Raw genomic sequence first — 226323 nt, 5'->3', positions numbered from 1 at the left:
CCCCACGGGTCGTCGCCCTGGCCGATTAATTTCGCTTCCAGCGTTACCGGTTTTGTTACGCCGTTCAGCGTCAGATTACCGGTAATATTCAGCTCATCACCGTCTTTCTTTACCGCTGTCGACGCGAAGGTGGCTTGCGGGAATTTCGCCACGTTCAGGAATTCAGCGCTGCGCAGATGTTTATCACGCTCGGCGTGGTTAGTATCGACGCTGTTGGTATTAATGGTGACATTCACTTTATCGGCAGCAGGGTTTTTCTCGTCGAAAGTGAATGTGCCATCGAAATCATTGAACGTGCCATATAACCAGCTGTAACCCAGATGCTGAATACGGAAATTGACGAAGGCATGCTGACCCTCTTTATCAATTTTATAGTCAGCAGCGACAGCCGAACCGGTGGTGAATAACAGCGAACCTAATGCGATACCCAACAGGCGTTTTTTCATTTTATGCTCCAGAGTCAACTGACGAACGGCCAAGCATGCGCTTCAGCGTATCGTCTTTATCAATAAAGTGGTGTTTCAGGGCCGCAAGGCCGTGCAGAACCGATAAGATCACCACGCTCCATGCCAGCCACAGGTGAACCACACCTGCGGTGTCAGCCTGTGAACCGGCGTCAGCCAGCGTGGCGGGGACGTCAAAAAGTCCAAACACGCTGATCGGCTTGCCGTCTGCGGTCGAAATGAGATAGCCGCTGATCAGAATGGCGAACAGCAGGGCATAGAGTGCGATATGTGCACCTACAGCGCTGATGCGGGTAAGACGACCATGGCTCTTGGGGGCAGGTGGGGGCGGAGAGATATGTCGCCAGATTATGCGAATAACCAGACCCATCATCAGCAGAACCCCAATGCTTTTGTGCAATTCGGGAGCCTGATGATACCAACCGTCATAATAGCTTAATGTCACCATCCAGAGGCCGAGACCAAACATGGCATAGACGGCAAGCGCAAATAGCCAGTGTAAGCACATGGATATTATTCCGTAGCGGCTGGAAGAGTTACGCCATTGCATATGAATTTCCGTTCTCAAATGTCTGAGCACTAAAAATGAACGGGTTAAATAAATAATGCAACTGAAAAAAAAGAATAATGATTTTTATTTAATTTATTTCAGCGAATTTGAATGTGTTTGCGCGATGTATTTCAATCGCTTCGTTCAATAAATTTGAGGTGAGTTTTTATAAAAAATAGAAGTTAAATAAACTTAAAGGAGTGTCAGTAAATGTCAGCGAGTATTCTCAGAAGAATACGATATAGATGACGTCAACGATCGCCAGCAGCGACCAGAGCACAATGTAGAGCATGAAATGCTCGCGAATGTTATTGATCAGATAATTCACCAGTCTGCGCATCATGCCCCTCTCGCTAAACAGGCTCCGGTTATTCGGAGCCTGGGGACGTATTATCTGTCAAAGCGCGAGAGCGCGAAGGGAGTGAGATCAAACGAAGGCGCGATCCCCTGCGCAAACTGGGCGGCGATTTCGCCTAGCACCGACGCAAATTTAAACCCGTGACCGCTGAGCCCGGTTACGATCAGGGTATTGTCGTGTCCGGGCAGCGTGTCGATGATGAAGTCTTCATCCGGCGTGTTGTCATAGGTGCACGCTGCGCCGTAAAGCAACCCGCCTACGCCCGGCAGAATATTACGCAGGAACGTGAAGGCTTCGGAACCATCCTGCGGATAGGCTCCATACGGCTTGCGCTCTTCCGCAGAGGAAATAACCTGCCCGCCGTTATGTTTGCCTATCTTGAGCGCGTCTTTTTCCGAAGGGAAACCGTAGAACTGATCGCCATTGGGTAATTCGCCCGTAAACGCCGGGAATTTGTTCTGGCTGCTGTAACGCCCGTCAGACTGGAACCATGAGAATACTTTGCGCACCGGCTGGATGGGCAGGTCGGGCAGCAGTTTTGTCACCCACGTTCCCGCACTGACCAGCAGGCGTGCGGCGGTATATTCACCCTCAGACGTGGTGACGGTTGAACCATCGGCATGGTGGGTGATGCCCGTGACCGGACAGTTGAACAATTGCGCGCAGCCCGCTTTGGCGGCGAGATCGATCCAGGTCTTAATGGCCGTTTCGCTGTGCAGCACGCCGGAGTTGGCTTCAAACAATCCAATATAATCTTCAGGGACAGAAATTTCCGGCCAGCGCGTCATAATGCCGTTCGCATCCAGACGCTCTACCTCCAGGCGGTAGGCTTTCGCGCTTTCCTCAACATTCGCCAGAAACGTGGAGCTGGAAGGCCCCAAGTTAATGACCCCGGTGCGCTCAAAAATGCGCTCCTCGGTGAGTGCCGCCAGTTCGTCCCACAGCGTCTGAGCCCGAAGCACCAGCGGTACATAGCGTTCACCTTCACCGTAAGCGTGACGGATCAAACGGGTATCGCCGTGATGGCTTCCTTCAGAATGGGGGGGAAGGTGGGCGTCAATCATCAGCACATTCAGACCCGCCTGCGTGGCGTAATAACCGGCGGCAGATCCTACGGAGCCGCTTCCGATAATGATCAAATCGTATTTCATAGGCTTCTCTTTACTAACGCTTTGTTAGCAGAGTAATTAACTATGTGGGCTTATACAAGAACGAAATAAATAAGGCACCGCGAGGGTGCCTGTTGAGTGAAGAGGCATAAGATTAATGCCGTTTATACTCATTTTCCTGGTAGTCGCCAGATTCTATTTTTGCGATGCCTGCTTCCAAAATAGAGATAAACTGACGGGCGACGTCTGTTGTAAGCCACAGCGTCTGTCCAACTTCCGCTTCATCACGGTTTTGCTGATTTGGGGTCTGGTAGTGCAAACGCAGCATCAGCGCATCGTAGCTGTCTACGGTGCTGATATCCCAGCCAACAAGCGGATGGGTCTGGATCACTTCACTATTCTTTTCCATTATAACCCCCTTAATGCGTGTTAGAAGACAACGACTTTGAGGTTCAATGCATGTTTTTCTGAAAGCAATTTCAGTATATCAATTAATAAGGGTTCAGAAGGAAAAAATAAACGGGTAGCAACACATTTTTATGCTTTTTAGGATTGTTCGAGCAATAAAACACCATCTTGTTCACGATTTTCTAAGAAGATGCTGAAATATTTTGAACTTACAGGAGACGAAACGAAAAAAAGCCGGGGCGACCCGGCAAAAAACACAATGAGGGAGCAAATTTCAATCCGTGATGAACCAGTCGTCGGCGCTTTCCCAGGTTTCCTGCAAAATTTCGCTGATGCGGTCTTTGTCTTCTTTCGCGCCGCCGATGACGAAAAGATGGTTTGCCGTTGCATAACGTACCGTTACGGCGCCATCGTTTTCAGGAAAAGTACTGTGAATACGTCGGGATAGCTCACCCGCCAGCGCGTCGAGTGCGCCAGCAGGCAGGACGGTGGTTTTTGCAATGGTGACTTCAATACGCATAAATGCCCCCTGTGTAATATACTGTTTATTTATACAGTTATATTATCGGTTTGACAACAGGGAGCGACAGTTTTTTAGCGTTTTACCGTCCAGCTTACGGTTTCACCGGCCAGGAACGGGATCAGCGTATCATCGGTGAGCGCAATCGACTTTTCAACCTGGCTTTCTTTACGCTCCAGCTCAATGAAGGTGTCATTGACCGGCAGACCGTAGAAACGTGGACCGTTGAGGGAGCAGAAGGCTTCGAAATGCTCTAGCGCGTTCATATCTTCAAACACGGTTGCGTAACTTGCCAGGGCGGTCGGCGCGTTGAAGCAGCCTGCACAGCCGCAGCTCGCCTCTTTCCGGTGACGGGCATGCGGGGCGGAATCCGTGCCCAGAAAAGCGCGAGGGAAGCCGCTGGCCACCAGCTCACGCAGCGCCTGCTGGTGGATATTGCGCTTAAGGATCGGCAGACAGTACAGATGTGGGCGAACCCCGCCCACCAGCATGTGGTTACGGTTAAACATCAGGTGCTGCGGGGTGATGGTGGCGGCAATCAGTTCGTTTCCATCCCGGACGTACTCTGCGGCATCTTTGGTCGTGATATGTTCAAACACCACCTTCAGCCCCGGAAGACGCTGGCGCAGCGGCTCCATCACCGTTTCAATAAACCGCGCTTCGCGATCGAAAATATCAATATCAGCATGGGTCACTTCCCCGTGCACCAGCAGCGGCATCCCCAGTTTTTGCATACGCTCCAGAACGGGCATGATGGCGTCAACGCTGGTCACCCCATGGCTGGAGTTGGTGGTGGCGTTTGCCGGGTAGAGCTTCGCAGCCGTGAACACACCTTCGTTAAATCCGCGCTCAACCTCATTGGGATCCAGTGAGTCCGTCAGGTAGCAGGTCATCAACGGGGTAAAATCGTGCCCGGCCGGAACGGCGTCAAGGATACGCTGACGATAGGCGATCGCGGCCTCGACGGTGGTGACTGGTGGAACCAGGTTAGGCATTACAATCGCACGGCCATAAATTTCGCTGGTATACGGCACGACGGTTTTCAGCATATCGCCATCACGAAGATGGATATGCCAGTCGTCTGGGCGGCGGATTTTGAGAACCTGGGATTGTACAGTCATGGAAGCTCCGGCTTGAAAGAGATCAGTCATAAGATGGCTGTTTTTGCCGGACACAAATCATAAGCGGAAACGTTTTCGTTTGCACACACTTCCGTTAAAAAAAACGGGCGCCTGAGCGCCCGGAGTCTTTAGTCGGTGAAAGGAATGATGATTTCACCCGGCTTCACCTCTATCCCTTTGGCATATTTTTTCGCCAAAGATTCGCCCTTACTCTTGTCTTCGCTCAGAACGTAGGCGGGCTGCTGGTTAAAGTAATTCTGCAACGACTGGTTGAGATAAGGCATCAGCGTTTGCAGCACCGGTTTCATTTTGTCCGGCGTCACAACCGCGTCCACAATTTCCATCTCTTGCAGGAAAATTGCCCCTTTCTCTTTATTAAAGACCGGCAGCGCCTTGAGCTTCAGCTTAATGTCCGCTTTCTGATTGCCGAACAGCGAGGTCATGTCCAGGCTGGCATCGCCGGAAAGGGTGACTTTGTTAGGCTCCTCGCGACCAATCTGGCTGGCGAGATTCGTCAGAACGATATGCGCATCCGCAAGGCCGGGTACGCCGATATCTTTTGAAAATTTATTATGTTTTTCCAGCGCCTGATTAATTTCCTGCTCACTGACGGTGTACTGCGTAAGCTGGTTACATCCCACCAGCAGACCACTGACAACTAACGCAGCGGCAATAACGATCTTTTTCATGGCGTTCCTCAACATAAAATCGGCGCATCTTTCCTGATACGCCAGTATGTCAGGGTGATCCAACAGAAACCAGCAGAAAAAACTGATAGTGGAGGGAGGCAAATTTCCTCCCGCCAGAAAGTCAGGCGCCGGGCTCCAGCATCCCGCGCGTGCTGCGTTTATCGCTGAACTGCCACCAGAGGGCAATCAGCGTCATAAAGCCGACCATACCGAGCATGACCCACGGCAGCTCCGGCTGATGGAGGGCTTTTCCGGCATCAAACAGCCAGCCGCCGCCGGTGTACCCCAGTGCGCCGCCAAGCGCCAGTCCAAGACGGCTGAACCCCATGTAGCTGCCCCGGGCGCGAGCGTCGGCAAGCGACGCGCTCAGCGTTTCACGGGCTGGCTCGGCAATGATGGAGCCAATATAGAAGGTACAGATCAGCATAAACAGCTGCTGGAGTGAGCTCACCAGGCCGATGGGCATCATGCTCAGCGTCATCAGCAACAGCCCGGCCATCAGACGGTGCTCAAGCCGGAAACGGCGCTCGCTCCAGCGGGCAATCGGATAAAGCAGCGTCAAAGAGAGGCAGGCCTCAATGGCATACATCCATTTCACTGCCGCCGGCGTGCCGGCAATATCATTAACCATGATCGGCAGCATCAGCATGACCTGCACGGCAAGCATATAGTAGCCGGTCAGGGTTAACACATACGTGACGAAGCGTTTATCGCTCAGCACGCGGTCAAGCCCTTCCCGCACTGGCGCTTTAACTGTCGACAGCTTCCACGCAGGCAGAAACAGACCGTTAAACAGCGCGCAGAGAATAAACAACACCGCGCCGGTTGCGCAGACCAGACGGAAATCGTATTGCAGCAGCCAGCTTCCCAGCAGGGCGCCCACGACCGCGCCGGCGCTGTCCTGCATCATCAAAATTGAGAAGAAGCGACCCCGGTGTTGCGGGCGGATCAGCTTAACCACCAGCGCGGTACGCGGCGGGTCGAAAAGGGTGCCGCCAATGCCGGAAAGGAAACAGGAGAACCACAGCAGCCAGGGTTCATGCGCGATGGCCATCGTGGCGAAGCCCGCCGCACGTAACAGCATGCCGGTAACAATCATCGGTTTCGCGCCGAAGCGGTCGGCAATGGCGCCGCCAAACACGCCCAGGCCCTGTTGGACAAACTGGCGTAAGCCCAGCGCGATCCCGACCATCAACGCCGCCCAGCCCATTTGATCGACAAAACGAATCGATATAAGCGGAAAAACGACAAAAAAGCCGAGCACGACCAGCATGTTATCGACGAGCAGGAAATATTTACCCAGGCTCCTGGCCTGTGATACGCGGGACATTTTCCCTCCAGGGAAAACAGAAGATGAGCACGCTAACATTCTGCGGTGCCGCCACACTTTTTCCCATACCCGCTGGCGACAATATTTTTTTATCAAAAAGGTGCTTTGATAGAGAGTTCTCATCGAAAAATGTGAAAAGCGATCAAAATGGTATGTCACTGTTTTCACAGAAGGCACAGGCACAGGTATAGTAAAGCTAACTGGCAGAGCAGAATCGACGGGAAGGAGTGGTATCGATGTTTGGCTATCGCAGTAATGTGCCAAAAGTGCGTCTGACGACGGACAGGCTGGTCGTTCGTCTGGTGCATGAGCGTGATGCCTGGCGTCTGGCGGATTATTACGCCGAGAATCGCCAGTTTTTAAAACCCTGGGAACCCGTTCGTGACGAGAGCCACTGTTATCCCTCCGGCTGGCAGGCGCGCCTCAGTATGATTGCGGAATTTCACAAACAGGGAAGCGCGTTTTATTTCGCGCTTCTCGACCCTGAAGAGAAAGAGATCGTTGGCATTGCCAATTTTTCAAACGTGGTGCGTGGGTCGTTTCACGCCTGTTATCTCGGGTATTCCATCGGCCAGAAATGGCAGGGGCAGGGGCTAATGTTTGAGGCGCTGACGGCGGCGATCCGCTACATGCAGCGTACGCAGCATATCCATCGCATTATGGCGAACTATATGCCGCACAATAAGCGCAGCGGCGATCTGCTGGCCCGTCTGGGGTTTGAAAAAGAGGGCTATGCCAAAGATTACCTGCTGATTGACGGCGAGTGGCGGGACCATGTCCTCACCGCGCTCACCACGCAGGAGTGGACCGCGGGTCGTTAAGGAGAAAAGATGAAATATCAGTTAAATGGCACCGAAGCGCGCGTGATTGGCTGCCTGCTGGAAAAGCAGGTCACGACGCCGGAACAGTATCCCCTTTCCGTCAATGCCGTCACGATGGCCTGCAATCAGAAGACGAACCGTGAGCCGGTGATGAACCTGGGCGAACACGAGGTACAGGATATCCTCGACGAGCTGGTGAAACGCCACTACCTGCGTACCGTCAGCGGCTTCGGCAATCGCGTCACTAAATATGAACAGCGCTTTTGTAATTCTGAATTTGGCGATTTAAAACTCAGCGCTGCGGAAGTGGCTGTTATCACCACGCTGCTGCTGCGCGGGGCGCAGACGCCGGGGGAACTGCGTACGCGCGCCTCTCGCATGCATGAATTTCGTGATATGCAGGACGTTGAACAGACGCTGGAGGGGCTGGCCTCACGTGAGGACGGTCCTTACGTGGTGCGCTTACCCCGCGAGCCGGGCAAGCGCGAAAGCCGCTATATGCACCTGTTCAGCGGCGACGTGGATACCTCTGCGCTGGCCGCTGAATCCGACGCGCCAGCGTCAAACGACAGCCTGACCGCGCGCGTGGCAGCCCTGGAAGAAGAGGTTGCCGGGCTGAAGCAGCGTCTGGATGCTTTACTCGCACACCTGGGAGATTAAACGTGACAACATTACGCATTGGCGTTGTAGGCCTGGGCGGGATTGCGCGAAAAGCCTGGCTGCCCGTTTTAGGCGCAGCATCAGACTGGACGCTCCAAGGGGCGTGGTCGCCTACCCGTGAAAAAGCAGAGCGCATCTGCGAAACCTGGCGCATCCCTTATGCCGGTTCGCTACAGGATTTAGCCCGTGAATGTGATGCGGTATTTGTGCATACCTCTACGGCAACGCACTACCAGGTGGTGAGCGAACTGCTGAACGCGGGCGTTCACGTCTGCGTGGATAAGCCGCTGGCGGAAAATGTGCAGGATGCTGAACGTCTGATTGAGCTGGCTGCGCGTAAAAAGCTGACGCTGATGGTCGGTTTCAACCGCCGTTTCGCCCCGCTCTATCAGCAGCTCAAGGCTCAGTCCGGCTCGTTTGCCTCCCTGCGCATGGATAAGCACCGTACCGACAGCGTGGGGCCGAACGATCTGCGCTTCACGCTGCTGGATGATTATCTCCACGTTGTGGATACGGCGCTGTGGCTGAGTAACGGAAATGCACGCCTGCAAAGCGGCACGCTGCTGACTAACGAGCAGGGCGAGATGGTCTACGCCGAGCATCATTTTGCCGTTGAACATGTGCAGGTGACGACCAGCATGCACCGCCGGGCGGGCAGCCAGCGCGAGTCCGTGCAGGCCGTTACGGATGGGGCGCTGTATGACGTCACCGATATGCGTGAGTGGCGGGAAGAGAAGGGCAACGGCGTGGTCGCGTTACCCGTTCCCGGCTGGCAGAGCACGCTGGAGCAGCGCGGCTTTGTGGGCTGCGCGCGTCACTTCATCACCTGCGTGCAAAATCAGACGGTGCCTGAAACGTCCGGCGAGCAGGCAATTCTGGCGCAACGCATTGTGGAACGACTCTGGCGTGAAGCGATGTCGGAATAACCCGCTGTAACATCTGCCGATAGTAATTCCCTGAAATCCGGTTAGACTAAGCGCCGCTTGTTGGCTTTGCCGGGTGGCGCTGACGCTTACCCGGCCTACAAATCCGTAGGGTTGTGGAACTTCACGTTAATGAACTTATTAAAATCGCTGGCAGCCGTCAGCTCGATGACCATGTTTTCCCGCGTGCTTGGCTTTGCGCGCGATGCCATTGTGGCAAGGGTTTTTGGCGCAGGGATGGCAACGGACGCCTTTTTCGTCGCGTTTAAGCTGCCAAACCTGCTTCGCCGTATTTTTGCCGAAGGGGCCTTTTCACAGGCATTTGTTCCAATCCTCGCGGAATATAAAAGCAAGCAGGGCGAAGATGCCACCCGTGTTTTTGTGGCCTACGTTTCCGGTTTACTGACCCTGGCGCTGGCGATCGTCACCGTTCTTGGGATGCTGGCAGCGCCCTGGGTGATCATGGTAACGGCGCCGGGCTTTGCCGACACGGCGGATAAATTTGCCCTGACGACGCAACTGCTGCGTATCACATTCCCCTATATCCTGCTGATTTCACTGGCGTCGCTGGTGGGTGCCATCCTGAATACCTGGAACCGCTTCTCCGTTCCGGCCTTTGCCCCCACGTTCCTCAACGTCAGCATGATTGGCTTTGCGCTGTTCGCCGCGCCGCATTTTAACCCGCCGGTACTGGCGCTGGCCTGGGCCGTGACCGTCGGCGGCGTGCTACAGCTTGCCTACCAGCTTCCGCACCTGAAAAAGATCGGCATGCTGGTTCTGCCGCGCATTAATTTCAAAGACGCGGGGGCAATGCGCGTTATCAAACAGATGGGACCGGCGATCCTCGGCGTCTCCGTCAGCCAGATCTCGCTCATCATCAATACCATCTTTGCCTCCTTCCTGGTGTCGGGCTCGGTGTCCTGGATGTATTACGCCGACCGCCTGATGGAGTTTCCGTCCGGGGTGCTGGGCGTGGCGCTGGGGACTATTCTGCTGCCGTCGCTGTCGAAAAGTTTTGCCAGCGGCAACCATGATGAATATTGCCGCCTGATGGACTGGGGCCTGCGCCTCTGTTTCCTGCTGGCGTTACCCAGCGCGGTGGCGCTGGGGATCCTGGCGAAACCGCTGACGGTGTCGCTGTTCCAGTATGGAAAATTCACCGCCTTTGATGCCGCCATGACGCAGCGTGCGCTTGTGGCCTATTCGGTGGGGCTGATGGGGCTGATTGTCGTGAAGGTGCTTGCGCCCGGCTTCTATTCACGTCAGGACATTAAAACGCCGGTTAAGATTGCCATTGTGACGCTGATCATGACTCAGCTTATGAACCTGGCGTTTATTGGTCCGCTGAAACACGCGGGTCTGTCACTGTCGATTGGTCTGGCGGCCTGTCTCAACGCCGGGTTGCTCTACTGGCAGCTGCGCAAGCAGGATATCTTCACCCCGCAGCCGGGCTGGGCAAGCTTCCTGCTGCGCCTGGTGATCGCGGTACTGGTCATGGCGGCAGCGCTGGTGGGCATGCTGTACGTGATGCCTGACTGGGCGCAGGGCACTATGCCATATCGCCTGATGCGTCTGATGGCCGTTGTGGCCGTGGGCGTAGTGGCATATTTTGCCACGCTGGCGGTGCTTGGCTTCAAGGTGAAAGAGTTCACCCGCCGCACGGTATAAACGCCAAAAGGGGAGTCACCAGACGGTGCTCCCCGTTTCATGACGTGCCGCTACTGCGTCAAATCGAAATCTTTTTCCCGCCCGTGATACGTGCCGTGGCCGTCTGACCATCCGCACCGTACAGTCCCGGCTCTTTATAGGGCTTCAACACCTCAAGTGCCTGCTGATTACGGATAATCTGACCTTCCAGCAGCCAGCCGTTATGCTGGTTGAGATCGCGAAGATGCTGGGTTTTTTCTGTAATGGTCTGCCAGCGTTCGTTGAACTCGTCATTGGCGCTGCGTTTCGCGTCTTGCTCAGCGCGTCGCTGTTTTTCCAGATAATCCAGGGTCGCCAGCAGCGAACTTTTGTCTTCAGTAATGCGTTGCAACGCGCTGCCGTTGATTTGACCAGAAGAGAGGTGGTGCTGTTCTGCGTCCATCACCGTTTTCAGGTCGTTCAGGACCACCGTCATCTGATCCAGTATTTCTGACAGTCGACTCATACGGTTAGTTACTCTGGAGGAAACTCTGTGCGTCCTGAATCAGCGCATCAGCGATTTTGCTGGTATCCATTTTCAGTTCGCCGTTACGAATAGCCGTTTTCAGCGCTTCAACACGTTCCATGTTGATATCGCTGCTGCCTGGCTGCATCAGCTTCGACTGCGCATCGCTCAGCGTGACGCTGGTGCTGTTAGCGGTCGACGTTTTTTCCAGACGCGCTTTCTGCGGGGCAGCCTCATTCGTTTCGCGAGGTTGTACAGTGCTAACCGGCTTCAGGGCTGATGTACGATCAATGCTCATAGTGTTGTCCTCATCGAGGGTTCGCGGCGTTTGCGCCTGACATCATCATTTGTTGAATATTTATCGGCAGTCGCCGCGAAATCTTTAAAAAGATTACAGGTTAATCAGAATATTCCCATCAGGACCGACCGTGCCGCTGACCACCTGGCCTGAGGACATTCTGACCCGGGCATTCTGCGCCACTGCGGCGTTATTCAGCGCCTTTCCTTCACTGTTGATGCTAAAGCCGTCGCCATTGGCGACCACCATTACCTGTTGTCCGGCTTTTACCCGCCATGCCTGGCGCAGCATAGAGAGCTGTATCGCCTGTCCAGGGGCGACATCTCGCAGGCTGACCGCCTCCTGAGCCTGGTTAATGTCCAGCATAGTCCGCGGAGGAAGCTGATCCAGCCGGCCACGCTTCAGCGTTACGCTATCAGGTTGCAGCAGGCTGCCTCGCGGAATCGGAACGGCGGCGACAACATAATTGCCCGTCGCCTGTACCGCAACCTGTAAATACCGTTTTTCGTTGGCGCAACGCGCCAGTACGTTCACGTTGCCCCATAACTTTGTGCTGCCGGTCACGCTAAATGACGGGGCTTCGCAGGACGGGTAAAGGTTAGGCGGGGTGCGCACGGTCACGCGTACGTCATCGCTGAAGCCGGCCAGCTTCTGCGCAAAGAAAGCATTGAGCTGGTCCTCTAACCCCTCAGCCTGCACCAGAGGGCTTAAAAGCAACAGGGTCGCCGCCAGGCCACGTTTAAAAGTCCGCATCGCACGTTCCACCATGTCCAGAATTACGCAAATTCTACCCGCAGTGGTTTTGCATCAACGCAATAAATAGCGACGCATTTTGCGCTTATTCCGTCGATAGGGGAGACGGGGTGAGATTTAAGCTGTGAACTGAAATTTTCTCATCAGCGGAGGAGACATGCTCGATAAACTCGACGCCGCGTTACGTTTTCAGCAGGAAGCGCTCAACTTACGCGCCCAGCGGCAGGAGATTTTAGCCGCCAATATCGCCAACGCGGATACTCCCGGGTATCAGGCGCGCGATATTGATTTTTCCAGTGAACTTAAAAAAGTGATGGAGCGTGGACGTGCCGAAGGAACGGGTGTCTCACTTGCCCTGACATCCTCACGGCATATTCCCGCTCAGGCGATGACCGCGCCAGCAACCGACTTACTTTACCGTATTCCCGATCAACCTTCGCTTGATGGTAACACCGTCGACATGGACCGGGAGCGCACTCAGTTTGCCGATAACAGTCTGCAATACCAGACCGGCCTGACGCTTCTCGGCGGGCAAATCAAAGGCATGATGACCGTCCTACAGGGGGGCAATTAGTAAATGGCCTTGCTGAATATTTTTGATATCGCCGGTTCGGCATTAACAGCCCAGTCCAAACGACTGAACGTGGCGGCCAGTAACCTGGCCAACGCCGACAGTGTGACCGGCCCGGACGGACAACCGTATCGCGCTAAGCAGGTTGTCTTCCAGGTGGATGCTGCACCGGGTGCGGCAACGGGCGGCGTGAAGGTGGCGGATGTGGTTGAGAGCCAGGCACCTGACAAGCTGGTTTACGAGCCAGGCAATCCGCTCGCGGATGCCAGCGGTTACGTGAAAATGCCAAACGTGGACGTGGTCGGGGAGATGGTGAACTCCATGTCCGCGTCACGCAGCTACCAGGCAAACGTCGAAGTGCTTAATACCGTGAAGAGCATGATGCTCAAAACACTCACTCTCGGCCAGTAAAGGAGACACGCATGTCCATCGCCGTAAACGTGAATGACCCGACCAATACCGGCGTCAGCAGCACCAGCAGTGCGACCGGTTCCAGTTCCCTTACCGGGAGCAATGCCTCCGATTTACAGAGCAGCTTTCTGACCCTGCTGGTGGCGCAGCTGAAAAACCAGGATCCAACCAACCCGATGCAGAACAACGAACTGACCACGCAGCTTGCGCAGATCAGCACCGTCAGCGGCATTGAGAAACTCAACACCACGCTGGGCTCTGTCTCCGGTCAAATCGATAACAGCCAGTCCTTACAGGCCGCCAACCTGATCGGTCATGGGGTGATGATCCCGGGTACCACGATCCTGGCGGGTACCAGCACCACCGAAGGCACGTCCACCACTACCACGACGCCGTTTGGCGTTGAGTTGCAGCAGCCGGCCGACAAAGTCACCGCCACAATCAAAGACGCCAGCGGTAACGTGGTGCGCACGATTGAGATTGGCGAGCTTAAGGCGGGCGTTCATACCTTTACCTGGGATGGCAGCCTGACCGACGGCACCAAAGCACCTAACGGTTCGTATCAGGTTGCGATTAGCGCCAGTAGCGACACCACTCAGCTGGTGGCGCAGCCGTTACAGTTTGCCCTGGTTCAGGGCGTCATCAAGGGTAGCGATGGCAACAAACTGGATTTAGGTACCTCCGGTACCACCACACTCGACGAAGTTCGGCAGATTATCTAAGCCTTCATACTTATCAGGAGTAAGTCATGGCCTTTTCTCAAGCGGTCAGCGGCCTGAATGCTGCGGCCACCAACCTGGACGTCATTGGCAACAACATCGCCAACTCCGCGACCTATGGTTTTAAATCCGGTTCTGCGTCTTTTGCAGATATGTTTGCAGGCTCTAAAGTGGGCCTGGGCGTGAAGGTTGCGGGTATCACCCAGGACTTCACCGACGGCACGACCACCAACACCGGTCGCGGCCTGGACGTCGCCATCAGCCAGAACGGTTTCTTCCGTATGGTGGACGCTAACGGTTCCGTGTTCTACAGCCGTAACGGCCAGTTCAAGCTGGATGAAAACCGTAACCTGGTGAACATGCAGGGGCTTCAGTTAACCGGTTACCCGGTTGCCGGCACGCCTCCTACGGTGCAAACCGGTGCGAATCCGCAGGCGATCTCCATTCCCACGACGCTGATGGCGGCGAAGTCCACCACCACGGCCTCTCAGCAGATTAACCTGAACTCCACCGATACCGCGCCAACCGTCGCCTTCGATTCGACCAACCCTGACTCTTACAACAAGAAAGGCACCGTGACGGTGTTTGACAGCCAGGGTAATGCGCACAACATGAACCTGTTCTATGTCAAAAACGCGACTCCGGCTAACTCATGGAAAGTGTATGCGCAGGACGGCAGCGTAGCGGGAGATACCGCTAAGCTGGCAACAACGCTGACCTTTAACGCGAGCGGCGTACTGACGGGTGGTGATGATATCAAGATCACAACAGGTACCGTTCCAGGTGCTACGCCAGCCACATTTGACATGAGTTTCGCGAACTCCATGCAGCAGAACACCGGTGCGAACAACATCGTGGCGACGAGCCAGAACGGCTATAAGCCGGGCGACCTGGTGAGCTACCAGATCAACGATGACGGCACCGTTGTCGGTAACTACTCGAACGAACAGACCCAGGTGCTGGGCCAGATCGTGCTGGCTAACTTCGCCAACAACGAAGGCCTGAAGTCCGAAGGGGATAACGTCTGGTCCGCCACGCAGTCTTCCGGTGTTGCCCTGCTGGGCACCGCAGGCTCCGGTAACTTCGGCACGCTGACCAACGGCGCGCTGGAAGCGTCCAACGTCGATCTGAGTAAAGAGCTGGTGAACATGATCGTCGCGCAACGTAACTACCAGTCGAACGCGCAGACCATCAAAACCCAGGATCAGATCCTCAACACGCTGGTTAACCTGCGTTAAGCAGCTGACGGGAAAGCGCAATGGATCACGCAATATATACAGCGATGGGCGCAGCAAGCCAGACGCTCAATCAGCAGGCTGTTACCGCCAGCAACCTGGCAAACGCCTCCACGCCAGGTTTTCGCGCGCAGCTCAACGCGCTGCGTGCGGTGCCGGTAGAAGGGCTGTCATTGCCTACGCGTACGCTGGTCACCGCCTCCACACCGGGTGCCGACATGACGCCAGGCCAGATGGATTATACCGCGCGTCCGCTGGACGTTGCCCTTCAGCAGGATGGCTGGCTGGCGGTGCAAACGGCTGACGGCGCAGAAGGGTATACCCGCAACGGTAACATTCAGGTGAGCGCCACCGGACAGCTTACGATTCAGGGGCATCCGGTGATGGGCGAAGCCGGTCCGCTGACGGTACCTGAAGGGTCAGAGCTGACCATTGCGGCAGACGGGACCATCTCGGCGTTGAATCCGGGCGACCCGGCCAACACCGTTGCGCCTGTCGGTCGTCTGAAGCTGGTGAAAGCGGAAGGCAATGAGGTGCAGCGTGGCGATGACGGGATGTTCCGTCTGACCCAGGCTGCTCAGGCCACTCGCGGCGCCACCTTACAGGCCGACCCGACCATCCGCGTGATGTCCGGCGTGCTGGAAGGCAGTAACGTCAAACCGGTCGAAGCCATGACCGACATGATCGCCAGCGCCCGCCGCTTCGAAATGCAGATGAAAATCATCAGCAGCGTAGATGAAAACGCGAGCAAGGCTAACCAACTTCTGGCTATGAGTTAACAGGACTCCCTATGATCAGTTCCTTATGGATCGCGAAAACCGGTCTGGACGCACAGCAAACCAACATGGATGTGATTGCCAACAACCTGGCAAACGTCAGCACCAACGGTTTCAAGCGCCAGCGTGCGGTTTTTGAAGATTTGCTTTATCAAACGATTCGTCAGCCGGGGGCGCAGTCTTCTGAGCAAACCACGCTGCCGTCCGGTCTACAAATTGGTACCGGCGTGCGCCCTGTCGCCACCGAGCGTCTGCACAGCCAGGGTAACCTGTCTCAGACCAACAACAGTAAAGACGTGGCGATCAAAGGTCAGGGCTTCTTCCAGGTACAGCTGCCGGACGGAACCTCTGCCTATACCCGCGACGGCTCGTTCCAGGTGGATCAGAACGGCCAGCTGGTGACGGCGGGCGGCTTCCAGGTGCAGCCTGCCATCACCATTCCGGCGAACGCGCTGAGCATTACCATTGGCCGTGACGGCATCGTTAGTGTTACCCAGCAGGGGCAGGCGGCGCCGGTTCAGGTTGGCCAGCTCAACCTGACGACCTTCATGAACGATACCGGACTGGAAAGCATCGGCGAAAATCTCTACACAGAAACGCAGTCTTCCGGTACGCCCAATGAGAGTACGCCGGGCCTGAACGGTGCGGGGCTGCTGTACCAGGGTTATGTGGAAACCTCGAACGTCAACGTGGCGGAAGAGCTGGTGAACATGATCCAGGTTCAGCGCGCGTATGAAATTAACAGTAAAGCAGTGTCGACGACCGACCAGATGCTGCAAAAACTGACGCAACTCTAAGGTGTAGCCCGGTGCGGTAAACGTCGCACCGGCTCCCTGTTTTCGAAGATGAAGGCAATGCAAAAAAACGCGGCGTTTCGTTATCCGATCCTGACTGTTCTGGCCGTTACCCTCAGCGGGTGTGCCTGGATCCCGTCTAAACCATTAGTACAGGGTGCGACTACCGCCCAACCCGTTCCCGGCCCCGCGCCGGTGGTGAACGGCTCCATTTTCCAGACCGCGCAGCCGATTAACTACGGTTATCAGCCGCTGTTTGAAGACCGTCGTCCGCGTAACGTCGGCGATACGCTGACCATCGTGTTGCAGGAAAACGTCAGCGCGAGCAAAAGCTCGTCGGCGAACGCCAGCCGCGACGGCAAAACCAATTTTGGCTTCGACACCGTACCGCGCTATCTGCAAGGGCTGTTCGGCAACGCCCGTGCGGATGTGGAAGCCTCTGGCGGCAACACCTTTAACGGCAAAGGCGGCGCGAACGCCAGCAACACCTTCAGCGGCACGCTGACGGTAACGGTTGACCAGGTTCTGGTGAACGGCAACCTGCACGTGGTGGGGGAAAAACAGATCGCCATCAACCAGGGCACGGAATTTATTCGCTTCTCCGGTGTGGTTAACCCTCGCACCATCAGCGGCACAAACACCGTACCGTCCACCCAGGTGGCGGATGCGCGCATTGAGTACGTCGGCAACGGCTATATCAACGAAGCGCAGAATATGGGCTGGCTGCAACGCTTCTTCCTTAACCTATCGCCGATGTAAGCGAGGTGACCTATGTATAAATTTCTCTTCGCCGTGGCGCTGTCGCTGGTGGCTACCGTTGCGCAGGCCGATCGCATTCGCGATCTCACCAGCGTGCAGGGCGTGCGCGAAAACTCCCTGATCGGCTACGGCCTGGTGGTGGGACTGGACGGTACGGGTGACCAGACTACCCAGACGCCGTTCACCACCCAGAGCCTGAATAACATGCTCTCTCAGCTCGGTATTACCGTACCGGCCGGGACCAACATGCAGCTGAAAAACGTAGCGGCGGTAATGGTGACCGCGTCGTACCCGGCGTTTGCGCGCCAGGGGCAGACCATTGACGTGGTTGTCTCGTCGATGGGTAACGCCAAAAGCCTGCGCGGCGGTACGCTGCTGATGACGCCGCTGAAAGGCGTCGACAGCCAGGTGTATGCGCTGGCGCAGGGCAACATTCTGGTTGGCGGGGCAGGCGCGTCGGCAGGCGGCAGCAGCGTGCAGGTAAACCAGCTGAACGGGGGACGTATCACCAACGGCGCCATCATTGAACGTGAACTGCCGACCCAGTTCGGCACCGGCAACACCATTAACCTGCAACTGAATAACGAAGACTTCACGATGGCGCAGCAGATTGCTGACACCATCAACCGCAGCCGGGGCTACGGCAGCGCCACCGCGCTGGATGCCCGCACCGTGCAGATCCGCACGTCAACTGGCAGCAGTAACCAGGTGCGAATGCTGGCCGAAATCCAGAACATGGACGTGAACGTGCCGCTTCAGGATGCCAAAGTCATTATCAACTCCCGTACCGGCTCGGTGGTCATGAACCGCGAAGTGACGCTGGACAGCTGCGCCGTGGCGCAGGGCAACCTCTCCGTGACGGTTAACCGTTCGGCCAACGTCAGCCAGCCGGATACGCCGTTTGGTGGCGGTCAGACGGTGGTGACGCCGCAAACGCAGATTGATTTACGGCAGAGCGGCGGATCGTTGCAGAGCGTGCGCTCCAGCGCCAACCTGAACAGCGTAGTGCGCGCCCTGAACGCGCTGGGCGCAACGCCGATGGATCTCATGTCCATTCTGCAATCCATGCAAAGTGCAGGCTGCCTGCGCGCCAAACTGGAAATCATCTAAATGCTGACCGATAGCAAGCTGTTGACCAGTGCCGCCTGGGATGCCCAGTCGCTCAACGAGCTGAAAACCAACGCGGGTAAGGATCCGGCGGCGAATATCCGCCCGGTTGCCCGCCAGGTGGAAGGCATGTTCGTGCAGATGATGTTGAAAAGCATGCGTGAAACGCTGCCAAAAGATGGCATGTTCAGCAGCGATTCCACGCGGCTTTACACTAGCATGTACGATCAGCAGATTGCCCAGCAAATGACCGCCGGAAAGGGGCTCGGCCTGGCGGACATGATTGTGAAACAGACCGCAGCCGCTCAGGGGCTGCCACCTGAAGAGGCCCCGCAGCAGGTGCCAATGAAGTTTGATCTGGAAAAGGTGACCAGTTATCAAAATCAGGCGCTGACGCAGATGGTGCGTAAGGCGATGCCGAAGCCGGCAGAAACGCGTGATGAGCCGCTCTCCGGCGACAGCAAAGACTTCCTGGCGCAGCTCTCCCTGCCGGCGCGTCTTGCCAGTGAAGAGAGTGGCGTCCCGCACCATCTGATTCTGGCGCAGGCGGCGCTGGAGTCGGGCTGGGGGCAACGTCAAATCCGCAGGGAAAACGGCGAGCCGAGCTTCAACATCTTTGGCGTGAAGGCCACCTCCAGCTGGAAGGGGCCGACCACGGAAATTACCACGACCGAATATGAAAACGGTGCGCCAGTGAAGGTGAAAGCCAAATTCCGCGTCTACAGCTCCTATCTTGAAGCGTTATCGGATTATGTCGGGCTGCTGAGCCGGAACCCGCGCTACACCGCCGTGACTCAGGCCGCCACGCCAGAGCAGGGCGCTCAGGCGTTACAGAATGCCGGCTACGCCACCGATCCAAACTATGCCCGCAAGCTGACCAGCATGATCCAGCAGCTGAAATCCATGTCTGAGAAGGTCAGCAAAGCCTATAGCACAGATCTCGAAAATCTGTTCTGAAAGTTCTCAAGTCCCGGTGGAGGTTGCCGATAACCTTCATCAGGACTTGTGTCTGAACGTATAAAAGGAACCCCCATGTCCAGTTTGATTAACAGCGCCATGAGTGGCCTCAGTGCTGCACAGTCGGCACTCAATACCGTCAGTAATAATATTTCAAGCTACAACGTGGCAGGTTATACCCGCCAGACCACCATTCTGGGCGCATCAAACAGCACCCTGACCGGCGGCGGCTGGGTGGGTAACGGGGTCTATGTCTCCGGCGTTCAGCGTGAATACGATTCATTTATCACCAACCAGCTGCGCGCGGCGCAGAACCAGAGCAGCGGGTTGACCACGCGCTACCAGCAGATGTCAAAAATCGACGACGTGCTTTCGGATACCACTAACTCGCTCTCTGCCAACCTCCAGGATTTCTTTAAAAGTCTGCAAACGCTGGTGAGTAACGCAGAAGATCCGGCTGCACGTCAGACGGTTCTCGGGAAGGCGGATGGTCTGGTAAACCAGTTTAAAACCAACGATCAGTATCTCCGCGATCAAGATGCGCAGGTGAATACGGCGATTTCTACCAGCGTCGATCAGATCAATAACTACGCGAAGCAGATTGCCAACCTTAACGACCAGATCTCCCGGCTGACTGGTGTAGGGGCGGGCGCATCCCCGAACGAACTGCTCGATCAGCGCGATCAGCTGGTGAGTGAGCTGAACAAGATTGTCGGCGTGGACGTGACCGTGCAGGACAGCGGCACCTATAACATCTCTATCGCCAACGGTTACACTCTGGTTCAGGGCAGCAACGCAAGCCAGCTTGCCGCGGTGAAATCCAGTGCGGATCCCGCGCGTACCACGATTGCCTATGTGGATGCCGCCGCGGGCAACGTGGAGATCTCGGAAAAACAGATCACCACGGGGTCGCTTGGCGGGCTGTTAACGTTCCGTTCTCAGGATCTGGATCAGGCGCGAAATACGCTTAACCAGATGGCGCTGGCGTTTGCCGATGCCATGAATACCCAGCACCAGGCGGGCTTTGATGCGAACGGGGATGCAGGCGGTAAGCTGTTTGATTTTGGCTCCCCGGCGGTGCTGAGTAACGGCAAAAACACCGGGAACGCGGCCGTTACGGCAACGATGACGGACAGTACGAAGGTGCAGGCGACAAACTACAAAGTTGAGTACAACGGTACCGACTGGACCATCACCCGTCTGTCAGATAACACCAGCTTCACGGCCAAGCCGGATACTGGCGGTAACCTGTCGTTCGATGGTCTCAACGTCAACATTAGCGGTTCGGCCAATAATAAAGACAGCTTTATCGTGAAGCCGGTGAATGACGTCATCGTGAATATGGACGTGGCGATCAGCGACGAGTCCAAACTGGCGATGGCTTCCGCGAAAGGAAGCGGCGAAAGCGACAATACCAACGGTCAAAAGCTTCTGGATTTGCAGAGCGCCAAGCTGGTCGGTGGGAACAAAACCTTTAACGACGCGTATGCCGCCCTGGTCAGTACGGTGGGCAGCACCACGGCGTCTCTGAAAACCAGCAGCGAAACCAAGGTGAACGTGGTGACGCAGCTGACCAAACAGCAGCAGTCAATCTCCGGGGTTAACCTGGATGAAGAGTATGGCAACCTGCAACGCTATCAGCAGTACTATCTGGCGAATGCGCAGGTGCTGCAAACGGCAAGCACGCTGTTTGATGCATTGATCAATATCCGCTAAGGCTGAGGCATAAAAAATGCGTATTAGTACTCAAATGATGTATGAGCAAAGCATGCGCGGCGTGACGAACTCCCAAAGCCTCTGGCTCAACTACGGCGAGCAGATGTCTACGGGTAAGCGCATCAACCGTCCGTCTGACGATCCGATTGCCGCCTCGCAGGCCGTTGTGCTCTCTCAGGCTCAAACGCAAAACAGCCAGTATGCGCTGGCGCGCTCCTTCGCTACGACGAAAGTCTCGCTGGAAGAGAACGTGTTATCGCAGGTGACAACTGCAATCCAGGCGGCTCAGGAAAAGATTGTCAATGCGGGCAACGGCACGTTAAGCGACGATGACCGCGCTTCGCTGGCAACGAACCTGCAAGGTATTCGCGATCAGCTGATGAACCTGGCTAACAGCACGGACGGTAACGGTCGCTATATCTTTTCAGGATACAAAACCGAAGCGGTGGCGTTCGACCAGACGACCGGTACGTATCAGGGCGGCGGTACGCCAATCAGCCAGCAGGTTGATTCCGCGCGGACGATGCAAATCAGCCATACCGGCGCTGAAGTTTTCGACAGCTTCACCAGCAATGCGAAGCCGGAGCCAGATGGTAGCGCTCAGGAAACGAATTTGTTCAAGATCCTCGACGCTGCCATCGGTGCGCTGAATACGCCTATTGGCGATGACGAAACGAAGGCTGAAGCGTTTACTGCGGCAATTGATAAAGCCAACCGTGGTCTGAGCAACTCCCTCAACAACGTATTGACCGTGCGCGCCGATCTCGGCATCAAGCTGGACGAGCTGGGCAAGCTGGATTCTCTGGGTGAGGACCGCGCGCTGGGCCAGACCCAGCAGATGAGTGACCTGGTGGATGTGGACTGGAACTCGGTGATTTCGTCCTACACCATGCAGCAGGCGGCGTTGCAGGCCTCGTATAAAGCCTTCAGCGATATGCAGGGTATGTCGTTGTTCCAGATGAACAGATAATACTCAGACCTTTTGGAACATGTCTTGAAACTGGGCATGTTTTGTCTGCCCAACCCGTCCGGGTTGGGCATTTTTTTTACGCGCTTTCTGCCTGTGCTGACAGCACCCGGGCGCTTTCAATCACTCTGATAGCCAGCGCAATGGCGCCACACACGGTCGCCAGGGCTACCACGCCCGTCCAGCCTGCCAGCGTATAGATATTGCTGCCTAATGCTGAACCCAGCGCCATTCCGATGAAAATGACGGTAAACAGCAGGGCGTTAAGACGTCCGCGTGCCTGCGGCTCAAGGCCGTAGACCAGGTTCTGGTGCGCCACGAGGCTGGACTGCAAGCCGAGATCGAAACCCACCGCAGAGAGCGCTATCAGGATCAGCTGACCGTGTACACCCAGCGCCGGCATCAGGAACATCAGGGCAAACGACACGGTGACCAGTGCGGCACCCAGCTGGGTCACTTTACCGGCACCCAGCTTATCGGCCAGGCCACCCGCCAGCGGTGCGGCCAGCGCGCCTGCGGCACCAGCAATACCAAACCCACCCGCCACGGCGCTGCCAAGGTGAAAACGTTCCAGCAGCATGACCGCCAGCGTTGACCAGAACGCGCTGAAGGCAATCGACAGAAAACCCTGAGCCAGCGCGGCCCGACGCAGCGCCGGGTAGCGACGCCACAGGTGTTCCATGGAGCGCATCAGCGCCGGGTAGCTGAGCGTGGAGTGAACAGCGAAGCGGGGAAGCACGGCCCACATCGCTACGCCGACAAGCGCAATACTTGCGGCGGCCAGCTGATACATCACCCGCCAGCCGAAGGCTTCTCCCACCACGCCGCTTACGGTTCTGGAGAGCAAAATGCCCAGCAGCAGGCCGGTCATCACCGTGCCGACAGTTTTACCCTGTTTCCCTTCCGGCGCCAGGATCGCTGCCGCCGGGACGATATCCTGAGCCATGGTAGCGGCCATGCCAATCAGCAGGCTGGTGAGCAGCAGGGAGTGCAGTTGTCCGGTCAGGCTACAGCCCAGCAAGAACAGCGCCAGGGTCGCGCTTTTTATCAGGATCAACGTTCTACGGTCATGACGATCGCCGAGCGGGAGCAGGAACAGGATGCCTAAGGCGTAACCCGCCTGGGTGAGCGTCGGGACCATACCCATGCCTTCGATGCTCAGGTGCAGGTCTGTGCCCATCAGCGGCAGCAGAGGCTGGGCATAATAGATGGATGCTACGCTGAAGCCGGCGCCAAGCGCCAGCATAACGATTACCCAGCGGCTCACGGCCTGGGTGGTGGTTGTGGTGGTGTTCATAAGATGTTCCTCATTCGTCGTGTGCGGCTATTTTTTATCAGTACGCCTTGCGACGGTAGCGGGCGCGGTGGTAAAACGCTTATACGTTGAACGTATGATAATAAAACCTATGAAAAGAGCTGAGCGTATAGACAGGGTAGAGCTGATGCGCACGTTCGTTCGCATCGTTGAGGCAGGGTCACTCTCTGCGGCGGCTCGCCAGCTGGCTACAACCCAGGCGACGGTAAGCCGGCGGTTGCAGTCGCTTGAGACCATGCTGGGCGTGCGCCTGATGCTGCGTACAACCCATACAGCCCGTCTTACCGATGACGGCGAACGCTGCTATCAGCATGCCCGACGGGTGATTGACAGCTGGCTGGCGCTGGAAGACGAGGTGGGGCAGAAAGAGGATGAGCCGGTCGGTGTCCTGCGGGTGAGGGCCCCCCACGCGTTTGGCCAGGATCAGCTTCTGAAGCCGTTAACCGAATTTTTGCAGCGCTATCCGCTGCTCTCAATCGAATGGATGCTAAACGATAGGTCAGTTGATTTCCTCGGCGACAACCTGGACTGTGCTATCCGGGTAGGCGCTGAAGTCGATCCGGCAACCGTGTCCGTGCTGCTGGCTGAAGTGCCGCGCTCGGTGGTGGCGTCGCCGGCGCTGCTGGCCCGTTTTCCCGCAGTTAACACGCCGGACGATCTGCAACACCTTCCCTGGATTGCCATCAGCTCTTTTTATCAGCGTCATGTGGAGCTTTTTCATGAGGCATCACCTGCCACGGCGCGTGTGACCATTACGCCACGTCTGAGTACCGACAGCCTGTATGTGGCCCGCAATACGGCCCTCACCGGGCTTGGCGTGGCGGTGGTATCCAGCTGGACGGTGCAGGATGATATTCAGGAAGGGCGGCTGGTGCACTTGCTGCCGGAGTGGCAGCCGGCAGCGTTACCGGTGCATCTGGTTTACCCCTGGTCCCGCTACTATCCGGCGCGCTTGCGGCGTTTTCTGGAAATGATGCGGCAGATCATGCCGGAGGTCACCGGAATGAGAAAGCCCGTGCAGCAGCCATAAAAAAAGCCGACCCGGAGGTCGGCTTTCAGTCTTAGGGTGTGTTATTCCACAGACTGCGGACGGGTAGCAGGCGCAGTAGCCATGTGCGTTGCACTGTGACCACCGGCAGCACCTTTACCTTCGAAGTTGAATTCCGGACGTACCCAGTCGCTATGGCGCGGCGCTTCAGGCACATACTCTGGTGCCGGGGCGCGGGTCATAGGTGCTGTAGCAACGTGCGCTGGCGCTGGGGCGGCAACTGCCTCAACCGGCGCAGGCTTCACTTCAGGCGCTTTGACTTCTTCGACAACAGGTTCAACCTGAATCTCGACGTCCTGAACCACCTCTTCGGTAACCGTTTCGACGGCAACGTCTGCGGTTTCTTCCACTGCTGGTGCAGGTTCAGCGTGTTCCACGACCTCTTCAGCCACTACGGCATCTTCTTCGGCGATAATCTGTGGCTCGGCATCAACCGGTGCAGCAATCACTTCAGGATGGGTCGTTTCCACTTCCACAGCCTGTGGTGCCGCCGTTTCAACAGCCTGAGGCTCAACAACCTGCGGCTCTGCCACGGTTGCCGCTTCAGTCACGACGTTTTCTGCCGCGGCTACCGGTGCAATCACCTCTTCGGTTACAGCCTGCTCTTCAACAGCCTGCTCAGGGCGAGCAACCGGATAGCGGATCCAGACTTTACCGGAGGCCATCTCTGGTGACGCGCACGCCACGGTCAGCGGCATTGGCGACTGAGTCGGGTAACGCTCGTCACGGTAGCGACGACGACGCTGGCCGCTCACGCGCAGGTGACGTGGAGAACGGCGGGAGCGACGCGGCATGCCTGCGTTGTCACGGTTTTCGCTGCTCTCGTCCTGCTCAACCTGATTTTCCACCACGGCTGGCAGATCAACTTTCGCAACCTGTGTACCCGTTGTGCTTTCTGGCGCTTCGACCGCGATGACTTCGCTTTCTTCCGCCTGAGCAGCACCGACACGTACTTTCTGGGTCAGCTGACGCTGCTTGCGACGCGGCATAACCTGGGTGCGCTCTTCCTGCTCAGCGTCCTGCTGTTCTACAGGCGCTTCGCGATTCAGGTTTTTGACTTCCTGCTGAGCCTGGCGCTTCTCGTCGTTACGACGACGGCTACGCTCGCGGCGAGGCTGCTGCTCGTCACGCTGTTTGCTCTTCTCGGACTCATCGCCCGCCTGCTGGCGAATTTCACGATCTTCAACGTTCTGCTGTTGCTTCTCGCGACGGTTGCGACGGTTGTCCTCGCGTTGCTCGCGACCTTCGTTGTTCTCGGAACGATTATCACGGCGCTCATTACGATCGCCACGCTCGTTGCGGTCGTTACGATCGCGACGATTGTTCTGACGCTTACGACGGTCCTGCTGACGCTCTGGTTTCGCTTCTTTTGGCGCTTCTTTTGGCTGCTCGGGCTGAACTTCTTCGCCGGCAAACATTTTTTTCAGCGCACCGATGATGCGGCTCAGGAGACCCGGTTGCTCAGGCTGCGCTTTTGGCGCGGCTGGGGCGGCTTTCTGCACGGCAGGTTTTTCCGCTGGTTTTTCCAGCGTCGCTTCCGGCGGTGCTTCCGGCATGATGAAGGTCGCTAAAGCTGGCTGCTCAGGCAGTTTACGCTCGGCAGGCTCTTCGTCAGACGGCAGCGCCATTTCTTCTTCATGCAGCTTCGGCAGCAGGTAGCTGAGGGTGCTTGTCTCTTCGCCTTTACGGACGCGCAGCACGTGATAGTGCGGGGTTTGCATCTCGTCGTTTGGCACGATAATGCAGCGAACGCCACCCTGACGCGCTTCGATTGCGCTGACCGCTGCACGTTTTTCGTTCAGCAGGTAGGAGGCAATTGGCACCGGCACAATGGCGTGAACCTCTTTGGTGTTCTCTTTCAGCGCTTCTTCTTCAATCAGGCGCAGAATGGAGAGGGAGAGAGATTCATTGTCACGCACGGTACCCGTACCGGAACAGCGCGGGCACACGTGATGGCTGGACTCGCCCAGTGACGGGCTGAGGCGCTGACGGGACATCTCCAGCAGGCCAAAGCGAGAAATATGGCTGATCTGGATACGGGCACGATCCTGACGCACCGCTTCACGCAGGCGGTTTTCAACCGCGCGCTGGTGGCGAACCGGGGTCATGTCGATGAAGTCGATAACAATCAGACCGCCCAGGTCGCGCAGGCGGAGCTGGCGGGCGATTTCATCAGCGGCTTCAAGGTTGGTGTTGAAGGCTGTCTCTTCGATATCGCCGCCGCGGGTTGCACGCGCGGAGTTGATGTCGATGGCGGTCAGCGCTTCGGTGGTATCGATAACGATAGAACCGCCGGACGGCAGACGCACTTCACGCTGGAACGCGGACTCGATCTGGGATTCGATCTGATAGTGGCTGAACAGCGGGATTTCACCGGTGTACAGTTTAATTTTGCTGGTGAAATCCGGGCGACCCAGCGCGGCGATGTGCTGGCGAGCCAGCTCAAGCACTTTCGGGTTATCAATCAGAATTTCACCGATGTCCTGACGCAGGTAGTCACGGAAGGCACGCACGATGACGTTGCTTTCCTGGTGGATCAGGAACGGCGCTGGACGGCTTTCTGCCGCTTTCTTGATGGCTTCCCAGTGCTTCAGGCGGAAGCTCAAGTCCCACTGCAAGGCTTCGGCAGATTTGCCGACGCCAGCGGTGCGCACGATGAGGCCCATGCCGTCTGGCAGCTCAAGACTTGCCAGGGCTTCTTTCAGCTCGGTACGGTCATCACCTTCGATACGGCGAGAGATACCCCCGGCACGCGGGTTGTTTGGCATCAATACCAGATAGCTTCCTGCCAGACTGATAAAGGTGGTCAGTGCGGCACCTTTGTTGCCACGCTCTTCTTTATCGATCTGAACGATAACTTCCTGACCTTCACGCAGAACATCTTTAATGTTCGGACGGCCATGGGAGTTGTAGTTGGCAGGAAAATATTCGCGGGCAATTTCTTTGAGAGGAAGGAAACCGTGACGCTCAGCACCGTAATCGACAAATGCAGCTTCAAGGCTTGGTTCAATGCGGGTGATTTTGCCTTTGTAAATGTTCGCTTTTTTCTGTTCGTGTCCAGGACTTTCGATATCCAGATCGTACAGGCGCTGCCCATCCACAAGGGCGACACGCAACTCTTCTTGCTGAGTTGCGTTGATTAACATTCTTTTCATCGTAACTTACTCGTTATTCTTACATTGACGACAAAGCTGCGGGCAAGGTGACGCTTTCCGGGGTATGAACCGATGGCCTCGTGTCTATTCACGTCGCCAACCTCACGGTTGTCGCTCGCTTAAGAGGCGCAGAGTGTCGGTTGCCTGTATTTCATACGGAAACACAGCGCAATTATCAGGGGAATTGCCTGGGAAAACTCTCCAGAGAACAATCCTTATACCGGGAAGTACTGCAACCCGCAGCCCGCTAACTGCCTGAAAGATCAATACGTCTTACGCCATTGCTGCGTGGATGATCGGTCAGACAAAATTGGTCATTCCGTCGAGATCCTTACAAAACCCGGATTTAACGCGGAAAACGGATTCATTATTCCACTGCTCGCCGGGTTATAGCAAGATGACTTTTACCAATTATCACCCGGTTACTCACAGTTTCTTCACTTCAACGGGGTGATTGGTTTAATAACCACCAAATCGATTGCGCGAAAGCGGAGTGTTCCGGATAAAAGTAAATATAAGCATAGAAAAATGAGTGGCGCTATTGCCTGACGCTATTTAGAATCGCCAACCATGAAAACAGAGACTCCAGCCGTAAAAATGGTTGCCATCGCCGACGATGACGCGGGGCAACGTATCGATAATTTTTTGCGCACCCAGCTGAAGGGCGTGCCAAAAAGTATGATTTATCGCATCCTGCGTAAGGGCGAGGTGCGGGTGAATAAAAAACGCGTGAAGCCTGAGTATAAGCTCGAGGCGGGCGATGAAGTCCGCATTCCACCGGTACGCGTTGCAGAGCGTGAAGAAGAGGTCGTTTCTCCGAAGCTGCAAAAAGTCGCGGCCCTGAGCGAAGTTATCCTTTATGAGGACGACCACATTCTGGTGCTGAATAAACCGTCCGGAACGGCGGTACACGGGGGGAGCGGTCTGAGCTTCGGCGTGATCGAAGGTTTACGCGCGCTGCGCCCGGAAGCGCGTTTCCTTGAACTGGTTCACCGTCTTGACCGTGATACCTCCGGCGTGCTGCTGGTGGCGAAAAAGCGTTCTGCCCTGCGTTCCCTGCATGAACAGCTTCGCGAAAAAGGGATGCAAAAAGATTATCTGGCGCTGGTGCGCGGCCAGTGGCAGTCCCATGTAAAAGTGGTGCAGGCACCACTGCTGAAAAATATTCTGCAAAGCGGTGAGCGCATTGTTCGTGTTAATCAGGAAGGGAAACCGTCTGAGACGCGCTTTAAAGTAGAAGAGCGCTACGACTTCGCCACGCTGGTGCGCTGTAGTCCGGTGACGGGGCGTACGCACCAGATTCGCGTGCATACCCAGTTTGCGGGCCATCCGATTGCGTTTGACGACCGCTATGGCGATCGCGAATTTGATAAGCAGCTGGCGGGTACGGGGCTGTCGCGTCTGTTCCTGCATGCGGCAGCGCTGAAGTTCACCCATCCTAATACCGGGGAAGTTATCCGTATTGAAGCGCCGCTGGATGAGCAGCTCAAACGCTGTCTGAAAGTTCTGCGTGGCTGATTTTGTGCCGGGTGGCGCTGCGCTTACCCGGCCTACATGTATTTCTCCCTATCCCACGGGAAGAGGGCCGGGGTAAGGGCATCAGGCCGCAACGGTCACATCGTCAGCGGATTACATTCTTCACGTCTTAACATCTGGCACAGCGCTATCAGCGGCAGTCCCACCAGCGTGTTGGGATCCCGACCGTCCAGCTTGTCGAACAGCGCAATCCCCAGCCCCTCACTTTTGAAACTGCCTGCGCAGTTCAGAGGACGTTCCCGGCGCACGTAATCCATAATCTCCTGCTCGCTAAGATGACGGAAGTGCACGTCGAACGGCTCGCATTCGCTTTGCAGATGACCGCTGGCCGAATTATAAAGCGCTAGCCCCGTATAAAAGGTCACGATACTGCCTCGCGCACGCAGAAGCTGCTGGCAGGCGTTTTCTTCCGTATGCGGTTTACCGGTGATTTCCCCGTCCAGCACGCAAACCTGATCGGAGCCTATAATCAAATGTGCAGGATAACGTGCGGCCAGCGATTGCGCTTTCTCCTTAGCGAGACGGGTCACCAGATGACGCGGTGACTCTCCCGGCTGCGGCGTCTCATCAACGTCGGGTGCCGCGCATTCAAACGGGATCCCGAGCTTTTCCAGCAGCATTCGACGGTAGGGAGAAGTGGAAGCAAGGACGAGATTTGGCATATTTTTATCACCAGATATAGCGTATCGATGCCAGCCATTTTAAACTACAGGCCGCAATGTGTGCGAATAATTGGCAAAAGGCAGCTCTGGTTGCCTTTTTCTTTGACTCTATGACGTTACAAAGTTAATATGCGCGCCCTATGCAAAAGGTAAAATTACCCCTGACTCTTGATCCGGTTCGTACGGCTCAAAAACGCCTCGATTACGAAGGAATTTATTCTTCCGATCAGGCCGAGCGTATTGCCGAGTCTGTAGTCAGTGTGGACAGTGATGTAGAATGCTCCATGTCGTTCGCTATCGATAACCAGCGTCTCGCCGTCTTAACCGGTGATGCAAAGGTAACGGTAACGCTCGAATGTCAGCGTTGCGGGAAACCGTTCGTACAGCATGTTCACACAACGTATTGTTTTAGTCCGGTTCGTTCTGACGAACAGGCTGAAGCACTCCCGGAAGCGTATGAGCCGATTGAGGTTAACGAATTCGGTGAAATCGATCTTCTGGCTCTGGTTGAAGATGAAGTCATCCTCTCCTTGCCAGTGGTTCCGGTGCATGATTCTGAACACTGTGAAGTGTCCGAGGCGGACATGGTCTTTGGGGAACTGCCTGATGAAGCGCAAAAACCAAACCCATTTGCCGTATTAGCCAGCTTAAAGCGTAAGTAATTGAGGAGTAAGGTCCATGGCCGTACAACAGAATAAACCAACCCGTTCCAAACGTGGCATGCGTCGTTCCCATGACGCGCTGACCGCAGTTACCAGCCTGTCTGTAGACAAGACTTCTGGTGAGAAACACCTGCGTCACCACATCACCGCTGACGGTTTCTACCGCGGCCGCAAGGTTATCACTAAGTAATCACGCGTCAGCGTGATTAGGCTTAGTGAGGAACTTCCCCGTGCAAACGGGGAGTTTACCGAACCAGGCTGCGACGATACCTTGACACGTCTAACCCTGGCGTTAGATGTCATGGGGGGCGATTTTGGCCCTACCGTGACAGTGCCTGCAGCATTGCAGGCACTGAATTCTAATTCGCAACTCACACTTCTATTAGTCGGCAATCCCGACACAATCACGCCATTACTTGCAAAAGCTGACTTTGAACAACGTTCGCGTCTGCAGATTATTCCTGCGCAGTCAGTTATTGCCAGTGATGCCCGGCCATCGCAGGCTATTCGTAATAGCCGTGGCAGCTCTATGCGCATGGCGCTGGAGCTGGTGAAAGAAGGGCGAGCGCAGGCTTGCGTCAGCGCGGGAAATACGGGCGCGCTGATGGGGCTGTCGAAATTATTGCTCAAGCCGATTGAGGGCATTGAGCGTCCGGCGCTGGTGACGGTGTTACCGCACCAGCAGAAGGGCAAAACGGTGGTGCTCGATCTGGGCGCTAACGTAGATTGTGATAGTACAATGCTGGCTCAGTTTGCCGTGATGGGGTCGGTGCTGGCAGAAGACGTGGTCGGCATTAACAACCCCCGCGTTGCGTTATTGAATATTGGTGAAGAAGAAACCAAAGGCCTGGACAGTATCCGCGACGCTGCGGAAATACTCAAACAGGTTCCCTCCATCAACTATATTGGTTATCTCGAAGCCAATGAGTTGCTGACGGGCAAAACGGACGTATTAGTGTGTGATGGCTTCACCGGAAACGTAACGTTGAAGACCATGGAAGGGGTCGTACGAATGTTCCTTTCCCTGCTGAAATCGCAGGGAGACGGTAAAAAAAGGTCCTGGTGGCTGATTTTATTAAAGCGTTGGTTACAAAAAAGCCTGACGCGGCGATTCAGTCACCTCAACCCCGACCAGTATAATGGCGCCTGTCTGTTAGGATTGCGCGGCATCGTGATTAAGAGTCATGGCGCCGCCAATCAGCGAGCCTTTACCGTCGCGATTGAACAGGCAGTGCAGGCGGTGCAGCGACAAGTTCCTCAGAGGATTGCCGCTCGCCTGGGATCTGTATTAGCTAAAAGTGACTGAGCGTACATGTATACGAAGATTTTAGGTACCGGCAGCTACCTGCCAAAACAAGTGCGTACCAACGCCGATCTTGAAAAAATGGTAGATACGTCTGACGAGTGGATTGTCACGCGCACAGGTATCCGTGAACGTCGTATCGCCGCGCCAGACGAAACTGTGTCCACCATGGGCTACGAAGCCGCTCAGCGCGCGCTTGAGATGGCAGGCATTGATAAAGAACAGATCGGCCTTATTGTGGTGGCGACAACGTCTGCCACGCATGCCTTCCCAAGCGCGGCGTGCCAGGTGCAGAACATGCTCGGCATTAAAGGCTGCCCGGCGTTTGACGTTGCCGCAGCGTGTGCGGGCTTCACCTATGCGCTGAGCATCGCCGATCAGTACGTGAAATCGGGCGCGGTGAAATATGCGCTGGTGATTGGCGCTGACGTGCTGGCGCGTACCTGCGATCCAACCGATCGCGGCACGATCATTATTTTTGGCGACGGTGCGGGCGCGGTACTGCTGGGGCAGTCCGACGAGCCGGGCATCATCTCCACGCATCTGCATGCTGACGGTCGCTACGGCGAACTGTTAACGCTGCCTAACGCCGATCGCGTTAATCCGGACAGCTCCATCTACCTGACCATGGCGGGTAACGAGGTGTTCAAGGTGGCCGTCACTGAACTGGCCCACATCGTTGACGAGACGCTGGAAGCAAATAATCTGGACCGCGCCGCGCTCGACTGGCTGGTGCCGCACCAGGCTAACCTGCGTATTATCAGCGCGACGGCGAAGAAGCTGGGCATGTCAATGGATAACGTTGTGGTGACGCTCGATCGTCACGGCAATACCTCTGCGGCATCGGTACCGTGCGCATTTGACGAAGCGGTACGCGATGGACGAATTAAACGGGGCCAACTGGTCTTGCTTGAAGCCTTCGGTGGTGGGTTCACCTGGGGTTCCGCGCTGGTTCGTTTCTAGGATAAGGATTAAAAAATGACGCAATTTGCTTTTGTGTTCCCGGGACAGGGCTCGCAAACCGTTGGGATGTTGTCTGAAATGGCGGCAAACTATCCGGTTATCGAAGAGACTTTCCGTGAAGCTTCTGACGCGCTGGGTTATGATCTGTGGGCGCTGACCCAGCAGGGTCCAGCCGAAGAGCTGAACAAAACCTGGCAGACCCAACCGGCACTGCTGGCTGCCTCCGTTGCGCTGTGGCGCGTATGGCAGCAGCAGGGCGGCAAAGCGCCAGCGTTGATGGCGGGCCACAGCCTCGGCGAATATTCTGCGCTGGTCTGTGCGGGCGTTATTGCCTTTGCTGATGCGGTTCGTCTGGTTGAATTGCGTGGTAAATTCATGCAGGAAGCGGTGCCAGAAGGCACGGGCGGCATGTCTGCCATCATCGGTCTCGATGATGCTTCTATTGCGAAAGCGTGTGAAGAATCTGCTGAAGGTCAGGTGGTTTCTCCGGTAAACTTCAACTCGCCTGGCCAGGTGGTTATTGCCGGTCATAAAGAAGCGGTTGAACGTGCCGGTGCCGCCTGTAAAGCTGCGGGCGCTAAGCGCGCGCTGCCGCTGCCGGTGAGCGTGCCGTCTCACTGTGCTCTGATGAAGCCTGCCGCCGATAAGCTGGCGGTTGAGCTGGAAAAAATGACCTTTAACGCACCGACGATTTCCGTTGTGAATAACGTCGATGTGAAATGCGAAACCGCACCCGACGCTATCCGTAACGCGCTGGTTCGCCAGCTTTACAGCCCGGTGCAGTGGACCAAAACCGTTGAGTTTATGGCGTCTCAGGGCGTTGAGCATCTGTACGAAGTTGGCCCTGGTAAAGTTCTCACCGGCCTGACGAAGCGTATTGTTGACACCCTGACGGCCTCGGCGATTAACGAGCCGGAAGCAATGAAAGCGGCACTCTCGCAATAAAAGAGGAATACCATGAGTTTTGAAGGAAAAATTGCCCTGGTGACCGGCGCAAGCCGCGGTATCGGGCGTGCTATTGCTGAAACACTGGTTGCGCGCGGCGCGAAAGTGATCGGGACTGCGACCAGCGAGAAGGGCGCAGAGGCCATCAGCGAGTATCTGGGTGCGAACGGTAAAGGTCTGGTACTGAATGTGACTGAGCCAGCATCTATCGAATCTGTTCTGGAAAATATTCGCGCAGAGTTTGGCGAAGTGGATATTCTGGTCAATAATGCCGGGATCACTCGCGACAACCTGCTGATGCGAATGAAAGATGATGAGTGGAACGATATTATCGAAACCAACCTGTCATCTGTATTCCGTCTGTCAAAAGCGGTAATGCGCGCTATGATGAAAAAGCGTCATGGTCGTATTATCACTGTGGGTTCTGTGGTTGGTACCATGGGAAATGCTGGTCAGGCCAACTACGCTGCGGCGAAAGCAGGTCTGATCGGTTTCAGTAAGTCGCTGGCGCGTGAAGTCGCGTCCCGCGGAATTACTGTAAACGTTGTTGCTCCGGGCTTTATTGAAACGGACATGACGCGTGCGCTGACGGATGATCAGCGTGCGGGTACGCTGGCGGCAGTTCCGGCGGGTCGTCTTGGCGACCCAAAAGAAATCGCCAGCGCGGTTGCATTTTTAGCCTCTGACGAAGCGGGTTACATCACTGGTGAAACCCTCCACGTCAACGGCGGGATGTACATGGTTTAATCACGATCGAAAATATTTGCGTTATTTGGGCAAATGGCCTCAAAATAACGTAAAATCGTGGTAAGACCTGCCGGGATTTAGTTGCAAATTTTTCAACATTTTATACACTACGAAAACCATCGCGAAAGCGAGTTTTGATAGGAAATTTAAGAGTATGAGCACTATCGAAGAACGCGTTAAGAAAATTATCGGCGAACAGCTGGGCGTTAAGCAGGAAGAAGTTGTGAACTCCGCTTCCTTTGTTGAAGACCTGGGCGCAGATTCTCTTGACACCGTTGAGCTGGTAATGGCTCTGGAAGAAGAGTTTGATACTGAGATTCCGGACGAAGAAGCTGAGAAAATCACCACCGTTCAGGCTGCCATTGATTACATCAACGGCCACCAGGCGTAAGTGAACATCTCCAGGCGGTCATTCGACCGCCTGAGTTTTATCTTTTGTAGTCCCACGAATCTCTTTTTTTATCCCTCCCTGGAGGACAAACGTGTCTAAGCGTCGTGTAGTTGTGACCGGACTTGGCATGTTGTCTCCTGTCGGCAATACCGTAGAGTCCACCTGGAAAGCTCTCCTTGCCGGTCAGAGCGGCATCAGCCTAATCGACCATTTCGATACTAGCGCCTATGCAACGAAATTTGCTGGCTTAGTAAAGGATTTTAACTGTGAAGAGATCATCTCGCGTAAAGAACAGCGCAAGATGGATGCCTTCATTCAATATGGAATTGTCGCTGGCGTTCAGGCCATGCAGGATTCTGGCCTTGAGATTACGGAAGAGAACGCTACCCGTATCGGCGCTGCTATCGGCTCCGGGATTGGCGGTCTTGGCCTGATTGAGGAAAACCATACGTCTCTGATGAATGGCGGCCCGCGTAAAATCAGCCCGTTCTTCGTTCCGTCTACGATTGTAAACATGGTGGCAGGTCACCTGACCATTATGTTCGGCCTGCGTGGCCCAAGCATCTCAATCGCGACAGCCTGTACGTCTGGCGTGCATAACATCGGCCAGGCCGCGCGTATTATCGCGTACGGCGATGCAGATGCTATGGTTGCGGGCGGTGCTGAAAAAGCCAGTACCCCACTGGGTGTCGGTGGCTTCGGTGCAGCGCGTGCGCTCTCAACCCGTAACGATAACCCGCAGGCGGCAAGCCGTCCGTGGGATAAAGACCGTGACGGTTTCGTGCTGGGTGACGGTGCGGGCATGATCGTACTGGAAGAGTACGAACACGCGAAAAAACGTGGCGCGAAAATTTATGCTGAAATCGTTGGCTTTGGCATGAGCAGCGATGCGTATCACATGACGTCTCCTCCGGAGAACGGCGCGGGTGCTGCGCTGGCGATGGAAAATGCGATCCGTGATGCGGGCATTACCCCGGCACAGATTGGCTACGTTAACGCGCACGGGACGTCTACTCCTGCGGGCGATAAAGCAGAAGCGCAGGCTGTTAAGTCTATCTTCGGCGAATCTGCCAGCCGTGTACTGGTGAGCTCCACGAAATCCATGACCGGTCACCTGCTGGGCGCGGCGGGCGCGGTAGAGTCAATCTACTCTATCCTGGCGCTGCGCGATCAGGCCGTACCGCCAACCATCAACCTGGATAATCCGGATGAAGGTTGCGATCTGGACTTCGTTCCTCATGAGGCGCGCCAGGTGAGCGGTATGGAGTACACCCTGTGTAACTCCTTCGGTTTCGGTGGAACTAACGGTTCTCTGATCTTCAAAAAGGTCTGAGTCTGATTCGTCACTGATGTTAAAAAGGTCCGCTTGCCGGGCCTTTTTTATTAGGTGAAATCCACTTGTCCGGATATCAACATCCTGCCAGACTGTGCCTCCACGCATAAGGAGCCACCATGTTTTTAATCAATGGCCTTGAGCAAGAAACGCTGCCGGCAAGCGACAGGGCGACCCAGTTTGGCGATGGCTGTTTCACGACCGCGCGTATTCTCGACGGTGGCGTGTGCCTGCTCGAAGCCCATATCCTTCGTTTACAAAAAGCCTGCGAAACGTTACTGATCCCCTTCTCAGCGTGGGGCATTCTCGAAAGCGAGATGCGTCGGCTGGCATCAGCGAAAACAAGCGGCGTTTTGAAGGTGATTATCAGCCGTGGCAGCGGCGGTAGGGGGTACAGCGGCTCTGCCTGCCTGCATCCTACGCGGATCCTTTCCGTTTCAGATTATCCTTCCCACTATGCGGACTGGCGTGCAGAGGGCGTAGCCCTGGCGCTGAGTCCGGTACGCCTGGGGCGAAACCCGATGCTTGCCGGAATAAAACATCTTAACCGCCTTGAACAGGTGCTTATTCGTACTCATCTTGAGCAGACGGAGGCCGGGGAGGCGCTGGTTCTTGACAGCGAAGGGTACATTACGGAATGCTGTGCGGCTAATTTACTCTGGCGGAAGGGCAGTGACGTATTCACGCCTTCGCTGGAGCAGGCCGGCGTCAACGGCATAATGCGACAGTTTTGTTTGCAACAGCTGGCACGCGCTGACGTTCGCGTTGTCGAAGTTAACGCTAAGGAAGAGGTGCTGCTGGCCGCGGATGAAGTTGTTATCTGCAATGCGCTAATGCCCGTTGTCCCCGTTCGCGCTTATGGCCACACGTGCTGGTCATCCCGCGAGCTGTTCCAGTTTCTGGCCCCGTTATGTGAGCAAACCAGGTAGTCATGAAGAAAATGTTACGCTTTGTCCTCCTTCTTATCGTTGCGTTCGGTATTGCCGGCGGAGCGGGAGTGTGGAAAGTCCGTCAGCTGGCGGACAGCAAGATCCTGATTAAAGACGAGACGATTTTTACCCTGAAAGCGGGTACCGGGCGGCAGGCGCTTGGTCAGCAGCTGTATGGTGACAAAATCATCAACCGCCCACGTGTCTTCCAGTGGCTGCTGCGTATTGAGCCTGAACTGTCCCACTTTAAGGCCGGGACCTATCGCTTTACCCCAGACATGACCGTGCGCGAGATGCTGCAACTGCTGGAGAGTGGTAAAGAAGCCCAGTTCCCGCTGCGTTTTGTTGAGGGTATGCGTCTGAGCGATTACCTCAGGCAGCTGCGCGACGCGCCGTATATCAAGCATACGCTCAAGGATGATCGCTACCAGACCGTTGCGGAAGCCTTAAAATTCGACCATCCCGAGTGGATCGAAGGCTGGTTCTGGCCCGACACCTGGATGTATACGGCAGGCACGACGGACGTGGCAATCCTGAAGCGCGCGCACAACAAAATGGTCGCGGCGGTAGATTCTGCCTGGAAAGGGCGAGCTGAAGGCCTGCCGTATAAAGATCAAAACCAGTTCATGACGATGGCCTCTATCATCGAGAAAGAGACGGCCGTAGCTGCCGAACGCGATCAGGTTGCCTCGGTGTTTATTAACCGTCTACGCATCGGCATGCGTTTGCAGACCGATCCTACCGTCATCTACGGCATGGGTGAAAACTACAGCGGCAAGATTTCCAGAAAAGATCTGGAGACGCCAACGGCGTATAATACCTACGTTATTAGCGGCTTGCCGCCTGGACCGATCGCAACACCAGGTGAAGCCTCGTTGAAGGCTGCCGCGCACCCGGCCAGGACACCGTATCTCTATTTTGTGGCTGATGGAAAAGGGGGGCATACCTTTAACACCAACCTGGCCAGCCACAATCGCTCTGTTCAGGACTATCTGAAGGCACTTAAGGAAAAAAATGCGCAGTAAATACATTGTCATTGAGGGACTCGAAGGGGCGGGGAAAACCACCGCCCGTAACGTGGTGGTTGATACGCTGAAATCGCTTGGCGTCGCCGACATGGTCTTCACCCGCGAGCCGGGCGGTACGCAGCTGGCGGAAAAACTGCGCAGTCTGGTGCTGGATATCAAATCCGTCGGCGATGAAGTTATTACCGACAAAGCGGAAGTGCTGATGTTCTATGCAGCGCGCGTTCAGCTGGTGGAGACGGTGATCAAGCCCGCGCTGGCAGAAGGAAAATGGGTAATTGGCGATCGCCACGATCTCTCAACCCAGGCGTATCAGGGCGGTGGCCGAGGTATCGATCAGGCCATGCTGGCTACGCTTCGCGACGCGGTTCTGGGCGATTTCCGTCCTGACCTGACGCTGTATCTCGACGTGACCCCTGAGGTGGGCCTGAAGCGCGCCCGGGCGCGCGGCGAACTGGACCGAATTGAACAGGAGTCTTTTGACTTCTTTAACCGCACCCGCGCGCGTTATCTGGAACTGGCCGGACAGGACAGTACCATTCGTACCATCGACGCGACGCAATCCTTGGAAGACGTGACGCGTGATATTCAGCAGACCGTTACGCAGTGGGTACAGGAGCAGCAGGCATGAAATGGTACCCATGGTTGCGCCCGCACTTTGAACAGCTGATCAACAGCTATCAGGTTGGTCGGGGGCATCATGCGTTACTGATCCAGACCCTGCCGGGCATGGGCGATGATGCGTTGATCTACGCCATCACGCGCTTTCTGATGTGCCAACAGCCGGAAGGGCATAAAAGCTGCGGCAAGTGCCGGGGCTGCCAGCTCATGCAGGCAGGCACGCATCCTGACTATTACACCCTCGAACCCGAGAAGGGCAAAAATACGCTCGGCATCGACGCGGTGCGTGAGGTCAGTGAGAAACTGTACGAATATGCGCGTCTGGGAGGGGCGAAAGTGGTGTGGCTGAAGGACGCCGCGCTGCTTACGGAAGCCGCCGCCAACGCGCTGTTAAAAACGCTGGAAGAGCCGCCAGAGAATACCTGGTTTTTCCTCTCCTGCCGCGAGCCGGGCCGACTGCTGGCGACGCTGCGTAGCCGCTGCCGTCTTCACCACCTTGCAGCCCCCCAGGAGTCGTGGGCTCTCGCCTGGCTGGAGCGTGAAGTGACGGTGTCACAGGGTGCGGCGCTCTCGGCGTTGCGCCTGTGCAGCGGTGCGCCTGCGGCTGCGCTGGACTTATTGCAGCCGGAGGTGTGGTCCCAGCGTGAAACGCTTTGTCGTGCGGTTGAATCAGCTCTCGATAACCATGACTGGCTGAGCGTCCTGCCAGCGCTGAACAGCGATCAGGCTCCGGAACGGCTCCACTGGCTGGCCGCACTGCTGCTGGATGCGCTCAAAACCCAGCAAGGGGCGACGCTTCTGACTAACCCTGACGTGTGGACGCTGGTCACCACGCTGGCGAATCGCCTGTCCGTGTCGTCGCTGCACGCTATCCTTCATGATATCTGCCAGAGTCGTGAACAACTTTTGACGGTAACCGGTCTTAATCGCGAGCTTTTACTGACCGACCAGTTACTGCGTATCGAACACTACCTGCAACCGGGTGTTATACCGCCGGTTTCCCACCTCTGAGAGAGACATCATGTTTTTAGTCGACTCACACTGCCATCTTGATGGCCTGGATTATCAATCCCTGCATAAAAATGTGGACGACGTGCTGGCGAAAGCCGCCGAGCGCGATGTGAAATTTTGCCTGGCCGTGGCGACCACGCTGCCGGGCTACCGTACCATGCGTGAACTGGTTGGCGAGCGTAATAACGTTGTCTTCTCCTGCGGCGTGCATCCGCTGAATCAGGATGAAGCGTACGAGGTTGAGGATTTACGCCGCCTTGCCGCAGAAGAGGGCGTCGTGGCGATGGGCGAGACCGGCCTCGACTACTTCTACACGCCAGAGACGAAACCTCGCCAGCAGGAATCCTTCCGCAACCATATCCGTATTGGCCGTGAACTGAATAAGCCGGTTATCGTTCATACCCGCGACGCACGCGCCGACACGCTGGAGATCCTGCGGGAAGAAAAGGTGACGGATTGCGGTGGCGTACTACACTGTTTCACAGAAGACAGAGAGACGGCGGGTAAGCTGCTTGATTTAGGCTTTTATATCTCGTTTTCGGGGATCGTCACGTTCCGTAATGCTGAACAGCTGCGTGATGCGGCGCGCTATGTTCCGCTGGATCGTATTCTGGTGGAAACCGATTCTCCGTACCTGGCGCCGGTGCCTCATCGCGGCAAAGAGAACCAGCCGGCGATGACCCGAGACGTTGCTGAGTATATGGCTGTTCTGAAAGGTGTCAGTATTGATGAGCTGGCTCGCGTGACCACGGAAAACTTCGCCAGCCTGTTTCATATCGACCCCGCCCGCCTGCAATCTGTCTGATACGCCTGTTTTTTTTAGGCTCGTAATTAATAAGCAAAACGAGTAAAGTTCACCGCCTCATTCAGGGCGGTGATGGCGTTTTTAGACACATCCAGACATGCTTTATGTAAATATCTGCAAGTTTTTTGGTCGTCTTGAACTGAAACGTGATAGCCGTCAAACAAACTCAGAGGGAATTATTTTACTCTGTGTAATAAATAAAGGGCGCTTAGATGTCCTGTCCACGGCGCGGTACTCCCCCCGGGCCAATGCGTGAAAGCGTAAAAAAAGCACAAATACTCAGGAGCACTCTCAATTATGTTTAAGAATGCATTTGCTAACCTGCAAAAGGTCGGTAAATCGCTGATGCTGCCAGTATCCGTACTGCCTATCGCAGGTATCCTGCTGGGCGTCGGTTCTGCAAACTTCAGCTGGCTGCCAGCCGTAGTTTCCCACGTGATGGCCGAAGCAGGCGGTTCTGTTTTTGCTAACATGCCGCTGATCTTCGCTATCGGTGTTGCGCTGGGCTTCACCAATAACGACGGTGTATCCGCTCTGGCGTCCGTTGTCGCTTACGGCATCATGGTGAAAACCATGGCTGTGGTTGCGCCGCTGGTCCTGCATTTACCTGCTGAAGAGATTGCCGCTAAGCACCTGGCAGACACCGGTGTTCTCGGTGGTATCATCTCCGGTGCGATTGCAGCGTACATGTTTAACCGCTTCTATCGCATCAAGCTGCCTGAGTATCTGGGCTTCTTCGCGGGTAAACGTTTTGTGCCGATCATTTCTGGTCTGGCCGCGATTTTCACCGGTGTGGTCCTGTCCTTCATCTGGCCACCAATCGGTACGGCTATACAGACCTTCTCTCAGTGGGCGGCTTACCAGAACCCGGTTGTGGCGTTCGGTATCTACGGCTTCATTGAGCGCTGCCTGGTGCCATTTGGTCTGCACCACATCTGGAACGTTCCATTCCAGATGCAGATTGGTGAATACACCAACGCAGCAGGTCAGGTGTTCCACGGTGACATCCCACGCTACATGGCGGGCGACCCAACGGCAGGTAAACTGTCTGGTGGCTTCCTGTTCAAAATGTATGGTCTGCCAGCCGCTGCGATTGCTATCTGGCACTCTGCTAAACCAGAGAACCGTGCAAAAGTGGGCGGTATCATGATCTCCGCAGCGCTGACCTCGTTCCTGACCGGTATCACCGAGCCGATCGAGTTCTCCTTCATGTTCGTTGCGCCAATCCTGTACATCATCCACGCGGTACTGGCAGGTCTGGCATTCCCAATCTGTATCCTGCTGGGTATGCGTGACGGTACGTCCTTCTCTCACGGCCTGATCGACTTCATCGTTCTGTCCGGTAACAGCAGCAAGCTGTGGCTGTTCCCAATCGTGGGTGCGGGCTACGCAGTGGTGTACTACACCGTCTTCCGCGTGCTGATCAAAGCACTGGACCTGAAAACGCCCGGTCGTGAAGATGCAACTGAAGACAGCAAAGCCGGTGCGACCAGCGAAATGGCACCTGCACTGGTTGCGGCCTTCGGCGGTAAAGAAAACATCACTAACCTGGACGCGTGTATCACTCGTCTGCGTGTGAGCGTTGCCGACGTGGCGAAAGTAGACCAGCCGGGTCTGAAAAAACTGGGCGCAGCAGGCGTCGTTGTTGCAGGTTCTGGTGTTCAGGCAATCTTCGGAACAAAATCCGATAACCTGAAAACCGAAATGGATGAGTACATCCGCAACAACTAAGCTGTGACCTGGGGAGACTAAGGCAGCCGAATGGCTGCCTTTTTTATTAGTGCGGTTTGTGGCGCGGGGTGGCGGGTATACATTACCCGTCCATGATGATGGGTAGGCCCGGTAAGCGTAGCGCCACCGGGCTTAAACTCAGAAGTCGTAGCTCGCGCTCACCGAAACGTTCAGCGGCGCGCCATACACAACATACGATCCGACATAGTCGTAATACTCTTTGTCGAACAGGTTGTTGACGTTAGCCTGAACGGCAAAGTCTTTGGTGACCTGATAGCGGCTGAACAGGTTCACCAGCCCATAGCTGCCTTGCTCCGCGCGGGAACGTCCTGCCGGACCGCCTTCCACGTCCGTCCATACCTTGTTCTGCCAGTTTACGCCACCGCCCACGGTCAGCTCCGGCAGCATGGGCAGCTGATAACGGGTGAATAGCTTCATGGTCGTGCGCGGCTGATCGGCACTGACGGCGTTGCCATTTTTATCTTCTGCAATGTAACGCGTCGCGCCGAAGGTCAGCTGCCAGTTATCGGTCAGGGCACCGTTGAGCTCGAATTCAACGCCTTTGCTGACCACGCCGTCCAGCGATTCATAAATCGACTCACCGCTCGGCATGTAGGTATAGGTGTTGCTTGCGACGTTATCCTGTTCAATACGGAAAATCGCCAGCGAGGTGGTGAGGCGGGTATTAAACCAGTCGGCCTTCACGCCCGCTTCATAGCTTTTGCCCGTGGTAGGGTCGAGATAACGTCCGCTGGCGTCGCGCTTATCCTGCGGCTGGAAGATGGAGGTATAGCTGACGTAGGTCGACCAGTCCTCATTGATGTCATACACCAGGCCCGCGTACGGCGTTACGTCATTTTCGGTACTTTCCAGACGGGTGTTTGGGGAACCTGCCGGATTATAGCGAATGTTATAGCTGGTGTAGCGCGCGCCCAGAATCAGGTGCAGCGGGTCGGCCAGCGAGAAACGCGCAGAGGAATAGGCTGAAGACTGACGAATATCATCTTTGCTGTAGAGCTTCCATGGGGTCCACTGCGGATCGGCAATGTTCCCGTTCCAGTTCTTAAAGTTGCCGACGTCAACCATGCCGTATACTGCATCCGGCATGGTATTGTCGTAATGGTTGCGCTGACGGCTGAAGCTGCCGCCGAACATCATTTCGTGCTGACGACCAAAGAGATCGAAGCCGCCGCGCAGGAAGGCGTCGACCGCATCCTGTTTACGTTCCCCGCGGTTCCAGCCGCCGTAACCCACAAGGCCCGCGCCAGTCTCTTTATCCGGATAGCCGGACATATACATCAGCTTAGAGTCAAAGTTGGTTTCTGCATGCATGCCGTTGATGTGCGCTTCCCAGCCATTATCGAAACGCTGGGTCAGGTTAGCGAAGATGCGGGTGCTGTCTTTATCCGAATAGGCCCAGTCAGGCGCGACGGTCTGGCTGCGATTGTAGTTGGTCTTACTTCCGTCGCTGTACCAGGTCGGCAGGCCGCCCCAGGTTGGGTCGGCGGTATGGCTTTCCTGATACTCATACCCTACCGAGAGGGTCGTGCTGTCGGTGACATCCGCGTCCATCACGCCGTAGAGGAATTTCTTCCGGTAGTGGTAGTTATCCACGAAGCTGTCGTTGTCCTGATAACCGGTAATAAGACGGCCCCGCACCTTACCTGACTCCACCAGCGGCGCCTGGAGATCCAGCACGTAACGCTGCTTGTCCCAGCTGCCGTAGCTGGCAGAGACGTTGCCTTTAAATTCCGGGCTGTCCGCATGCTTGCGCACCATATTAACGTACGCTGCCGGGTTGCCCGTACCGGACATCAGGCCGGTGGCGCCGCGGACCACTTCAATGCGGTCATAAATTGCGGTGTCGGCGGCGGTATCACCAAAGTTCCACACTTCACTGATGGACGTTGGAAGGTCGTCATAGGCGTAGTTGCTGACGAAAAATCCGCGTGAGTAAAACACGGTACGGTCGCTATCCTGCACCTGCGCCGTAATGCCCGTGGTGTTTGTCAGCACCTGGCCGATAGATTGCAGATTCTGATCAGCCATACGCTGCTGGCTAATGACGCTAACCGACTGCGGGATATCACGAGGGACCAGCAACAGTTTGGTGCCGGTAGTGGTGGTTTTTACGCTGTAATCCTGATCCTGGCTGGCAGACAGATCCTGTGTGTTGTCAAAACCTCCATCAACGACGACGGTATCTTCGGTTGAAGCAGCGAAAGCGGCGGTTGGCGTCAATGCCATAGCAATGCAGGCTGCCAGCAACGAAGGTGTTGCGACAGGCTGACGTTGCCCATCCCTGGTGTGATTAATGAAAGACATCATCAAACCCTTAGTGAATGGTGAAGGTGGTGCGCGACAGCTCCGCTAGCACGGGCTGACGTCGTTTTCTATGTTAAAAATGCGCATGAAAATGCAAATGCGAAATATACGCATTGTGATTAACGCTGTAAACAGATGTTTCGGGATGAACTGAAATCAGGTTTCAGAAAAGAAATGTCCTAAAGCGACGCCTCTTCAGCCAGATGGCGAACAATCAGGAAAGAAATCACGGGAGAAGGTTGAAAGGACAGGAGAAAGTCGCTCATACTCTTGTGTTGTGTCACGCAGTAAAATAGACAATGTGTGTTAACAACGGACGCACGACGCCAGATTAAATTTAAAAGGAAAAGGTCATGGCTGAAGAAACGATTTTCAGTAAAATTATCCGCCGCGAAATTCCGTCGGATATTGTCTATCAGGATGAACTGGTCACGGCTTTCCGCGACATTTCTCCCCAGGCGCCGACGCACATCCTTATTATTCCCAATATTCTCATCCCGACCGTCAATGACGTTAAAACCGAGCACGAAGTGGCGCTAGGCCGTATGCTTACGGTGGCCGCGAAAATCGCTGAGCAGGAAGGGATTGCTGAAGACGGATACCGTTTGATCATGAACTGCAATCGCCATGGCGGGCAGGAAGTCTATCATATTCATATGCATCTGCTGGGTGGACGTCCACTGGGACCGATGCTGGCACATAAAGGTCTTTAATATGTTAATTGGGCGTATTGCAGCGCTGATCGTGACGCTGGTAATGGTAGGGTGCAGCGCGCGTCCTGCCATCCCGGTCAGTGAAGAACAGACGCTGGTAATGGAGTCTTCAGTGCTTGCTGCGGGCGTTACGGCCGAGCAGCCTTCACTGACCATTAGCGAAATCCAGTCTTCTGCCTCCTCTACGCTCTATAACGAAAGGCAAGAGCCAGTGACGGTGCATTATCGCTTCTACTGGTATGACGTGAGAGGTCTTGAGATGCATCCGCTTGAGGCGCCGCGCAGCGTGACCATTCCGGCAAGATCGTCGGTCACGCTCTACGGCAGCGCCAGCTATCTGGGTGCACATAAGGTGAGACTTTATCTTTATTTGTAAGGGGTGAACCTTGATTAAAACGATGAGCCGTTATGCGCTCCTGAGTGCCTTCGCACTCTTTCTGGCAGGCTGTGTGACGCGAACTGAAGAACCTGCACCGGTGGATCAGGCGAAGCCGGGGACGGAACAGCCAACAACGCCGGCGGAACCTGTGCCAACCGTGCCGTCTGTACCGACCATTCCGGCGCAGCCTGGCCCGATCGAACATCAGGACGATACCGCACAGCCTGCACCGCGCGTGCGCCACTATGACTGGAACGGCGCGATGCAGCCGATGGTAGGCAAAATGTTGCAGGCACAGGGCGTTACGCCCGGCAGCGTGCTGCTGGTGGACAGCGTGAACAACCGTACGAATGGTTCACTGAATGCGGGCGAAGCGACGGAAACGCTGCGCAATGCGCTGGCGAACAACGGTAAATTTACGCTGGTCTCAGCCCAGCAGCTCGCGGTCGCTAAGCAACAGCTTGGTCTGTCGCCTCAGGACAGCCTGGGTTCGCGCAGTAAAGCCATTGGTATTGCCCGCAACGTTGGCGCGCAGTATGTCCTTTATTCTAACGCGACGGGTAACGTGAACACGCCGTCGTTGCAGATGCAGTTAATGCTGGTTCAGACCGGCGAAATTATCTGGTCAGGTAAAGGTGCCGTTACGCAACAATAAGCGCACGCGTCATGATGTCCTGACGCGCTATTTCCCACAGTACCGTGTTATCGCGCCGCAAGCCCCCGTCGGGCTTGGCGGCGCGAGTTGCATTATTGAGCATGGTGATCATCGGCTGGTTTTACGCCAGCATCACGATGCCGCCGCGCCTGCCTCCCATTTTCGTCGTCAGTTCCGCGCCCTGAAGCGCCTGCCCGCCGACCTTGCGCCGCAGCCCCATCTCTTCATCAGGGACTGGATGGCGGTGACGTTTATTGCGGGTGAGATCAAACGCGAGCTACCCGATCCCCCGACGCTGGCAGTCATGCTGTATCATCTGCATCGCCAGCCGCGTCTGGGCTGGCGGGTAACGTTGCTCCCCTTGCTGGAACGCTACTGGCAGCAGGCCGCGCCGGGACGACGCACGCCATTCTGGCTGGCGCAGCTGAAGCGGCTGCGTAAAGCAGGAGAGCCGCAGGCGTTACGCCTGGCACCGCTGCATATGGACGTCCACGCGGGAAATATCGTTCATACGGCGGCAGGCGAGAAACTTATCGACTGGGAATATGCCGGGGACGGTGACGTGGCGCTCGAACTTGCCGCGGTCTGGATGCCCGACGAGGCATCGCGCGGACAGCTGGTTGCTGCTTATGCCCGAAACGCCAACATGAATGCGCTCACCCTTGCGCGGCAGGTTGCGCGCTGGCGGCCATGGGTAATCTTGCTCATGGCGGGCTGGTTTGAAATGCGCTTTCAGCAAACAAATGACGAACAATTTATTGCGCTGGCAGATGATGCCTGGCGCCAGTTACAAACGAAAGGATAAGAGAGGTTGGTGTGGGTCCAGTAATGTTGGATGTTGAAGGGTTTGAGCTGGATGCGGAAGAGCGTGAAATCCTTGCGCACCCGCTGGTAGGGGGGCTGATTCTTTTCACCCGCAATTATCACGATCCGGCGCAGCTGCGTGAGCTGGTTCGTCAGATCCGCACGGCTTCGCGCAATGACCTGGTGATCGCGGTAGATCAGGAAGGTGGCCGCGTACAGCGTTTCCGGGAAGGGTTTACCCGTTTACCTGCCGCGCAATCTTTCGCAGCGCTGCTGGGAACCGAAGAGGGCGGTCAACTGGCGCAGGACGCTGGCTGGCTGATGGCCAGCGAGATGATCGCCATGGATATCGACATCAGCTTCGCTCCGGTCCTGGACGTGGGCCACATTAGTGCGGCAATTGGTGAACGTTCGTATCATGACGATCCGCGTATCGCGCTGGCAATGGCGACGCGCTTCATTGACGGAATGCATGACGCGGGCATGAAAACCACCGGCAAACACTTCCCGGGCCACGGGGCGGTGATGGCGGATTCCCATAAGGAAACCCCGCGCGATCCGCGCCCGGAAGCAGAAATTCGCGCTAAAGATATGTCTGTTTTCCGCTCGCTGATTACCGATAACAAGCTGGACGCGATCATGCCTGCGCACGTCATCTACAGTGAGGTCGATCCGCGCCCGGCCAGCGGCTCTCCGCACTGGCTGAAAACCGTGCTGCGTCAGGAGTTAGGCTTCAACGGCGTGATTTTCTCCGACGATTTATCCATGGAAGGAGCGGCGATCATGGGGAGCTATGCTGAACGTGGGCAGGCTTCTCTGGATGCGGGTTGCGATATGATCCTCGTCTGCAATAATCGTAAAGGTGCGGTGAGCGTGCTGGATAACCTGTCGCCGATCAATGCTGAGCGTGTTACACAATTGTATCATAAAGGTTCATTTAGTCGTCAGGAGCTGATGGACTCGGCGCGCTGGAAAACGGTAAACGCCCGGCTTGAAGCCCTGAACGAGCGCTGGCAGGCACATAAAGCAGCCCTTTAATTCATCCCGGAAGGCGTAGCGTGGTGAGACGATGATCATCTATTTACACGGTTTTGACTCAAACAGTCCTGGTAATCATGAGAAAGTGCTGCAATTGCAGTTTATCGATCCGGATGTTCGGCTGATTAGCTACAGCACGCGTCATCCGAAGCATGACATGCAGCATCTGCTGAAAGAAGTGGATAAAATGTTGCAGCTCAATATCGACGATCGCCCGCTGATTTGCGGCGTAGGGTTGGGTGGATACTGGGCAGAACGCATCGGTTTTTTGTGCGATATGCGCCAGGTCATTTTCAATCCTAACCTGTTCCCGAACGAGAACATGGAAGGCAAGATTGACCGTCCGGAAGAGTACGCCGATATCGCAACCAAATGCGTGAGCAATTTCCGTGAAAAGAACCGCGATCGCTGTCTGGTGATCCTCTCGCGCAACGATGAAGCGCTAAACAGCTCCCGCGCCGCCGAGCTTCTGCATCATTACTACGAAATTGTCTGGGACGAAGAGCAGACCCACAAGTTCAAAAACATCTCGCCGCATTTGCAGCGTATTAAGGCCTTCAAAACGCTGGGCTGATCTCCCTGATCTTGATAAAGGCCCGGTATGCGAAAGCGTGCCGGGCCTCTTTTTTGTCGGAATTGTCTACTTTTAAACCATCAAAACTTGATACATATCAATTTTGGTATGACCAATGCGCCTGACGTGCTATTCTCAATGAATCTGAATGGTTTCAGCGCAGTAACCTGTTGTTAATTAAGGGTTATTTCTATAACTTTTAATTAACAATTGGTTAATAATTTGAGGGGGTCACGTTGACTACGCCATTGAAAAAGATAGTGATTGTCGGCGGTGGTGCTGGCGGACTGGAGCTGGCGACACAGCTGGGTAAGAAGCTGGGTCGCGGTAAGAAAGCCAAAATTACGCTGGTGGATCGTAACCACAGCCACCTGTGGAAGCCACTCCTGCACGAAGTGGCGACCGGGTCGCTGGATGAGGGCGTGGATGCGCTGAGCTATCTGGCGCATGCGCGTAACCACCATTTCCAGTTCCAGCTGGGCTCCGTGGTGGATATCAACCGTGAAAATAAAACCATCACGCTGGCCGAGCTGCGGGATGACAAAGGCGAGCTGCTGGTCCCTGAGCGCAAGCTGGCCTATGACACGCTGGTGATGGCGCTGGGCAGTACGTCCAATGACTTCAACACGCCAGGTGTGAAAGAGAACTGCATCTTCCTGGATAACCCGCATCAGGCGCGTCGTTTCCATCAGGAAATGCTTAACCTGTTCCTGAAGTACACCAATAACATGGGCGCCAACGGCAAGGTTAACATTGCTATCGTGGGCGGCGGGGCAACGGGCGTTGAGTTATCGGCGGAGTTGCACAATGCGGTTAAGCAGCTGCACAGCTACGGCTACAAAGGGCTGACTAACGAAGCGCTGAACGTGACGCTGGTGGAAGCAGGTGAACGCATTCTGCCTGCGCTGCCGCCGCGTATCTCCGGCGCTGCCCATAACGAGCTGACCAAGCTGGGCGTGCGCGTGCTGACCCAGACCATGGTGACCAGCGCGGATGAGGGCGGTCTGCATACCAAAGACGGCGAGTACATCAAGGCCGACCTGATGGTCTGGGCCGCTGGTATCAAAGCGCCTGATTTCATGAAGGATATCGGTGGGCTGGAGACGAACCGCATTAACCAGCTGGTGACCGAGCCGACGCTGCAAACCACGCGCGATCCGGACATCTTCGCCATCGGTGACTGTGCCTCCTGCGCGCGTCCGGAAGGCGGGTTTGTGCCTCCTCGCGCTCAGGCAGCGCACCAGATGGCAAGCCTTGTGCTGCACAACATCCTGGCGCAGGCGAAAGGCAAACCGATGAAAGCCTATGTCTACAAAGACCATGGCTCTCTGGTGTCGCTCTCCAACTTTTCCACCGTAGGCAGCCTGATGGGTAACCTGATGCGCGGCTCCATGATGGTTGAAGGGCGTATCGCCCGCTTCGTGTACATCTCTTTGTACCGTATGCACCAGATTGCGCTGCACGGCTACTTCAAAACCGGCTTAATGATGCTGGTCGGCCGTATCAACCGCGTGATCCGCCCACGCCTGAAGCTGCACTAATTTCTCCCTCCCTCCGGGCCCGCCGGAGGGAATTTTTAGCACATCATGCTGTTCCTTCCGCTCCTGACGCTTAAGAGTTCTCCTAAACACGCCTTATGCCAGGTCAATGCCCCATTTTTTGATCCTTTGTCTTATTGGCGAAGCGCCTAGCGCGCTGCAAAATTGCTACCAATTGCAACAAAGGAGGAAGTCCCGTGAATAAATCAATGTTGGCGGGTATAGGGATTGGCGTCGCAGCTGCGCTGGGTGTGGCTGCCGTTGCCAGTCTGAACGTACTTGATCGTGGCCCGCAGTATGCGCAGGTGGTTTCCGCTACACCGATTAAAGAGACGGTCAAGACGCCTCGTCAGGAGTGTCGTAATGTTTCTGTCACCCATCGTCGTCCGGTTCAGGACGAAAACCGTATCGCGGGCTCCGTGCTGGGTGCGGTTGCCGGTGGGGTGATTGGTCATCAGTTTGGTGGTGGCCGTGGTAAGGATGTCGCGACGGTTGTCGGTGCGCTGGGTGGCGGTTATGCCGGTAACCAGGTGCAGGGCGCGATGCAGGAAAACGACACCTACACCACCACGCAGCAGCGCTGTAAAACCGTGTATGACAAGTCTGAAAAAATGTTGGGTTACGACGTAACCTACAAAATCGGCGACCAGCAGGGGAAAATCCGCATGGATAAAGATCCTGGCACGCAAATTCCGCTCGACGGTAATGGTCAGCTGATACTGAATAACAAAGCGTAAAAAAGATGTTCTCTGAACTTAGCTCCTCATGCGCTCAGGCTGAGGAGCTTTTTTTTGCTTCAGAGCTTAAGAAGTTCTGGCCACAGGCGCAGCGTTGTTTGCGTAATACCCTGCAACTTTTCCAGCGTCGCGCCCTCACGGGCGCTGATCGACATCCCCTGCAAAATACAGCTCAGATACTGGGCCAGCTCCTGCGGACGGCAGTGCGCCGGAATTTCGCCGCGCTGCTGGCGCTGAGTCAGAAACGTGCTGAGCGTCTCCTCCTGCATCGCATGACGTGATTTAACCGTGTTGGCTATCTCCTTCGACGAGGCGGCGAGGGTGGCGGAGGTGTTGATCATAAAACAGCCCGCGGGCGTGTCTTTACTGGTGAAGCAGGTTGCAACCGCGCAGAAATAATCCCGCAATGCCTGCTCTACGGTTTTATCTTCACAGAATAGCTGCGCTTCATGTTTTGCCGCAAAGCGCGAGATGTATCTGTCCAGAACGGCCCGGAACAAGCCTTCTTTATTGGTGAACTCTGCATAGAGGGTAGGGGCTTTCGCGCCAGTTGCTTCCACCAGATCGGAAAGCGACGTGGCTTCATACCCATGCTGCCAGAAGAGCGTCATGGCCTTATCGAGCGCCGCATCCCTGTCGAACACTTTTGGTCGGCCACGGCTTTTCTTTGCGCAACTCGTGACGTCGGTTGTCATATGCCGTTGGTCCTCTGTTGATTTGTTGAATAATCATTATAAAAATAAATGCCTGCTACGACCAGCAGTGATTTCTGAAAAATATTTTTAGTTTATCTTTATGAAATACAAGGAAAAACAAATTAATTTAATGGTCGTTATAAAAATGGGTTGACGTGTGACCTGGATCACATCTATCATTTACCTATCGATCGTTAATTAAATAATTAACGACCACACCATCATCTGCTAAAGGTAAAAAATTATGAAAAACGTTAAAACCCTCATCGCTGCGGCCGTTCTGAGTTCACTCTCTTTCGCAAGCTTTGCTGCTGTAGAAGTGCAGTCTACTCCAGCAGACCAGCAGAAAGTCGGTACCATCTCTGCCACCGCCGGGACTAACCTGGGCTCTCTGGAAGATCAGCTGGCGCAAAAAGCTGACGAAATGGGTGCGAAATCATTCCGCATCACCTCTGTGACCGGTCCTAACACCCTGCACGGTACCGCAGTTATCTACAAATAAGCGTAACGCAACCCTCCGTTATGCCACTGCAATAAAAAACGCCCTGCTCATGCAGGGCGTTTGTCGTTATGACTGATTTACATCGACTGTTGAGCAACCTCATGATGCCGCGTGACGTTGGTCGGCATTCCCGAGCGCGCTTCCATCGCCCGCTCCATCACAGCGCCGTCGGTATTGGCGTTCGTTTTAAAGCTCACCATAGCCGCATTCAGATTAATAGGCAGCGTCTGCGGATCGTCATTGATGTTTTTCGACAGCGGCTGGTGAATCTCAACCAGGCGGACGCCACCCGGCTCTTCAGACACCTTAATCGGCGTATTGATGATATTCACTTTCGTGCCAGGGGTAATCACGCTGTACAGCGTCTTGATGTCGTCATCGCGCAGGCGAATACAGCCGGAGCTGACGCGCATCCCGATCCCGAAATCCGCATTCGTGCCGTGCAGAAGATAAACCCCACCGTAGGCCGCCAGGCGGATAGCGTGGTGTCCCATCGGGTTGTCCGGACCAGCGGGAACCACAGCGGGCAGATCGATACCTTGTGCTTTATAGCGGGCGCGAATGTTTGCCGTCGGCGTCCAGGTAGGATTGGCGCGCTTATCAGAGACGGTGGTGACCATGGTCGGGGTAAGCGTATCGCCCCCCAGCTGGCCGATACCGATAGGGTAGACGGTGACTTCATTCTTGCCCGGCGGGTAGTAATACAGACGCAGCTCGGCGAGATTAATCACGATGCCCTGACGCGGCGCGTCCGGGAGAATAGTTTGCAATGGAATCGTCAGCACGCTGCCGGCCCGGGGCACATAGGGGTCAACGCCCGGGTTGGCCTGCAACAGCGCGAGGAATCCAACATTATATTTTTTGGCAATTGCTTCCAGCGAGCCGCCATCATTTTCTACTACATGGAAGCGGTTCTGGCCCACGACGTTGCTGCCGGCAGGCGGAAGAGGCCAGGTATTAGCGCGCGCGGGCAGCGCAACGGCAACGGCTGCGGCCAGCGCAAATAGCGTGATCCAGCGGGTAAAACGCGAAGAGGTCATCATTATCATAATCCATACAAATGATAAGGTTATTGTTTTATAAGGGGTTAATGATAATTATGGCGAATGTACAGTCTGGAAGCCTGGGCGAAGTGCAAAGAGTTTGTAAATTGTCCCCCACCAGCCAAACGCTGGCGAGGGCAATCTTTTAAGCGATAGCGTTCTCTTCCAGCTGGCGCATAAAGTTACGCACCCAGTCCATGCGTGTTTTACGCTCTGTCAGATCCTGGGTGAATTTCAGACGCGTCGGGCCATCAAGACGGAAATGCTGCGGCTGTTTTTGCAGCAGGCCAATCAGCCACATCGGGTCGACGTGGTTCTTCTCGGCAAATTCAATCATGCCGCCTTTCTCGTTGCCTTCGAGCTTGCGGATCCCCAGTTTCTGCGCCTGCTGACGCAGCCGGGCGATATCCAGCAGGTTGCGCGCCGCGTCCGGCAGAATGCCGAAACGGTCAATCAGCTCGACCTTGATCTCCTCAAGCTCGCCTTCGCTTTTCGCGCTGGCAATGCGTTTGTAGAACGACAGTCGCGTGTTGACATCAGGGATAAAGTCGTCCGGCAGCAGAGAAGGCATGCGCAGCTCCACTTCGGTCTGCTGGCTGGTGAGATCTTCCAGAGACGGTTCACGTCCGGCTTTAAGCGCGTCGACGGCATTTTCCAGAAGCTCCATATACAGCGAGAAACCGATAGTTTCCATGGAGCCGCTCTGGTCTTCACCCAGCAGCTCACCGGCGCCGCGGATCTCTAGGTCATGCGTCGCCAGCGCAAAGCCCGCGCCCAGATCTTCCAGCGAGGCGATGGCTTCCAGACGCTTTTGCGCGTCGGTGGTCATCGCCTTCGGATGCGGCGTCAGCAGCCACGCGTAGGCCTGATGGTGCGAACGCCCGACGCGGCCGCGCAGCTGGTGCAGCTGGGCGAGACCGAAGTGATCCGCGCGCTCGATGATGATCGTGTTTGCCGTCGGGATATCGATGCCGGTTTCAATGATGGTGGTACACACCAGCACGTTAAAGCGCTGGTGGTGGAAGTCGTTCATCACCCGCTCCAGCTCGCGCTCGCGCATCTGGCCGTGACCGATGGCGATGCGCGCTTCCGGCACCAGCTCTGCCAGCCTGTCGGCGGCTTTCTGGATATTTTCGACGTCATTGTAGAGATAGTAAACCTGGCCGCCGCGCAGCACTTCGCGCAGGATCGCCTCGCGCACCACCAGATTATCATACTCGCGCACGAAGGTTTTCACCGCCAGACGGCGCGCCGGCGGGGTGGCGATAATCGACAGATCGCGCATGCCGCTCATCGCCATGTTCAGGGTGCGCGGGATCGGCGTTGCGGTCAGGGTCAGGATGTCGACGTCGGCGCGCATTGCTTTGATGCGCTCTTTATGGCGCACCCCGAAGCGGTGCTCCTCGTCGACAATCAACAGGCCCAGATCTTTCCACTTCACGTCGCTTTGCAGCAGCTTGTGGGTACCGATCAGGATATCAATTTTGCCTTCGGTTGCCTGCTCCAGGATCTGTGTCTGCTCTTTGGCGCTGCGGAAGCGGGATAACATTTCAATACGCACCGGCCAGTTGGCGAAGCGGTCGCGGAAGTTGTCGAAGTGCTGCTGGGCAAGAAGGGTGGTCGGCACCAGCACTGCCACCTGCTTGTTGTTCTCAACCGCCAGGAAAGCGGCGCGCATCGCCACCTCGGTTTTACCGAAGCCCACGTCGCCGCAAACTAAACGGTCCATCGCCAGCGGCTGGCACATATCGCTCAGCACCGCGTTAATGGCCTGAGCCTGATCCGGCGTAGTTTCAAACGGGAAGCTGTCGCAGAACAGCTGGTATTGCTCTTTATCATGCTTAAACGCATAACCCTCTTTGGCCGCACGCTGGGCGTAAATGTCCAGCAGCTCGGCGGCCACGTCGCGCACTTTTTCCGCCGCTTTCTGCCGCGCGCGTGACCAGGCGTCGCCGCCCAGCTTATGCAGCGGGGCGTTATCTTCGGCGCCGCCCGCGTAGCGGCTGATCAGGTGCAGAGACGACACCGGCACGTACAGTTTGGCATCGTTGGCGTAGGTTAGCATCAGATATTCACCTTTGATGCCGCCGGCTTCGAGGGTGGTCATACCCTGATAGCGACCCACCCCGTGTTCTAGGTGCACGATCGGCTGGCCGGGATGCAGCTCGGCCAGGTTGCGGATCAGGGTGTCCAGGTTGATGGTGCGACGGCTGTCCTGACGACGGCGCGCCACGCGTTCGCCCAGCAAATCGCTTTCACAAATCAACGCCAGGTTATTGAGCGTATCAATGAATCCGTGCTCGGCGGCGCCGATCATCAGATAACGACCGTTACCGGTCGCCTCGCTCAGCCGCAGAATGCGTTTTGGTGCGACCTTAATCCGTCCCAGCAGTTCACCCAGCGCTTCACGGCGACCTTCGCTCTCAACGGAAAACACCACCGGTCCGGTAAAGGACTCAAGAAACTTGCGCAGATTATCCAGTGGGGATTTTTGCTGCGCCTGGACGGCCAGATCGGGCAGCGTACGGAACGCGAGATTAGTGTTCGCCGCCTTATCGGCAAGCGAGTCGGTTTTGAGCTGCATGCGCGGCCAGCGTTTCAGCTCGGCGTTGAGCTCATCGGTACGCAGCCACAGCATTTCCGGCGGCAACAGCGGACGCATCGGGTCCACGCCCCGGTTTTCAAAGCGGGCCCGCGTCTCGCTTTCAAAGCGGCTGGCGCTGGCGTCGATATCGCCGGTATTCACAATCAGCGTGTTTGCCGGGAAGTAGCTGAACAGCGCCGGCAGCGGCTCGTTAAAGAACAGCGGCTGCCAGTATTCGATCCCGGCCGGCAGGGTGCCCTTGCTGACCTGCTGATAGATATGTTCAGCATCGCGCTTCACGTCGAACCTGTCGCGCCACTGGCTGCGGAACAGTTCGATGGCGGTTTTATCCGTCGGGAACTCATGGGCGGGCAGCAGGTTAATGGATTCCACCTCTTCCAGCGTGCGCTGGGTGTCGGCGTCGAACACGCGAAGGCTGTCGATCTCGTCGTCGAAGAAATCCAGACGATACGGCTGATCGCTGCCCATCGGATAGAGATCCAGCAGCGCGCCGCGCGTCGCGTACTCACCGTGCTCCATCACCTGGTCGACATGACGATAGCCAGCGCCGTCCAGCTGCACGCGCAGGGCATCGCGCGACAGGCGCTGGCCTTTTTTCATCACCAGCGCGTGGCCGTGCAGGTAGCTGTGCGGGCAAACGCGCTGCATCAGGGTATTCACCGGCACAATTAGCACGCCGCGCTGCATGGTGGGAAGCTGGTACAGCGTCGACAGGCGCGAGGAGATAATCTCCTGGTGCGGAGAGAAACTGTCGTAGGGAAGCGTTTCCCAGTCGGCCAGGCTGAAGACCAGGCTGTCGGTGAACTGGCGGATCTCATCGTGCAGGCGCAGGGCGTTTTGCATGTCCGGGGCAACCAGCACCACCGGCCCAGGATGCCGCTCGGCAATTTCCGCCACCAGCGTCGCGCAGGCCGCGCCCGTCAGTTCGCCGAGCTGGCGTTGATCGCCTGGTTTAACAGGCAGGGAATAACGATAGTGTTCAGGCATGGCTATGTCAGAGTCTCTTGGGGATATACCAACAGTATTGGGGCATATCACTGATACGCAATGTCTTTATTATCCTCGATCGTTTTGCATTAGCAAATCGTAACCGCACAAGAGGAAAAGAGCCCCCGGATGGGGGCGGGGCAGATTAGCGGGTAACGGGCACGGGTGAAACACGCGCGGGTGGGGAGAAGAAAAAATCGCCAAAGAGGGCGGTCGAGAGCTTACGGGCCCCCAGCCCGACCAGCGTGCAGACGAGCAGGCTGATAAACGGATAGACCAGAATCAACGCAAGTTCAGCCCAGGCCGGCCAGTATGCCGCATTCATTTCGCCGATCAGGATCAGGCTAAACGCCTCAATTAAAATGCGGTGGGTGGTGTAAATCGCGATAGTGTTCGACCCGATGACGTTCAGCAGATTATTGGGGCGAACGGCATAACGCTGCTCAATGCTGTAGAAAAGTTTCATAATGACCACGATCGACAGCAGAGAGAGCGGCAGAGGGACGTTAGCGAACCACAGCACCACGGACAGCGCGGCAGAGGCAATGAGTGCCAGCCAGCTGCGGCGCAGATTCAGCCCTTTCATCCACGCCATCAGCTGCGCGCCGTACCATGCGCCGAGGCTGTAGTAGATCATATTGCGCACGACGCTGTTCATTCCCCACCACGGCAGCGGCAGGACGTTAATTGCGACGCTTGCCAGCGCCAGAATCCCCAGCATCGGCAGTTTCCAGCGGCTCAGCAGCTTACAGAGCGTGAAGTAGACCACTAAAGCGTACAAATACCACAGGCTGGTGCTGGCCGTGAGCATCCCCAGCACAAACCCTGAAACGGAATCGGCATAAGCCGCATTGGATGATGTTGCCAGTTCACGCTCGGGGGCGAGCCAGGCGTTCAGATGGGTCAGCGCCTGCCATTGCAGCACGCCCCACAGCGCCAGTACCCAGACGATGCTCCAGATGCGCTTGTCGAGACTGGTGCGCCAGTTCACCTCGTCAATGTATCGGCGGATCAAATAGCCGGAGATGAAGAAAAATACCGGCATACGGAACGGGGCAAGGTAAAGGTTAAAGTAGACCCAGCATTTGGCGAGAAGGCCTGATAGCGGATGCTGTAGCCCGTCCAGGTGAGGATAAAAGGTGATCACCGAGTGGTAAATTACCACCAGGCAGATGCACAGGCCTTTTATCTGGTTAATCCATAATGCTTTTTGTTTCATGGTGCGTGACGACCTTGTTGCCATAAACGAAACGCCGATTGTTGTAAAATGAAGCCCTGATGTAACGGGTAACAGTCTGTATCAGGACGATTTTCGGAAAAGGTGGAGGCTGCCTGGCGGAAGTTCGGTCAGTAGCATGATGATTTATCTGAATTTTTCGGAAAAATGATTACCGAATCTTACGGTTTCAGTCATTTACGCTTAACGGATTCGCTTATATACTCGTGGGTCTGCTATCAGCAAACAGACGGATTTCATGTATCAACCTGTCGCACTCTTCATAGGCTTACGTTACATGCGTGGGCGCGCCGCGGACCGCTTCGGTCGCTTTGTCTCCTGGCTTTCGACTATTGGCATTACGCTTGGCGTGATGGCACTGGTGACGGTGCTTTCCGTCATGAATGGCTTCGAGCGCGAGCTGCAAAACAATATCCTGGGGCTGATGCCGCAGGCCGTTCTCTCTTCCACTCAGGGTTCCGTTAACCCGCAACAGCTGCCGGAAAGCGCGGTGAAGTTACAGGGTGTTACCCGCGTTGCGCCCCTTACAACGGGCGATGTGGTGCTGCAAAGCGCCCGCAGCGTGGCGGTCGGGGTGATGCTCGGTATCGATCCGGCGCAAAAAGATCCGCTGACGCCGTACCTGGTTAACGTGAAGCAAACCGACCTTGAGCCGGGTAAATATAACGTCATCCTCGGCGAGCAGCTGGCCGGGCAGCTTGGCGTTAACCGTGGCGATCGGCTGCGCGTGATGGTGCCCTCAGCCAGCCAGTTTACCCCGATGGGGCGTCTGCCAAGCCAGCGCCTGTTCAACGTGATTGGCACGTTTGCGGCGAACAGCGAAGTCGATGGTTACCAGATGTTGGTTAACATTCAGGACGCCTCGCGTCTGATGCGCTACCCGGCGGGCAATATTACCGGCTGGCGTCTGTGGCTTGACGCGCCGCTGAAGGTAGACACCCTCAGCCAGCAGGCGTTACCGGAAGGGACGAAATGGCAGGACTGGCGTGACCGTAAAGGCGAGCTGTTCCAGGCCGTGCGCATGGAGAAAAACATGATGGGGCTGCTGCTAAGCCTGATCGTGGCCGTTGCCGCGTTTAACATCATCACCTCGCTGGGGCTAATGGTGATGGAGAAGCAGGGCGAAGTCGCCATTCTGCAAACCCAGGGCCTGACCCCGCGCCAGATCATGGCGGTATTTATGGTTCAGGGCGCCAGCGCCGGCATCATCGGTGCGCTGCTCGGGGCGGCGCTGGGCGCGCTGCTCGCCAGCCAGCTCAACAATCTGATGCCGATCATCGGCGCGCTACTCGATGGCGCGGCGCTGCCGGTGGCTATCGAGCCGCTACAGGTGGTCGGTATTGCGCTGGCCGCGATGGCCATTGCGCTGCTTTCTACGCTTTATCCTTCCTGGCGGGCTGCCGCCACTCAACCCGCTGAGGCTTTACGTTATGAATAAGATCCTGTTGCAGTGCGACAACCTGTCCAAACGCTATCAGGAAGGCGCTGTGCAGACCGACGTGCTGCACAATGTGAGCTTTAGCGTGGGTGAAGGCGAGATGATGGCGATTGTCGGCAGTTCCGGTTCCGGTAAAAGTACGCTGCTGCACCTGCTGGGCGGGCTCGACACCCCAACCGAAGGTGATGTGATCTTCTCCGGACAGCCGCTGAGTAAAATGTCGTCAACGGCGAAAGCCGAGCTGCGTAACCGCGAGCTGGGCTTTATCTATCAGTTCCACCATCTGCTGCCGGACTTCACGGCGCTGGAAAACGTGGCGATGCCGCTGCTGATTGGTAAAAAGAAACCGGCAGAAATTAATGCCCGCGCCAGCGACATGCTAAACGCGGTAGGGCTGGGACATCGCGGTAATCACCGTCCGTCCGAGCTTTCCGGCGGCGAACGTCAGCGTGTGGCGATCGCCCGCGCGCTGGTCAACAACCCGCGCCTGGTGCTGGCGGATGAACCGACAGGTAACCTCGATGCGCGTAACGCAGACAGCATTTTCCAGCTTCTCGGCGAACTGAACGCCGCGCAGGGTACCGCGTTTCTGGTGGTGACCCACGATTTGCAGCTGGCTAAGCGGATGGGCCGTCAGCTGGAAATGCGCGACGGTCGTCTGAACGCAGAACTGACGCTGATGGGAGCGGAGTAATGGCTTCACCGTTATCGTTACTCATCGGGTTACGCTTTAGCCGCGGTCGTCGCCGGAGTGGGATGGTATCCCTTATCTCCGTCATCTCCACCATCGGTATTGCCCTGGGCGTGGCGGTGCTGATCGTCGGCTTAAGCGCCATGAATGGCTTTGAGCGTGAACTGAATAACCGCATTCTGGCCGTTGTTCCTCACGGTGAAATCGAGCCGGTTAACCAGCCGTGGTCCAACTGGCAGGATGCCCTGAACAAAGTGGAAAAAGTGCCGGGCATCGCGGCGGCTGCACCTTATATCAACTTTACCGGGCTGGTGGAGAGTGGGGTAAACCTGCGCGCCATCCAGGTGAAAGGGGTAAATCCTCGTCAGGAAGCGCGTCTGAGCGCGCTGCCGCGCTACGTGCAAAATGGCGCATGGGCAAACTTTAAGGCCGGCGAGCAGCAGATCATCATGGGCAAAGGCGTTGCCGACGCGCTGAAGGTGAAGCAAGGCGACTGGGTATCGATCATGATCCCGAACGCCAGCGCTGACCACAAATTGCAGCAGCCTAAACGCGTGCGTCTGCACGTCACCGGTATTTTGCAGTTGAGCGGCCAGCTCGACCATAGCTTCGCCATGGTGCCGCTGGAAGATGCGCGTCAGTACCTGGACATGAGCGATAGCGTGACGGGGATAGCTATTAAGGTTAACGACGTTTTCAACGCTAATAAGCTGGTGCGTGATGCCGGCAGCGTGACCAATAGCTACGTCTACATCAAAAGCTGGATAGGCACTTACGGCTATATGTACCGCGATATCCAGATGATCCGCGCAATTATGTATCTGGCGATGGTGCTGGTGATTGGGGTGGCGTGCTTTAATATCGTCTCGACGCTGGTCATGGCCGTTAAGGATAAGAGCGGCGACATCGCCGTGTTGCGTACCCTCGGGGCAAAAGACGGTCTTATTCGCGCCATTTTCGTCTGGTACGGTTTGCTGGCGGGGCTGTTTGGCAGCCTCTGCGGCGTGGTCATCGGCGTGGTAGTGTCTCTTCAGCTGACGCCGATTATCAACGGGATTGAAACGCTTATCGGCCATCAGTTCCTGTCCGGCGATATCTATTTTATTGACTTCCTGCCGTCTGAACTGCACTGGCTGGACGTTATTTATGTGCTGGTTACAGCACTTTTACTGAGTCTGCTGGCAAGCTGGTATCCGGCGCGTCGCGCAAGCCGTATCGATCCGGCGAGGGTATTAAGTGGCCAGTAATTTCGTCATGGTTTAGCGGTCTTTGGGCCGCTGAATCAAGCAGAGGAATGCATCATGTATTACGGATTTGATATTGGCGGCACCAAGATTGCGCTCGGCGTGTTTGATAACGATCTCACACTCCAGTGGGAAACCCGCGTGCCCACGCCGCGTGAAAGTTACGATGAATTTTTAACCGCTATCGCCGCGCTGGTAGCGCAGGCGGATGAGCGGTTTGGCGTTAAGGGCAGCGTCGGCATTGGAATTCCGGGTATGCCCGAAACCGATGATGGCACGCTGTATGCCGCCAACGTGCCTGCCGCCAGCGGTAAACCGCTGCGCGCCGATCTTTCAGCCCTCCTTGAACGCGACGTGCGTTTAGATAACGATGCCAACTGCTTTGCCCTCTCTGAAGCCTGGGACGATGAATTCCGCCGCTATCCGCTGGTGATGGGGCTGATCCTCGGTACCGGCGTAGGCGGGGGGATTGTCATCAACGGCAAGCCGATTACCGGGCGCAGCTACATCACCGGGGAGTTTGGTCATATCCGTCTCCCGGTGGATGCGCTGGAGGTAGTAGGGCGCGATTTCCCGCTTTCCCGCTGCGGCTGTGGTCAGCACGGCTGCATTGAAAACTATCTGTCGGGACGGGGGTTTGCATGGCTGTATGAACACTTCTATCATCAGAAACTTGAGGCCCCCCAAATCATTACCTTGTGGGAACAAGGGGATGCGCAGGCGCGAGAGCACGTTGAACGCTATCTCGACCTGCTGGCGGTGTGTCTGGGTAACATCCTGACCATCGTCGACCCGGATCTGCTGGTGATTGGGGGAGGGCTGTCAAACTTCACTGCGATTACGGAACAGTTGTCCGGGCGTCTGCCCCGACATTTATTACCGGTCGCCCGCGTGCCGCGCATTGAGCGTGCGCGACACGGGGACGCAGGAGGCATGCGCGGAGCCGCATTCCTTCATCTCACCGATTAGTTTACGAGGTTACTATGCTGTCGCGTCGCCAGGGTCGACTCAGCCGTTTTCGCAAAAATAAACGCCGCTTACGTGAACGCCTGCGTCAGCGGATCTTTTTCAGAGACAGGATGATGCCAGAAGCGATGGATAAACCCAGAGTGGTGGTGTTGACCGGGGCGGGGATCTCCGCCGAGTCCGGTATTCAGACCTTCCGCGCGGCGGACGGGCTGTGGGAAGAACACCGAGTTGAAGATGTGGCGACGCCGGAAGGTTTCGCCCGCGATCCGGCGCTGGTTCAGGCGTTCTACAACGCCCGCCGTCGTCAGCTTCAGCAGCCGGAGATTGCGCCAAACGCGGCGCACCTGGCGCTGGCAAAGCTGGAGGAGGCGCTGGGAGATCGTTTTCTGCTGGTGACGCAAAACATCGACAATCTTCACGAAAGAGCCGGTAACCGCAACGTCATTCACATGCACGGCGAACTGCTCAAGGTGCGGTGCGCATGGAGCGGTCAGGTGCTGGACTGGAAAGAGGACGTGCTGGACGAAGACCGCTGCCACTGCTGCCAGTTTCCTTCGCGTCTGCGTCCGCACGTGGTCTGGTTTGGCGAAATGCCGCTGGGAATGGATGAGATCTACAGTGCCCTGGCCATGGCGGACGTCTTTATCGCCATTGGTACCTCAGGCCATGTCTATCCGGCGGCGGGATTTGTGCACGAAGCGCGACTGCAAGGTGCCCATACGGTGGAGCTCAATCTGGAGCCAAGCCAGGTCGGCAGCGAGTTTGAAGAGAAGCATTACGGTCTGGCAAGCGAAGTGGTGCCGGCCTTTGTGGATAAACTCCTGAAGGGGCTGTAAGGGTAACGGGCGACCTTGTGTCGCCCGTTATGCATTAACGACCTGCTTTCAGCTTCTGATAATACTCTTCATAAAGGCGGCTCGCGTCACCGACGTCGTTCTGCCATTCCCCTTTGCTGATGGTTTCAGCGTCCGGATAAAGCGATTTATCATTCGCCACTTCAGGGCTTAGCAGCTTCCGCGCGGCCAGGTTCGGCGTCGGATAGCCGATGGTTTCCGCCACCTGTTTTGCCACGTCCGGGCGCAGCAGGAAGTTAATCAGCTTCAGGGCGCCATCCACGTTTTTCGCATTAGCCGGAATTGAGAGGCTGTCCATCCAGAAGATCCCGCCTTCTTTCGGCCAGACCACCTCCAGCGGTGTCCCGGCCTGACGCGCAACGAACGCCGAGCCGTTCCAGACCATCCCAAGGTTCACTTCTCCTTCCATATACGGGTTGGCCGGGTTATCGGAGTTGAACGCCGCCACGTTTGGCATCAGCTTTTTCAGTTCGTTATACGCTGCTTCGATCTCTTTCGGATCGGTGGTGTTGCCGGAATAGCCGAGTTTACGCAGCGCAATCTGGAACACTTCACGCGCATCGTCGGTTAACAGCAGGCTGCTTTTGTATTCCGGCTTCCACAGGTCGGCCCACGAGGAAACCGTTTTTGGATCGACGGCGTCGCTGTTGACGCCAATTGCCGTCGCGCCCCAGATGTAGGGAATGGAGTAGTCGTTGTTGGGGTCGAACGGTTTGTTCAGCATCTCAGGATCTAGGTTTGAAAAATGGGTTAGCTTCGTTTTGTCGATCTTCTGGATCATGCCCTCTTTGCGCATTTTGTCGACGAAATAGGTCGACGGCACCACCAGGTCATACGCGCCATCTTTGTAGGTTTTAAGCTTGGCATACATGGTCTCATTCGACTCATAGGTGGAATAGATCACCTTGATGCCCGTCTCTTTGGTGAACTGCTCCAGCAGGCCCGGCGGCACATACTCGGTCCAGTTGTAGAAATAGAGCGTTTTACTGTCATCAGCGTGCGCGGCACCCATACCAAGCACCAGCGCCGCAGCGGCAAGCATTTTTTTCATTTCTGTGTCCCCTGAGATTTTGTTTTATCACGAGCAATAACCTGGCTGGCAATGACCAGAACCAGCGATAACACCAACAGAATAGTCGCCAGCGCGTTCACTTCGGGTGAAACACCGACTTTAACCATTGAGTAGATCTTCAACGGCAGAATTTCATAGCTCGGCCCGGTGACGAAGGAGGACACGACCACATCGTCCATCGACAGGGTAAAGCTGAGCAACCACCCGGCTGCAACGGCAGGCATCGCCAGCGGCAGGATGATTTTGCGCAGAATAGTCATCTCGCTGGCACCCAGATCTTTCGCCGCTTCCAGCATGCGCACGTCGAACCCTTTCAGACGCGCGTAGACGGTCACCACCACAAACGGCAGGCAGAAGGTGATATGCGAGAACAGCAGCGACCAGAAACCGAGCTGGACGCCCAGCAGCATAAACAGCACCAGCAGTGAAATGGCCATCACGATGTCCGGGGACATCATCACCACAAACAGCATGCCGCTGACGAACGGCTTACCGCGAAAACGGTAGCGGTACAGCGCCACGGCGGTCAGCGAGCCAATCAGCGTCGCGAAGGTGGCAGAGAACACCGCCATCGTCAGCGAGTGCTGCGCGGCCTGGAGAAGGCTGTCATTGTTCATCAGCAGGCCATACCATTTGGTGGTAAACCCTTGCCAGTTGATCCCGAAGCGTGAACTGTTAAACGAGTTCACAATCAAAATGATTATCGGAATATAGAGATACGCATAAATGGCGGTCATAAAACCGCCGCGAAGCAGTCGACCGATCATTCCAGCTCCACCTTCTTGTTCAGCAAGCGCGAGGCACGCCAGTAGACCAGCAGCATCAGCCCCATCACCACCGTCAGAGTAATGCTGGTAGCCGAGCCGAACGGCCAGTCGCGGATGTTCAGGAACTGGCTCTTGATCACGTTGCCGATCAGCAGGTTTTTCGCCCCGCCCATCAGGTCCGACACGTAGAACAGGCCCATCGCCGGCAGCATGACCAGCAGACAGCCGGCGATAATGCCCGGCATGGTCAGCGGAATAATGATGCGGATAAAGGTTTGCAGCTTGCTGGCCCCCAGGTCTCTCGCGGCTTCCAGCAGCGGTTTATCAAGCTTTTCAATGCTGGAGTAGAGCGGCATCACCATAAACGGCAGCAGGATATAGACCAGGCCGACGATCACCGCGCTCGGGGTGAACATAATGCGGATCGGCGTATCGATAATCCCCAGCCACAGCAGAAACTCGTTCAGGTAACCTTTGGTGCTGAGGAAGATCTTCAGCCCGTAGATGCGGATTAACGAGTTGGTCCAGAAGGGCACAATCAGTAAAAATAGCAGCAGCGGACGCACTTTTTGCGGCAGGCGAGCCAGGAACCACGCGAACGGATACCCCAGCACCAGACAGGCAACGGTGGCAATCAGCGCCATATTGAGCGAGTGCAGCAGCACGTCAAAGTACAGCGGATCGAGCAAGCGCGCGTAGTTGTCCAGCGTAAAGACCATCGCGACGAAGTTCGCGTCGTCGCGGGTCAGGAAGCTGGTTACGATGATCATCAGGTTGGGTAGAAAGACAAACAACACAAGCCAACCGACGATCGTGGCAATCACCACATTCTGGAACTTACTTGTGTTCTTCATCAGCCAGTACAACCTCCCAGCTTTCTACCCAGTTGATGACCATCTTCTGATCCAGCGAGTGGTCGAAGTCCGGATCGTCCTCGTTGAAGAACTCACTGACCATCACCATTTTGCCGTTTTCCAGTTCGACCACGGATTCGAGGGTCATGCCTTTATAGTTGCGCTCGCGAACGTAACCGATCAGACCTTCGGCGTCAGCCGTGTCGTGGATCTCATCGACGCGGAGATCTTCCGGGCGCAGCAGCACATTGAGCCTTTGTCCCTTTTCCACGGCAAAGTTCACCGTGATGTTGCATTCGCGGCCTTCCACGTTAGCGCGCACGCGCTGCTCGTCCAGACGCTCAATCACCGTGGCGTTGAAAATATTGATTTCACCAATGAAGCTGGCGACGAACAGGTTTTTCGGCTCTTCGTAAATTTCACGCGGCGTGCCGTCCTGCTCAATCTTGCCGTCGCGCATCACCACGATACGGTCCGACATGGTCAGGGCTTCTTCCTGATCGTGAGTAACAAACACGAACGTGATGCCGAGTTTACGCTGAAGCGCTTTCAGCTCGTTCTGCATCTGCTTGCGCAGCTTGTAGTCCAGCGCGGAGAGGGATTCATCCAGCAGGAGCAGGCGCGGTTTGTTGACCACGGCGCGGGCAATGGCCACGCGCTGCTGCTGTCCGCCGGATAGCTGATGCGGCTTTCGCTGGGCAAACTCTTCCAGCTGCACCATGCGCAGGGCTTCGGTGACGCGGGGTGGGATCTCGCTGGCCGCTGTTTTTTGCATCCGCAGGCCAAACGCCACGTTCTCAAACACGGTCATGTGCGGGAACAGGGCATAGCTCTGAAAGACGGTATTGACGTGGCGATCTTCGGCAGGAACCTGGGTAATGTCCTGATTCTCAAGATGGATGTGGCCGCTATCGACGCTTTCCAGCCCGGCGATAAGGCGCAGGACGGTGGTTTTGCCGCAGCCGGAGGGGCCAAGCAGCGTGAGAAACTCACCGTCATTGATGGTCAGATTCAGGTCGGTAATGACGTCCTTGCCATCAAAACTTTTACGAATTCGTTCCAGTTGCACCAGCGGTGAAAGGGAACGGGGTTGTGTATTCAATTTTCGCGCTGTCCCATATAGACGCCTCAGACAGCTGACTGAAGCGGGGTTTGTGTGTAACCACCTTGGTGACTCGTAATGAGGGCGGACATTCTACGGCAAACCCATTGAATCGCCAATCCTTCTCACTTATTCATAAGCTACATTTATTAACGCAGAACGATATAAACGTAAAAAGTTCTCGTTTGCGGGATAAAAGTGACCTGACGCAATATTTGCGTTTTGCTGCTTACTGATAATGTTGTCACAAAAAGTGAGGGTGACTGCATGGATAAACTACTTGAGCGTTTTTTACATTACGTTTCGCTGGATACCCAATCTAAGCCGGGGGTCCGACAGGTGCCCAGCACCGAAGGCCAGTGGAAGCTGCTCAACCTGCTAAAAGAGCAGCTTGAGGCCATGGGGCTGGTCAACGTCACGCTGAGCGAAAAAGGTACCGTGATGGGAACGCTGCCGGCCAACGTTGAGGGGGATATCCCGGCGATTGGCTTTATTTCTCATGTCGATACCTCACCAGATTTTAGCGGTAAACACGTTAATCCGCAGATTGTTGAAAACTACCGCGGCGGTGATATCGCGCTGGGGATTGGTGACGAGGTGCTGTCGCCGGTGATGTTCCCGGTGCTGCACCAGCTGCTGGGACAGACGTTAATTACCACCGATGGCAAAACCCTGCTGGGCGCCGATGACAAAGCGGGTATCGCCGAAATCATGACGGCGCTGGCGGTGCTGAAGGGACAAAATATCCCGCACGGCGATATCCGCGTCGCCTTCACGCCGGATGAAGAGGTGGGTAAGGGCGCGAAACACTTTGACGTTGAGGCGTTTAACGCTCAGTGGGCGTACACCGTCGACGGCGGCGGCGTGGGCGAACTGGAGTATGAAAACTTTAACGCGGCATCGGTGACGATCAAAATCGTTGGGAATAACGTGCACCCGGGTTCTGCGAAAGGAGTGATGGTGAACGCGCTGTCGCTGGCCGCGCGTATACATGCGGAAGTTCCCGCCGAAGAGAGCCCGGAGATGACGGAAGGGTATGAGGGTTTTTATCATCTGACCAGCATCAAGGGGACCGTGGACAGCGCGCAGATGCACTATATTGTCCGCGATTTTGACCGCAAAGCCTTTGAGGCGCGCAAACGTAAGATGATGGAGATCGCGAAAAAGGTCGGCAAGGGGCTGCATCCGGATTGCTATATTGAGCTCATCATTGAAGACAGCTATTACAATATGCGTGAGAAGGTGATGGAGCATCCGCACATTCTGGATATCGCCCGGCAGGCGATGCGCGATTGTGACATTGAGCCGGTGATGAAGCCGATCCGGGGTGGAACCGATGGTTCGCAGCTGTCGTTTATGGGCCTGCCGTGCCCGAACCTGTTTACCGGCGGGTATAACTACCACGGTAAGCATGAGTTCGTAACGCTGGAAGGGATGGAGAAAGCGGTGCAGGTGATTGTGCGCATAGCCGAGTTAACCGCGAAGCGGTAAAAAAAAAGCCCGGTGACGCTTCGCTTACCGGGCCTACAGGAACGGTTTTTGTTTACCGGGTAAGGCGTAGCCGCCACCCGGAAAACATCACACATCAGTCCTCAAAGAACCAGTACCCGCTGTTCACCAGCGCGGCCAGCATGGCGAGGAACGACGGATCGTCCAGCGCATCGCCAAAGGTATCCGCAGACAGCACCATATGGCTGGCAATCGCTTCCAGCGCCGGACGGTGCGGGGAGTCCAGACGCTCGCCGTTGACGAATACCTCTTCGCCAATGCGCAGCACGCGTAATCCGCCCAGACGAACCAGCTTAACGCCCTGCTGGAGTGCATCATAAATTTCATCCGCCTGATACGGTGGCTCTGGCGGTGCGACGTCCAGTTCATGACGCGACTGGCTGATAAACTCGCCAAACCACTGTCTGAAGTGCTCCGGTTCACCGATCAGATCCAGCATCATACCGCGCAGCTTATCCAGCTCCTCTGGCAGAATATCTGCCGGATGCTCACGCGCCGGAACGTCCGGATCGCTGTAACGGTAGCTGCCCAGCTCACGCTGTAAAACATAATCAGCAAATCCGCTGATCATCTCGCGGCCGCTTGGCGAGCGGAAACCGACCGAATAGTTCAGCGAGTTTTCCAGCGAATAGCCTTCATGCGGGAAGCCTGGCGGGATATACAGAATGTCGCCCGGCTCCAGCTCTTCATCAATGATCCCTGCAAACGGATCGACCTGAAGCAGGTCCGGGTGCGGGCAGTGCTGCTTCATTGGCACCTTTTCGCCCACGCGCCAGCGACGGCGACCGGTACCCTGAATGATAAACACGTCGTACTGATCCAGATGCGGACCCACGCCGCCACCGGGAACGGAGAAGGAGATCATCAGATCGTCCATTCGCCAGTCCGGCAGGGCACGGAAGGGGCGCATTAAGGCCGCGGTGGGTTCGTGCCAGTTATTGACCGCTTGCACCAGTAAAGACCAGTTACTTTCGCCCAGGTGATCGTAGCTTTCAAATGGACCATGGCTGACCTGCCATTTTCCGTCCTGGTGGCTCACCAGACGGCTGTCCACCTCGTTTTCCATCGCCAGACCCGCGAGTTCGTCAGGTGAAATAGGGTCGATAAAATTGCTGAACCCGCGTTTCAGAACGACCGGGCGTTTTTGCCAGTAACGTTCGATGAAATCGGGCCAGTTAAGCGTTAATTGATAATCCATATTTTTGTTTTCCGCAGGCTCTTACTGAGACGGATTATAACGGAAGCAAAGAAGCCTGGGGGCGAGATCCACGTATTTTTCACATTCCGGGTTAACTATCGTTCGATACGGGCTGTTGACGGCCAAAAATGACCTCCATACGGGCGCCGCCCAGCAAACTTTCACCGGTTTCGATCTTGCCCTCGTACTGATCGACGATTTCCCGGGCGACGGCCAGCCCCACGCCCTGGCCCGGACGCAGAGTATCGGCGCGCTGACCGCGGTCAAATACCACTTCGCGTTTATTACGGGGAATGCCGGGACCATCATCCTCAACAATAATATGCAGTTCGTTATCCGTTACCCGCGCGGACACCTCGACAAACTCCAGACAATACTTACAGGCGTTATCGAGCAGGTTTCCCATCACTTCCATGAAGTCATTCTTCTCGCCGACAAAGCTAATTTCCGGTGAGATATCCAGGCTGATATTGACCCCTTTACGCTGGTATACCTTGTTCAGCGCAGAGGTGAGGTTATCCAGCAGCGGGGCTACCGGGTGCAGCTCGCGGCTCAACAGGGCGCTTCCGGAACGCATGCTGGCGCGGTGCAGGTAATAACCAATCTGCTGTGAAATCCGGCTGATTTGCTCCAGCATCACCGGCTCGGCGTCATCCACGCTCATTTTAGAACTGCGCATTGAGCGCAGGGTGCTTTGCATCACTGCCAGCGGGGTTTTCAGGCTGTGCGTAAGATCGGTGAGCGTCGTGCGATACTTGTCGTAGCGTTCACGTTCGCTTTTCAGCAGGCGGTTGAGGTTGCGCACCAGGCTGGTCAGCTCGCGCGTGGTCTCCGGGTTCAGCTTCTCGCGGTGATGCTCCTCCAGCTCGCGCACCTCTTTGGCGAGGGACTCAATCGGACGAAGACTCCACCACGCAGCGACCCACAGGAGAGGGATCACCAGCAGCAGGTTGGCCGCCAGAACGTACACGAACCAGTTCCAGACCATATACGACCGTTTTAGCTCAACCGGTATGGTATCAATTACCACAATGGTCAGTTGAGGCATGTTCAGGGTAGCGGGATACAGGTTGATGGCCACCGAGTGGGTCATCTCCGTGTCGTCATCTTCGGCGCGGATCTCATTGAGCTTGTTCTGTAACGCCCGATCGTCTCGCAGCAGGATGCTGGTCGAGTTGAGGTCGGCTTCTATTTCATGAAATCCGTTGGTTTTCAGCCATTCCGGACGGATGCGTTTTTTCAGCCAGGGAACATCACGCTGCGCCCACAGCAATTTGCCTTTTTCATCGTAGATCAGCGCCAGCGTCGGGCTCTGCTGGTTCAGGTTTTCCGGCATCTCGACGGTGATTTGGTTGTTTTCCCATTTCGCCAGGGTATAAAACAGATTACTTTCGCCGCGAAGCAGGCGGAAGGTGGTTTTATCGAAGCTTACGCTGTACCCGACCAACGCCACCATTCCGTAGGAGAGTGACAGCACCAGCACGACGGCGGCGGTTGCCAGCAGAAAGCGAACCCGCAGCGAAAGGGGTAAAATGTGGCGCAAAATCCCTTTCATTTAGCGTAATTCGAACAGGTAGCCCTGACCGCGCACGGTGGTGATCACGTCGTGCGGGTACTGCGCCTGAATTTTTTTGCGCAGGCGGCCCATCAGCACGTCAATGGTATGGCTTTCGCGCAGCTCGGCATCCGGATAAAGCTGAAGCATCAGGGAGTCCTTGCTTACCACTTTACCGTTGTTACGGATCAGCGTTTCCATAATGGTGTATTCGAATGCGGTCAGCTTGATCACTTCATCATTAATGGAAAATTCGCGGCGGGAGAGATCCACCTGGAACGGCGGCAGAGAGATCACCTGCGACGCCAGCCCGCTGTTACGGCGCAGCAGCGCCTGCATACGTGCGGCAACCTCTTCAATATGGAAGGGTTTGGTAACGTAGTCATCCGCGCCTGCGCTCAATACTTCAACCTTGTCCTGCCAGCCTTCGCGTGCGGTCAGCACCAGCACCGGCAGCGAAACGTCATGACTACGCCAGCGGCGAATAAGGGATAATCCGTCTTCATCCGGCAGCCCTAAATCGACGATGGCGATGTCCGGCAGGTGTTCATTGAGATAATAATCGGCCTCTTTTGCGTCTTCGGCATCGTCCACCTGATGGCCCATCTCCTGAAGCTGAACTTTCAGGTGATGACGTAGCAATGCGTTATCCTCAACAACCAGTACGCGCATCATCACTTCTCCCTTTATAAATGGTATGAATAGTTTAACGCTGATTATCCAGGCTGACATCAGCGTGATGAAATTAAATGGTTTTTTCATGCCCTAAAAAAGCGCAAGTAATATAAACCGACTTCTTTTCGCAAGCTTCCGCATTCCGGATAAAACAGCCATCTGTTTATTAACTGTTGAGGGCGCGCGGCTTTATCGTCAGAACGGCATTGAGGGGGAACAAAGCCCGCGAGGTACTTAAGCTGCGCGCAAGTTTTGTAAATATTGCCCTTTTTTTTGTAAGGATGTTTTCGATCTTTCCATCTTTGTCTACGCTTATTTTATGGTGCGAAATTAGATCCACATAATATGGACCAGTAAATCAGCATTTTTACACAACTAAACAGCAATTTATCGAGTAAAGAGGCATTTATGGAATGGAAGGTTGTTGAGACTATTGCGAGCCCGGAAAGCGGTACCCTCTTTTGCAAGGTTGAAACACATTATGGCCTGAATTACATTCTGTGGCTTAAAGGGGATTATTACGTTCGTGCAGGTGAAATCATCACCACCTCAAGCCAGGGGATCCTGATTAACGACCGACGCCGAAGAGTATGGATAGCGCAGGCAATGCCCTTTACATCAATAGGTTGGATGGGTTTCAAAAAGAAAAACGCGTGTCCAGGGAACCGGCAGGAGATGGATCGCCCGTGCACCGTTGAGACGCCTTGCCAGTTCAGGCTGTGCCCGTTTGGCCTGAAACGCTATATTCCGGAAAGTTATTCCACGACGAAAAATAACAATCAGCCTGACAGCAGGCTTTAATCCCGGCAAAGCCTGTAACGGGGCATGAAAACGTTGGCACGATGTTGAAAAGCAGCCCCCTTTCCGGATGGAAAGGGGGAAGGCGATTACTTCAGCTCGTCAACCATGGTAACGGCACGGCCAATATAGTTTGCGGGGGTCATCTCTTTCAGGCGCGCTTTTTCTTCTTCTGGCAGCGCCAGACCGTCGATAAACTGCTTCATACCTTCAGCATCAACGCGTTTACCGCGGGTCAGCTCCTTGAGTTTCTCATACGGTTTTTCAATGCCGTAACGACGCATCACGGTCTGAATCGGCTCCGCCAGCACTTCCCAGTTGTGATCCAGTTCGTCCAGCAGTCGGTCACGGTTCACTTCCAGTTTGCTCACGCCTTTCAGGGTAGACTGATACGCGATCAGCGCATAGCCAATGCCCACGCCCAGGTTACGCAGCACCGTGGAGTCGGTCAGGTCGCGCTGCCAGCGGGATACCGGCAGCTTGCTCGCCATATGCTGCAACACGGCATTCGCCAGACCCAGGTTACCTTCGGAGTTTTCGAAGTCGATTGGGTTCACCTTGTGCGGCATGGTGGACGAACCGATTTCTCCGGCGATGGTCTTCTGCTTAAAGTGGTTCAGGGCGATATAACCCCAGACGTCGCGATCAAAGTCGATCAGGATGGTGTTAAAGCGCGCGATGCAGTCAAACAGCTCGGCGATGTAGTCATGCGGCTCAATCTGGGTGGTGTACGGGTTCCACTGAATGCCCAGAGAGGTCACGAACGCTTCGCTGAACTGGTGCCAGTCCACTTCCGGGTACGCGGCGATGTGGGCGTTGTAGTTACCCACCGCACCGTTAATTTTGCCGAGGATCTCAACCTGCTCCAGCTGACGATACTGGCGTTCCATGCGGTACGCCACGTTCGCCATCTCTTTACCCATGGTGGATGGGGTTGCCGGCTGGCCGTGCGTACGGGACAGCAGCGGAATGTCGCGGTATTCCACGGACAGCGCTTTCACCGCGTCGATGATTTTACGCCAGTAAGGCAGCACCACTTCTTTACGCGCGGTGGAGAGCATCAGCGCGTGAGACAGGTTGTTGATATCTTCGGACGTACAGGCGAAGTGAATAAACTCCGATACCGCATGCAGGGCCGGGACGCTTTCCACTTTCTCTTTCAGGAAGTACTCAACCGCTTTCACGTCGTGGTTAGTGGTGCGTTCAATGGTCTTAATGCGCGCGGCATCTTCTTCGCTAAACTCAGCAACGATTTTATCAAGGTAATCGTTTGCCTTTTCGTCAAAAGCAGGAACTTCCTTGATTGCTGCCTGGGCGGCCAGCTTTTGCAGCCAGCGTACTTCAACCTGAACACGGAACTTCAGCAGGCCATATTCGCTGAAGATCCCGCGCAGCGCGCTGACTTTATCGCCGTAGCGTCCATCGACAGGGGATACGGCGGTCAGTGAGGATAATTCCATAATTCGCAACTCCGGGAGGTTAACAATGAGCAAGAATTTGTTTTGCCTGAGTCGTCAGGCGATGACGAGAAAACATTAACTGTAGGCGGCCACCGCCGACCTGTTGCCATAGCACCGCGGCACGAATGCCTGCTAGCAGCGAGGCGCGAACCTTCGCCTGTACCTGTGGGCTTTGCAATACGGCAGGAGAACCCGTGACCTGAATACGTGGACCGAGCGGGCTAATCACGTCGACGTAGATGCCTGCCATCGCGCTCAGCAGGGTTTCAGACTGGAGATCAAAATGGTCGAGCTGACGCTGTAGCCCGGCGATGCGGTCACCCAGGGTATTCATTGCCCCTTTTGCCGCGTTCAGCTTACGTTCCAGTACCATCAGGCTTAAGGTATAGCGGGTCAGCTCCGCGTTCAATCCCTGACGGTTGCTGGCGTTGAGCACGCCGAGCAGGGTTTCAAGACCGAGACGAAGGTTGGTTTCACTGCCGCCAAAGACGCCCAGCGTGGAGCCCGGGTTGAGATCGATAACGCTGTTAAGTGAAACGTGCAGGGCATCGGCGTCGCAATGACCCTGATGCGCCAGCTGTTGCACCAGACGGGCTGACTGGCAAATTCCCGCCAGCGCCAGGGTGATGTCGTAGTAGTTCTTCGCCACACGGTCTCCTTTATGTGTGAAAACGGTTTAAACAGCAGGCAGCGGCAGGCGCTGTTCAATGATCCCACCGCCGAGGCAAATGTCGCCGCTGTAGAAAACAGCTGACTGGCCAGGGGTAACGGCGGAAACCGGCTCGTCGAAACGCACGTCAATGCGGTCGTCATCCAGTGCGGTCACGGTGCAAGGGATGTCCGTCTGGCGGTAGCGCGTTTTCACGGTGCAGCGCAGCGTGCCTTTCAGCGGCTCGCGATCGACCCAGTGCAGCTGCTGCGCAATAAGTCCAACGGACATCAGGCGCGGGTGGTCGTGACCCTGAGCCACCACCAGAATATTGTTCTCGACGTCTTTGTCGACCACGTACCACGGATCTTCGCTGCCGTCTTTGGTGCCGCCAATACCCAGACCTTTGCGCTGGCCGAGGGTGTGGTACATCAGTCCCTGATGCTGGCCGATTTCGTCGCCATCAACGGTGACAATTTTGCCCGGTTGTGCAGGCAGATAGCGGCCCAGGAATTCGCGGAATTTACGCTCGCCGATAAAGCAGATACCGGTGGAGTCTTTTTTCTTCGCGGTGATCAGATCCAGCTCTTCAGCAATTTTACGCACTTCCGGCTTTTCCAGCTCGCCGACCGGGAACAGGCTCTGGGCAATCTGTTCGTGGCTCAGCGTATAAAGGAAGTAGCTCTGATCTTTGTTGCCGTCCAGACCGCGCAGCAGCTGGCTTTTGCCATTCACGTCCGCGCGACGCACGTAGTGGCCGGTCGCAATGTAATCCGCGCCCAGGTCTTCAGCGGCGAATTCCAGGAAGGCTTTGAATTTGATCTCTTTGTTGCACAGGATATCCGGGTTCGGCGTGCGGCCCGCTTTGTACTCTTCAAGGAAAAGCTCAAAGACGTTGTCCCAGTATTCTGCGGCAAAGTTAACGGTGTGCAGTTCGATGCCGAGCTTATCGCATACGGCCTGCGCATCGGCGAGATCCGCAGCGGCAGTGCAGTATTCCTCGCCATCGTCTTCCTCCCAGTTCTTCATGAACAGGCCCTCCACCTTATAGCCCTGTTGCTGCAACAGGTAGGCGGAAACGGAGGAATCGACACCGCCGGACATGCCGACGATCACTTTTTTCTGGCTGTTATCTGACATGGAATACTCACGACATTGAACTTCAAGGCGGCGTATTCTATCACGCCCCCCCACCATTGACACCCTCTGTAAACGGCCAGTTAAACTCTCCGATGACATCCAGCGGCAGGCGGCCCGCAGACTGCCAGCAGCGGATGCTTTCGGCAACCAGCGGCGAGCGCAGGTTTGGCGCGGTCAGGATCTCCTCGGCAGTCACCCACAGACAGCGATCGATATCGTCGTCGTGCGGTTCAGTGGCGCACGTTTCGTTAAGCTCAACGGCGAATAAAAAGCGCAGGAAAGGCGTGCGGTCAGGCGCTATCCACTGATGCATGCGGATAAAGTGCTGCGGTTCGGCACGGATACCCGTCTCCTCCCACAGCTCGCGCTTTGCCGCCTGGAGTAAGGTTTCATTGGCTTCAAGGTGCCCGGCAGGCTGATTCCACAGCGCTTTGCCGTTGATGGTCTCTTCCACCACCAGGAATTTCCCCTGCGCGTGGACCACGCAGGCGACCGTAACATGAGGTTTAAACATCAGTTCTCCTTGGGGGTAACGTCACGCCATTCCCCGTTTGCCAGTGCGTCCAGCGTGTAGCTTCCCATCGCGTAGCGAATGAGTCGCAGGGTAGGGAATCCCACGTGTGCAGTCATGCGCCTGACCTGTCGGTTGCGGCCTTCATAAAGGGTGATTTTAAGCCAGCTGGTGGGAATGGATTTGCGCTCACGAATCGGCGGATTGCGCGGCCACAGCCACTCGGGCTCATTCACGCGCTCAATACCCGCGGGCAGGGTGGGACCGTCGTTTAACGTCACGCCGTTGCGCAGCTTTGCCAGCGAGGCGTCGTCCGGCTCGCCTTCAACCTGCACGTAGTAAATTTTTCCGGTACGTTTTCCCGGCTGAGTAAGCCTGGCCTGTAGTACGCCGTCGTTGGTGAGCACCAGCAGCCCTTCGCTGTCGCGATCCAGTCGCCCGGCCGCGTAGACACCCTGTACGGGTATAAAATCCTTCAGCGTGCTGCGCCCGGCTTCATCGGTAAACTGCGGCAAAACATCGTAGGGTTTATTGAACAGTATGACCCGCGTCGGCTGGGTTTCTGGCGTTCTTCTGGTCGCTTGTTGTGAGCTGAATCGCTCAACCCGGTGTTTTCTAAAAGAAGTTTTCTTCATGGTATTTTCAGGCTTTATCAATTGCCGCATTATAGCCTAATAACGAAGACCTTTCATGGCGTCGGACAATCAGGTACTATCGGAAGGCTCATTACAATTTATTAACATAAGATCAGTAACAACCAGAAGCGCTCGAAGGAGAGGTTAATGGAAAGCAAAGTAGTTGTTCCGGCGGAAGGTAAAAAGATCACCCTGCAAAACGGCAAGATTAACGTTCCTCACAACCCGATTATCCCGTTCATCGAAGGTGATGGTATCGGCGTAGACGTTACCCCGGCAATGCTGAAAGTGGTTGATGCCGCTGTTGAGAAAGCCTACAAAGGCGAGCGTAAAATTTCCTGGATGGAAATTTACACCGGTGAAAAATCCACTCAAGTTTATGGCCAGGACGTCTGGCTGCCAGCCGAAACGCTGGACCTGATCCGCGACTATCGCGTTGCTATCAAAGGCCCTCTGACCACGCCAGTTGGCGGCGGCATTCGCTCCCTGAACGTGGCGCTGCGTCAGGAACTGGACCTGTATGTGTGTCTGCGTCCGGTACGTTACTACCAGGGCACCCCAAGCCCGGTTAAGCACCCGGAACTGACCGACATGGTTATCTTCCGTGAAAACTCAGAAGACATCTACGCCGGTATCGAATGGAAAGCGGATTCTGCTGATGCAGAAAAAGTGATCAAATTCCTGCGCGAAGAGATGGGCGTGAAGAAAATTCGCTTCCCAGAGCATTGCGGTATCGGCATTAAGCCGTGCTCCGAAGAAGGGACCAAGCGTCTGGTGCGTGCAGCTATCGAATACGCGATCACCAACGACCGTGACTCTGTGACGCTGGTGCATAAAGGCAACATCATGAAGTTCACCGAAGGCGCGTTCAAAGACTGGGGCTACCAGCTGGCGACCGAAGAGTTCGGCGGTGAGCTGATCGACGGCGGCCCATGGCAGAAGATTAAGAACCCGAACACCGGTAAAGAGATCGTCATTAAAGATGTGATCGCCGATGCGTTCCTGCAACAGATCCTGCTGCGTCCTGCTGAGTATGACGTGATCGCCTGTATGAACCTGAACGGTGACTACATCTCTGATGCGCTGGCAGCACAGGTTGGCGGTATCGGTATCGCGCCGGGCGCGAACATCGGTGACGAGTGCGCTCTGTTCGAAGCCACTCACGGTACTGCACCGAAATACGCAGGCCAGGACAAAGTCAACCCAGGCTCTATCATTCTGTCCGCAGAGATGATGCTGCGTCATATGGAATGGTTCGAAGCCGCAGACCTGATTGTTAAAGGTATGGAAGGCGCGATTAACGCCAAAACCGTCACCTATGACTTTGAACGTCTGATGGAAGGCGCTAAACTGCTGAAATGCTCAGAGTTTGGCGACGCGATTATCGCGAACATGTAATCCATTCGCTGGGTTAGATGACAACGGGAGCCTGAGGGTTCCCGTTTTTTATGCACAAAAGACGGAAAAACGCTATGAACCATGATATCCCGCTCAAGTATTATGACATCGTCGATGAGTATGCGACTGAAACGGCGAAACCGGTCGAAGAGGCAGAGCGTACGCCGCTGGCACGCTATTTCCAGCTGCTGCTCACTCGCTTATATAACAATGAGGAAATCAGTGAAGAGGCGCAGCGGGAGATGGCTCTCCAGGCGGATATTGATGAAGCGCGCATTGACGATATCGCAAACTTCCTGAATCAATGGGGCAATGAATAACGCTTCATCGCGTTGAGTCTGCCAGCAGGCTGGCCAGGTCGCGCCGGGTTAACGATTTTGAAAAGTACCAGCCTTGCACGAGGGCATCAGGATATCTCTGGGCGATGAACTGATATTGCGTTTCGCTTTCGACGCCCTCAAACACGAGGGTTTTGTGCAGCTTAGCGAGCGCGTCGCAAAAGATCGCCAGAATATCCTGTTTATAATGCTCGTTAATGCCATCCACTAAAGACTTATCCACTTTGATTTCGTCATACTTGAGGTTTGACAGCCTGGCCAGATTAGAATTTTGCACGCCAAAATCGTCTATGGAAATTTTGACGCCTGCCGATTTAAGCTCCTCACAAAACTCTTCAAGGATGGCCGAGGTGGATACGCCATTCTCGGATAATTCGACCTTTATTAACGATAAGGGAAGCGCGTGCTGTAGGCATTCATGGCGTAATACCGCCAGGAATTTGCCGTCTTCAATTTCCGTTCGCCCAACGTTCAGTGAAATCATGAGCTGATGTTCAGTGGCCAGCGCGGCAATTTCCGACAGGGATTTTTTAATCATGTTCCGGTAATAAACGTTATACAGCCCAATTTTTTTAATCAACGGGATAAACAGCTCGGGAGAAACCTCTTTGTGGTTGTTATCCTGCCATCTCGATAACACTTCAACCCCAACGATTTTCTTATCAGCAACCCGAATAACGGGCTGAAAGTGTACGCTGATAGTATTCGCTTTCACCGCCTTGACCAGCGTTCGCTCCAGAGATAGCCGGTCTTCATAAAGTCGCAGAGAAAACAGCGTCAGCGATACCCAGATAAAGTATAAAAACAGACACAGGAGCACCATCACTACGCGGGACAGCGATGCCAGTCCGGCATTGTGATGGGTGACGGTCACGCACAAATCCCAGCGGGTGCTGCACTGCGTCACGGTCTGCGTGAATAGCAGAGACGACAAGCGGCTAAGGTTATCTGTAGGAGACGTAACGGTGAAAAAGGTCCGGTCGAAATCTTTCGTGGAAGAACGAAGAGAATAATTGGCGGTTACGGGGGAAAATTTATCGTAGGCTGAACGTGACGTGAAGATAATAAGATGGTTATAAATTGTCGCATTGCCCACAAAAAAATCTTTCTGTGAAAATTGCGCCAGGCTAAATCCGTTCAGAGTGTCATGAAGCTCAGAGGGAAGGGCGATGGGATTTGCCAGCTTGCCCCAAAATGCGGTGCAGGTGATTTTCCCATTTTCAATAAACCCCACATCGGCGAAATAGAGACTCTGCATCTTTAATTTACGGTAGTCGTTCAGACTCGCGCTATCGCATCCCTTCACGGAAGTCGTTTTAAGCGTGCTGGCGATAATTTGCGTCAAGTCTTCGGAATAGCGTAACAGCGTGTGGGCGATCTCCCTCTGCCGTTCCTTTTGCTGCTCAACAATGATGGCGTTAACAGCATACAGCGACAGGACGACCAGAAAGGTTGAGATGATAGCAACGCTAATGGCCTTCTTCATATTCCTGCTGTCCCGCCACGTCCTGAGGTGCAGGGATCTTAACACAGGTCATAAAAGCTACAAGCAGGAGAGAAGAGCCAGCACGGTATCGCCGTGCAGGCTACATTCCATTCAGAACCACTCAAACCGTGTGGAGAGCAGTAACAGTAGCGTACTGGCAGAAACAAGATTCAGGCAGATGACAAATTTGCTCGATACGTTCATGTAATCAATTCTTTGCTGTTCAGTAGCCACAGAGAATAGCGTTTCGCCACCTGTGAAAAAACGCCAGATTTTGGTGGGTTCAGGCAAAAAAAAGCCCACTAAAAAGTGGGCAAGAAATACTGGAAGCAATGTGAGCAATGTCGTACTGAATACCTGAGTGATTTGCTCAACTATTCAGCATTGAGAAAGATAATCTTTCTCAATAAAAGATGCAACCCCACGATTCATGTGGAACGGCAAATTTTTACTGTTCAGATTTTACTCAAACGAACCGTGTGATTCTTATCACAAATTTCCTTTCTCAAATCCTGTGCTATCCTTTTCTGTGTCGTTGATTTAATGACAAAAACCATACGGAGAGGAAAGCTATGGGAATTTTATCCTGGATTATCTTTGGGCTGATTGCGGGTATCCTGGCGAAGTGGATTATGCCGGGCAAAGATGGCGGCGGTTTCATCGTCACGATCATTCTGGGGATTGTGGGTGCAGTCGTTGGTGGCTGGATCAGTACCCTGTTCGGCTTTGGCAGAGTTGATGGCTTCAACTTCGGCAGCTTTGTCGTCGCGGTGATTGGCGCGCTGGTTGTTCTGTTTATCTACAGAAAAATCAAAAGCTAAATCTGAACTGTGTTAAAAAAGGCTGCCTGATGGCGGCCTTTTTACTTTGGGTTACCACCAGCCCAGCTGGGTACCGGCTACGGCTACGATGGCCACAATCAGCATGATGAGGGTCGTTTTTCTCACTTATGCCCCCGGCGCGGCGTATCCGCCAAGGAAAAACCAGCCTAAAAACACCACCGCCGTGATAAAAATAACAACCGGAAAGAGGATCCCTATTCTCATGCCATCACCTGTTTGAGTTTGTATAAGGCCGTAGAGTGTACGGTTTTAATCTAACGCGACAAAGCCTGTTTTGCTTTTTCCCTTTTTATCCTGATACATCGCGAGGTCTGCGGTGCGCAGGGCGCTATCTTCATCCGTGCTGTGAGGATCCACAATAACGACGCCATAGCTTGCACCGGGATAGAGAATAGTGACATTTCCTAACCTATATTCGCCCGCGATACGACCGTTGAGGCGGGTTTTGATTGCGTTGACCTCTGAGCTGGCGTCGCCATCATTGCTGTCACTCAGGCTGGCAACCAGAAATTCATCGCCGCCGAGCCGGCCGATAATTTCGTCCTGCGTTTGCTCGTGCGTAAGCCGATTGCCGACCTGAATGAGGAACCGATCGCCCGCTTCATGACCGTACTGGTCATTGATTCGCTTGAAGTCATCAAGGTCAATAAAGGCAATCATGACGTTGCGGTTAAGATGGCGCGCCAGTGAGAACAGGGTGGTGAGATTTTCAAAAATTGCGCGACGGTTTGGCAGGCCGGTAAGGGCGTCGGTGTATGAGTAGGCAATGAGCGCGGCGTTAGCTTCGCGAAGCTGAAGCACCAGCGACTCTTTCTGAATGTACTGACCAATTAGCCCGGCAAAGAGTCTGATCACCTGCTCGCCACGCTCGCTGAACTGTTTCTGTGCGGTGCTTGCCGCACATAGCGTGCCGTACAAGGTACCGTCAGCAAGGTGAACCGGCACGCTCATATAGGTCGTAATCCCCAGCGCTTTTGCAGCCTCACATTCTGGCCAGCGTCCAGGCACCTCGTTACTGAACAACGTGTCGCTATCCATGGCGCGCTTACACAGCGTTTCGTCCCAGGGCACGCTGAACCCTTCCGGGATCTGCATTTGCTTACTGTTACGGGCATATAAAATGTGCTGTAAACGCGCGTTGATATCGATTTTGGTCAGGTAGGTTGATTCCATATCGGTCACAATTTCCAGCATTTCCAGTAGCTGACGCACCAGACTGTCGAGAGATTGCTCGGTGGCGAGGGTTTCTGAAACACGGGCAAGAATGATATCTGACATAAAGCAGGTTGACTCCCATGCAGAAGGCCTCTGTATCTGCATGTTATGCTGAAATTATAGACTCCGGTCATAGTTAAACATGAATAGGGGAAATTTTATATATTCTTCTGGAAACCAGGGCGGGCGCGCTAAAAAAAAGCCCCGACGCGAAGGCCGGGGCAAAACATCTTGATTACGGAATGATGTTCTCTGATCAGAGTGAGAACAGACCCCACTATAGGGACGAATCGTGCAGGTTTAATGGAGAAATCATGGAGAAAACGGCGATGACCCGTTACTCTGACGTTTTCAACACCCTGAAGGATCGTGAAAATGAAATATCTTTTCCTGGCACTGGTACTTCCGTTGGCCGCATGTTCATCAAAGACACCCCCTCCCGATGCGCCTGAGCCGCCGCACGCTATTGGTATGGCAAACCCGGCGTCAGTGTACTGTCTGGAGAAAGGGGGAGAGCAAATCCCTGTTCAAAGCCCTCAGGGCGTACGTACCGAGTGCAAACTGCCAGGCGGAGAAACGATCGATGAATGGGATCTCTACCGCCGCGATCATCCGCAACCGACCAGATGACAACGGCAATAAAACTGCGATACACTTCTCTTTAGGATTATTCTTAGCCAGTTTCTGGCAGCACGTTTGCGAGAAGAAGTATGTTTCAGTTAAAACCGGGCAGCATGGCGATGATCGTGGGTGCGCGTACGACGGCAGGCCGTCGAAATATTGGTAAATCCGTTGAGCTGTTTGGGCTCTGTCAGCCAGGCCAGCGTTTTGTGAACCCGGTCAACGGCGTCATGACGCAGTTACCCGCCACGTCAGCGCGCCCGCTGTGGCTGGTCACCGGTGATGTCTACGCGTTTGATAACCAGCACGGTTTTGCGTTTGTTCGCCCGGAACATCTGATGCCGCTGACGCCGGACGAGATGCCACGCATCGTTGATGAGCTGGCGATCGGCTAATCAAAATCTCCGCAGCCAGTCCGCCAGCACCCGCGCGTGATTCTGCTCCGTATTTTTCGCACCATAGAGTAGCGTCACGGTCTGCTGTCGGGCGAGGGCCGCAAGGCGTTTGCCTTCATCCTGATGCTGCGCCAGCTCTTTTCGATAGGCTTCACTGAACGCGGTGAAATCGATCGCTTCACCGTGGAAGGCTTTACGCAGTTCGCTCGACGGCGTTAGCGATTTGCACCACTCATCGTAGGCAAGATCGCTCTTTTTTATTCCTCGTGGCCAGAGTCTGTCTACCAGCACCCGGTAACCATCGTCTGACGTTGCCTCTTCATACACGCGTTTGCATTGAATCATCCGTTTTCCTCCCTACTGTTGTGTGACGTTCAGCAAGAACACTATAGCACCAGGCTTTTATCCACCCAATTTAAGGTATTGTGATAATTGCAAAAGATCGGTAGTCTGAGGTTCCTTATGTTATCTGAAAATCCTCCGGCATAAGGAATCTCTCATGGAACTCTCCCCGGTTAAAACGACGCTGCGCATTGCGCTGGTTGGTGATTACAATCCCGATGTTATTGCGCACCAGGCGATCCCGCTGGCGATTGACGACGCCGCTGCGGTTCTGGATCTCACCGCGGATTATGACTGGCTCGCCACGCCTGAGCTCACCAGTCCCGAAGACCTGGTCGGTTACGATGCCATCTGGCTGGTTCCGGCAAGCCCATATAAAAACACCGAGGCGGCGTTTATTGCGGCGCGTTACGCGCGCGAAAACAGCATCCCCTTTCTTGGCACCTGCGGCGGGTTCCAGCATGCGCTGATTGAATATGCCCGCAACGTGCTGGGCTGGCACGATGCAGGCCATGCCGAAACCGATACCGAAGGGAGGATGGTGATTGCGCCGCTGGCCTGCTCGCTGGTGGAACAAACCGACGCGATCGAACTGCGGAACAACACCCTGATTGCCAAAGCGTACGGGAAGCCGGAAATTCAGGAAGGGTATCACTGCAATTACGGCGTCTCGCCTGAGTTTGCCCGGCAGCTTGAGCGGGGCGACATGCGCGTGACGGGCTGGGACGAACAGGGCGAGATCCGCGCGGCAGAGCTGGTGACCCATCCCTTCTTTGTGATCACCCTGTTCCAGCATGAGCGGGCCGCGCTGCAAGGGCGTCCGGTGGTGCTGGCCCAGGCCATGCTGCGGGCGGCGCAGGGATAAAAAGGCAGACCGAAAGGTCTGCCTTGTGTGTCAGCGGGGTGTGATTTCCCGATCGCGCCCGGCCAGCATGCCGCAGAGAGCCATCACCACCGCAGCCAGCGCGCAGGCGAGCAGCGGAATACGCCAGTCTCCGGCGGTATCGTGAATTTTCCCCATCAGCGGTGGCCCACAGGCCGCCAGAAGATAGCCAATGGACTGCGCCATGCCGGAAAGCGCGGCAGCCTGATGGGCCGAACTGGCGCGCAGCCCGATAAAGGTCAGGCCGAGGATCATGGTGGCGCCGGATCCAAAGCCAAACACCAGCGTCCAGACGACGGCCAGCTGCGGCGCAAACCAGAATCCGGCTGCGCTTACGGCGCACATCAGGGCGACAAGCCCGGCAATGCCACGCTGATCGCGAAGACGGCGCAGGATAAGCGGAATGGCGAGACCGGGAACAGCGGTGGCCAGCTGGAGAAGGCCGTGCATGGAGCCCGCCTGCGTTTCGCTGTAGCCGTGGCTGATCAGAATTGCGGGCAACCAGCCGATTATGACGTAGTAAATCAGTGAGTTGATGCCCAGAAAAAGCGTCACCTGCCAGGCAAGGGCGGAGCGCCAGATGGCCCGGTTGTGCAGCGCGCCCGCTCCCGTCAGGGTTGCGACCGGCTTCTGGCGCCATTGCGGTAACCACAGCAGCAGCGCCACCAGCGGGAAGAACATCAGCATCAGCAGCGCCCCGTGCCAGCCGGCATTCCCCAGAGACAGCGGGACGATCAGCGCCGATCCTGCGGCAGCGGCGGCCCCCATCGTCAGCGAATACGCCCCCGTGAGTTTTGCGACCTGGCCCGGAAAATCGCGTTTGATTAGTCCGGGTAACAGGACATTGCCCAGCGCAATCCCGCAGCCAACGACCGCCGTACCGATAAACAGCAGCGACGCCGACGGCAGCGAACGTATGCCAATCCCGATGCATATCAGCAGCAGCGCGATAAAAAGGCTGCGCTCCATGCCCAACCGCCGGGCGACGCCTGCGGCAAGGGGAGAGATTAACGCGAAGGCCAGCAGCGGCAGCGTCGTGAGCAGACCGGTTTGCGCCGTGCTTAAGCCATAGTCCTGACGAATGGTATCGAGCAGGGGGGCGACGCCGGTAAACGTGACGCGCAGCGTCGTGGCAATCATCAGGATACCTGCAATCAGCAGCGCACCCTGTTTCCCGGAAGGTTGAATAGCAGTAGTCATTATTGTCTCTTACGTTCAGGCGAGCGCATACAATACCGATTTAAGTCGTGGTTGAAATCAGGCTAAAATGACAGTTTATCGCTAATATCGGACAACTTTATGTACGGACTGGGGCTCGACGGCTACGATCCCGACAGCCAGAACGATGCGGCGGTGGCCTTTCGCATCCGTGTGGTGGCACAAGAACAATTTATTCCGCTTCATCAACACCGCAAAGGGCAGCTGATTATGGCGCTGGGTGGGGCGATAACCTGCGAAGTGGAAAACGCGATGCTGATGGTGCCGCCCCAGTATGCGGTGTGGATCCCGGGGCAAACGCCGCACAGTAACAGGGCGACGCCCGGCGCGCAGCTCTGCCTGCTGTTTATTGAACCCGGTGCGCTCGACCTGCCGGCGCGTACCTGTACGCTGAAAATATCGCCCCTGGTGCGGGAACTGGTGCTGGCGCTCGCGGACAGGTCGCGGGAAGAACTGCCGCTTCCCGCGACTGGCCGACTGGTTGACGTCCTGTTTGACGAACTGCCCCTGCAACCGCAGGAGCATCTCCAACTGCCGGTTTCCCCGCATCCGAAAATTCGCCTGATGAGTGAGACCATGGCAAATGAGCCTGCCGCCTGGCAGACGCTGGCCCAGTGGGCCAGCCACTTTGCCATGAGCGAGCGCAATCTGGCGCGGCTGGTGGTGAAAGAGACCGGGTTAAGCTTTCGCCGCTGGCGTCACCAGCTCCAGCTGATTGTCGCGTTGCAGTTCTTGATCGGCGGGAAGTCAGTACAGCAGGCGGCGCAGGCGCTGGGGTATGACTCCACCACCGCCTTTATCACCATGTTTAAGAAAGGGCTGGGGCAGACGCCCGCCCGCTATATCGCCAGCCTGACTACGACTTCCCGATAAACAGCGAAACCAGCCCGGCAGCAATTAGCGGGCCAACCGGCACGCCACGAAACAGCGCCACGCCCAGCACGGTGCCCACCAGCAGGCCGGCCACCAGTGAGGGCTGGCTGCTCATCAGCGTCACGCCGCGTCCGCCAAGCCAGGAGACAAAAACGCCCACCGCAATCGCCACCAGCGATTTCCAGTTCACAAAGGAGTGCAGCAGCGTTGAGGCCGGCAGCGTTCCGCTGGCAATCGGTGCCATCACGCCGATGGTCAAAATAATGATCCCGATGGTTAGCCCCTGTTTTTCAATCCACGGGAAGAAGGTGTTTAGCGGCGTAACGCGAACGATGATCAGTACCAGAATGGAAATCGCGACGGTGGTGTTGTGGCTGATAAAACCCAAAGCAGCCAGGGCCAGAAGTATAAGCAGAGTAGGGTCGAGCATGACGGGATCCTTGCCAAAAATAGTAAGCCTGCTTACTTTACGCGCAAACGCGACGGCAGGCAGGCTTTAGTGAAAAAATTGTCTATTTTTGGGCGCTTGCCTGAAGTCAGTTCACCAGTTGAGGGATAAGCGGACTCCCGTCGCGGATAAACACCGGGATGGTTTCCAGCGTCGCGGGCACCCGGATATGCTCCCCGCCGGGGTAGCGTTCGCCGTTAAGGGCGACCCAGCTATTGCCATTCGGTAACCAGACATCGCGCTCACGCTGGCCGGCCTGCATAACCGGCGCCACGAGAAGATCTTCGCCAAACAGATACTGATCTTCACACGCCCAGCTCTGCTTATCCTGCGGATAGTGCCAGAACAGCGGACGCATTAGCGGGTCTCCGTGCAGATGCGCCTGCTGGTACAGCGCGTCAATATACGGGCGCAGGGTTTCGCGCACGGTAAGCCAGTGCTGCATGATGGCGTAATTCTCTTCTCCGTAACTCCACAGCTCATTAGGCGAACCGCTGTTACATTGAGGAATACCGTCCCGATAGCGCTCCGGGGGCTGGATCTGCGGCTCGCGATAGCCGTGCATGCGCAGAACCGGCGTAAACACCGCCCACTGGAACCAGCGGATCAGCAATTCGTGGAACGCCGGGTCGTTGACGTTCCCTCCCTGGAAGCCGCCGATATCGGTAGTCCACCACGGGATCCCCGCCAGCCCCATATTCAGTCCGGCGGCGAGCTGATTGCGAAAAGCATGGAACGAGGAGTGGACATCACCCGACCACGCCAGCACGCCATAGCGCTGGCTGCCAGCCCAGGCGCAGCGTACCAGGTTAACTATCTCAGTTTCACCGTTTGCCTGTAGCCCATCGTAAAAGCCCTGCGCAAAATCGCGCGGGTAGCGGTTGCCCACTTCCAGCACCGGACCGGCGTGGTAGCGATAGTTATCAAAATCATAGGCGCGGTACTCCGGTTCCGCTTCGTCGAGCCAGAACAATTTGATGCCCATGTCGTAGTAATTTCGCTTCACCGTATCCCAGACAAACTCGCGTGCCTCGGGATGCGTGGCGTCAAAGAACGTCGTATTGCCCATAAAATCGAGGTTGACCTGCACGCCGCGTTCGCTGCTGACAAGCCAGCCTTTGGCTTTCATCTGCGGGTAGAGGGCGCTGCGCGCCTCTACCGTTGGCCACACCGACACCATCAGCGCAATACCCATTTCGCGCAGCTCATCGACCATTGCTTTAGGATCGGGCCAGTCCACGGGATCGAAGCACCAAGTGCCCTGATTCGGCCAGTGGAAAAAGTCGATGACCATGACCGACAGCGGCAGGTTACGGCGGCGATACTCCCGCGCGACCTCCAGCACCTCCTGCTGGGTGCGGTATCGCAATTTACACTGCCACAGCCCGCTGATAAACGCCGGGGCTGCCGGGGGCATACCGGTGGCTTTCACATACTGGCGGGTGATCTCCGCCACCGTGTCAGCGGCAGTGATCAAGTAGTCCATTTCACCTGTGACCCGGGCGCGCCATTCCGTCTGGTTTTTAGCAAAGCTGGCTTCGCCAATCGCAGGATTGTTCCACAGCAGGCCATAGCCAAGGCTGGACTGCATAAAGGGGACGCTTGCCTGAGAGTTGCGCTGCGCCAGTTCCAGCGTGCAGCCTTTCAGATCCAGCCACGGCTGTTGATACTGACCCATACCATAGATGCGTTCTTCCGGACGCGATTCAAACCGGACAGTGAGCTGATATTTGCCGCCCATCAGCGGCTTAAATTCGCGACCATCCAGCTTCAGGGCGCTGACGTATTTATCCTGACTCTTCTCGCTGGCACCGATACCGACCGTAGAACGCTGGCGCCACATCTCCTCCAGCAGCAGCTCACCGCGCTGATTGTAAAAGGCCAGCTGACCTTTAAGGTTCAGCCTCGCGGTGATATTGCCGTTGCGCAGCGTCAGGCTTTCCGCTTCGGCGACGATTTCAGCTTCGCAAGGTGCAGCGGGTAACAGCGCCTGCAAGGCTTCATCGAACGTCGGGGAACAGGTGGCCCTGACGCGCAGGCTGTTTTCCCCCCAGGGTTCAATACGCAGGATCTGACGTTCAAAACGCCACTCGATACTGTTGGAATGTTGAATCAGCTCACTCATGGATAACGCGTCCTTCTAAACGGGGTGTTTGGCGAGATGGATAGACTGCATGGTGCTGTCGTCGAGCTTGTACCAGCGCAGCGTGGCAAACGCGCAGAGCGACAAGACGCCAGGCACGAGGGTGAAGAGGGCAATGATGCAGTACATCGCCGTGGTGGTCTGTTCCGGGGCATTGGCCACATAGCCGCTTAAGCCCAGCGTCCAGCCAACAATCGCGCCGCTGATTGCCATCCCCAGCTTGAGTACGGCGAGGAAGGTGGAGAAGATCACGCCGTCCATGCGTTTGCCCTGTTTCCATTCGCCATAGTCGGCGACGTCTGCCATCATCACCCACATCAGCGTGGTGGTGGCCTGGTAAAGGGTGGAGACGATGAACGTCATAGGTACCAGAATCAGCACCGACTTAGGCGCAAAGAACAGGGCGATACTGAGTACTCCCGCCAGCACGGAACAGTAGCCAAACATCTGCACTTTACTTACGTTCTGCGTCAGACGTTTAGCCAGCGCGCTGCCTGCGGCTTTTCCGAGAATATGCGCGCCGAGCATCCACATAAAATAGCTCGCGCTACCGAGATAATACGTGACGAAATACATCATTGCGCCAAGGCGAATAACGCCAAAACCAATGTTGGTTATTACCAGTACGGCGACAACACGCCATTGGTCGTTTCGTAATAAATCCCGCAGTTCCGCAAGATAATTATTGTGGGTGGCGGGAGCCTTAATACGCTCGCGCGTATTGGCGAAGCAGATCCAGAACATGACGACCGCGACGGTCGCCATAATGGCCATCGCCCAGCGGTAGCCCAGCAATTTATCGTCGCCGCCTAAAAACTCTGCCAGCGGCATCATAAAGAATGTCGACAGCGCGCCGCCCAGCGTGGCCAGGAAAAAGCGATAAGACTGGAGGGAAATTCGCGCATCGTTGTCAGGGGTAATTACCGCGCCCATAGAGCAATAGGGGATATTAATCGCGGTATACATCAGCATCATCAGGGTATAGCTGACGGTAGCGAAAATCATTTTACCATGCAGATCGAGCGACTCCGGTACGGCGTAGGTCAGCAGACAGCTGGCCCCAAAGGGCAGCGCCAGCCACAGCATCCACGGGCGGAATTTGCCCCAGCGTGTGCGCGTCCTGTCGGCGATATAGCCCATCGCCGGGTCTATTATGGCATCGGCGGTTCTTGCCAGAAGAAACATAGTGCCCACGAATGCCGCAGGCAGACCCACCACATCCGTATAGTAAAACGTCAGAAAAATAATGACGTTATCCAGCCCAATATGGCTCGCCATATCGCCTAACCCATAACTGATTTTTTCTTTACGGGTAATTATTTCGGTCATTGTATTCACCTTGCCAGTGTAAGGTTTATTTATGAGGTGCTCCGTTAACAGAGTTAACCATGATGAAAAGGTTAACAATTACGAGATCTGGCATCGGGGTTACGTTAATTTCTTTTCGTGATACCGGTAACAAATAAATCATATAATGAGTGACTTTACGCAGCGGACCATATTTCGCTCAGAATCGTTTCAGCGGCAAAATAGTCGTTTTATTTATGCATCGCTGTCATGTCGCTGTCATTTGGCGGGGGTAAAAAAGGGGTGATCGGGGCAACGCTGAGGGCATCATGAACGATCCTATGTTTGTCGAAACGCTGGTTATCTCCTCTTCGTTTTTTATCATCGCGATTATTCTGATCGCGTCCGTGCTGCTGCTGGAAAACGGCTGACCGTTAGCCAGCCTCTGTATTTATTGTTTCCGGAAGGTCACAAGCTCAGGACGGGCGATGCGCAGATAGTCCTGGGTATCCATAATCACCGACTTTTCCAGCAGGCCAGCGTTAAAGGCGATCTCGTCGAAACGCTCAAACAGCAGCGGATCGGCGACCAGCGTCAAATCCGGATGAAAGCTGAACGGGGGAATGGCGCCGAAAACGCAGCCGGTAAGGGCGTCCACCTCCGCCGGACTGGCGAGAGAGGCCTTAAGCCCACCGAAATGGCGGGCAAGCAGGCTCAGATCGGCCTGCCGATCGGCGGCGAGGATAGCCAGAATATGTTTCTTTACGCCGTTGCCTTTTACCTTGCAGACCAGCGCTTTTGCACCCTGTCGGATATCGGTCCCGCGAATTTCACTGACCGCTTCGCATTTTCCAACGGCCTCATGCTCCATCACGCGAAAACGCGCACCCTGCTCGGTTAATAAGCTGATAAGCTGCTGATGGGTCGTCGTCCCAGTCACGTCACCAGACATCATGATTTCACCTGTGATTTGTCAATACGCAGCTTGTTACCTTAGCACGGGACGGAGAGGGCTGAAAGAAAACAGCCAGCGGGAGCGCTGGCTGTTGGGTCATGCATTGCTGGTGGACGATTGTTTCTGGAACAGTTCCCGGAAGACCGGATAGATGTCATCCTGGTCACGAATGTGCTGCATCGCGAAGTTATCGAACATCGCTTGCAGATGCTCATATTCACGCCACAGCGTCTGGTGGGCGCGACGGGTAATTTCAATGTAGCTGTAGTAACGCACCACCGGCAGGATCTTCTTCGCCAGAATTTCATGACACAGCGGCGAGTCATCCGCCCAGTTATCACCATCCGATGCCTGCGCGGCATAGATGTTCCACTGCGCCGGATCGTAGCGCTCCTTCACCACCTCATCCATCAGCTTCAGGGCGCTCGACACGATGGTGCCACCGGTCTCCTGCGAGTAGAAGAACTCATGTTCATCCACCTCTTTTGCCTGAGTATGATGGCGAATGTAGACCACCTCCACGTTCTTATAGGTTCTGCTCAGGAACAGATAGAGCAGAATATAAAAACGCTTAGCCATATCCTTCGTCGCCTGATCCATCGAGCCTGATACGTCCATCAGACAGAACATCACCGCCTGGCTGGACGGCTCCGGACGTTTTTCGTAGTTCTTGTAGCGCAGGTCGAAGGTGTCGATAAACGGTACCCGGTCGATCTTCGCCCGCAGTTCGGCAATCTCTTTACGCAGGCGCTCCTCTTCCAGCAGCTGCGCCGGTTCCGTGTTTTCCACCACCTTCAGGCTGGTTTCCAGCTCGCGCAGTTCGCGCCGTTTACCCGCCGTCATCGCCGTACGTCGCGCCAGCGAGTTTTGCAGCGAACGCACGACGCTGATGTTGGCGGGCACGCCGTTTGCGGTATAGCCCGCGCGGTGGGTTTTGTATTCATTGAGCTGGCGATGCTGATTCTTTTTCAGATTCGGCAGGGCCAGATCTTCGAACAGCAGGTCGAGATACTCGTCTTTAGATATCTGGAAGACGAACTCATCCTGGCCTTCACCGTCCTGGCTGGCCTGTCCCTGACCGCTGCCAGAACCGCCGCCTCCGCCTTGTGGCCGCTCGATTCTGTCATTCTGGACGAAGTGGTCATTTCCTGGGTGCACGCGATGGCGAAGGCCGCCACGCCCCTGATGAAACATCGGTTCGCTGATGTCATCGTTGGGGATGGAGACGGATTCACCGCTGTCGACGTCGGTCACCGAGCGTTTGTTGATGGCCTCGGAGATCGACTGTTTAATTTGCGATTTATAACGGCGCAAGAAGCGCTGGCGATTCACCGTGCTCTTGTTTTTGCCGTTAAGACGCCGGTCAATAAACCAGGTCATATATCCCCCGTACTGCATTTGCCAACTTTCAGCGGCCCGGTCAGCAAAGGCGCTGCCGGGCACTTGTGTTAAGACGATTTGCGCACGCGCAGGTACCATTCGCAGAGCAGGCGGACCTGTTTGCGGGTATAGCCTTTCTCCATCATACGGTCGACAAAATCGTCGTGCTTTTTCTGCTCGTCGGTGGAGGTTTTGGCGTTAAACGAGATGACCGGCAATAGCTCTTCCGTGTTGGAGAACATTTTCTTCTCGATAACCGTGCGCAGTTTTTCGTAGCTGGTCCAGTTTGGATTGCGGCCATTGTTATGCGCTCTGGCGCGCAGCACGAAGTTCACAATCTCGTTTCGGAAGTCTTTCGGGTTGCTGATCCCGGCCGGCTTCTCGATTTTTTCCAGCTCCGCGTTCAGGGACTCACGGTCAAACAGCTGGCCGGTGTCCGGGTCGCGGTACTCCTGATCCTGGATCCAGAAGTCAGCGTAGGTGACGTAGCGGTCAAAGATGTTCTGGCCATATTCGGAATAGGATTCCAGGTAGGCGGTCTGGATCTCTTTGCCAATGAACTCGGCGTATTTCGGGATCAGGTAGCCTTTCAGGAACTCCAGGTAGCGTTCAGCCTGCTCCTGCGGGAACTGCTCGCGTTCAATCTGCTGTTCCAGCACGTAGAACAGGTGGACCGGGTTAGCGGCCACTTCCGCGTGGTCGAAGTTGAAGACCCGGGAGAGGATCTTAAACGCGAAACGCGTCGACAGACCGTTCATCCCTTCGTCGACCCCGGCGTAATCGCGGTATTCCTGGTACGATTTCGCTTTCGGGTCGGTATCTTTCAGGCTTTCCCCGTCATAAACGCGCATTTTCGAGTAGATGCTGGAGTTTTCCGGCTCTTTCAGGCGCGACAGGATCGAGAAGCGCGACAGCGTTTCCAGAGTTCCCGGCGCGCAAGGGGCATGCATCAGCTCACTGTGGTTGAGCAGTTTTTCGTAAATCTTGATCTCTTCGGAGATCCGCAGGCAATAAGGCACTTTGACGATATAGACTCGGTCAAGGAACGCCTCATTGTTTTTGTTGTTACGGAAGGTTACCCACTCAGATTCGTTCGAATGAGCGAGGATAATCCCGTTAAACGGCAGGGCGGAGATACCTTCCGTCCCGTTGTAGTTGCCTTCCTGCGTGGCGGTCAGCAGCGGATGCAGCACTTTGATCGGTGCTTTAAACATCTCGACAAATTCCATAATCCCCTGGTTGGCGCGGCACAGCGCACCTGAATAACCGTAGGCATCCGGATCGTTTTGCGCGTGATGCTCCAGCTTACGGATATCGACTTTACCCACCAGCGCCGAGATATCCTGGTTGTTCTCGTCACCGGGCTCGGTTTTAGCAATGGCGATTTGCTCAAGAATGGATGGCCAGACCTTCACGACGCGGAATTTGGTGATATCCCCGCCAAACTCATGCAGACGTTTTGCCGCCCACGGCGACATGATGGTGCCGAGATAGCGGTGCGGAATGCCAAACTCTTTATCCAGAATCTGCGCATCCTCCTGCGGATTAAACAGGCACAGCGGATGGTCATTCACCGGGCTGCGCTCGCCGTTGGCGCTCAGGACATAGATCGGCACGCGCTGCATCAGCGCCTTCAGCCGTTCAGCCAGGGAGGATTTACCCCCGCCGACAGGACCCAGCAGATAAAGGATTTGCTTCTTCTCTTCCAGCCCCTGAGCGGCATGCTTCAGGTAGGAGACGATCTGCTCGATGGCGTCTTCCATGCCGTAGAACTCTTCAAACGCCGGGTATCGGGCGACCACCCGATTCGAAAATAGACGGGAAAGCCGTGGCTCCAGGGCAGTATCGACCATGTTTGGCTCACCGATAGCCATCAATAGCCGTTCTGCCGCATTGGCATAGGCACTGCGATCTTGCCGACAAATGGTAAGAAACTCCTGCAGTGTGAACTCTTCGTCCTTGGCAGCTTCATAGCGCTGGCGATAGTGATCGAATATATTCATGGCATGCCGTCCTTTCGTTTTTTAGCACAGGATAAGAGCCGTTCGTATGAGTAGTGGAGGCTCCCGGAAGAGAATTTTTCGCACCTCACCTCCAGAGCAGCAACCTGTGTGCCAGGTCGAAGGCTATGAACCGCAGGGTGTTCAGCAAAACCTCTTCTTAAATTAAAGCGTAGATGGCAATTGCAAAACTTGCATACGCATAAAATCTACTTTCAATGACATATCAATAACTCATCCAAAAATTTCCACTGTGGTTATAAGCGAAAGGAGGGTTTTTCATTTAGCGTTCACATAAATGAAAGCGGGTTGTCATCTGAAAAATGAAAAATAACGGGTTAATCAAACAGATTAGCGCGCAAAAAATTTTGGGATGTACGGGAATGGCGGTTACACTTCACCCGCTGATTATTTGACTACAGGAAAGAATGGATTGTGACCAAACTCAAACTTCTGGCATTGGGCATCCTTGCCGCGACCGCAGCGAGCACCGTACAGGCTGAGAGCCAGTGGACTGTTGGCGCGGGTGCTGGCGTGATCAACAGCCCGTACAAGCAGTATGACCGCGACGTTTATCCTGTCCCCGTTGTCACCTATGAAGGCGATAACTTCTGGTTCCGTGGATTGGGCGGCGGCTACTATCTGTGGAACGATACGGCCGATAAGCTCTCCATCATGGCCTATTACGACCCAACGTACTTTAAACCAGGCGACAGCGACAGCAATGCGCTTCGTCAGTTGGACAAGCGCAGAAGCTCGCTGATGGCGGGGCTTTCATATGTGCATAACACCCAGTATGGCTTCCTGCGCACGGCGCTGGCGGGCGATACCCTGGACAACAGCAACGGCTTCATCTGGGATCTGGCGTGGCTTTATCGCTATACCAACGGCGCGGTGACCCTGACGCCGGGTATCGGTGTGCAGTACAGCAGCGAGAATTACAATGACTACTACTATGGCGTGTCTAAGGCTGAGTCTCGCCGCAGTGGTCTGAATAGCTACAGCGCTGATGATGGCTGGGATCCGTACCTGGAACTCACCGCCTCCTATAACTTCCTCGGCGACTGGAACGTGTACGGTACTGGCCGTTATACCCGTCTGAGCGACGAAGTGAAGGACAGCCCGATGGTCGACAAGTCCTGGTCCGGCATCTTCTCCGTGGGTGTGACCTACAAGTTCTGATCTGAACGTTATGTATTAAAACGGGGCGCTTGCGCCCCGTTTGTTTTTTGTTATGCCTGACGCTTCACTATCTTGATCGTCTGGCCTAAGCGGGACGGTTTTTCTTCGCTGGTTTTCTGCGGCACAGTCACACACGCGGTTTCCACACACACGAAGGTTTTGTAACCGTCGTCCGGGATATCCGCCATGCTGACGGAAAGGGCCGGGCCCGGGTTCCAGCCGACCACGTTGCTGTGGTGGTGGTGAACCACGTCAATACCGCGGTTCAGCGCGCTGTCGTGGATCACGCTACAGGCTTCCGGGTGCAGATAAACGCGGTCGGTACGATCCGGGAAGCTCTGCACGCCATCGTCCAGCTTGCCTTCTTTCGCGTTATCCACTTTGTCGATGAAGGTATCGCCCAGTCCGCTCACCTTAACGGCCTGGATGTCGCCTACGTTGAAATAGGTGTGCAGCGCGGAGGTGGTTTCGAATTCGCCGTGCGCTTCCAGCTCAATTTCGCAGGTTTTACCCAGCTTGAAGCGGGCATACAGAGTGAACTCGTGTGGCCACAGGGCGCGTGTTTCATCGTTCGCCTGGAGCTCAAAGGTCAACACCGCGCCGTTATCATCTTCGTTATGCGCCTTCAGCGTCCACTGCTGGTTACGGGCGAAACCGTGAGACGGTAAACCCTGCTGCGCTGACGGGCCAAACCATGGCCAGCAGATCGGTACGCCGCCACGGATCGCCGCCCCTTTTTTGAACGAGGTGGCATCGCTCAGCCACAGGCCTTCTTCTTCGCCTTCTGGTTTCCAGGAGAGCAGGTGGGCGCCATTGAGCGCTACGGAGGCTTTAACGCGCGGATGATCGACGACGATGAGATCGGCACCGTCAATCTGACGGCGGGAGAGCACAGGGGTAAGTTGTTCGACTACCGGAAGTGCAAAAATTTTATTAATCATTAAGCAATCCTCTGTCTAAAAAACAATAAAAAAGGCGACCGAAGTCGCCTTTTAAGATCAAGCACTCATCTCAACTTATTTGGAGATGTGAGCGATCAGGTCCAGTACTTTGTTAGAGTAGCCAGTTTCGTTGTCGTACCAGGAAACCAGTTTCACGAAGTTGTCGTTCAGTGCGATACCTGCTTTAGCATCGAACACGGAAGTGCACACTTCGCCGTTGAAATCGGTAGATACAACGTCGTCTTCGGTGTAACCCAGAACGCCTTTCATTGGGCCTTCGGAAGCAGCTTTGATTGCTTTCTTAATTTCTTCGTAAGAAGCAGCTTTTTCCAGACGAACGGTCAGGTCAACAACGGATACGTTAGGAGTTGGAACGCGGAACGCCATACCAGTCAGTTTGCCATTCAGTTCTGGCAGTACTTTACCTACTGCTTTAGCAGCACCGGTAGAAGATGGGATGATGTTCTGAGCCGCGCCACGGCCGCCGCGCCAGTCTTTGTGAGACGGGCCATCAACGGTTTTCTGAGTAGCGGTGGTAGCGTGAACGGTAGTCATCAGACCTTCGATGATGCCGAAGTTGTCGTTGATCACTTTAGCCAGCGGTGCCAGGCAGTTGGTGGTGCAGGATGCGTTGGAAACGATGTCCTGGCCAGCGTAAGTTTCGAAGTTTGCACCACGAACGAACATTGGGGTGTTGTCTTTGGATGGACCAGTCAGAACAACTTTCTTCGCGCCCGCAGTGATGTGTTTACGTGCAGTTTCGTCGGTCAGGAAGATACCGGTCGCTTCAGCTACAACGTCAACACCGATTTCGTTCCATTTCAGGTTAGCTGGGTCTTTCTCAGCAGTAACGCGGATGGTTTTGCCGTTAACAACCAGGTGGCCGTCTTTCACTTCAACGGTGCCGTCGAAACGACCGTGAGTTGAGTCGTACTTCAGCATGTACGCCATGTATTCAGCGTCCAGGAGATCGTTGATACCAACGATTTCGATGTCAGAACGTTTCTGAGCAGCACGGAAAACAATACGGCCGATACGGCCAAAACCGTTGATACCTACTTTGATAGTCATATATTCCACCAGCTATTTGTTAGTGAATAAAAGGTTGCCTGTAAAATTACAAAAACCTTACGCAGCGTCAAGCGGAATCGTGTCAATCATTGCGACAAATCAATCCTGTGACTAACGTTTGTGCGACTGACTCGCCTCACTTTCCCTTTGAGCTAGCAACCACATGGGGGCTGCGCCAGGAATTTTAAAGGCCTCACGGGATTAAAATGTGAAATTGATCACAATTGCCCGACCGCCTTTTCGCGACACATAAGTTTAGAACAAAAGTGCACGCGCGGGTGTTAATGTTTTGTTAGAATCTGGGTTAAAAGATGTCTGTTTCAACAGCGAGATGTAAGCATATGTCGAACCAACATAACCCCGACGATCTGAAAAAAAACCTGACAGAAATGCAGTTTTACGTGACGCAAAATCACGGCACAGAACCGCCGTTTACCGGGCGTCTGCTGCACAATAAGCGGGAAGGCGTCTACCACTGCCTGGTGTGTGATGCACCGCTGTTCAACTCCCAGACTAAGTATGATTCTGGCTGCGGCTGGCCGAGCTTTTACGAGCCTGTCAGCGACGATGCGATCCGCTACCTGACGGACTCCTCGCACGGCATGGTGCGTACCGAAATTCGTTGCGGAAACTGTGACGCCCATCTCGGGCACGTTTTTCCGGACGGCCCGCAGCCGACGGGGGAGCGTTTCTGCGTCAATTCGGCGTCAATGAGCTTTACCGATGACGAAAACGGCGACCAGACCAAAGGTTGAAAAAACGATTCAGCAAATTATTCCTTTGAAAGGGAGAGATCGTGAATATTGATGACATGATTGCTAGCATGACCCCGGAGGTGTATCAGCGTCTGGTGACGGCCGTTGAGCTGGGAAAATGGCCGGACGGTGGGGCGCTGACCCCGGAGCAAAAAGAGAACAGCTTGCAGCTGGTGATGCTGTGGCAGGCGCGTAACAATACCGAGGCGCAGCACATGACTATCGACACCAACGGTCAGATGGTGATGAAGAGCAAGCGCGAGCTGAAAGAAGAGTTTGGCATCACGCCGAAGCCGATTGCGACGATGAAAATGCAATAACGGTGCGGGTGATGCCCTTACCCAACCCTCTCCCGTCGGGAGAGGGCTTGATGTCGTACTACTTATGCGGGATCCCGAGCGACTCCGCCAGCTGCTTCGCTAACTGATTGTTGTCATCCGCGCCATACTCCCAGAACATGGCGCCTGCGAGACCTTTCTCCTTGATGTAATCCGCTTTGATCGCCACGGAACGCGGGTTCTCATAGGAGATCGCAAACAGCGCCTTCCCGTCGGCCGATTTTACCGACAGCCACGGTACCTTCGCCCGATCGTCCCAGTGTTCGGTAAAGCGTTTCTGCGGATCGTTCAACAGCTTGCTGACGATATCATTGTATTTCACATAGGTATCTTTGGTCAGATCGTAGCCAAGCGATTTAAACAGGCCAATTTCCCGCGGGCCGAAGTAGGGCTGGGTCACCGGATTGTTTTGCGCGTCCGGTTTGCTCCAGTCGATGCCCGGTTCAACGGCGCGCTTCGGTACGCGACCGTAAAAACCGATTCCGAGGTTCATCTGCTGCGGCTTAAGCCCGGCGGCCAGGTAGTTATTGACTACAAAATCGACGCTGTATTTATCGGCCTCGGCCACCGTTGGCCAGGCGCTGGAGTCATACAGATTGGCGTTGAAGTACTGGGTTCCGTACGCCATGTCGTAGGTCATCAGGTTGATGTAGTCGAGCAGGGGGGCAATGGCCTTCACGTCCACCCAGCTTTTCGGACTTTCCGCATTCGCGCCCACCGCAATCGTGACCAGCTTCTTCTGACCAAACGCGTCACGCAGCTCTTTTAACAGCGCGGTGAAATTATCCCTGTCGGCAGGGTTACTCTCGACCAGCCCCCACGCGCCGTTGACCGGGAATTCCCAGTCGAGATCGATCCCGTCCAGGCCGTATTTATTGACGATCTCCTGCGCGGAACGAATAAACACCGCGCGGCTCTCCTGGGTTGCCGCTGCGCCAGAAAAACCGCGCGCTCCCCAGCCGCCCACGGACAGCAGGACTTTCAGGTTCGGGTTTTGTTTACGAAGCTGAGGAATTAACGCCAGGTCGGACGCCACTTTCGGGGATAACCAGATTTGATGCAGCTTCGCCGGATCTTTCAGTGCGGCGTTGGTTTCGTCTTTCTCGTTGTTGTAGACCAGACCAAACGAGTAGTTCAGGTGGGTGATCTGGCGAACGTCGAGTTTATTGATATCGCCACCCGGTCCGGCGGTGACGTCGCCACCCCCGTTAAAGTAGCCCACGGACATCAGGGGCGCGGCGGAAGCAAGCGACGCGCAAAGCAAGGGTAATGCTGCCAGCAAGGGCAAACGTTTCATATAAGATCCTCTTTGACTAAAAATAACCACGCCACAGAAAAAGGCGTGGCGAAAAAACAGCCTGAAGAGGATAGCATTGCCGCTTCGCCTGTGATGCGAGGGAGTTCACTTTATGGAGATTGGGGGAGAAATGCCGGGTGGCGCTGCGCTTACCCGGCCTACAAAACCAGAGAAAGTAGGCCGGGTAAGGCGAAGCCGCCACCCGGCAAAAAAGCTTACGCCTGCGTCTCCAGCCAGTCAGCCAGCGTATACAGCGTTGCGCCTTCCGCCGCCATATCCATAAACGCCTGGGCGCTGTCCTGCGGCTGAATATTCACCCCACGACAGCCGTCGGTGATGACATTCACGGTATAGCCCAGCTGGAGCGCGTCCAGCACCGTAAACTTCACGCAGTAATCCGTTGCCAGACCCAGTACAATCAGCTCGGTGATCTCATGATGGCGTAACCACGCGTCCAGCGCCGTTTTCTGGCGGTGACCATTATCGAAAAAGGCGCTATAGCTGTCGATTGTCGGGTTTTCGCCCTTGTGGAACACGGCGTCGATCGCCTTCTGGTTCAGCAGCGGATGCAGCCCGGCGCCTTCCGTCTGCTGTACGCAGTGATCGGGCCAGAAGGTTTGCGCCAGCCCGTCCAGCTCGCCCTGACTATAAGGCTCAACGTTGTGCTGGCTGGCAAAGCTGCCGTGGTTTGCCGGATGCCAGTCCTGACTCGCCACGACCGCTTCACCGCGAGCCTTACACCACGCAATGAGCGAATTAGCGACGTCTACGGTGCTGTCGCCTTCCGCGACGGCCAGCGCACCGCCCGCACAGAAATCATTTTGCAAATCGACCAGTAACAGGGCGCGTTGCTTCATGGGAACTCCTTATTCGTCCGGCGTCAGTTCGCCGCGCAGGTTTTGCATCATGGCGCGGCGAATGGAATCAATATCCAGATCCTGACTCAGTAAATAGTGAAGTTTAGTCAGCGTTGCCTCAACGGTCATATCGAATCCGCTGATCACGCCCGCGTGCGCCAGGGCATTGCCGGTGGCGTAGCCGCCCATGTTGACCTTGCCGGACATGCACTGGGTGAGGTTGACCACCACAATCCCGCGATCGCTCGCCTCCTGAAGCTCCTTCAGGAACTCACCGTTCTGCGGGGCGTTACCCACACCATAGGAGCGCAGGATCAGCGCCTTTACCGGCTGGCGCAGAAAGTTGCGCACCACGTCGGCGGAGATGCCAGGATAAATCGTCACCACGCCAATCGGCTGCGGGGTGATTGGGTGAACAATCAGCTCGCCTGCGGTATTTGGCGCAGGCGGCGTGCCCAGACGGCGGATATGGATCCCCGCTTCAAGCAGTGGTTGCAGGTTAGGCGAGGCAAACGCGTCAAAACCATCGGCGTGCGCTTTAGTGGTACGATTCCCGCGGTACAGCCGGTTGTTGAAGAACAGCGACACTTCGTTGATCGGGTAATTAGCGGCCACGTACAGGGAGTTAAGCAGGTTGATCTGCCCGTCCGAACGCAGTTCCGCCAGCGGGATCTGCGAGCCGGTCACGATGACGGGCTTGCTCAGGTTCTCAAGCATGAAGGAGAGCGCCGAGGCGGTGAACGCCATGGTGTCGGTGCCGTGCAGGATCACGAAGCCGTCATACTGGTCGTAATGGGCTTTAATATCGTCCGCGATATGCTGCCAGTCTTCCGGCGTCATGTCGGAGGAGTCCATCAGCGGCTCATACTCGTGGATGGTGAAGTCCGGCATTTCCGGACGGTGGAATTCGGGCATCAGCGCCAGCTGGCGCTGCAAGTGACCGGAAACCGGGATATAGCCATTTTCCGAGCGCTGCATACCGATGGTACCGCCGGTATAGGCGACATAAATTGATTTCTTCTGCATGGTAGTGAGTTCTTGTTCTTCAAAAGAAAAAATCCCCTCTTCACGGGAAGAGGGGACGGTTTTTAACGCACGTTCGCACACGTCAGGCAAAACGCGTAACGGCTTTGCGGATCGTTGAAGGCCGCGAGCTTATCGCTCTCCGCTTTCATGGCTTTAGCCGCAGTCGCCACCGGCGCCGGCAGATACGCCTGAAGCGCTTCCGGCAGCATGGCGCGGACGGAGCCGGACATGCTGTCCATAACCATATCGAAGAACGTCGGTTCGTCCTGATAATAGTCCACGTGCCACTGCTTCAGCTTCGCCAGTTCCGCCGCTTTCTTCACGGCGTCATCGAAGTCACCCAGGCTGTCTACCAGACCGTTGCTCTTCGCATCCTGGCCGGTCCAGACGTGGCCCTGCGCGATCTGGTCAATCTGGTCTGGCGTCTTTTTACGGGAATCCGCCACCAGCGTAATGAAGCGCTTATAGCCACTCTCAATGCTGAGCTGCATCATCTCAGACACCTCAGGCGGCAGAGATTTCGTCACGGACACATCCGCCAGCGGCGAGGTGGACACCCCGTCGGTATGAACGCCGAGATAATCCAGGCTGTTCTCTACGGTGTTGATCACCCCGAAGATGCCGATTGAACCCGTCAGCGTGCTTGGGTTAGCCACGATGTAGTTAGCCGGCGTCGAGATCCAGTAACCACCGGAAGCCGCCATGCCGCCCATCGAGACCACGACCGGCTTGCCCACGGCGCGCGCGGCGGCCAGCTCAGCGCGGATCACCTCGGAGGCGCTGACGCTGCCGCCTGGGCTGTTGACGCGCAGAACAATGGCTTTCACTTTCGGATCCAGGCGAGCATCGCGGATCTGCGACGCGGTGGTATCACCGCCGACGTTACCCGGGGTTTCCTCACCGTCCATAATGGCGCCGTTGGCAAACACCACGGCAACGCTGTCGCCGCTGTCGTCCGGTTTTTTCGCGGCGTAGTCATACATGCTGATGGCGCTGTAGTTTTTGTCCTCTTTACTCCAGCCGAACTGTTTGGTCAGCGCTTTTTCAATTTCAGCGCTGGAGCCCAGCCGATCGACCAGTTTGTTATCAAGCGCGTATTTCGCCGTATCGCCGTCCACCTTACGCAGTCCGTCCAGTACGCCGCGCGCGCCCGGGAAGACCTGCTCAGCGGTCATTTGACGGTTAGCGGCAATGGTGCCGAGATAGTTCTGCCACAGCTCGCCAATCCAGCGGCTGTCCGCTTCACGGGCCGCAGGGGACATATCATCGCGGATGAACGGCTCCACGGCGGATTTATAGGTCCCGACGCGGAAGACGTGCGTGGTGACCTTCAGCTTGTCGAGCAGCGTTTTATAGTACAGACCGTTGGTGGCGAAGCCATGAAGATCGACCGTGCCCTGCGGCGAAAGCCAGATTTTATTGGCAAAGCTCGCCAGATAATATTGCCCCTGGGTGTAGCTGTCGCCAACGGCAATGACCGGCTTCCCGCTGTCGCGGAATTCGCGCAGCGCTTTACCGATGTACTGCATTGACGGCTGATCGGCCCCGGCAAAATCTTTCAGGTCCAGCACGATGCCCGTAATGTTACGGTCGTCTTTGGCCTGACGGATGATGTCAACGATATCAAACAGGGAGTTTTCCTGAAGACGGTCTGACGTTGCGCCAAAAAGCTGGCGGCCAATCACGCCCAGACGGTTGCTGGTAGACGGCTTATCGACAATCACCCCGGTGATGTCGAGCAGCAGCGCGCCGCGCGTTGAATTCTGCGCCTGGCTGGTGCTGCTGATATGCATCCAGATGCCCACGCAGACCAGGACCAGGAAGATGAAGAAGATATTCATCACCAGGTTGCGGACGAAGTTGAGCAGTCGCCACGTCCATTTAAAGAAACCGGCAAAGATTCGCCAAAGGGTTCGCATGTATTCTCCCTAACCAGAAAAGGACTGTTTCCGTCGCCACGGGACGGTAATGTGCGGTTATCGTAATGACCCAACCGCCACTTGTCAGCAGGAATCGCCTGCCGCGCTGTAACAAATTCTGCTGTCGTGTTAATTTTGTGAGTAAATTTCACGAAAGGAGTTAACCAATGGACGCACTTGAACTGCTTGTTAACCGTCGTAGCGCTTCCCGCCTGGCCGAACCGGCACCCGTCGGTGAGCAGCTGGAAAACATTCTGCGTGCCGGAATGCGTGCGCCGGACCACGGCACATTGCAGCCGTGGCACTTCTTTATTATTGAAGGCGAAGGGCGTGACCGCTTCAGCCATCTGCTGGAGCAGGGGGCTATTGCCGCAGGCCAGGATGAGAAGGGGATTGATAAAGCCCGCGACGCGCCGTTCCGCGCCCCGATGATTATTGCCGTCGTGGCAAAATGCCAGCCTGACCATAAGGTGCCGGTCTGGGAGCAGGAGATGTCTGCCGGTTGCGCGGTAATGGCAATGCAGATGGCCGCCCTCGCGCAGGGCTTTAACGGCATCTGGCGTACCGGCCCGCTGACCGGTAGCGCCGCTGTGCGGGAAGGCTTCTCCTGCAGTGAACACGATAAGATTGTCGGCTTCCTCTACCTCGGCACTCCACAGCTTAAAGCCTCCAGCACCATTAGCGTGCCGGATACCACGCCTTTCGTCAGCCGTTTTTAACCACACGCGCTAAACTGTCTGGATTCTGAGCATCCGCCGCAGAATTCAGACAGTCATACTTACCTCTTTATGGAATGAGCGCTACCATAGCGCGATTGAGATGACAGGAGACGTCCATGAGCGAGCAAACCATTCGTTTAACGCAGTACAGCCACGGAGCCGGTTGCGGTTGTAAAATTTCCCCGAAAGTGCTGGAGACCATTCTGCACAGTGAACAGGCGAAGTTTGTCGACCCGAACCTGCTTGTCGGTAACGAAACGCGTGACGATGCAGCGGTTTATGACTTAGGTAACGGCACCAGCATTATCAGCACCACTGATTTCTTTATGCCGATCGTCGACAACCCGTTCGACTTCGGGCGCATTGCGGCCACCAACGCCATCAGCGATATCTTTGCGATGGGCGGCAAGCCGATTATGGCGATCGCCATTCTGGGCTGGCCCGTCAACACCCTTGCGCCAGAGATTGCCCGAGACGTGATCGAAGGCGGACGCTTCGCCTGCCAGCAGGCGGGAATTGCGCTGGCTGGCGGCCACTCGATTGATGCGCCGGAGCCCATCTTCGGCCTTGCCGTGACAGGCGTGGTGCCGACCGAACGCGTGAAGCGCAACAGCACCGCGCAGCCGGGCTGCAAGCTGTTTCTCACCAAGCCGCTGGGCATTGGCGTACTGACGACCGCAGAGAAAAAATCGCTCCTTAAGCCTGAACACGTCGGGCTTGCGACGGAGGTCATGTGCCAGATGAACCTCGCGGGTGCGGCGTTCGCCAATATCGACGGAGTAAAGGCGATGACCGACGTCACCGGTTTTGGTCTGCTGGGGCACCTCTCAGAAGTGTGTCAGGGGGCGGGCGTGCAGGCGCAGGTCTGGTATCAGGACGTGCCGAAGCTGCCGGGCGTGGAAGAGTACATTGCCCAGGACGCCGTTCCGGGCGGGACGCAGCGCAACTTCGCCAGCTACGGCCACCTGATGGGCGAAATGCCGGAAGCGTGGCGCAACCTGCTGTGCGATCCGCAAACCTCCGGCGGCCTGCTGCTGGCGGTGACGCCGGAAGCGGAAGCTGACGTTCAGGCGACGGCCGCCGAGTTTGGCATCACCCTGACGGCCATTGGCGAGCTGGTGACCGCCCGCGGTGGCCGCCCGATGATTGAGATCCGTTAATTCGATGCGGTTGTTTATTGCCGAAAAGCCGAGCCTGGCCCGTGCCATCGCCGACGTGCTGCCTAAGCCGCATCGCAAAGGCGACGGCTTTATCGAATGCGGTAACGGGCAGGTGGTCACATGGTGTATCGGTCACCTGCTTGAACAGGCGCAGCCGGATGTCTACGACAGCCGCTATGCCCGCTGGAATCTCAACGATCTGCCGATCGTGCCGGAAAAGTGGCGTCTGCAACCTCGTCCGTCCGTCACCAAACAGCTTAACGTCATCAAGCGCTTCCTGCATGAGGCGACGGAGGTGGTTCATGCGGGTGACCCGGACAGGGAAGGGCAGCTGCTGGTAGACGAAGTGCTGGACTACCTGGAGCTGGCGCCGGAGAAGCGTCAGCAGGTACAGCGCTGCCTGATTAACGACCTCAACCCGCAGGCGGTGGAGCGCGCGATTTCGCGCCTGCGCGCCAACAGCGAATTTATCCCCCTGTGTGTCTCCGCGCTGGCCCGTGCCCGCGCGGACTGGCTGTACGGGATCAACATGACCCGCGCCTACACCATCCTCGGTCGCAATGCGGGCTATCAGGGCGTGCTCTCCGTGGGCCGCGTGCAAACCCCGGTGCTGGGGCTGGTGGTGCGTCGTGACGAAGAGATCGAAAATTTCGTCGCAAAAGATTTCTTTGAAGTGAAAGCGCATATCGTCACGCCGAAAGACGAGCGCTTTACCGCCGTCTGGCAGCCGAGCGACGCCTGTGAGTCGTATCAGGACGAAGAGGGGCGGCTGCTGCATCGTCCGCTGGCAGAGCACGTGGTCAACCGCATTACTGGCCAGCCCGCAATCGTCACCAGCTATAACGATAAACGGGAATCAGAGCCTGCACCGCTGCCGTTTTCCCTTTCGGCATTGCAGATTGAGGCCGCGAAAAAGTTTGGCCTGAGCGCGCAGAACGTGCTCGATATCTGCCAGAAGCTTTACGAGACCCACAAGCTGATCACCTATCCGCGTTCGGACAGCCGCTATCTGCCGGAAGAGCACTTCGCTGGCCGCCATTCGGTGATGAACGCCATTGGTGTCCATGCGCCGGATCTGCTGCCTCAGCCTGCGGTTAACCCGGATACCCATAACCGCTGCTGGGACGATAAAAAAGTCGATGCCCACCACGCGATTATCCCGACGGCGCGCGCCAGCAGCGTCAACCTTAGCGACAACGAAGCAAAGGTCTATAACCTGATCGCGCGTCAGTACCTGATGCAGTTCTGCCCGGACGCGGTGTTCCGCAAGTGCACGATAGAGCTGGAGATTGCCAAAGGCAAATTTATTGCGAAAGCGCGTTTCCTCGCGGAAGCGGGCTGGCGCACGCTGCTCGGCAACAAAGAGCGCGACGAAGAGAACGACGGCACGCCGCTGCCGGTGGTGGCGAAAGGTGACGAGCTGCTGTGCGAGAAGGGCGAAGTGGTTGAACGTCAGACCCAGCCGCCGCGCCACTTTACCGACGCCACGCTCCTTTCCGCGATGACCGGGATCGCCCGTTTTGTGCAGGATAAAGATCTGAAGAAGATACTCCGCGCCACCGACGGTCTGGGCACGGAGGCAACCCGAGCGGGGATCATCGAATTGCTGTTCAAGCGCGGTTTCCTGGAGAAAAAAGGGCGCTATATCCATTCAACGGAGCCGGGCCGGGCGCTCATCCACTCCCTGCCGGAGCTGGCCGCAAGGCCGGATATGACGGCGCACTGGGAGTCGGTGCTGACGCAAATCAGCGAAAAGCAGTGTCGTTACCAGGACTTTATGCAGCCGCTGGTGGGCACGCTTTATCAGCTGATTGACCAGGCGCGCAGCACGCCGGTGAAGCGCTTCAGAGGGATGGTTGCGCCCGGTGGCGGGGCGAAGAAGCCGTTCAAAAAGAAAAAGAGCGCGGCCAAAAATACAGTTGCTTAAACCGTAGGCCGGGTAAGGTGCAGCCGTCACCCGGCGAAAAGCGGCTCTGCGGCCCAGAAAAAAAGCCCGGTGGCGCTGACGCTTACCGGGCCTACAGGGCGAGATCGCAGCGAAATGTTAAATCACACCCTGCCCGATCATCGCATCTGCCACCTTCACGAACCCGGCGATGTTGGCGCCGCGCACGTAGTTGGTCTGTGACGCCTCGCCGCCGTACTCCACGCAGGCATGGTGAATATCCAGCATAATGTGGTGCAGTCGGGCATCCACTTTCTCTGCCTTCCAGCCCATTCTCGCGGCGTTTTGCGCCATTTCCAGGCCGGACGTTGCCACGCCGCCCGCGTTCGCCGCCTTGCCCGGAGCAAACAGCACGCCTGCTTCGAGGAACAGATCGGTCGCTTCAATGGTGGTGGGCATGTTTGCCCCTTCCGCTACCGCCTTTACGCCGTTGCTAATCAGCGTACGGGCGGCGTCCACGTCCAGCTCGTTTTGCGTCGCGCACGGCAGGGCGATATCCACCGGCACGCCCCACGGCTGCTTGCCTTCCAGGTAGGTCAGGCCAAACTCGCGGGCATAGTCCGCCACGCGCCCGTCGCGGCTGGCTTTGATTTCGCACAGGCGCGCCAGTTTTTCTGCCGTAAAGCCGGCTTCATCCACCACGGTACCGCTGGAGTCGGATGCGGTCACTACGCGCGCGCCAAACGCCATCGCTTTCTCGATAGCGTACTGCGCCACGTTGCCGGAGCCGGAGACCGCCACGCGCATCCCCTCGAAGCTCAGGCCGTGACGCTTAAGCATCGCTTCGGTGAAATAGACCAGACCGTAACCCGTCGCTTCGGGGCGAATCAGGCTGCCGCCAAACGACAGCCCTTTGCCGGTAAAGACGCAGGCGCTGTTGTTGGAGAGTTTTTTCATCATCCCGGCCATAAAGCCCACTTCACGTCCACCCACGCCAATATCACCGGCAGGGACGTCGGTATCTGGCCCAAGGTGACGATAGAGCTCAGTGACCAGCGCCTGACAGAAGCGCATCACTTCGCCTTCGCTTTTGCCTTTTGGATCAAAATCACTCCCGCCTTTGCCGCCGCCCATCGGCAGGGTAGTGAGCGCGTTTTTAAAGGTCTGCTCGAAGCCGAGGAATTTCAGAATCGACAGGTTCACCGACGGATGGAAGCGCATCCCGCCCTTAAAAGGCCCAATGGCGGAGTTAAACTGTACGCGCCACGCACGGTTGACCTGCACCTGATTGCGATCGTCCACCCATGCCACGCGGAACTGGATCACGCGCTCCGGCTCCACCAGACGTTCAAGCAGCGCCATCTGGCGGTAGCGCGGGTTTTCTTCAAGGAAGGGCCACAGGGTGGTCATCACTTCACGAACGGCCTGGGCGAACTCGCTTTGGTGCGGGTCGCGCTGCTGAACGTGGGCAAGGAAGCTTTCCAGAGAGCGTGTCTGATCCATAGATATAAGAACCTCTTATAATAATTTATGCGCGTGGCGTAGATGTTATGTGTTGTTTTTTTGACTATACCACCCGCACCGCTTTGAGAGGCAAGCAGAAATTTAGACCGAAAGGGAAATTAATGACGAGGCGCGCGTCATAACTAAAAGCGATGACGAGATAAATTAAAGATCCCGTCGCGATCTACCGTTATAGATATAAACGATGCAAAGGAAATAAAGCTATGAACCGTTACGCAATGGCCGCGTTGTGCTTGATGTTTTCTGCCGGGGCGCAGGCTGACCGCTTTCGACCGGATGTTGAGGTGAACGTGCCGCCAGAGGTCTTTAGCGCCGGCGGCCAGCGCGCGCAGCCGTGCAATCAGTGCTGTATTTATCAGGATCAAAACTATTCAGAAGGGGCGGTGGTCAGGGCGGATGGCGTACTGTTGCAATGCCAGCGCGATGAACGCACCCTCAGTACGAACCCGCTGGTCTGGCGTCGCGTAAAAGAATAAACGCTTCCAGCAGCGGAATATCCGCCGGCGCTAACTCATAGCTGAAAGCGTCTTCTGGCGTGCACCACACCAGCGCCGAGTGGTAGTGCGCCTTTAGCTCGCCGCTAAATTCCGGCACGTGCCAGGCGTGGAGGTGGATCAGCCGCTGCGACACTTCCCGCCGGTGGCTTGCCACATACTGCGCGGGCACGGCCTCAATGCCGAGCTCTTCACGCAGTTCGCGGATCAGCGCTTGGGGCTGGGTCTCACCGGCTTCAACCTTGCCGCCCGCAAATTCCCACATTCCTGGCTGATCCGCATGGGCAGGGCGCTGTGCCAGTAAAATCTTGCCCTCTTTTTCAAGGATGGCCGCAACAACATCGAGTGTTTTCAGCATGTTCGTCAATAATTAATAGCGAAAAACGACATATTATCGTGCCCTTTCAAAGAGTCCAGTCATCAGGAGAAACAGGTGAAAGAGACATCCGCCTGGGTTGCCCCCATTGAATCCCTTCCCGTCAGCCTCAAGCCCATTGCCGCGATGCAGAAAAAACACTTCGGTGCGGTGCTAAACCCTACCCGCTGGTGGGGGCGCATGCCGCGTCTTTTCTGGCTGGTGGCGCTGTTTGTTGGCTATCTGGAGCGCCGCCGGGCGCGTTTGACGCCGGTGCTGCGTTCGCTGCTGATGACGCGGGTTTCGCAGATCTGCCACTGCGCATTTTGTATCGATGCCAACAGCCTGCGTCTGGCCGAGCGGAGCGGGGCGCTGGATAAAGTGCAGGCCGTCAGTGACTGGCACCATTCCATCCTGTTCAGCGAAGAGGAGCGCGCGGCGCTGGCCTTTGCGGAGGCGGTCACCGCCACGCCGCCTCGGGTGGATGAAAATATCAAAAGCCAGCTAAAGCGCCACTTTACGGAAGAGACCATCACCGAAATGACGGCCCTGATTGCCTTTCAGAACCTTTCCGCCCGCTTTAATGCCGCACTGGATATTCCGGCGCAGGGGTTGTGCGCCACGTTTAAAGGTAAACCGCATGCTGGATAAACATCTGCACCCCCGTCTGAAGCCCCGGCTAAATCAGCTGGCTGCCGCGCTGGATAAACCCTTTGTCACGCCTGACGGATTAACGCTCGCCGGGTTTGCCATCGGCGTGCTGGCGTTACCGTTTCTGGCGCTGGGCTGGTATCCGGCGGCGCTGGTCGCCATAGTGCTGAACCGGCTGCTGGACGGGCTGGACGGCGCGCTGGCGCGTCGCCGTGGCCTGACGGATGCGGGAGGGTTTCTTGATATCGCCCTCGACTTCCTGTTTTATGCCCTGGTGCCGTTTGGCTTCGCGCTGGCTGCACCGGCTGAAAATGCAATTGCTGCCGCCTGGCTGCTGTTCGCGTTTATCGGCACGGGCAGCAGCTTTCTGGCCTTTGCCGCGCTGGCGGGGAAACATAATATCGACAACCCCGGCTACGCGCACAAGTCGTTTTATTACCTCGGAGGGTTAACGGAAGGAACGGAGACCATCGCGCTGTTTGTGCTGTGCTGCCTGTTTCCGGCACACTTCACGCTGTTTGCCTGGGTGTTTGGCGCGTTGTGCTGGCTGACCACCACAACGCGCATCTGGAGCGGTTACGTGACGCTGAAGTCACTCTCCCGCTAGCGTGTACTCTCCGGGCCGCGCGCGCCGGTGGAGACCGGGTTCTGCGGATGACTGCTCCATTCGTACCACCCGCCGTCGTAGACAGCCACGTGCTTCCAGCCCATGGCGCGGGCGTACATGAAGGCTTCAGACGCGCGCCAGCCGGTGCCGCAGTAAAATGCAACGTGCTGCTCCGGCAGGATATTCCACGCCTTCCACATGTCGGCGATGTCATCGGCGCTGCGCATGGTGCCGTCCGGATTGTGGAAATCCTCCATATGGGTCGCGTCGCTGCCCGCATGGCCCCAGCGCGCGCCGGCAATATCACCTTTTGGCTTGATATAGCTGTAGCCGCTGGTTTCACCGATGAATTCCGGCCAGGAACGAATGCTTACCAGGGATGCATCCTGACGGTGCAGCATTCCCCGGGCCTGTTCCATATCCACCATCAGTTGGGGTTGAACCGGGATCGGCGCGCCAAAATCAGGGGCTGGCGTTACGTTCTCAGGCGTTCCGCGCTCAACGGGCAGGCTGGCGTCTGACCATGCCTTCCAGCCGCCGTCCAGAATACGCACATCCTTCACGCCCGCGTAGAGCATGATCTGCGCTACGCGCGCGGCGGCATACACGTCGCGACCGTACAGAATGACGGTGGTATCGTGACGGATCCCGTGCTTCGTCAGCATCGCTTTAAGCTTCTCGTCAGAGACCTTATTCCACAGCGGCTCGCTTTCCACTTCGTTGGTGTCAATGTAACCCGCGCCGGGAATGTGGCTCAGGAGATAAAGCTTCGGCGCACCCCAGCCAGCCTCAATCACCTTCCAGTCGCCCGCCGGCGCGGCGGTAACCGGTTTACCCTGCTGCAACCGGTGGATCCACTGCGGATAAACCAGCTGTTCGAAATGCGCCAGCCGTTGCAGACGGTCAGCCTGTTGCAGGGCGTCGCTCAGGATGGAAACGTGGGTAAAGCCTGCTTTTTCCAGCCGCGTTTTGACGGTCTGGTTGTCGTCATCGTTGCCATAGAGCGCAACCGGCACGTCTGGCGTCAGCCGGTGCTGTTTTGCCCAGCCGCTGAGCTGTTCATCGCTCATTGCCCCAAGCCAGCGGGCAGAGAGATTAAGCGCGGCGGGCTCGTGCCCGGACGTTCCGCTCAGGGTCTGCGGCCAGCCGTTATAGAACGCACTGATACGCGTATCGATTACCGCGCCGTTCTGCGCCTGTAGCTGGGCCAGCGTGAGGGAGTGGGGCATGTCAGCCGCCGAGGAGGAAAGGGAAGCGAGGCCGCAAATCAGGGCCAGCGCGGTCAGTTGAGAAACACGTTTCATCGAAAAACCTGACGTCATTAAAAGAGGATGGCATTGTCGTCGCTCCTGAGGCCAAAAACATTGCGTTAGCACATTATTGCCAGCGAGAAATCTCAATCACCTTCCCGCCGGGCGGAATATCGTCCTCATCGTGGGTGACCAGTACCACAGGGATCCTGCGCTGACGAGCGATCTCAAATACCCATGCGCGGAATGAGGCGCGCAGCGCTTTATCCAGACGACTGAACGGCTCGTCGAGCAGCAATGCCTGCGGCTGGGCGAGGAGGGCGCGCAACAGGCTCACCCGGGCGCGCTCGCCGCCGGAAAGGGTAGCCGGATCGCTGGCGTAGTGGTTTGCCAGCCCGGCAGTGCCCAGGGCCTGCTCGACCGCCTCGCGCCGGGCGCGCCCGGCAACGTGCGCCGGCAGCGCCAGCATCAGGTTTTGCCCCACGCTGAAGGCGTCAAACAGCAGGGCATCCTGAAAGAGAATGCCGATCCCGCGCGTTTCCACGGGAAGCAGATCGCAGCGACGATCGTTCAGCCACAGCTCGCCGTGCGCCTTAAAATCAGCGGATAACGCGCCCACCATCCAGGCGAAAAGGGTCGATTTCCCGCTCCCGGATGGCCCCATTAGCGTGACGATCTCCCCCGCCGGGACGCGGAAGTTGACCTCATGAAAGAGCGGCGAAATGGTGAGATTTTTCACGTTCAGCATCAACGTAATCCTTGTCTGTTACGGCCTACGAGGCGGGAGAGCAGCGCGGCAAGGGCAAAGACGCTGCTGGTCAACAGCAGCAGACCCAGCGCCCGGTTAGCCAGCACGGGCACGCTGCCGCCGCTGCTGAGGGCGACGGCCTCAGTCGTCAGGGTGGTGAGACGGCCCGCCCCCAGCCAGAGGGTAGGCATGTACTGGGCTATGCTCACGGAAAAGCCGACTGCAAAGGCCAGCAGTGCCGGGCGAACCATCAATGGGCATTTTACGCGCCAAAAAATTTTCGCCCGTCGCCAGCCCAGCGTTCTGGCGGTCAGGATCAGACGGGGATCGATCCTGCGCCAGGCCGGTTGCAGCACCAGAAGCATCCACGGGATGACCCAGAGCATATGGCTCCAGAGCACCGCAGCGTACTCGCCGTCGATGCCCAGCCACAGCGCAACGGCATACTGCCCGGACACGAGCGGCAGCGCAGGGAGGGCAAGCGGCAGCCAGATCCACACCGCGCCACGCGTCGGCCCCCACTCAAGCCAGAGCAGGATGATTGCCAGCGCTATCAGGCTCGACAGCAGTCCCAGCGAAACGCTGTCGCTGACGGGGCCGACGTCGTCCCGTCGTGCCAGCAACAGCAGGACAAGCGCGCAGAGCACCCCGCACAGCGGCAGTAGCGCGCCCAACGTACGTGCGGGCAGCATGAAATGAGAAGGATGACGGATCCCGGAGGTGTCCGGCCCGGCGCGCCGCCATGCCGTCCAGAGGCCGTAGCCTGCGGCCGCCAGCGCGGCAAGCAGCAGGAGTAACACCAGACACAGCAGCGTTCCCTTGGTGTGCTGCTGCGCATCGCCCTGGGTGAGCCACTGCCAGGCCAGTACCGCCAGCGTCGGCGGGTTGCCCGGCCCGAGCACAACGGCTACATCCACCGCGGAAAGCGACCAGGCCAGCACCGCCACCATCACGGCGCCCAGCGCCGGGGCGATGGCCGGAAGGATGAGCCAGCCGAGCGCCTGCATCCGCCCGTAGCCGAAGGTATGCAGCACGATTTTCTGCTGGGCGAGGCGCTTTTCAGGCAGCGCGGCGTAGATCGCCCACAGAACGAACGCACTCTCTTTGACCGCCAGCGTCAGGCCAAGCCCGATACCGTACCGGTCCAGCTGCGGCGAGCAGAATGTACAGAGCCGGTAAAACTGACCGCCTTCCGCAAACAGCAGCAGCGCACTGGTGGCGAAGGCGATGTGCGGCACGGCTAACAGCCACGGCAGGCGGGTGCTCAGGCGCTGCCAGCCTTCACCCGGCCAGAGAAGCGCAAGCAGGCTCAGGGCGATAATCAGCGAACCCAGCGTCGCGATCAGCGCTGACACCAGCGTGGCGGCCAGCGCCTGCGGCAGCTGTGGGTCGGCAAACAGCGCCGCCCAGTTGTCGAAAGAGAACGCCGGAGCCAGCAGCATGCCGCTGGCGGGAAGCAGCGGCAGATAGATCACCGCCATTGCTACCCACACCAGCCCGCTTAGCGGGTTCCGTAGCGGCGAAGCCATTCCTGCTCCAGGGCGTTCACCCAGGCGGCGTGCGGTTCAGGAAGCACATCTGGGGTGCCCGAAGGGGTAAAGGCGCGAAGCTGTTTTGCCGCTGTCGCAGGCAGTTTTCCGCCGTCCAGCACGCTCGGGTCACCCCAGACGGCAGGATCGGCTTTGCGGATCTGCGCCTGGGGTGACAGCAGGAAGTTCGCCACCACTTTTGCGCCCGCGCTTGCGCTCGCATTTGCCGGGATAGCGACAAAATGCACGTTGCCAATCATGCCCCGGCTAAAGCCGAAGCTGTAGCTGTCGGCAGGCAGTTCACCGCTCGCCACCTTTTGCTGCGCGTGGGCCGGATTAAACGTCAGCGACAGGTTCAGGCTGCCGCTGGCCAGCAGCGTATCCATGCGCGCAGGCGACGGAGGAAAATCGTTCCCTTCACGCCACAGCAGGGGATGCAGCGTATCAAGATAATCCCACAGCGGCGCGGTGACCTGCGCAAAGGTATTATCTGGAGCCTTTTTCAACGCCTCCGGATGGGCGGTCAACGCCAGCAGTAGCTGCTCAAGAAACGCGGTGCCGGTAAAATCAGGAGGACGTGGATAGCTCACCTTGCCGGGGTGTTGCTGAGCGTAAGCCAGCAGCGCGCGGGGATCTGCCGGCGGCGTCGGCATGCTCGATTTCCGGGCAATAAAGGTTAGCTGCGCGCCGCCCCAGGGGGATTCTGCGCCCTCGGTAGGAAGGGCAAAATCTTCCGTCACCGGTTTGCGGGTATCGACATAACGCCAGTTGGGCAGGGTTTGCGCCCAGCCGGTGAGCAGCAGGTTCGCCTCTTTCAGCGTGCGGAAGTTTTCACCGTTTACCCAGAGCAGATCCACCGACCCGTTACGGCTGCGTCCTGCGGCCTGTTCCGTCTGGATCCGCTTAACCGCGTCGGCGGCATCGGCCAGGTGAACGATCTTCAGGTCGATGGCGTAGTGCGTTTTCACTTCGCCGCTCACCCAGTCGAGGTAACGGTTAACGGCCTCATCGCCGCCCCAGGCGTTAAACCAGACGGTCTGCCCGCTGGCCTGCTGTTGAAGGGATTGCCAGCTCTGGGCTGCAAAGAGGGGCGTTGCCAGCAGCAGACCCGTCAGAAACGCGCAAAAACGCACCCGGCGCATAATGCCTCACTTTTTAATCGAAGGGATGTATCGGGAAAACAGCCGGCGCGTAGCCAGCGGTAATAACCCCAGTAGTGTAAAGGCGAACAGCAATCCCGGCGACAGAATATCGCTTAGCGAAGTGAGTTTCCCCAGTTCGCGCCCGGCGTTCAGATAGATGACGGTGGCAGGCAGCATGGCAAGCTGGCTCACCCACCAGTAGTGACGCACCTTAAGTCGGGTAAGGCCCATCAGTAGATTAACCAGAAAGAACGGAAACAACGGCATCAGGCGCAGGGCAAAAAGGTAGCGCGCGCCGTCGCGATCCATTCCCGTGTCGATCGTGTTCATCTGTGCAGCAAAGCGCCGTTGCACCCAGTCCCGCAGCAGATAACGGCTGACGAGCATGGCAAGCGTGGCGCCGAGCGTTGAGGCAAATGAGACCAAAAGCGTCGCCTCCCACAGGCTGAAAATCGCCCCGCCGAGCAGCGTCAGAAGCGCGGCCCCGGGTATTGACAGCGCGGAGACCAGAACGTAAACCGCAAAATAGAGCAGCGCGCTCTGAAGGGGCGCCTGCTCCATACGATTGACCAACGTTTGCTGGTGCATTTTTAACGCGTCGAGGGAGAGAACGCCCGGAGGAAGCAAAACAACGATCAAAACAAATGCGCCCAGAAGGGCGCACAGGAGAATGATTTTTTTGCTATTCACTGGGGATTACAGCTTGAATGTTGCCCATACCGGCGCATGGTCAGACGGCTTTTCCATGCTGCGGATATCATAGTCGATGCCGGTTTCAATGCAGCGCTCGGCGAGCGGGGCGCTTGCCAGCAGCAGATCGATTCGCAGGCCACGGTTGTCATCGAAGCCTTTCGAGCGGTAGTCAAACCACGAGAAGCGGTCCTGCGTCTGTGGGTTGGCATGACGGAAGGTATCCACCAGCCCCCAGCCGAGCAGGCGCTCCATCCACTCGCGCTCTTCCGGCAGGAAAGAGCATTTGCCAGTGCGCAGCCAGCGCTTGCGGTTCTCTTCGCCGATGCCGATATCCAGATCCGTTGGGCTGATGTTCATGTCGCCCATGATCAGCACCGGATTTTCTTTGTTGAGTTCGGTTGCCAGGTAGTTTTGCAGATCCTGATAAAACTTCGCTTTAGCCGGGAATTTGGTTTCATGATCGCGGCTTTCACCCTGCGGGAAATAGCCGTTGATGACGGTCACGTTGCCGAGTGCGGAAGGAATTTCCGCCATGATGATGCGGCGTTGCGCCTCTTCACCGTCACCCGGGAAGCCACGACGCACCGATACTGGCGTATCTTTGGTCAGCAGCGCAACGCCGTAGTGGCCCTTTTGACCGTGGTAAAAGACGTTATAGCCCAGCTTCGCTACGTCTTCGAGCGGGAACATATCGTCGTGAACTTTTGTCTCCTGCAAGCCGATCACATCTGGCTGATGTTGCTCAACAATTGCTTCAAGCTGGTGAGGGCGGGCACGCAGGCCGTTGATATTAAAAGAGACAAATTTCATAGTCGCTGCCAATGCAAGGTAAATAGTGCATGGATGGTAGCAGAATTTACGTCGTCTGTTATCCGCTTCGCCCAATTACTGCGACAGATAATGCCAACGGTGCAAATTTTGCACCATTTCGACGCGCCTTGCCCTCAAACAGGGCGTAAAGAACCGATAAATTTCGCGAGCGATCACAATTCCAGAATTATATTTGGTCTCTGCATACTCTTTCTTGTTTTCATGCGGCAAAGCGCCGCTTGATGTAAAAATATTCACTATTTATGCACCAACAGTGAATAATTTCATATTGTAACTCGTTGATATTCTGTTACCTCATCCCGTTTATGCATTTTTATCGCTGGCTGGCACGAACGCTGCAATCTACATTCACAGTGCAAACACTCAATTATTTAACATTTAAACAACCTTTTATTTACCGGATGAGGTCGCTATGTCTCTGTTAGTTACGCGTGAAAATTTCGATGAATGGATGATGCCGGTATACGCTCCGGCGGCTTTTATTCCGGTACGTGGGGAAGGTTCTCGCCTGTGGGATCAGCAGGGCAAAGAGTACATTGACTTTGCGGGTGGGATTGCGGTGAATGCGCTGGGCCACGCGAACCCGGCGCTGCGGCAGGCGCTGAACGACCAGGCGGCGAAATTCTGGCATACCGGCAACGGGTACACCAACGAACCGGCGCTGCGTCTGGCGAAGAAGCTAATCGACGCCACTTTCGCAGAAAAAGTCTTTTTCTGTAACTCCGGCGCGGAAGCGAACGAAGCGGCGCTAAAGCTGGCGCGAAAATATGCGCACGATAAATTCGGCGTGCACAAGAGCGGCATCGTCGCCTTCAAAAATGCCTTCCATGGCCGCACGCTGTTTACCGTCAGTGCAGGCGGCCAGCCCTCCTATTCTCAGGATTTTGCGCCGCTGCCGCCGGATATCCGTCACGCGGCGTATAACGATTTACACGCTGCCAGCGAGCTGATTGACGATAACACCTGTGCGGTGATCGTGGAGCCTATGCAGGGTGAAGGCGGCGTCGTGCCCGCTCAGAAAGCGTTCCTGCAAGGGCTGCGCGAGCTGTGCGATCGTCACAACGCGGTGCTGATTTTTGACGAAGTACAGACCGGCGTGGGCCGCACGGGTGAGTTGTACGCCTACATGCACTATGGCGTGACCCCGGATGTGCTCTCAACAGCCAAAGCGCTCGGCGGCGGTTTCCCGGTGGGAGCGATACTGACCACCGATACATTTGCCAGCGTGATGACCGTGGGCACCCATGGCACCACATACGGCGGTAACCCGCTGGCGACCGCTGTTGCCGGGCAGGTGCTGGATATCATCAATACCCCTGAGGTGCTTAACGGCGTGAAGCAGCGTCACCAGTGGTTTGTTGAGCGTCTGACCGCCATCAATAACCAGACCGGGCTGTTCAAAGAGATCCGCGGTCTGGGGCTGTTGATTGGCTGTGAGCTTGCCCCTGAGTTTGCCGGAAAAGCGAAGCTGATTTCACAGGAAGCGGCAAAACAGGGCGTGATGGTGCTGATTGCCGGTGCCAACGTGGTTCGGTTTGCCCCTGCGCTGATCGTCAGCGAGGAAGAGGTCAGAACCGGGTTAGATCGTTTTGCGCTGGCATGCGATCAGGTGAAGTCCGGGGTGTCATCATGATGGTTATCCGTCCCGTTGCGCACGGCGATCTCGCCGGGCTTATGCAGCTTGCCGGTAAGACAGGGGGCGGGCTGACCTCGCTGCCTGCCGATGAACAAACGCTGTCGGCGCGCATTGATCGCGCCCTGCAAACCTGGCAGGGGACGTTGCCAAAAAGCGAACAGGGCTATGTGTTCGTGCTGGAAGAGACCGACACGGGGACCGTGGCGGGGATCTGCGCCATCGAAGTGGCCGTCGGGCTTAACGATCCGTGGTACAACTACCGCGTCGGCACGATGGTCCACGCCTCGAAAGAGCTGAACGTTTACAACGCATTACCGACGCTCTTTCTCTGTAATGACCATACCGGCGCCAGCGAGCTCTGCACGCTTTTCCTCGATCCGGACTGGCGTAAGGAGGGCAACGGCTATCTGCTCTCCAAATCGCGCTTTATGTTTATGGCCGCCTTTCGCGACCGTTTCAACGAAAAAGTGGTCGCCGAAATGCGCGGCGTGATTGATGAGACGGGCTACTCGCCGTTCTGGGAGAGCCTGGGCGAACGCTTCTTCTCCATGGAGTTCAGCCGGGCGGATTACCTGTGCGGCACCGGTCAGAAGGCATTTATCGCCGAGCTGATGCCGAAGCATCCTATCTATACCCATTTCTTAACGCCGGAAGCGCAGGCGGTAATTGGTGAAGTCCATCCGCAAACCGCCCCGGCCCGCGCGGTACTGGAGAAAGAGGGATTTCGCTACCGTAACTACGTCGACATCTTCGACGGCGGCCCGACGCTGGAGTGCGACATTGACCGTGTACGCGCCATCCGTAAAAGCCGTCTGGTCGAGGTTTCGGAAGGCCAGCCTGCACCGGGCGAATGGCCGGCCTGCCTGGTCTCGAACGAGAATTACACCAACTTCCGCGCCATGCTGGTGCGAACCAACCCGGCATGCGAGCGTCTGGTGCTGACGCCTGCGCAGCTGGATGCCCTGAAATGTAACGCCGGCGATACGGTTCGCCTGGTGCGGCTCTGCCCTGAGGAGAAAACAGCATGACTCTATGGATTAACGGTGACTGGGTAACGGGCGAAGGTGAGGCGCGGATCAAAACCAATCCGGTGGGCCAGGAAGTGCTCTGGAAGGGGAACGACGCCAGCCCCGGGCAAGTTGAACAGGCCTGCCAGGCTGCTCGCCGCGCGTTTCCGGCGTGGGCGAAACGGCCATTCTCCGAGCGTCAGGCGTTGGTTGAGAAATTTGCCGGATTGCTGGAGGCGAACAAGGCCGAACTGACGCGCATCATCGCGTCCGAAACCAGCAAACCGCGCTGGGAAGCGGCAACCGAAGTCACGGCGATGATCAACAAAATCGGTATATCGGTGAAGGCGTACCACGCCCGCACCGGCGAGCAGCATACCGATATGCCGGACGGCGCCGCCACGCTGCGCCACCGTCCACACGGCGTGCTGGCGGTGTTCGGCCCGTATAACTTCCCCGGTCATCTGCCGAACGGGCATATCGTACCCGCGCTGCTGGCGGGGAATACCGTCATCTTCAAGCCAAGCGAGCTCACGCCGTTAACCGGCGAGGCGGTGGTGAAGCTGTGGGAGCAGGCCGGGCTGCCGCCGGGCGTGCTGAATCTGGTGCAGGGCGGGCGTGAAACCGGTCAGGCGCTGAGCGCGCTGAGCGACATTGACGGCCTGCTGTTCACCGGCAGTGCCGGAACGGGCTATCAGCTGCATCGCCAGCTGGCGGGGCAGCCGGAAAAAATTCTGGCGCTGGAGATGGGCGGCAATAACCCGCTGATTGTGGAAGATCCGGATGATATCGACGCCGCGGTCCACCTGACCATTCAGTCGGCATTCATTACCGCCGGGCAGCGCTGCACCTGCGCCCGGCGTCTGCTGGTGAAACGCGGCCCGCAGGGCGACGCGTTCCTGAAGCGCCTGGTGGACGTGAGCGCGCGTCTGACCCCCGCGCAGTGGGATGCCGAGCCGCAGCCGTTTATCGGCGGACTGATTTCCGAGCAGGCCGCGCAGAATGTGCTGAAAGCCTGGCAGGAGCATGTGACGCGCGGGGCGAAAACCCTGCTGGAGCCGAAACAGGTCGCACCGGGCACCTCGTTACTGACGCCCGGCATTATTGAGATGAGCGGTGTTGACCCTGTGCCGGATGAAGAGGTCTTTGGCCCGCTGCTGTGCGTCTGGCGCTATGACGATTTTGATGCGGCGATCGCGATGGCCAACAATACCCGCTACGGCCTGTCGAGCGGCCTGATATCGCCGCATCGCGAAAAATTCGACCAGCTGCTGCTGGAAGCGCGCGCCGGGATCGTGAACTGGAACAAACCGCTGACCGGCGCGGCGAGCACGGCGCCGTTCGGTGGCGTGGGGGCGTCGGGCAACCATCGCGCCAGCGCCTGGTATGCCGCCGATTACTGCGCGTGGCCGATGGCAAGCCTGGAAACCCCGGCGCTGACGCTGCCGGAATCGCTGAATCCTGGGCTGGATTTTACAGAGGGTGATACCCATGAAAGCGCGTGAGGTTAACTTTGACGGGCTGGTGGGGCTGACGCACCACTATGCCGGGCTGTCGTTCGGCAATGAAGCCTCGACGAAGCACCGCTTCCAGGTCTCGAACCCGAAACTGGCGGCGAAGCAGGGGTTGCTTAAAATGAAGGCGCTGTCCGATGCCGGTTTCCCGCAGGCGGTGATCCCGCCGCAGGAGCGTCCGAACGTGGCCGTGCTGCGCCAGCTGGGCTTCAGCGGCACGGATGAGGAGGTAGTGGAAAAAGCCGGTACGCAGACGCCACAGCTGCTTTCTGCGGCCAGTTCAGCCTCTTCGATGTGGGTGGCGAATGCTGCCACCGTCGCGCCGTCGGCGGATACGCTGGACGGCAAAGTGCATCTGACCGTTGCTAACCTGAACAATAAATTCCACCGCGCCAGCGAAGCGGAGACCACCGGGCGTGTGCTGTGCGCCATTTTTAATCATGAGGCGCATTTCGAGATCCATCAGGCGCTGCCGCAGGTCGCGATGTTTGGCGACGAAGGGGCGGCAAACCACAACCGTCTGGGCGGCGACTATGGCGATCCGGGCTTGCAGCTGTTTATCTACGGACGAGAAGAGGGCGGCCACGCCGCGCCGGTTCGTTATCCGGCGAGACAAACCTTGGCCGCGAGTCAGGCGGTGGCGCGGCTGAACCAGGTGAATCCTTCTCAGGTGATTTTTGCCCAGCAAAATCCGCAGGTAATCGACCAGGGCGTGTTTCATAACGACGTGATTGCCGTTTCGAACCGCCAGGTGCTGTTTTGCCACGAGCAGGCGTTTGCCCATCAGGAAAAGCTGCTGGCTACGCTGCGTGAACGTGTGCCGGGATTTATGCCGATTCAGGTGCCCACGGAGGCGGTAAGCGTTCAGGATGCCGTCGAAACCTACCTCTTCAACAGCCAGCTGTTGAGCCGGGAAGACGGCAGCATGATGCTGGTACTGCCCCAGGAGTCCCGCAATCATCAGGGCGTGTGGCGCTATCTCAGCGAGCTGGTGCAGGCGGATAACCCGATTGATGAACTCCGCGTATTCGATCTGCGGGAAAGTATGGCCAACGGCGGGGGACCGGCGTGCCTGCGCCTTCGCGTGGTACTCACGCCGGAGGAGATGCAGGCGGTGAATCCGGCAGTGATGATGAACGACACCCTGTTCAATACCCTCAACGACTGGGTGGATCGCTACTATCGCGACCGTCTGGTTCAGGCCGATCTGGTTGATCCGCAGCTGCTGCGCGAAGGCCGCGAGGCGCTGGATGCCCTGTCGACCATCCTGCAACTGGGTTCGGTTTATCCGTTCCAGCGCTAAGGAGACGATATGGAAAACTTACTGGCGCTGACGCTGGCTGGAAAGACACCAGAGCGGCACGAGGGGGAAGGCCCCTCATTCCACTGGCGATGGCTGGGACCGGGCGTGCTTGAGCTGACGCCGTTGGAGGAATATGACCTGTCGCTGCTGCTCTCCACCGGCATTCACGGAAACGAAACCGCGCCCGTGGAGATTGTCGATCTGTTGCTGCGCGCGCTCTGTCGCAAGGAGATCACGCTGCACTGCCGTCTGCTGGTGGTGCTGGGAAATCCGCCTGCGCTGGCGCAAAACAAACGGTATCTCGTGAGCGACCTCAACCGCATGTTTGGGGGGCGCTGGACGCAATTTCCAGAGAGCGATGAAACGACGCGCGCGCAATGGCTGGAGGAGGTGGTAACGACGTTTTTTGCCGGGGCGGGGGCAACGCGCTGGCACCTCGATCTGCATACGGCCATTCGCGCCTCGTATCACGTGCGTTTTGGCGTTTTACCGCAGCGAAACCAGCCCTGGGATGAAGCGTTTCTGGACTGGCTTGGCGATGCCGGGCTGGAGGCGCTGGTTTTCCACCAGACGCCGGGCGGCACGTTTACCCATTTCACCTGCGAGAGTTTTGGCGCGCTTTCCTGCACCCTGGAGCTGGGAAAAGCGCTGCCGTTCGGTCAAAACGACCTTACCCGTTTTGCCCCTACGCATCAGGCGCTGCGGGCGTTGCTCGCAGGGGTTGCCCCGGAACACGTCTGTGAACCCGTCGTGCGCTATCGGGTCGTGCAGCAGATCACGCGCCGCAGCGAGGCTTTCCATCTTCATATGGCGCCCCATACGCTGAACTTTACGCCGTTTCGACAGGGAGTCCTGCTGGCGGAAGATGGTGAGACTCGCTATGCGGTACAACACGCCACGGAATATGTTTTATTCCCTAATCCGTCGGTCGCATTTGGTTTACGGGCCGGCTTGATGCTGGAAAAAATGTCCTGATCGTTTCCCCTCGCGTAGACCGGAGGGGAAGTGAAGAATAAATTTCTTAGCGATAAAAGCGCTCTTGTATAGTTTGCGGAATTTTCCTGGAGTATTGCTTTATTATTAAACGGCACTTCGTTATACTTCTCCATAATCTCTTTAAAATCATCCTTTTGAATATTTCTGTTTCATCTCTCCACGCTTTTTCCTTAATTTCTCCATAATTGGCGAAAACGTGTTTTTTATACTTTCATTGTTTTACCGTTGCTCTGACTAATTGACGATAAACCCCGTAAAGTTAATCTCGTCAACACGGCATAGCGCCGAAGAATAACTGAAAGTAAGGAAAGACATTATGCGTAAATTAACTGCACTGTTTGTTGCCTCTACCCTGGCTCTGGGCGCTACCAGCATGGCGTTCGCCGCAGATACCGCGACCACTACCGCCGCGCCGGCTGAAGGCAAAATGATGATGCATCATAAAGGCAAGCCGGGTATGCATCATGAGATGATGATGTTTAAAGACCTGAACCTGACCGACGCGCAGAAGCAGCAGATCCGCGACATCAGAAAAAGCCAGCGTGACCAGATGAAGCGTCCTCCGCTGGAAGAGCGCCGCGCGATGCATGACATCATTGCCAGCGACAGCTTCGATAAAGCAAAAGCAGAAGCGCAGATCGATAAAATGGCCGAGCAGCATAAAGCGCGCATGCTGGCCCACATGGAAACCCAGAACAAGATTTACAACATTCTGACGCCGGAACAGAAAAAGCAGTTTAATACCAATTTTGAGAAGCGTCTGACAGAACGTGCAGCGCCGGAAGGTAAAATGCCTGCACCAGCCGAATAATCGGCTCACTCTCTTAAGACCGCCGGGCTCCTGTCTACAAAAGCGAAAACGCTGTGGACAGGACCGGCGGTTTTTCTTTTGCCCCATGCCTAAGGTCTGGCCTTACCGCTGCCGATAATACGTCTGTGAAATGCCCTGGCGCACGGTGCGTCCTTCAGGAGTGGTAATGGAATTCTTTGATATCCGTAAAATGCCCGTCAGTCTCTGGCGTAACGGCGCGGGTGAGACGCGTGAGATTTGCTGTTTCCCTCCCGCGACGCGGGATTTTTCCTGGCGGGCCAGCATTGCCTCCATCGCCAGTGACGGCGAATTCTCCGCTTTTCCGGGCGTTGACCGGGTGATAACGCTGCTGGAAGGCGGCGTGGTGACGCTGGATGCGGGCAGGGCGTTTTGCCATACTCTGAAACACCATCAGCCTTACGGCTTTGCGGGCGATCTGACGGTAAAAGCCGTGCTTACGGAGGGGCAGATGTCGATGGATTTCAACGTCATGACCCGACGGGAGCACTGCCAGGCAAAGGTGCGCGTTGCTACCCGAACGTTCACCACCTTCGCGTCACGCGGTGGGGTGGCGTTCGTGTTAAGCGGGGCCTGGCAACTGGGCAACAAGTTACTGACCGCCGATCAGGGCGCCAGCTGGGAAGCGGGCACCCATACCCTCCGATTACTGGAAACAAAAGGTGCGCTGCTGTTCAGTGAAATTACCTGGCTGCCGGGTCAGTGAGCGCGATGATCTCATATTTTCCGGTTAACAGTGGCTTACAGAGAATCTTGTATCCGTCCTGATCGAACCCGGCCGGGGTGCGCAGCAGGGCGGTGGCGTCATCCAGGCTATCGACGGCGCCAAGCCAGAGCCAGTTGCGAATAATGTGATAATGCGTCATACCCTCGCGGGTTTCTTTCAACGCCACCGCGCCTTCCCACGGCCAGCAGTTAACGCTGATAGAGGCCAGGCCCGCCATAAACCGGGCGTGATGCTCTTCAACGCTCTCTCTTCCACAGCACGCCCCGGCGCAGCGTTTCAGCGCGGAACGGAAACAGGCGCGGCCGCGGGTGGTGGCCTCCAGCCCCAGCAGGCCGTAGCAAAGCTGTAATTCATCAGCCAGGGATTGCAGGGTTTGCAGGGCGGCACGTTTGTTGGCGAACAGGCCGTAAAGATTCGGTTCATGTGAAAAATCCACTTCGCGGGCATACACCACCTGCGGTTTTCCCGCTTTGATCTGCAAGGAACACAGCTGGCGGTTGCGGCGCAGGCGTTTGTTAAACAGCGGCTGCTGTTCCTTGATGAGCCTGGCTTCGAGCAGAAGAGCGCCCAGTTCGCCTGCCGTCTCGATCCAGGTGATCCGCCGGGACTGCCTGAGCATTGACGCCTCGTCTGGGGTACGGAGGTGCGACATCACCCGGCTGCGGATATTCACGCTTTTGCCGATATAGAGCGGCATGGTGTCGCTGTCGCCGTGGAAGAAATAGACGCCAGGCTGTTTAGGCAATGCCTCAAGCCAGGGGCGAAGATGCTCGGGATATTCGTAGATAGCCGCCGCTTCAAACTCAAGACGCGGGGCGGATTGACGCCTGCTCACATACTGCTCCATATACTGTTCAGGTATACAGTGTAGCAGGTGTTTGGTGGTTAAAAAAGAGCCGGGTGGCGGCTACGCCTCACCCGGCCTGCAACAGCGCGGAACCGTAGGCCCAGCAAGCGAAGCGCCGCTGGGCAAAAATAGTGGCTATTTCTTCCAGAAGTCGTCAAACACCGTGATTGGTGGACGGCGCTTGTGCTCGGTTTTCAGATACCAGCCTTCGATAATTTTCGCAGTCCCTTCGTCGAGCGTTTTGCCTTCGAGATAATCATCGATGTTGTCATAACTCACGCCCAGCGCCGCTTCATCCGGCAGGGAAGGACGATCGTCCTCGAGGTCTGCCGTTGGCGCTTTCTTATAAAGGTGTTCCGGGCAGCCCAGCGCCGCCAGCAGCTGCTTGCCCTGACGCTTGTTCAGGCGGAAGAGCGGATTGATATCCGTGCCGCCATCGCCGTATTTGGTGAAGAAGCCGGTAATGGCTTCCGCGGCATGGTCCGTGCCGACGACCACCCCTTTGGTCATGCCTGCAATACTGTACTGGGCCTTCATGCGCTCGCGGGCTTTCTCGTTGCCGCGAACAAAATCGCTCAGTTCAATGCCGGCTTCACGCAGGGCCTGCTCGCTTGCCAGCACCGATCCTTTGATGTTCACGGTAAGCACGCGGTCCGGCTGGATAAAGGCGATAGCATCCTGACAATCCTGCTCGTCGGCCTGCACGCCATACGGCAGACGTACGGCAATAAATTGCAGCGCGGCGTCACCGGTCTCGTCACGCAGCTCGGAGATGGCCATCTGGCTCAGCTTACCGGCCAGCGTGGAATCCTGACCGCCGCTGATACCCAGCACCAGCGTCTTCAGGAAAGGGTGTGCAGACAGGTAAGCTTTCAAAAAATCAACGCTACGACGGATCTCTTCATTGGCATCAATCGCAGGTTTCGCGCCCAGCGCCTGGATAATTTCTTGTTGCAGAGCCATTACGCCCTCCCTATGCAGAACCAAACAGAATGTACGATCTGTTAAAACTAACCCTTTGTCGGGAAAACGACAAGGATCACAGTTTTGAGTGTACTGTTTTACAGCGATTTAGCAGCTTATCGTTGTTTTATTAGAATTTTCCGAAATTCGTCTGGCGTAACTCGCAAAGTTGAACAATAGTAATTTTTATCCCATGCTTAGTTAACACGCTGATAAACAAGAGGACGGAATATGAACAAGAACGTAGCAGGAATTTTAAGCGCAGCGGCGGTACTGACTATGCTGGCAGGGTGTACAGCTTACGATCGCACTAAAGATCAGTTCACACAGCCAGTAGTTAAAGACGTCAAAAAAGGGATGACGCGTTCCCAGGTTGCGGCCATTGCCGGTAAACCTTCTTCTGAGGTCACCATGATCCACGCGCGTGGTACCTGCCAGACCTATATTCTGGGTCAACGCGATGGTAAGGCAGAGACCTACTTTGTCGCCCTGGATGATACGGGTCACGTAATCAATTCTGGTTATCAGACCTGTGCTGAATACGACACCGACCCGCAGGCACCTAAAGCACAGTAAGCGTACTTGCCCGCGAGCGAATGAAACCGGCCTGAAGGCCGGTTTTTTTATGCATACGTAAATCTTATTTCTTGTCGCGAATTATTTGCCTGAAATGTGAAGGTAGTCAACAAGCCAGGTCAATGAGAGACAATTTTAGTCTGTCCAGAATTATCCCCTCCCTGTACCATTGCGTATACTCACTTCAACAACAAACAATGTTCAGCACACTGCCCGTCAGCCAGGATAGCGAGTCGAGTGATAGCGCGACGGCGGACAGACCAATAAGAGGGAAATTATCATGGAAAAGAAACATATCTACCTGTTTTGCTCTGCGGGCATGTCAACGTCGCTGCTGGTTTCCAAAATGCGCGCGCAGGCCGAAAAATATGAAGTCCCTGTGGTGATTGAAGCGTTTCCGGAAACGCTGGCGGGCGAAAAGGGCCAGGCGGCAGACGTTATTTTACTGGGGCCGCAAATCGCTTATATGTTGCCCGAAATTCAACGTTTACTCCCTAATAAGCCGGTTGAAGTGATCGACTCCGGTCTGTACGGCAAGATTGATGGTTTAGGTGTATTAAAAGCTGCTGTTGCGGCGATTAAAAAAGCTGCTAATTAATTTTTTATTTTTCCCGTCAAAGAGTTATTTCACACACAATACGCCGTAACGGTTGTTGCGGCATTTAAGGGTATTTTCCTATGAGTAAAGTCATCGCTTCACTTGAAAAGGTACTCCTTCCTTTTGCTGTTAAAATAGGAAAGCAGCCTCACGTTAATGCCATTAAAAACGGCTTTATTAAATTAATGCCGTTGACGTTAGCCGGGGCAATGTTCGTTTTAATTAACAACGTTTTTCTGAGCTTTGGTGAAGGTTCCTTTTTTTATTCATTAGGAATTAGGTTAGATGCTTCAACTATTGAAACCCTTAATGGTTTAAAAGCCATTGGCGGCAACGTATACAACGGTACGTTGGGTATTATGTCGCTAATGGCGCCTTTCTTTATCGGTATGGCGCTGGCGGAAGAGCGTAAAGTGGATCCGCTGGCGGCGGGCTTACTGTCTATAGCCGCGTTTATGACCGTCACGCCGTACAGCGTGGGCGACGCTTATGCCGTAGGCGCCAACTGGCTGGGTGGGGCAAACATCATTTCCGGTATTATTATCGGGCTGGTGGTGGCCGAAATGTTCACCTTTATTATTCGCCGCAACTGGGTTATCCGCTTGCCGGATAGCGTTCCGGCCTCCGTTTCTCGTTCATTTTCCGCGTTGATTCCGGGCTTTATCATTCTCTCTATCATGGGGATTATTGCCTGGGCGCTCTCTCACTGGGGGACTAACTTCCACCAGATCATTATGGACTCTATCTCAACGCCGCTGGCGTCGATGGGTAGCGTGGTCGGTTGGGCGTACGTCATCTTTACCTCCCTGCTGTGGTTCTTCGGCGTGCATGGTTCACTGGCACTGGCGGCGCTGGACAGCGGTATTATGACCCCGTGGGCACTGGAAAACGTCGCGCTTTACCAGCAGTACGGCTCCGTCGATGCGGCGCTGGCGGCCGGTAAAACCTTCCATGTGTGGGCGAAGCCGATGCTCGACTCCTACATTTTCCTGGGCGGTACCGGGGCGACGCTGGGTCTGATCATCGCGGTCTTTATTGTCTCTCGCCGCGCTGACCATCGTCAGGTTGCAAAGCTGGCCCTGCCGTCAGGCATCTTCCAGATTAACGAGCCGATCCTGTTTGGTCTGCCGATTATCATGAACCCGGTGATGTTCATTCCCTTCATCCTGGTTCAGCCGCTGCTGGCCGCGATTACGCTGACGGCGTACTACCTGGGCATTATCCCGCCGGTGACCAACATTGCACCGTGGACGATGCCGGCCGGTCTGGGCGCGTTCTTTAACACTAACGGTAGCGTAGCTGCCTTCCTGCTGGCGCTGTTCAACCTCGGGATTGCAACCCTGCTCTACATGCCGTTCGTGGCGATTGCGAACAAAGCCGCAACGGTAATCGATGAAGAAGAGAGCGAAGAGGATATCGCCCTCGCACTGAAATTCTAAAATTGCACGGCGCGGGGCAACCCGCGCCAGCGTAAAGGAGCTGAAGATGTTAGATTTAGACAGTATCGTCGCAGAAGAAACCGCAGAGAACGATCTGGAAGAGGTGGTGATGGGTCTTATCATCAACTCCGGGCAGGCACGCAGCCTGGCGTATGCGGCGCTTAAGCAGGCTAAGCAGGGCGATTTCGTTGCCGCGAAAACCATGATGGAGCAGTCCCGCACGGCGTTAAACGAAGCGCATCTGGTGCAGACGAAGCTCATCGAAAGCGATCAGGGTGAAGGGAAGATGAAGGTGAGCCTGGTGCTGGTACATGCTCAGGATCACCTGATGACCTCCATGCTGGCGCGCGAGCTGGTAGCGGAGCTCATTGAGCTTCACGAGAAGATGCAGTAAGTCAGTTCAGGCAGCAGGAGGTCAGCACGATGGAAATCAAAACCGCACATGAGCAGCAGCTGTTTAACGGCAAGAATTTTCACGTGGTGATATACAACAAGACGGAGAGCGCCAGCGGTCTGCACCAGCACGACTACTACGAGTTCACGATTGTTCTGACCGGCCGCTATTATCAGGAGATCAACGGTAAGCGCGTCCTGCTTGAGCGCGGTGATTTCGTCTTTTTGCCGATGGGATCTTATCACCAGAGCTTTTATGAGTTTGGTGCGACGCGCATTCTGAACGTAGGGGTGAGCAGGCGTTTCTTCGAGAAGCACTATCTGCCGTTGGTTCCGTTCTGCTTTGTGGCGTCACAGGTGTATCGCGTCAAAAATGAGTTTATGACCTGGATTGAAACGGTTATTGCCTCGCTGAATTTCCGCGACAATGAATTTGATGAATTTATTGAAACCGTGACGTTCTACGTGATGAATCGCCTTCGCCATCACCGTGAAGAACAGCAGGTGGTGGACGATATTCCCCAGTGGCTGCGCAGTACCGTGGAGCTAATGCACGACAAAGGGCAGTTCAGCGATAACGCGCTGGAAAACATGGTCGCGCTGTCGGGTAAATCGCAGGAATATTTAACGCGCGCCACGCAGCGCTATTACCGTAAAACGCCTGTGCAAATTATTAATGAAATCCGCATTAATTTTGCCAAAAAGCAGCTGGAAATAACTAACTACTCTGTCACCGATATCGCTTACGAATCCGGTTACAGCAGCCCCAGCCTGTTTATTAAAACCTTTAAGAAACTGACTTCATTTACACCGAACAGTTACCGCAAAAATTTAACGGTAATTAATTAACTTTCTGCGGTATATCCGCCAGGAATGTTGACGTAATGGCTTGCCCAAATAGCGGGAAGAGTACGCTATACCTTGCAGGCGATTAACCTGATACGCTAAGGGAGAGATTATGCAAAAAAAATTAAAAGTCGTAACCATTGGTGGCGGCAGCAGCTATACCCCGGAATTACTTGAAGGTTTCCTGAAACGTTATCATGAATTACCGGTCAGCGAATTATGGCTGGTGGATGTTGAAGAAGGTCAGGAGAAGCTGAATATTATTTTTGAGCTGTGCCAACGCATGGTTGAAAAGGCGGGCGTACCCTTAACCGTGCACAAAACGCTGGATCGCCGCCTGGCGCTGAAAGATGCTGACTTCGTGACCACGCAGCTGCGCGTCGGCCAGCTGAAAGCGCGTGAGCTGGACGAGCGTATTCCGCTGAGCCACGGTTATCTGGGTCAGGAAACCAACGGGGCAGGCGGCCTGTTTAAAGGTCTGCGTACCATTCCGGTTATTTTTGACATCATCAAAGACGTGGAAGAGATCTGCCCGAACGCGTGGGTGATTAACTTTACCAACCCGGCTGGAATGGTCACCGAGGCGGTTTATCGCCACACCGGTTTCAAACGCTTTATTGGCGTCTGCAATATTCCGATTGGCATGAAGATGTTCATCCGCGATGTGCTGGCACTGAACGATAACGACGAACTGTCCATTGATCTGTTCGGCCTGAATCACATGGTCTTTATCAAAGATGTGATCGTGAACGGGCAATCGCGCTTTGCAGTACTGCTCGATGGCGTCGCCTCTGGCCGCCTGACCGCGGCCTCGGTGAAAAACATCTTCGACCTGCCGTTCAGCGAAGGGCTGATCCGCTCCCTGAACCTGCTGCCGTGCTCGTATCTGCTCTACTACTTCAAGCAGAAAGAGATGCTGGCGATCGAAATGGGCGAATACTACAAAGGCGGCGCGCGCGCCCAGGTTGTGCAGAAAGTAGAGAAGCAGCTGTTTGATTTGTACAAAGATCCGAACCTGAACGTGAAGCCGAAAGAGCTGGAGCAGCGCGGCGGGGCATACTATTCGGATGCCGCGTGTGAAGTGATCAACGCCATTTACAATGACAAGCAGGCCGAGCACTATGTGAACGTTCCGCATCATGGGCACATCGACAATATCCCGGCAGACTGGGCCGTTGAGATGACCTGCATCCTTGGACGCGACGGCGCAAAACCGCATCCCCGCATTACCCACTTCGACGATAAAGTGATGGGCCTTATTCACACCATCAAGGGCTTTGAAGTCGCGGCGAGCAATGCGGCCCTGAGCGGCGAGCTGAATGACGTGCTGCTGGCGCTGAACCTCAGCCCGCTGGTGCATTCTGACCGTGACGCTGAAAAACTCGCGAGCGAGATGATCCTGGCGCATGAAAAATGGCTGCCAAACTTTGCTGCAACGGTTGAGAAACTGAAGCTCACACACCGTTAAGAGGAGGTGCGATGGAAAACCTGCTGATCGTCAATGCCGATGATTTTGGCCTGTCAAAAGGGCAGAACTACGGCATTATCGAAGCCTGTCGCCGGGGCGTCGTAACCTCTACCACTGCGCTCATCAACGGTGAGGCGGTGGAACATGCGGCGCAGCTAAGCCGTGAGGTGCCCGAACTGGGCGTCGGCTTGCACTTTGTGCTGACGCTTGGGCAGCCCCTTTCACCGATGCCGGGGCTGACGCGCGACGGGCAGCTGGGTAAATGGATTTGGGAAATGGTGGAACAGGACGCTCTGCCGCTCGATGAGATTGCCCGCGAGCTGGATTGCCAGTTTAACCGCTTTGTGGATGTGTTTGGTCGTGAACCCACCCATATTGATAGTCACCATCATGTGCATATGATCCCGGCGATTTTCCCGCTTGTGGCAGAGTTTGCCCAACGTAAAGGCGTGGCGATGCGCCTGGATCGGGAGGTGCGCGGATTACCGGACGTCGCGGTGACGTCAACGGAGGGGTTCAGCAGCGCATTTTACGGCGACGAGATCAGCGAAGCGCTGTTCCTTAAGGTGCTGGATGATTCCGCCGTGCGGTCGCTGGAGATCATGGCGCATCCTGCCTTTATCGATAACACCGTGCGTAAGAGCGCCTACTGCTGGCCGCGTCTGGCGGAGCTGGACGTGCTGACGTCGGCGTCGCTGAAGTATGCGATTGCCGAGCGCGGGTATCGTCTGGGGACGTTCAGGGATCTTTGAGTTAAAGCCCGGTGGCGGCTTCGCCTTACCGGGCCTACAAAAGCAATCGAAATGTAGGCCGGGTAAGCGCAGCGCCACCCGGCTTTTTTTTACGCCGGTATCTGGTCGGTCTTGCTGCTGCGCGACCACACGCGGTGCGCGGCGAGCAGGTCAAACAGCCGGGTCATAAACGCATCGTCAACGTTATCACCTTCGACAATGCCTTCTTCCCCTTGATCCGGTACCTTCAGCAGAGATTTAAACTTCCGCGCATCGCCTGCCAGGGCGATTGGCTTCAGGTGCTTATAGGCTTCCAGCAGATAATAGGCGGCATCACCGTTGCCGAGCAGACTCTCAACGTCGCCGCACGGCATAATCACCGCGTCAACCGTCAGCGACGGTGCCCCGGCGAAGGTCGCGGCAATCGGCAGGACGGAGCCATCGTCGGCCGTCACTTCACCCATGCGTGAGTAAAGCAGTTTGGCATGTACGCCCTGGGTTTTGAGCGCCCGCATGATCCCCAGCACGTCGCTGGCGCGCGGTTTATCGTTCAGCAGGATAGCCACCACGCGGCCTTTAATCGATCCGCCAGGTACCGCGTACAGGCTCAGGGACGGATCCTTCTTCAGTCCGTTTACGTCTTTTGGCGGTGCGGCATGGCATTGCTCATCGGTGAGCGTAATGCCGAGGTTATTCGCCACGCCCTGCGCAAGCTGGATATCGATATGTGCCAGATGGTCGACCACGCGCTCGCGAATGTAGGTGCGCACCACTTTACTCAGCTCAAAGCTGAAGCCGCCGATAATGTGCTGCTGTTCGATCGGGGTCTGGCTGTTCCAGAACAGGCGAGGCTGGGCGTAATACTCGCCGAAGGACGGGCTGCGTTCGCGAATTTTTGTTCCGTCCACGCGCTCCTGGTACGACTCAAATCCGCCACGTTTTGGTCCCGGCGGCGTTTCACGCGGCCAGTTATCGTTAATGGAGTTCGGCTCGTAGTTCGCCGGGTTGGTGTCGATATCCTGACGATGCATCCCGTCACGCTGGAAGTTATGGTAAGGGCAGGTAGGACGGTTGATCGGAATTTCGTGGAAGTTTGGTCCGCCGAGACGGCTGATCTGCGTATCGGTATAAGAGAACAGACGGCCCTGGAGCAGCGGATCGTTGGTGAAATCCAGCCCCGGCACAATATGGCCCGGGTGGAACGCGGCCTGCTCATTCTCCGCAAAGAAGTTATCCGGGTTACGGTTAAGCACCATTTTGCCCACCAGCTGAACCGGCACCAGCTCTTCAGGAATTAGCTTGGTTGGGTCAAGCAGGTCGAAGTCGTATTTAAACTCGTCCTCTTCCGGGATCAGCTGTAACCCCAGCTCGTATTCCGGGAAATCTCCGGCTTCAATGGATTCCCACAGTTCGCGACGGTGGAAGTCCGGATCGCGTCCGGTGAGCTTCTGCGCTTCATCCCACACCAGCGACGCTTTCCCCGCGACCGGTTTCCAGTGGAAGCGCACAAACGTTGCTTTGCCTTCGGCGTTAATAAGACGGAAGGTGTGAATACCAAACCCTTCCATGGTGCGATAGCTGCGCGGGATCCCCCGGTCAGACATCGCCCACATCACGTTGTGCAGCGTTTCCGGTTGCAGGGAGACGTAGTCCCAGAAGGTATCGTGCGCACTTTGTCCCTGCGGTATGGCCCAGTGTGGCTCCGGTTTTACCGCATGGACAAAGTCAGGAAACTTATGCGCATCCTGAATGAAGAACACCGGGGTGTTGTTACCGACCAGGTCGAAAATACCCTCTTCGGTATAGAATTTAGTAGCGAAGCCGCGGATATCACGCACCGTGTCAGCCGAGCCAGCGCCGCCCTGTACGGTAGAGAAGCGTACAAATACCGGTGTGATTTTGTTCGGGTCGGAAAGGAAATCCGCTTTCGTGATCTCCGTCAGGCTCTTGTACGGCTGGAAATAACCGTGCGCCGCGGAGCCGCGGGCGTGGACGATACGTTCAGGAATACGCTCGTGGTCGAAATGGGTGATTTTTTCGCGCAGGATGAAATCTTCCAGCAGCGTCGGGCCGCGCGTTCCGGCGCGCAGGGAGTTCTGGTCATCGGCAATGCGAACGCCCTGGTTCGTGGTCAGCGCATGGCCTTCACCGCCCTTGCGGTGAGGATCGAGCGATTTAAGCTTTTCGTTTTCCGTTTCCGGGGCTTTCATGCTGCCCGGGGCGGTAGGTTGTTCACCCGGTGCGGAAGGACCCGGTGAAGGTTTGTGTGAGCCGTCGGCGGGGGCAAGTGAGTCCATTCCCGGTTGAGATTCTTCAGTGCCATGAATAGGTGACTGATGTGGTTTATCATTGTTCGACATTGCACGCTTCTCCTTTGTTCATTCCTAAAAACCCTATTAAGGATAGAACAATGTTAAGAATTAGCAGGCGAACTAAGCGTTTTCAGATATTGATTAGCGAATGGAGCCCTCTGCCATACGTCAGGCGCGACGGGCGGGGGGAGAATCGGCTATGATAGAAATTTCCTGCTTTAAGAATTTGCTTTAGTGAATCCGTCGCTTATGAAACCTCTTCGTCAACAAAACCGCCAGGTTATTAGCTATGTACCCCGCGTTGAGCCCGCGCCGCCAGACCATGCCCTGAAGGTGGATGGTTTTCGCGATGTCTGGATGCTGCGGGGGAAATACGTTGCCTTCGTGCTGATTGGCGAGCACTTCCGTCGCTCCCCTGCGTTTACGGTGCCGGAATCGGCACAGCGATGGGCGATGCAGATGCGCCAGGATGAAGAGGTTGAAGAATAACAGCCATAAAAAAACCGCCCTCAGGCGGTTTTTTTATTTCGGCAGTGATTAACGATGCGCCAGTTCGGCATCATCTTCACTGTCGAGAATCGTTTTGTCGGTCTGCTTCAGCCACTGGCTGGTCAGGGTACCGGCGGTCATTGAGCCACTCACGTTCAGCGCGGTACGACCCATGTCGATCAGCGGTTCCACAGAGATCAGCAGGGCGACCAGCGTCACCGGCAGGCCCAGCGCAGGCAGAACAATCAGCGCAGCGAAAGTCGCGCCGCCGCCCACGCCTGCAACACCGGCGGAGCTAATGGTCACGATACCGACCAGCGTCGCAATCCAGACCGGATCCAGCGGGTTAATGCCTACGGTTGGGGCAACCATCACGGCCAGCATCGCCGGGTAGAGGCCCGCACAGCCGTTCTGGCCGATGGTGGCGCCAAAGGAGGCCGAGAAGCTGGCGATAGACTCCGGCACGCCCAGACGACGGGTCTGCGCTTCGACGTTCAGCGGAATAGATGCCGCGCTGGAACGGCTGGTGAAGGCGAAGGTCAGCACCGGCCAGACTTTACGGAAGTATTTCAGCGGGCCAACGCCGTTCACCGCCAGCAGAATGCCGTGCACAACAAACATGATGCCCAGACCGAGGTACGAGGCAATCACAAAGCTGCCAAGTTTGATGATGTCTTGCAGGTTAGAACCTGCAACGACTTTGGTCATCAGCGCCAGGACACCGTACGGCGTCAGCTGCATGACCAGACGCACCAGCTTCATCACCCAGCTTTGCAGGGTATCAATGGCAGTCAGCACGCGTTCGCCTTTTGGCGCATCGTCCTTCAGCAGCTTCAGCGCCGCCACGCCCAGGAACGCCGCGAAGATCACCACGCTGATAATGGAGGTTGGGCTTGCACCGGTCAGGTCAGCAAACGGGTTCTTCGGAATGAAGGAGAGCACCATCTGCGGAACGGTCAGATCGGCCACTTTACCCACGTAGTTGGTCTGAATAGCCGTCAGACGCGCGGTTTCAGCGCTGCCCTGCACCAGACCTTCAGCGGTCAGGCCAAACAGATTGGTCACCAGCACACCCACCAGCGCCGCAATCAGCGTGGTGAAGAGCAGGGTACCAATGGTCAGGAAACTGATTTTACCCAGCTGAGACGCATTATGCAGACGGGCCACGGCGCTCAGGATAGAAGCGAATACCAGCGGCATGACGATCATTTGCAGCAGCTGTACATAGCCGTTACCGACAATGTTGAACCACTGAATAGAATCTTTCAGTACCGGGCTGTCGGAGCCGTAAATAGCGTGTAAGGCCAGGCCAAATACCACGCCCATTACCAGACCGACCAGCACCTTTTTCGCCAGGCTCCACTGTTTGTGGCGAGCCTGGGCGAGAAGCAATAGCAATACGACGAACACAACAATGTTCGCGATGAGTGGAAAATTCATCCCCGTTCTCCTGATTTATTATTCGGTCGGTTTTTACCGTACCTGTTGGCGCAAGGTTATCAGAAGTGTGATGTGGCGCTTATATCCATATGGAATGGTTTATGACAAAAGTGATTATATTGTCGGTTTAATGTTCAATCTGGTGATGAATAAAACGATTGAACTGAAATTGCAGCGAGTTAATCATCTGCGACGACCAGCGCACTGCACCATTTTCGGGCAACGTCTGCGGCATCCAGACGGCATACGCAAACAGCGCCATGCACAGCACGCGCTCCAGCTGGTTGCCCTTTTGCGGCACGAGGATCGGCAGGCGGAAACGCCAGCGGCAGGGCCAGAGCAGCGGAACGCCCGCAGGCGTCAGCATATCCGCCAGGATATGGCTCAAGTAACCGAGCACCATACCCTGAATGGCATCCGCCGGGACTATCCAGCTCTCAGGAACCTTCAGATAAAAGAGGGTTAACAGGCCAAACACGGCCAGCAGGCTGTGGGTGAACCCGCGATGACCAAAGGCTCTGGCGATGGGTTTTGAAATCCACTTCAGCCGTTGACCGAGGAAGGATTTGGGATGGTCGATGTCCGGCAACAGGCAGGTCAGTACGGCAGAAGGGACAATATGCCACCAGTCCCCCTGTGCCAGCACAGGGGTCAGTTCAGCGTTTTTAGCAAACACTGCACAGGCAAGTGAAAAAAGCAGGTGGCCTTCCGCCGTCATGATAAAACCCGGTAAACTGTCAATTCATACAGTATAGGGTTTTTATACAGTGTGCGAAAGAGGTGACGGTGTAACTCTTTGTCACAAACGCGCAGTTAGCGCGCCAGCCAGCCGCCGTCTACGGCGAGGGTATGGCCGTTGACGTAATCAGATGCTCCTGAGGCCAGAAACACCACCGGCCCCTGTAAATCCTCCGGCAGTCCCCAGCGTCCCGCCGGAATACGCTCGAGGATCGCCTGGCTGCGTTGCTCATCATCGCGAAGCTGTTGGGTGTTATTTGTCGCCATATAACCCGGGGCGATTGCGTTCACGTTAATGCCCAGCGGCGCCCATTCGTTTGCCAGCAGGCGGGTGAGCCCGAGGACGCCACTTTTCGAGGCCGTATAGGATGGCACCCGAATGCCGCCCTGAAAGGAGAGCATAGAGGCAATGTTAATGATTTTTCCGCCCTGACCCTGATCGATAAACCGTTTGGCCACCGCCTGCGAGAGGAAAAAGACCGATTTCAGATTCAGATCGATGACTTCGTCCCAGTCTTTTTCGCTAAATTCCAGTGCATCGCACCGACGAATGGTGCCGGCATTGTTGACCAGAATATCAATGCGTCCCATCTCTTTAACAGCAGTATCTACGACGCTCTGAATGTTCTCATGCTTGCCGAGATCGGCGCGGATTGCGATAAAGCGTCGTCCCAGCGCCGTGACGCGCGCTGCCGTTTCGTCAGGAACCTTGCGGTTAACACCCACGATATCGCAACCTGCCTCAGCGAGGGCAATGGCCATGCCCTGACCCAGGCCGGTATCGCATCCGGTCACCATCGCCACTTTTCCTGCCAGAGTAAAAGCATCCAGTATCATACGCGCCTCAGAAGTCAGGTTATTGTCATTCTGCACGTAAGAATAGGAGCCTGGAATGAGAAAAGCAAATAAAGTAAAACGATGTTTTAATTTTGTGATGCAGGCAGCCGAAGCTGCCTGAAAAGAGGATCACTCTCCGCGCAGATGGCGGACAGTCAGTTCTTCAAGAGACGTCAGCCTGACATCCGCGAGGGCAAAACGAGGGTCATGTCGGCTTTCTTCAGCAGGCACAACGATGGAGCGCATACGTGCGGCTTTGGACGCTATCATGCCGTTAACGGAATCTTCCAGCGCCACGCAGGTGAGCGGATCCAGCCCCAGTTTCGCGGCGCAGTTCATATACACCTGCGGGTGCGGCTTGCTGTAAGGCAGCTTTTCGGCCGAGGCCAGCGCGTCGAAGCTGTCGCGCAGCCCAAACATCGTCAGCACTTTTTCCAGCATATGCAGAGGTGAGGCGGAAGCAAGCCCCACTTTCAGTCCTTGCGCCTTGCACAGGGCGATAGCGTCATGGACTCCCGGTAACAGTGGCTTATATTCTTCAACCAGGGAGATAGCGCGGTTGATAATGCGCGCCGTGACTTCGTCGCGATCCGGTCCAACCCATGGCTGGTGGGCATACCAAAGATCGACCACCATATCGATACGCAGCCCCAGGGTATCGGGGAGTTCGTTACGACGACTGATATCGACGCCGAGGCTGGCCATCACGTCGAGTTCAGCCCGATCCCACAGGGGTTCGGAATCAATCAGCAATCCATCCATGTCAAAAATAGCGGCAAGTATCTGGCGCGGTGTCGACATTACAACTTCTCCTTATCTTAGAGGTAAGACGAACGGTGCTAAGCACAAGCAATTTAGCATATCGCATCCAAAGATCGGGCGAAAATGACCGACAGCAGGTAGACTTAGGCACAAATAACGCGTCTTTATTAAGAGGAACTGATGACGTATCAACAAGCTGGACGCATTGCGATCTTAAAACGTATTGCTGGTTGGGTTATTTTCATTCCCGCCCTGATTTCAACGCTGATTTCCGTACTCAAATTTATGTACGATCACAGCGAAAAACAGCCGGGCATCAATGCCGTCATGCTTGATTTTGCCCACGTTATGATTGAGATGATGCGGTTTAATACCCCGTTCCTGAACGTGTTCTGGTTTAACTCGCCCACACCGGATTTTCACCACCAGCTTAACGTTGGCTTCTGGATAATCTATGCGCTGATCTTTATCGCAATGGCGTTGCAGGCCTCCGGCGCACGCATGAGTCGACAGACCCGTTTTTTACGTGAAGGGGTGGAAGACCAGATGATCCTTGAGAAGGCGAAAGGCCCTGAGGGAATGACCCGCGAGCAGATCGAATCGCGCATTGTCGTTCCGCGCCATACCATCTTAGTGCAGATTTTCCCGCTCTACGTTCTGCCGGTCATTATCATTGTGGCCGGGTATTTCTTCTTTACCCTGCTCGGCTTCCTGTAAATGCTGAAGGGGGCGTGTTGCGCCCCCCTTACGTTATGCCGCCAGAATGCGGTCCAGCGCACGCTGGGCGTTGACCAGATGGTTTCCGCCAAACAGGATGGCCCGGTTGAGCAGGGTGTATAGCTGATACACCGGCTGGCGTTCGAGAAAGTCAGGTGGCAAAGGCGAGACCGACTGGTAGCCATCATAAATTTGTGGCGGTTGTTCAGGGTGCAGCGGCAGCATCGCGAGGTCGCACTCTCTGTCACCCCAGTAGCAGGCCGGGTCAAATATATAGGGACCATCAGGCCCAAGCGCACAGTTATCCGACCATAAATCCCCGTGCAGAAGGGAAGCCTGAGGCTGATGTGAGGCCAGGCGCTGCTGGACGTGTTCAACAATCGCATCGATGTTGCCGAACGCCAGCCCCTTTTCAGCGGCCAGCTCCAGCTGCCAGCCAATTCGCTGCTCGGCGAAAAATGTCGACCAGCGGCGCTGCCACGCGTTTGGCTGCGGCGTGGTGGAGAGGTCGTTATCAAAATCGAGCCCGAACTGTGGCTGATCGCTCCACTGATGCAGGCGGGCAATCTGTTGACCAAGGATAAAGGCGTTGTGGGCATCCAGAGGGCGCGCGGGAAGATAGTTCATCACCAGAAAGCTGTAGTCGCGATCGCTGCCGACGGCTAAAACCTGCGGAACGGTGACGGTTTTACTGCGCGATAACAGCTCAAGCTGATCGGCTTCAGCAGTAAAAATGGGAAGCAATTCGCGTTCATCACATTTCACGAAAAGATCGCGCCCGGCGTAGCGTAAATGCCATGCGGCATGGATCTCTCCGCCTGGCAGTTCGTTACGCAGTTCAATTTCACCTTCACCCAGTTGCTCACTTAAAAGATGACTGATAGCCTGCCACATGATGTCTCTCCCATGTTGTCTGCCAGATCATAAAGTTAGCGCAAAACGGCAATAAAAAAACAGGAACTAACGCACAACTGAGCGGTTTAATTTTATACAGGGCACTTATTGTTCTTTTTTGTGCCAGTTTTCCCAGCTATCGACCTCAATTTCTGTCGCTTTGTCAGTCACGCTTTCCACCAGGCTGCTGGCCAGCGCCTTGACCTCTTCCTGACTTAGCGGGCTGATCAGGCCAAAAGCCAGCGAGCCGAGGTCGTGGATATTGCCTTCATCGTCGGTCAGCGTGAGCAGAAAATTTGCCCGCGTGAAAGCGTTGTTAAGTTCATTCAGCTCGGTCAGCGACGCCTCATGAATATTGACAGTTACGACGTAGCGGGTGATATCACCACTGCTCATAATGCACCTCGTTGTTATCCTGAAAGTTTTCTTAGCATAGTCGATAAGCGCTATTTAGCGACTTCCCCCTCCACAGGAGGGGGAAGAACGTTTAGCTTCTCGCCAGGTAATCGACAATTTTTTGGGTATCCGCAAGCGAGCACAGCCGCGTTCCCTGATTGATGGTGGCCGCGCTCCCTGCCGCGACGCCATAGCGAGCCATCTCCAGAAGCGAAGCGCCTTGCGCCAGCTTCAGCACCATCGCGCCAACCATACTGTCACCTGCACCTACGGTGCTCTGGCTTTTCATCGGTGGTGGAACGACCTGCACACAGCCCGTCTTGTCGACGGCCAGCGCACCCTGAGGACCGAGAGAGACCACCACGCGATGCGCTTTGCCCGTGCGTACCAGTTCTTCTGCGGCAGTACGCACGTCATCGGGCTGGTTGAGCTCGCGATTGACAAGCGCACTCAGCTCTTTCTGGTTAGGTTTCACGAGCTCAAGTTGCCCGGGTTCTAACGCTGCCTTCAGGGCTTCGCCTGAGCTATCAACAATGCAGCGGATGCCGCGCTGGAGCACCGCCTGAACCAGCGCCGTCAGCTTTTCTGTTTCAATGCCCGGCGGCAGGCTACCGCTGATGACAAGCAATGAGCCGCTTTCAATGGTCAGCACTTTCTCTTCCAGTTGACGAAACTCATCATCGCTCAGCTTTGCCCCCGGCATCACAAAACGATACTGTTCGCCGCTCGATTCCACATGAACGTGCAGGTTCTGCCGGGTCCAGTCTCTGGCGTCTACCGTGTCTACCGCAACCTGTTCATCTGCCAGCAACGCAACCAGATGTTCGCCCGTGGCGCCGCCAGCAGGGAAGATGGCGGTTGCTTTTCCGCCGAGGTGGGTAATGGCGCGCGCCACGTTAATACCACCGCCGCCGGGTTCAAATACCGGCGCGCTACAGCGCAGCTTACCTTCCGGGTAAATTTGCGGCGTCATGGTCGCGGAGTCGAGGGAAGGGGAGAGCGTCAGCGTGTAAATCGAAGCCATCATGACCTCCTTTTAGCATGGGTTCTTTTAAGCCTGGCACCGTTTGGCAGGAAGGCAACGTAAATAACAGTATGATTTTAAAAATGAATGCTGACAAATAACCTGCGCAGGACATATAAAATAAAACGCGTTTTGGGATCGTTCTTATTCAAAAAATGAAAGAAGAAATTATTGCTATGTTATTTGCGGCTTTTTATAATTTGTTACCTTTCTATGGTCGCCTTGTCATTGATCCGCAAGAAAGTTTCCGAGACCGTGACGGTCTCTTTTTATGTTGTACGGACTCCTTAAATATAATGAAGCTTTTGAAGACAGTACCCGCAGCACTGATGCTGGCGGGTGGCGTATTTGCGTCACTGAACGCAACCGCCGATGATACCGTTTTTACTGTCATGGACGACCCCTCCACTGCCAAAAAACCCTTTGAAGGTAACCTGAATGCCGGGTATCTGGCGCAATCCGGTAACACGAAAAGCTCCTCCCTGACCGCAGACAGCACCCTGACCTGGTACGGCAATACCACGGCCTGGTCGCTGTGGGGAAATGCCAGCAACACGTCTGCTAACGATGAACGCTCCTCGGAGAAATATGCGGTAGGCGGACGTAGCCGTTACAACATGACCGATTATGACTACCTGTTCGGGCAGGCAAGCTGGCTGACTGACCGCTTCAACGGCTATCGCCAGCGCGATGTCGTGACGGCGGGTTATGGTCGTCAGTTCCTGAATGGGCCGGTGCACAGCCTCCGTTTTGAATTCGGTCCGGGTGTGCGTTACGACGAGTACACCAACGGCGAAGATGAAACCCAGCCGCTGGGTTATGCATCGGGCACCTACGCATGGCAGATGACCGACAACGCTAAATTCACCCAGGGCGTGTCGGTGTTTGGTGCAGAAGATACCACCCTGAACTCTGAAAGCGCGTTGAACGTGGCCATCAACGAACACTTTGGACTCAAGGTGGCGTACAACGTAACCTGGAACTCATCCCCCCCTGATTCTGCGCCGGAACATACCGATCGCAGAACCACGATTTCTTTAGGTTATAAAATGTAATTCCGTCGGGCTGAGATTCTTCTCGGCCCGTTTTTTATTTTTTGAAACTGTGCGTAATTATATTAAATGGCGTTTTAAAAATAACAGAATGCGTCCTCTTCATCCTTTCTCCATAATTAGGCGCGCACGGCTTATTCAGTTTATTTGACACGAATTGATAAATATTTTGACTAGGAAAAAGTGTGATCCAGATCTACACTTACGCCACAGGCAAAAAATCGCCTCAGGCTTTTTCTGCATTAATTTAGTATGAGAATAAAATTATGAAAACAATCAAAACTGCTACAGCAGCGATGGTGCTTTCCGCACTTTCATTTGGCGTCTTTGCTGCTGATAATATGACGCAACCTGCCAGTGACGCTAACAGCCAAATCGGAATTACCAACGCCTCTGATGTTGAAGCGGGCTCTAACATTGCCCCTGGCTCCCAGTCAACCGGCCAGTCAATGAACGATGCGTTTGATGTGCATAAGCTGGTAGCGGGTGAGTGGTCCTGATAAATTAACTGCCACGTTGTGATGGAATATAAACGCTATGACAACCTGTCGAAAACCGGATAATGATGTACCGGTTTTTCACAATCCGGTGGCGTAAAGCGAGTTAAAGATTATTCAATAAATTAACGGCACGTTTACGCTGACCTCAGCACTAATGACTTCCCTTTCTGACAATACATTAACCCCAAATCATTGCAGCCCAGCGCAGCAGCAACATCGCGCCGCAAATAGCAATTAATACCACGACCATTTTCCAGTGCTTAACGGCAAATCTTTTTGTTGGCATAACCTAATCCTTGTCAGTTGATACCCTTAGTGTACCAAAGTCTGCGCCAGAAAGCGCTTTACCCGGGACAACAGGTTATGCCAGAACACCGGTTCGGCTCAAAACCACTGGAATCTGTTGGCCAGAATCAAAACCAGGCCAGCCGCGGAAAGTAGATTCAATATCACAACGGTTCTGCTGGATACGTTCACGTGATACCCCTTCGATGTTTAAGGATCAGATCAAGAATAGCTCAGCACTTTTGGATTGCGAGCCTCCGTCAGCAAAAGTTCATGAACGCATATAAAAGGATGAGCGGTTCAAAACGGTCGCAGAGGATGCATTCGCCCTTTCAATAGTGTTACCATTAGGCTGCTTGCCGTATATTCGCCTTTGTCTGATTTCGGCTGGCAGAGGATGACGAACCAATTTGACGATTGTTGGTCAGATGGTTCCTAATCTACTGTTTAATCACGATTATTTTCTTTGTATATGCTCTTATGTGTGGGGCATCACTGCAAATAAGGATATAAAATGCCTGTAATTACTCTTCCTGATGGCAGCCAACGCCATTTCGACCACGCTGTAAGCCCAATGGATGTAGCCCTGGACATCGGTCCTGGACTCGCAAAAGCAACCATTGCAGGCCGCGTAAACGGTGAGCTGGTAGATGCGTCTGATGTTATTGAAAACGATGCGACGCTCTCAATCATCACCGCGAAAGACGAAGAAGGTCTGGAGATCATTCGTCACTCCTGCGCGCACCTGTTAGGTCATGCTATCAAGCAGCTGTGGCCAAACACCAAAATGGCGATCGGCCCGGTTATCGACAACGGTTTCTACTACGACGTTGACCTTGACCACACCCTGACCCAGGAAGATATCGACGCGCTCGAAAAACGTATGCACGAGCTCGCCGAAACTAACTATGACGTCATCAAGAAGAAAGTCAGCTGGCACGAAGCGCGTGAAACCTTCGTGAAGCGCGGCGAGAGCTATAAAGTCTCGATTCTTGACGAAAACATTTCGCATGATGACAAGCCTGGCTTGTACCATCACGAAGAATACGTCGACATGTGCCGTGGACCGCACGTGCCGAATATGCGCTTCTGTCATCACTTTAAGCTGATGAAAATCGCAGGCGCCTACTGGCGTGGCGACAGCAACAACAAGATGTTGCAGCGCATCTATGGTACCGCGTGGGCCGATAAAAAAGCCCTGAACGCGTACCTGCAACGCCTGGAAGAGGCGGCTAAACGTGACCACCGTAAAATCGGTAAGCAGCTTGACCTGTATCATATGCAGGAAGAAGCGCCGGGGATGGTGTTCTGGCATAACGACGGCTGGACTATCTTCCGTGAACTGGAAACGTTCGTACGCTCCAAGCTGAAAGAGTACCAGTATCAGGAAGTGAAAGGCCCGTTCATGATGGACCGTGTGCTGTGGGAAAAAACCGGCCACTGGGACAACTATAAAGATGCGATGTTCACCACCTCGTCTGAGAACCGTGAATACTGCATCAAGCCAATGAACTGCCCGGGCCACGTTCAGATCTTTAACCAGGGTCTGAAATCCTACCGCGATCTGCCGCTGCGTATGGCCGAGTTCGGTAGCTGCCACCGTAACGAACCATCAGGTGCGCTGCACGGTCTGATGCGCGTTCGTGGCTTTACTCAGGATGATGCGCATATCTTCTGTACTGAAGATCAGGTACGTGATGAAGTTAACGCCTGTATTCGTATGGTCTACGATATGTACAGCACCTTTGGCTTCGAGAAGATCGTGGTCAAACTCTCAACGCGTCCGGAAAAACGTATCGGCAGCGATGAGACATGGGATCGCGCAGAAGCGGATCTCGCCGTGGCGCTGGAAGAGAATGGGATTCCATTTGAATACCAGCTGGGCGAGGGCGCATTCTACGGTCCGAAAATTGAATTTACCCTGTATGACTGCCTCGATCGCGCATGGCAGTGCGGAACGGTACAGCTGGACTTCTCCCTGCCGCAGCGTTTAAGCGCCTCTTATGTTGGCGAAGATAACGAGCGTCAGGTGCCGGTCATGATTCACCGTGCTATTCTCGGTTCACTGGAGCGCTTCATCGGCATCCTGACCGAAGAGTTCGCGGGCTTCTTCCCAACCTGGCTTGCGCCAGTGCAGGTGGTGGTGATGAACATTACCGATTCTCAGGCGGATTACGTTAAAGAATTGACGCAGAAACTACAAAATGCGGGCATTCGCGTAAAAGCAGACTTGAGAAATGAGAAGATTGGCTTTAAAATCCGCGAGCACACTTTACGTCGTGTCCCGTATATGTTGGTCTGTGGTGATAAAGAGGTGGAAGCAGGCAAAGTTGCCGTTCGCACCCGCCGTGGTAAAGACCTGGGGAGCCTGGACGTAAGTGAAGTGATTGAGAAGCTGCAACAAGAGATTCGCAGCCGCAGTCTTCAACAACTGGAGGAATAAGGTATTAAAGGCGGAAAACGAGTTCAAACGGCACGTCCGAATCGTATCAATGGCGAGATTCGCGCCCAGGAAGTTCGCTTAACAGGTCTGGAAGGCGAGCAGCTGGGGATTGTGAGTCTGAGAGAAGCGATCGAAAAGGCTGAAGAAGCTGGAGTAGATTTAGTTGAAATCAGCCCTAACGCCGAACCGCCAGTTTGTCGTATCATGGACTACGGCAAGTTCCTTTATGAAAAGAGTAAGTCTTCTAAGGAACAGAAGAAGAAGCAAAAAGTTATCCAGGTTAAGGAAATTAAATTCCGTCCTGGTACCGACGATGGCGATTATCAGGTAAAACTCCGCAGCCTGATTCGCTTTCTGGAAGATGGCGATAAGGCCAAGATCACGCTGCGTTTCCGCGGTCGTGAGATGGCCCACCAACAGATTGGTATGGAAGTGCTTAACCGCGTCCGTGAAGATCTGAGTGAACTGGCAGTAGTCGAATCCTTCCCTACGAAGATCGAAGGCCGCCAGATGATCATGGTGCTCGCTCCTAAGAAGAAACAGTAAGGCCTTCAAGCAGCAGAATCTGTGGAGCCTTCGGGCCCCATAGGTTTTGTTCGCCTATGTTTCGTTTATTTAACAATGCGAAGTGGAAGTTATTAAAATGCCAAAAATTAAGACCGTACGCGGTGCTGCTAAGCGCTTCAAAAAAACCGGTAAAGGTGGTTTTAAGCACAAGCACGCTAACCTGCGTCACATTCTGACTAAGAAAGCTACCAAGCGTAAACGTCACCTGCGTCCAAAAGCCATGGTTTCTAAAGGCGATCTGGGCCTGGTCATCGCGTGCCTGCCGTACGCATAAGTCGTTAACGTTTAACTTTTTTAACTTAGAATAGATACAGGAGAGCACACATGGCTCGCGTAAAACGTGGTGTAATTGCACGTGCACGTCACAAGAAAATTTTGAAACAAGCTAAAGGCTACTACGGTGCGCGTTCACGCGTATACCGCGTTGCCTTCCAGGCTGTTATCAAAGCAGGTCAGTACGCTTACCGTGACCGTCGTCAGCGTAAGCGTCAGTTCCGTCAACTGTGGATTGCGCGTATCAACGCAGCAGCACGTCAGAACGGTATTTCTTACAGCAAATTCATCAACGGCCTGAAAAAAGCCTCTGTTGAAATCGACCGTAAGATCCTGGCTGACATCGCAGTATTCGACAAAGTAGCGTTCACCGCTCTGGTCGAAAAAGCGAAAGCAGCACTGGCATAAGCCAGTTGAAAGAGGAGGCTTTGCCTCCTCTTTTCATTCAACACCATCAGAAGATTGACATTTATCCGTGCAGGCTTTTCAATAAGGTCTCAACGGTTTTTACCCTACAAGGTAACGCAAGCATGAATGCTGCTATTTTCCGCTTCTTCTTTTACTTTAGCACCTGACATCAGGAGGCTAGCGCGTGAAAGATGAAACGAAAAACAGCGCCAGATAAGCCTCCCGATGGAGGCTTTTTTTGTGCCTGAATTTGAGAGAATACGTCCAACAATTCGGTGTCTGCACCGACATAATGAGGAAAACCATGTCACATCTCGCAGAGCTGGTTGCCAGTGCAACGGCCGCCATTAACCAGGCCTCAGATGTTGCCGCGTTAGACAATGTCCGCGTCGAATATCTGGGCAAGAAAGGGCATTTGACCCTTCAGATGACTACCCTGCGTGAACTTCCAGCAGAGGAACGCCCGGCAGCAGGTGCAGTGATTAACGAAGCCAAAGAACAGGTACAGCAGGCGCTGAACGCCCGTAAAGCCGAGCTGGAAAGCGCCGTACTGAATGCGCGTCTGGCAGCAGAAACCATCGACGTTTCTCTGCCGGGGCGTCGTATTGAAAACGGCGGCCTGCATCCGGTGACCCGCACCATCGATCGTATTGAAAGTTTCTTCGGTGAGCTCGGCTTTACCGTGGCGACTGGCCCGGAAATCGAAGATGATTACCACAACTTCGATGCCCTGAATATTCCTGGCCATCATCCGGCACGTGCTGACCACGACACTTTCTGGTTCGACGCCACCCGTCTGCTGCGTACCCAGACCTCCGGCGTTCAGATCCGCACCATGAAGGAACAAGAACCGCCTATCCGCATCATCGCGCCGGGCCGCGTATACCGTAACGACTACGATCAGACGCACACCCCAATGTTCCACCAGATGGAAGGCCTGATTGTTGATAAAAACATCAGCTTTACCAACCTGAAAGGCACGCTGCACGATTTCCTGAACAACTTCTTTGAGGAAGATTTGCAGGTTCGCTTCCGTCCGTCCTACTTCCCGTTCACCGAACCGTCTGCGGAAGTTGACGTGATGGGGAAAAACGGCAAATGGCTGGAAGTGCTGGGCTGCGGCATGGTGCATCCAAACGTGCTGCGCAACGTGGGTATCGATCCGGAAGTGTATTCCGGCTTTGCGTTCGGTATGGGCATGGAGCGTCTGACCATGCTGCGCTACGGCGTAACCGACTTACGTGCGTTCTTCGAAAACGATCTGCGTTTCCTCAAACAGTTTAAATAAGGGCAGGACAGAACAATGAAATTCAGTGAACTGTGGTTACGCGAATGGGTTAACACCACGCTGGACAGCGAAGCGCTTTCCAACCAGATCACCATGGCGGGCCTGGAAGTTGATGGCGTAGAGCCCGTATCTGGCGCTTTCACCGGCGTAGTAGTAGGTGAAGTGGTGGAGTGCGGCCAGCATCCTAACGCCGACAAACTGCGCGTAACAAAAGTGAACGTGGGCGGTGACCGTCTGCTGGATATCGTCTGCGGCGCACCAAACTGCCGTCAGGGGCTGAAGGTGGCTGTGGCGACCGTGGGTGCGGTACTGCCGGGCGATTTCAAAATCAAAGCCGCTAAACTGCGCGGTGAGCCGTCTGAAGGCATGCTGTGCTCCTTCTCCGAGCTGGGTATTTCCGACGATCACAACGGCATCATCGAGCTGCCGCTGGATGCGCCGATTGGCACTGACATCCGCGAATACCTGAAGCTTGATGATAACACCATCGAAATCAGCGTGACGCCTAACCGTGCCGACTGCCTGGGCATCATCGGCGTGGCCCGCGACGTGGCCGTGCTGAACCAGACCGAGCTGAACGTGCCGGAGATCGCGCCGGTTGAAGCCACCATCAGCGACACGCTGCCAATTCAGGTTGACGCCGTTGACGCCTGTCCGCGCTACCTGGGCCGCGTGGTGAAAGGCATTAACGTTAAAGCGCCAACCCCACTGTGGATGAAAGAGAAACTGCGTCGCTGCGGTATCCGTTCTATCGACGCGGTGGTTGACGTCACTAACTACGTTCTGCTGGAGCTGGGCCAGCCAATGCACGCGTTCGATAAAGATCGTATCGAAGGCGGTATTGTGGTGCGCATGGCGAAAGAGGGCGAAACCCTGGTGCTGCTGGACGGCAGCGAAGCGAAGCTGAACGCCGACACCCTGGTGATTGCTGACCACAGCAAAGCGCTGGCGATGGGCGGTATCTTCGGTGGGGAGCACTCTGGCGTCAATGACGAGACGCAAAACGTCCTGCTGGAATGCGCGTTCTTCAGCCCACTCTCCATTACTGGCCGCGCGCGTCGTCACGGCCTGCACACTGACGCCTCTCACCGCTATGAGCGTGGCGTAGATCCTGCTCTGCAATACAAAGCGATGGAGCGTGCGACCCGCCTGCTGATCGACATCTGCGGCGGTGACGCCGGTCCGGTTATCGATGTGACCAACGACGCGACGCTGCCGAAGCGTGCGACCATTACCCTGCGCCGCAGCAAGCTGGATCGCCTGATTGGTCATCACGTTGCCGATGCGCAGGTGACCGACATTCTGACGCGTCTGGGCTGTGAAGTGACAGAAGGTCAGGACGAGTGGAAAGCCGTTGCGCCATCCTGGCGTTTCGACATGGAGATCGAAGAAGATCTGGTGGAAGAAGTGGCCCGCGTTTACGGCTACAACAACATCCCTGACGAGCCGGTGCAGGCGGGTCTGGTGATGGGCAGCCATCGTGAAGCCGACCTGTCTCTGAAGCGTGTGAAAACCATGCTGAACGACAAAGGCTACCAGGAAGTGATCACCTACAGCTTCGTTGATCCTAAGCTGCAACAGCTGATCCACCCGGGTCAGGAAGCCCTGATCCTGCCAAGTCCTATTTCCAGCGAGATGTCAGCGATGCGTCTGTCCCTGTGGACCGGCCTGCTGGGCACTGTCGTTTATAACCAGAACCGTCAGCAAAACCGCGTGCGTATTTTCGAAAGCGGCTTGCGCTTTGTACCGGATACTCAGGCGAATTTAGGCATCCGTCAGGATCTCATGCTGGCGGGCGCCATCAGCGGTAACCGCTATGAAGAGCACTGGGACCTGGCAAAAGGGACGGTTGATTTCTACGATATGAAAGGCGATCTGGAAGCTATTCTCGATCTGACCGGTAAATTATCCGAAATTGAATTCCGTGCAGAAGCGATTCCGGCCCTGCATCCGGGCCAGAGTGCGGCGATTTATTTAGACGGCAAACGCGTTGGTTTCATTGGCGTTGTTCACCCAGAGCTGGAACGTAAGCTGGACCTGAATGGCCGTACCATCGTGTTCGAGCTGGAGTGGAGCCCGGTTGCAGACCGCGTGATTCCTCAGGCGCAGGACATCTCTCGCTTCCCTGCAAACCGCCGTGATATCGCGGTTGTGGTCGCCGAAAATGTGCCCGCAGCAGATATTTTGGCCGAATGTAAGAAAGTTGGCGTAAATCAGGTAGTTGGCGTAAACTTATTTGACGTGTACCGCGGCAAGGGCGTAGCAGAAGGTTTCAAGAGCCTCGCTATTAGCCTTATCCTTCAGGATACCAGCCGTACACTCGAAGAAGAGGAGATTGCCGCTACCGTCGCCAAATGTGTAGAGGCATTAAAAGAGCGATTCCAGGCATCATTGAGGGATTGAACCTATGGCGCTTACAAAAGCTGAAATGTCAGAATATCTGTTTGATAAGCTTGGGCTTAGCAAACGGGATGCTAAAGAGCTGGTAGAGCTGTTTTTCGAAGAGATCCGTCGTGCTCTGGAAAATGGTGAGCAGGTAAAACTCTCCGGCTTTGGCAATTTTGATTTGCGAGACAAAAACCAACGTCCGGGCCGTAACCCGAAGACGGGGGAAGATATTCCCATTACAGCCCGCCGCGTGGTGACCTTCAGACCCGGACAGAAGTTAAAAAGCCGTGTCGAAAACGCAACGCCCAAAGCAGAGTAATATGAACTAACTAAAAAGGCCGCTCACGCGGCCTTTTTTCTTTGCGCTATTTGCCAAACCCGCCGTAAAATCAATGATATCTCAACCGGATAACCTATCGTCTATGCTTGATCTTGCCCGTCGCCAGCACCGCTCCGATCTCCGCCGCCTGTGTCTGCTCGGGGTGCTGTTGCTTGTCGCCACCACGGTCAGCCTGTGTGCAGGCGATCGGTGGCTGGGGCCGGCAAGCTGGTTTACGCCTGAGGGACAAATCTTTGTCTGGCAGATCCGCCTGCCGCGGACGCTGGCGGTCCTTTTAGTCGGCGCTGCCCTGGCGCTGTGCGGCACGATCATGCAGGCACTGTTTGAAAACCCGCTGGCGGAACCCGGTCTTCTGGGGGTGTCGAATGGCGCAGGCGTCGGGCTAATCGCCGCCGTGATGCTGGGAGGAGGCGAGCTCTCCGCCGGGGGGATTAGCCTCAGTGCCATTGTTGGCGCGCTGTTGATAACCCTCATCCTGCTGCGCTTTGCCCGACGCCACTTATCCACCAGCCGGCTGCTGCTTGCCGGGGTGGCGTTAGGGATCATCTGTAGTGCGTTGATGACCTGGGCCGTCTACTTCTCCACCTCTTTTGATCTGCGCCAGCTGATGTACTGGATGATGGGGGGCTTTGGGGGCGTTGACTGGCGTCAGGGGTGGCTGATGCTGCTCCTGCTCCCGGTCATTCTGTGGACGGCATTCCAGGCGCAGCCGCTGAATATGCTCGCGCTGGGCGAAACGTCTGCTCGCCAGCTCGGAATGCCGATTGGGTTCTGGCGCAACGTGCTGGTTATCGCCATCGGCTGGATGGTGGGCGTAAGCGTGGCGCTGGCGGGCGCGATTGGCTTTATTGGGCTGGTGATACCGCATATGCTGCGTCTGTGCGGCATTACGGACCATCGAACCCTGCTCCCGGCCACGGCGATTGCCGGGGCGGCAACGCTGCTGATTGCCGATATCATCGCCCGGCTCGCTCTGACCGCCGCAGAGCTGCCCATTGGCGTGGTGACCGCGACGCTGGGCGCGCCGGTCTTTATCTGGCTATTATTGAAAGCTGGACGTTAACACACTACCCGTAAGTCAACCTGAGGGAATGCTATGCAGTCTGATATTCTGAATACCGAAGTGACCACCATTGACGGCGAGAAAACCACGCTGGAAGGCTACAAGGGCAAGGTGCTGCTCATCGTGAACGTGGCGTCGAAATGTGGCCTGACGCCGCAGTATGAACAGCTGGAAAATATTCATAAAGCCTGGGAAAAAGACGGCTTTACCGTGCTCGGCTTCCCGTGCAACCAGTTCCTGGGGCAGGAGCCGGGCAGCGAAGAGGAGATTAAGACCTTTTGCAGCACGACCTATGGCGTGACGTTCCCGATGTTCAGCAAAATTGATGTGAACGGGGAAAATCGTCATCCGCTGTATGCCAAGCTGGTGGCCGCGGCGCCGACAGCGGTTGCGCCTGAAGAGAGTGGTTTCTACGAGCGCATGGCAAGCAAAGGCCGGGCGCCGCTCTATCCGGACGATATTTTGTGGAACTTCGAAAAATTCCTGATTGGCCGTGACGGTCAGGTCGTACAACGTTTTTCCCCGGACATGACGCCTGAAGATCCTATCGTGATGGAATCTATCAAGCTGGCGCTGGCGAAATAATGTCGCTCCTGATGCAGCTCACAGACGTTGCCGGGAAGGGACGTCTTGAGCCTGTAACCGCCATCGTCAACGCAGGGGAAATGCTTCACCTGGTTGGGCCAAACGGTGCCGGGAAGAGCACATTGCTGGCGCGCATGGCGGGGCTGACCGCCGGGGAAGGGGAGATTACCTTTCTAGGGCAATCTCTTGACGAATGGCTACCCGCCACGCTCGCCTCCCGTCGAAGCTATCTGGTTCAGCAGCAGGTGCCGCCCTTTGCGATGCCGGTCTGGCACTACCTGACGCTGCACCTGCCTGATAAAAATCAGGTGGCATTGCTCCACGACGTTGCCGCGGCGCTCGGGTTAGGCGATAAGCTTACCCGACAGGCCAGCCAGCTTTCCGGCGGAGAGTGGCAGCGCGTGCGTCTGGCCGCCGTCATTCTTCAGATCCATCCGTCCGGAAATCCTCACGGGCGGTTGCTGCTGCTGGACGAGCCAATGAGCGGGCTGGACGTTGCCCAGCAGGCCGCGCTGGATGCTCTGCTCAGCGCGCTCTGCCGCAAGGGCATTACCATTGTGATGAGCAGTCATGATTTAAACCATACGTTGCGTCACGCGCATCGGGTGTGGTTGCTGGCCCGTGGCAAGCTGATTGCCAGCGGACCGCGCGACAGCGTGCTGACGGCCCCCAATCTTGCCAGTGCTTACCACATGTCGTTCCGGAGGCTGGATATTGAAGGCCACAAGATGCTCATCTCCACGGCGCAGGAATAACCTTTCTTGCACAGCCGCATAGATGCACGCTAAATTACCGAAAGAACAAAAAAAGCAGAGGATTCGTCTGAAATGCGATTCTGGTTTCTCCTTGTTGCGGCGCTCTTTCTTGCAGGATGCAGTAGCCATCGTGCACCTCCGCCCAACCCACGGCTTTCCGATTCCATTACGGTCATTGCCAGCCTGAACGATCAGCTCAGCAACTGGCGCGGCACCCCCTATCGCTACGGTGGCATGAGCCGGGGCGGGGTGGATTGCTCGGGATTCGTGCTGATGACCTTCCGAGATAAATTTGATCTACAGCTTCCGCGTGAAACGCGTATGCAGGCGGAGATCGGCACTGAGATTGATAAAGACGAGCTCCTGCCCGGCGACCTGGTCTTTTTCAAAACAGGCTCCGGTGAAAGCGGCCTTCATGTCGGCATTTATGACACCGATAATCAGTTCATTCATGCCTCGACCAGCCGTGGCGTGATGCGCTCCTCTCTCGATAATGTTTACTGGCGTAAAAACTTCTGGCAGGCCAGACGTATTTAACCGATACATAAAGATGCGGTGCGGGGAGCCTGGCGGTGAATATAGCCGTCAGGCTTTTCTTACGGGTTGATTAAAGTTAAATTTTTGCCCAATTATTTATGTCGGCATGTGCCTGTTTTATCTAAAACTGGCTATTATTCAATAACCAGGATAAAATTATTAAAGATTCAGGGAAAAATCTGAAAATTAATACGGAAAGAATGAAATTAAACTTATTAAAATCAATACAGTGGAATTGTGCCTGCAATTGCTCCAGGATGTTCTCTCTCATCTTTAATGCAGGACAAGCGCGATGATTATTACGCTAGATAATGCTTACCAGTCTGAACTTTTACTGCTTCCGGCGCGTGATAGTGCAGGTTTGCTTAAAGGTTTAGAGATTTTGGTTAACTTTACTGGCGTGGGTACGGACGTACGAATCCCGACGGAACTGGTTATCCCGCATCTTTCCCGGGAAGATGAATTAGCGCTGTTTCAGGAGAAACTGCAATTACTCGATACCTGTAAGCTATTTTTTATTCAGCATCAGTTAATTGCATGGATCAATATTACACCCGCAATTGTTGAGTTTTTATTAACTAATGAGAACGCTGTTTCAATCCTTGAGCGTTATCCGTTTCTTGAGTTTACTGTTAATGAGAACTATCCAGGTTTAAATAACGGAAAAGACGATCTGACGCTGGCAAGAATGGCGATCCATTTCCCATTAGTGCTGGCTAACTTTGGTGCAGGGGCAGCGTCCCTTAAGCCGGTTTATGATGGTTTGTTCAAACGGGTCATTCTGGATAAAAACTTCATCCAGCAGCGCGTTTCGGCGCTCTCCTTTGAGCCTTTTATGCGCGCTATCCTCTGGCAAATCACGCCGCACTGTCAGTCGGTCATGGTCTCAGGAATTGACGATCACGGCATACTGCAACGCGTGCTGCCCTTCAATTTTGGTGCAATGCAGGGCACCCTGTGGCCTGCCGTCCCGGCTGAACGCGTCACGACCCTCGTTCAGCAATAACCCCTTTCTTCGCCCGTGTTTACGTTCAGGGAAACCCTCTACACTTAAAGCAGGAGGACTTATGACCCTGTCTTTTACTGCCCACTGGCATGATGAACTACCCGGCTTTTACACCGCGCTTAAGCCAACGCCTTTACAGAATGCACGTCTGATCTGGCATAACGATGCGTTAGCGGATTCGCTTGGCATCCCTTCGTCTCTTTTTCAGCCAGAAAAAGGCGCCGGCGTCTGGGGGGGGGAAACGCTGCTTCCGGGCATGAAGCCGCTGGCTCAGGTTTACAGCGGACATCAGTTTGGCGTCTGGGCGGGACAGCTCGGCGATGGTCGCGGCATCCTGCTGGGTGAACAGGTGTTGCCGAATGGCGAAACGCGCGACTGGCACCTGAAAGGGGCAGGGCTGACCCCATACTCTCGCATGGGGGATGGCCGCGCGGTGCTGCGCTCAACCATCCGTGAAGGTCTGGCGTCGGAAGCCATGCATGCGCTGGGGATCCCAACCTCACGCGCGCTGTCGATTGTCACCAGCGACACGCCGGTTGCCCGCGAGACGATGGAGCAGGGAGCGATGCTGATCCGCGTGGCCGAAAGCCATCTGCGTTTCGGCCATTTTGAACACTTCTATTATCGCCGCGAGCCGGATAAGGTCCGCCAGCTTGCCGATTACGCCCTTCGTCGTCACTGGCCGCATCTGCAAAACGAAGCGGATCGCTATGTTCTCTGGTTCCGCGATATCGTCGCGCGCACCGCCTCAATGATTGCCCGCTGGCAGGCCGTCGGCTTTGCGCACGGCGTAATGAATACCGACAACATGTCCCTGTTGGGGCTGACGTTTGACTACGGTCCGTACGGCTTCCTTGATGACTATCAGCCGGGTTACATCTGTAACCATTCGGACTATCAGGGGCGTTACCGGTTCGACAACCAGCCTGCGGTGGGGCTGTGGAACCTCCAGCGTCTTGCACAAAGCCTGTCGCCGTTTATCGACGTCGATGCCCTGAACGATGCGCTCGACAGCTATCAGGAGGTATTGCTGCGGGAATACGGCGCGTTAATGCGCAACAAGCTGGGCCTCATGACGCAGGAAAAAGGCGATAACGCGCTGCTGAACGGGCTGTTTGCGATCATGGCGCGGGAAGGCAGCGACTATACCCGAACCTTCCGTATGCTGAGCCAGACCATGCAGCAGAGCGCCGCGTCACCGCTGCGCGACGAGTTCATTGATCGACAGGCGTTTGATGACTGGTTTGCCGCTTACCGCGCGCGTTTGCAGCAGGAGCAGATTGACGATGATATCCGTCAGGCGCAGATGAAGGCGGTTAACCCGGCGATGGTGTTGCGCAACTGGCTGGCGCAGCGGGCCATTGAGCAGGCAGAGCAGGGGGAGTATACCGAGCTGCACCGGCTGCATCTCGCCCTGCGTACGCCGTTTGCCGACCGGGACGATGACTATGTCAGCCGCCCGCCGGACTGGGGCAAGCGGCTGGAAGTGAGCTGCTCAAGCTAAGGGGCGAGAAAAACCTGCGGCGCGGCATGCGCCGGATGCGTGCCGACGTGCACCTGTGCACCGTACCAGCGGGCCAGCGCGTCGGCCTGCAAAACTGTCTCCGGTATGCCCTCAGAAACAATCCTCCCGTTGTGGAGCAGCAGGATCCTGTCTGACCATAACGCGGCAAGATTGAGATCGTGCAGCACCACGCACACGTGAAGATGGCCCTGACGGGTGAGGGATTTCAGCAGACGCAGCAGATGCTGCTGGTGATAGAGATCCAGCGCGGAAGTGGGTTCGTCGAGAAACAGCCAGCCGCGCGGCGTTCCGTCACGCCACAGCTGCGCCAGCGCACGGGCGAGCTGAACGCGCTGCTGCTCGCCGCCCGAGAGGACATGATAGCGCCTGCCGGCCAGCGGCAGGCAACCGGTCAGCTGCAACACCTCACGCACAATCGACGGTTCCGGGTGCCGCGTCCAGGGCGCACGCCCCATTCCAACGATCTCCTCCACCTGCCAGTCAAATCCTGGCTGAGTATGCTGACGCATCACCGCCCGATAGCGGGACAGCGTTTCCGGCGGCCATTCGCCCAGGGTTTTCCCCGCCAGCGAACAGCTGCCGCTGTCGGGCTTCAGGTAGCCTGTCAGCAGCCGCAGCAGCGTCGATTTCCCCGCACCGTTGGGGCCGATAAGCGTGACCAGCTCTCCCTGCGACAGTGACAGCGAAATATTATCCGTCAGCGTGCGGCCAGACCGGGTAAGGGTAAGATGTTCAGCCGTATAACGTTCAGCCATGCTGCTCTCCACGCCGAAAGATAAGCCATAAGAACCAGGGGGCACCAAGGATGCTGGTAAGCAGGCCGACCGGCATTTCTGCCGGGGCGACCAGGGTGCGCGCCACCGTATCCGCCACCAGCAGCAGAAGCGCGCCCGCAAGTATCGCACCGGGGAGCGTTGCGCGGTGATCGGCACCCAGCCACATGCGCATCAGGTGCGGCACCACGAGCCCGACAAAGCCAATCACGCCGCTGACGGCGACAGCCGCCGCGACCAGCAGGGCGCTGCACAACAGTAAGATTCGCTGTACCTGGGCAACGTCCACGCCAAGGTAATGCGCTTCCTCTTCACCCAGTTGCAGCAAATTTAACGCGCTGGCACAACGCCAGATCGCCAGTACGGCAGGCACCATCAGCGAGGTCACGGCCAACAGCGTTGACCACTGCGCCTGACCGAGACTTCCCATTCCCCAGAGTGAAAGCTGGCGAAGCTGCGCGTCATTGCTGACCCACGAAAGTACGCCTACCGCCGCACCGCACAGGGCATTGATGGCGATCCCCACCAGCAACAGGCGTGACAGCGAGCCGTTACGCTGTCGGCTGAGCAGAAAGATTGCGGCTGTGGCCGCCAGCGCCCCAATGAATGCCGCCAGCATCGGGGCGTAGAGCATCATCAGCGCGGGCAAAGAGAGCGGAAGCACCACCCACAGGGCGACGGCCAGCGCCGCGCCGCTGCTGATCCCGAGCAGGCCCGGGTCGGCCAGCGGATTGCGGAACAGTCCCTGCATGACGCAGCCGGCAAGCGCCAGCGATCCGCCAATCACCAGCGCCAGCAGCACGCGGGGCAGACGGATGGTCAGCCAGATCTGGCGCAGCGTCTCATCGCTGCTGCTCCACAGCACGTTCACCGGCAGGCGTAACGCCCCAAAACCGGTGGCGGTGAACGTTATGACGGTGAGCGCCCCCGCCAGAAGCCACAGCGAGAGCGTGATGCGCCGGGACATCAGGGCAGTTGCTCCGCTCTGGCTCGCAGCTGCTGAATGGCTTTCGGCGTACGGACGCTGAAGCCCAGCAGGGCCATGTCGTCAATGGCCAGCACCTGCCTGTTTCGTCCCGCTGGCGTTTGCGCCAGGCCGGGCAGTTTCCACAGATTTTCTTCACCGCCCAGCGCGGTGAGGCCGTCCTGCGAAATCACCACCAGATCCGGCTGGCTGGCCATCACTCCCTCCTGCGAGAGCGGCTGATAGCGGGTAAAGCCCTGCATGGCGTTCTGCAACCCGGCAGCGCGGATTGCCGCATCCGCGCCGGTCTGTTGCCCGGCCGCCATTGCGGTCATCCCGCCGTGGCTGAGGATAAACAGCACCCGCTTGTTGAGCGGTGACGAGGGGAGTGCCGCCAGCGCCTGACGCAGCGAGCTGCGCAGGGTTTCCCCTTGCGCCTCATGATGCGTTGCCTGGGCTATCACCCGCACTTTTTCGTCAATCGCGCCCAGGTCCGGGGTGCCGGGAACGATCACCACCCTGACGTGGCTCTGTTCAACCTGCTTCAGGGCCAGTGATGGCTGCGCCTGGTCGCTTGCCAGCACCAGCGTCGGGCGCACGGACAAAATCCCCTCCGCGTTGAGCTGGCGAAGGTATCCCACGTCAGGCAGCGCTGTCGTTGCCTGCGGCCACTGGCTGGTACTGTCGCGCGCAACCAGAGAGGACTCCGCGCCGAGGGCGTAGACGATCTCCGTCACGTCGCCGCCGAGGGCGACAATTCTCTCCGGCGCGGCGGCGGCGAACAGCGGCAGGGCGCAGAGCAGGGCAAACCAGTTTTTCATGCGGCCAGCCCTTCCGGCGTCAGGGCGTCAATCTGGCGACGCCACAGGCTTTGCTCCGGCTCGCCTTCAGTACGCTGACCGTAGAGCTGGGCGATTTGGGTGCCATCCGCCGCAAACAGCTCCAGGCTGGTGACGTGACCGTCCGCCGTCGGCTTGCGTGTTACCCACGTCTCCGCGACGGCCTCCTCCAGCAGGTGCAGGGTAAAGGTCGGGTTGAAGATGTTCAGCCAGCCCTTCATTGGCGTCAGCTTTTCCACCGCACCGGTGAAGATCTGTACGCAGCCGCGGTTGCCGACAAAGATCATGATTTCGTTTCCGTCCCGTCGCGCCGTCTCCAGCAGCTGCGCCAGCGCGCTGTTTTCAACCTTACAGGCCAGATCGTCACTGACCAGACGAAACGCCTGCTGGCGGCTGAGGTTGTGGCGCTTGAGCAGGCTAAAGAACTGGTGCACGTCGGTCATGGCGCGCCACTCGTTCTCTACCAAACTGGCGTCTGCGCGTTCGGCATGCGCGGGCGCATTGGCCGCTTCCAGCGCCAGAGGGGGGTTATCGGCAATGATAAAACGGGTCAGCACGTCGCCCCAGGCGGCGACGTCGGTGCTATCCGTGGCGTAGACCTTCAGCAGCGCATCGCCCTGACGATCGAAGAACTGAATGCTCTGGCGTTCGCCGCGCGGGGTCGTCTCGCTGATATGAAACGCGCTCGCCCACTGGTTGAGGAACAGACGCAGATCCAACGCGCGCGGGTTCAGCACCAGCCCGGCGTGGCCGCCGAGGTGCTGGTTAGTAAACGCCCCGACCTGTTCATGAACGGCGTACTCGTTACGGCAGATGCATTTGGTTTCGCCCACGGACTCCAGCGCCGCCAGAATGTCGCGGATCTCGCCGCGCAGCCGCCAGGCGTCGTGGCCGACGCGTGCATAAGCCAGCTCCGCCTCACTGATGTTCATTAAGCCGGCGATATCACGCGCGTACTTACCCGGATTTTCTTCTTTAAGCTCAAGCCAGCGTGTGTAGTGACGCATAATCTTATCCTTCTGAATCGTTGCCCCGACGGGGATTACCACTGATAACTGACGAAAATTTTACCGTTGCGACCGTCCTGCGGAATGCCCTGCGGTGACCAGTAGGCTTTATCAAAGGCGTTCCCCAGTACTAGGGTGGTGGTGATGCCTTTGAACTGCTGCTGGCCTTTGTAGCTGACGTAGAAATCGTTAACCGCATAGCCCGGCTGCTCGCTGTAGCTGCTGCTGATGTGCGTTGAACGTTCGACGAAGGTGCCGATCCAACCCACGGAGAAGCCGCTTTGCGCCACCGGGATATCCAGCTTGCTGGTGACGGTGTCCGGATTAATGCTGGAGATATATTCGCCCGTGTCGGTATCTTTCCCGCGCGTGCGGTTGTAGGCCACGTCGAGGTTGAACAGACTGGTCGAGTAGGTCGCCATCATGTCCCAGCCCCAGATTTTGGCGTTTGGCACGTTGTAGGACATGGTGGTGGCCGCCGCAAAATCGACGGTGGTGGAGATGTAATCTTTCGCTTTGGTGTCGAAGTAGCTGGCTTTGAACTCCAGCGCGTCGTTGGCGAGTATGAGATCGTCAAAACGCAGACCAAAACCGAACTCCTGGGTTTCGTTAGTTTCCGGACGCAGGTTCGGGTTCGGCACCCAGTAGTTGGTGTAGAAACTGCCGATGGAGAAGTGCTTCGAGTCGTTATACATCTCGCCCATCGTTGGCGCGCGGAAGGCCTGAGCGTAAGAGCCGAACAGCATCAGCCAGTCGGCTGGACTCACGGTTAACCCGGCGCGTGATGACCATTTATCCGCATCCACGTCATCGTAACCGCTGCTGCTGCCGCGGTAGTTGTCGTAACGCGTCCCGCCGAGAAGCGTTACCGGCAGGTCGCGCAGGGTGATCTCATCCTGCAACCAGCCGGAGCTAAAGTCGATCTTCGCGTCCGGGAAGCCGGTGGTCGCGCCGCCAGGGTGTTGCTCCTGACGATAGTATTCCCCACCGTAGGTCAGCAAGTGAGAGGCAAAAGAGTCGCTGAACAGGCGGGTACGGTTTTCCACTTTGCCGCCTTTGGTGGTCTGCTTACGGAACTCGCCGCTGGCGTCAATGTTCTGGGCATTGATCCGCGCTTCGGACCAGTAGATTTTCGCGTCGGCGTTCAGCCAGTCGTTTCCGACGGGTGCAATGCGGTAGCCAAGCTGGGCATCGCGCTGAATGGTGGAACGGTCGGTCATCGGGTTACTGCTGTTGGCATCCGTGGTCTGCGGATTTTTTGGCTCCTGCGCGTCGTTGTTGTAGTAGCGCAGGGAGCCGCTCAGGGTCTGAGCCGGGTCGATTTTCCAGCTGCCTTTCGCCAGCATATTGTTGATGGACTCGTCGTTTGGTGCTCTCGCGCCGTCGCTCTGGCGAATGTCGCCGCGATCGCGGCTGGACCAGGAGACCAGGCCGTCAAGGGTATCGGTGCGGCCATAGGCGCTGGCACCCATTCCGATGCTGCGATCGCCCGTCGCGCCGGTAGCAAACACGCGATAGCCGCTGTTTTTACCTGCGTCCAGCAGATCGCTGGCGTCGACGGTATCATACGAAATCACGCCACCCAGCGCGCCGCTGCCGTACAGCAGGGCGGAAGGGCCGCGCACCACTTCAATACGTTTGATCAGCGCCGGGTCGAGGAACGTGCTGTTCAGGTGTCCGGTATCGGTACCCTGGCGTACGCCATCCACCAGCACCAGCACGCCACGGCGGTCGTAACCGCGCAGGTTAACGTCCTGGCCGTTGGTGCGCCCGGTGCCGTCCAGCATCAGGCCGGGCACCTTGCGCAGCAGGTCGGCGGCGGAGCTGGCGGTCTGGTTTTCCGGGGCGGTGGCGTCAATCACGCTCACCATCATGGGGGCTTCAAAGGCGCTGCGGGCATTGCCGGTGGCGGTAACGGTGATATCGTCTGCGGCGGCAAACGCAACGCCCGGCAGGGTGCTGACAATCGCCAGCGCCAGAAGGGACGGGCGTAAAGACGCGGATTGCAGGTGTGGCATAGCAACTCTCCATAAGAATTGAAAAGCGCTGGCTGCCTGGGGATCACCTGGGTGGCTGGCGAAGGTTTTGTCTGGTTTATTTTGTCAGGATCAGTTTTCCGGCATTGGTCTGGCGCAGCAGATAGTGCTGTCCGTCATGCTCGATAATCACCCGGCCCTCCTCACCCAACAGGCTGTTGCTGTCGATGCGGCGATCGGTGGAAGCAGGGGATGGCGCTGTGTGTGTTTTTACTGGCGTTGCCGCGCTGTTATCGGTCGGTGACATAATGTTTATAAATAACAATCAATGTAACAATGATAATCATTATCAATAAACTGCATTTTCACAGCAAGCGTTTTTGTGAAAATTGTGTGACGGGATCAAATTTGTGCAATGAAACGCCCGGTGGCGGCTACGCCTTACCGGGCCTACAACGGCACGGATCGTAGGTCGGGTAAGCGCAGCGCCACCCGACAATAACATCAGAAGCGAGAATAAACCGCCGCAGCCAGCTTCTCCAGCAGCCGTTCGCTGTCTTCCCAGCTCAGGCAGGGGTCGGTAATCGACTGGCCGTACACCATTTGCTGTCCGGCCACGATCTTCTGGGTGCCTTCTTTGATAAAGCTCTCCGCCATAATCCCCGCAATGGCGGTCGAGCCGCTGCGGATCTGCTGGCAGACTTCATCGCAGACGTCCAGCTGGCGGCGGTGCTGTTTCTGGCAGTTGCCGTGGCTGAAATCCACCACCAGATGCTCCGGCAGGTCAAACTCCGCCAATGTTTCGCAGGCGGCGGCAATATCTTCCGCGTGGTAGTTCGGCTTTTTACCGCCGCGCATAATGATGTGACCGTAAGGGTTGCCGCTGGTCTGGTAGATGGTCATCTGGCCGTTTTTATCCGGAGAGAGGAACATATGGCTGGCGCGCGACGCGCGGATGGCATCGACGGCAATTCGGGTATTGCCGTCAGTTCCGTTTTTAAAGCCCACCGGGCAGGAGAGCGCCGATGCCATTTCACGGTGGATCTGGCTTTCGGTGGTGCGCGCACCAATCGCGCCCCAGCTGATGAGGTCGGCAATAAACTGTCCGGTCACCATATCCAGGAATTCGGTGGCGGTCGGCACGCCCAGCTCGTTAACCTGCAACAGCAGCTTGCGCGCCAGGGCAATACCGTGATTCACCCGGTAGCTGCCGTTCAGATCAGGGTCGGAAATCAGTCCTTTCCAGCCCACCACGGTGCGCGGCTTTTCAAAGTAGGTACGCATCACGATCTCCAGCCGATCCTGATACGTTTCGCGCAGCGTCTGAAGGCGTTTTGCATAATCTACCGCCGCGTCCAGGTCGTGAATGGAGCAGGGGCCAATCACCACCAGAAGACGTTTGTCTTCACCATTGAGAATTTTTTCGATGCGGCGACGGGAGGCCGTCACATGGTCCGCCACCTCGGGGGAAACGGGGTGCAGCTGTGCCAGTTCAGCCGGTGTGACCAGGCTATCAATGCGCGCAGTGCGAAGTTCGTCGGTTTTGTTCATGGAATGTCTCAGAAATTTTTTGCTTCATCGGCAGACTACCGGGAAGTGATGGGCATCACCTTAAACCAATCCCTGCTGATTTCAAGTTCGGGGCGCGTCGCCCCGAGGATGAGCGTAATAATAACTGAAACTGGATTAATGTACTAGCATATTAGTACATGCGGCGATTCAGCCCCATGATGTCGAGGATTTTGGTGGCAATTTCTTCTACCGAATAGTTGGTGCTGTTCAGCCAGGGGATCTGGTTTTTTCGGTACAGCGCTTCGACTTCGGCGACTTCCATTCGACACTGGCGCATCGAGGCATAGCGGCTGTTCTCGCGACGTTCTTCGCGGATCGCCGCCAGACGTTCCGGGTTGATGGTCAGCCCAAACAGCTTATGCTGGAGCGGCTTGAGCGCGGCGGGCAGCACCAGGTTATCCATATCATCGGCAATAAAGGGGTAGTTGGCGGCGCGAATGCCAAACTGCATCGCCAGGTAAAGGCTGGTGGGGGTTTTACCGCAGCGCGACACGCCGAGCAAAATGACCTGCGCCTGATCCAGATTGCGCAGCGAGATCCCGTCGTCGTGCGCCAGGGTATAGTCAATGGCGGCAATACGCGCATCGTATTTGGTCAGGTTGCCGGGGTTTAGCCCGTGGGTACGGTGGGCGATGGGCGTCGGGTCGAGCTTCAGCTCGCTTTGCAGCGGTGCGACGAGCGCCTGCACGATGTCCTGGCAGAACCCTTCGCTTTGCAGAATGATATTGCGGATCTCGGGGATCACGATGGAATAGAACACCAGCGGACGAACGCCGGTCTGCTGATAAATGGCGTCGATCTGGTCCTTGACCGCTTTGGCCCGGCTCTCGTTTTCCACGAACGGCAGCGTGATGCTGTTTATCGACACGGGAAACTGCGACATCACCGCGTGGCCCAGCACCTCGGCGGTGATCGCGGTCCCATCAGAAATATAAAAAACGTGGCGATCGACAGCATTATCCATTTTATTCACCCTGAATAGCGTACGTAATTGCCTGAAAGCATAAATTAAAAAAGTTAATTTCACAGCTAAGAACGTATCTGAATTTAAAATGAAATGGTGTTTTTGATTTTCCTGAAAACCGGATTTCATTTTCCGAATAGCGGCTTTATTTTTATGGTTTCTGGCGGAATCTATAGGAATCATCGGGTTAGCAAGCGTATGGAAAGTGTCCGAAAAGTTGAAAATTAAAATTGCTTACACGATTCACCGTTTTTTTAGCGGAAATAAATATGCCAGTATAAATACGTAGTCAGGTGTTTCTTACTCCGATCAAATATCACAAAAGGATTGTTTCGATGTCCAACAATGGCTCGTCACCGCTGGTGCTTTGGTATAACCAACTCGGCATGAATGATGTAGACAGAGTTGGGGGCAAAAATGCCTCCCTGGGTGAAATGATTACAAATCTGTCCGGTATGGGGGTCTCCGTACCAAACGGGTTTGCCACAACCGCCGATGCGTTTAACCTGTTTTTAGACCAGAGCGGTGTAAACCAGCGCATTTACGACCTGCTGGATAAAACGGATATTGATGACGTGACCGAGCTTGCCAAAGCCGGCGCGCAAATCCGCCAGTGGATTATCGACACACCTTTCCAGCCAGAACTGGAAAAAGCCATTCACGACGCGTATAACCAGCTCTCCGCTGACGACGAGCAGGCCTCCTTTGCCGTGCGCTCCTCCGCCACCGCAGAAGACATGCCGGACGCATCGTTTGCCGGCCAGCAGGAAACGTTCCTGAACGTTCAGGGCTATGACGCGGTGCTGGTGGCGGTGAAGCACGTCTTCGCCTCCCTGTTCAACGATCGCGCCATTTCCTATCGCGTGCATCAGGGCTATGACCATCGCGGCGTCGCGCTCTCTGCCGGCGTGCAGCGCATGGTGCGCTCCGACGTAGGATCGTCCGGCGTGATGTTCTCGATTGATACCGAATCCGGCTTCGACCAGGTGGTGTTCATCACCTCCGCGTGGGGCCTGGGTGAGATGGTGGTGCAGGGGGCAGTGAACCCTGACGAATTTTACGTTCACAAGCCAACGCTTGCGGCAAACCGACCGGCGGTGGTGCGCCGTACCATGGGCTCGAAAAAAATCCGCATGATCTATGCCCCGACGCAAGAGCACGGCAAGCAGGTCACGATTGAAGATGTGCCGCAGGAGCAGCGCGACCGCTTCTCCCTGACCGACGCCGAGGTAGAAGAGCTGGCGAAGCAGGCGGTACAGATTGAAAAACACTATGGCCGCCCGATGGACATCGAGTGGGCGAAAGACGGCCATACCGGCAAGCTGTTTATCGTGCAGGCGCGTCCGGAAACCGTCCGTTCTCGCGGTCAGGTCATGGAGCGCTACACCCTTCACGCTCAGGGCAAAATTGTTGCGGAGGGCCGCGCGATTGGTCACCGCATCGGTGCCGGTCCGGTGAAGGTGATCCACGACATTAGCGAAATGAACCGCATTCAGCCCGGCGACGTGCTGGTGACCGACATGACCGACCCGGACTGGGAACCGATCATGAAGAAAGCGGCCGCCATCGTCACCAACCGCGGTGGACGCACCTGTCACGCGGCAATTATCGCCCGTGAGCTGGGGATCCCGGCGGTCGTCGGCTGCGGTGACGCGACCGAACGCATGAAGGACGACCAGAAGGTGACGGTCTCCTGCGCTGAAGGCGATACCGGGTACGTGTATGCCGATATCCTCGACTTCAGCGTGAAAAGCTCCAGCGTGGATACCATGCCGGACTTGCCGCTGAAGATCATGATGAACGTCGGTAACCCGGACCGCGCGTTTGACTTCGCCTGCCTGCCGAACGAAGGCGTGGGCCTGGCGCGTCTGGAATTCATCATCAACCGCATGATTGGCGTTCACCCGCGCGCGCTGCTGGAGTTCGACGACCAGGATGCGAAGCTGCAAAACGAAATCCGCGAGATGATGAAGGGTTACGACTCACCGAGAGAGTTCTATGTTGGCCGTCTGACGGAAGGGATCGCCACGCTCGGCGCGGCCTTCTACCCGAAACGCGTGATCGTGCGCTTGTCGGACTTTAAGTCCAACGAATACGCCAACCTGGTGGGCGGTGAGCGCTACGAGCCGGAGGAAGAGAACCCGATGCTGGGCTTCCGCGGCGCAGGCCGCTACGTGTCAGAAAGCTTCCGCGACTGCTTCGCGCTGGAGTGCGAGGCGGTGAAACGCGTGCGCAACGACATGGGGCTGACCAACGTGGAGATCATGATCCCGTTCGTCCGTACCGTGGATCAGGCGAAGGCGGTGGTGGACGAGCTGGCGCGTCAGGGGCTGAAGCGCGGCGAGAACGGGCTGAAGATCATCATGATGTGTGAAATTCCGTCCAACGCCCTGCTGGCAGAGCAGTTCCTGGAGCACTTCGACGGCTTCTCCATCGGCTCGAACGACATGACGCAGCTGGCGCTTGGTCTCGACCGCGACTCCGGCGTCGTCTCTGAGCTGTTCGACGAGCGTAACGAGGCGGTGAAAGCGCTGCTCTCCATGGCCATTCGCGCGGCGAAGAAACAGGGTAAATACGTTGGCATTTGCGGTCAGGGTCCGTCTGACCACGAAGACTTTGCGGCCTGGCTGATGGACGAGGGGATTGATAGCCTCTCCCTGAACCCGGACACCGTGGTGCAAACCTGGCTGAGCCTGGCAGAGCTGAACAAGTAAAACCGACATAACCTGAAAAAGGCGAGGATATCTGTCCTCGCCTTTTTTATTTTCCTGCGAATATGCTCACCATCACAAATAAAGCAAAAAACCAAATATCATAATTTACCTGTTAATTTAGACAATTGTTAGCGGGCAAGGCGTTGCTAATACTTGAGCCTTACCGCGTGCATCCTTCGGGATGATGCGCGACTGGTTGAAATACGTTTTAACCTGATAAAAAGGCAAATAACAATGACAATCTCCTCTGTATTACGCACCAAAGATAAAATAGGTTATGGCCTGGGTGATATGGCCAGCGCGCTGGTCTGGCAAACGGCAACGTTATTTCTCGCTTATTTCTATACGGACGTATTCGGTTTGCCTGCGGCCATTATGGGCACCATGTTTTTAGTGGTGCGCGTGGTCGATGCCTTTGTCGACCCGTGCATTGGCGCGCTGGTGGATCGCACTCAGACGCGCCACGGTCGTTTTCGCCCCTGGCTGCTCTGGTTTGCCATTCCGTTTGGCGTGAGCTGCCTCATTACCTTCTACGTGCCGGTTGCCGGGCGACGGCAAAAATTGTCTATGCCTGCGTGACGTATGCCATCCTGAGCCTGATCTACTCCGCCATTAACGTGCCTTACTGCGCCATGCCCGGCGCGCTGACGCTTGACCCGCGCGAGCGCCACTCGCTGCAATCCTGGCGCTTTGGCCTGTCGTTTATCGGCGGGTTGATTGTGACGGTGATTGCGCTGCCGCTGGTCTCATTATTAGGCCAGGGTAATGTGCAGAAAGGCTATTTCTATGCCATGAGCCTGATGGGGTTGCTGGGGATTGTTTTATTCTTCTGCTGCTTCTTTATGACCCGGGAGCGCTACTCTCCGCGTAATGACACCTCCGGCTCGATGCTGACGGATTTAAAACTGCTGGCCGGCAACAGCCAGTGGCGAATTGTTTTTCTGTTTAATATTTTACTGTTAACCGCCGTCGTGACGCGCGGCTCGGCGACCATGTATTACGTTGACTATGTTCTGTTACGTCCCGATCTGGTCTTTGCCTTTATTGTTTCCGGCATGGTGGCATCCCTGAGCGGCGCATTATTATCAGAACGCCTGCTGGGGAAATTCGACCGCGTGCGTGCCTATCAGTGGACCATTATTTCCTTCGTTATTTTTGGCGCGCTGATTTTCTTCATTCCCCCTTCGCAGGTGTGGCTGATATTCGGTCTGAATATTGTGTTTAGTTTTATTCAGAACCTGACCACGCCGCTGCAATGGACCATGTTCTCAGACGTGGTGGACTACGAAGAGCATCGCAGCGGCCGCCGCCTGGACGGGCTGGTCTTCTCTACCGCCCTGTTTGCCATCAAATTTGGGCTGGCGCTGGGTGGGGCAGTGGTCGGTTGGGTGCTTGGCATGGTGGATTACGCTCCCGGACAGGCAAACCAGGCCCCTCACGTACTCGCAACGATCAACGCGCTGTTCACCCTGATCCCCTGCGCGCTGTTCCTGTGCATGGTGGCGCTCCTTGCCATCTACAAACTCAACAGCCCGCTGGTGGACGCCATCGCCCGGGAACTGGCCAGCAAACGCGATATTCGAAACGATGCGGGGCAGCTTAGCCCGGCAGCGCAATCCGCACTACAGGAGTAAACCATGACTGCGATCTACAGGGACGCGGGACGTCCCGTACACGAGCGTGTCGCCGATCTACTGGCGCGTATGACCCCGGAAGAGAAATTTGCCCAGATGCACGCATACTGGCTGATCCTCGATGAAAACGGCAACCATCGCGAGCGCAGCGATCTGAGCGATGAGTTTGCCGGTGTAAGCGAACAGGCGTCCCTCAGCGAAAGGCTGAAGCTGGGCGTCGGGCAGATCACCCGTCCGCTCGGCACGCACATTGTCGACGCGAAGACCGGCGTGCGTGCTGCCAACCGCCTGCAACGCCTGATGATGGAGGAGACCCGGCTCGGCATTCCGGCGCTGTTTCATGAGGAGTGTCTGGTCGGCTTGCTTTGTAAAGACGCCACGCTCTTCCCGTCGTCGCTGAACTACGGTTCCACCTGGGACCCGGCGCTGGTGCAGCGCGCGGCAGAGCAGATTGGCAAAGAGGCCCGCTCAGTCGGGTGCCAGCAGGGGCTGGCCCCGGTGCTGGACGTCTCGCGCGACGTGCGCTGGGGGCGTACGGAAGAGACCTTTGGCGAAGATCCGTGGCTGGTGGGGGTGATGGCCACGGCGTACGTGAAGGGATTGCAGGGTGACAAGCGCGATCTGCTGGCGACCCTGAAGCATTACGTGGGCCACTCGTTCAGCGAAGGGGCGCGCAACCATGCCCCGGTCCATCTCGGCTTCAGCGAGCTAAACGATACTTTCCTGCTGCCGTTTGAGATGGCGGTCAAGCTGGCTAACGCCGGTTCGGTGATGCCGGCCTATCACGACATCGATAATCAGCCGGGCCACAGCGACCATTTCCTGCTCACCACCGTTTTGCGCGAGCAGTGGGGCTTCGACGGCATTATCGTGGCGGACTACGGCGGTGTCAGCCTGCTGCACCAGCACCACGGAATTTCTCACGATCCAGCGGAATCGGCTGCGCTGGCGTTTAACGCCGGGCTGGACGTGGAGCTGCCGAAGGATGACTGCGCGCGCCACCTGGCGGAAGCGGTAGAGCGTGGGCTCATCTCCATGGCGAAGGTGGATGAGATTGTGGCGCGCGTGCTGGGTGAAAAATTCCGCCTCGGGCTGTTTGAAAACCCGTACGTCGATGAAGACGGTATCGATTTGCAAAGCGAGGCGACACGACAGGCGGCGCGCGAGGTAGCAACCACATCGATAACGCTGCTGGAAAATAACGGCATTTTGCCTCTCGGCGGCAAACCGCGTGTAGCCGTAGTCGGGCCGACGGCAGACGATCCGCTGGCGCTACTGAGCGGCTACAGCTTCCCGGTTCACCTGATCATCAGCGATATGGTTGAAGAGACCTCGCAGGTGACGACTCCGCGCGCGGCGCTGGAACAGTACCTTGGCGCATCGCAGATACGTTATGCGAAAGGGTGTCACATTATTGAAAAACGGATGGCGGGTGCGCCGGTCTTCCCGGGCGACAGCGGCGGTAAGCTGATGCAGCAGTCGCCGGTGTCACAACGCACGGATCTGATCCCCGACGCCGTGAGTGCTGCACAAGCGAGTGACGTAGTGGTGGCCTGCGTTGGCGACCTTGCCGGGCTATTCCAGAGCGGCACCGTGGGGGAAGGCTCGGATACCGATTCGCTGGATCTGCCGGGCGTGCAGCAGCAACTGCTGGACGCGCTGGTGGCAACCGGCAAGCCGGTGATTGTTGTCATGACGGGCGGGCGTCCTTATAACCTTCAGGGGCTGGAAGAGAAGGTGGCCGCGCTGATAATGGCCTGGGCGCCCGGGCAGGAAGGCGGTTGGGCAATTGCCGATGTGTTAACCGGCCGTGCCGAACCGCAGGGCAGGCTGGTGGTGAGCGTGCCGAAAAGCGCCGGGGCGATGCCGTACTACTACAATCACAAGCTGAAAAGCGGGGGCACGCCGTTTGCCTTCCATTTCGGCGCGCGTTACCCGTTTGGTTACGGGCTCGGCTGGACGCAGTTTAGCTGGGGTGCGGCACGGCTGGCTGAAAGCCGCGTCCCGATCGCTGGAGAGGTGACATTAAGTATCGATATCACCAACGCCGGCGAGCGCAGCGGCAGTGAAGTGGTGCAGGTCTACGTGCGCGACAAGGTCGCCACGAAGGTGCGTCCGCTTCAGGAGCTGAAAGCGTTCCAGCGCGTTACGCTTGCACCGGGAGAAATCGCCACGCTGACCTTTACTCTGCCGGTGGAGATGTTCAGTTTCACGCGTCGGGACGGGAAGCGAATTGTCGAGCCAGGGGAGTTTGAGCTACAGGTTGGCGCTTCCTCGGCGGATATTCGCGAGGTTGTGACGGTGCAGGTGACCGGGGAAACGCGGGTGCTGGCGGGTGACTGGCAGATGCTCAGCCGCTGTGACATTACGCGGACGTAAAAAGGATAAAAAAAAGCCCACCGTGGGAGATGGGCAAAGACTACACACAGCAATTCGTTGTTTCACTCAGGGGATTTCCATGCTTATAAATCAAGGTGTTGATTTATAACCGTGTCTTAATAGTAGGCATGCCAGGTTTTTGAGTCGATCGGATTCGTCTCAATAGTTAAAGGTAGGTAAAGATTTCTCGAAGAGAATGACGGTTTTAGGCTGGAAAAGGCGGGTCTGACCAGTGTGCAGAGAATAAATAGTTTAGCAACGTTTAAGTATTGCTGCGAAGAGTGTAGGCCGGGTAAGTGCTGGCACCACCCGGCATAAAACTTTACTGCGCGTTCTTGTCTTCCAGCTCTTCTAGTTCCCTTAGCATGACGTCCGGATCGGTTCCCGGCGGCGGCACTTCATGTACCCAGGCGGAGAAGAGACGCCAGGTTACCGCAAGCAGCACCGGACCAATGAACAGACCAATCATGCCGAAGGCAATTAACCCCCCGATAACGCCGGACAGGATGAGGATCAGCGGCAGGTCAGCGCCCATGCGAATGAGCAGCGGGCGAATCACGTTATCCATGGTGCCCACCACGCAGCTCCAGACCAGCAGCACCGTGCCCCAGGTCGTATCACCCGTCCAGTAAAGCCAGATAATGCAGGGGACCAGCACCAGCAACGGACCAAGCTGCGCCAGACAGGTCATCAGCATGACGACGGTGAAAATAGTGGCATAAGGGACGCCGGCGATCGCCAGCCCGATACCGCCAAGCACGGCCTGCACCAGCGCCGTCACCACCACGCCAAGCGCCACCGCGCGAACGGCCTGGGCTGCCAGCAGTACGGCCGCGTCGCCGCGTTTTCCTGCCAGCCGGGTGGCGAAATGACGTACGCCCAGCGCAACCTGCTCGCCGCGCCAGTAGAGCAGGGCGCTGAAGAGCAGCATCAGGGCACAGTGCATCATAAAGCGGCCAACGTGAGCGGCCTGACCCACAAACCAGGTAGTGGTTGTGCCGATGTACGGACGCACTTTCGTCATCAGCGCGCTGCCGCCCATCTCCAGCAGGCTATGCCAGCCGCTGTACAGTTTAGCGCCCACGACCGGAATGCTGTTCAGCCACGCGAGATCCGGCAGCGTCATGTCACCACTGGTGACCGCGCGAATAACCGGGCCGCTGCTGTCCACCAGGCTATTCACCAGCAGTGCAATGGGAATAATAAACAGCAGGAACAGCAGCAGCGTCATCACCATTACGGCGAGGCCGCGACGACCAAACAGCAGTTTCTGCAAGCGTAAGAGTAAAGGCCAGGTGGCGACAACAACGGTAGCGGCCCAGGCAAAGCCGAGCACGAAAGGCCGAACAATCCACAGACACGCAATAATCATGAGGGCCAGGAACAGCACCGACAGTAAAATTTGCGCAACATCCCTGGGCTGGCGAAGGTTGACCATAAATAAAACTTTCCTTAAAAGAACGCCAGTCTGACTGGCGAAAACGTAAACCGCATCTCTTTAATCATTAATGATCTCAGCGATTTTTGACAGGCGAATTCTGCCTGTAATTCTGCTGAGCGCATAAGAAAAAAATGTGATAAAAAGTTGTGATACAACGCAAACGATTCCCATCACTCTCATTAGGGACGATAGTCATGATCCCACAGATTTCTCAGGCACCTGGCGTCGTTCAGCTGGTGCTTAATTTTTTGCAGGCACTGGAGCAACAGGGTTTTACAGGTGATACCGCCACGAATTATGCCGACAGGCTGACGATGGCGACCGATAACAGTATCTACCAGCTTCTTCCCGATGCCGTCGTTTTCCCGCGCTCTACCGCGGACGTGGCGCTTATCGCCCGCCTGGCATCGCAGGACCGTTTCACCTCTCTGGTCTTTACCCCGCGTGGCGGCGGTACGGGCACCAACGGGCAGGCGCTGAACCAGGGCATCATTATTGATATGTCCCGCTATATGAACCGCATCATTGAGATCAACCCCGAAGAGGGGTGGGTGCGCGTAGAAGCGGGGGTGATCAAGGACCAGCTCAATCAGTTTTTAAAACCGTACGGCTATTTTTTTGCGCCGGAACTGTCCACCAGCAACCGCGCGACCCTTGGCGGGATGATCAACACCGATGCCTCCGGGCAGGGCTCGTTGGTCTACGGTAAAACCTCCGATCACGTGATGGGGGTGCGGGCGGTGCTGCTGGGGGGCGATATTCTCGACACCCAGCCGATGCCGGTCGAACTGGCCGAAACGCTGGCAAAGGAGAGCACCACCAGCGGACGGATTTATCGCACCGTGCTGGAGCGCTGTCGCGAAAATCGCGAACTGATCCTCGACAAATTCCCGAAGCTAAACCGCTTTCTGACGGGCTACGATCTGCGACATGTCTTCAACGACGACATGAGCCAGTTCGATCTTACCCGCGTACTGACCGGTTCAGAAGGTACGTTGGCCTTTATCACCGAAGCGCGTCTGGATATCACCCCGCTGCCGAAGGTGCGCCGTCTGGTGAACGTCAAATACAACTCCTTTGACTCCGCGCTGCGTAATGCCCCGTTTATGGTGGAAGCGCGGGCGCTGTCGGTGGAAACCGTCGACTCTAAGGTGCTGAATCTGGCCCGGGAAGACATCGTCTGGCACTCGGTGAGCGAGCTGATTACCGACGTGCCGGATAAAGAGATGCTCGGCCTGAACATCGTTGAGTTTGCCGGGGACGACGCACAGCTCATTGAGAGCCAGGTGAGCACGCTCTGCCAGCGGCTGGACGAGCTGATTGCGCAGGGCGAGGGCGGCGTCATTGGCTGGCAGCTGTGTAACGATCTCGCCGGCATCGAGCGCATCTACGCCATGCGTAAAAAGGCGGTGGGGCTGCTCGGCAACGCGAAAGGGGCGGCGAAGCCGATTCCCTTTGCGGAAGATACCTGCGTGCCGCCGGAGCATCTGGCGGACTACATCGTTGAGTTTCGCGCGCTGCTCGACGGTCATGGCCTGAGCTATGGCATGTTCGGGCACGTTGACGCGGGCGTGCTGCACGTGCGCCCGGCGCTGGACATGTGCGATCCGCAGCAGGAGATCCTGATGAAGGAGATCTCCGACGAGGTTGTGGCCCTGACGGCCAAATACGGCGGTTTGCTGTGGGGCGAGCACGGCAAGGGGTTCCGTGCCGAGTACAGCCCGGCGTTTTTTGGCGAACAGCTCTACGCCGAGCTGCGTAAGGTGAAGGCCGCGTTCGATCCTGATAACCGCCTCAACCCGGGAAAAATCTGCCCGCCGGAGGGCGTTGATGCGCCGATGTTGCAGGTGGATGCCGTTAAGCGCGGCACATATGATCGCCAAATTCCGATTGCGGTGCGCGCTTCCTGGCGCGGCGCGATGGAGTGTAACGGCAACGGGCTGTGCTTCAACTTCGATGTGAAAAGCCCGATGTGTCCGTCGATGAAAATTACCAGCAACCGCATCCACTCCCCCAAAGGACGCGCGACGCTGGTGCGAGAATGGCTGCGCCTGCTGGCCGATCGCGGCGTTGACCCGCTCAAGCTGGAGCAGGAGTTGCCGGAAAAACGCGCCAGCCTGCGCGGGCTTATCGAACGCACCCGCAACAGCTGGCATGCGAATAAAGGCGAATACGATTTCTCCCACGAGGTAAAGGAGGCGATGTCCGGCTGCCTGGCGTGCAAGGCATGTTCAACCCAGTGCCCGATTAAAATCGACGTGCCGGAGTTCCGTTCACGCTTCCTCCAGCTTTACCACACGCGTTATCTGCGCCCAATGCGCGATCATCTGGTGGCGACGGTCGAGAGCTACGCGCCGCTGATGGCTCGTGCGCCAAAAACCTTTAACTTCTTTATCAACCAGCCGCTGGTGCGCAAGCTTTCCGAAAAACATATCGGGATGGTCGATCTGCCGCTGCTCTCTGTTCCCTCGTTGCAGCGTCGGCTGGTGGGGCACCGTTCGGCGAATATGACTCTGGAACAGCTGGAGGCTCTCTCCCCGGAGCAGAAAGCGAAGACGGTGTTGGTGGTGCAGGATCCGTTTACCAGTTACTACGATGCGCAGGTGGTGGCGGATTTTGTCCGTCTGGCGGAGAAAATGGGTTACCAGCCGGTGGTGCTGCCGTTCTCGCCAAACGGTAAAGCGCAGCATATCAAAGGCTTCCTGACCCGATTTGCGAAAACCGCGCAGAAAACCTCAGACTTCCTGAACCGCGTGGCGCAGCTCGGCATGCCGATGGTTGGCGTCGATCCGGCGCTGGTGCTCTGCTATCGCGAAGAATATAAGCAGACGCTCGGCGATACGCGCGGTGATTTTCAGGTCTTACTGGTGCACGAGTGGCTGCCTGCGGTGCTGAAGCAAACGGACGCTCAGGAGGCCAGCGGAGAATCCTGGTATCTGTTTGGACACTGCACTGAAGTGACCGCGCTGCCGACGGCGCCTGCCCAGTGGGCGTCAATCTTCGCCCGCTTTGGCGCGAAGCTGGAAAGCGTTAACGTGGGCTGCTGCGGTATGGCCGGCACCTACGGTCATGAAGTCAAAAACCACGCCAATTCCCTCGGCATTTATGAGCTGTCGTGGCATCAGGCAATGCAGCGCCTGCCGCGTAACCGCTGTCTGGCAACGGGGTACTCCTGTCGCAGCCAGGTGAAACGGGTGGAAGGTAACGGTGTGCGCCATCCATTGCAGGCTTTACTGGAGATTATCGGATGATCTGGAAACGTGCGGTCACGCTGGAGGCATTAAATGCTATGGGTGCAGGAAACATGGTCGGCTTACTGGATATCCAGTTCACGCGCGTTGGCGACAACGAACTGGAGGCGACGATGCCGGTAGACAGCCGTACGCATCAGCCGTTTGGCCTGTTGCACGGCGGCGCGTCCGTCGTGCTGGCTGAAACGCTCGGCTCAGTTGCAGGTTATCTCTGCACGGAAGGGAAGCAGAAGGTGGTCGGGCTGGAGGTCAATGCCAACCACATTCGCGCCGTTCGCAGTGGGCGCGTGCGCGGCGTTTGCCGTGCGCTGCACGCCGGAGGCCGTCATCAGGTGTGGCAGATCGAGATTCTGGACGAGCAGGATCGCCTCTGCTGTTCGTCCAGGCTGACGACGGCCGTTGTGTAAAGTTTCCAGATGTCTTGTTTTTGGTCAAAAAATAGCCGTCCGTTTGTGATATACTGGTCACGTTTTGAACATAAGCGAGGACATCATGGATACTGAAATAACCCCAACACGACTGGCAATTGAATATTTACGTCGCGATAAAAGCAATCTGTCTCCAGCGCAGTACCTGAAGAAGCTGAAACAGCTTGAGCTGGAATTTACGGATTTGCTGGCGCTCTCTTCAAACGAGCTGAAAGAAGAGATCTACTTTGCCTGGCGGTTGGGCGTTCACGTCCATTAAGCAGTGAAGAAAAGGCCGCAAGCGCGGCCTTTTTTGTGCCCGAAACTCAGTATTTGGCCGGAAGTTTGTTAATTTTAATGAGCCGGCCTTCTTCCATTTCGATGAATCCGCCCGTTTTCAGGTCAGCAAGTATCCGCATTACGCCGCTTCGGGAAAGCTGGGTTTTATCCCTGATATACTTTTCTGCCGTCACGCTGCACCGGTAGCTGTCATCTTCCTGCATAAGCAGCATGAGCTGCTGACGTATCATCTCGTACGCCGTTGGGGCGCCTTTCGGCATGACGTTATGATAGAGGCGGTTATAGACAAACATAAGATGTTTAGAAAGCAGTCCCCACAGCGCCTTCTCTTTAATAATGTCAGCCACGCGGTCGGTCGTGAGCACACCGATCAGGCAAGGCGTCACCGTTCTGAGATAATCGTTAAAATAAATGTCCGTCAGGTTAGCGAGGCCAAACAGGGCGGGACTGCGCGCCGTAGAAAGCATCATGTCGTCGCTTCTTCTGTAGATGGCGATCGTGCCCTCAAGAATTAAATAACACATGCTTTGCCCGTTAACCTGGAGATCGAGCTGTTCACCGCGATCGGTTTTATGCGTGGCGCAGTGCGGCTGTAAATGAGAAATCAGTTCCTTGGCATAGGGAGAGCCGCGATGCGATAGTTTGTCAGAAAACATAGCGTTAACCTGGAAAGAGACTGTACTTTCTATAGTGTCGCTCTTCTTTTCCACCTTCTCCAGAGATAAATACGGCCTCAGTACTTACGGGGTAAATGGTAGATCTCGATTAGCACGCCGCGCTCCATGGCGATGTATTTCCCCGTCCGTAATGCTTTGTCTTGTGGCTTCCGGCACCTGCATCAGCTCTACCAGCTGAAAGCGAATAATGACGTAAGCCGACATTTGCGATATCTGGGCACAATGCTCGCAGACGCGCGAGGCGGTATTGAACAGCAGATTTGAGAAGTGCTCCCATAAATTCTGTTGTGCAATAACATGATTAAAACGCGCCAGCGAAACGCGAGCCTCCTATGCGATTTCCAGCGCTCTGACATACAGGTGTTCAGACGAAAACTGGCTGCTTACGCCAGGGATAAAACTAAAAATAGACTGTAACCCTTGTCAATTTCTACAGAGGGCCGCCGGTTGTGCAGACCGCTTACATGCTGGAGATGAGCGAGAAAACGGTCTTTACCCATAAATGTATAATGATGCAGAAATTTAATCTGCGTAGCGATGACGAGCTGATCGTATTGCTGAGTAAGTGAATAGAGAAAAAGAACCGACCAACCTGCTTCGGGATTACCTGAAAAATAATTATGCACAATAAATAGCCCAAAACGGCAGCGGATAACTGGCCGGGCAGCGTTAGTCACCACCCGGCAATGCATTTAAACGTTAACCGCAGCGATCAACCGCGTCTTCATGGTCTGGTACGCGGAAACCGCAAAATCCTCTGCCCAGCGCTGGTCCTCGATCGCCTCCAGTTGTACGGCGCAATATTTCGTTTCCGGCGTTCTGGAGATCGGGTCGAGATTATCCTGCGTCAGCTCATTGCAGGCGCCGATCCACCACTGGTAGGTCATATAGACTGCTCCTGCATTGATGCGCTCGCTGATACTGGCGCGTGTAATTACTTTCCCTCGGCGTGAATGTACCCAGACCAGCTGGCCGTCGGCGACCCCACGTTCATCCGCGTCGACCGGATTGATTTGCACCCGACCCGGCTCGTCGGCCAGGCTTTGCAGCGCCGCGCAGTTTCCGGTCATTGAGCGACAGGAGTAATGGCCGACTTCGCGCACCGTGCAAAGTACCAGCGGGTAATCCGCATCCGGTGTCTCCGCTGGGGCGCGCCAGGGGGCGGCAAATAGCAGTCCTTTGCCTGTGGGGGTGTCGAACTGATTATCCTTGTACAGGTAGGGGGTGCCGGGATGATCGAGGGTTGGGCAGGGCCACTGAACATGGCCCATCTCGCCCATTTTTTCGTAGGTCACGCCGTAGAAGAGGGGGCACAGCTCGCGCATCTCATCCCAGATCTGCTGGTTATTCTCGTAATGCATGGGATAGCCCATCTCTGTGGCCAGCAGGCTGATGATCTCCCAGTCGCGCTTGACGTTCCCGCTGGCCTCAATGGCTTTGCCGAAACGCTGGAAGCCGCGATCGGCACAGGTGAACACGCCAGCGTGTTCTCCCCATGAAGTGGCAGGGAGCAGCACGTCAGCCACCTCTGCCGTTTTGGTCATAAAGATATCCTGAACTACCACAAAATCGAGCGCCTCAAAGCCCCGGCGGACCAGACCGAGATCGGCTTCTGTCTGAAGCGGATCCTCCCCCATGATGTAATACGCTTTGATCTTACCTTCCATCGCGAGATGCGGTACTTCGGTGATACGCGTCCCGATGCGATCGTCCATCCGGTTGACATTGATTTTCCACGCATCGGCAAATTTCAGTCTGACCCCCGGGTCAGTGACATCCTGGTAGCCGGGGAACATATTGGGCAGAACGCCCATATCGCAGGCACCCTGAACGTTATTTTGCCCGCGAACCGGACCCACGCCGACGGCTGGGCGGCCCAGGTTACCGGTCAGCAGCGCCAGGCTGGAAAGACCTTTCACCACATCGACCGCCTGACCAAACTGCGTGACGCCCATTCCCCACATCACCGTCGCTGAAGGCGCCGCCGCGAACATGCGCATTGCCTGACGAACATCCCGCGCGGGAATCCCCGTCAAATGTTCAACCTGCTCGGGTGCGTAATCGTTTACCGTCAGTCGGTACGCCTCAAGCCCTTCTGTAAAGCGGGCAACATAGTTTTTGTCGTACAGTTCTTCTTCCAGCAGGACATAGCCAAAGGCATTGACCAGCGCCATGTTACTGCCATTTTTCAACTGAAGATGAAGATCGGCAATGCGTGCCGTTTCAATATGACGCGGATCGCAGACGATGATTTTTGCGCCATTTTCACGTGCTTTAAGTACGCGTCGGGCGACGATGGGGTGAGAATCGGCGCAGTTATAGCCGAACACCAGCAGACATTTTGAGTTTTCAATATCGTTAATGGAATTGCTCATGGCGCCGTTGCCGAGGGTCTCCTGTAAACCGGCAACGGACGGACCGTGACAGACGCGGGCGCAGCAGTCAACGTTGTTAGTATTCAGCACCGCACGGGCAAATTTTTGCATCACATAGTTGGTTTCATTGCCCGTTCCCCGCGAGGAACCCGTGGTCATAATGGACCGCGGGCCATACTGTTCTTTTGTGCTTTTAAGCCTGTGAGCGGTATAGCGAATGGCCTCTTCCCAGGTAACAGGGGTAAAGGCTCCGCCTTTGCTGTAGCGGATCATGGGCTGCGTCAAACGGGGAGTAAGCAGCCGTGTGTCGTTCAGAAAGTCCCAGCCGTAGTATCCTTTCAGGCAAAGCGTGCCCTGATTAGTTACGCCATCAGCGGCTTCGGCACGGATAATCCGATTGTTTTTAATAACGAGGTTGAGTTTGCAGCCTGCACCGCAGTAGGGGCAGACGCTAGCGATTTTTTTCATCAATAACAGACCTGTTAAGAAATGAAGCAATAATTACTGGAAAGCCCAGTCCCATAGCGGACTAAGCAGGATCCATGCCACATTCAGCGTGCTTGACTAACAGGGCGTTCCGGAAGAGAGGGCGTGTCATCGTCAGTCTGTTCGTCAGAATTGACGATGACACGCTATCCGTCGGGATGGGAAGGGAGAGGCCTTAAAGATCGTCCATGGTATAACCGACGACAATCTCCAGCGTCTTGCGGATCACATCCGCCTTGACGACGTCGTCGGTGGTTTCCAGCGTCTGGATCAGCCAGAGAATGATCGCTTTGTTGGTCAGATGACCTTCGGAAGCGAGAACACAACGAACCGCAGTCGAAAAAATGGCAGACTCTTCAGCAAAGCGATCGCCCGCATGACGGAAATACTCCGACAACGCGCTATCAAGAAAGGCAGAGTGGAATTCGGGTTGAAGCTGAATATTTTGTCTCATTTGTTCTCACCGTAGCTGTAAAGTTGTAGTCAATGTATCTTCTTGGGACTGGAAGGTTTTCCATGACCAAATAACGGCACTACATTGTCTCGATTATTCTTAAGAGATCCCTCTCTCTCTGTTCGTCCTTGTGCGGTTCTGCGACCTGTAAAAGCGACAGTGCCAGAGCTGATTTCAGCTATCACCGTCGCCAATGTCTCCCGCCGCTGGGGATCCGTTTCACGTGCTTGCATATTACGCAGATGCTGAACCAACCCCTCGGTCGTCACGGGAGCTCGCGCCTTCAGGAGTGAAAGCGCTGCTTCTCCAATAAGCTGGTCGATCAGGCTGTCTGCATCACCGCCGTTCATAACATTAACGTTCGAAGAGCAGACCAAGAAGCAGGTGATAATGGCGTTCCTCTTCCGGGCCTTTAGCCTTTTCGAGGCGACTTAACAGTTTTGTGCAGAGCGATTTGCGATTCAGATTTCGCCCATCGCTAAGAATTTCAACAACAACCTGGCCCAAGGTTTCCTGCTGGGTTGGAAGCGCGGCTTTTTCGAAGTACTGCGCAATGGCGGTTGCTGAGTCTGCGACGTAACCTTTCTGCTGCATGTTTCGCTCCTGTAAAATTCTGTAATCAGTAACGTTACATTTAAGGTATACATAATTTTCAAATCTGTACATTTAAAATGTACAATTTTTTAAGAATTTTATAATATATTTTATAAAGGTGTTATTTATCATATTGTTATGTGTGTTAAATTTAATGCGGAATTTACAGAATATATTGTACAATCCGCAGTGGCGGCGCAGAGTTGTACAAGCCAGCAAATAGCGTAAAGAAGCCGCCTAACTCGTTGAGATGTAAATTATTTGTTGGGCAATAAATGTGCTATAAAAGAGTTCTCCCCACGCTTTTTCGTGGTCACCCCTTCAATCTCCAGGATTAGCATGCTCACAACCATTATTTACCGCAGTCATATCTGCGAGGACGTTCCAGTTAAAGCGCTGGAAGACATGGTCGATGCTGCAAATTGTAGAAATCGCCAGTTAGATGTAACGGGGATTTTGCTGTTTAACGGCACACACTTTTTTCAATTACTTGAAGGGCCCGCTGAGAACGTAAATGAGATCTATCAGCTCATCTGCCGCGACCCACGGCATCACAACGTGGTCGAATTATTGAGCGATCATGGTCCTTCCCGGCGCTTTGGCAACGCCGGGATGGAGCTTTTTGACCTTCGTCAGTACGACACGGACGAAGTGCTGCAACAGGTTCTCGATAAAGGCACCACCCGCTATCAGCTGACGTATAACGATCGCGCCCTGCAATTTTTCCGCACGTTTGTTGAAGCCACTGAAAAAGCTAACTATTTTGAGCTACCTTCGGCAGATTCCTGGGAATTTGTCACCGAAAACACGCCGTTATCTTCGCAGCCGACGGTAGTGGCAAAGGGGGCTGACTGTAGTTTCGCATTTCAACCTATCGTCGATCCGTTTATGCAGCAGGTTGTCTCCTGGGAAGCCCTGATCCGCACGCCGTCCGGGGAGTCGCCGGAAGAATATTTTGCAAACCAGCCGCGTGAGGCGCTGTATGAATCGGATTTAAAGAGCAAGCAGGTGGCTCTGTCGATGGCCAGCGCGCTGGGCCTGGGGAATCAAATGTTGTCCATCAATCTGCTGCCGATGACGCTGGTCAATGTTCCCGGTGCCGTCGATTTTTTACTTACGGCAATAGAGGCGAACGGTTTTGTGCCGGAGCAAATTGTGGTCGAGTTTACCGAGAGCGAGGCGATCTCGCGTTTTGAGGACTTCACCAGCGCGGTCAGACAGCTTAAGAGCGCCGGCATTAGCGTGGCTATCGATCACTTTGGGGCCGGATTCGCCGGCCTGCAACTGCTGGCCCAGTTTCAGCCGGACAGAATTAAGATTAATCGTGATTTGATTGCCAACGTGCACAAGAGCGGCCCGCGTCAGGCTATTATTCAGGCGATCATCAAATGCTGCGCGTCCCTGGAAATTCTGTTCTGCGCAGTCGGCGTAGAGCTGGCCGAAGAGTGGATGTGGCTGGAATCTGCCGGGATATCTCAGTTCCAGGGAAACCTGTTCGCCAGCCCGCGTCTGGGGGGCATTCCGGCGATTGCCTGGCCAGAGAAAAAGTACGATTTTTAGAAATCCTGTACGCAACTCTAAGAGTGACCTGTACGTTTTGCTAAATTTATACAACAATACATTAACGAGTGAGTGGTTCTTTGGCCCATTCACTTGCCTCCGAACCCGGAGTTAGTTATACAAATATATTGTACAATCTGATAAGGTTGGTTTGGTTAGGTATGGAAGTGTTGTGCGTGAGGGAGTTAATGGCCTATTACAGTATCGGCGAAGTGGCCGAACGATGCGGTATCAACCCCGTTACGCTGCGTGCCTGGCAGCGCCGTTATGGATTGTTGAAGCCGCAGCGAAGCGAAGGGGGTCATCGTCAGTTTGACGATGAAGATATCCTGCGTATCGAAGAGATCAAACGCCTGATGAAAACGGGTGTTTCGGTCGGCAAAGTAAAAGCGCTTCTTGAAAATACAGAAGTGATGACTCAGGGGAACTGGGCATCGTCTCAGGAAGAGATGTTAACCGTTCTGCGCTACGCCAATCCGGCAAAGCTGCGCGCCAAAATCGGTGAGTTCCGTCGCGATCATGCGATGGATGTTCTGATAGATAACATTATCACCCCTGTACGACAGCGAATGAACCAGGACCAGAATACGGTGCGCCATATGGCGAGCCTGCTTGATGGTGTCCTGATTGAGTTTGCCGTAACAAGCCTGGTGGAATCGCGTAAAAAAGCGGGTAAAGACGCGCTGCTGATAGGGTGGGAGTGCGACGACCGTACGCATTTGTGGCTGGAAGCGGCCCGTCTGGCTTACAAGGGCTGGCATATCGACGTACTGGCCGAGCCGATTGATTCCCCGCGTCCGGAACTCTTCCCGGGGCAAAAAATTTTCGTCTGGACCGGTAAAGAGCCAACACCTCGCCAGCAGCAACAGCTCGACCACTGGCGTGAACAGGGCTTTGCCGTCGCGTTCCATCACTGAAGTTAAGGAGTCCGACGGTAAACCACCAGCGCGGATTTTTTGCTTTCTGGCGATACGACAGGGGTATCCGCGAAGATGCATAGCATCAGTACCTCTGTCATATCGTCGGTTTACTCCATCGTCAGGTTGTCTGGAATATTCATGCTGGCCACGGATTCGACTTTCCACTCGCCATCTTCCTTGACCATGCAGTCAATCACGGTGTGATCCCGCTTTTTGCCAAATGAAATGTAGACCTGCATGCAGGCGGCATCGTAATCCAGCGCCCGCGCACTGACAACGCCCCAGTCTTCTTCATATCCCTGAGCCTTAATGAACATATCGACGTCAGGCACGTCATATTCATCTGGATCCAGCTTATCCATCGCTTTGAGTTTGCTGATGGTTTCACGGGTGACGTAGGGTCTCAGCGCGTTATAGTTTTTCTGGGGCTCTTTCCCGCTAATAATTTGTGAGATGTACCACTTATTAAACTGAAGGGCAGCGGATGCCTCAGGTGGTAATGTCTGTGCAGCTGATATGAGAGTGGGCAGAAGCAGGCCAGCCAGAATTAAATTGCTTTTCATATCCTTAGCATAATGCGTGTTCTGTAAATTAGCACCGCCGGCGCGAATGGCTTTTGAAACGAATTCTGCGCATCTTTTCTGGCTATGCTGACCAGCATGCTGACGAGCATATACTGCGGCTTTATGGGCGCTCCACATAATGTAATCCCTTACTGATTGACTGGTTAACAAGGGAAACATTACGCCGAAAAGTGACGAGTTTATGTAATTAATCGTGATCGGAGTTTAACCACTATCAGTTTGATAAATAATGATTAATTTATCCATCAAACATCTTAATGCCCGGTGCGTACGAACATTTTTTATTCTCGCTATTGTCTTTCGCTATGATGAAATAAGCGGCTGATTTTTTAATAATCGACTGCATTCATGAAACTAAAAAATCTATCTCAAAAATAGGTATTTCCAATACAATTTTTCTTTTTCCCCTTCACCTTACCGCCTTTTCTCTGAAATGCATTATTTATCAATGTATTGAACAAATATCACCATCCCATCCGCATCCCGTCACAGGGTCTATGCTTAAAGAAAGTAGCCAAAAAGGGCGGTTTAGCCCAAAGCCCCTGCTGTCAGGGGGTTGAAGTGATAATCGTTATCATTAACATGGTGTTATGCCCTGGTGGCTTATCAGATGAGGTGGACCTATGGAATTGCATTCAGAAACCTTCAATCCGGCCGATTTTGCCTGGCGTGGCTTAACGCTTACGCCCGCGGCGGCGGCGCACATTCATGAGCTGGTGGCTAAAAACCCCGACATCCTCGGCGTACGCTTAGGCGTTAAGCAGACGGGCTGCGCGGGCTTTGGCTACGTGCTGGACACCGTCACCGAACCTGAAAAGGATGACCTGGTCTTTGAAACCGACGGCGCTAAGCTCTACGTCGCGCTACAGGCTATGCCGTTTATCGATGGAACCGAAGTCGACTACGTTCGTGAAGGTTTAAACCAGTTATTCAAATTTCATAACCCGAAAGCCCAGAACGAATGTGGCTGCGGCGAAAGCTTTGGGGTATAGGCGGTACTATGTCTCGTAATACTGAAGCAACGAGTGATGTAAACACCTGGAGCGGCGGAAACCTCAACTATAAAGAGGGGTTCTTCACGCAGCTGCAAACCGATGAGCTGGCGAAAGGCATCAGTGAAGATGTCGTGCGCGCCATTTCGGCCAAACGTAACGAGCCTGAATGGATGCTGGCGTTTCGCCTGAGCGCGTTTCGTGCGTGGCAGGAGATGGAAGAGCCCCACTGGCTTAAAGCGCACTACGATAAGCTGAACTATCAGGATTACAGCTACTACTCCGCGCCGTCCTGCGGGAGCTGTGATGACACCTGTGCCTCGCAGCCCGGCGCGGTACAGCAAACCGGTGCAGAGAACAGCTTCCTGAGCAAAGAGGTGGAAGAGGCGTTCAATCAGCTCGGCGTGCCCGTGCGCGAGGGTAAAGAGGTGGCGGTAGACGCCATTTTTGACTCCGTCTCGGTGGCGACCACCTACCGTGAAAAGCTGGCGGAGCAGGGGATTATTTTCTGCTCCTTTGGTGAAGCCATTCACGATCACCCTGAGCTGGTGAAAAAATACATCGGCACCGTGGTACCCAGTAACGATAACTTCTTTGCCGCACTGAATGCGGCGGTGGCGTCAGACGGCACCTTTATCTACGTGCCGAAAGGCGTACGCTGCCCGATGGAGCTCTCGACCTATTTCCGCATCAACGCAGAAAAAACCGGGCAGTTTGAACGCACCATTCTGGTGGCGGATGAGGGCAGCTACGTCAGCTATATCGAAGGCTGTTCCGCGCCGGTGCGCGACAGCTACCAGCTGCACGCGGCGGTGGTTGAGGTGATCATCCACAAAGACGCGGAAGTGAAATACTCCACGGTGCAGAACTGGTTCCCGGGCGACGGCAATACCGGTGGTATTCTGAACTTCGTCACCAAGCGCGCGCTGTGCGAAGGCGAAAACAGCAAAATGTCCTGGACGCAGTCAGAAACCGGCTCCGCCATTACCTGGAAATACCCGAGCTGCATCCTGCGCGGGGATAACTCCATCGGGGAATTTTACTCCGTGGCGCTGACCAGCGGTCATCAGCAGGCCGATACCGGCACCAAGATGATCCACATCGGTAAAAACACCAAATCGACCATCATCTCGAAAGGGATCTCCGCCGGACACAGCCAGAACAGCTATCGCGGGCTGGTGAAAATCATGCCGACGGCTACCAACGCGCGTAACTTCACCCAGTGCGATTCCATGCTGATTGGCGCCGACTGCGGGGCACATACCTTCCCGTACGTCGAGTGCCGCAATAACAGCGCCCAGCTGGAGCACGAGGCGACCACGTCACGCATCGGTGAAGATCAGCTTTTCTACTGCCTGCAACGCGGGATCAGTGAAGAAGATGCCATTTCAATGATTGTTAACGGCTTCTGTAAGGATGTGTTCTCCGAACTGCCGCTGGAATTTGCCGTTGAAGCCCAGAAACTCCTCGCCATTAGTCTTGAACACAGCGTCGGTTAAGGAAAGCACATGTTAAGCATTAAAGATTTACAGGTCAGCGTGGAAGAGAAAGCGATCCTGCGTGGCCTCAATTTTGACGTCAAACCGGGTGAAGTTCACGCCATCATGGGGCCAAACGGCTCCGGGAAAAGTACGCTTTCAGCGACGCTGGCAGGACGCGAGGATTATGAAGTCATAAGCGGCTCCGTTGAGTTTAACGGCAAAGATCTGCTGGAGATGTCGCCGGAAGAGCGTGCCGGTGAGGGCATCTTTATGGCCTTCCAGTATCCGGTGGAAATTCCGGGCGTCAGCAACCAGTTCTTCCTGCAAACCGCGCTGAACGCGGTGCGCAAGTATCGCGGACTTGAGGCGCTGGATCGCTTTGACTTCCAGGATCTGATGGAAGAGAAAATCAAGCTGCTGAAAATGCCGGAAGATCTGCTCACTCGCTCGGTAAACGTGGGTTTCTCCGGCGGTGAGAAAAAACGTAACGATATTCTGCAAATGGCGGTGCTTGAGCCTGAGCTGTGCATTCTCGATGAAACCGATTCAGGGCTGGATATTGATGCCCTGAAGATCGTTGCCGACGGGGTGAACTCTCTGCGTGACGGGAACCGCTCATTTATTATCGTGACGCACTACCAGCGAATTCTGGACTACATCAAACCGGACTATGTCCACGTGCTTTACCAGGGACGCATTGTGAAATCCGGTGATTTTACCCTGGTTAAACAACTGGAGGAGCAGGGTTATGGCTGGCTTACCGAACAGCAGTAATGCACTCCAGCAGTGGCACCGGCTGTTTGAAGCGCAGGGTAATTCGCGTTCAGAACAGGCTCAGCACCATCTCCAACAGCTGCTGCGTCTTGGTTTACCGACGCGTAAGCATGAGAACTGGAAATATACCCCGCTGGACGGTCTGCTGAACGGCGAGTTTGTCACGCGCCTGGCCCAGGTTAGCCCTGGCCAGCGCGATGCGCTGGCGCTGAGCGTGGATGCCGTGCGTCTGGTGTTTGTTGACGGGCAGTTCCGGGAGGAACTCAGCGATAGCGTGGAGGAGAGCGGGTTCGATATCGCCATTAACGACGAGCGCCAGTCGTTGAGCGCTCCGGTCCAGCCTGAAGTCTTTCTGCACCTCACGGAGAGCCTGTCGCAGTCTGTCACCCATATTCGCGTTAAGCGTAACCAGCGCCCGGCGAAACCGCTGCTTCTGATGCATATCACGCAGGGCGTTGAGGGCGACGAGATCAACACCGCCCACTATCGCCACCATCTCGAGCTGGCAGAAGGGGCGGAAGCGACGGTGATTGAGCATTACGTTAGTCTGAACGACACCCGTCATTTTACCGGCTCGCGTCTGACGATGGACGTGGCGGCCAACGCCCAACTGCACCATATCAAGCTGGCGTTTGAGAATCCGCTCAGTCACCACTTCGCTCACAACGATATTCTGCTGGGCCAGGATGCCGCGGCGTACAGCCACAGCTTCCTGCTTGGCGGCGCGGTGTTACGCCACAACACCAGTACCCAGCTGAACGGTGAGAACACCACGCTGCGCATGAACAGCCTGGCGATGCCGGTGAAGACAGAAGTGTGCGACACGCGCACCTGGCTTGAGCACAACAAAGGCTACTGCAACAGCCGTCAGCTGCATAAAACTATCGTCAGCGACAAAGGTCGTGCGGTGTTTAACGGCCTGATCAACGTGGCGCAGCACGCCATCAAAACTGACGGGCAGATGACCAACAACAACCTTCTGCTGGGACGCCTGGCAGAGGTGGACACCAGGCCGCAGCTGGAAATCTACGCGGACGACGTGAAGTGCAGCCACGGCGCGACGGTCGGGCGTATTGACGACGAGCAGATGTTCTACCTGCGCTCGCGCGGGATAGACCAGCAGGCCGCGCAGAAGATGATTATTTACGCCTTTGCGGCTGAGCTGACGGAAGCGCTGCCCGACGGCGGACTTAAACAGCAGGTGCTGGCCCGTATCGGTCAGCGGCTGCCTGGAGGCGAAGCATGACATTTCCCGTAGAGAAAGTCCGGGCCGATTTTCCGGTACTGACCCGTGAAGTGAACGGTCTTCCGCTGGCCTATCTCGACAGCGCGGCCAGCGCGCAAAAACCGAATCAGGTAGTGGATGCGGAAGCTGAATTTTACCGCCACGGCTACGCGGCGGTCCATCGCGGGATCCACACCCTGAGCGCCGAGGCGACCCAGCGCATGGAAAACGTGCGTACTCAGGTCGCGGGCTTCCTTAACGCGCGTTTGCCGGAAGAGCTGGTGTTCGTGCGTGGAACCACCGAAGGGATCAACCTGGTGGCCAACAGCTGGGGCAATGCGCAAGTGCACGCGGGGGATAACATCATCATCACCCAGATGGAGCACCATGCCAACATCGTGCCCTGGCAGATGCTCTGTGAGCGCGCAGGGGCCCAGCTGCGGGTGGTTCCCCTGAATGAAGACGGCACGCTCCAGCTTGAACAGCTGGACGCCCTGCTGGACGACAGGACACGGCTGGTGGCCGTTACTCACGTTTCAAACGTGCTGGGGACGGAAAATCCGGTGGCGCTGATTATCGATAAAGCCCATCAGGCCGGTGCAAAAGTGCTGATTGATGGTGCCCAGGCGGTCATGCACCATGCGGTTGACGTTCAGGCCCTGGACTGCGATTTCTACGTTTTCTCCGGGCACAAGCTTTATGGCCCGACGGGCATCGGTGTGCTGTATGTGAAGGAGGATATTCTTCAGGCCATGCCGCCGTGGGAAGGGGGCGGCTCGATGATCGCCACCGTCAGCCTGACGGAAGGAACCACTTACGCCCGCGCCCCGTGGCGCTTCGAGGCGGGTACGCCAAACACCGGCGGGATTATTGGGCTGGGCGCCGCCATGAGCTACGTCTCTGAAACGGGGCTGGCGGCAATTCAGCAGTACGAACAGCTGCTGATGCAGTACGCCTTGCAGGAGCTTGTCAGCGTCCCGGAACTGACCTTATACGGCCCTGCTGACCGTCTGGGTGTGATAGCCTTTAACCTCGGCAAGCATCACGCCTATGATGTGGGCAGTTTCCTGGATAATTACGGCGTCGCCGTACGTACCGGGCATCACTGCGCGATGCCGCTGATGGCGTATTATCAGGTACCGGCCATGTGCCGCGCATCGCTGGTGATGTACAACACAACGGAAGAGGTCGACAGACTGGTGGCGGGACTCAAACGCATCCACCAGCTGCTTGGCTAACGGAGAGGCGAGAGATGGCAGATTTGCCGGACAGAGATAAACTGCTGCGCAACTTTGGACGTTGCGCAAACTGGGAAGAGAAATACCTTTATATTATCGAGCTGGGGCAGCGCCTGCCGCCGCTCAGCGAAGAGGCGCATAACCCGAACAACATCATTCAGGGCTGCCAGAGCCAGGTCTGGATCCTGATGCAGCAGACGGATGATGGCGTAATTGAATTACAGGGCGACAGCGATGCCGCCATTGTGAAGGGACTTATTGCCGTCGTATTTATTCTCTATCACCGGATGTCGGCGCAGGATATTGTCGCCTTTGACGTCCGCCCGTGGTTTGAAAAAATGGCCTTAACCCAACACCTCACCCCGTCCCGATCCCAGGGGCTGGAAGCGATGATCCGCGCCATTCGCGCTAAAGCCGCAATCCTTAGCTAAACTAACTGAACAGCATTCATTCTGTTTCGCGGGGTGGTTTCCACCTCGCTGGTTTTTCAGCTTTCTGACGTTCAGTCAGTGAATAAGGAATCTCAGCATGAAGCGCGCGTCTCTAATAACTCTATTACTCCTTGGTTCGCTCAGTGCTGTTAATTCAGCCAGGGCGGTTGATTACCCTTTACCGCCCGCAGGCAGCCGCCTGATTGGGCAAAACCAGACATACACCATTCAGGAAGGCGACAATAAGCTCCAGGCTATCGCTCGTCGGTTTAATACCGCAGCACAGCTTATTCTTGAAACCAATAATACCATTGCACCGGTGAACCCTGCGCCAGGAACGGTCATTACCATTCCTTCCCAGATGCTGCTGCCGGACACCGATCGTGAAGGCATTGTGGTGAATCTGGCGGAGCTGCGTCTTTACTTCTATCCGCCGGGTCAAAATATCGTTCAGGTCTATCCGCTGGGTATCGGTCAGCTTGGGCTGGAAACGCCGGTCAGTACCACCCGTGTGAGCCAGAAGATCCCCAATCCCACCTGGACCCCGCCTGCGGGCATCAGAGCGCGCTCACTGGCCCAGGGCATAAAACTGCCGGCTGTGGTACCCGCCGGGCCTAATAACCCGCTGGGGCGCTATGCGCTGCGTCTGGGCATCGGCAATGGGGAATATCTTATCCACGGCACCAGCGCACCGGACAGCGTGGGGCTACGGGTCAGCTCGGGCTGTATGCGGATGAACGCGCCGGATATCAAAGCGTTGTTTGAACAAGCGCGCGTCGGCACGCGGGTTCAGATTATCAATGAGCCGGTGAAGTTCTCTGTGGAGCCGGACGGCAAACGCTATATCGAGGTACACAGGCCGCTGGCACAGGCTGAGGGCGAAAACCCACAGACGGTGCCATTTGCGCACTCTGCGGCGTTTACCGCTTTTGCAGCGGAATCAGGGAGCGATAAAACGCTCATCGATAAAGCGCTGGCGCGCAGGGCGGGGATCCCGGTTGCCGTTTCAGCGGGTAACGGTTCGGCAGCCAGCAGTTCTGTCCTGTCTGTACAAAACAGTCGTGTCTCAGCGGCGGTGGCGGAAGGCGACGGAGAGAAGGTGATTCAGTAGGGGTTTGACGCAGGCAAAAAAAATGGCGCACAATGTGCGCCATTTTATTAACAGGTACTATTACTTACGGTATTTAGTAGCCTGGTTGTCCAGACGCTGGTTAGCGCGAGCTGCGTCGTCTTTAGCAGCCTGAACGTCGGAACGCATTGCGTTCACGTCGTTGCTCAGCTGGTCAACTTTAGCGTTCAGAGTCTGAACGTCAGAAGACAGCTGATCGATTTTAGCGTTGCTGGAGCAACCTGCCAGCAGAGTAGAACCCAGGATTACCGCGCCCAGTACCAGTTTAGTACGATTCATTATTAATACCCTCTAGATTGAGTTAATCTCCATGTAGCGTTACAAGTATTACACAAAGTTTTTTGGGTTGAGAATATTTTTTTGATGGGATTACGCCTATTTTTGATCGTTCGCTCAAAGAAGCAACGAAATCGGCAATTTTGACGAAAAAGCTATGTTAAAAAAGGCATTTTTCATCGGATTCATCTTAGATAAATCGCGATTAAATAGAAAAACCCGATTTGCTTTTTGAATAGTTCTGGTTAAAGGCGGGAATAAAAAAAGCGCCCCGAAGGACGCTTTTTAACAAAAATATAATTTGTTCGGGAATTATTACAGCACGTGAACAGATGCGGTGTTGGTTGTGCCGCTTGGTACCAGCGCGCCAGAAACCATAACCACAACGTCGCCTTTCTGTGCCAGACCACAATCAACCAGTTCCAGCGCCACTTCTTTACCCAGACGATAGAAATCATCGGTAGACGCAATCTCTTTCACCAGGTGTGGGATCACGCCTTTGCTCAGCACCAGCTGACGCGCGGTGGTTTCGTTCGTGGTCAGCGCCAGGATTGTTGCATCCGGGAAGTATTTACGCACGGCACGCGCAGATTTACCGCCCTGGGTTGCCACAACAATCAGCGGAGCTTCCAGTTTTTCAGCGGTTTCTACCGCGCCACGGCACACGGCTTCGGTGATGCGCAGTTTACGGCTGTCGTTGTTGTAATCCAGACGGCTTTTCATCACGCGGTCGGTACGTTCGCAGATGGTTGCCATGATGCTGACCGCTTCCAGAGGGTATTTCCCTTTCGCAGATTCGCCAGACAGCATAACGGCATCGGTACCGTCGAGGATGGCGTTCGCCACGTCGCCCGCTTCCGCGCGGGTAGGGCGTGGGTTTTTGATCATGGAGTCCAGCATCTGCGTTGCGGTGATAACCACTTTACGGGCGCGAACGCATTTCTCGATCATCATCTTCTGCGCGAAGATCACTTCTTCAACCGGGATTTCAACGCCCAGGTCGCCACGCGCAACCATGATGCCGTCAGACGCTTCGAGGATTTCGTCGAAGTTGTTCAGGCCTTCCTGGTTTTCGATTTTGGAGATGATCTGGATGTTCTCGCCGCCGTGCGCTTTCAGATGTTCACGGATCTCAACTACGTCAGAACGTTTACGGATAAAGGACGCAGCAACGAAGTCAACGCCTTGTTCGCAACCGAAGATCAGGTCTTGTTTGTCTTTTTCAGCCAGCGCTGGCAAAGCAATGGACACACCCGGCAGGTTAACGCCTTTGTTTTCGCCCAGATCGCCGTTGTTCAGCACCTTACAGATAACCTTGTTACCTTCGATCGCGGTCACTTCCATGCCGATCAGGCCGTCATCCACCAGCACGGTGTTGCCAACGGACAGATCGCTGGTGAAGCCTTCGTAGGTCACGGCAACGATTTCGTTGTTACCCACAACGGATTTGTCAGTGGTGAAGGTGAAGGTCTGGCCCGCTTTCAGAGAAACGTCGTTACCGCCTTCCAGTTTAATGGTACGGATTTCAGGACCTTTGGTGTCGAGCAGGATCGCGGCTTTTTTACCGGTTTTGCTCATCACGTTGCGCAAGTTCTGGATACGCTGACCGTGTTCAGCATAGTCACCGTGGGAGAAGTTCAGACGCATCACGTTCATGCCGGCATCCAGCATTTTGCTCAGCATCTCTTCGGATTCGGTTTTCGGGCCGATAGTACAAACAATTTTCGTCTTTTTCATGACAGTCTTAGTCTTTAAGTTGGGAAGGATATGGAAATCTCGCTCCGGGGGCGCACCGCCGCGGAGTCAAACCTGTGTTGCGAAAGAGTATATGACACGCACTAAGAATAGGTGACATCAAATGAGCGTGCAGAAGAAAGTGTGCCTGAGTGCCAGCCCAACGAAGGAGAGGAGAAGTTGTACGTTGTTTTTTGTATTCCAAGCGCTGAAACCATTCACCAAGGATTTGGCGCGCATTATACGCTGATTTGCAGCAAAAAGGAAAATGGAAACGGTGTTTCAAAAACAATCTGTGCAGATTCACATAAGTTTGTTATCAATGCGTTAAGGCCTAATGTCATCTTATGACGGCAGGCGTAACGCCCGCCGTTTTTTGCTCACTTTTCCAGCGCCTGCTGAAGGTCGGCGATCAGATCGCTTGCATCTTCAATGCCCACCGACAGGCGGATCAGCTGCGGCACAATGCCGTTGGCAAGACGCTGCGCCAGCGGGATCGAGGCGTGGGTCATGCTGTAGGGCTGGCTCACCAGACTCTCCACGCCGCCCAGACTTTCGGCCAGAGTAAAAAGCGTAAGGTGACGGATAACGTCTGTCGCGCGTTGCGCATCGCCTTTTAAGACGACCGAGATCATGCCGCCCGGCAGCGCCATCTGGCGACGGGCAAGCGCATGCTGCGGATGCGACGCCAGCCCGGGATAGTACACGCTTTCAACCTGCGGATGCGCCTCCAGCCATTGCGCAATCGCCAGCGCGTTGGCGCTGTGCTTCTCTACGCGCAGCGACAGGGTGCGAATACCCCGCAGGGTCAGGAAGCTGCTGAACGGATCCAGAACGCCTCCAACTGCGTTTTGCAGGTAGCCCAGGCGATCCGCCAGGTCCTGGTTTGCCCCGACAACAGCCAGCCCGGCAACCACGTCTGAATGACCGTTGAGATATTTGGTGGCGGAGTGCACCACGATGTCAAACCCTGCCTCCAGCGGCCGGTGAATGACTGGAGAGGCGAAGGTATTGTCCGCCACGCTGATCGCATTATGACGCCGGGCAATTTCCGCGATGGCCGCCAGATCGGCCAGCTTCAGCAGCGGATTTGTCGGCGTCTCCACCCAGATCATGCGGGTGTCCGGGCGAATGGCGGCCTCAAGACTGGCTACATCGTCCGGCTTAACCCAGCTCACCTGTAGCCCGGTGCTGCGCTTGCGCACGTTTTCGATCAGGCGATACGTACCGCCATACACGTCGTCAATGGCGACGATATGGCTGTCTTTATCCAGCAGTTCCAGCACGGTGGAAATGGCCGCCAGCCCTGATGCGAAGGCGTACCCGCGCGTGCCGCCCTCCAGCTCGGCTATCGCGGTCTCCAGCGCGTGGCGGGTGGGGTTGCCGCTTCGGGAATATTCATAGCCGGTATGCTCACCCGGAGACGGCTGCGCAAAGGTCGAGGTGGCGTAAATCGGCGGCATGACGGCGCCGTGCGGATCGTTAAACTCGCCGCTGTGAACGCTGAGGGTTGCCAGGTTTTTCATCTTTTGCTCCTTTTATTTCTCCAGGCGATTACGCCAGGCGGTGAGAACGTCGCTGCGGGTGATCAGACCCAGAAAACGGTCGTTGTCATAGATAATGGCTACCAGGCCACGGTCGAAGATGGCGTGCAGGGCGCTCTCCGGCGCCTGCCTGTCCAGATATTCCACCTGACGCGTCATGGCCGCCGTCACGGGGAGAGAGAAGCGATCGGCATCCCCCCCGATGTGTCGCAGCAGGTCCCATTCGTCGATGATGCCGACGACCTTATCGTTATCGAGCACCGGCAGCTGGGAGATGTCGTACAGCCGCATGCGGGCCAGCACGGTGGAAAGGGTGTCGTCCGGGGCGGCAGTCACCGTAGCGCCTTCATCGTGGCGCAGGGCAATGTAGTCGGAGAGATCCCCTGCCTGCGGACGCGCGATCAGCCCCTGCTGGCGCATCCAGTCGTCGTTGAACATCTTCGAGAGGTATTTATTGCCGCTGTCGCAGGCGAAGGTGACCACGCGTTTTGGCGTGGTCTGCGCCTGGCAATATTTCAGCGCCGCCGCCAGCAGCGTGCCGCTGGAAGAGCCCGCCAGGATCCCTTCCGTTTTGAGCAGATCGCGGGCGGTGGTGAAGGCTTCGCGATCGGTAATGCGCCAGGCGCTGTTAACCCCTTCGATGTGCGCCAGCGGAGGGATAAAGTCTTCGCCAATCCCCTCAACCAGCCACGATCCGGCATCGTGATAGCGTCCGGTCTCAACCTGATCCGCCAGCACCGACCCGGCCGGATCGGCAAGCACGAATTCCGTCTGCGGCGAGTGTTCAGCGAACCACGCCTGTAATCCGCCCAGCGTACCGCCGGACCCAACGCCGACGACGATGGCGTCGATCTTGCCGTCAAGCTGCTCAAACAGTTCCGGCGCGGTGGTCGTGCGGTGCGCCAGCGGGTTGGCCTCATTGTTGAACTGGTCGATGTAAAACGCACCGGGCAGTTCGTTCGCCAGCCGCAGGGCGTAATCCTGGTAATAGGCCGGATGCCCCTTATTGACATCGGAACGGGTCAGCACCACCTGCGCACCCAACGCCCGCAGGTGGAAAATCTTTTCGCGGCTCATTTTGTCCGGTACCACCAGGATCAGCGAATAGCCTTTCTGCGCGGCGATCAGCGCCAGCCCCAGCCCGGTGTTCCCTGCCGTGGCTTCGATAATGGTCCCGCCGGGCCGCAGTTGCCCCGAGCGTTCGGCTTCGTTAATCATCGACAGCGCGACGCGGTCTTTGATCGAACCGCCGGGATTTTGGTTTTCCAGCTTCAGAAACAGCGAGCAGGGACCGGTATCCAGTTTGTGCAACTGGATCAGCGGCGTGCGGCCAATCAGTTCGGTGACGGAGTGGTAAAGCATCATGGTCATGTCCTGTGAGAGGGGGATGACCGGATAATAGGATCCTGAAATTTTCTCACTAAAGAACGTTTCACTGGGTATTAGAATGGAAAGGAATATTCGTCCTGTTTTCAGATGGAAAGACAGCGAGACGTAAAGTTGTCTGGATGTGGGGATGTCTATATGCGCGTAAAATGGTGTAAAAATAACCGCTTTCAGGTGGGTGGGAAGGTGCTGATATGCAGCGGTCGGATATTTATTGCTGATATTCATCTAAGCGCTTCTCAGCCGCCAGGTCGCGGCTTATTTCAGCGCGTTATAAGACATTCCTTTTTGGTCATTTAAAAGCTGAGAACGGCTGTTTACTATCTTTTGGACATCCATACTGCTAAACCGCTATATGCGGCACGGATAACGAATAAGAATGATTGTACTCAGCAATATTTCGAAAATTTTTGACAACGGAAAGGTCGCGCTGACAGCCGTTGATAACGTTAATTTGACGATCGAGCAAGGACAGATTTACGGGATTATCGGTTACAGCGGAGCCGGGAAAAGTACGCTGATCCGTCTGCTGAATGGGCTGGAAAAGCCCAGCGCCGGACGCGTCACCATTAACGGACAGGATATTTCCGCCGCAAAAGGAGAAGCGCTGCGTCAGGCACGCCTGAAAATCAGCATGGTATTCCAGCACTTCAATCTGCTCTGGTCGCGCACGGTGAAGGAAAACATCGCTTTTTCAATGCAAATTGCCGGTGTACCGAAAGCGAAAATTGAGACACGCGTCGCCGAGCTGGTGGATCTGGTCGGCCTGAAGGGGCGCGAGAATGCCTTTCCGTCGCAGCTGAGCGGCGGGCAAAAACAGCGTGTGGGCATCGCCCGCGCGCTGGCCAATCATCCCGACGTGCTGCTGTGTGACGAAGCCACCTCCGCGCTGGATCCGCAGACGACCGATCAGATCCTCGATCTGCTCCTGGACATTAACCGTCGCTTTAACCTGACCATCGTGCTGATCACGCATGAAATGCACGTGGTGCGCAAAATCTGCGACCGCGTGGCGGTAATGGAGAACGGGAAAGTGGTGGAGGAGGGGGACGTGCTGAGCGTCTTTACGCATCCGCAGCAGCCGATCACCCAACAGTTTGTCCGACAGGTGAGCCAGTACGCCGAAGATGAAACCTTCAATACGGAACTGGCAACCGGGCTGGAGGGCACGGTCATCAAACTCACCTTTACCGGGCACAGCACGCACAGGCCGATCGTCGGGGAACTGACCCTGCGCTACGGCCTGCCGTTTAATATCCTGCACGGCAAAATGACGCAAACCGCCCACGGTGTTTTCGGGCAGCTCTGGGTACATGTGGTGGCATCGGATGAACAACTGAACAATATCCTCGCCGATCTGAAGCAAAGCGATATTGAAGGCGAGGTTATTAAGCATGGCTGAAGAACTTTTTCCGCACCTTAAGTGGGATCAGCTGTGGGCTGCAACTCAGGAGACGCTCTACATGACCGCGCTTTCGGGCGTGGCGACGTTTGTTCTGGGGATCGGGCTCGGTCTGGCGCTGTTTTTAACCGCCCGCGGCGGGTTATTTCAAAACCGTACGGTCTACAGCGTAATGTCGATTGTGGTGAACGTGTTTCGCTCCATTCCGTTCATCATTCTCATCGTTCTGCTGATCCCGTTCACCAAGACCGTCGTCGGGACCATTCTTGGCGCCAACGCCGCGCTGCCCGCCCTGATTGTAGGCGCCGCACCGTTTTACGCCCGTCTGGTCGAAATCGCTCTGCGTGAAGTGGACAAAGGGGTTATCGAAGCCACGCGTTCGATGGGCGCACGGCTGAGCACGTTAGTGTTTCGGGTTTTACTGCCGGAATCCTCACCCGCACTGGTTTCAGGCATGACGGTAACGCTGATTGCGCTGGTGAGCTACAGCGCAATGGCGGGGGTGATAGGCGCTGGCGGTTTGGGAAATCTGGCTTATCTGGAAGGATTCCAGCGCAACCATGGTGACGTCACGCTGGTGGCTACGGTGACCATTCTGATCATCGTGTTCATTATCCAGTTCTGCGGCGATGTCATTACTTCACTGTTAGATAAACGCTAATAAATACACACAGGAACCACATCATGAAAAAGACACTGACACTGATCGCCGCAGCCACCCTGAGCGCCCTGAGCTTTGCCGCCTGGGCAGATACGCTGACCGTGGGGGCGTCCAACACGCCGCATGCGGAAATTCTGGAGCAGGCTAAGCCGATTCTGGCAAAGCAGGGTATTGATCTGGAGATTAAGCCGTTCCAGGACTACATTCTGCCCAACACCGCGCTGGCGGGGCGTGACATCGACGCCAACTACTTCCAGCACATCCCTTATCTGAACAGCGTGCTGAAAGATCACGCGGGCGATAAGGATTATGATTTTGTCAGTGCGGGCGCTATCCACATTGAGCCGATCGGTATCTATTCGAAAAAATACAAATCGCTGAAGGATTTGCCGGAAGGCGGCAAAATCATCATGCGTGATGCGGTTTCCGAGGAAGGACGTATTCTCTCCATCTTCGAAAAGGAGGGGGTAATCAAGCTGAAGCCTGGCATCGATAAAGTGACCGCGCGCATCAGCGATATCGTGGAAAACCCGAAAAAGCTGGAATTTACCCCGAATGTGGAAGCGTCCCTGCTGCCGCAGATGTACAACAACGACGAAGGTGCCGCGGTGGTGATCAACGCTAACTATGCCATCGATGCGGGCCTGGATCCGGTGCACGATCCGATTGCGGTTGAAAGCGGCGAGAATAACCCGTACGCCAACATCATTACCGTCCATCGCGGTGACGAGAAGAAGAAAGATATCGTTGCGCTGGTGAACGTGCTGCATTCCAAAGAGATCCAGGACTGGATCCGTACCAAATACAAAGGTGCGGTCATCCCGGTAAACAACTAATCGCCTGATTTTTCAGACGAAGCCCGGCGAACAATACGCCGGGCTTCTTTTTTGTATCCAGCCGACGAATGCTTTAAGCTGACGGTTTAAGGCATCGGAGTGATGGCAATGGGCAATGTGACCAAAGACGAAGCGCTGTACCAGGAGATGTGTCGGGTGGTAGGCAAGGTCGTTCTCGAAATGCGCGATTTAGGGCAGGAGCCGAAACATATTGTCATTGCGGGCGTACTGCGTACCGCGCTGGCGAACCAGCGCGTTAAGCGCAGCGAGTTGACCACCAAAGCGATGGAAACGGTCGTTAAAGCGCTGGCCGGCTAGCGCGCCGGCGCCTTGGGAGTTTCTCAACTCCTGCATATCAACAGTCATTATTGTTATTTCCTCTTCGTGATGAAGGCGTGTTTAACTGAGTTCAGGTTAAGCGAGAGGAGTAATGACGATGAAAAAATGGTTCGGCACGTTACGGCGGTTTTTTGCCACCCAACCAGCGAATGCGGAGAACAGCGCGCAACGTGTCCTTGAGTCAATACTGCCTGTCGCCAGTCTGTACGGCGTGGACGTAGCCAACATTGATCCGGAGTGGTTCTATGTTAAAACGACACGCTGAACTGCGCCGGACGCGCGAAATGTACTGGAATGAGCTGTGCCTGCCTGCTGTAAAGCGGGGATGAGCGGAAAAGTACGCAGGTAAATCCTCGGTAATTGATAGCCGTTTTGTTACCACTATCTTCTTTCTCAGATGGAGATAATAATGAAACGGACAGTATTAACCCCCACACTTTCTGCCACCGCGCTACTGCTTGCCATGCAGGCGGCGCACGCTGCGCCACAGGCGCACGTGGTTTGCGGTTATTCCCATACCCTTGGCGATGATGCCATTATGATGTACGGCATGCCCAACGAGGCCATGCTGCACGATTTTTTTGGTAACGTGCAAACGGACGCTTACTCCAGCCGCGAATCGCTGCGTACGCAAGAAAAGACGACCTGCGATAATAAAGCAGACAGCTCGGCCTACTGGGCGCCCTCGCTGAGGTTGCCGGACGGAACGGTGGTGAAACCCGCCTACCAAAAAACCTATTATCAGGCATCGAACGTTGACGCCTGGCCGCTACACCCGTTCCCGGCGGGGCTGTCGCTGCTGGCCGGCGATCATCACGGCACCGCGCCCAATCCCCATATCACCTTTTTATGCGCCAACGGCAAGGGCTACACCAGCAAAACGGGTGAAGTCTGCGGCTTACGCAAGGCGAAGGATGCCGTGCAGTTTAATATCGGCATTCAGTTCCCCAACTGCTGGGATGGGGTACACCTGAAGCCTGCCCACGGTCTGGTTAACGCCACCTATGACACGAAAGGGCAGTGTCCGTCCGCCTTCCCGATTAAGATCCCGACGGTGAACATGAATATCGCGTATGTCCTCCCGACGATTAGCGCTCTGGACACCAGCAAAGCGCAGCTTTCACTCGACCCCATCATGCACGGCAATGAGCGCGAGGAGCAGTGGGGAAGCCTCTATACGGCGCATGCCGACTTTATGAACGGCTGGACGGAAGATGCCGCGCGCTTTATGACCGACCTGTGTATGAACCGCGGTCTGGATTGCGGCACCACCGTCCCGTACGGATATTCAAAAGCGAAGGCCAGCGTCTGGCTAAGCAGCATGGAACCCACACTGTCTCAGCCCGAGCCTCAGGCCTTACTGGTGCAGGATAACTGGCAGAACGGCGGAAGGACAAAAAACAGCGAAACCTTGTCGCTGGTGAAGTTCAACATTCCTCCGCTGCCTGCCGGACAGGATCCTGCCCAGTTTAAGTACCGGGTGCGTATCTATGGCGGGAAAGTGGAAACCAACGGCGCGGATCAAATCTTTTTTTATCCGGCGAGTAACGACTGGGATCCGGCCAGCGTGAACTGGCACGCGCGACCGTCCTGCAACTACCGGTCGGATGCGGTCCTGTACCTGAACCACGCCCGCGAATACCGGATGGTGGATGTCGATAAAGCGGTACGCAAGGCGCTGGCAGAAGGGAAAACTGAAATTTCGTGGTATATCGGCGGCGATCGTCAGGGAAACCACTATCAGTTTGAGACGGCATCATCTCCGCAAAGTCTGATCCTGATGCTCACCGGGTTTAGCAAAACGCCGGAGAACTGATAGCGCGTGAAAACCGCATGCATAAAAAAAGCACCGGGGCTTCCGGTGCTTTCTCGTCAGATCTTGCAGGCATCGCCGCAGTCGTCATCGGCGACAATCGCCTGGGCTTTTTTATCCGCGTCGTCGAGACGTTCCGCGTTGCGCTCTTCTGCTTCATCCAGCCCGTTAAAGACTAAGTTATCGAGATCAATTTCCATGTGCTACCTGCGTTATTCAGTTTTTGATACTGGCACAGTATAAGTCAAAAAAAGCGGGCGATGCACCCCGCAGCACATATGGATAATCCCTGTCATACTCAGTGCTTTATTGCTGAGGAACGCTGATGATTACGCTGTGTAAAACCTGTGGTACCGCTTACGATGAACACCCCAAACGCTGCCCGATTTGCGACGATGAACGCCAGTATGTTCCGGTGACGGGCCAGGCGTGGACGGATTTCGATAGTCTTACGGCCACGCATACCAACAAATGGCAACAGCTGGAGCCGCAGCTGTTCAGCATCAAAACCGTGCCCTCTTTTGCCATTAACCAGCGCGCCATCCTGCTGCGCACACCGCAGGGCAATATTCTGTGGGACTGCATCGCGAACCTTGACCCGGCCACCAGAGCGTTAATTGACGCGCTCGGCGGGATCGGCGCGATTGCGATTTCGCATCCTCATTACTACACCACTATGCAGGAGTGGGCCGAGGCGTTTAACGCGCCGATCTACCTGCACGCCAGCGATCGGCAGTGGATAATGCGTGACAGTCCGGCGATACGCTTATGGGAGGAGGACACTCTGGAAATTATGCCGTCGGTAACGCTGCTGCGACTGGGCGGGCATTTCGCAGGCGGCACGGTGCTGCACTGGCAGTCAGGCGACGGCGTACTGCTGGCCGGTGATATTTTGCAGGTCACCCCGGGTAAAGACGCCGTGTCGTTTATGTGGAGTTATCCGAATATGCTCCCGCTGCCTGCCCGCACCGTCGAGTCGGTGACCGGTCGACTGGCGGGGAAAAAGTACCAGCGCCTGTACGGGGCCTTTGAAGGGCAGAACATCCTGACAAACGCGGATGAGATCGTGCAGCGGTCGGGCCAGAAATATATTGCTTGTCTCCGCTAAGGCACGGTGGTTAAATTTTACGAGTGTGATCGCGATCATACCTAAACTAAAACAGATAAAAGAGAAATGGCTATGCAACATATCATTGAAGGTTTTCTCAGCTTTCAAAAAGAGATTTTCCCGCAACGTAAAGAGCTTTTTCGTAGTTTAGCGTCCAGTCAGAATCCCAAAGCGCTGTTCATCTCCTGCTCCGACAGCCGTCTGGTTCCGGAACTGGTTACGCAACAGGAGCCAGGACAGCTCTTTGTCATTCGAAACGCTGGCAACATTGTGCCACCGTTCGGGCCGGAGCCTGGCGGCGTCTCTGCGACCATCGAATACGCGGTGGTGGCCCTCGGCGTGACCGATATCGTAATCTGCGGTCACTCAAACTGCGGCGCGATGAAGGCGATTGCCGACAATGCGGATCTGGAACCCATGCCGGCCGTTTCCCACTGGCTGCGCTATTCTGATGCGGCTAAAGCGGTGGTGGAGAAGAAAACCTGGGATACGCCAATCGATAAAGTGAATGCGATGGTGCAGGAGAACGTCTTTGCGCAGCTGAGCAACATCAAGACCCATCCGTCGGTGGCGGTAGGCCTGCGCAACAACGCCATTCGCCTGCACGGCTGGGTGTATGATATTGAAAGCGGCAAAATCCTTGCCCTGGATAAGAACACCAAAAGCTTTGTATCGCTGTCGGAAAACCCGGAAGTCTTCTTCGAGTAATCCGACATCGTAGGGCAGGGAAGCCCGGTTAAAACTCCATGAAAGGTATTTTCCGCCGCACGCCCGACGCAGGATTTCCCGCCGCTTTCGCCATCGCCTTACCAATTTCAGCGCACTCTGACAAACCCTGAACAAACGGATGGTCGTGCATCAGCCAGGGGATCGCCCCAAACGCGATACGTCCGCGCAGAGACGCGGGTGACAGCAACGTGTAGTCTTCCCCCACGTCCGGTATCTCATCGCCCGTTTCCTCAAGCTGCCTGCGCAGCGTCGGGAAGGGAATATCCTTATTTTTGAGCGGTTTTTGCCCGCGCGCATCTATAAAGACATCGAAGCGATAACTCTTTTCTTGCGTGGTGATGACGGTTTGATCGCTGCCGATATCCAGGTCGTAATCATCACCGAGGGCGACCACGCTGATGATCCCTGCCTCTCGTAGCGCCAGTAACCGGCGGATAGACTGCGGTGGAATGGCGGCATAGTTATCGATAAATACGCGCTCAAGCCCCGACTTAAATCGCTCTCTGTCCTGTTCGTTAAGTGAAGGAACAATCGCCTGAACCACCTCATGCAGACGAAGCACGGTATAGCGCCAGGCAACGGTGCGTTTGTCGCGCTTGTTGCGCTCCACTTCTTTCAGATTCGCTTCGGCCCAGGTGAAAGGACCATGATTTTTACGGTCCTCAAACCAGACCTCGCGAAGGGTGTCGGCATTCAGCGTGCTGAGCGATATCGCCTGGCACCACTGCGGATCTGCCAGCTCAAGCTCTTTCACCATCAGCGCAAAAATGCGGTCAAGCAGCCCGTCCGGGCCTTTAGCGATTTCGTTTTCCGCCACAGACGCCGCTAACACCGACAGCGGTTCATAAGGTATAGGGCAGTAAAAGTCGGCTTCCGGCAGAACGCCCGTGCGGGACATCAGCGTGATTTTTAACCCCTCGCTGCCTTTATTGACAACGAACTGATCGCCGGTAAACCGACCGTGCTGCATCACAACCGCCATCGCGGCGTCCAGCCCGCTGAGGGAAGTCCCCATGATCCCCACCTCGCAGGCTCGGATCTCCGCGTCCATCAACCCCGACCATGGGCTCGGGTACCAGGCGCGGGTGGCTTCATCTTCATCAGGCCAGACGTGCCCGGTGGCGACCACGGCAAGATCGAATCTTCTGGAGAATGGCGCATCGTTCACTGACAGGGCAACGCCGTCTGCATCAGCTTTGATATCCGTTACTTCTGCGTTGGGATGAACCTCGACCTGAAATCCTGCCTTTTTCGCCTCGGCAACGACGGCAAGAAAACGGTCCTGGAAATATTCACCCAGCAGAATACGGGGCAGAAACTGCCGGTCGTGCAGTTTGTCTTTGTCGACGCTATAGCGGGCAAGATGGGCTGCATTTTGCTGCTTAAGCCAGTCGAGATAGGTGATAAAAATGGGCGGGATTTCGATACTGGCGATGTTCGCCAGCATCAGTCGGGAGTTATCTTCATCGCTGTAAGGCATACCGACGCCGGGCTGATCTGCTTTCTCAAACACGGTGATCGAAAGGGGCGCTGCGTTGGTAAGAAGTGAGTAGAAGGTGTAAATCCCTGTTGGGCCTGAGCCGATAATGGCAATTTTTTTCATCGAAAGCGTTCCTGCGTTTCTGAACCATAGAATAAGCGTAGCAGGAGAAAGGTTAAGTCATTCAATGAAGGGAAAAATTAAGGCGTTCAGAAGAGGATTTTTGCACCATTTCAGGACTGAAATGGTGCGTCCGAGTGGACTCGAACCACCGACCCCCACCATGTCAAGGTGGTGCTCTAACCAACTGAGCTACGGACGCAGAATGGTGCGTTCAATTGGACTCGAACCAACGACCCCCACCATGTCAAGGTGGTGCTCTAACCAACTGAGCTATGAACGCATTGTGTTGTCGGTGACAACGGGGACGAATATTAGCGGCACAGCACCAAGGTGGCAAGAGGGAAAATGCATTTTTCTCTCTGATTTCACGCGATTGCTTCATTACCGCGCAAAGTGAAGAGAAAGTAGCCGCCAGCCGGCGGCTACAGGGTCATTAACGTGCAGCGCGCTGCAAAATAACCGTAGAGGGCTGACGTTGCAGGAAGCGCATGCGCAGCATCATCATAATGGCCGCAGACGTTAAGCCGATGATAAAGCCCATCCAAAATCCGGCTGGCCCCATGCGATCCACCACCAGATCGGTGAGCGCCAGTATGTAACCACTCGGCAGGCCCAGCACCCAGTAGGCAATAAAGGTGATAAAGAAGATGGAACGCGTATCTTTATACCCACGCAGCACGCCGCTGCCAATGACCTGGATGGAGTCAGAGATCTGATAAATGGCCGCCAGCAGCATCAGGTGCGAGGCCAGAGTCACTACCTCCGGGTTGTCGTTATAGAGCAGGGCAATTTGCTCACGCAACAGCACGGTAAAGAGGGCGGTACAGACCGCCATGCAGACGCCGACGCCCAGCCCGGTGCGAGCAGCCGTTTGCGCATCCAGCGTAGAACCTTGCCCCAGACGGAAGCCCACGCGAATCGTCACCGCAGCCGCCAGCGACATCGGCAGAACAAACATCAAAGAGCTGAAGTTCAGCGCGATTTGGTGGCCTGCCACATCAATAATCCCTAACGGCGAAACCAGCAGGGCGACAACGGCAAACAGCGTCACTTCAAAGAACAGCGCCAGCGCAATGGGCAGACCCAGCTGTGTCAGGCGGGTCAACATCGACCAGTCAGGCGTGCTAAAGGCGTTGTCGTTGCGAATGTCGCGCATGGATCGCGCATGCTTAATGTAGGTGAGCATGCTTCCGAACATCACCCAGTACACCGCTGCCGTCGCAACGCCGCAGCCCACGCCACCGAGCTCCGGCATACCAAAATGACCGTAAATGAAGATATAGTTCACGGGAATGTTCACCAGCAAACCGATAAATCCCATCACCATGCCCGGCTTAGTTTTTGCCAGCCCTTCACACTGGTTACGTGCTACCTGGAAGAACAGATAGCCGGGGGCGCCCCAGAGCAGGGCGCGCAGATAACCGACCGCCTTATCTGCCAGCGCCGGATCGATATTATGCATGGCGCGGATAATATACCCGGCGTTCCACAGGACGATCATAATCAGGACGGAGACGCCCCCGGCCAGCCAGAAGCCCTGCCGAACCTGATGGGCCACGCGGTTACGTCGACCGGAGCCGTTAAGCTGTGCGATGACGGGCGTCAGCGCCAGCAGCAGGCCGTGACCAAACAGAATGGCCGGGAGCCAGATTGAGGTTCCGATCGCCACGGCGGCCATATCGGTGGCGCTGTAACCACCGGCCATTACCGTATCCACAAATCCCATTGCGGTTTGGGCTACCTGCGCGACGATCACCGGTATTGCCAGTGCTAATAACTGACGCGCTTCGATCATATACTTCTGCACGTGAACACCTTTGTATTGTAGTTATTTGAGAGACTAAAAAGGCCGCCGTAACTGGCAGCAAGAAGAAAAAACAGAGGGATGCCAGCTATTGTAGCGGGGTTTAACTAATTATCTAGTGAAAAAATCGCCAGAAATTGCGCATCACTGGCAACCTGTTTTTTCAACTGTTATTGTGGTGGGATTATACGGTGTCATCGCCGTTCGGAATGAACAGGAGCTGTAAGCATGTTTACTGGTATTGTGCAGGGCACTGCCAAAGTGGTGTCCATTGATGAAAAACCGAATTTCCGCACTCACGTGGTCGAGCTGCCTGAATATATGCTCGACGGCATTGAAACCGGGGCGTCGATAGCGCATAACGGCTGCTGCCTGACGGTGACCGAAATTAACGGTAACCAGATCGCTTTTGATTTAATGAAAGAGACGCTGCGCATCACTAACCTGGGCGAGCTGGAAGTGGGGGATACCGTCAACGTTGAGCGGGCGGCGAAATTCAGCGATGAGATTGGCGGGCACCTGATGTCGGGCCATATTATGACCACCGCCGAAGTGGCGAAAATCGTGACTTCGGAAAATAACCGTCAAATCTGGTTTAAGGTGCAGGATCCCACCTTAATGAAATACATCCTTTATAAAGGATTTATTGGCATCGATGGGATTAGCCTGACCGTAGGTGAAGTGACGCCAACCCGTTTTTGCGTGCATTTAATTCCAGAAACGTTGCAACGTACAACGCTTGGTTCAAAAAAACTGGGGCAGCGGGTGAATATCGAAATTGATCCGCAGACCCAGGCGGTCGTGGATACCGTTGAGCGCGTGCTGGCGGCGAAAGAGGCGGCGATAATAAAGGCCGTGGAAGAAGAATAAAAATAACCCCGGGCAACCGGGGTTATTTTTTTAACGGGCCACGCGCAAACCGTGCTCAATCCCGCGACTAAACACCACCTGCCATAGCTGTATATCCCGCGCGCGAAAAGCCCCGGCACAGGCATTCAGATAATAGCTGAACATCCGTTTGAATCGTTCCGAATAGTTGTCGGCGATTTCAGGCCATGCGGCCTGGAAACGTTCGTGCCACGCCATCAGCGTGGTGTCGTAATCTGCGCCAAAATTATGCCAGTCTTCCACAATGAAATGCGGTTCGCTGGCGTTGGCTATCTGGCGAACAGAGGGTAAACAGCCATTCGGGAAGATATATTTGTTAATCCAGGGATCCACGTTGTTGTCGGTGCGCTTAGAGCCGATGGTGTGTAGCAGGAAAATACCGTCAGGCTTCAGGTTCCGGTCAGCGACGTCGAAATAGGTCCTGTAGTTCTTGGGCCCGACGTGCTCGAACATGCCAACGGAAACAATGCGGTCAAACTGCTCGTTCAGGTCGCGGTAATCCTGAAGTCGGATGTCCACATCCAGCCCCAGGCAACGCGCCTGCGCCATCTTCTGCTGTTCAGCCGAAATCGTAACCCCGACGACGCTCACGCCGTAATGCTTCGCCATAAACCAGGCAAGGCCGCCCCAGCCACAGCCGATATCCAGCACGCGCATGCCGGGCTGCAACTGCAATTTATCGCAGATCAGCTGTAGCTTATCCTGCTGCGCCTCTTCCAGGGTCGTCGCTTTTTTCCAATATCCGCAGGAGTACTGCATTAACGGATCGAGCATGCGGCTGAAAAGGTCGTTGCCCAGATCGTAATGCTCTTTGCCGACGATCCACGCGCGCTTTTTACTTTGCAGATTGAACAGGCGGGCGGAGGCGATACGTAGCGTATCTTTGAAGTGACGGGGGAGCTGATTTTCCAGACCGGCGCGTAATACGCTGGAGAAGAACATATCCAGCCGCTCGCACTCCCACCAGCCGTCCATATAGCTTTCACCCAGCCCTAACGATCCCTCCTGTAAAACGCGTTTGAAAAAATCGGGATGTTTAATCTGGGGATCGGAGGGCGATGAGCCATTAATCGTAATGCCCGCACGTCCCAACAGTTCACTGACGATCCGGGACCAGTTATCGTCCGGAACGCTGACTTCTTCTATACACGATGAACTCATAGCTTCTCCATCACCTTGCTGTGATCAGAACCTTAAAACAGCGTAGACGCTTTTTTGGTTTGTGAGAAATCTCACGGTAAATGCCCGCGAGGCTAATATCCGACGTAGAACAGAGGAAGGGAGATAACCCTTGCCGAAATGCCTTCCATGGTAAAACGGGAGCGCTCCGGCTCCCGTTAACGCTTAATATTTATCGTATTTATTGAACCAAATTCAGTATAGGCCTCAAAAATGGGTGATTCAACAGAAAATTGTTAGCAACCTAATCACTGGTTTTTAACATAATTTCCCGCGCAATCAGGCATGAGACGTTTCGGTTTGCGCGTTGTCATTCTGCTCGCGACGCGCGGAGGACTGCATGCGATACCCCAGACCTGCCAGCGCAACGGTGACCAGCATTACGCTGGTGGTGGTGAGCAGCGGGGTGGCAATCAGCGCAGAGACCACGAGGCTTGCCAGGAAGCACAGGCCAAGTTGCAGGGTATTTTGCAGCGCGGCAGCGCGGCCTGTCGCCTGCGGGAAAGGACGTAGCGCCTGCGCCACTACAATTGGGTAAATGGCTCCGTTAGCGATCGCCATAACGCAGAACGGAATCAAAATTTCTGCAAGCCCGGCACCGGGAATAAAGCCGACGGCCCAGGTCGCAATCACGCTTAACGCATACAACACCAGCAGCCAGGGCAGCATCTGTTGGCCTTCCCATTTTTGCAGTGCGGCGCGACAGCCATAGCCACCCACCAGGAAGGCGATGGTCTGTGGAACGTAGCTCAGGCCGATAGCCGCCGGGCTGTAGCCCATGTCATGCAGAATGAACGGCGAACCGGTCAGCCAGGCAAAGAAGCTGGCAGAGCAGGCGGCATAAATCAGCACGTTACCGCGATAGGCTTTTGCCCGCAGTAAAGAGGTAAAGGTTACTGGCTGCGCGTCCTGATGCGTCTCTTTTTTACGCGCAGGCTTGAGCCCGAACGCGGGCAGCATCAGCACCAGCGTGATGGCAAACAGCGTGGCGAAAATGGCCTGCCAGTCGAAATGCGCCAGGATCCAGCTGCCCAGCAGCGGGGCGAGCGCCGGCGACAGGCCGACCAGCGGCATAATGGTGGCGAAAATGCGGTTAGTGCGCGAAGCCGGATAATAATCGGTTACCAGCGCCTGCCAGGTGACCGCTGCGGCACAGACGCCGACGGCCTGGATGAAGCGCAGCACGAGGAGCCAGGCGGCATCGCGGACCCATAGCATGCCCAGACAGCCTACGGCAAAAATTGCCAGTCCCAGCAACAGGACGGGTTTACGGCCAAAACGATCTGAGAGCGGCCCCCAGAGCAGTTGCGCAAAAGCAAAGCCTGCGAGGAACAAACTCAGGCTGGCGCTGATGGCGGCGGCAGGGGTTTGCAAATCTTCCTGCATCGCGGCGAACGCGGGCAGATACATATCGGTCGCCAAAAAGCCCAGCACGCTTAAGCCGCCGAGCCAGACTAAAAATCCTTTCCTGGGTTGCACTGTTTATTCTCCTGAGGAGGCAGGTGTACGTTGGCGCAGAGTGTAGGAGGTGCAAAGCGGCTTGTGAAACGCTAATATTTGGCGGGTGAATTCAAAAATTTTGCAGGCAAAAGATGTGGTCAGATTATTCTCTTGAAGTGGTCGATGCCGTGGCGCGTAACGGCAGCTTTACCGGTGCCGCCCAGGAGCTGCATCGCGTTCCCTCGGCCATCAGCTATACGGTGCGTCAGCTTGAAGCGTGGCTGGCGGTCCCGCTGTTTGAGCGGCGCCATCGCGACGTGGAGCTCACGCCCGCCGGCGCGTGGTTTTTGAAGGAGGGGCGGTCTGTTATCAAAAAAATGCAGATCACCCGCGAGCAGTGCCAGCAGATCGCCAACGGCTGGCGCGGTCATCTCTCCATCGCGGTGGATAACATCGTTAAGCCGGAACGTACCCGGCAGATGATCGTCGATTTCTATCGTCATTTTTCCGACGTCGAACTGCGCGTTTCACAGGAGGTGTTTAACGGCGTCTGGGATGCGCTGGCGGACGGCAGGGCAGAGATGGCGATTGGCGCAACCCAGGCGATCCCGGTTGGGGGGCGCTACGCGTTTCGCGACATGGGCATGCTGAGCTGGACCTGCGTGGTCGCGCGCGATCATCCGCTGGCGGCGCTGGAAGGGCCGCTGAGCGATGACACCTTGCGCAACTGGCCCTCGCTGGTGCTGGAAGATACGTCCCGTTCGCTGCCGAAGCGTATTACCTGGCTGCTGGATAATCAGCGCCGCGTGGTCGCGCCGGACTGGGAGTCGTCAGCCACCTGCCTGAGCGCGGGGCTGTGCGTTGGCATGGTGCCGGTGCATTTTGCGCGCCCGCGCATCGACGCGGGGGAGTGGGTGGCTCTGACGCTGGAAAATCCCTTCCCGGACGCCGCGTGCTGTCTGACGTGGCAGCAAAACGACGTATCGCCCGCCATGGCCTGGCTGCTGGATTATCTGGGAGACAGCGAAACGCTGAACCGGGAGTGGTTACGGGGACCAGCGTAGCTGGCCCCGTAAAAGGATTAACGACGGTAGTCGCGGAACGGACCGTCCGCAACGGAACGGCGTTCAATCAGGCGCGGGTGCACTTCAATGGACTGGGACTGTTCACGCTTGTTGACGATCCTGTCCAACAGCATATTGAAGGCGGTTTCACCCAGCGAATCTTTCGGCTGGTGAATGGTAGTCAGCGCCGGTGTAAAGAAGCGGGCGTTGCGCACGTTATCATAGCCGATCACCGAGATATCCTGCGGGACGCGCAGGCCGAGTTCATCCGCCGCACAGAGGGCGCCCATGGCCATGATATCGCCGCCGCAGAACACAGCGGTAGGGCGATGTGGCTGGGAGACGATCTGCTGCATGGCGCGATAGCCCGACTCCGGCTCAAAATCGCCCTGAACAATCCAGTTTTCCGGCACGGTAATCAGCGCCTCTTCCATCGCCTTCATGAAACCGGCCAGGCGGCCTGCACCGGTGTTACGCTCCAGCGGGCCCGGGATCACGCCAATTTCACGGTGACCGCGTTCCACCAGGTAACGCCCCGCCATGTAGCCGCCTTCAAAGGCGTTATCGATAACGGAGTCGGTGAAGTCGGCGCGCGCTTCGCCCCAGTCCATCACCACCATCGGAATGTGGCGATACTCCTCCAGCATAGAAAGGACCGACTCTGGGTATTCAGAACACATCACCAGCAGGCCGTCGACGCGCTTTTGCGCCATCATCGACAGATAAGCGCGCTGTTTCTCAATGTTGTTCCACGCGTTACCCAGAATCAGGGTATAGCCCTTCTGGAAGCAGTTTTTTTCAACGGCTTCGATAATTTCAGCAAAGTAGGCCGCTTCACTGCTGGTGGCCAGCAGGCCAATCGATTTGGTGTGATTAACCTTCAGGCTTCGCGCGACCGCACTTGGCGAGTAGTGCAGTTCTTTGATCGCTGCCCAGACGGCATTGCGCGTCTCTTCAGCGACAAAACGCGTTTTGTTAATAACATGTGATACGGTTGTAGTGGAAACGTTTGCGCGTTTTGCTACGTCTTTAATTGTTGCCATTAAATGTCACTCCAGACCATATCCTAAGCTCCTGAAACAAATGAAGGTAAACGTTTGCCTTCTCTCACCCTTATTACGCAATCTTGAGTTGCGACACGCCGGGAAAACGACACAGGACGTCAGGAGGGGGTCAGTGGCCGGTACGCTAATAAATTTAGCGTGGAATTTTGTCCTATCTTGATGAAAAGGGGAAGAGGTAAAGTGGATATCCGCTTAAATCCTGGAAGATTTTTGACCTGAACTGTGTAAAAATGAGCAGGCTCACTTTTCGTAGGGTGAATAAAAGGAGAAAAATTGATGAGTACCGATCTGAAGTTTTCGCTGTTTACCACCATTGTTGTTCTTGCCCTGATTGTTGCGGGTGGTTTAACCGCTGCGCTGCACTGATTTAGGTGGAGGGAGAATTTTCTCCCTCGCTTGCCGCTATTGTTATCTTTCCGGCAAAAATCTTTTGCCAAAATGTTAACTTCTCATTTTTTGTGATTGATGTCATGCTTTTGACTTCTTAGTTCTGTGCCGGGTAACGGCACGGTATCCGGAGTTTATTCATGAAAATCAATTTTCCCCTGCTGGCCCTGGCGATTGGCGCCTTTGGGATTGGCACCACTGAATTCTCCCCGATGGGGTTATTGCCTGTTATTGCCCGGGGCATGGACGTCTCTATCCCTGCGGCCGGTATGTTGATTAGCGCCTACGCGATCGGCGTCATGGTAGGCGCGCCGCTGATGACGCTGCTGCTTTCGCACCGCGCGCGCCGCAATGCGCTGATTTTCCTGATGGCGATTTTCACCCTGGGCAACGTGCTTTCCGCGATTTCGCCGGATTACACCACCCTGATGCTTTCCCGTATTCTGACCAGCCTGAACCATGGCGCCTTCTTCGGGCTGGGCTCGGTTGTTGCCGCCAGCGTGGTGCCAAAACATAAGCAGGCCAGCGCGGTAGCCACCATGTTTATGGGCCTCACCATCGCTAATATCGGCGGTGTTCCCGCCGCCACCTGGCTGGGAGAAGCCATCGGCTGGCGTATGTCTTTCCTCGCCACCGCGGTGCTGGGCGTGGTGGCGATGGTCGCGCTGTTTTTCTCGCTGCCGAAAGGAAGTGCGGGAGAACGTCCGGAAGTACGTAAAGAGCTGGCGGTGCTAATGCGTCCCCAGGTGCTTTCCGCGCTGCTTACCACGGTGCTGGGGGCGGGGGCAATGTTTACGCTCTACACCTATATCTCCCCGGTGCTGCACGACATTACCCACGCAACGCCACTCTTTGTTACCGCGATGCTGGTGCTGATTGGTGTCGGGTTCTCGATTGGCAACTATCTCGGCGGGAAATTTGCCGACCGCTCCGTGAGTGGGACGCTGAAAGGCTTCTTAACGCTGCTGATTGTCATCATGGTGGCGATCCCGTGGCTGGCGCGTAACGAAGTGGGCGCCGCCATTGCCATGGTGGTGTGGGGCGCCGCAACGTTTGCCGTGGTGCCGCCGTTGCAGATGCGCGTGATGCGTGTTGCGCATGAGGCGCCGGGACTCTCATCGTCCGTGAATATCGGTGCGTTTAACCTGGGCAATGCGCTGGGAGCCGCAGCGGGCGGGGCGGTGATTTCCGGTGGTTTAGGTTACAGCTTTGTGCCGGTGATGGGGGCGATTATTGCCGCACTCGGCCTGCTGCTGGTGTTGATGTCCGGGCGTAAACAGCCAGAAGCAGTGTGTACGGCGGAATAAACAAAAACGCAGAAGGGTTTCCCCTTCTGCGTCTCCCTTACGCCGCGAAGTTCTTCGCAACAAATTCCCAGTTAACCAGTGCCCAGAAGTGCTCCAGGTAGTTCGGGCGCGCATTACGATAATCAATGTAATAGGCGTGTTCCCATACGTCCACGGTCATCAGCGGCGTTGCGCTGGTGGTCAGCGGGGTACCCGCATTAGAGGTGGAAACGATAGCCAGTGTGCCATCGGCCTCTTTCACCAGCCAGGTCCAGCCGGAGCCAAAGTTTTTAACGGCGGCGTCGGTAAACTTCGCTTTGAAATCCGCGAAGCTGCCAAACGCGGCGTTAATCGCTGCGGCCAGATCACCGGTAGGTTCCCCGCCTGCATTCGGTGCCAGGCAATGCCAGTAGAAGGTGTGGTTCCACACCTGAGCAGCATTGTTGAATACGCCACCGTCTGAATTGCGCACGATCTCTTCCAGCGTTTTGCCTTCAAAATCGGTGCCTTTAATCAGGTTGTTCAGGTTGGTGACATAGGTCTGGTGATGTTTGCCGTAATGGTACTCCAGGGTTTCCGCGGAAATGTGCGGGGCCAGGGCGTCTTTTGCATACGGTAGTGCAGGTAATTCGAACGACATTGCTTCTCTCCTTATTGTTTTATACGTTGCCAATAACCCTACAGACAACAAGGACAGAATAGCAAATTGAAAGGGTATGCAAAAGAGGAACTTACCCTGCCGCACGGGCGACAGGGCAGAGTTTAGCGGACGGTTTTTGGCGTCATCACGCGGCGCGCACCCACATAGTGGCGCACCCAGTAATCTTCGCTGAGGGAGGTGATCTGAATGTCCCGTCCGCTGCGCGGTGACTGGATAAACTTACCGTTACCCACGTACACCCCAACGTGATCGGCCGTGCCGCGTCCCTGAGTGCGGAAGAACACCAGGTCGCCATTTTGCAGTTCGCCCCGGTTTACAGGCGCGGCGTCGCGCAGGTGGTACATTTCATTGGCGGTACGAGGAATGCGGAACTTCACCAGATCTTTATAGGCATAATAGACCAGCCCGCTACAGTCAAAACCGGTGCGGGGAGAAGTGCCACCCCAGCGATACGGTTTACCAATTTGCCCCATCAGCTTATTCATCGCCGTTTTTTGCGCTTTCTGCATACGCGCTTTATGCACGTCAGCCAGCTTCGTCACTTTAGCGCATTTTGTTTTATGCCCTTTGCGCACGGTGCATTTTTCACTCACAAGGCTGGCGGTTTTACGGGTGGTTTTGTGCGTGCCGGAACGGAGGGTTTTGGTTTTGCTTGAGGCGGTGTTTTTGGTCTGAGCGGTGGTTTTCTTTTTAACGGTTTTGCTGGTGGTTTTTTTCTTACGTTCTGTGGCTTTTGCCAGATGCGTTTTTTGTACAGCAGAATGCCGCGCCTGTTCGGAGGCGTTCGCCGCTGGCGTCAATGAGAGTGTGGTAAACAGTAAAGCACAGAGCGTCATCGAGATTTTAGTTATCCGCGCCACTGGGCAGTCCCCTGATAAGTGCAGGCCAATAAAGCATACCCGCGTGAGATTTACAAAACCTGTCGATTCTAATCCATAAAATCAGAATAAGTTAATAGCATTTTTCATTCAAAAATTGTGTTTCGTTAGCAAGTGCAAAAAAATTCACCATTCTGTTGCACGCGTGTTCGCTTCTTAAGCAAAACCGCACGGTGCGTGGCGTTAAGCGTCATTTGCAATGCAACTTTATGCGATAAGCGATAAAATAATGAGACGTGACAAAAATGTTATTTTCCGATGTCGGCCTGAACCGCTACAATGTCAGACTGATGCCGTAACAGAAGTTAAAGGAAGCAAGACATGAGCACCACTATTGAAAAAATTCAGCGCCAGATCGCTGAAAACCCGATTCTCCTGTACATGAAAGGTTCCCCGAAGCTGCCAAGCTGCGGCTTCTCCGCGCAAGCTGTTCAGGCGCTGTCTGCCTGTGGTGAGCGTTTTGCTTACGTTGATATCCTGCAAAACCCGGACATTCGCGCCGAGCTGCCAAAATACGCAAACTGGCCGACCTTCCCACAGCTGTGGGTTGATGGTGAACTGGTTGGCGGATGCGACATCCTGATTGAAATGTATCAGCGTGGCGAATTGCAGCAGCTGATCAAAGAGACTGCGGCGAAGTATAAAACCGAAGAGCCGGACGCAGAGTAAGTTTTCTGCGGATATAAAAAAGCGACCACATTATGCTGGTCGCTTTTTTTTCGCGTGACGCTGTTGCTTACCGGCCTAGGACTGAATATCGGCCTCGTCGCCCATAGGCAGGGGCCAGCCGCCCAGTCGTTTCCAGCGGTTAACGATCTCGCAGAACAGCTCCGCCGTGCGCTCTGTATCGTACAGCGCGGAATGGGCCTGGGTGCCGTCAAACGCGATACCCGCTGTGATGCAGGCTTTGGACAGCACGGTTTGCCCCAGCGCCAGGCCGCTCAGCGCAGCGGTGTCGAAGGTCACAAACGGATGGAATGGATTGCGTTTCAATGAGGCGCGCTCGGCGGCAGCCATGGTGAAGCTGTGATCGAACGTCGCGTTGTGGGCCACCATGATGGCGCGGCTACAGTCGTTTTCTTTCATGCCTTTACGCACCATTTTGAAAATGGCGTGCAGCGCCTCGTATTCGCTTACCGCCCCGCGCAGCGGGTTTGTCGGGTCGATTCCGTTAAAGGCCAGCGCCTCTGGCTGTAAGTTTGCCCCTTCAAAGGGTTCAACGTGGAAATGCAGCGTGGTGTCCGGTACAAGCCAGCCCTGTTCATCCATCTTCAGCGTGATGGCGGCAATCTCAAGCAGCGCATCGGTTTTAGCGTTAAATCCGGCTGTTTCTACATCAATGACAACGGGATAAAAACCACGAAAACGGTCGCACAGACCGGTAAATTGAGCGTTATCGGACATCAGGGTCTCTTACAAGGGGGAAAAAGCAGTGCGCATTATGGCAAATTTTGAGAGGGGATGCAGCAAAACAACGGGCGCATAGTGCGCCCTGTGGGATCAGTTGCCCAGACCGCGACCAGCGTCTTTGGCTTCGATCAGCTCGATTTTATAACCGTCCGGATCTTCAACAAACGCAATCACGGTGGTGCCGCCTTTAACCGGACCGGCTTCACGGGTGACGTTACCGCCGTTGCTGCGGATACGTTCGCAGGCTTCCGCCGCGTTATCCACTTCCAGCGCGATGTGGCCGTAAGCCGTGCCCAGCTCGTAGCTGTCCACGCCCCAGTTATAGGTCAGCTCGATGACCGCTTCATCTGACTCCGGGCCGTAACCAACAAAAGCCAGAGAGTATTTATATTCCGGGTTTTCGCTGGTGCGCAGCAGCTTCATGCCCAGAACGTTAGTGTAGAAATCGACAGAACGTTGCAGGTCGCCAACGCGCAGCATGGTGTGAAGTAGGCGCATAATTTCCTCATTAACCAATGAAATGGATTATCTTTTTGAACAGAAACGATGTTTTAGTATAGCGGCGAAATGTCGCCGCTATCAACGTACAAAGCGGGATTAGAGTGAAGGGTAGTCGGTATAACCTTCCGCGCCGCCACCGTAGAAACTTTCAGGGCGCTGCGGGTTCAGTTCGGCTTTCTTCTGCAAACGGGTCACCAGATCCGGGTTTGCAATGTAATCGCGGCCAAAGGCCACGGCGTCGATCAGGCCTTTCCCGATCAGGTCTTCGGCTTTTTCTGCCGTATAGGCACCCGCCCCGATAATCACGCCGTGGAAGCGCTCGCGCACTTTCTGGCGGAAGGCTTCGGTGTAAGGCTTGCCGCCAGCCCAGTCCGGCTCGGACATGTGCAGATACGCGATACCGCGTTTCGCCAGCTCTTCAATCAGATACAGCGCGTCCGCTTCTTCGTTCGGACCGTTGTCGACGTTCTGGAAGGTACCGATCGGGGAGACACGAATACCAATACGGTCAGCGCTCCACTCGTTACAAACGGCGTCTACCACTTCAAGTACCAGACGCGCACGGTTTTCGACGCTGCCGCCGTACTGGTCGGTACGCTGGTTGGAGGATGGTGACAGGAACTGGTGCAGCAGGTAACCGTGCGCAGAGTGCAGCTCGACCAGGTCAAAGCCTGCTTCACGGGCGTTGGCAACGGCCTGGCGGAAATCGTTCACGATACCCGGGATCTCGTTCAGCTCCAGCGCGCGCGGCGTGGTAGTGTCGACGCGGATCGCGTTACCGTTTTCATCGCGCAGGGAAGTACGGGTATTCGCGTTCAGGGCAGAGGCAGAAACCGGTGCCTGACCGCCAGGCTGAATGCTGCTGTGCGAGATACGACCGGTGTGCCACAGCTGAACCGCGATACGGCCATCTTCAGCGTGCACGCCTGCGGTGATTTTTTTCCACGCGGCGATCTGTTCCGGGCTGTGCAGACCCGGAGCACCGGCGTAGCCTTTGGCCTGGGCAGAAATCTGCGTGGCTTCGGAGATGATCAGGCCAGAGCTGGCGCGCTGACGGTAATATTCACCCATCAATGGCGTAGGGATGTCGCCCGGCTCGATGCTGCGCAGACGGGTGAGTGGGGCCATAAACACGCGGTTTGGGGCGGTAACGGCACCGACTTTCAGTGGGGTAAATAGCTTTTCAGCGGACATAACGGCTCCTGAGTAGACCAGTCGACTAGTAAAAGGGTAAATAAAAACGCCGGCTACGCGCCGGGCGCCGTAATACAACGTTTCACATGCGCCAGCGCGCTTTCGAGCGGCACGGCACTGCGAGAAATTTTTGCTTGCAGGTTGGCGCCTAGCCAGAGGGAATAGAGCACCTGTGCCTGCGTGAGCGGGTCGCCGGAGAAGGCGAGCGTTTGTTCATCGCGGCCTTTATCCAGCGCCTGAGCCAGCAGGGCGATAACGCCGCTGGCCCCTTTATCCATGGCGGTGCGCATGTCTTCGGAAAGATCGCACACTTCGGCAGACAGTTTTACCGTCAGGCAACCGCTGATGATGCCCTGCTGACAGAACTGCGTCAGCGTTTCCTGATAGTAGTTCAGAATACGATCCCGGTAATTACCTTCCCCGCAGGCGAAGTGGGTTGCCAGGCGCTGATGATAGCTGGCGTAGTGCCGCTCCAGCATGGCCACGCCAAACGCCTCTTTGGATCGAAAATAGTGATAAAACGATCCCTTAGGCACTTCAGCGGTTTTTAACAACTCGCTCAGCCCCATACCGGTAAACCCGCGATGCATGCAAAGGCGCTCGCCGGTAGCCAGTAAATGTTCGCGCGTATCGTGTTCTGTGTGTCTGCTCATGCCTTCACTCTAATAGACCGTTCGGTCTAATGCAAGCCAGCCTAGCGTCGACATTGCGACAAAATATCTAGCTGTGGTTGGTAAGCCGTTGATTTCACGTCCATCATGCCCAGCACGGTGGCGAACAAATTATCCTGTGAAACCGCATCTTTTGCAGCATGGGCGCGCAGGCAGTCCGGGCTTACGCCAAAGTTTTTAACGTAATCCGGGGAGAGCCAGAACATGAACGGAATATGCGTTTGCTGCTCCGGGGCCAGCATATACGGCGTGCCGTGCAGGTAAATACCGCTTTCGCCGAGGGACTCACCGTGATCGGAGAGGTAAATCAGCGCCGTATTCATACTGGCCTGCCGGGCTTTCAGCGCGTCGATGGTTCGGCTGAGGACGCTGTCGGTATACAGAATCGAGTTGTCATAGGTATTGACCAGCGAGTGATGATCGCAATCCTGAATTTCATTGGTATCACACGTCGGCGTGAATCTCCGGAAGCTGTCCGGGTAGCGGTTGTAATAGGCCGGGCCGTGGCTCCCCATCAGGTGAATAACAAGAACCGTGTCCTGCTTCAGACCATCCAGCACGTTATCCAGACGGTACAGGTTGACATCGTCCAGACAGGATTTGTCCTTACAGAACCGATCCAGTTTCCACTGCGTCATGTCCGTATGCGGCACGCGGTTACAGGCGCCTTTGCACCCGCCGTCATTGTCGCGCCACAGCAGGTTGAATCCGGCGTGGTTAAGCACATCAAGCAGACCTTCCTGATGGTGGGCGAGGTCAGCGTCATATTTTTTCCGCGTCATGCCGGAGAACATGCAGGGGACAGAAACGGCGGTTTCCGTGCCGCAGGAGGTTGCCTGTGGGAAGTTGATGACATCCTGCTTTTTCAGCTCGGGGTTGGTTTCACGCGGGTAACCATTTAACGAGTAGTTTGCGGCGCGGGAGGCCTCGCCTACCACCAGAACCAGCACGGTTTTCTTGTGCTGGCCGGAAATCAGCGCGCCTTTATGGGCATCCTCGCCGATGCGGACCAGCGTCTGGTCGCCGGCAAACCAGCGCATTTCGCTGTACTTCACGATGGCGCTGACGTAATTCGCCGGCGTGACCATTTTCACGATGCTTTTGTTATTGCGGAACAGCGAAGCGTAGTCTTTATAGAATACCGCCGCGACCAGGATGATCACCAGCAGCGCACCGAGCATGGCGGCGAAACGCGTCAGCAGGGCATACCACCATTTTCCGCTTCGAATACGCGTCAGGGCTAACACGATGGAAGGAACCAGACCCGCCACGACCAGCCACAGGAGCATCTGCGGCGTCACCAGGGCTGTCGCTTCCTGAGAGTTAGTCTCGAATACGTTCACCATCATGTTCTGATCGATAACTGCGCCATAGGTATACATAAAATACGTCGCGGCGGCGCATCCTATGGTCAGGACAATCATGAGCGGCTTGCGAATGTAGGGAATATTCAGCAGGCTAAAAACAATGACCCAGCCGCAAAACAGCACCAGCGGCACGCTGGCGGCAAAAAGCACGTCGTGCAGACGGGCAGGTGCGATAATCGACCAGCTACGCTGAATAAACAGCGCATTTAACACGGTGAAAAAAAGCGCACAGGCCAGGGTAAATTTTATATCGTTACAGCGTAACTTTTTAGCAAGCCACATGATGAACCAACCATTCGTTATATCAATGCGACGAGTATAAGAAGCGAAGATTAGCGAAACCTTAATGCCCCGGTTGTGGAGAACACCCTTGCATGCAGGCCAATTAGGGTCTTCACTGTAGGGAATAATGGCGTTGTGGAGGTGGGTGTGGCAGAGCAACTGGAATTTTTCCCTGTCCAGAGCCCGTGCCGGGGTATTTGTCAGGTTGATGAAAGAGGGTACTGCCGCGGGTGCATGCGCACGCGCGATGAACGTTTTAACTGGCAAAACTTCAGCGACGCGCAAAAGCAGGAGGTCTTACGGCTCTGTCGACAGCGTCTGCTGCGTAAAATTCGCGCAAACAAAGCGGTTGAAACCGAAGAACCTCAGCAACCTTCACTGTTTTAGCAGGGTAATTGCGTATACTGGTGACATGACTTTCTTGAGGAAAATGTTATGGTTCAGCGTATTACCCTAGCCCCACAGGGCCCGGAATTCTCCCGATTTGTAATGGGCTACTGGCGCCTGATGGACTGGAATATGACTCCCGTCCAGCTGGCGAACTTTATTGAAGAGCATCTCGATCTTGGGATCACCACCGTCGATCACGCTGATATTTATGGCGGCTATCAGTGCGAGGCTGCCTTTGGTGAAGCGCTGAAGCGGGTGCCGGCGCTGCGTGAACGTATGGAGATTGTGACCAAATGCGGTATTGCCACCACGGCAAAACCGGAGCATGCCCTCGGACATTACATCACCGACAGCGCGCATATCGTTAAAAGCGCCGAGCAGTCGCTGGTTAACCTTGCCACCGATCGTATCGACCTGCTTCTGATCCACCGTCCCGATCCGTTGATGGATGCGGATGAGGTTGCGGAAGCGTTCCTGACGCTGCACCAGAGCGGTAAAGTGCGTCATTTCGGGGTGTCTAACTTCACCCCGGCACAGTTTACGCTGTTGCAGTCTCGTCTGCCGTTTACGCTGGCGACGAATCAGGTGGAGATCTCGCCTGTTCACCAGCCGCTGCTGCTGGACGGAACGCTCGATCAGCTGCAACAGTTACGCATTCGTCCGATGGCCTGGTCTTGTCTCGGCGGCGGTCGCCTGTTTAACGATGAGGCCTTCCAGCCGCTGCGTAACGAGCTTGAAACCGTGGCCCGCGAACTGAATGCGGAAAGCATCGAGCAGGTGGTTTACGCCTGGATCCTGCGCCTGCCGTCTAAACCGCTGCCAATTATCGGCTCCGGCAAAATTGAGCGCGTACGCGCTGCGCTGGTGGCTGAAGAGCTGGATATGTCGCGTCAGCAGTGGTTCCGCATCCGCAAGGCGGCTCTGGGCTACGATGTACCCTGAGTGCGCGGTGTCTGACTTTCCGGTGAAATCTGCGCCTCTGGTATAGACTTAAGGTGTAAAAAATAACCCGTGGAGGTCATATGAAGCGTTTTGCTCTGGCAATGGTCACGCTGGTTGTTTGCGCGGGAGCGCAGGCAGCCAGCGAAGAAGTTGAAATGAATCTCGTCACTTCTCAGGGAGTAGGCCAGTCCATCGGGACAGTGAAAATCACCGAAACCGATAAAGGGCTGGAATTTGCACCCGATCTCAAGGCTCTTCCGCCCGGCGAGCACGGTTATCACGTACATGCCAAAGGCAGCTGTCAACCCGCAATGAAAGAGGGCAAACCATCAGCGGCGGAAGCCGCAGGGGGACATCTGGATCCGCACAACTCCGGCAAGCATGAAGGTCCTGAAGGCATGGGGCACCTCGGCGATCTGCCGGTGCTGGTGGTGAATAACGACGGTAAAGCTACCGATCCCGTCGTTGCGCCACGGCTGAAAAAGATTGACGAGGTCAAAGGCAAAGCGTTGATGATCCACGTGGGCGGCGATAACATGTCCGATCAGCCTAAGCCGCTGGGCGGCGGCGGGGCGCGCTATGCCTGCGGCGTGATCTGATCGCCAATCGTTCCGGGTGGCGGCGCCTGTTCAAGCTGTGACAGGGAGCAGTGCAGCCGCCAGATAATGGACGCCAGGTCGCGGGCCGCTGGCAGATGATGGCGCGCCAGCACGTCGCAAATACGCTGAAGTTCGACCAGCGTGACGCTAAGGGGGCGTTGCTGAACCCCGCGCTCGCTCATCACATCGCGGAGCATGGAAATACAATTATCACGAACCTGCGCCAGCGGGTCGGAACGCGTCTCCCAAGCGCGTAACTGCCATACCACGTGCGAACAATTTAACAGCACCACGCCCCAGCGCAGTAGCCAGCGTCGGGAGAGGGAATCCTTGCTGTTGTTCAGCTGGCTGACGTGATGGTAAACCAGCGATTCATACTCGCTTTCGCGCAGGTGCGGCCTGCGGCTCAGCTGATCCACGAAACCTCTGCGTAACTCCCGGATATGCCTGCGGCTTTTACGCGCGTCTGAGCCCGGGCGCAACACGGCGAAGGCCAGCCACGCCAGCCCCACGCCGAGGATCTTCGCCAGGTTGTCATTGAGGAACTCGGCGTAATCGTACACCGGCGGATTTGTCACCGAAATAAAGGAGCCCATAAAGACAATCAGCTGTCCCCACAGGCCGGCCAGTTTAGGCATTTGCAGCTTAAGCAGCTGCATGGTGGTTAACAGCGGAAACAGGAACAGCAGGAACTGCCACAGGTCGCTTATCTGTACCATCAAACCAAACTTAACTACAAAGCTGAACAGCGAGAGCAGCACCAGGGTGCGCATCAGGAGCGTCAGGGAGTTGAACGGGGAGGCCGCCACGGAATAGAGCACGCAGCTGATGGCCGCAAGGGTGAGCGCCGCACTGCCCGCTTCCCACTGGGTAGTAATGGCCCATGCGCCAACCAGCATCAGCGCGCAAAAGGTGCGAAACCCGCTCCACAGCGCTTCCATCGCGTCAGTATGGCGTGCCAGAGCAGGGCTACCGGGAACGGAAAATTCGGTAACGGGCGTAGCATTTTCGACGGCTTTTAACCAGCGGCTGCTGCGCAGATACAGGCGGCAAAAATAGTTCAGACGCTGCCAGAAGGCGCGGTGCCGGTAGTCATATTCATCCGTTGGGGCGAGCGGGGCGATAATGCGGGCCACGGTATAGATA

231 protein-coding genes, 2 tRNA genes, 1 other RNA gene, 4 pseudogenes and 1 other annotated feature (2 of these 239 running past the window's edge) are annotated in these 226323 nt (G+C 55.8%); of the genes and pseudogenes, 128 read left to right on the top strand and 110 right to left on the bottom strand.

Annotated elements, in window-relative coordinates; genetic code table 11:
- From A3466_RS01425 to mdtH, 9 genes are all read right to left on the bottom strand, one after another.
- A protein-coding gene (locus A3466_RS01425; protein WP_063449087.1) for a YceI family protein crosses the window boundary here: on the bottom strand, positions 1–446 show its 5' portion. The gene continues 133 nt to the left of window position 1, outside the view; only the first 446 of its 579 coding nucleotides appear in the window; its start codon is at positions 444–446; its stop codon lies off the left edge, out of view.
- A 1-nt stretch (position 447) separates the two neighbouring features.
- On the bottom strand, positions 448–1014 hold the full coding sequence (locus A3466_RS01420) for a cytochrome b (protein ID WP_063449086.1): 567 nt from the start codon (positions 1012–1014) through the stop codon (positions 448–450).
- Positions 1015–1240: 226 nt separating this feature from the next.
- Entirely contained in the window at positions 1241–1354 is a 114-nt protein-coding gene (locus A3466_RS01415) for a YceO family protein (RefSeq protein ID WP_063449457.1), read from the bottom strand.
- Positions 1355–1404: 50 nt separating this feature from the next.
- On the bottom strand, positions 1405–2523 hold the full coding sequence (gene solA, locus A3466_RS01410; RefSeq protein ID WP_063449085.1) for an N-methyl-L-tryptophan oxidase: 1119 nt from the start codon (positions 2521–2523) through the stop codon (positions 1405–1407).
- A gap of 112 nt (positions 2524–2635) precedes the next feature.
- Positions 2636–2890, bottom strand: a complete 255-nt coding sequence (gene bssS / locus A3466_RS01405) for a biofilm formation regulator BssS (RefSeq protein ID WP_015570838.1) — start codon at positions 2888–2890, stop codon at positions 2636–2638.
- A gap of 273 nt (positions 2891–3163) precedes the next feature.
- Positions 3164–3409, bottom strand: coding sequence for a DNA damage-inducible protein I (gene dinI, locus A3466_RS01400; protein WP_063449084.1), 246 nt, complete (start codon positions 3407–3409; stop codon positions 3164–3166).
- A 74-nt stretch (positions 3410–3483) separates the two neighbouring features.
- Entirely contained in the window at positions 3484–4530 is a 1047-nt protein-coding gene (pyrC, locus tag A3466_RS01395) for a dihydroorotase (protein ID WP_063449083.1), read from the bottom strand.
- A gap of 128 nt (positions 4531–4658) precedes the next feature.
- A complete protein-coding gene (locus A3466_RS01390) occupies positions 4659–5219 on the bottom strand; it encodes a lipoprotein (RefSeq protein ID WP_063449082.1) in 561 nt (186 codons plus the stop codon).
- 121 nt (positions 5220–5340) lie between these two features.
- The gene (gene mdtH / locus A3466_RS01385) at positions 5341–6549 is read right to left on the bottom strand and encodes a multidrug efflux MFS transporter MdtH (RefSeq protein WP_003858008.1); all 1209 of its coding nucleotides are present in this window, start codon (positions 6547–6549) and stop codon (positions 5341–5343) included.
- 236 nt (positions 6550–6785) lie between these two features.
- Here mdtH and rimJ point away from each other — a divergent pair, with 236 nt between their 5' ends.
- From rimJ to murJ, 4 genes are all read left to right on the top strand, one after another.
- Positions 6786–7370 (top strand): ribosomal protein S5-alanine N-acetyltransferase, encoded by a 585-nt coding sequence (gene rimJ, locus A3466_RS01380; RefSeq protein ID WP_003858007.1) that lies wholly within the window; start codon positions 6786–6788, stop codon positions 7368–7370.
- Positions 7371–7379: 9 nt separating this feature from the next.
- Complete coding sequence (locus A3466_RS01375) at positions 7380–8030, top strand: YceH family protein (RefSeq protein WP_063449081.1); 651 nt, start codon at positions 7380–7382, stop codon at positions 8028–8030.
- Positions 8031–8032: 2 nt separating this feature from the next.
- Complete coding sequence (locus A3466_RS01370) at positions 8033–8956, top strand: Gfo/Idh/MocA family protein (RefSeq protein ID WP_063449080.1); 924 nt, start codon at positions 8033–8035, stop codon at positions 8954–8956.
- A 129-nt stretch (positions 8957–9085) separates the two neighbouring features.
- Positions 9086–10621 carry a murein biosynthesis integral membrane protein MurJ gene (murJ, locus tag A3466_RS01365; protein WP_063449079.1) on the top strand — a complete coding sequence of 512 codons (1536 nt, stop codon included), beginning with the start codon at positions 9086–9088 and terminating at the stop codon, positions 10619–10621.
- 58 nt (positions 10622–10679) lie between these two features.
- On the opposite strand, the gene flgN is transcribed toward murJ, so the two are convergent.
- The 3 genes from flgN to flgA all read right to left on the bottom strand — a co-directional run bounded on the left by flgN (position 10680) and on the right by flgA (position 12156).
- Positions 10680–11105, bottom strand: a complete 426-nt coding sequence (gene flgN, locus A3466_RS01360) for a flagella biosynthesis chaperone FlgN (RefSeq protein WP_063449078.1) — start codon at positions 11103–11105, stop codon at positions 10680–10682.
- A gap of 4 nt (positions 11106–11109) precedes the next feature.
- Complete coding sequence (gene flgM, locus A3466_RS01355) at positions 11110–11403, bottom strand: flagellar biosynthesis anti-sigma factor FlgM (protein ID WP_063449077.1); 294 nt, start codon at positions 11401–11403, stop codon at positions 11110–11112.
- Between the two features lie 93 nt (positions 11404–11496).
- Positions 11497–12156 (bottom strand): flagellar basal body P-ring formation chaperone FlgA, encoded by a 660-nt coding sequence (flgA, locus tag A3466_RS01350; RefSeq protein ID WP_063449076.1) that lies wholly within the window; start codon positions 12154–12156, stop codon positions 11497–11499.
- Positions 12157–12313: 157 nt separating this feature from the next.
- On the opposite strand from flgA, the gene flgB reads away from it, so the two are divergent.
- The 11 genes from flgB to flgL all read left to right on the top strand — a co-directional run bounded on the left by flgB (position 12314) and on the right by flgL (position 22171).
- A complete protein-coding gene (gene flgB, locus A3466_RS01345; protein WP_006809266.1) occupies positions 12314–12730 on the top strand; it encodes a flagellar basal body rod protein FlgB in 417 nt (138 codons plus the stop codon).
- A gap of 3 nt (positions 12731–12733) precedes the next feature.
- Entirely contained in the window at positions 12734–13138 is a 405-nt protein-coding gene (flgC, locus tag A3466_RS01340) for a flagellar basal body rod protein FlgC (protein WP_003857997.1), read from the top strand.
- A gap of 11 nt (positions 13139–13149) precedes the next feature.
- Positions 13150–13860, top strand: coding sequence for a flagellar hook assembly protein FlgD (flgD, locus tag A3466_RS01335; protein WP_063449075.1), 711 nt, complete (start codon positions 13150–13152; stop codon positions 13858–13860).
- 26 nt (positions 13861–13886) lie between these two features.
- Positions 13887–15095 (top strand): flagellar hook protein FlgE, encoded by a 1209-nt coding sequence (gene flgE, locus A3466_RS01330; RefSeq protein WP_063449074.1) that lies wholly within the window; start codon positions 13887–13889, stop codon positions 15093–15095.
- A 20-nt stretch (positions 15096–15115) separates the two neighbouring features.
- Positions 15116–15871 carry a flagellar basal body rod protein FlgF gene (locus A3466_RS01325; protein WP_063449073.1) on the top strand — a complete coding sequence of 252 codons (756 nt, stop codon included), beginning with the start codon at positions 15116–15118 and terminating at the stop codon, positions 15869–15871.
- 11 nt (positions 15872–15882) lie between these two features.
- Positions 15883–16665 (top strand): flagellar basal-body rod protein FlgG, encoded by a 783-nt coding sequence (gene flgG / locus A3466_RS01320; RefSeq protein ID WP_000625853.1) that lies wholly within the window; start codon positions 15883–15885, stop codon positions 16663–16665.
- 57 nt (positions 16666–16722) lie between these two features.
- The gene (gene flgH, locus A3466_RS01315) at positions 16723–17421 is read left to right on the top strand and encodes a flagellar basal body L-ring protein FlgH (RefSeq protein WP_003857987.1); all 699 of its coding nucleotides are present in this window, start codon (positions 16723–16725) and stop codon (positions 17419–17421) included.
- A gap of 12 nt (positions 17422–17433) precedes the next feature.
- On the top strand, positions 17434–18531 hold the full coding sequence (locus A3466_RS01310; RefSeq protein WP_063449072.1) for a flagellar basal body P-ring protein FlgI: 1098 nt from the start codon (positions 17434–17436) through the stop codon (positions 18529–18531).
- Complete coding sequence (gene flgJ, locus A3466_RS01305; protein WP_063449071.1) at positions 18532–19485, top strand: flagellar assembly peptidoglycan hydrolase FlgJ; 954 nt, start codon at positions 18532–18534, stop codon at positions 19483–19485. It begins immediately after the preceding gene.
- 75 nt (positions 19486–19560) lie between these two features.
- Positions 19561–21201, top strand: a complete 1641-nt coding sequence (gene flgK / locus A3466_RS01300; RefSeq protein WP_063449070.1) for a flagellar hook-associated protein FlgK — start codon at positions 19561–19563, stop codon at positions 21199–21201.
- A 16-nt stretch (positions 21202–21217) separates the two neighbouring features.
- A complete protein-coding gene (gene flgL, locus A3466_RS01295; protein ID WP_063449069.1) occupies positions 21218–22171 on the top strand; it encodes a flagellar hook-associated protein FlgL in 954 nt (317 codons plus the stop codon).
- 76 nt (positions 22172–22247) lie between these two features.
- Here flgL and A3466_RS01290 read toward each other — a convergent pair whose 3' ends face one another.
- Positions 22248–23465 carry an MFS transporter gene (locus A3466_RS01290; RefSeq protein ID WP_063449068.1) on the bottom strand — a complete coding sequence of 406 codons (1218 nt, stop codon included), beginning with the start codon at positions 23463–23465 and terminating at the stop codon, positions 22248–22250.
- 109 nt (positions 23466–23574) lie between these two features.
- On the opposite strand from A3466_RS01290, the gene A3466_RS01285 reads away from it, so the two are divergent.
- A complete protein-coding gene (locus A3466_RS01285; RefSeq protein WP_180979050.1) occupies positions 23575–24513 on the top strand; it encodes a LysR family transcriptional regulator in 939 nt (312 codons plus the stop codon).
- Positions 24514–24554: 41 nt separating this feature from the next.
- On the opposite strand, the gene rne is transcribed toward A3466_RS01285, so the two are convergent.
- Positions 24555–27686, bottom strand: a complete 3132-nt coding sequence (gene rne, locus A3466_RS01280) for a ribonuclease E (RefSeq protein ID WP_063449067.1) — start codon at positions 27684–27686, stop codon at positions 24555–24557.
- A gap of 570 nt (positions 27687–28256) precedes the next feature.
- On the opposite strand from rne, the gene rluC reads away from it, so the two are divergent.
- The gene (rluC, locus tag A3466_RS01275) at positions 28257–29204 is read left to right on the top strand and encodes a 23S rRNA pseudouridine(955/2504/2580) synthase RluC (RefSeq protein ID WP_063449066.1); all 948 of its coding nucleotides are present in this window, start codon (positions 28257–28259) and stop codon (positions 29202–29204) included.
- 95 nt (positions 29205–29299) lie between these two features.
- On the opposite strand, the gene A3466_RS01270 is transcribed toward rluC, so the two are convergent.
- The gene (locus tag A3466_RS01270) at positions 29300–29884 is read right to left on the bottom strand and encodes a Maf family protein (protein WP_063449065.1); all 585 of its coding nucleotides are present in this window, start codon (positions 29882–29884) and stop codon (positions 29300–29302) included.
- Between the two features lie 140 nt (positions 29885–30024).
- On the opposite strand from A3466_RS01270, the gene yceD reads away from it, so the two are divergent.
- From yceD to ptsG, 14 genes are all read left to right on the top strand, one after another.
- Positions 30025–30546, top strand: coding sequence for a 23S rRNA accumulation protein YceD (gene yceD / locus A3466_RS01265; RefSeq protein WP_003857966.1), 522 nt, complete (start codon positions 30025–30027; stop codon positions 30544–30546).
- Positions 30547–30562: 16 nt separating this feature from the next.
- On the top strand, positions 30563–30736 hold the full coding sequence (gene rpmF, locus A3466_RS01260) for a 50S ribosomal protein L32 (protein ID WP_003857964.1): 174 nt from the start codon (positions 30563–30565) through the stop codon (positions 30734–30736).
- Positions 30737–30817: 81 nt separating this feature from the next.
- Positions 30818–31852 carry a phosphate acyltransferase PlsX gene (gene plsX / locus A3466_RS01255; protein ID WP_203464446.1) on the top strand — a complete coding sequence of 345 codons (1035 nt, stop codon included), beginning with the start codon at positions 30818–30820 and terminating at the stop codon, positions 31850–31852.
- 6 nt (positions 31853–31858) lie between these two features.
- Complete coding sequence (locus A3466_RS01250; protein ID WP_063449064.1) at positions 31859–32812, top strand: beta-ketoacyl-ACP synthase III; 954 nt, start codon at positions 31859–31861, stop codon at positions 32810–32812.
- 15 nt (positions 32813–32827) lie between these two features.
- The gene (gene fabD, locus A3466_RS01245; RefSeq protein WP_023335277.1) at positions 32828–33757 is read left to right on the top strand and encodes an ACP S-malonyltransferase; all 930 of its coding nucleotides are present in this window, start codon (positions 32828–32830) and stop codon (positions 33755–33757) included.
- Between the two features lie 12 nt (positions 33758–33769).
- Positions 33770–34504, top strand: coding sequence for a 3-oxoacyl-ACP reductase FabG (gene fabG / locus A3466_RS01240; protein WP_023335278.1), 735 nt, complete (start codon positions 33770–33772; stop codon positions 34502–34504).
- 154 nt (positions 34505–34658) lie between these two features.
- Positions 34659–34895: an acyl carrier protein gene (gene acpP, locus A3466_RS01235; RefSeq protein ID WP_003857954.1), complete on the top strand. Its 237-nt coding sequence runs from the start codon at positions 34659–34661 to the stop codon at positions 34893–34895.
- Between the two features lie 91 nt (positions 34896–34986).
- The gene (gene fabF, locus A3466_RS01230; protein ID WP_063449063.1) at positions 34987–36228 is read left to right on the top strand and encodes a beta-ketoacyl-ACP synthase II; all 1242 of its coding nucleotides are present in this window, start codon (positions 34987–34989) and stop codon (positions 36226–36228) included.
- 119 nt (positions 36229–36347) lie between these two features.
- Positions 36348–37157 carry an aminodeoxychorismate lyase gene (gene pabC, locus A3466_RS01225; protein WP_063449062.1) on the top strand — a complete coding sequence of 270 codons (810 nt, stop codon included), beginning with the start codon at positions 36348–36350 and terminating at the stop codon, positions 37155–37157.
- 2 nt (positions 37158–37159) lie between these two features.
- On the top strand, positions 37160–38182 hold the full coding sequence (gene yceG, locus A3466_RS01220; protein WP_063449061.1) for a cell division protein YceG: 1023 nt from the start codon (positions 37160–37162) through the stop codon (positions 38180–38182).
- Positions 38172–38813 (top strand): dTMP kinase, encoded by a 642-nt coding sequence (tmk, locus tag A3466_RS01215; protein ID WP_063449060.1) that lies wholly within the window; start codon positions 38172–38174, stop codon positions 38811–38813. The genes yceG and tmk overlap by 11 nt, the downstream gene beginning before the upstream one ends.
- A complete protein-coding gene (gene holB, locus A3466_RS01210) occupies positions 38810–39814 on the top strand; it encodes a DNA polymerase III subunit delta' (protein ID WP_063449059.1) in 1005 nt (334 codons plus the stop codon). Before tmk ends, holB begins: the two co-directional genes overlap by 4 nt.
- Before the next feature lie 10 nt (positions 39815–39824).
- Positions 39825–40619, top strand: coding sequence for a metal-dependent hydrolase (locus tag A3466_RS01205; protein WP_063449058.1), 795 nt, complete (start codon positions 39825–39827; stop codon positions 40617–40619).
- 297 nt (positions 40620–40916) lie between these two features.
- Positions 40917–42350: a PTS glucose transporter subunit IIBC gene (gene ptsG / locus A3466_RS01200; protein WP_003857942.1), complete on the top strand. Its 1434-nt coding sequence runs from the start codon at positions 40917–40919 to the stop codon at positions 42348–42350.
- Positions 42351–42488: 138 nt separating this feature from the next.
- On the opposite strand, the gene fhuE is transcribed toward ptsG, so the two are convergent.
- A complete protein-coding gene (gene fhuE, locus A3466_RS01195) occupies positions 42489–44675 on the bottom strand; it encodes a ferric-rhodotorulic acid/ferric-coprogen receptor FhuE (RefSeq protein WP_063449057.1) in 2187 nt (728 codons plus the stop codon).
- A gap of 353 nt (positions 44676–45028) precedes the next feature.
- Between fhuE and hinT the strand changes: the two genes are divergently transcribed.
- From hinT to A3466_RS01155, 8 genes are all read left to right on the top strand, one after another.
- The gene (gene hinT / locus A3466_RS01190) at positions 45029–45388 is read left to right on the top strand and encodes a purine nucleoside phosphoramidase (RefSeq protein WP_006809243.1); all 360 of its coding nucleotides are present in this window, start codon (positions 45029–45031) and stop codon (positions 45386–45388) included.
- Between the two features lies 1 nt (position 45389).
- Complete coding sequence (locus A3466_RS01185; RefSeq protein WP_063449056.1) at positions 45390–45764, top strand: YcfL family protein; 375 nt, start codon at positions 45390–45392, stop codon at positions 45762–45764.
- Between the two features lie 13 nt (positions 45765–45777).
- On the top strand, positions 45778–46422 hold the full coding sequence (gene lpoB / locus A3466_RS01180; protein ID WP_102749776.1) for a penicillin-binding protein activator LpoB: 645 nt from the start codon (positions 45778–45780) through the stop codon (positions 46420–46422).
- On the top strand, positions 46403–47227 hold the full coding sequence (gene thiK, locus A3466_RS01175) for a thiamine kinase (protein WP_063449054.1): 825 nt from the start codon (positions 46403–46405) through the stop codon (positions 47225–47227). The genes lpoB and thiK overlap by 20 nt, the downstream gene beginning before the upstream one ends.
- A gap of 11 nt (positions 47228–47238) precedes the next feature.
- Positions 47239–48264 (top strand): beta-N-acetylhexosaminidase, encoded by a 1026-nt coding sequence (gene nagZ / locus A3466_RS01170; RefSeq protein WP_063449053.1) that lies wholly within the window; start codon positions 47239–47241, stop codon positions 48262–48264.
- Between the two features lie 31 nt (positions 48265–48295).
- A complete protein-coding gene (gene ycfP, locus A3466_RS01165; protein WP_032624474.1) occupies positions 48296–48838 on the top strand; it encodes an alpha/beta hydrolase YcfP in 543 nt (180 codons plus the stop codon).
- A 236-nt stretch (positions 48839–49074) separates the two neighbouring features.
- On the top strand, positions 49075–50379 hold the full coding sequence (locus tag A3466_RS01160) for an NAD(P)/FAD-dependent oxidoreductase (protein ID WP_063449052.1): 1305 nt from the start codon (positions 49075–49077) through the stop codon (positions 50377–50379).
- A 194-nt stretch (positions 50380–50573) separates the two neighbouring features.
- Positions 50574–51113 carry a glycine zipper 2TM domain-containing protein gene (locus tag A3466_RS01155; protein WP_074160888.1) on the top strand — a complete coding sequence of 180 codons (540 nt, stop codon included), beginning with the start codon at positions 50574–50576 and terminating at the stop codon, positions 51111–51113.
- Positions 51114–51172: 59 nt separating this feature from the next.
- On the opposite strand, the gene A3466_RS01150 is transcribed toward A3466_RS01155, so the two are convergent.
- Entirely contained in the window at positions 51173–51808 is a 636-nt protein-coding gene (locus A3466_RS01150; RefSeq protein WP_063449050.1) for a TetR/AcrR family transcriptional regulator, read from the bottom strand.
- Positions 51809–52052: 244 nt separating this feature from the next.
- Here A3466_RS01150 and bhsA point away from each other — a divergent pair, with 244 nt between their 5' ends.
- Entirely contained in the window at positions 52053–52310 is a 258-nt protein-coding gene (gene bhsA / locus A3466_RS01145) for a multiple stress resistance protein BhsA (RefSeq protein WP_006809234.1), read from the top strand.
- A gap of 77 nt (positions 52311–52387) precedes the next feature.
- Here bhsA and ldtC read toward each other — a convergent pair whose 3' ends face one another.
- The 3 genes from ldtC to A3466_RS01130 form a co-directional block, all read right to left on the bottom strand.
- Positions 52388–53353: a L,D-transpeptidase LdtC gene (gene ldtC / locus A3466_RS01140; protein WP_063449049.1), complete on the bottom strand. Its 966-nt coding sequence runs from the start codon at positions 53351–53353 to the stop codon at positions 52388–52390.
- 145 nt (positions 53354–53498) lie between these two features.
- Positions 53499–56945: a transcription-repair coupling factor gene (gene mfd / locus A3466_RS01135; RefSeq protein ID WP_063449048.1), complete on the bottom strand. Its 3447-nt coding sequence runs from the start codon at positions 56943–56945 to the stop codon at positions 53499–53501.
- Between the two features lie 145 nt (positions 56946–57090).
- Positions 57091–58164: an acyltransferase family protein gene (locus A3466_RS01130; protein ID WP_063449047.1), complete on the bottom strand. Its 1074-nt coding sequence runs from the start codon at positions 58162–58164 to the stop codon at positions 57091–57093.
- 256 nt (positions 58165–58420) lie between these two features.
- Here A3466_RS01130 and lolC point away from each other — a divergent pair, with 256 nt between their 5' ends.
- Genes lolC through cobB form a run of 5 tightly spaced genes read left to right on the top strand, consistent with a single transcriptional unit; the run spans position 58421 to position 63360 of the window.
- Complete coding sequence (gene lolC, locus A3466_RS01125; protein WP_063449046.1) at positions 58421–59620, top strand: lipoprotein-releasing ABC transporter permease subunit LolC; 1200 nt, start codon at positions 58421–58423, stop codon at positions 59618–59620.
- Positions 59613–60314, top strand: coding sequence for a lipoprotein-releasing ABC transporter ATP-binding protein LolD (gene lolD / locus A3466_RS01120; RefSeq protein ID WP_032624471.1), 702 nt, complete (start codon positions 59613–59615; stop codon positions 60312–60314). The genes lolC and lolD overlap by 8 nt, the downstream gene beginning before the upstream one ends.
- Positions 60314–61558: a lipoprotein-releasing ABC transporter permease subunit LolE gene (gene lolE, locus A3466_RS01115; protein ID WP_063449045.1), complete on the top strand. Its 1245-nt coding sequence runs from the start codon at positions 60314–60316 to the stop codon at positions 61556–61558. Before lolD ends, lolE begins: the two co-directional genes overlap by 1 nt.
- 54 nt (positions 61559–61612) lie before the next feature.
- Positions 61613–62524, top strand: coding sequence for an N-acetylglucosamine kinase (nagK, locus tag A3466_RS01110; RefSeq protein ID WP_063449044.1), 912 nt, complete (start codon positions 61613–61615; stop codon positions 62522–62524).
- Positions 62525–62538: 14 nt separating this feature from the next.
- Complete coding sequence (cobB, locus tag A3466_RS01105) at positions 62539–63360, top strand: Sir2 family NAD+-dependent deacetylase (protein ID WP_063449043.1); 822 nt, start codon at positions 62539–62541, stop codon at positions 63358–63360.
- 34 nt (positions 63361–63394) lie between these two features.
- Here cobB and potD read toward each other — a convergent pair whose 3' ends face one another.
- From potD to potA, 4 genes are read right to left on the bottom strand one after another with little or no spacing between them, the layout of a single operon-like run.
- A complete protein-coding gene (gene potD / locus A3466_RS01100; RefSeq protein ID WP_063449042.1) occupies positions 63395–64429 on the bottom strand; it encodes a spermidine/putrescine ABC transporter substrate-binding protein PotD in 1035 nt (344 codons plus the stop codon).
- A complete protein-coding gene (gene potC, locus A3466_RS01095) occupies positions 64426–65217 on the bottom strand; it encodes a spermidine/putrescine ABC transporter permease PotC (RefSeq protein WP_015570805.1) in 792 nt (263 codons plus the stop codon). Before potC ends, potD begins: the two co-directional genes overlap by 4 nt.
- Positions 65214–66071, bottom strand: a complete 858-nt coding sequence (potB, locus tag A3466_RS01090; protein ID WP_063449041.1) for a spermidine/putrescine ABC transporter permease PotB — start codon at positions 66069–66071, stop codon at positions 65214–65216. Before potB ends, potC begins: the two co-directional genes overlap by 4 nt.
- Positions 66055–67203, bottom strand: coding sequence for a spermidine/putrescine ABC transporter ATP-binding protein PotA (gene potA, locus A3466_RS01085; protein WP_167349521.1), 1149 nt, complete (start codon positions 67201–67203; stop codon positions 66055–66057). Before potA ends, potB begins: the two co-directional genes overlap by 17 nt.
- Before the next feature lie 237 nt (positions 67204–67440).
- Between potA and pepT the strand changes: the two genes are divergently transcribed.
- Positions 67441–68664 (top strand): peptidase T, encoded by a 1224-nt coding sequence (gene pepT / locus A3466_RS01075; protein WP_063449038.1) that lies wholly within the window; start codon positions 67441–67443, stop codon positions 68662–68664.
- 94 nt (positions 68665–68758) lie between these two features.
- Here the strand turns inward: pepT and A3466_RS01070 are convergent, their stop codons facing one another.
- The 3 genes from A3466_RS01070 to phoP form a co-directional block, all read right to left on the bottom strand.
- A complete protein-coding gene (locus tag A3466_RS01070) occupies positions 68759–69880 on the bottom strand; it encodes a cupin domain-containing protein (RefSeq protein WP_063449037.1) in 1122 nt (373 codons plus the stop codon).
- Positions 69881–69971: 91 nt separating this feature from the next.
- Positions 69972–71435 (bottom strand): two-component system sensor histidine kinase PhoQ, encoded by a 1464-nt coding sequence (gene phoQ / locus A3466_RS01065; RefSeq protein ID WP_063449036.1) that lies wholly within the window; start codon positions 71433–71435, stop codon positions 69972–69974.
- A complete protein-coding gene (gene phoP, locus A3466_RS01060; RefSeq protein WP_026094318.1) occupies positions 71436–72107 on the bottom strand; it encodes a two-component system response regulator PhoP in 672 nt (223 codons plus the stop codon).
- A 411-nt stretch (positions 72108–72518) separates the two neighbouring features.
- On the opposite strand from phoP, the gene A3466_RS01055 reads away from it, so the two are divergent.
- Positions 72519–72911 carry a hypothetical protein gene (locus A3466_RS01055; RefSeq protein ID WP_167349520.1) on the top strand — a complete coding sequence of 131 codons (393 nt, stop codon included), beginning with the start codon at positions 72519–72521 and terminating at the stop codon, positions 72909–72911.
- 86 nt (positions 72912–72997) lie between these two features.
- Here A3466_RS01055 and purB read toward each other — a convergent pair whose 3' ends face one another.
- Genes purB through rluE form a run of 5 tightly spaced genes read right to left on the bottom strand, consistent with a single transcriptional unit; the run spans position 72998 to position 77333 of the window.
- Positions 72998–74368, bottom strand: coding sequence for an adenylosuccinate lyase (gene purB / locus A3466_RS01050; protein ID WP_063449035.1), 1371 nt, complete (start codon positions 74366–74368; stop codon positions 72998–73000).
- A 19-nt stretch (positions 74369–74387) separates the two neighbouring features.
- Positions 74388–75017: a high frequency lysogenization protein HflD gene (hflD, locus tag A3466_RS01045; protein ID WP_006809213.1), complete on the bottom strand. Its 630-nt coding sequence runs from the start codon at positions 75015–75017 to the stop codon at positions 74388–74390.
- A 27-nt stretch (positions 75018–75044) separates the two neighbouring features.
- Positions 75045–76157 carry a tRNA 2-thiouridine(34) synthase MnmA gene (gene mnmA / locus A3466_RS01040; RefSeq protein WP_063449034.1) on the bottom strand — a complete coding sequence of 371 codons (1113 nt, stop codon included), beginning with the start codon at positions 76155–76157 and terminating at the stop codon, positions 75045–75047.
- 40 nt (positions 76158–76197) lie between these two features.
- A complete protein-coding gene (locus tag A3466_RS01035) occupies positions 76198–76671 on the bottom strand; it encodes an NUDIX hydrolase (protein ID WP_063449033.1) in 474 nt (157 codons plus the stop codon).
- Entirely contained in the window at positions 76671–77333 is a 663-nt protein-coding gene (rluE, locus tag A3466_RS01030) for a 23S rRNA pseudouridine(2457) synthase RluE (RefSeq protein ID WP_063449032.1), read from the bottom strand. Before rluE ends, A3466_RS01035 begins: the two co-directional genes overlap by 1 nt.
- 117 nt (positions 77334–77450) lie before the next feature.
- Here rluE and icd point away from each other — a divergent pair, with 117 nt between their 5' ends.
- Positions 77451–78701, top strand: coding sequence for an NADP-dependent isocitrate dehydrogenase (icd, locus tag A3466_RS01025; RefSeq protein ID WP_045327001.1), 1251 nt, complete (start codon positions 77451–77453; stop codon positions 78699–78701).
- 74 nt (positions 78702–78775) lie between these two features.
- Positions 78776–79021: a YmjA family protein gene (locus tag A3466_RS01020; protein WP_063449031.1), complete on the top strand. Its 246-nt coding sequence runs from the start codon at positions 78776–78778 to the stop codon at positions 79019–79021.
- A 4-nt stretch (positions 79022–79025) separates the two neighbouring features.
- Here the strand turns inward: A3466_RS01020 and A3466_RS01015 are convergent, their stop codons facing one another.
- Together A3466_RS01015 and yncL (A3466_RS21900) are read right to left on the bottom strand one after the other, a co-directional pair.
- Entirely contained in the window at positions 79026–80525 is a 1500-nt protein-coding gene (locus A3466_RS01015) for an EAL domain-containing protein (protein WP_063449030.1), read from the bottom strand.
- Positions 80526–80636: 111 nt separating this feature from the next.
- Positions 80637–80729: a stress response membrane protein YncL gene (gene yncL / locus A3466_RS21900; protein ID WP_071524166.1), complete on the bottom strand. Its 93-nt coding sequence runs from the start codon at positions 80727–80729 to the stop codon at positions 80637–80639.
- Between the two features lie 368 nt (positions 80730–81097).
- On the opposite strand from yncL (A3466_RS21900), the gene A3466_RS01010 reads away from it, so the two are divergent.
- Positions 81098–81346 (top strand): GlsB/YeaQ/YmgE family stress response membrane protein, encoded by a 249-nt coding sequence (locus A3466_RS01010; protein WP_003857896.1) that lies wholly within the window; start codon positions 81098–81100, stop codon positions 81344–81346.
- Between the two features lie 126 nt (positions 81347–81472).
- Here the strand turns inward: A3466_RS01010 and A3466_RS22970 are convergent, their stop codons facing one another.
- Positions 81473–81571, bottom strand: coding sequence for a YoaK family small membrane protein (locus A3466_RS22970; RefSeq protein WP_015570793.1), 99 nt, complete (start codon positions 81569–81571; stop codon positions 81473–81475).
- Positions 81572–81616: 45 nt separating this feature from the next.
- A complete protein-coding gene (locus A3466_RS01005; protein WP_063449029.1) occupies positions 81617–82645 on the bottom strand; it encodes a sensor domain-containing diguanylate cyclase in 1029 nt (342 codons plus the stop codon).
- A 251-nt stretch (positions 82646–82896) separates the two neighbouring features.
- Here A3466_RS01005 and A3466_RS23605 point away from each other — a divergent pair, with 251 nt between their 5' ends.
- The 3 genes from A3466_RS23605 to A3466_RS01000 all read left to right on the top strand — a co-directional run bounded on the left by A3466_RS23605 (position 82897) and on the right by A3466_RS01000 (position 83598).
- Positions 82897–83034, top strand: a complete 138-nt coding sequence (locus tag A3466_RS23605) for a hypothetical protein (RefSeq protein ID WP_245167727.1) — start codon at positions 82897–82899, stop codon at positions 83032–83034.
- The gene (locus A3466_RS22730) at positions 82991–83212 is read left to right on the top strand and encodes a putative hemolysin (protein ID WP_245167725.1); all 222 of its coding nucleotides are present in this window, start codon (positions 82991–82993) and stop codon (positions 83210–83212) included. Before A3466_RS23605 ends, A3466_RS22730 begins: the two co-directional genes overlap by 44 nt.
- 80 nt (positions 83213–83292) lie before the next feature.
- Positions 83293–83598, top strand: a complete 306-nt coding sequence (locus tag A3466_RS01000) for a hypothetical protein (protein WP_063449028.1) — start codon at positions 83293–83295, stop codon at positions 83596–83598.
- Here A3466_RS01000 and A3466_RS00995 read toward each other — a convergent pair whose 3' ends face one another.
- Positions 83599–83943 (bottom strand): DUF488 domain-containing protein, encoded by a 345-nt coding sequence (locus A3466_RS00995; protein WP_063449027.1) that lies wholly within the window; start codon positions 83941–83943, stop codon positions 83599–83601.
- 154 nt (positions 83944–84097) lie between these two features.
- On the opposite strand from A3466_RS00995, the gene A3466_RS00990 reads away from it, so the two are divergent.
- The gene (locus A3466_RS00990) at positions 84098–84805 is read left to right on the top strand and encodes a CTP synthase C-terminal region-related (seleno)protein (RefSeq protein ID WP_063449026.1); all 708 of its coding nucleotides are present in this window, start codon (positions 84098–84100) and stop codon (positions 84803–84805) included.
- Positions 84806–84835: 30 nt separating this feature from the next.
- On the opposite strand, the gene A3466_RS00985 is transcribed toward A3466_RS00990, so the two are convergent.
- The gene (locus tag A3466_RS00985) at positions 84836–86023 is read right to left on the bottom strand and encodes a CynX/NimT family MFS transporter (protein WP_063449025.1); all 1188 of its coding nucleotides are present in this window, start codon (positions 86021–86023) and stop codon (positions 84836–84838) included.
- Positions 86024–86122: 99 nt separating this feature from the next.
- Here A3466_RS00985 and A3466_RS00980 point away from each other — a divergent pair, with 99 nt between their 5' ends.
- Entirely contained in the window at positions 86123–86914 is a 792-nt protein-coding gene (locus A3466_RS00980; protein ID WP_063449024.1) for an AraC family transcriptional regulator, read from the top strand.
- On the opposite strand, the gene A3466_RS00975 is transcribed toward A3466_RS00980, so the two are convergent.
- The 3 genes from A3466_RS00975 to A3466_RS00965 form a co-directional block, all read right to left on the bottom strand.
- Positions 86898–87344 carry a DUF441 domain-containing protein gene (locus A3466_RS00975; protein ID WP_063449023.1) on the bottom strand — a complete coding sequence of 149 codons (447 nt, stop codon included), beginning with the start codon at positions 87342–87344 and terminating at the stop codon, positions 86898–86900. The genes A3466_RS00980 and A3466_RS00975 overlap by 17 nt on opposite strands.
- Before the next feature lie 106 nt (positions 87345–87450).
- Positions 87451–89487, bottom strand: coding sequence for a glycoside hydrolase family 31 protein (locus A3466_RS00970; protein WP_063449022.1), 2037 nt, complete (start codon positions 89485–89487; stop codon positions 87451–87453).
- Positions 89488–89502: 15 nt separating this feature from the next.
- On the bottom strand, positions 89503–90834 hold the full coding sequence (locus tag A3466_RS00965) for a glycoside-pentoside-hexuronide (GPH):cation symporter (protein ID WP_063449021.1): 1332 nt from the start codon (positions 90832–90834) through the stop codon (positions 89503–89505).
- 287 nt (positions 90835–91121) lie between these two features.
- Here A3466_RS00965 and yoaI point away from each other — a divergent pair, with 287 nt between their 5' ends.
- A complete protein-coding gene (gene yoaI / locus A3466_RS23600) occupies positions 91122–91223 on the top strand; it encodes a small membrane protein YoaI (protein WP_226842027.1) in 102 nt (33 codons plus the stop codon).
- Positions 91224–91243: 20 nt separating this feature from the next.
- Here yoaI and A3466_RS00960 read toward each other — a convergent pair whose 3' ends face one another.
- The 3 genes from A3466_RS00960 to yeaG all read right to left on the bottom strand — a co-directional run bounded on the left by A3466_RS00960 (position 91244) and on the right by yeaG (position 95130).
- A complete protein-coding gene (locus A3466_RS00960) occupies positions 91244–91744 on the bottom strand; it encodes a YbaK/prolyl-tRNA synthetase associated domain-containing protein (protein ID WP_063449454.1) in 501 nt (166 codons plus the stop codon).
- 99 nt (positions 91745–91843) lie between these two features.
- Positions 91844–93127, bottom strand: coding sequence for a YeaH/YhbH family protein (locus A3466_RS00955; protein WP_063449020.1), 1284 nt, complete (start codon positions 93125–93127; stop codon positions 91844–91846).
- Between the two features lie 68 nt (positions 93128–93195).
- A complete protein-coding gene (gene yeaG / locus A3466_RS00950; protein WP_063449019.1) occupies positions 93196–95130 on the bottom strand; it encodes a protein kinase YeaG in 1935 nt (644 codons plus the stop codon).
- 432 nt (positions 95131–95562) lie between these two features.
- Between yeaG and A3466_RS00945 the strand changes: the two genes are divergently transcribed.
- Complete coding sequence (locus A3466_RS00945) at positions 95563–96309, top strand: MipA/OmpV family protein (RefSeq protein WP_063201628.1); 747 nt, start codon at positions 95563–95565, stop codon at positions 96307–96309.
- Between the two features lie 50 nt (positions 96310–96359).
- On the opposite strand, the gene A3466_RS00940 is transcribed toward A3466_RS00945, so the two are convergent.
- Entirely contained in the window at positions 96360–97250 is an 891-nt protein-coding gene (locus A3466_RS00940; protein ID WP_063449018.1) for a D-hexose-6-phosphate mutarotase, read from the bottom strand.
- Between the two features lie 75 nt (positions 97251–97325).
- Positions 97326–98321 (bottom strand): glyceraldehyde-3-phosphate dehydrogenase, encoded by a 996-nt coding sequence (gene gapA / locus A3466_RS00935; protein WP_006809136.1) that lies wholly within the window; start codon positions 98319–98321, stop codon positions 97326–97328.
- A gap of 341 nt (positions 98322–98662) precedes the next feature.
- Between gapA and msrB the strand changes: the two genes are divergently transcribed.
- Both msrB and A3466_RS00925 read left to right on the top strand, forming a co-directional pair.
- Positions 98663–99076 carry a peptide-methionine (R)-S-oxide reductase MsrB gene (gene msrB, locus A3466_RS00930; RefSeq protein ID WP_022647790.1) on the top strand — a complete coding sequence of 138 codons (414 nt, stop codon included), beginning with the start codon at positions 98663–98665 and terminating at the stop codon, positions 99074–99076.
- A gap of 41 nt (positions 99077–99117) precedes the next feature.
- Positions 99118–99396, top strand: coding sequence for a YeaC family protein (locus A3466_RS00925; RefSeq protein ID WP_063449017.1), 279 nt, complete (start codon positions 99118–99120; stop codon positions 99394–99396).
- Positions 99397–99454: 58 nt separating this feature from the next.
- Here A3466_RS00925 and A3466_RS00920 read toward each other — a convergent pair whose 3' ends face one another.
- The 4 genes from A3466_RS00920 to sppA form a co-directional block, all read right to left on the bottom strand.
- Positions 99455–100711 (bottom strand): glycoside hydrolase family 18 protein, encoded by a 1257-nt coding sequence (locus tag A3466_RS00920; RefSeq protein WP_063449016.1) that lies wholly within the window; start codon positions 100709–100711, stop codon positions 99455–99457.
- A gap of 215 nt (positions 100712–100926) precedes the next feature.
- A complete protein-coding gene (gene pncA, locus A3466_RS00915) occupies positions 100927–101568 on the bottom strand; it encodes a bifunctional nicotinamidase/pyrazinamidase (RefSeq protein WP_063449015.1) in 642 nt (213 codons plus the stop codon).
- 9 nt (positions 101569–101577) lie between these two features.
- Positions 101578–102594: an asparaginase gene (gene ansA / locus A3466_RS00910; protein ID WP_032673734.1), complete on the bottom strand. Its 1017-nt coding sequence runs from the start codon at positions 102592–102594 to the stop codon at positions 101578–101580.
- Between the two features lie 62 nt (positions 102595–102656).
- A complete protein-coding gene (gene sppA / locus A3466_RS00905; protein WP_063449014.1) occupies positions 102657–104513 on the bottom strand; it encodes a signal peptide peptidase SppA in 1857 nt (618 codons plus the stop codon).
- Between the two features lie 167 nt (positions 104514–104680).
- Between sppA and A3466_RS00900 the strand changes: the two genes are divergently transcribed.
- The 3 genes from A3466_RS00900 (at position 104681) to A3466_RS00890 (ending at position 108319) form a co-directional block, all read left to right on the top strand.
- The gene (locus A3466_RS00900; RefSeq protein ID WP_063449013.1) at positions 104681–105232 is read left to right on the top strand and encodes an NAD(P)H nitroreductase; all 552 of its coding nucleotides are present in this window, start codon (positions 104681–104683) and stop codon (positions 105230–105232) included.
- 116 nt (positions 105233–105348) lie between these two features.
- Complete coding sequence (gene selD, locus A3466_RS00895; RefSeq protein ID WP_063449012.1) at positions 105349–106392, top strand: selenide, water dikinase SelD; 1044 nt, start codon at positions 105349–105351, stop codon at positions 106390–106392.
- Positions 106393–106396: 4 nt separating this feature from the next.
- Positions 106397–108319 carry a DNA topoisomerase III gene (locus tag A3466_RS00890; RefSeq protein ID WP_063449011.1) on the top strand — a complete coding sequence of 641 codons (1923 nt, stop codon included), beginning with the start codon at positions 106397–106399 and terminating at the stop codon, positions 108317–108319.
- A 117-nt stretch (positions 108320–108436) separates the two neighbouring features.
- Here A3466_RS00890 and gdhA read toward each other — a convergent pair whose 3' ends face one another.
- Positions 108437–109780, bottom strand: coding sequence for an NADP-specific glutamate dehydrogenase (gene gdhA / locus A3466_RS00885; protein WP_006809116.1), 1344 nt, complete (start codon positions 109778–109780; stop codon positions 108437–108439).
- Positions 109781–110004: 224 nt separating this feature from the next.
- Between gdhA and A3466_RS00880 the strand changes: the two genes are divergently transcribed.
- A complete protein-coding gene (locus tag A3466_RS00880; protein ID WP_063449010.1) occupies positions 110005–110277 on the top strand; it encodes a YnjH family protein in 273 nt (90 codons plus the stop codon).
- Here the strand turns inward: A3466_RS00880 and A3466_RS00875 are convergent.
- Positions 110237–110653: a pyrimidine (deoxy)nucleoside triphosphate diphosphatase gene (locus A3466_RS00875; protein ID WP_063449009.1), complete on the bottom strand. Its 417-nt coding sequence runs from the start codon at positions 110651–110653 to the stop codon at positions 110237–110239. The two genes, A3466_RS00880 and A3466_RS00875, sit on opposite strands and share 41 nt — an antisense overlap.
- 75 nt (positions 110654–110728) lie before the next feature.
- Between A3466_RS00875 and A3466_RS00870 the strand changes: the two genes are divergently transcribed.
- A complete protein-coding gene (locus tag A3466_RS00870; RefSeq protein WP_063449008.1) occupies positions 110729–111301 on the top strand; it encodes a carboxymuconolactone decarboxylase family protein in 573 nt (190 codons plus the stop codon).
- A complete protein-coding gene (locus tag A3466_RS00865) occupies positions 111291–111908 on the top strand; it encodes a CDP-alcohol phosphatidyltransferase family protein (protein WP_063449007.1) in 618 nt (205 codons plus the stop codon). The genes A3466_RS00870 and A3466_RS00865 overlap by 11 nt, the downstream gene beginning before the upstream one ends.
- On the opposite strand, the gene A3466_RS00860 is transcribed toward A3466_RS00865, so the two are convergent.
- From A3466_RS00860 to xthA, 6 genes are all read right to left on the bottom strand, one after another.
- Positions 111905–113212, bottom strand: coding sequence for a rhodanese-like domain-containing protein (locus tag A3466_RS00860; protein WP_063449453.1), 1308 nt, complete (start codon positions 113210–113212; stop codon positions 111905–111907). The two genes, A3466_RS00865 and A3466_RS00860, sit on opposite strands and share 4 nt — an antisense overlap.
- A 73-nt stretch (positions 113213–113285) precedes the next feature.
- Entirely contained in the window at positions 113286–113906 is a 621-nt protein-coding gene (locus tag A3466_RS00855; protein WP_063449006.1) for an ATP-binding cassette domain-containing protein, read from the bottom strand.
- Positions 113906–115435 (bottom strand): ABC transporter permease subunit, encoded by a 1530-nt coding sequence (locus tag A3466_RS00850; protein ID WP_063449005.1) that lies wholly within the window; start codon positions 115433–115435, stop codon positions 113906–113908. The genes A3466_RS00855 and A3466_RS00850 overlap by 1 nt, the downstream gene beginning before the upstream one ends.
- Positions 115408–116568 carry an ABC transporter substrate-binding protein gene (locus A3466_RS00845; protein WP_063449452.1) on the bottom strand — a complete coding sequence of 387 codons (1161 nt, stop codon included), beginning with the start codon at positions 116566–116568 and terminating at the stop codon, positions 115408–115410. The genes A3466_RS00850 and A3466_RS00845 overlap by 28 nt, the downstream gene beginning before the upstream one ends.
- A 15-nt stretch (positions 116569–116583) precedes the next feature.
- Entirely contained in the window at positions 116584–117267 is a 684-nt protein-coding gene (locus A3466_RS00840) for a TVP38/TMEM64 family protein (RefSeq protein WP_063449004.1), read from the bottom strand.
- 6 nt (positions 117268–117273) lie between these two features.
- Entirely contained in the window at positions 117274–118080 is an 807-nt protein-coding gene (gene xthA, locus A3466_RS00835) for an exodeoxyribonuclease III (RefSeq protein WP_063449003.1), read from the bottom strand.
- A 433-nt stretch (positions 118081–118513) separates the two neighbouring features.
- On the opposite strand from xthA, the gene astC reads away from it, so the two are divergent.
- From astC to ves, 7 genes are all read left to right on the top strand, one after another.
- A complete protein-coding gene (gene astC / locus A3466_RS00830; protein ID WP_063449002.1) occupies positions 118514–119734 on the top strand; it encodes a succinylornithine/acetylornithine transaminase in 1221 nt (406 codons plus the stop codon).
- Positions 119731–120765, top strand: a complete 1035-nt coding sequence (astA, locus tag A3466_RS00825; RefSeq protein ID WP_063449001.1) for an arginine N-succinyltransferase — start codon at positions 119731–119733, stop codon at positions 120763–120765. Before astC ends, astA begins: the two co-directional genes overlap by 4 nt.
- Positions 120762–122249 carry a succinylglutamate-semialdehyde dehydrogenase gene (gene astD / locus A3466_RS00820; protein ID WP_063449000.1) on the top strand — a complete coding sequence of 496 codons (1488 nt, stop codon included), beginning with the start codon at positions 120762–120764 and terminating at the stop codon, positions 122247–122249. The genes astA and astD overlap by 4 nt, the downstream gene beginning before the upstream one ends.
- A complete protein-coding gene (astB, locus tag A3466_RS00815) occupies positions 122236–123561 on the top strand; it encodes an N-succinylarginine dihydrolase (protein ID WP_063448999.1) in 1326 nt (441 codons plus the stop codon). The genes astD and astB overlap by 14 nt, the downstream gene beginning before the upstream one ends.
- A gap of 9 nt (positions 123562–123570) precedes the next feature.
- Complete coding sequence (gene astE, locus A3466_RS00810; RefSeq protein WP_063448998.1) at positions 123571–124536, top strand: succinylglutamate desuccinylase; 966 nt, start codon at positions 123571–123573, stop codon at positions 124534–124536.
- Positions 124537–124873: 337 nt separating this feature from the next.
- Complete coding sequence (spy, locus tag A3466_RS00805) at positions 124874–125368, top strand: ATP-independent periplasmic protein-refolding chaperone Spy (protein WP_063448997.1); 495 nt, start codon at positions 124874–124876, stop codon at positions 125366–125368.
- Between the two features lie 166 nt (positions 125369–125534).
- On the top strand, positions 125535–126092 hold the full coding sequence (ves, locus tag A3466_RS00800) for an environmental stress-induced protein Ves (protein WP_063448996.1): 558 nt from the start codon (positions 125535–125537) through the stop codon (positions 126090–126092).
- On the opposite strand, the gene cho is transcribed toward ves, so the two are convergent.
- Complete coding sequence (gene cho, locus A3466_RS00795; RefSeq protein WP_063449451.1) at positions 126070–126948, bottom strand: excinuclease Cho; 879 nt, start codon at positions 126946–126948, stop codon at positions 126070–126072. The two genes, ves and cho, sit on opposite strands and share 23 nt — an antisense overlap.
- A gap of 147 nt (positions 126949–127095) precedes the next feature.
- The gene (gene nadE / locus A3466_RS00790) at positions 127096–127923 is read right to left on the bottom strand and encodes an ammonia-dependent NAD(+) synthetase (RefSeq protein WP_063448995.1); all 828 of its coding nucleotides are present in this window, start codon (positions 127921–127923) and stop codon (positions 127096–127098) included.
- A gap of 231 nt (positions 127924–128154) precedes the next feature.
- Between nadE and osmE the strand changes: the two genes are divergently transcribed.
- The 7 genes and pseudogenes from osmE (at position 128155) to chbG (ending at position 133995) form a co-directional block, all read left to right on the top strand.
- Positions 128155–128499, top strand: a complete 345-nt coding sequence (osmE, locus tag A3466_RS00785) for an osmotically-inducible lipoprotein OsmE (RefSeq protein ID WP_003857836.1) — start codon at positions 128155–128157, stop codon at positions 128497–128499.
- A 274-nt stretch (positions 128500–128773) separates the two neighbouring features.
- Complete coding sequence (gene chbB, locus A3466_RS00780) at positions 128774–129097, top strand: PTS N,N'-diacetylchitobiose transporter subunit IIB (RefSeq protein ID WP_258004020.1); 324 nt, start codon at positions 128774–128776, stop codon at positions 129095–129097.
- Positions 129098–129177: 80 nt separating this feature from the next.
- Positions 129178–130536 (top strand): PTS N,N'-diacetylchitobiose transporter subunit IIC, encoded by a 1359-nt coding sequence (gene chbC / locus A3466_RS00775; protein ID WP_063448993.1) that lies wholly within the window; start codon positions 129178–129180, stop codon positions 130534–130536.
- Between the two features lie 46 nt (positions 130537–130582).
- Positions 130583–130930 (top strand): PTS N,N'-diacetylchitobiose transporter subunit IIA, encoded by a 348-nt coding sequence (chbA, locus tag A3466_RS00770; RefSeq protein ID WP_063448992.1) that lies wholly within the window; start codon positions 130583–130585, stop codon positions 130928–130930.
- Between the two features lie 11 nt (positions 130931–130941).
- A pseudogene (chbR, locus tag A3466_RS00765) lies at positions 130942–131778 on the top strand (transcriptional regulator ChbR); the annotation flags it as partial.
- A gap of 109 nt (positions 131779–131887) precedes the next feature.
- Positions 131888–133243 (top strand): 6-phospho-beta-glucosidase, encoded by a 1356-nt coding sequence (locus A3466_RS00760; RefSeq protein ID WP_063448991.1) that lies wholly within the window; start codon positions 131888–131890, stop codon positions 133241–133243.
- 11 nt (positions 133244–133254) lie between these two features.
- On the top strand, positions 133255–133995 hold the full coding sequence (gene chbG, locus A3466_RS00755) for a chitin disaccharide deacetylase (protein ID WP_063448990.1): 741 nt from the start codon (positions 133255–133257) through the stop codon (positions 133993–133995).
- Positions 133996–134084: 89 nt separating this feature from the next.
- Here chbG and katE read toward each other — a convergent pair whose 3' ends face one another.
- Positions 134085–136334: a catalase HPII gene (katE, locus tag A3466_RS00750; RefSeq protein ID WP_063448989.1), complete on the bottom strand. Its 2250-nt coding sequence runs from the start codon at positions 136332–136334 to the stop codon at positions 134085–134087.
- A 186-nt stretch (positions 136335–136520) separates the two neighbouring features.
- Here katE and cedA point away from each other — a divergent pair, with 186 nt between their 5' ends.
- A complete protein-coding gene (cedA, locus tag A3466_RS00745) occupies positions 136521–136775 on the top strand; it encodes a cell division activator CedA (RefSeq protein ID WP_074160886.1) in 255 nt (84 codons plus the stop codon).
- A gap of 48 nt (positions 136776–136823) precedes the next feature.
- Here the strand turns inward: cedA and tcyP are convergent, their stop codons facing one another.
- The 4 genes from tcyP to hxpB all read right to left on the bottom strand — a co-directional run bounded on the left by tcyP (position 136824) and on the right by hxpB (position 140591).
- Complete coding sequence (gene tcyP / locus A3466_RS00740) at positions 136824–138215, bottom strand: cystine/sulfocysteine:cation symporter (protein WP_063448987.1); 1392 nt, start codon at positions 138213–138215, stop codon at positions 136824–136826.
- 127 nt (positions 138216–138342) lie between these two features.
- Positions 138343–138933, bottom strand: coding sequence for a metal-dependent hydrolase (locus tag A3466_RS00735; protein ID WP_063448986.1), 591 nt, complete (start codon positions 138931–138933; stop codon positions 138343–138345).
- Positions 138934–139028: 95 nt separating this feature from the next.
- Complete coding sequence (gene kduD, locus A3466_RS00730) at positions 139029–139790, bottom strand: 2-dehydro-3-deoxy-D-gluconate 5-dehydrogenase KduD (RefSeq protein WP_063449450.1); 762 nt, start codon at positions 139788–139790, stop codon at positions 139029–139031.
- 129 nt (positions 139791–139919) lie between these two features.
- Positions 139920–140591 carry a hexitol phosphatase HxpB gene (hxpB, locus tag A3466_RS00725; protein WP_063448985.1) on the bottom strand — a complete coding sequence of 224 codons (672 nt, stop codon included), beginning with the start codon at positions 140589–140591 and terminating at the stop codon, positions 139920–139922.
- Between the two features lie 141 nt (positions 140592–140732).
- Here hxpB and A3466_RS00720 point away from each other — a divergent pair, with 141 nt between their 5' ends.
- A complete protein-coding gene (locus A3466_RS00720) occupies positions 140733–141269 on the top strand; it encodes a YniB family protein (RefSeq protein ID WP_063448984.1) in 537 nt (178 codons plus the stop codon).
- 33 nt (positions 141270–141302) lie between these two features.
- On the opposite strand, the gene A3466_RS00715 is transcribed toward A3466_RS00720, so the two are convergent.
- The 3 genes from A3466_RS00715 to pfkB all read right to left on the bottom strand — a co-directional run bounded on the left by A3466_RS00715 (position 141303) and on the right by pfkB (position 143583).
- Complete coding sequence (locus A3466_RS00715) at positions 141303–142163, bottom strand: fructosamine kinase family protein (protein WP_063448983.1); 861 nt, start codon at positions 142161–142163, stop codon at positions 141303–141305.
- A 105-nt stretch (positions 142164–142268) separates the two neighbouring features.
- On the bottom strand, positions 142269–142559 hold the full coding sequence (ghoS, locus tag A3466_RS00710; RefSeq protein WP_063448982.1) for a type V toxin-antitoxin system endoribonuclease antitoxin GhoS: 291 nt from the start codon (positions 142557–142559) through the stop codon (positions 142269–142271).
- 91 nt (positions 142560–142650) lie between these two features.
- Positions 142651–143583, bottom strand: coding sequence for a 6-phosphofructokinase II (gene pfkB / locus A3466_RS00705; RefSeq protein WP_063448981.1), 933 nt, complete (start codon positions 143581–143583; stop codon positions 142651–142653).
- Between the two features lie 296 nt (positions 143584–143879).
- Here pfkB and A3466_RS00700 point away from each other — a divergent pair, with 296 nt between their 5' ends.
- Together A3466_RS00700 and A3466_RS00695 are read left to right on the top strand one after the other, a co-directional pair.
- Positions 143880–144638, top strand: a complete 759-nt coding sequence (locus A3466_RS00700) for a DUF481 domain-containing protein (protein ID WP_063448980.1) — start codon at positions 143880–143882, stop codon at positions 144636–144638.
- Positions 144639–144901: 263 nt separating this feature from the next.
- Complete coding sequence (locus A3466_RS00695) at positions 144902–145135, top strand: hypothetical protein (RefSeq protein ID WP_063448979.1); 234 nt, start codon at positions 144902–144904, stop codon at positions 145133–145135.
- Between the two features lie 178 nt (positions 145136–145313).
- Here the strand turns inward: A3466_RS00695 and yniD are convergent, their stop codons facing one another.
- A complete protein-coding gene (yniD, locus tag A3466_RS22960) occupies positions 145314–145421 on the bottom strand; it encodes a small membrane protein YniD (RefSeq protein ID WP_003857815.1) in 108 nt (35 codons plus the stop codon).
- A gap of 98 nt (positions 145422–145519) precedes the next feature.
- Complete coding sequence (gene yncL / locus A3466_RS21890; RefSeq protein ID WP_074160885.1) at positions 145520–145612, bottom strand: stress response membrane protein YncL; 93 nt, start codon at positions 145610–145612, stop codon at positions 145520–145522.
- A gap of 322 nt (positions 145613–145934) precedes the next feature.
- Here yncL (A3466_RS21890) and thrS point away from each other — a divergent pair, with 322 nt between their 5' ends.
- The 14 genes from thrS to selO all read left to right on the top strand — a co-directional run bounded on the left by thrS (position 145935) and on the right by selO (position 158577).
- Positions 145935–147863 (top strand): threonine--tRNA ligase, encoded by a 1929-nt coding sequence (thrS, locus tag A3466_RS00690; RefSeq protein WP_063448978.1) that lies wholly within the window; start codon positions 145935–145937, stop codon positions 147861–147863.
- A 3-nt stretch (positions 147864–147866) separates the two neighbouring features.
- The gene (infC, locus tag A3466_RS00685) at positions 147867–148409 is read left to right on the top strand and encodes a translation initiation factor IF-3 (RefSeq protein ID WP_059287945.1); all 543 of its coding nucleotides are present in this window, start codon (positions 147867–147869) and stop codon (positions 148407–148409) included.
- A 97-nt stretch (positions 148410–148506) separates the two neighbouring features.
- Positions 148507–148704 carry a 50S ribosomal protein L35 gene (gene rpmI / locus A3466_RS00680; RefSeq protein ID WP_001124225.1) on the top strand — a complete coding sequence of 66 codons (198 nt, stop codon included), beginning with the start codon at positions 148507–148509 and terminating at the stop codon, positions 148702–148704.
- Positions 148705–148754: 50 nt separating this feature from the next.
- Positions 148755–149111 carry a 50S ribosomal protein L20 gene (gene rplT, locus A3466_RS00675; protein ID WP_000124850.1) on the top strand — a complete coding sequence of 119 codons (357 nt, stop codon included), beginning with the start codon at positions 148755–148757 and terminating at the stop codon, positions 149109–149111.
- Between the two features lie 117 nt (positions 149112–149228).
- Positions 149229–149353, top strand: a sequence feature (Phe leader region).
- A complete protein-coding gene (gene pheM, locus A3466_RS23500; RefSeq protein WP_001386830.1) occupies positions 149234–149278 on the top strand; it encodes a pheST operon leader peptide PheM in 45 nt (14 codons plus the stop codon). It overlaps the preceding feature by 45 nt.
- Before the next feature lie 62 nt (positions 149354–149415).
- Positions 149416–150399 carry a phenylalanine--tRNA ligase subunit alpha gene (gene pheS / locus A3466_RS00670; protein WP_003857809.1) on the top strand — a complete coding sequence of 328 codons (984 nt, stop codon included), beginning with the start codon at positions 149416–149418 and terminating at the stop codon, positions 150397–150399.
- A 15-nt stretch (positions 150400–150414) separates the two neighbouring features.
- Positions 150415–152802 carry a phenylalanine--tRNA ligase subunit beta gene (gene pheT / locus A3466_RS00665; protein ID WP_063448977.1) on the top strand — a complete coding sequence of 796 codons (2388 nt, stop codon included), beginning with the start codon at positions 150415–150417 and terminating at the stop codon, positions 152800–152802.
- Between the two features lie 4 nt (positions 152803–152806).
- Positions 152807–153106: an integration host factor subunit alpha gene (gene ihfA, locus A3466_RS00660; RefSeq protein ID WP_003857805.1), complete on the top strand. Its 300-nt coding sequence runs from the start codon at positions 152807–152809 to the stop codon at positions 153104–153106.
- A 103-nt stretch (positions 153107–153209) separates the two neighbouring features.
- Positions 153210–154190 carry a vitamin B12 ABC transporter permease BtuC gene (gene btuC, locus A3466_RS00655; protein ID WP_063448976.1) on the top strand — a complete coding sequence of 327 codons (981 nt, stop codon included), beginning with the start codon at positions 153210–153212 and terminating at the stop codon, positions 154188–154190.
- A gap of 33 nt (positions 154191–154223) precedes the next feature.
- Positions 154224–154775 carry a glutathione peroxidase gene (locus A3466_RS00650; RefSeq protein WP_022650905.1) on the top strand — a complete coding sequence of 184 codons (552 nt, stop codon included), beginning with the start codon at positions 154224–154226 and terminating at the stop codon, positions 154773–154775.
- The gene (gene btuD, locus A3466_RS00645) at positions 154775–155530 is read left to right on the top strand and encodes a vitamin B12 ABC transporter ATP-binding protein BtuD (protein WP_063448975.1); all 756 of its coding nucleotides are present in this window, start codon (positions 154775–154777) and stop codon (positions 155528–155530) included. Before A3466_RS00650 ends, btuD begins: the two co-directional genes overlap by 1 nt.
- Positions 155531–155602: 72 nt before the next feature.
- Complete coding sequence (locus A3466_RS00640; protein ID WP_063448974.1) at positions 155603–156067, top strand: NlpC/P60 family protein; 465 nt, start codon at positions 155603–155605, stop codon at positions 156065–156067.
- Positions 156068–156359: 292 nt separating this feature from the next.
- Complete coding sequence (locus tag A3466_RS00635) at positions 156360–157073, top strand: EAL domain-containing protein (RefSeq protein ID WP_063448973.1); 714 nt, start codon at positions 156360–156362, stop codon at positions 157071–157073.
- A 61-nt stretch (positions 157074–157134) separates the two neighbouring features.
- Positions 157135–158577, top strand: coding sequence for a protein adenylyltransferase SelO (selO, locus tag A3466_RS00630; protein WP_063448972.1), 1443 nt, complete (start codon positions 157135–157137; stop codon positions 158575–158577).
- Here the strand turns inward: selO and A3466_RS00625 are convergent.
- The 8 genes from A3466_RS00625 to ppsR form a co-directional block, all read right to left on the bottom strand.
- The gene (locus A3466_RS00625) at positions 158574–159353 is read right to left on the bottom strand and encodes a heme ABC transporter ATP-binding protein (RefSeq protein WP_063448971.1); all 780 of its coding nucleotides are present in this window, start codon (positions 159351–159353) and stop codon (positions 158574–158576) included. The two genes, selO and A3466_RS00625, sit on opposite strands and share 4 nt — an antisense overlap.
- Entirely contained in the window at positions 159346–160338 is a 993-nt protein-coding gene (locus A3466_RS00620; protein WP_063448970.1) for a FecCD family ABC transporter permease, read from the bottom strand. Before A3466_RS00620 ends, A3466_RS00625 begins: the two co-directional genes overlap by 8 nt.
- Positions 160338–161156, bottom strand: coding sequence for a heme/hemin ABC transporter substrate-binding protein (locus tag A3466_RS00615; protein ID WP_063448969.1), 819 nt, complete (start codon positions 161154–161156; stop codon positions 160338–160340). Before A3466_RS00615 ends, A3466_RS00620 begins: the two co-directional genes overlap by 1 nt.
- Positions 161153–162181, bottom strand: a complete 1029-nt coding sequence (gene chuS, locus A3466_RS00610; protein ID WP_063448968.1) for a hematinate-forming heme oxygenase ChuS — start codon at positions 162179–162181, stop codon at positions 161153–161155. The genes A3466_RS00615 and chuS overlap by 4 nt, the downstream gene beginning before the upstream one ends.
- A gap of 35 nt (positions 162182–162216) precedes the next feature.
- On the bottom strand, positions 162217–164199 hold the full coding sequence (locus tag A3466_RS00605; protein WP_063448967.1) for a TonB-dependent hemoglobin/transferrin/lactoferrin family receptor: 1983 nt from the start codon (positions 164197–164199) through the stop codon (positions 162217–162219).
- A gap of 76 nt (positions 164200–164275) precedes the next feature.
- Positions 164276–164464 carry a hemin uptake protein HemP gene (gene hemP / locus A3466_RS00600; protein WP_063448966.1) on the bottom strand — a complete coding sequence of 63 codons (189 nt, stop codon included), beginning with the start codon at positions 164462–164464 and terminating at the stop codon, positions 164276–164278.
- Positions 164465–164661: 197 nt separating this feature from the next.
- A complete protein-coding gene (gene aroH / locus A3466_RS00595; protein ID WP_063448965.1) occupies positions 164662–165708 on the bottom strand; it encodes a 3-deoxy-7-phosphoheptulonate synthase AroH in 1047 nt (348 codons plus the stop codon).
- Between the two features lie 151 nt (positions 165709–165859).
- Positions 165860–166693: a posphoenolpyruvate synthetase regulatory kinase/phosphorylase PpsR gene (gene ppsR, locus A3466_RS00590; RefSeq protein WP_063448964.1), complete on the bottom strand. Its 834-nt coding sequence runs from the start codon at positions 166691–166693 to the stop codon at positions 165860–165862.
- 335 nt (positions 166694–167028) lie between these two features.
- Here ppsR and ppsA point away from each other — a divergent pair, with 335 nt between their 5' ends.
- The 3 genes and pseudogenes from ppsA to A3466_RS00575 all read left to right on the top strand — a co-directional run bounded on the left by ppsA (position 167029) and on the right by A3466_RS00575 (position 173420).
- Positions 167029–169407: a phosphoenolpyruvate synthase gene (gene ppsA, locus A3466_RS00585; RefSeq protein ID WP_063448963.1), complete on the top strand. Its 2379-nt coding sequence runs from the start codon at positions 167029–167031 to the stop codon at positions 169405–169407.
- A 234-nt stretch (positions 169408–169641) separates the two neighbouring features.
- Positions 169642–171041, top strand: a pseudogene (locus A3466_RS00580) (MFS transporter).
- A 3-nt stretch (positions 171042–171044) separates the two neighbouring features.
- On the top strand, positions 171045–173420 hold the full coding sequence (locus tag A3466_RS00575) for a glycoside hydrolase family 3 N-terminal domain-containing protein (RefSeq protein WP_063448962.1): 2376 nt from the start codon (positions 171045–171047) through the stop codon (positions 173418–173420).
- A 5-nt stretch (positions 173421–173425) separates the two neighbouring features.
- On the opposite strand, the gene rprA is transcribed toward A3466_RS00575, so the two are convergent.
- Positions 173426–173533, bottom strand: an RNA gene (gene rprA, locus A3466_RS00570) — antisense sRNA RprA.
- Positions 173534–173742: 209 nt separating this feature from the next.
- Positions 173743–174858 (bottom strand): AI-2E family transporter YdiK, encoded by a 1116-nt coding sequence (gene ydiK / locus A3466_RS00565; RefSeq protein WP_063448961.1) that lies wholly within the window; start codon positions 174856–174858, stop codon positions 173743–173745.
- Positions 174859–175055: 197 nt separating this feature from the next.
- Here ydiK and ydiJ point away from each other — a divergent pair, with 197 nt between their 5' ends.
- The 3 genes from ydiJ to A3466_RS00550 all read left to right on the top strand — a co-directional run bounded on the left by ydiJ (position 175056) and on the right by A3466_RS00550 (position 178799).
- Positions 175056–178112 (top strand): D-2-hydroxyglutarate dehydrogenase YdiJ, encoded by a 3057-nt coding sequence (ydiJ, locus tag A3466_RS00560; protein WP_063448960.1) that lies wholly within the window; start codon positions 175056–175058, stop codon positions 178110–178112.
- Positions 178109–178519 carry a 1,4-dihydroxy-2-naphthoyl-CoA hydrolase gene (gene menI / locus A3466_RS00555; protein ID WP_063448959.1) on the top strand — a complete coding sequence of 137 codons (411 nt, stop codon included), beginning with the start codon at positions 178109–178111 and terminating at the stop codon, positions 178517–178519. Before ydiJ ends, menI begins: the two co-directional genes overlap by 4 nt.
- Before the next feature lie 85 nt (positions 178520–178604).
- Positions 178605–178799 (top strand): YdiH family protein, encoded by a 195-nt coding sequence (locus A3466_RS00550; RefSeq protein WP_063448958.1) that lies wholly within the window; start codon positions 178605–178607, stop codon positions 178797–178799.
- 46 nt (positions 178800–178845) lie between these two features.
- Here A3466_RS00550 and A3466_RS00545 read toward each other — a convergent pair whose 3' ends face one another.
- From A3466_RS00545 to ycgZ, 8 genes and pseudogenes are all read right to left on the bottom strand, one after another.
- The gene (locus A3466_RS00545; RefSeq protein WP_063448957.1) at positions 178846–179475 is read right to left on the bottom strand and encodes a helix-turn-helix domain-containing protein; all 630 of its coding nucleotides are present in this window, start codon (positions 179473–179475) and stop codon (positions 178846–178848) included.
- Positions 179476–179552: 77 nt separating this feature from the next.
- Positions 179553–179627: pseudogene (locus A3466_RS23840) on the bottom strand (cyclic nucleotide-binding protein); the annotation flags it as partial.
- A gap of 4 nt (positions 179628–179631) precedes the next feature.
- Positions 179632–179895 (bottom strand): annotated as a pseudogene (locus A3466_RS23595) (cyclic nucleotide-binding protein); the annotation flags it as partial.
- On the bottom strand, positions 179880–180173 hold the full coding sequence (locus A3466_RS23835; RefSeq protein ID WP_432416581.1) for a hypothetical protein: 294 nt from the start codon (positions 180171–180173) through the stop codon (positions 179880–179882). The pseudogene A3466_RS23595 and the gene A3466_RS23835, both read right to left, overlap by 16 nt.
- A gap of 15 nt (positions 180174–180188) precedes the next feature.
- A complete protein-coding gene (gene fdhF / locus A3466_RS00540) occupies positions 180189–182339 on the bottom strand; it encodes a formate dehydrogenase subunit alpha (protein WP_063448956.1) in 2151 nt (716 codons plus the stop codon).
- 193 nt (positions 182340–182532) lie between these two features.
- Positions 182533–182811, bottom strand: a complete 279-nt coding sequence (locus A3466_RS00535) for a biofilm/acid-resistance regulator YmgB/AriR (protein ID WP_063448955.1) — start codon at positions 182809–182811, stop codon at positions 182533–182535.
- 29 nt (positions 182812–182840) lie between these two features.
- Positions 182841–183161, bottom strand: coding sequence for a hypothetical protein (locus A3466_RS23585; RefSeq protein WP_074160882.1), 321 nt, complete (start codon positions 183159–183161; stop codon positions 182841–182843).
- A 4-nt stretch (positions 183162–183165) separates the two neighbouring features.
- On the bottom strand, positions 183166–183405 hold the full coding sequence (gene ycgZ / locus A3466_RS00530) for a regulatory protein YcgZ (RefSeq protein ID WP_063448954.1): 240 nt from the start codon (positions 183403–183405) through the stop codon (positions 183166–183168).
- A 339-nt stretch (positions 183406–183744) separates the two neighbouring features.
- On the opposite strand from ycgZ, the gene A3466_RS00525 reads away from it, so the two are divergent.
- The gene (locus A3466_RS00525; RefSeq protein ID WP_063448953.1) at positions 183745–184965 is read left to right on the top strand and encodes a diguanylate phosphodiesterase; all 1221 of its coding nucleotides are present in this window, start codon (positions 183745–183747) and stop codon (positions 184963–184965) included.
- 188 nt (positions 184966–185153) lie between these two features.
- Positions 185154–185882, top strand: a complete 729-nt coding sequence (locus A3466_RS00520) for a MerR family transcriptional regulator (protein ID WP_063448952.1) — start codon at positions 185154–185156, stop codon at positions 185880–185882.
- A gap of 110 nt (positions 185883–185992) precedes the next feature.
- Here the strand turns inward: A3466_RS00520 and A3466_RS00515 are convergent, their stop codons facing one another.
- Positions 185993–186586, bottom strand: a complete 594-nt coding sequence (locus tag A3466_RS00515) for a DUF3828 domain-containing protein (RefSeq protein WP_414627579.1) — start codon at positions 186584–186586, stop codon at positions 185993–185995.
- A 506-nt stretch (positions 186587–187092) separates the two neighbouring features.
- On the opposite strand from A3466_RS00515, the gene sufA reads away from it, so the two are divergent.
- The 7 genes from sufA to ldtE all read left to right on the top strand — a co-directional run bounded on the left by sufA (position 187093) and on the right by ldtE (position 193721).
- Positions 187093–187461 (top strand): Fe-S cluster assembly scaffold SufA, encoded by a 369-nt coding sequence (gene sufA / locus A3466_RS00510; RefSeq protein WP_003857741.1) that lies wholly within the window; start codon positions 187093–187095, stop codon positions 187459–187461.
- 8 nt (positions 187462–187469) lie between these two features.
- Positions 187470–188960, top strand: coding sequence for a Fe-S cluster assembly protein SufB (sufB, locus tag A3466_RS00505; RefSeq protein ID WP_063448951.1), 1491 nt, complete (start codon positions 187470–187472; stop codon positions 188958–188960).
- 9 nt (positions 188961–188969) lie between these two features.
- Positions 188970–189716: a Fe-S cluster assembly ATPase SufC gene (gene sufC, locus A3466_RS00500; RefSeq protein ID WP_063448950.1), complete on the top strand. Its 747-nt coding sequence runs from the start codon at positions 188970–188972 to the stop codon at positions 189714–189716.
- Complete coding sequence (sufD, locus tag A3466_RS00495; RefSeq protein ID WP_063448949.1) at positions 189691–190962, top strand: Fe-S cluster assembly protein SufD; 1272 nt, start codon at positions 189691–189693, stop codon at positions 190960–190962. Before sufC ends, sufD begins: the two co-directional genes overlap by 26 nt.
- Positions 190959–192179 (top strand): cysteine desulfurase SufS, encoded by a 1221-nt coding sequence (sufS, locus tag A3466_RS00490; protein WP_063448948.1) that lies wholly within the window; start codon positions 190959–190961, stop codon positions 192177–192179. The genes sufD and sufS overlap by 4 nt, the downstream gene beginning before the upstream one ends.
- Before the next feature lie 14 nt (positions 192180–192193).
- Positions 192194–192610, top strand: coding sequence for a cysteine desulfuration protein SufE (sufE, locus tag A3466_RS00485; protein WP_063448947.1), 417 nt, complete (start codon positions 192194–192196; stop codon positions 192608–192610).
- Between the two features lie 97 nt (positions 192611–192707).
- Positions 192708–193721: a L,D-transpeptidase LdtE gene (gene ldtE, locus A3466_RS00480; protein ID WP_063448946.1), complete on the top strand. Its 1014-nt coding sequence runs from the start codon at positions 192708–192710 to the stop codon at positions 193719–193721.
- Positions 193722–193781: 60 nt separating this feature from the next.
- Here ldtE and lpp read toward each other — a convergent pair whose 3' ends face one another.
- From lpp to A3466_RS00460, 5 genes are all read right to left on the bottom strand, one after another.
- Positions 193782–194018, bottom strand: coding sequence for a murein lipoprotein Lpp (gene lpp, locus A3466_RS00475; protein ID WP_001082307.1), 237 nt, complete (start codon positions 194016–194018; stop codon positions 193782–193784).
- 312 nt (positions 194019–194330) lie between these two features.
- Positions 194331–195752, bottom strand: coding sequence for a pyruvate kinase PykF (gene pykF, locus A3466_RS00470; RefSeq protein ID WP_003857687.1), 1422 nt, complete (start codon positions 195750–195752; stop codon positions 194331–194333).
- 7 nt (positions 195753–195759) lie between these two features.
- Positions 195760–196056 (bottom strand): hypothetical protein, encoded by a 297-nt coding sequence (locus A3466_RS23830; RefSeq protein WP_432416580.1) that lies wholly within the window; start codon positions 196054–196056, stop codon positions 195760–195762.
- A 73-nt stretch (positions 196057–196129) separates the two neighbouring features.
- Positions 196130–197275 (bottom strand): trans-sulfuration enzyme family protein, encoded by a 1146-nt coding sequence (locus A3466_RS00465; protein ID WP_063448945.1) that lies wholly within the window; start codon positions 197273–197275, stop codon positions 196130–196132.
- A 12-nt stretch (positions 197276–197287) separates the two neighbouring features.
- The gene (locus A3466_RS00460; RefSeq protein WP_063449448.1) at positions 197288–198658 is read right to left on the bottom strand and encodes a pyridoxal-phosphate dependent enzyme; all 1371 of its coding nucleotides are present in this window, start codon (positions 198656–198658) and stop codon (positions 197288–197290) included.
- A 400-nt stretch (positions 198659–199058) separates the two neighbouring features.
- Here A3466_RS00460 and A3466_RS00455 point away from each other — a divergent pair, with 400 nt between their 5' ends.
- From A3466_RS00455 to A3466_RS00430, 6 genes are all read left to right on the top strand, one after another.
- Complete coding sequence (locus A3466_RS00455) at positions 199059–200081, top strand: methionine ABC transporter ATP-binding protein (protein ID WP_063448944.1); 1023 nt, start codon at positions 199059–199061, stop codon at positions 200079–200081.
- Positions 200074–200742: a methionine ABC transporter permease gene (locus tag A3466_RS00450; RefSeq protein ID WP_063448943.1), complete on the top strand. Its 669-nt coding sequence runs from the start codon at positions 200074–200076 to the stop codon at positions 200740–200742. Before A3466_RS00455 ends, A3466_RS00450 begins: the two co-directional genes overlap by 8 nt.
- Positions 200743–200765: 23 nt before the next feature.
- Positions 200766–201578 (top strand): MetQ/NlpA family ABC transporter substrate-binding protein, encoded by an 813-nt coding sequence (locus tag A3466_RS00445; protein WP_063448942.1) that lies wholly within the window; start codon positions 200766–200768, stop codon positions 201576–201578.
- A gap of 108 nt (positions 201579–201686) precedes the next feature.
- Positions 201687–201896, top strand: a complete 210-nt coding sequence (fumD, locus tag A3466_RS00440; protein ID WP_003857676.1) for a fumarate hydratase FumD — start codon at positions 201687–201689, stop codon at positions 201894–201896.
- Positions 201897–202014: 118 nt separating this feature from the next.
- Entirely contained in the window at positions 202015–202182 is a 168-nt protein-coding gene (locus A3466_RS23390) for a hypothetical protein (RefSeq protein ID WP_063448941.1), read from the top strand.
- Between the two features lie 144 nt (positions 202183–202326).
- On the top strand, positions 202327–203733 hold the full coding sequence (locus A3466_RS00430; protein ID WP_063448940.1) for a DUF1996 domain-containing protein: 1407 nt from the start codon (positions 202327–202329) through the stop codon (positions 203731–203733).
- Positions 203734–203789: 56 nt separating this feature from the next.
- Here A3466_RS00430 and A3466_RS22950 read toward each other — a convergent pair whose 3' ends face one another.
- On the bottom strand, positions 203790–203930 hold the full coding sequence (locus A3466_RS22950) for a hypothetical protein (RefSeq protein ID WP_003857665.1): 141 nt from the start codon (positions 203928–203930) through the stop codon (positions 203790–203792).
- A gap of 125 nt (positions 203931–204055) precedes the next feature.
- Between A3466_RS22950 and A3466_RS00420 the strand changes: the two genes are divergently transcribed.
- Together A3466_RS00420 and A3466_RS00415 are read left to right on the top strand one after the other, a co-directional pair.
- On the top strand, positions 204056–204838 hold the full coding sequence (locus A3466_RS00420; protein WP_063448939.1) for a hypothetical protein: 783 nt from the start codon (positions 204056–204058) through the stop codon (positions 204836–204838).
- A gap of 72 nt (positions 204839–204910) precedes the next feature.
- Positions 204911–205546, top strand: coding sequence for a carbonic anhydrase (locus A3466_RS00415; protein ID WP_063448938.1), 636 nt, complete (start codon positions 204911–204913; stop codon positions 205544–205546).
- A gap of 28 nt (positions 205547–205574) precedes the next feature.
- Here A3466_RS00415 and A3466_RS00410 read toward each other — a convergent pair whose 3' ends face one another.
- The 4 genes from A3466_RS00410 to mdtK form a co-directional block, all read right to left on the bottom strand.
- Positions 205575–207170, bottom strand: coding sequence for an FAD-NAD(P)-binding protein (locus A3466_RS00410; protein WP_063448937.1), 1596 nt, complete (start codon positions 207168–207170; stop codon positions 205575–205577).
- Positions 207171–207292: 122 nt separating this feature from the next.
- Positions 207293–207369: transfer RNA gene (locus A3466_RS00405), tRNA-Val, on the bottom strand.
- Positions 207370–207373: 4 nt separating this feature from the next.
- Positions 207374–207450: transfer RNA gene (locus tag A3466_RS00400), tRNA-Val, on the bottom strand.
- Positions 207451–207603: 153 nt separating this feature from the next.
- Complete coding sequence (gene mdtK / locus A3466_RS00395) at positions 207604–208977, bottom strand: MdtK family multidrug efflux MATE transporter (RefSeq protein ID WP_063448936.1); 1374 nt, start codon at positions 208975–208977, stop codon at positions 207604–207606.
- A gap of 225 nt (positions 208978–209202) precedes the next feature.
- Here mdtK and A3466_RS00390 point away from each other — a divergent pair, with 225 nt between their 5' ends.
- On the top strand, positions 209203–209844 hold the full coding sequence (locus A3466_RS00390) for a riboflavin synthase (RefSeq protein WP_063448935.1): 642 nt from the start codon (positions 209203–209205) through the stop codon (positions 209842–209844).
- Positions 209845–209874: 30 nt separating this feature from the next.
- Here the strand turns inward: A3466_RS00390 and cfa are convergent, their stop codons facing one another.
- Positions 209875–211023 carry a cyclopropane fatty acyl phospholipid synthase gene (cfa, locus tag A3466_RS00385; protein WP_063448934.1) on the bottom strand — a complete coding sequence of 383 codons (1149 nt, stop codon included), beginning with the start codon at positions 211021–211023 and terminating at the stop codon, positions 209875–209877.
- A 297-nt stretch (positions 211024–211320) separates the two neighbouring features.
- Entirely contained in the window at positions 211321–212520 is a 1200-nt protein-coding gene (punC, locus tag A3466_RS00380) for a purine nucleoside transporter PunC (protein WP_063448933.1), read from the bottom strand.
- 113 nt (positions 212521–212633) lie between these two features.
- Between punC and punR the strand changes: the two genes are divergently transcribed.
- Positions 212634–213545 carry a DNA-binding transcriptional activator PunR gene (gene punR, locus A3466_RS00375; protein ID WP_047353996.1) on the top strand — a complete coding sequence of 304 codons (912 nt, stop codon included), beginning with the start codon at positions 212634–212636 and terminating at the stop codon, positions 213543–213545.
- A gap of 17 nt (positions 213546–213562) precedes the next feature.
- Here the strand turns inward: punR and purR are convergent, their stop codons facing one another.
- Complete coding sequence (gene purR / locus A3466_RS00370; RefSeq protein WP_003857634.1) at positions 213563–214588, bottom strand: HTH-type transcriptional repressor PurR; 1026 nt, start codon at positions 214586–214588, stop codon at positions 213563–213565.
- A 297-nt stretch (positions 214589–214885) separates the two neighbouring features.
- On the opposite strand from purR, the gene A3466_RS22945 reads away from it, so the two are divergent.
- Together A3466_RS22945 and A3466_RS00360 are read left to right on the top strand one after the other, a co-directional pair.
- Positions 214886–214975 carry a YnhF family membrane protein gene (locus tag A3466_RS22945; RefSeq protein ID WP_003857632.1) on the top strand — a complete coding sequence of 30 codons (90 nt, stop codon included), beginning with the start codon at positions 214886–214888 and terminating at the stop codon, positions 214973–214975.
- Between the two features lie 161 nt (positions 214976–215136).
- On the top strand, positions 215137–216303 hold the full coding sequence (locus A3466_RS00360; protein WP_063448932.1) for an MFS transporter: 1167 nt from the start codon (positions 215137–215139) through the stop codon (positions 216301–216303).
- A 37-nt stretch (positions 216304–216340) separates the two neighbouring features.
- Here the strand turns inward: A3466_RS00360 and sodB are convergent, their stop codons facing one another.
- Both sodB and A3466_RS00350 read right to left on the bottom strand, forming a co-directional pair.
- Complete coding sequence (gene sodB, locus A3466_RS00355; protein WP_063448931.1) at positions 216341–216922, bottom strand: superoxide dismutase [Fe]; 582 nt, start codon at positions 216920–216922, stop codon at positions 216341–216343.
- 122 nt (positions 216923–217044) lie between these two features.
- Entirely contained in the window at positions 217045–217803 is a 759-nt protein-coding gene (locus A3466_RS00350; protein WP_063448930.1) for a C40 family peptidase, read from the bottom strand.
- A gap of 339 nt (positions 217804–218142) precedes the next feature.
- On the opposite strand from A3466_RS00350, the gene grxD reads away from it, so the two are divergent.
- On the top strand, positions 218143–218490 hold the full coding sequence (gene grxD, locus A3466_RS00345) for a monothiol glutaredoxin 4 (protein WP_003832760.1): 348 nt from the start codon (positions 218143–218145) through the stop codon (positions 218488–218490).
- A gap of 75 nt (positions 218491–218565) precedes the next feature.
- Here the strand turns inward: grxD and rnt are convergent, their stop codons facing one another.
- The 5 genes from rnt to eptA all read right to left on the bottom strand — a co-directional run bounded on the left by rnt (position 218566) and on the right by eptA (position 223246).
- Positions 218566–219225: a ribonuclease T gene (gene rnt / locus A3466_RS00340; protein WP_063448929.1), complete on the bottom strand. Its 660-nt coding sequence runs from the start codon at positions 219223–219225 to the stop codon at positions 218566–218568.
- Positions 219226–219321: 96 nt separating this feature from the next.
- Positions 219322–219729, bottom strand: coding sequence for a lactoylglutathione lyase (gene gloA, locus A3466_RS00335; protein WP_063448928.1), 408 nt, complete (start codon positions 219727–219729; stop codon positions 219322–219324).
- Between the two features lie 99 nt (positions 219730–219828).
- Positions 219829–220926, bottom strand: coding sequence for an alkene reductase (locus tag A3466_RS00330; protein ID WP_063448927.1), 1098 nt, complete (start codon positions 220924–220926; stop codon positions 219829–219831).
- 53 nt (positions 220927–220979) lie between these two features.
- Complete coding sequence (locus A3466_RS00325) at positions 220980–221579, bottom strand: TetR/AcrR family transcriptional regulator (protein ID WP_063448926.1); 600 nt, start codon at positions 221577–221579, stop codon at positions 220980–220982.
- 41 nt (positions 221580–221620) lie between these two features.
- A complete protein-coding gene (gene eptA / locus A3466_RS00320; protein WP_063448925.1) occupies positions 221621–223246 on the bottom strand; it encodes a phosphoethanolamine transferase EptA in 1626 nt (541 codons plus the stop codon).
- Between the two features lie 147 nt (positions 223247–223393).
- Between eptA and A3466_RS00315 the strand changes: the two genes are divergently transcribed.
- The 3 genes from A3466_RS00315 to sodC all read left to right on the top strand — a co-directional run bounded on the left by A3466_RS00315 (position 223394) and on the right by sodC (position 225177).
- The gene (locus A3466_RS00315; RefSeq protein ID WP_023299951.1) at positions 223394–223633 is read left to right on the top strand and encodes a DUF1289 domain-containing protein; all 240 of its coding nucleotides are present in this window, start codon (positions 223394–223396) and stop codon (positions 223631–223633) included.
- A gap of 48 nt (positions 223634–223681) precedes the next feature.
- On the top strand, positions 223682–224578 hold the full coding sequence (locus A3466_RS00310) for an aldo/keto reductase (protein WP_063448924.1): 897 nt from the start codon (positions 223682–223684) through the stop codon (positions 224576–224578).
- An 80-nt stretch (positions 224579–224658) separates the two neighbouring features.
- A complete protein-coding gene (gene sodC, locus A3466_RS00305) occupies positions 224659–225177 on the top strand; it encodes a superoxide dismutase [Cu-Zn] SodC (protein ID WP_063448923.1) in 519 nt (172 codons plus the stop codon).
- Here the strand turns inward: sodC and A3466_RS00300 are convergent.
- A protein-coding gene (locus A3466_RS00300) for an FUSC family protein (RefSeq protein WP_063448922.1) crosses the window boundary here: on the bottom strand, positions 225156–226323 show its 3' portion. Its footprint extends 866 nt past the window's final position; the window shows 1168 of its 2034 coding nt (coding positions 867–2034); its start codon lies beyond the right edge, outside the window; the stop codon is at positions 225156–225158. The two genes, sodC and A3466_RS00300, sit on opposite strands and share 22 nt — an antisense overlap.

This window comes from Enterobacter genomosp. S (genome assembly GCF_001631805.1).
Lineage (GTDB): Bacteria > Pseudomonadota > Gammaproteobacteria > Enterobacterales > Enterobacteriaceae > Enterobacter > Enterobacter quasihormaechei.
This window is presented reverse-complemented; position numbering and strand designations above follow the sequence as displayed.

Bases quoted from the DNA above. Each gene is read 5' to 3' on its own strand.
- A3466_RS01420 (WP_063449086.1), bottom strand. From the start codon at position 1,014: ATGCAATGGCGTAACTCTTCCAGCCGCTACGGAATAATATCCATGTGC.
- A3466_RS01415 (WP_063449457.1), bottom strand. From the start codon at position 1,354: ATGCGCAGACTGGTGAATTATCTGATCAATAACATTCGCGAGCATTTC.
- solA (WP_063449085.1), bottom strand. From the start codon at position 2,523: ATGAAATACGATTTGATCATTATCGGAAGCGGCTCCGTAGGATCTGCC.
- bssS (WP_015570838.1), bottom strand. From the start codon at position 2,890: ATGGAAAAGAATAGTGAAGTGATCCAGACCCATCCGCTTGTTGGCTGG.
- dinI (WP_063449084.1), bottom strand. From the start codon at position 3,409: ATGCGTATTGAAGTCACCATTGCAAAAACCACCGTCCTGCCTGCTGGC.
- pyrC (WP_063449083.1), bottom strand. From the start codon at position 4,530: ATGACTGTACAATCCCAGGTTCTCAAAATCCGCCGCCCAGACGACTGG.
- A3466_RS01390 (WP_063449082.1), bottom strand. From the start codon at position 5,219: ATGAAAAAGATCGTTATTGCCGCTGCGTTAGTTGTCAGTGGTCTGCTG.
- mdtH (WP_003858008.1), bottom strand. From the start codon at position 6,549: ATGTCCCGCGTATCACAGGCCAGGAGCCTGGGTAAATATTTCCTGCTC.
- rimJ (WP_003858007.1), top strand. From the start codon at position 6,786: ATGTTTGGCTATCGCAGTAATGTGCCAAAAGTGCGTCTGACGACGGAC.
- A3466_RS01375 (WP_063449081.1), top strand. From the start codon at position 7,380: ATGAAATATCAGTTAAATGGCACCGAAGCGCGCGTGATTGGCTGCCTG.
- murJ (WP_063449079.1), top strand. From the start codon at position 9,086: ATGAACTTATTAAAATCGCTGGCAGCCGTCAGCTCGATGACCATGTTT.
- flgN (WP_063449078.1), bottom strand. From the start codon at position 11,105: ATGAGTCGACTGTCAGAAATACTGGATCAGATGACGGTGGTCCTGAAC.
- flgM (WP_063449077.1), bottom strand. From the start codon at position 11,403: ATGAGCATTGATCGTACATCAGCCCTGAAGCCGGTTAGCACTGTACAA.
- flgA (WP_063449076.1), bottom strand. From the start codon at position 12,156: ATGCGGACTTTTAAACGTGGCCTGGCGGCGACCCTGTTGCTTTTAAGC.
- flgB (WP_006809266.1), top strand. From the start codon at position 12,314: ATGCTCGATAAACTCGACGCCGCGTTACGTTTTCAGCAGGAAGCGCTC.
- flgC (WP_003857997.1), top strand. From the start codon at position 12,734: ATGGCCTTGCTGAATATTTTTGATATCGCCGGTTCGGCATTAACAGCC.
- flgD (WP_063449075.1), top strand. From the start codon at position 13,150: ATGTCCATCGCCGTAAACGTGAATGACCCGACCAATACCGGCGTCAGC.
- flgE (WP_063449074.1), top strand. From the start codon at position 13,887: ATGGCCTTTTCTCAAGCGGTCAGCGGCCTGAATGCTGCGGCCACCAAC.
- A3466_RS01325 (WP_063449073.1), top strand. From the start codon at position 15,116: ATGGATCACGCAATATATACAGCGATGGGCGCAGCAAGCCAGACGCTC.
- flgG (WP_000625853.1), top strand. From the start codon at position 15,883: ATGATCAGTTCCTTATGGATCGCGAAAACCGGTCTGGACGCACAGCAA.
- flgH (WP_003857987.1), top strand. From the start codon at position 16,723: ATGCAAAAAAACGCGGCGTTTCGTTATCCGATCCTGACTGTTCTGGCC.
- A3466_RS01310 (WP_063449072.1), top strand. From the start codon at position 17,434: ATGTATAAATTTCTCTTCGCCGTGGCGCTGTCGCTGGTGGCTACCGTT.
- flgJ (WP_063449071.1), top strand. From the start codon at position 18,532: ATGCTGACCGATAGCAAGCTGTTGACCAGTGCCGCCTGGGATGCCCAG.
- flgK (WP_063449070.1), top strand. From the start codon at position 19,561: ATGTCCAGTTTGATTAACAGCGCCATGAGTGGCCTCAGTGCTGCACAG.
- flgL (WP_063449069.1), top strand. From the start codon at position 21,218: ATGCGTATTAGTACTCAAATGATGTATGAGCAAAGCATGCGCGGCGTG.
- A3466_RS01290 (WP_063449068.1), bottom strand. From the start codon at position 23,465: ATGAACACCACCACAACCACCACCCAGGCCGTGAGCCGCTGGGTAATC.
- A3466_RS01285 (WP_180979050.1), top strand. From the start codon at position 23,575: ATGAAAAGAGCTGAGCGTATAGACAGGGTAGAGCTGATGCGCACGTTC.
- rne (WP_063449067.1), bottom strand. From the start codon at position 27,686: ATGAAAAGAATGTTAATCAACGCAACTCAGCAAGAAGAGTTGCGTGTC.
- rluC (WP_063449066.1), top strand. From the start codon at position 28,257: ATGAAAACAGAGACTCCAGCCGTAAAAATGGTTGCCATCGCCGACGAT.
- A3466_RS01270 (WP_063449065.1), bottom strand. From the start codon at position 29,884: ATGCCAAATCTCGTCCTTGCTTCCACTTCTCCCTACCGTCGAATGCTG.
- yceD (WP_003857966.1), top strand. From the start codon at position 30,025: ATGCAAAAGGTAAAATTACCCCTGACTCTTGATCCGGTTCGTACGGCT.
- rpmF (WP_003857964.1), top strand. From the start codon at position 30,563: ATGGCCGTACAACAGAATAAACCAACCCGTTCCAAACGTGGCATGCGT.
- A3466_RS01250 (WP_063449064.1), top strand. From the start codon at position 31,859: ATGTATACGAAGATTTTAGGTACCGGCAGCTACCTGCCAAAACAAGTG.
- fabD (WP_023335277.1), top strand. From the start codon at position 32,828: ATGACGCAATTTGCTTTTGTGTTCCCGGGACAGGGCTCGCAAACCGTT.
- fabG (WP_023335278.1), top strand. From the start codon at position 33,770: ATGAGTTTTGAAGGAAAAATTGCCCTGGTGACCGGCGCAAGCCGCGGT.
- acpP (WP_003857954.1), top strand. From the start codon at position 34,659: ATGAGCACTATCGAAGAACGCGTTAAGAAAATTATCGGCGAACAGCTG.
- pabC (WP_063449062.1), top strand. From the start codon at position 36,348: ATGTTTTTAATCAATGGCCTTGAGCAAGAAACGCTGCCGGCAAGCGAC.
- yceG (WP_063449061.1), top strand. From the start codon at position 37,160: ATGAAGAAAATGTTACGCTTTGTCCTCCTTCTTATCGTTGCGTTCGGT.
- tmk (WP_063449060.1), top strand. From the start codon at position 38,172: ATGCGCAGTAAATACATTGTCATTGAGGGACTCGAAGGGGCGGGGAAA.
- holB (WP_063449059.1), top strand. From the start codon at position 38,810: ATGAAATGGTACCCATGGTTGCGCCCGCACTTTGAACAGCTGATCAAC.
- A3466_RS01205 (WP_063449058.1), top strand. From the start codon at position 39,825: ATGTTTTTAGTCGACTCACACTGCCATCTTGATGGCCTGGATTATCAA.
- ptsG (WP_003857942.1), top strand. From the start codon at position 40,917: ATGTTTAAGAATGCATTTGCTAACCTGCAAAAGGTCGGTAAATCGCTG.
- fhuE (WP_063449057.1), bottom strand. From the start codon at position 44,675: ATGTCTTTCATTAATCACACCAGGGATGGGCAACGTCAGCCTGTCGCA.
- hinT (WP_006809243.1), top strand. From the start codon at position 45,029: ATGGCTGAAGAAACGATTTTCAGTAAAATTATCCGCCGCGAAATTCCG.
- A3466_RS01185 (WP_063449056.1), top strand. From the start codon at position 45,390: ATGTTAATTGGGCGTATTGCAGCGCTGATCGTGACGCTGGTAATGGTA.
- ycfP (WP_032624474.1), top strand. From the start codon at position 48,296: ATGATCATCTATTTACACGGTTTTGACTCAAACAGTCCTGGTAATCAT.
- A3466_RS01150 (WP_063449050.1), bottom strand. From the start codon at position 51,808: ATGACAACCGACGTCACGAGTTGCGCAAAGAAAAGCCGTGGCCGACCA.
- bhsA (WP_006809234.1), top strand. From the start codon at position 52,053: ATGAAAAACGTTAAAACCCTCATCGCTGCGGCCGTTCTGAGTTCACTC.
- ldtC (WP_063449049.1), bottom strand. From the start codon at position 53,353: ATGATGACCTCTTCGCGTTTTACCCGCTGGATCACGCTATTTGCGCTG.
- mfd (WP_063449048.1), bottom strand. From the start codon at position 56,945: ATGCCTGAACACTATCGTTATTCCCTGCCTGTTAAACCAGGCGATCAA.
- A3466_RS01130 (WP_063449047.1), bottom strand. From the start codon at position 58,164: ATGAAACAAAAAGCATTATGGATTAACCAGATAAAAGGCCTGTGCATC.
- lolC (WP_063449046.1), top strand. From the start codon at position 58,421: ATGTATCAACCTGTCGCACTCTTCATAGGCTTACGTTACATGCGTGGG.
- lolD (WP_032624471.1), top strand. From the start codon at position 59,613: ATGAATAAGATCCTGTTGCAGTGCGACAACCTGTCCAAACGCTATCAG.
- lolE (WP_063449045.1), top strand. From the start codon at position 60,314: ATGGCTTCACCGTTATCGTTACTCATCGGGTTACGCTTTAGCCGCGGT.
- nagK (WP_063449044.1), top strand. From the start codon at position 61,613: ATGTATTACGGATTTGATATTGGCGGCACCAAGATTGCGCTCGGCGTG.
- cobB (WP_063449043.1), top strand. From the start codon at position 62,539: ATGCTGTCGCGTCGCCAGGGTCGACTCAGCCGTTTTCGCAAAAATAAA.
- potD (WP_063449042.1), bottom strand. From the start codon at position 64,429: ATGAAAAAAATGCTTGCCGCTGCGGCGCTGGTGCTTGGTATGGGTGCC.
- potC (WP_015570805.1), bottom strand. From the start codon at position 65,217: ATGATCGGTCGACTGCTTCGCGGCGGTTTTATGACCGCCATTTATGCG.
- potB (WP_063449041.1), bottom strand. From the start codon at position 66,071: ATGAAGAACACAAGTAAGTTCCAGAATGTGGTGATTGCCACGATCGTC.
- pepT (WP_063449038.1), top strand. From the start codon at position 67,441: ATGGATAAACTACTTGAGCGTTTTTTACATTACGTTTCGCTGGATACC.
- A3466_RS01070 (WP_063449037.1), bottom strand. From the start codon at position 69,880: ATGGATTATCAATTAACGCTTAACTGGCCCGATTTCATCGAACGTTAC.
- phoQ (WP_063449036.1), bottom strand. From the start codon at position 71,435: ATGAAAGGGATTTTGCGCCACATTTTACCCCTTTCGCTGCGGGTTCGC.
- phoP (WP_026094318.1), bottom strand. From the start codon at position 72,107: ATGCGCGTACTGGTTGTTGAGGATAACGCATTGCTACGTCATCACCTG.
- A3466_RS01055 (WP_167349520.1), top strand. From the start codon at position 72,519: ATGGAATGGAAGGTTGTTGAGACTATTGCGAGCCCGGAAAGCGGTACC.
- purB (WP_063449035.1), bottom strand. From the start codon at position 74,368: ATGGAATTATCCTCACTGACCGCCGTATCCCCTGTCGATGGACGCTAC.
- mnmA (WP_063449034.1), bottom strand. From the start codon at position 76,157: ATGTCAGATAACAGCCAGAAAAAAGTGATCGTCGGCATGTCCGGCGGT.
- A3466_RS01035 (WP_063449033.1), bottom strand. From the start codon at position 76,671: ATGTTTAAACCTCATGTTACGGTCGCCTGCGTGGTCCACGCGCAGGGG.
- rluE (WP_063449032.1), bottom strand. From the start codon at position 77,333: ATGCGGCAATTGATAAAGCCTGAAAATACCATGAAGAAAACTTCTTTT.
- icd (WP_045327001.1), top strand. From the start codon at position 77,451: ATGGAAAGCAAAGTAGTTGTTCCGGCGGAAGGTAAAAAGATCACCCTG.
- A3466_RS01020 (WP_063449031.1), top strand. From the start codon at position 78,776: ATGAACCATGATATCCCGCTCAAGTATTATGACATCGTCGATGAGTAT.
- A3466_RS01015 (WP_063449030.1), bottom strand. From the start codon at position 80,525: ATGAAGAAGGCCATTAGCGTTGCTATCATCTCAACCTTTCTGGTCGTC.
- yncL (WP_071524166.1), bottom strand. From the start codon at position 80,729: ATGAACGTATCGAGCAAATTTGTCATCTGCCTGAATCTTGTTTCTGCC.
- A3466_RS01010 (WP_003857896.1), top strand. From the start codon at position 81,098: ATGGGAATTTTATCCTGGATTATCTTTGGGCTGATTGCGGGTATCCTG.
- A3466_RS22970 (WP_015570793.1), bottom strand. From the start codon at position 81,571: ATGAGAATAGGGATCCTCTTTCCGGTTGTTATTTTTATCACGGCGGTG.
- A3466_RS01005 (WP_063449029.1), bottom strand. From the start codon at position 82,645: ATGTCAGATATCATTCTTGCCCGTGTTTCAGAAACCCTCGCCACCGAG.
- A3466_RS23605 (WP_245167727.1), top strand. From the start codon at position 82,897: ATGGAGAAAACGGCGATGACCCGTTACTCTGACGTTTTCAACACCCTG.
- A3466_RS01000 (WP_063449028.1), top strand. From the start codon at position 83,293: ATGTTTCAGTTAAAACCGGGCAGCATGGCGATGATCGTGGGTGCGCGT.
- A3466_RS00995 (WP_063449027.1), bottom strand. From the start codon at position 83,943: ATGATTCAATGCAAACGCGTGTATGAAGAGGCAACGTCAGACGATGGT.
- A3466_RS00990 (WP_063449026.1), top strand. From the start codon at position 84,098: ATGGAACTCTCCCCGGTTAAAACGACGCTGCGCATTGCGCTGGTTGGT.
- A3466_RS00985 (WP_063449025.1), bottom strand. From the start codon at position 86,023: ATGACTACTGCTATTCAACCTTCCGGGAAACAGGGTGCGCTGCTGATT.
- A3466_RS00980 (WP_063449024.1), top strand. From the start codon at position 86,123: ATGTACGGACTGGGGCTCGACGGCTACGATCCCGACAGCCAGAACGAT.
- A3466_RS00975 (WP_063449023.1), bottom strand. From the start codon at position 87,344: ATGCTCGACCCTACTCTGCTTATACTTCTGGCCCTGGCTGCTTTGGGT.
- A3466_RS00970 (WP_063449022.1), bottom strand. From the start codon at position 89,487: ATGAGTGAGCTGATTCAACATTCCAACAGTATCGAGTGGCGTTTTGAA.
- A3466_RS00965 (WP_063449021.1), bottom strand. From the start codon at position 90,834: ATGACCGAAATAATTACCCGTAAAGAAAAAATCAGTTATGGGTTAGGC.
- yoaI (WP_226842027.1), top strand. From the start codon at position 91,122: ATGAACGATCCTATGTTTGTCGAAACGCTGGTTATCTCCTCTTCGTTT.
- A3466_RS00960 (WP_063449454.1), bottom strand. From the start codon at position 91,744: ATGTCTGGTGACGTGACTGGGACGACGACCCATCAGCAGCTTATCAGC.
- A3466_RS00955 (WP_063449020.1), bottom strand. From the start codon at position 93,127: ATGACCTGGTTTATTGACCGGCGTCTTAACGGCAAAAACAAGAGCACG.
- yeaG (WP_063449019.1), bottom strand. From the start codon at position 95,130: ATGAATATATTCGATCACTATCGCCAGCGCTATGAAGCTGCCAAGGAC.
- A3466_RS00940 (WP_063449018.1), bottom strand. From the start codon at position 97,250: ATGATTAATAAAATTTTTGCACTTCCGGTAGTCGAACAACTTACCCCT.
- gapA (WP_006809136.1), bottom strand. From the start codon at position 98,321: ATGACTATCAAAGTAGGTATCAACGGTTTTGGCCGTATCGGCCGTATT.
- msrB (WP_022647790.1), top strand. From the start codon at position 98,663: ATGTCGAACCAACATAACCCCGACGATCTGAAAAAAAACCTGACAGAA.
- A3466_RS00920 (WP_063449016.1), bottom strand. From the start codon at position 100,711: ATGAAACGTTTGCCCTTGCTGGCAGCATTACCCTTGCTTTGCGCGTCG.
- pncA (WP_063449015.1), bottom strand. From the start codon at position 101,568: ATGAAGCAACGCGCCCTGTTACTGGTCGATTTGCAAAATGATTTCTGT.
- ansA (WP_032673734.1), bottom strand. From the start codon at position 102,594: ATGCAGAAGAAATCAATTTATGTCGCCTATACCGGCGGTACCATCGGT.
- sppA (WP_063449014.1), bottom strand. From the start codon at position 104,513: ATGCGAACCCTTTGGCGAATCTTTGCCGGTTTCTTTAAATGGACGTGG.
- A3466_RS00900 (WP_063449013.1), top strand. From the start codon at position 104,681: ATGGACGCACTTGAACTGCTTGTTAACCGTCGTAGCGCTTCCCGCCTG.
- selD (WP_063449012.1), top strand. From the start codon at position 105,349: ATGAGCGAGCAAACCATTCGTTTAACGCAGTACAGCCACGGAGCCGGT.
- A3466_RS00890 (WP_063449011.1), top strand. From the start codon at position 106,397: ATGCGGTTGTTTATTGCCGAAAAGCCGAGCCTGGCCCGTGCCATCGCC.
- gdhA (WP_006809116.1), bottom strand. From the start codon at position 109,780: ATGGATCAGACACGCTCTCTGGAAAGCTTCCTTGCCCACGTTCAGCAG.
- A3466_RS00880 (WP_063449010.1), top strand. From the start codon at position 110,005: ATGAACCGTTACGCAATGGCCGCGTTGTGCTTGATGTTTTCTGCCGGG.
- A3466_RS00875 (WP_063449009.1), bottom strand. From the start codon at position 110,653: ATGCTGAAAACACTCGATGTTGTTGCGGCCATCCTTGAAAAAGAGGGC.
- A3466_RS00865 (WP_063449007.1), top strand. From the start codon at position 111,291: ATGCTGGATAAACATCTGCACCCCCGTCTGAAGCCCCGGCTAAATCAG.
- A3466_RS00860 (WP_063449453.1), bottom strand. From the start codon at position 113,212: ATGAAACGTGTTTCTCAACTGACCGCGCTGGCCCTGATTTGCGGCCTC.
- A3466_RS00855 (WP_063449006.1), bottom strand. From the start codon at position 113,906: ATGCTGAACGTGAAAAATCTCACCATTTCGCCGCTCTTTCATGAGGTC.
- A3466_RS00850 (WP_063449005.1), bottom strand. From the start codon at position 115,435: ATGGCTTCGCCGCTACGGAACCCGCTAAGCGGGCTGGTGTGGGTAGCA.
- xthA (WP_063449003.1), bottom strand. From the start codon at position 118,080: ATGAAATTTGTCTCTTTTAATATCAACGGCCTGCGTGCCCGCCCTCAC.
- astC (WP_063449002.1), top strand. From the start codon at position 118,514: ATGTCTCTGTTAGTTACGCGTGAAAATTTCGATGAATGGATGATGCCG.
- astA (WP_063449001.1), top strand. From the start codon at position 119,731: ATGATGGTTATCCGTCCCGTTGCGCACGGCGATCTCGCCGGGCTTATG.
- astD (WP_063449000.1), top strand. From the start codon at position 120,762: ATGACTCTATGGATTAACGGTGACTGGGTAACGGGCGAAGGTGAGGCG.
- astB (WP_063448999.1), top strand. From the start codon at position 122,236: ATGAAAGCGCGTGAGGTTAACTTTGACGGGCTGGTGGGGCTGACGCAC.
- astE (WP_063448998.1), top strand. From the start codon at position 123,571: ATGGAAAACTTACTGGCGCTGACGCTGGCTGGAAAGACACCAGAGCGG.
- spy (WP_063448997.1), top strand. From the start codon at position 124,874: ATGCGTAAATTAACTGCACTGTTTGTTGCCTCTACCCTGGCTCTGGGC.
- ves (WP_063448996.1), top strand. From the start codon at position 125,535: ATGGAATTCTTTGATATCCGTAAAATGCCCGTCAGTCTCTGGCGTAAC.
- nadE (WP_063448995.1), bottom strand. From the start codon at position 127,923: ATGGCTCTGCAACAAGAAATTATCCAGGCGCTGGGCGCGAAACCTGCG.
- osmE (WP_003857836.1), top strand. From the start codon at position 128,155: ATGAACAAGAACGTAGCAGGAATTTTAAGCGCAGCGGCGGTACTGACT.
- chbC (WP_063448993.1), top strand. From the start codon at position 129,178: ATGAGTAAAGTCATCGCTTCACTTGAAAAGGTACTCCTTCCTTTTGCT.
- chbA (WP_063448992.1), top strand. From the start codon at position 130,583: ATGTTAGATTTAGACAGTATCGTCGCAGAAGAAACCGCAGAGAACGAT.
- A3466_RS00760 (WP_063448991.1), top strand. From the start codon at position 131,888: ATGCAAAAAAAATTAAAAGTCGTAACCATTGGTGGCGGCAGCAGCTAT.
- chbG (WP_063448990.1), top strand. From the start codon at position 133,255: ATGGAAAACCTGCTGATCGTCAATGCCGATGATTTTGGCCTGTCAAAA.
- katE (WP_063448989.1), bottom strand. From the start codon at position 136,334: ATGTCGAACAATGATAAACCACATCAGTCACCTATTCATGGCACTGAA.
- tcyP (WP_063448987.1), bottom strand. From the start codon at position 138,215: ATGAATTTTCCACTCATCGCGAACATTGTTGTGTTCGTCGTATTGCTA.
- A3466_RS00735 (WP_063448986.1), bottom strand. From the start codon at position 138,933: ATGACGGCGGAAGGCCACCTGCTTTTTTCACTTGCCTGTGCAGTGTTT.
- kduD (WP_063449450.1), bottom strand. From the start codon at position 139,790: ATGATACTGGATGCTTTTACTCTGGCAGGAAAAGTGGCGATGGTGACC.
- hxpB (WP_063448985.1), bottom strand. From the start codon at position 140,591: ATGTCGACACCGCGCCAGATACTTGCCGCTATTTTTGACATGGATGGA.
- A3466_RS00720 (WP_063448984.1), top strand. From the start codon at position 140,733: ATGACGTATCAACAAGCTGGACGCATTGCGATCTTAAAACGTATTGCT.
- A3466_RS00715 (WP_063448983.1), bottom strand. From the start codon at position 142,163: ATGTGGCAGGCTATCAGTCATCTTTTAAGTGAGCAACTGGGTGAAGGT.
- ghoS (WP_063448982.1), bottom strand. From the start codon at position 142,559: ATGAGCAGTGGTGATATCACCCGCTACGTCGTAACTGTCAATATTCAT.
- pfkB (WP_063448981.1), bottom strand. From the start codon at position 143,583: ATGGCTTCGATTTACACGCTGACGCTCTCCCCTTCCCTCGACTCCGCG.
- A3466_RS00700 (WP_063448980.1), top strand. From the start codon at position 143,880: ATGAAGCTTTTGAAGACAGTACCCGCAGCACTGATGCTGGCGGGTGGC.
- A3466_RS00695 (WP_063448979.1), top strand. From the start codon at position 144,902: ATGAAAACAATCAAAACTGCTACAGCAGCGATGGTGCTTTCCGCACTT.
- yniD (WP_003857815.1), bottom strand. From the start codon at position 145,421: ATGCCAACAAAAAGATTTGCCGTTAAGCACTGGAAAATGGTCGTGGTA.
- thrS (WP_063448978.1), top strand. From the start codon at position 145,935: ATGCCTGTAATTACTCTTCCTGATGGCAGCCAACGCCATTTCGACCAC.
- rpmI (WP_001124225.1), top strand. From the start codon at position 148,507: ATGCCAAAAATTAAGACCGTACGCGGTGCTGCTAAGCGCTTCAAAAAA.
- rplT (WP_000124850.1), top strand. From the start codon at position 148,755: ATGGCTCGCGTAAAACGTGGTGTAATTGCACGTGCACGTCACAAGAAA.
- pheS (WP_003857809.1), top strand. From the start codon at position 149,416: ATGTCACATCTCGCAGAGCTGGTTGCCAGTGCAACGGCCGCCATTAAC.
- pheT (WP_063448977.1), top strand. From the start codon at position 150,415: ATGAAATTCAGTGAACTGTGGTTACGCGAATGGGTTAACACCACGCTG.
- ihfA (WP_003857805.1), top strand. From the start codon at position 152,807: ATGGCGCTTACAAAAGCTGAAATGTCAGAATATCTGTTTGATAAGCTT.
- btuC (WP_063448976.1), top strand. From the start codon at position 153,210: ATGCTTGATCTTGCCCGTCGCCAGCACCGCTCCGATCTCCGCCGCCTG.
- A3466_RS00650 (WP_022650905.1), top strand. From the start codon at position 154,224: ATGCAGTCTGATATTCTGAATACCGAAGTGACCACCATTGACGGCGAG.
- btuD (WP_063448975.1), top strand. From the start codon at position 154,775: ATGTCGCTCCTGATGCAGCTCACAGACGTTGCCGGGAAGGGACGTCTT.
- A3466_RS00640 (WP_063448974.1), top strand. From the start codon at position 155,603: ATGCGATTCTGGTTTCTCCTTGTTGCGGCGCTCTTTCTTGCAGGATGC.
- A3466_RS00635 (WP_063448973.1), top strand. From the start codon at position 156,360: ATGATTATTACGCTAGATAATGCTTACCAGTCTGAACTTTTACTGCTT.
- selO (WP_063448972.1), top strand. From the start codon at position 157,135: ATGACCCTGTCTTTTACTGCCCACTGGCATGATGAACTACCCGGCTTT.
- A3466_RS00625 (WP_063448971.1), bottom strand. From the start codon at position 159,353: ATGGCTGAACGTTATACGGCTGAACATCTTACCCTTACCCGGTCTGGC.
- A3466_RS00620 (WP_063448970.1), bottom strand. From the start codon at position 160,338: ATGTCCCGGCGCATCACGCTCTCGCTGTGGCTTCTGGCGGGGGCGCTC.
- A3466_RS00615 (WP_063448969.1), bottom strand. From the start codon at position 161,156: ATGAAAAACTGGTTTGCCCTGCTCTGCGCCCTGCCGCTGTTCGCCGCC.
- chuS (WP_063448968.1), bottom strand. From the start codon at position 162,181: ATGCGTCACTACACACGCTGGCTTGAGCTTAAAGAAGAAAATCCGGGT.
- A3466_RS00605 (WP_063448967.1), bottom strand. From the start codon at position 164,199: ATGCCACACCTGCAATCCGCGTCTTTACGCCCGTCCCTTCTGGCGCTG.
- hemP (WP_063448966.1), bottom strand. From the start codon at position 164,464: ATGTCACCGACCGATAACAGCGCGGCAACGCCAGTAAAAACACACACA.
- aroH (WP_063448965.1), bottom strand. From the start codon at position 165,708: ATGAACAAAACCGACGAACTTCGCACTGCGCGCATTGATAGCCTGGTC.
- ppsR (WP_063448964.1), bottom strand. From the start codon at position 166,693: ATGGATAATGCTGTCGATCGCCACGTTTTTTATATTTCTGATGGGACC.
- ppsA (WP_063448963.1), top strand. From the start codon at position 167,029: ATGTCCAACAATGGCTCGTCACCGCTGGTGCTTTGGTATAACCAACTC.
- A3466_RS00575 (WP_063448962.1), top strand. From the start codon at position 171,045: ATGACTGCGATCTACAGGGACGCGGGACGTCCCGTACACGAGCGTGTC.
- ydiK (WP_063448961.1), bottom strand. From the start codon at position 174,858: ATGGTCAACCTTCGCCAGCCCAGGGATGTTGCGCAAATTTTACTGTCG.
- ydiJ (WP_063448960.1), top strand. From the start codon at position 175,056: ATGATCCCACAGATTTCTCAGGCACCTGGCGTCGTTCAGCTGGTGCTT.
- menI (WP_063448959.1), top strand. From the start codon at position 178,109: ATGATCTGGAAACGTGCGGTCACGCTGGAGGCATTAAATGCTATGGGT.
- A3466_RS00550 (WP_063448958.1), top strand. From the start codon at position 178,605: ATGGATACTGAAATAACCCCAACACGACTGGCAATTGAATATTTACGT.
- A3466_RS00545 (WP_063448957.1), bottom strand. From the start codon at position 179,475: ATGTTTTCTGACAAACTATCGCATCGCGGCTCTCCCTATGCCAAGGAA.
- fdhF (WP_063448956.1), bottom strand. From the start codon at position 182,339: ATGAAAAAAATCGCTAGCGTCTGCCCCTACTGCGGTGCAGGCTGCAAA.
- A3466_RS00535 (WP_063448955.1), bottom strand. From the start codon at position 182,811: ATGAGACAAAATATTCAGCTTCAACCCGAATTCCACTCTGCCTTTCTT.
- A3466_RS23585 (WP_074160882.1), bottom strand. From the start codon at position 183,161: ATGAACGGCGGTGATGCAGACAGCCTGATCGACCAGCTTATTGGAGAA.
- ycgZ (WP_063448954.1), bottom strand. From the start codon at position 183,405: ATGCAGCAGAAAGGTTACGTCGCAGACTCAGCAACCGCCATTGCGCAG.
- A3466_RS00525 (WP_063448953.1), top strand. From the start codon at position 183,745: ATGCTCACAACCATTATTTACCGCAGTCATATCTGCGAGGACGTTCCA.
- A3466_RS00520 (WP_063448952.1), top strand. From the start codon at position 185,154: ATGGCCTATTACAGTATCGGCGAAGTGGCCGAACGATGCGGTATCAAC.
- A3466_RS00515 (WP_414627579.1), bottom strand. From the start codon at position 186,586: ATGTGGAGCGCCCATAAAGCCGCAGTATATGCTCGTCAGCATGCTGGT.
- sufA (WP_003857741.1), top strand. From the start codon at position 187,093: ATGGAATTGCATTCAGAAACCTTCAATCCGGCCGATTTTGCCTGGCGT.
- sufB (WP_063448951.1), top strand. From the start codon at position 187,470: ATGTCTCGTAATACTGAAGCAACGAGTGATGTAAACACCTGGAGCGGC.
- sufC (WP_063448950.1), top strand. From the start codon at position 188,970: ATGTTAAGCATTAAAGATTTACAGGTCAGCGTGGAAGAGAAAGCGATC.
- sufD (WP_063448949.1), top strand. From the start codon at position 189,691: ATGGCTGGCTTACCGAACAGCAGTAATGCACTCCAGCAGTGGCACCGG.
- sufS (WP_063448948.1), top strand. From the start codon at position 190,959: ATGACATTTCCCGTAGAGAAAGTCCGGGCCGATTTTCCGGTACTGACC.
- sufE (WP_063448947.1), top strand. From the start codon at position 192,194: ATGGCAGATTTGCCGGACAGAGATAAACTGCTGCGCAACTTTGGACGT.
- ldtE (WP_063448946.1), top strand. From the start codon at position 192,708: ATGAAGCGCGCGTCTCTAATAACTCTATTACTCCTTGGTTCGCTCAGT.
- lpp (WP_001082307.1), bottom strand. From the start codon at position 194,018: ATGAATCGTACTAAACTGGTACTGGGCGCGGTAATCCTGGGTTCTACT.
- pykF (WP_003857687.1), bottom strand. From the start codon at position 195,752: ATGAAAAAGACGAAAATTGTTTGTACTATCGGCCCGAAAACCGAATCC.
- A3466_RS00465 (WP_063448945.1), bottom strand. From the start codon at position 197,275: ATGAAAAACCTGGCAACCCTCAGCGTTCACAGCGGCGAGTTTAACGAT.
- A3466_RS00460 (WP_063449448.1), bottom strand. From the start codon at position 198,658: ATGATGCTTTACCACTCCGTCACCGAACTGATTGGCCGCACGCCGCTG.
- A3466_RS00455 (WP_063448944.1), top strand. From the start codon at position 199,059: ATGATTGTACTCAGCAATATTTCGAAAATTTTTGACAACGGAAAGGTC.
- A3466_RS00450 (WP_063448943.1), top strand. From the start codon at position 200,074: ATGGCTGAAGAACTTTTTCCGCACCTTAAGTGGGATCAGCTGTGGGCT.
- A3466_RS00445 (WP_063448942.1), top strand. From the start codon at position 200,766: ATGAAAAAGACACTGACACTGATCGCCGCAGCCACCCTGAGCGCCCTG.
- fumD (WP_003857676.1), top strand. From the start codon at position 201,687: ATGGGCAATGTGACCAAAGACGAAGCGCTGTACCAGGAGATGTGTCGG.
- A3466_RS23390 (WP_063448941.1), top strand. From the start codon at position 202,015: ATGAAAAAATGGTTCGGCACGTTACGGCGGTTTTTTGCCACCCAACCA.
- A3466_RS00430 (WP_063448940.1), top strand. From the start codon at position 202,327: ATGAAACGGACAGTATTAACCCCCACACTTTCTGCCACCGCGCTACTG.
- A3466_RS22950 (WP_003857665.1), bottom strand. From the start codon at position 203,930: ATGGAAATTGATCTCGATAACTTAGTCTTTAACGGGCTGGATGAAGCA.
- A3466_RS00420 (WP_063448939.1), top strand. From the start codon at position 204,056: ATGATTACGCTGTGTAAAACCTGTGGTACCGCTTACGATGAACACCCC.
- A3466_RS00415 (WP_063448938.1), top strand. From the start codon at position 204,911: ATGCAACATATCATTGAAGGTTTTCTCAGCTTTCAAAAAGAGATTTTC.
- A3466_RS00410 (WP_063448937.1), bottom strand. From the start codon at position 207,170: ATGAAAAAAATTGCCATTATCGGCTCAGGCCCAACAGGGATTTACACC.
- A3466_RS00390 (WP_063448935.1), top strand. From the start codon at position 209,203: ATGTTTACTGGTATTGTGCAGGGCACTGCCAAAGTGGTGTCCATTGAT.
- cfa (WP_063448934.1), bottom strand. From the start codon at position 211,023: ATGAGTTCATCGTGTATAGAAGAAGTCAGCGTTCCGGACGATAACTGG.
- punR (WP_047353996.1), top strand. From the start codon at position 212,634: ATGTGGTCAGATTATTCTCTTGAAGTGGTCGATGCCGTGGCGCGTAAC.
- purR (WP_003857634.1), bottom strand. From the start codon at position 214,588: ATGGCAACAATTAAAGACGTAGCAAAACGCGCAAACGTTTCCACTACA.
- A3466_RS22945 (WP_003857632.1), top strand. From the start codon at position 214,886: ATGAGTACCGATCTGAAGTTTTCGCTGTTTACCACCATTGTTGTTCTT.
- A3466_RS00360 (WP_063448932.1), top strand. From the start codon at position 215,137: ATGAAAATCAATTTTCCCCTGCTGGCCCTGGCGATTGGCGCCTTTGGG.
- sodB (WP_063448931.1), bottom strand. From the start codon at position 216,922: ATGTCGTTCGAATTACCTGCACTACCGTATGCAAAAGACGCCCTGGCC.
- grxD (WP_003832760.1), top strand. From the start codon at position 218,143: ATGAGCACCACTATTGAAAAAATTCAGCGCCAGATCGCTGAAAACCCG.
- rnt (WP_063448929.1), bottom strand. From the start codon at position 219,225: ATGTCCGATAACGCTCAATTTACCGGTCTGTGCGACCGTTTTCGTGGT.
- gloA (WP_063448928.1), bottom strand. From the start codon at position 219,729: ATGCGCCTACTTCACACCATGCTGCGCGTTGGCGACCTGCAACGTTCT.
- A3466_RS00330 (WP_063448927.1), bottom strand. From the start codon at position 220,926: ATGTCCGCTGAAAAGCTATTTACCCCACTGAAAGTCGGTGCCGTTACC.
- A3466_RS00325 (WP_063448926.1), bottom strand. From the start codon at position 221,579: ATGAGCAGACACACAGAACACGATACGCGCGAACATTTACTGGCTACC.
- eptA (WP_063448925.1), bottom strand. From the start codon at position 223,246: ATGTGGCTTGCTAAAAAGTTACGCTGTAACGATATAAAATTTACCCTG.
- A3466_RS00310 (WP_063448924.1), top strand. From the start codon at position 223,682: ATGGTTCAGCGTATTACCCTAGCCCCACAGGGCCCGGAATTCTCCCGA.
- sodC (WP_063448923.1), top strand. From the start codon at position 224,659: ATGAAGCGTTTTGCTCTGGCAATGGTCACGCTGGTTGTTTGCGCGGGA.